The sequence below is a fragment of the Pseudoalteromonas sp. 2CM39R genome, assembly GCF_023161845.1.
Map to the genome: position 1 here is coordinate 207,492 of NZ_JALNTM010000006.1, position 198,115 is coordinate 405,606.

General features: G+C 40.6%; 178 protein-coding genes, 3 tRNA genes and 1 riboswitch. Of the genes, 68 read left to right on the forward strand and 113 right to left on the reverse strand.

What is annotated here, in order from left to right; translation table 11 throughout:
- Nucleotides 1-270: 270 nt before the first annotated feature.
- The 3 genes from MTF66_RS15450 to prlC form a co-directional block, all read right to left on the reverse strand.
- Nucleotides 271-1,026, reverse strand: coding sequence for a class I SAM-dependent methyltransferase (locus MTF66_RS15450; protein ID WP_008115552.1), 756 nt, complete (start codon nt 1,024-1,026; stop codon nt 271-273).
- Nucleotides 1,027-1,091: 65 nt separating this feature from the next.
- Nucleotides 1,092-2,270, reverse strand: a complete 1,179-nt coding sequence (locus MTF66_RS15455) for a PleD family two-component system response regulator (protein WP_138623846.1) — start codon at nt 2,268-2,270, stop codon at nt 1,092-1,094.
- A 162-nt stretch (nt 2,271-2,432) separates the two neighbouring features.
- Nucleotides 2,433-4,484 (reverse strand): oligopeptidase A, encoded by a 2,052-nt coding sequence (gene prlC, locus MTF66_RS15460; protein ID WP_248527625.1) that lies wholly within the window; start codon nt 4,482-4,484, stop codon nt 2,433-2,435.
- 230 nt (nt 4,485-4,714) lie between these two features.
- On the opposite strand from prlC, the gene gorA reads away from it, so the two are divergent.
- Entirely contained in the window at nt 4,715-6,076 is a 1,362-nt protein-coding gene (gorA, locus tag MTF66_RS15465; RefSeq protein WP_036981238.1) for a glutathione-disulfide reductase, read from the forward strand.
- A 135-nt stretch (nt 6,077-6,211) separates the two neighbouring features.
- On the opposite strand, the gene zapE (MTF66_RS15470) is transcribed toward gorA, so the two are convergent.
- Nucleotides 6,212-7,300 (reverse strand): cell division protein ZapE, encoded by a 1,089-nt coding sequence (zapE, locus tag MTF66_RS15470; protein ID WP_248527626.1) that lies wholly within the window; start codon nt 7,298-7,300, stop codon nt 6,212-6,214.
- Between the two features lie 121 nt (nt 7,301-7,421).
- On the opposite strand from zapE (MTF66_RS15470), the gene MTF66_RS15475 reads away from it, so the two are divergent.
- The 3 genes from MTF66_RS15475 to MTF66_RS15485 all read left to right on the forward strand — a co-directional run bounded on the left by MTF66_RS15475 (nt 7,422) and on the right by MTF66_RS15485 (nt 10,501).
- On the forward strand, nt 7,422-7,856 hold the full coding sequence (locus MTF66_RS15475) for a YhcB family protein (protein ID WP_075170488.1): 435 nt from the start codon (nt 7,422-7,424) through the stop codon (nt 7,854-7,856).
- 122 nt (nt 7,857-7,978) lie between these two features.
- Nucleotides 7,979-9,331, forward strand: a complete 1,353-nt coding sequence (locus tag MTF66_RS15480; protein WP_054202364.1) for a Do family serine endopeptidase — start codon at nt 7,979-7,981, stop codon at nt 9,329-9,331.
- Between the two features lie 87 nt (nt 9,332-9,418).
- Nucleotides 9,419-10,501: a trypsin-like peptidase domain-containing protein gene (locus tag MTF66_RS15485; RefSeq protein ID WP_055013341.1), complete on the forward strand. Its 1,083-nt coding sequence runs from the start codon at nt 9,419-9,421 to the stop codon at nt 10,499-10,501.
- A 91-nt stretch (nt 10,502-10,592) separates the two neighbouring features.
- Here the strand turns inward: MTF66_RS15485 and murA are convergent, their stop codons facing one another.
- Genes murA through MTF66_RS15520 form a run of 7 tightly spaced genes read right to left on the reverse strand, consistent with a single transcriptional unit; the run spans nt 10,593 to nt 15,259 of the window.
- Nucleotides 10,593-11,852: a UDP-N-acetylglucosamine 1-carboxyvinyltransferase gene (gene murA / locus MTF66_RS15490; protein WP_055013340.1), complete on the reverse strand. Its 1,260-nt coding sequence runs from the start codon at nt 11,850-11,852 to the stop codon at nt 10,593-10,595.
- Nucleotides 11,853-11,866: 14 nt separating this feature from the next.
- Entirely contained in the window at nt 11,867-12,124 is a 258-nt protein-coding gene (locus tag MTF66_RS15495; protein ID WP_007378312.1) for a BolA family protein, read from the reverse strand.
- A 5-nt stretch (nt 12,125-12,129) separates the two neighbouring features.
- On the reverse strand, nt 12,130-12,423 hold the full coding sequence (locus MTF66_RS15500) for a lipid asymmetry maintenance protein MlaB (RefSeq protein ID WP_010390575.1): 294 nt from the start codon (nt 12,421-12,423) through the stop codon (nt 12,130-12,132).
- Nucleotides 12,416-13,096 (reverse strand): phospholipid-binding protein MlaC, encoded by a 681-nt coding sequence (locus MTF66_RS15505; RefSeq protein ID WP_010390574.1) that lies wholly within the window; start codon nt 13,094-13,096, stop codon nt 12,416-12,418. Before MTF66_RS15505 ends, MTF66_RS15500 begins: the two co-directional genes overlap by 8 nt.
- Nucleotides 13,097-13,101: 5 nt before the next feature.
- Nucleotides 13,102-13,650 carry an outer membrane lipid asymmetry maintenance protein MlaD gene (gene mlaD / locus MTF66_RS15510; protein WP_008115537.1) on the reverse strand — a complete coding sequence of 183 codons (549 nt, stop codon included), beginning with the start codon at nt 13,648-13,650 and terminating at the stop codon, nt 13,102-13,104.
- A gap of 14 nt (nt 13,651-13,664) precedes the next feature.
- On the reverse strand, nt 13,665-14,444 hold the full coding sequence (mlaE, locus tag MTF66_RS15515; protein WP_075170492.1) for a lipid asymmetry maintenance ABC transporter permease subunit MlaE: 780 nt from the start codon (nt 14,442-14,444) through the stop codon (nt 13,665-13,667).
- Nucleotides 14,444-15,259 (reverse strand): ATP-binding cassette domain-containing protein, encoded by an 816-nt coding sequence (locus MTF66_RS15520; RefSeq protein ID WP_248527627.1) that lies wholly within the window; start codon nt 15,257-15,259, stop codon nt 14,444-14,446. Before MTF66_RS15520 ends, mlaE begins: the two co-directional genes overlap by 1 nt.
- A gap of 265 nt (nt 15,260-15,524) precedes the next feature.
- Here MTF66_RS15520 and MTF66_RS15525 point away from each other — a divergent pair, with 265 nt between their 5' ends.
- The 12 genes from MTF66_RS15525 to mgtE all read left to right on the forward strand — a co-directional run bounded on the left by MTF66_RS15525 (nt 15,525) and on the right by mgtE (nt 24,779).
- Nucleotides 15,525-16,493: a calcium/sodium antiporter gene (locus tag MTF66_RS15525; protein WP_248527628.1), complete on the forward strand. Its 969-nt coding sequence runs from the start codon at nt 15,525-15,527 to the stop codon at nt 16,491-16,493.
- Nucleotides 16,494-16,496: 3 nt separating this feature from the next.
- Complete coding sequence (locus MTF66_RS15530) at nt 16,497-17,468, forward strand: KpsF/GutQ family sugar-phosphate isomerase (RefSeq protein WP_109875415.1); 972 nt, start codon at nt 16,497-16,499, stop codon at nt 17,466-17,468.
- Nucleotides 17,469-18,020, forward strand: coding sequence for a 3-deoxy-manno-octulosonate-8-phosphatase KdsC (kdsC, locus tag MTF66_RS15535; RefSeq protein WP_109875416.1), 552 nt, complete (start codon nt 17,469-17,471; stop codon nt 18,018-18,020).
- Entirely contained in the window at nt 18,017-18,571 is a 555-nt protein-coding gene (gene lptC, locus MTF66_RS15540; RefSeq protein WP_248527629.1) for an LPS export ABC transporter periplasmic protein LptC, read from the forward strand. Before kdsC ends, lptC begins: the two co-directional genes overlap by 4 nt.
- Complete coding sequence (gene lptA, locus MTF66_RS15545) at nt 18,561-19,100, forward strand: lipopolysaccharide transport periplasmic protein LptA (protein ID WP_010390566.1); 540 nt, start codon at nt 18,561-18,563, stop codon at nt 19,098-19,100. The genes lptC and lptA overlap by 11 nt, the downstream gene beginning before the upstream one ends.
- Nucleotides 19,097-19,822, forward strand: coding sequence for an LPS export ABC transporter ATP-binding protein (lptB, locus tag MTF66_RS15550; protein WP_010390565.1), 726 nt, complete (start codon nt 19,097-19,099; stop codon nt 19,820-19,822). Before lptA ends, lptB begins: the two co-directional genes overlap by 4 nt.
- Nucleotides 19,823-19,891: 69 nt before the next feature.
- Nucleotides 19,892-21,391 carry an RNA polymerase factor sigma-54 gene (locus MTF66_RS15555; RefSeq protein WP_016900280.1) on the forward strand — a complete coding sequence of 500 codons (1,500 nt, stop codon included), beginning with the start codon at nt 19,892-19,894 and terminating at the stop codon, nt 21,389-21,391.
- Nucleotides 21,392-21,417: 26 nt separating this feature from the next.
- Complete coding sequence (gene hpf / locus MTF66_RS15560; RefSeq protein ID WP_010390562.1) at nt 21,418-21,705, forward strand: ribosome hibernation promoting factor; 288 nt, start codon at nt 21,418-21,420, stop codon at nt 21,703-21,705.
- A 4-nt stretch (nt 21,706-21,709) separates the two neighbouring features.
- Complete coding sequence (gene ptsN, locus MTF66_RS15565; protein ID WP_010390560.1) at nt 21,710-22,162, forward strand: PTS IIA-like nitrogen regulatory protein PtsN; 453 nt, start codon at nt 21,710-21,712, stop codon at nt 22,160-22,162.
- A 19-nt stretch (nt 22,163-22,181) separates the two neighbouring features.
- On the forward strand, nt 22,182-23,024 hold the full coding sequence (gene rapZ / locus MTF66_RS15570) for an RNase adapter RapZ (RefSeq protein WP_010390558.1): 843 nt from the start codon (nt 22,182-22,184) through the stop codon (nt 23,022-23,024).
- A 17-nt stretch (nt 23,025-23,041) separates the two neighbouring features.
- On the forward strand, nt 23,042-23,314 hold the full coding sequence (locus MTF66_RS15575; protein WP_008115514.1) for an HPr family phosphocarrier protein: 273 nt from the start codon (nt 23,042-23,044) through the stop codon (nt 23,312-23,314).
- A 106-nt stretch (nt 23,315-23,420) separates the two neighbouring features.
- Nucleotides 23,421-24,779 (forward strand): magnesium transporter, encoded by a 1,359-nt coding sequence (mgtE, locus tag MTF66_RS15580; protein ID WP_008115512.1) that lies wholly within the window; start codon nt 23,421-23,423, stop codon nt 24,777-24,779.
- A 69-nt stretch (nt 24,780-24,848) separates the two neighbouring features.
- Here mgtE and MTF66_RS15585 read toward each other — a convergent pair whose 3' ends face one another.
- A complete protein-coding gene (locus tag MTF66_RS15585; RefSeq protein ID WP_138623650.1) occupies nt 24,849-27,032 on the reverse strand; it encodes a YgiQ family radical SAM protein in 2,184 nt (727 codons plus the stop codon).
- A 299-nt stretch (nt 27,033-27,331) separates the two neighbouring features.
- On the opposite strand from MTF66_RS15585, the gene MTF66_RS15590 reads away from it, so the two are divergent.
- Nucleotides 27,332-27,880: an SRPBCC family protein gene (locus MTF66_RS15590; protein ID WP_054202374.1), complete on the forward strand. Its 549-nt coding sequence runs from the start codon at nt 27,332-27,334 to the stop codon at nt 27,878-27,880.
- Nucleotides 27,849-28,730 (forward strand): TIGR03899 family protein, encoded by an 882-nt coding sequence (locus MTF66_RS15595; RefSeq protein ID WP_248527630.1) that lies wholly within the window; start codon nt 27,849-27,851, stop codon nt 28,728-28,730. Before MTF66_RS15590 ends, MTF66_RS15595 begins: the two co-directional genes overlap by 32 nt.
- 46 nt (nt 28,731-28,776) lie before the next feature.
- Here MTF66_RS15595 and MTF66_RS15600 read toward each other — a convergent pair whose 3' ends face one another.
- The 8 genes from MTF66_RS15600 to MTF66_RS15635 form a co-directional block, all read right to left on the reverse strand.
- Nucleotides 28,777-29,547: a TIGR04219 family outer membrane beta-barrel protein gene (locus MTF66_RS15600; protein WP_010390552.1), complete on the reverse strand. Its 771-nt coding sequence runs from the start codon at nt 29,545-29,547 to the stop codon at nt 28,777-28,779.
- 3 nt (nt 29,548-29,550) lie between these two features.
- Entirely contained in the window at nt 29,551-30,537 is a 987-nt protein-coding gene (locus MTF66_RS15605; RefSeq protein WP_010390551.1) for a DUF2333 family protein, read from the reverse strand.
- An 8-nt stretch (nt 30,538-30,545) separates the two neighbouring features.
- A complete protein-coding gene (locus MTF66_RS15610) occupies nt 30,546-31,055 on the reverse strand; it encodes a copper chaperone PCu(A)C (RefSeq protein ID WP_010390550.1) in 510 nt (169 codons plus the stop codon).
- A 78-nt stretch (nt 31,056-31,133) separates the two neighbouring features.
- Nucleotides 31,134-31,460: a hypothetical protein gene (locus MTF66_RS15615; RefSeq protein WP_010390549.1), complete on the reverse strand. Its 327-nt coding sequence runs from the start codon at nt 31,458-31,460 to the stop codon at nt 31,134-31,136.
- 10 nt (nt 31,461-31,470) lie between these two features.
- Entirely contained in the window at nt 31,471-31,677 is a 207-nt protein-coding gene (locus MTF66_RS15620) for a PspC domain-containing protein (protein ID WP_010390548.1), read from the reverse strand.
- 10 nt (nt 31,678-31,687) lie between these two features.
- On the reverse strand, nt 31,688-32,368 hold the full coding sequence (locus MTF66_RS15625; protein ID WP_138623652.1) for a PspA/IM30 family protein: 681 nt from the start codon (nt 32,366-32,368) through the stop codon (nt 31,688-31,690).
- A gap of 261 nt (nt 32,369-32,629) precedes the next feature.
- Nucleotides 32,630-33,562 carry a tRNA dihydrouridine(20/20a) synthase DusA gene (dusA, locus tag MTF66_RS15630; protein ID WP_036932963.1) on the reverse strand — a complete coding sequence of 311 codons (933 nt, stop codon included), beginning with the start codon at nt 33,560-33,562 and terminating at the stop codon, nt 32,630-32,632.
- 123 nt (nt 33,563-33,685) lie between these two features.
- A complete protein-coding gene (locus MTF66_RS15635; RefSeq protein ID WP_008115498.1) occupies nt 33,686-34,306 on the reverse strand; it encodes a MarC family protein in 621 nt (206 codons plus the stop codon).
- Nucleotides 34,307-34,398: 92 nt separating this feature from the next.
- Here MTF66_RS15635 and MTF66_RS15640 point away from each other — a divergent pair, with 92 nt between their 5' ends.
- From MTF66_RS15640 to MTF66_RS15650, 3 genes are all read left to right on the forward strand, one after another.
- Nucleotides 34,399-34,833, forward strand: coding sequence for a transcriptional repressor (locus tag MTF66_RS15640; protein WP_008115496.1), 435 nt, complete (start codon nt 34,399-34,401; stop codon nt 34,831-34,833).
- Between the two features lie 63 nt (nt 34,834-34,896).
- Entirely contained in the window at nt 34,897-35,364 is a 468-nt protein-coding gene (locus MTF66_RS15645) for a chemotaxis protein CheX (protein WP_010390540.1), read from the forward strand.
- A complete protein-coding gene (locus MTF66_RS15650; RefSeq protein ID WP_138623654.1) occupies nt 35,361-35,789 on the forward strand; it encodes a secondary thiamine-phosphate synthase enzyme YjbQ in 429 nt (142 codons plus the stop codon). The genes MTF66_RS15645 and MTF66_RS15650 overlap by 4 nt, the downstream gene beginning before the upstream one ends.
- A gap of 150 nt (nt 35,790-35,939) precedes the next feature.
- On the opposite strand, the gene MTF66_RS15655 is transcribed toward MTF66_RS15650, so the two are convergent.
- From MTF66_RS15655 to orn, 4 genes are all read right to left on the reverse strand, one after another.
- Nucleotides 35,940-36,015: transfer RNA gene (locus tag MTF66_RS15655), tRNA-Gly, on the reverse strand.
- Between the two features lie 48 nt (nt 36,016-36,063).
- Nucleotides 36,064-36,139 (reverse strand) — tRNA-Gly (locus MTF66_RS15660).
- Nucleotides 36,140-36,269: 130 nt separating this feature from the next.
- Nucleotides 36,270-36,345: transfer RNA gene (locus MTF66_RS15665), tRNA-Gly, on the reverse strand.
- Between the two features lie 175 nt (nt 36,346-36,520).
- Nucleotides 36,521-37,066, reverse strand: coding sequence for an oligoribonuclease (orn, locus tag MTF66_RS15670; protein ID WP_008115490.1), 546 nt, complete (start codon nt 37,064-37,066; stop codon nt 36,521-36,523).
- 122 nt (nt 37,067-37,188) lie between these two features.
- On the opposite strand from orn, the gene rsgA reads away from it, so the two are divergent.
- Both rsgA and asd read left to right on the forward strand, forming a co-directional pair.
- Entirely contained in the window at nt 37,189-38,247 is a 1,059-nt protein-coding gene (gene rsgA / locus MTF66_RS15675) for a small ribosomal subunit biogenesis GTPase RsgA (RefSeq protein ID WP_138607092.1), read from the forward strand.
- A 14-nt stretch (nt 38,248-38,261) separates the two neighbouring features.
- Nucleotides 38,262-39,128 (forward strand): archaetidylserine decarboxylase, encoded by an 867-nt coding sequence (asd, locus tag MTF66_RS15680; RefSeq protein WP_171043246.1) that lies wholly within the window; start codon nt 38,262-38,264, stop codon nt 39,126-39,128.
- Between the two features lie 109 nt (nt 39,129-39,237).
- Here the strand turns inward: asd and MTF66_RS15685 are convergent, their stop codons facing one another.
- The 8 genes from MTF66_RS15685 to MTF66_RS15720 form a co-directional block, all read right to left on the reverse strand.
- On the reverse strand, nt 39,238-40,017 hold the full coding sequence (locus tag MTF66_RS15685) for a HesA/MoeB/ThiF family protein (RefSeq protein ID WP_138621298.1): 780 nt from the start codon (nt 40,015-40,017) through the stop codon (nt 39,238-39,240).
- Nucleotides 40,001-41,527, reverse strand: coding sequence for a thiamine phosphate synthase (gene thiE, locus MTF66_RS15690; protein WP_138621300.1), 1,527 nt, complete (start codon nt 41,525-41,527; stop codon nt 40,001-40,003). The genes MTF66_RS15685 and thiE overlap by 17 nt, the downstream gene beginning before the upstream one ends.
- A gap of 21 nt (nt 41,528-41,548) precedes the next feature.
- Nucleotides 41,549-42,340, reverse strand: a complete 792-nt coding sequence (locus MTF66_RS15695; RefSeq protein WP_008115481.1) for a thiazole synthase — start codon at nt 42,338-42,340, stop codon at nt 41,549-41,551.
- Between the two features lie 5 nt (nt 42,341-42,345).
- The gene (gene thiS, locus MTF66_RS15700; RefSeq protein WP_036932961.1) at nt 42,346-42,540 is read right to left on the reverse strand and encodes a sulfur carrier protein ThiS; all 195 of its coding nucleotides are present in this window, start codon (nt 42,538-42,540) and stop codon (nt 42,346-42,348) included.
- Nucleotides 42,541-42,546: 6 nt separating this feature from the next.
- Entirely contained in the window at nt 42,547-43,548 is a 1,002-nt protein-coding gene (locus MTF66_RS15705) for an FAD-dependent oxidoreductase (protein ID WP_248527631.1), read from the reverse strand.
- 103 nt (nt 43,549-43,651) lie between these two features.
- Entirely contained in the window at nt 43,652-45,604 is a 1,953-nt protein-coding gene (gene thiC / locus MTF66_RS15710) for a phosphomethylpyrimidine synthase ThiC (protein WP_248527632.1), read from the reverse strand.
- Nucleotides 45,605-45,745: 141 nt separating this feature from the next.
- Nucleotides 45,746-45,852: riboswitch (TPP riboswitch) on the reverse strand.
- Nucleotides 45,853-45,950: 98 nt separating this feature from the next.
- Nucleotides 45,951-46,349 carry an META domain-containing protein gene (locus MTF66_RS15715; RefSeq protein WP_010390523.1) on the reverse strand — a complete coding sequence of 133 codons (399 nt, stop codon included), beginning with the start codon at nt 46,347-46,349 and terminating at the stop codon, nt 45,951-45,953.
- A 115-nt stretch (nt 46,350-46,464) separates the two neighbouring features.
- Nucleotides 46,465-46,863, reverse strand: coding sequence for a thioesterase family protein (locus MTF66_RS15720; protein WP_248527633.1), 399 nt, complete (start codon nt 46,861-46,863; stop codon nt 46,465-46,467).
- 102 nt (nt 46,864-46,965) lie between these two features.
- Here MTF66_RS15720 and MTF66_RS15725 point away from each other — a divergent pair, with 102 nt between their 5' ends.
- Nucleotides 46,966-49,065, forward strand: a complete 2,100-nt coding sequence (locus tag MTF66_RS15725; RefSeq protein WP_138621308.1) for a TonB-dependent receptor — start codon at nt 46,966-46,968, stop codon at nt 49,063-49,065.
- A gap of 189 nt (nt 49,066-49,254) precedes the next feature.
- Here the strand turns inward: MTF66_RS15725 and epmA are convergent, their stop codons facing one another.
- Nucleotides 49,255-50,229 (reverse strand): elongation factor P--(R)-beta-lysine ligase, encoded by a 975-nt coding sequence (epmA, locus tag MTF66_RS15730; RefSeq protein WP_138621310.1) that lies wholly within the window; start codon nt 50,227-50,229, stop codon nt 49,255-49,257.
- A gap of 60 nt (nt 50,230-50,289) precedes the next feature.
- Nucleotides 50,290-50,856: an elongation factor P gene (efp, locus tag MTF66_RS15735; protein WP_010390517.1), complete on the reverse strand. Its 567-nt coding sequence runs from the start codon at nt 50,854-50,856 to the stop codon at nt 50,290-50,292.
- Between the two features lie 40 nt (nt 50,857-50,896).
- Here efp and epmB point away from each other — a divergent pair, with 40 nt between their 5' ends.
- Nucleotides 50,897-51,910 (forward strand): EF-P beta-lysylation protein EpmB, encoded by a 1,014-nt coding sequence (epmB, locus tag MTF66_RS15740; protein ID WP_138621313.1) that lies wholly within the window; start codon nt 50,897-50,899, stop codon nt 51,908-51,910.
- Here the strand turns inward: epmB and MTF66_RS15745 are convergent.
- Nucleotides 51,907-52,116 (reverse strand): hypothetical protein, encoded by a 210-nt coding sequence (locus MTF66_RS15745; RefSeq protein ID WP_013463951.1) that lies wholly within the window; start codon nt 52,114-52,116, stop codon nt 51,907-51,909. The two genes, epmB and MTF66_RS15745, sit on opposite strands and share 4 nt — an antisense overlap.
- Before the next feature lie 116 nt (nt 52,117-52,232).
- Here MTF66_RS15745 and MTF66_RS15750 point away from each other — a divergent pair, with 116 nt between their 5' ends.
- The gene (locus tag MTF66_RS15750; protein ID WP_010390514.1) at nt 52,233-52,523 is read left to right on the forward strand and encodes a hypothetical protein; all 291 of its coding nucleotides are present in this window, start codon (nt 52,233-52,235) and stop codon (nt 52,521-52,523) included.
- Nucleotides 52,524-52,576: 53 nt separating this feature from the next.
- Here MTF66_RS15750 and MTF66_RS15755 read toward each other — a convergent pair whose 3' ends face one another.
- A complete protein-coding gene (locus MTF66_RS15755; protein ID WP_010390512.1) occupies nt 52,577-53,065 on the reverse strand; it encodes a DUF3016 domain-containing protein in 489 nt (162 codons plus the stop codon).
- 251 nt (nt 53,066-53,316) lie between these two features.
- Here MTF66_RS15755 and galE point away from each other — a divergent pair, with 251 nt between their 5' ends.
- Complete coding sequence (gene galE, locus MTF66_RS15760; RefSeq protein WP_054202507.1) at nt 53,317-54,333, forward strand: UDP-glucose 4-epimerase GalE; 1,017 nt, start codon at nt 53,317-53,319, stop codon at nt 54,331-54,333.
- Nucleotides 54,334-54,405: 72 nt separating this feature from the next.
- On the opposite strand, the gene zapE (MTF66_RS15765) is transcribed toward galE, so the two are convergent.
- The gene (gene zapE, locus MTF66_RS15765) at nt 54,406-55,515 is read right to left on the reverse strand and encodes a cell division protein ZapE (RefSeq protein ID WP_248527634.1); all 1,110 of its coding nucleotides are present in this window, start codon (nt 55,513-55,515) and stop codon (nt 54,406-54,408) included.
- A gap of 58 nt (nt 55,516-55,573) precedes the next feature.
- Here zapE (MTF66_RS15765) and rsuA point away from each other — a divergent pair, with 58 nt between their 5' ends.
- Complete coding sequence (rsuA, locus tag MTF66_RS15770) at nt 55,574-56,272, forward strand: 16S rRNA pseudouridine(516) synthase RsuA (RefSeq protein ID WP_248527635.1); 699 nt, start codon at nt 55,574-55,576, stop codon at nt 56,270-56,272.
- A gap of 109 nt (nt 56,273-56,381) precedes the next feature.
- On the opposite strand, the gene MTF66_RS15775 is transcribed toward rsuA, so the two are convergent.
- Nucleotides 56,382-57,155, reverse strand: coding sequence for a YggN family protein (locus MTF66_RS15775; protein WP_010390508.1), 774 nt, complete (start codon nt 57,153-57,155; stop codon nt 56,382-56,384).
- Nucleotides 57,156-57,295: 140 nt separating this feature from the next.
- A complete protein-coding gene (locus tag MTF66_RS15780) occupies nt 57,296-59,725 on the reverse strand; it encodes a zinc-dependent metalloprotease (protein ID WP_138621319.1) in 2,430 nt (809 codons plus the stop codon).
- Between the two features lie 154 nt (nt 59,726-59,879).
- On the opposite strand from MTF66_RS15780, the gene MTF66_RS15785 reads away from it, so the two are divergent.
- On the forward strand, nt 59,880-60,848 hold the full coding sequence (locus tag MTF66_RS15785) for a class 1 fructose-bisphosphatase (protein WP_008115459.1): 969 nt from the start codon (nt 59,880-59,882) through the stop codon (nt 60,846-60,848).
- A 113-nt stretch (nt 60,849-60,961) separates the two neighbouring features.
- Here MTF66_RS15785 and MTF66_RS15790 read toward each other — a convergent pair whose 3' ends face one another.
- On the reverse strand, nt 60,962-61,288 hold the full coding sequence (locus MTF66_RS15790; RefSeq protein WP_010390505.1) for a hypothetical protein: 327 nt from the start codon (nt 61,286-61,288) through the stop codon (nt 60,962-60,964).
- 43 nt (nt 61,289-61,331) lie between these two features.
- On the opposite strand from MTF66_RS15790, the gene MTF66_RS15795 reads away from it, so the two are divergent.
- A complete protein-coding gene (locus MTF66_RS15795; protein ID WP_138621321.1) occupies nt 61,332-61,682 on the forward strand; it encodes a DUF5522 domain-containing protein in 351 nt (116 codons plus the stop codon).
- Between the two features lies 1 nt (nt 61,683).
- Here MTF66_RS15795 and MTF66_RS15800 read toward each other — a convergent pair whose 3' ends face one another.
- On the reverse strand, nt 61,684-62,514 hold the full coding sequence (locus MTF66_RS15800) for a sulfurtransferase (RefSeq protein WP_010390502.1): 831 nt from the start codon (nt 62,512-62,514) through the stop codon (nt 61,684-61,686).
- Between the two features lie 131 nt (nt 62,515-62,645).
- Here MTF66_RS15800 and MTF66_RS15805 point away from each other — a divergent pair, with 131 nt between their 5' ends.
- Nucleotides 62,646-63,389 carry a glycosyltransferase family 25 protein gene (locus tag MTF66_RS15805; protein ID WP_010390501.1) on the forward strand — a complete coding sequence of 248 codons (744 nt, stop codon included), beginning with the start codon at nt 62,646-62,648 and terminating at the stop codon, nt 63,387-63,389.
- Nucleotides 63,390-63,430: 41 nt separating this feature from the next.
- On the opposite strand, the gene MTF66_RS15810 is transcribed toward MTF66_RS15805, so the two are convergent.
- The 5 genes from MTF66_RS15810 to MTF66_RS15830 all read right to left on the reverse strand — a co-directional run bounded on the left by MTF66_RS15810 (nt 63,431) and on the right by MTF66_RS15830 (nt 68,881).
- Nucleotides 63,431-63,850: a group 1 truncated hemoglobin gene (locus MTF66_RS15810; protein WP_010390499.1), complete on the reverse strand. Its 420-nt coding sequence runs from the start codon at nt 63,848-63,850 to the stop codon at nt 63,431-63,433.
- Complete coding sequence (locus MTF66_RS15815) at nt 63,850-64,656, reverse strand: DUF3034 family protein (protein WP_282454125.1); 807 nt, start codon at nt 64,654-64,656, stop codon at nt 63,850-63,852. The genes MTF66_RS15810 and MTF66_RS15815 overlap by 1 nt, the downstream gene beginning before the upstream one ends.
- Before the next feature lie 13 nt (nt 64,657-64,669).
- On the reverse strand, nt 64,670-66,985 hold the full coding sequence (locus MTF66_RS15820; protein WP_138621323.1) for an EAL domain-containing protein: 2,316 nt from the start codon (nt 66,983-66,985) through the stop codon (nt 64,670-64,672).
- The gene (locus tag MTF66_RS15825) at nt 66,975-67,640 is read right to left on the reverse strand and encodes a methylamine utilization protein (protein ID WP_055012244.1); all 666 of its coding nucleotides are present in this window, start codon (nt 67,638-67,640) and stop codon (nt 66,975-66,977) included. Before MTF66_RS15825 ends, MTF66_RS15820 begins: the two co-directional genes overlap by 11 nt.
- Before the next feature lie 137 nt (nt 67,641-67,777).
- The gene (locus MTF66_RS15830; protein ID WP_109875435.1) at nt 67,778-68,881 is read right to left on the reverse strand and encodes a phosphoribosylaminoimidazolesuccinocarboxamide synthase; all 1,104 of its coding nucleotides are present in this window, start codon (nt 68,879-68,881) and stop codon (nt 67,778-67,780) included.
- A 217-nt stretch (nt 68,882-69,098) separates the two neighbouring features.
- Here MTF66_RS15830 and MTF66_RS15835 point away from each other — a divergent pair, with 217 nt between their 5' ends.
- From MTF66_RS15835 to MTF66_RS15850, 4 genes are read left to right on the forward strand one after another with little or no spacing between them, the layout of a single operon-like run.
- Nucleotides 69,099-70,133 (forward strand): CDP-glycerol glycerophosphotransferase family protein, encoded by a 1,035-nt coding sequence (locus MTF66_RS15835; RefSeq protein WP_138621375.1) that lies wholly within the window; start codon nt 69,099-69,101, stop codon nt 70,131-70,133.
- 6 nt (nt 70,134-70,139) lie between these two features.
- On the forward strand, nt 70,140-70,826 hold the full coding sequence (locus MTF66_RS15840) for an ABC transporter ATP-binding protein (protein WP_010390490.1): 687 nt from the start codon (nt 70,140-70,142) through the stop codon (nt 70,824-70,826).
- The gene (locus tag MTF66_RS15845) at nt 70,823-72,070 is read left to right on the forward strand and encodes an ABC transporter permease (protein ID WP_248527636.1); all 1,248 of its coding nucleotides are present in this window, start codon (nt 70,823-70,825) and stop codon (nt 72,068-72,070) included. Before MTF66_RS15840 ends, MTF66_RS15845 begins: the two co-directional genes overlap by 4 nt.
- A gap of 14 nt (nt 72,071-72,084) precedes the next feature.
- Complete coding sequence (locus MTF66_RS15850) at nt 72,085-72,585, forward strand: DUF3299 domain-containing protein (protein WP_008468279.1); 501 nt, start codon at nt 72,085-72,087, stop codon at nt 72,583-72,585.
- 46 nt (nt 72,586-72,631) lie between these two features.
- Here the strand turns inward: MTF66_RS15850 and MTF66_RS15855 are convergent, their stop codons facing one another.
- From MTF66_RS15855 to MTF66_RS15880, 6 genes are all read right to left on the reverse strand, one after another.
- Nucleotides 72,632-72,820 carry a hypothetical protein gene (locus tag MTF66_RS15855; RefSeq protein WP_041709654.1) on the reverse strand — a complete coding sequence of 63 codons (189 nt, stop codon included), beginning with the start codon at nt 72,818-72,820 and terminating at the stop codon, nt 72,632-72,634.
- A 90-nt stretch (nt 72,821-72,910) separates the two neighbouring features.
- A complete protein-coding gene (locus MTF66_RS15860; RefSeq protein WP_248527637.1) occupies nt 72,911-73,480 on the reverse strand; it encodes a DUF2799 domain-containing protein in 570 nt (189 codons plus the stop codon).
- A gap of 197 nt (nt 73,481-73,677) precedes the next feature.
- Complete coding sequence (locus MTF66_RS15865) at nt 73,678-74,580, reverse strand: polysaccharide deacetylase family protein (protein ID WP_308200047.1); 903 nt, start codon at nt 74,578-74,580, stop codon at nt 73,678-73,680.
- A gap of 48 nt (nt 74,581-74,628) precedes the next feature.
- Nucleotides 74,629-75,168 (reverse strand): YbhB/YbcL family Raf kinase inhibitor-like protein, encoded by a 540-nt coding sequence (locus MTF66_RS15870; protein WP_010390480.1) that lies wholly within the window; start codon nt 75,166-75,168, stop codon nt 74,629-74,631.
- 28 nt (nt 75,169-75,196) lie between these two features.
- On the reverse strand, nt 75,197-76,297 hold the full coding sequence (locus MTF66_RS15875) for an alkene reductase (protein WP_054202524.1): 1,101 nt from the start codon (nt 76,295-76,297) through the stop codon (nt 75,197-75,199).
- A gap of 39 nt (nt 76,298-76,336) precedes the next feature.
- A complete protein-coding gene (locus MTF66_RS15880) occupies nt 76,337-76,741 on the reverse strand; it encodes a lactoylglutathione lyase (RefSeq protein ID WP_248527639.1) in 405 nt (134 codons plus the stop codon).
- A gap of 115 nt (nt 76,742-76,856) precedes the next feature.
- Between MTF66_RS15880 and MTF66_RS15885 the strand changes: the two genes are divergently transcribed.
- Entirely contained in the window at nt 76,857-77,747 is an 891-nt protein-coding gene (locus tag MTF66_RS15885; protein WP_248527640.1) for a LysR family transcriptional regulator, read from the forward strand.
- Nucleotides 77,748-77,826: 79 nt separating this feature from the next.
- On the opposite strand, the gene tldD is transcribed toward MTF66_RS15885, so the two are convergent.
- From tldD to MTF66_RS15930, 9 genes are all read right to left on the reverse strand, one after another.
- Complete coding sequence (gene tldD / locus MTF66_RS15890) at nt 77,827-79,266, reverse strand: metalloprotease TldD (protein WP_248527641.1); 1,440 nt, start codon at nt 79,264-79,266, stop codon at nt 77,827-77,829.
- Nucleotides 79,263-80,102, reverse strand: a complete 840-nt coding sequence (locus MTF66_RS15895; RefSeq protein ID WP_248527642.1) for a carbon-nitrogen hydrolase family protein — start codon at nt 80,100-80,102, stop codon at nt 79,263-79,265. Before MTF66_RS15895 ends, tldD begins: the two co-directional genes overlap by 4 nt.
- Entirely contained in the window at nt 80,099-83,947 is a 3,849-nt protein-coding gene (locus tag MTF66_RS15900) for a YhdP family protein (protein ID WP_248527643.1), read from the reverse strand. Before MTF66_RS15900 ends, MTF66_RS15895 begins: the two co-directional genes overlap by 4 nt.
- Nucleotides 83,947-85,419, reverse strand: a complete 1,473-nt coding sequence (gene rng / locus MTF66_RS15905) for a ribonuclease G (RefSeq protein ID WP_010390470.1) — start codon at nt 85,417-85,419, stop codon at nt 83,947-83,949. Before rng ends, MTF66_RS15900 begins: the two co-directional genes overlap by 1 nt.
- A gap of 1 nt (nt 85,420) precedes the next feature.
- On the reverse strand, nt 85,421-85,990 hold the full coding sequence (locus tag MTF66_RS15910; protein WP_055012252.1) for a nucleoside triphosphate pyrophosphatase: 570 nt from the start codon (nt 85,988-85,990) through the stop codon (nt 85,421-85,423).
- Nucleotides 85,990-86,469: a rod shape-determining protein MreD gene (mreD, locus tag MTF66_RS15915; protein ID WP_010390467.1), complete on the reverse strand. Its 480-nt coding sequence runs from the start codon at nt 86,467-86,469 to the stop codon at nt 85,990-85,992. Before mreD ends, MTF66_RS15910 begins: the two co-directional genes overlap by 1 nt.
- Nucleotides 86,462-87,304, reverse strand: coding sequence for a rod shape-determining protein MreC (gene mreC, locus MTF66_RS15920; protein WP_010390466.1), 843 nt, complete (start codon nt 87,302-87,304; stop codon nt 86,462-86,464). The genes mreD and mreC overlap by 8 nt, the downstream gene beginning before the upstream one ends.
- Nucleotides 87,304-88,347, reverse strand: coding sequence for a rod shape-determining protein (locus MTF66_RS15925; protein ID WP_008113726.1), 1,044 nt, complete (start codon nt 88,345-88,347; stop codon nt 87,304-87,306). The genes mreC and MTF66_RS15925 overlap by 1 nt, the downstream gene beginning before the upstream one ends.
- 135 nt (nt 88,348-88,482) lie before the next feature.
- Entirely contained in the window at nt 88,483-90,480 is a 1,998-nt protein-coding gene (locus tag MTF66_RS15930) for a formylglycine-generating enzyme family protein (protein ID WP_248527644.1), read from the reverse strand.
- A gap of 335 nt (nt 90,481-90,815) precedes the next feature.
- Here MTF66_RS15930 and MTF66_RS15935 point away from each other — a divergent pair, with 335 nt between their 5' ends.
- On the forward strand, nt 90,816-91,724 hold the full coding sequence (locus tag MTF66_RS15935) for a 1-aminocyclopropane-1-carboxylate deaminase/D-cysteine desulfhydrase (protein ID WP_055012253.1): 909 nt from the start codon (nt 90,816-90,818) through the stop codon (nt 91,722-91,724).
- 4 nt (nt 91,725-91,728) lie between these two features.
- Here the strand turns inward: MTF66_RS15935 and MTF66_RS15940 are convergent, their stop codons facing one another.
- The 3 genes from MTF66_RS15940 to MTF66_RS15950 form a co-directional block, all read right to left on the reverse strand.
- Complete coding sequence (locus MTF66_RS15940; RefSeq protein ID WP_248527645.1) at nt 91,729-93,213, reverse strand: EAL domain-containing protein; 1,485 nt, start codon at nt 93,211-93,213, stop codon at nt 91,729-91,731.
- Nucleotides 93,214-93,724: 511 nt separating this feature from the next.
- Nucleotides 93,725-94,426, reverse strand: a complete 702-nt coding sequence (gene ssb / locus MTF66_RS15945; protein WP_248527646.1) for a single-stranded DNA-binding protein — start codon at nt 94,424-94,426, stop codon at nt 93,725-93,727.
- Nucleotides 94,427-94,446: 20 nt separating this feature from the next.
- Nucleotides 94,447-95,814, reverse strand: coding sequence for an MFS transporter (locus MTF66_RS15950; RefSeq protein WP_138569792.1), 1,368 nt, complete (start codon nt 95,812-95,814; stop codon nt 94,447-94,449).
- Nucleotides 95,815-95,977: 163 nt separating this feature from the next.
- Between MTF66_RS15950 and uvrA the strand changes: the two genes are divergently transcribed.
- Complete coding sequence (gene uvrA / locus MTF66_RS15955) at nt 95,978-98,803, forward strand: excinuclease ABC subunit UvrA (RefSeq protein ID WP_010390457.1); 2,826 nt, start codon at nt 95,978-95,980, stop codon at nt 98,801-98,803.
- Between the two features lie 25 nt (nt 98,804-98,828).
- Nucleotides 98,829-99,890 carry a hypothetical protein gene (locus MTF66_RS15960; RefSeq protein WP_010390456.1) on the forward strand — a complete coding sequence of 354 codons (1,062 nt, stop codon included), beginning with the start codon at nt 98,829-98,831 and terminating at the stop codon, nt 99,888-99,890.
- Between the two features lie 140 nt (nt 99,891-100,030).
- On the opposite strand, the gene MTF66_RS15965 is transcribed toward MTF66_RS15960, so the two are convergent.
- Nucleotides 100,031-102,175 (reverse strand): transcriptional regulator, encoded by a 2,145-nt coding sequence (locus MTF66_RS15965; RefSeq protein WP_010390455.1) that lies wholly within the window; start codon nt 102,173-102,175, stop codon nt 100,031-100,033.
- Between the two features lie 282 nt (nt 102,176-102,457).
- Between MTF66_RS15965 and MTF66_RS15970 the strand changes: the two genes are divergently transcribed.
- Both MTF66_RS15970 and MTF66_RS15975 read left to right on the forward strand, forming a co-directional pair.
- Entirely contained in the window at nt 102,458-102,808 is a 351-nt protein-coding gene (locus MTF66_RS15970) for a hypothetical protein (RefSeq protein ID WP_010390454.1), read from the forward strand.
- A gap of 27 nt (nt 102,809-102,835) precedes the next feature.
- Nucleotides 102,836-103,756: a TraB/GumN family protein gene (locus tag MTF66_RS15975; protein WP_054202538.1), complete on the forward strand. Its 921-nt coding sequence runs from the start codon at nt 102,836-102,838 to the stop codon at nt 103,754-103,756.
- 121 nt (nt 103,757-103,877) lie between these two features.
- Here the strand turns inward: MTF66_RS15975 and trpS are convergent, their stop codons facing one another.
- Genes trpS through rpe form a run of 3 tightly spaced genes read right to left on the reverse strand, consistent with a single transcriptional unit; the run spans nt 103,878 to nt 106,264 of the window.
- A complete protein-coding gene (trpS, locus tag MTF66_RS15980) occupies nt 103,878-104,882 on the reverse strand; it encodes a tryptophan--tRNA ligase (protein WP_248527647.1) in 1,005 nt (334 codons plus the stop codon).
- A gap of 33 nt (nt 104,883-104,915) precedes the next feature.
- Entirely contained in the window at nt 104,916-105,581 is a 666-nt protein-coding gene (locus tag MTF66_RS15985) for an HAD-IA family hydrolase (protein ID WP_075170534.1), read from the reverse strand.
- The gene (rpe, locus tag MTF66_RS15990) at nt 105,581-106,264 is read right to left on the reverse strand and encodes a ribulose-phosphate 3-epimerase (RefSeq protein ID WP_010390446.1); all 684 of its coding nucleotides are present in this window, start codon (nt 106,262-106,264) and stop codon (nt 105,581-105,583) included. The genes MTF66_RS15985 and rpe overlap by 1 nt, the downstream gene beginning before the upstream one ends.
- Before the next feature lie 275 nt (nt 106,265-106,539).
- Here rpe and MTF66_RS15995 point away from each other — a divergent pair, with 275 nt between their 5' ends.
- Nucleotides 106,540-106,839: a hypothetical protein gene (locus MTF66_RS15995; RefSeq protein WP_010390444.1), complete on the forward strand. Its 300-nt coding sequence runs from the start codon at nt 106,540-106,542 to the stop codon at nt 106,837-106,839.
- 3 nt (nt 106,840-106,842) lie between these two features.
- Entirely contained in the window at nt 106,843-107,028 is a 186-nt protein-coding gene (locus tag MTF66_RS16000) for a DUF2970 domain-containing protein (protein ID WP_041709648.1), read from the forward strand.
- Here the strand turns inward: MTF66_RS16000 and MTF66_RS16005 are convergent.
- The 9 genes from MTF66_RS16005 to MTF66_RS16045 all read right to left on the reverse strand — a co-directional run bounded on the left by MTF66_RS16005 (nt 106,991) and on the right by MTF66_RS16045 (nt 116,169).
- The gene (locus MTF66_RS16005) at nt 106,991-107,842 is read right to left on the reverse strand and encodes a Dam family site-specific DNA-(adenine-N6)-methyltransferase (RefSeq protein ID WP_248527648.1); all 852 of its coding nucleotides are present in this window, start codon (nt 107,840-107,842) and stop codon (nt 106,991-106,993) included. The genes MTF66_RS16000 and MTF66_RS16005 overlap by 38 nt on opposite strands.
- Nucleotides 107,843-107,895: 53 nt before the next feature.
- Nucleotides 107,896-109,212, reverse strand: coding sequence for an AAA family ATPase (locus MTF66_RS16010; protein ID WP_010390438.1), 1,317 nt, complete (start codon nt 109,210-109,212; stop codon nt 107,896-107,898).
- On the reverse strand, nt 109,213-110,283 hold the full coding sequence (gene aroB, locus MTF66_RS16015) for a 3-dehydroquinate synthase (protein WP_075170537.1): 1,071 nt from the start codon (nt 110,281-110,283) through the stop codon (nt 109,213-109,215).
- Between the two features lie 29 nt (nt 110,284-110,312).
- Complete coding sequence (gene aroK / locus MTF66_RS16020) at nt 110,313-110,831, reverse strand: shikimate kinase AroK (protein WP_008466255.1); 519 nt, start codon at nt 110,829-110,831, stop codon at nt 110,313-110,315.
- A gap of 493 nt (nt 110,832-111,324) precedes the next feature.
- The gene (locus MTF66_RS16025; RefSeq protein WP_248527649.1) at nt 111,325-113,415 is read right to left on the reverse strand and encodes a type IV pilus secretin PilQ; all 2,091 of its coding nucleotides are present in this window, start codon (nt 113,413-113,415) and stop codon (nt 111,325-111,327) included.
- Entirely contained in the window at nt 113,402-113,938 is a 537-nt protein-coding gene (locus MTF66_RS16030) for a pilus assembly protein PilP (RefSeq protein ID WP_010390432.1), read from the reverse strand. The genes MTF66_RS16025 and MTF66_RS16030 overlap by 14 nt, the downstream gene beginning before the upstream one ends.
- Nucleotides 113,938-114,540: a type 4a pilus biogenesis protein PilO gene (locus MTF66_RS16035; RefSeq protein ID WP_010390431.1), complete on the reverse strand. Its 603-nt coding sequence runs from the start codon at nt 114,538-114,540 to the stop codon at nt 113,938-113,940. The genes MTF66_RS16030 and MTF66_RS16035 overlap by 1 nt, the downstream gene beginning before the upstream one ends.
- Nucleotides 114,530-115,102, reverse strand: a complete 573-nt coding sequence (locus MTF66_RS16040) for a PilN domain-containing protein (RefSeq protein ID WP_054202545.1) — start codon at nt 115,100-115,102, stop codon at nt 114,530-114,532. Before MTF66_RS16040 ends, MTF66_RS16035 begins: the two co-directional genes overlap by 11 nt.
- Entirely contained in the window at nt 115,090-116,169 is a 1,080-nt protein-coding gene (locus MTF66_RS16045; protein ID WP_010390429.1) for a pilus assembly protein PilM, read from the reverse strand. The genes MTF66_RS16040 and MTF66_RS16045 overlap by 13 nt, the downstream gene beginning before the upstream one ends.
- A gap of 131 nt (nt 116,170-116,300) precedes the next feature.
- Here MTF66_RS16045 and MTF66_RS16050 point away from each other — a divergent pair, with 131 nt between their 5' ends.
- Nucleotides 116,301-118,775 (forward strand): penicillin-binding protein 1A, encoded by a 2,475-nt coding sequence (locus MTF66_RS16050; protein WP_248527650.1) that lies wholly within the window; start codon nt 116,301-116,303, stop codon nt 118,773-118,775.
- A 48-nt stretch (nt 118,776-118,823) separates the two neighbouring features.
- On the opposite strand, the gene metL is transcribed toward MTF66_RS16050, so the two are convergent.
- Together metL and metB are read right to left on the reverse strand one after the other, a co-directional pair.
- Nucleotides 118,824-121,169: a bifunctional aspartate kinase/homoserine dehydrogenase II gene (gene metL, locus MTF66_RS16055; protein ID WP_248527651.1), complete on the reverse strand. Its 2,346-nt coding sequence runs from the start codon at nt 121,167-121,169 to the stop codon at nt 118,824-118,826.
- Between the two features lie 49 nt (nt 121,170-121,218).
- Nucleotides 121,219-122,466, reverse strand: a complete 1,248-nt coding sequence (gene metB / locus MTF66_RS16060; RefSeq protein WP_248527652.1) for a cystathionine gamma-synthase — start codon at nt 122,464-122,466, stop codon at nt 121,219-121,221.
- A gap of 198 nt (nt 122,467-122,664) precedes the next feature.
- On the opposite strand from metB, the gene metJ reads away from it, so the two are divergent.
- Nucleotides 122,665-122,985: a met regulon transcriptional regulator MetJ gene (gene metJ / locus MTF66_RS16065; RefSeq protein WP_008115021.1), complete on the forward strand. Its 321-nt coding sequence runs from the start codon at nt 122,665-122,667 to the stop codon at nt 122,983-122,985.
- A gap of 71 nt (nt 122,986-123,056) precedes the next feature.
- Here the strand turns inward: metJ and MTF66_RS16070 are convergent, their stop codons facing one another.
- Complete coding sequence (locus tag MTF66_RS16070; protein ID WP_248527653.1) at nt 123,057-124,298, reverse strand: malic enzyme-like NAD(P)-binding protein; 1,242 nt, start codon at nt 124,296-124,298, stop codon at nt 123,057-123,059.
- A 523-nt stretch (nt 124,299-124,821) separates the two neighbouring features.
- A complete protein-coding gene (gene rpmE, locus MTF66_RS16075; RefSeq protein WP_008115018.1) occupies nt 124,822-125,037 on the reverse strand; it encodes a 50S ribosomal protein L31 in 216 nt (71 codons plus the stop codon).
- 230 nt (nt 125,038-125,267) lie between these two features.
- On the opposite strand from rpmE, the gene priA reads away from it, so the two are divergent.
- The 5 genes from priA (at nt 125,268) to MTF66_RS16100 (ending at nt 130,376) form a co-directional block, all read left to right on the forward strand.
- The gene (priA, locus tag MTF66_RS16080) at nt 125,268-127,451 is read left to right on the forward strand and encodes a primosomal protein N' (RefSeq protein WP_055012265.1); all 2,184 of its coding nucleotides are present in this window, start codon (nt 125,268-125,270) and stop codon (nt 127,449-127,451) included.
- A 20-nt stretch (nt 127,452-127,471) separates the two neighbouring features.
- Nucleotides 127,472-127,999 carry an SPOR domain-containing protein gene (locus MTF66_RS16085; protein WP_248527654.1) on the forward strand — a complete coding sequence of 176 codons (528 nt, stop codon included), beginning with the start codon at nt 127,472-127,474 and terminating at the stop codon, nt 127,997-127,999.
- Between the two features lie 81 nt (nt 128,000-128,080).
- Nucleotides 128,081-128,599 carry an ATP-dependent protease subunit HslV gene (gene hslV, locus MTF66_RS16090; protein ID WP_010390410.1) on the forward strand — a complete coding sequence of 173 codons (519 nt, stop codon included), beginning with the start codon at nt 128,081-128,083 and terminating at the stop codon, nt 128,597-128,599.
- Nucleotides 128,600-128,611: 12 nt separating this feature from the next.
- The gene (hslU, locus tag MTF66_RS16095; protein ID WP_248527655.1) at nt 128,612-129,940 is read left to right on the forward strand and encodes an HslU--HslV peptidase ATPase subunit; all 1,329 of its coding nucleotides are present in this window, start codon (nt 128,612-128,614) and stop codon (nt 129,938-129,940) included.
- Nucleotides 129,941-130,001: 61 nt separating this feature from the next.
- A complete protein-coding gene (locus MTF66_RS16100) occupies nt 130,002-130,376 on the forward strand; it encodes a gamma-butyrobetaine hydroxylase-like domain-containing protein (protein WP_138607214.1) in 375 nt (124 codons plus the stop codon).
- A 71-nt stretch (nt 130,377-130,447) separates the two neighbouring features.
- On the opposite strand, the gene MTF66_RS16105 is transcribed toward MTF66_RS16100, so the two are convergent.
- Entirely contained in the window at nt 130,448-132,328 is a 1,881-nt protein-coding gene (locus MTF66_RS16105; protein ID WP_138607216.1) for a methyl-accepting chemotaxis protein, read from the reverse strand.
- Nucleotides 132,329-132,727: 399 nt separating this feature from the next.
- Between MTF66_RS16105 and rraA the strand changes: the two genes are divergently transcribed.
- Together rraA and MTF66_RS16115 are read left to right on the forward strand one after the other, a co-directional pair.
- On the forward strand, nt 132,728-133,225 hold the full coding sequence (gene rraA, locus MTF66_RS16110) for a ribonuclease E activity regulator RraA (protein ID WP_008465762.1): 498 nt from the start codon (nt 132,728-132,730) through the stop codon (nt 133,223-133,225).
- Between the two features lies 1 nt (nt 133,226).
- Nucleotides 133,227-134,276 carry a formimidoylglutamase gene (locus tag MTF66_RS16115; protein ID WP_248527656.1) on the forward strand — a complete coding sequence of 350 codons (1,050 nt, stop codon included), beginning with the start codon at nt 133,227-133,229 and terminating at the stop codon, nt 134,274-134,276.
- A 7-nt stretch (nt 134,277-134,283) separates the two neighbouring features.
- On the opposite strand, the gene MTF66_RS16120 is transcribed toward MTF66_RS16115, so the two are convergent.
- Together MTF66_RS16120 and hutI are read right to left on the reverse strand one after the other, a co-directional pair.
- Nucleotides 134,284-136,008 (reverse strand): GGDEF domain-containing phosphodiesterase, encoded by a 1,725-nt coding sequence (locus tag MTF66_RS16120; protein ID WP_248527676.1) that lies wholly within the window; start codon nt 136,006-136,008, stop codon nt 134,284-134,286.
- 57 nt (nt 136,009-136,065) lie between these two features.
- On the reverse strand, nt 136,066-137,313 hold the full coding sequence (gene hutI, locus MTF66_RS16125) for an imidazolonepropionase (RefSeq protein WP_075169491.1): 1,248 nt from the start codon (nt 137,311-137,313) through the stop codon (nt 136,066-136,068).
- 110 nt (nt 137,314-137,423) lie between these two features.
- Here hutI and hutC point away from each other — a divergent pair, with 110 nt between their 5' ends.
- From hutC to hutH, 3 genes are read left to right on the forward strand one after another with little or no spacing between them, the layout of a single operon-like run.
- On the forward strand, nt 137,424-138,152 hold the full coding sequence (hutC, locus tag MTF66_RS16130) for a histidine utilization repressor (protein WP_248527657.1): 729 nt from the start codon (nt 137,424-137,426) through the stop codon (nt 138,150-138,152).
- 18 nt (nt 138,153-138,170) lie between these two features.
- Nucleotides 138,171-139,850 (forward strand): urocanate hydratase, encoded by a 1,680-nt coding sequence (gene hutU / locus MTF66_RS16135; protein ID WP_248527658.1) that lies wholly within the window; start codon nt 138,171-138,173, stop codon nt 139,848-139,850.
- Nucleotides 139,847-141,379: a histidine ammonia-lyase gene (hutH, locus tag MTF66_RS16140; RefSeq protein WP_138621369.1), complete on the forward strand. Its 1,533-nt coding sequence runs from the start codon at nt 139,847-139,849 to the stop codon at nt 141,377-141,379. The genes hutU and hutH overlap by 4 nt, the downstream gene beginning before the upstream one ends.
- Here the strand turns inward: hutH and MTF66_RS16145 are convergent.
- Nucleotides 141,376-142,146 (reverse strand): NADP-binding protein, encoded by a 771-nt coding sequence (locus tag MTF66_RS16145; RefSeq protein WP_138621371.1) that lies wholly within the window; start codon nt 142,144-142,146, stop codon nt 141,376-141,378. The genes hutH and MTF66_RS16145 overlap by 4 nt on opposite strands.
- A 622-nt stretch (nt 142,147-142,768) precedes the next feature.
- On the opposite strand from MTF66_RS16145, the gene secA reads away from it, so the two are divergent.
- Both secA and mutT read left to right on the forward strand, forming a co-directional pair.
- Entirely contained in the window at nt 142,769-145,477 is a 2,709-nt protein-coding gene (gene secA, locus MTF66_RS16150) for a preprotein translocase subunit SecA (protein WP_010390391.1), read from the forward strand.
- A 70-nt stretch (nt 145,478-145,547) separates the two neighbouring features.
- Nucleotides 145,548-145,946 carry an 8-oxo-dGTP diphosphatase MutT gene (gene mutT, locus MTF66_RS16155; RefSeq protein WP_054202559.1) on the forward strand — a complete coding sequence of 133 codons (399 nt, stop codon included), beginning with the start codon at nt 145,548-145,550 and terminating at the stop codon, nt 145,944-145,946.
- A gap of 362 nt (nt 145,947-146,308) precedes the next feature.
- On the opposite strand, the gene MTF66_RS16160 is transcribed toward mutT, so the two are convergent.
- The 3 genes from MTF66_RS16160 to pmbA form a co-directional block, all read right to left on the reverse strand.
- Complete coding sequence (locus tag MTF66_RS16160) at nt 146,309-148,381, reverse strand: M13 family metallopeptidase (protein WP_248527659.1); 2,073 nt, start codon at nt 148,379-148,381, stop codon at nt 146,309-146,311.
- A 238-nt stretch (nt 148,382-148,619) separates the two neighbouring features.
- Nucleotides 148,620-149,099 carry a DUF721 domain-containing protein gene (locus MTF66_RS16165; RefSeq protein ID WP_054202561.1) on the reverse strand — a complete coding sequence of 160 codons (480 nt, stop codon included), beginning with the start codon at nt 149,097-149,099 and terminating at the stop codon, nt 148,620-148,622.
- A 109-nt stretch (nt 149,100-149,208) separates the two neighbouring features.
- Entirely contained in the window at nt 149,209-150,558 is a 1,350-nt protein-coding gene (pmbA, locus tag MTF66_RS16170; RefSeq protein ID WP_138569778.1) for a metalloprotease PmbA, read from the reverse strand.
- Nucleotides 150,559-150,703: 145 nt separating this feature from the next.
- Between pmbA and yjgA the strand changes: the two genes are divergently transcribed.
- Nucleotides 150,704-151,228, forward strand: a complete 525-nt coding sequence (gene yjgA, locus MTF66_RS16175; protein WP_010390384.1) for a ribosome biogenesis factor YjgA — start codon at nt 150,704-150,706, stop codon at nt 151,226-151,228.
- 116 nt (nt 151,229-151,344) lie between these two features.
- On the forward strand, nt 151,345-152,718 hold the full coding sequence (gene hemN / locus MTF66_RS16180; RefSeq protein ID WP_248527660.1) for an oxygen-independent coproporphyrinogen III oxidase: 1,374 nt from the start codon (nt 151,345-151,347) through the stop codon (nt 152,716-152,718).
- 68 nt (nt 152,719-152,786) lie between these two features.
- Here hemN and MTF66_RS16185 read toward each other — a convergent pair whose 3' ends face one another.
- From MTF66_RS16185 to MTF66_RS16195, 3 genes are all read right to left on the reverse strand, one after another.
- Nucleotides 152,787-153,302 (reverse strand): DUF2489 domain-containing protein, encoded by a 516-nt coding sequence (locus tag MTF66_RS16185; protein WP_010390378.1) that lies wholly within the window; start codon nt 153,300-153,302, stop codon nt 152,787-152,789.
- Nucleotides 153,303-153,314: 12 nt separating this feature from the next.
- Nucleotides 153,315-153,899 (reverse strand): Der GTPase-activating protein YihI, encoded by a 585-nt coding sequence (gene yihI, locus MTF66_RS16190; protein ID WP_138622901.1) that lies wholly within the window; start codon nt 153,897-153,899, stop codon nt 153,315-153,317.
- A gap of 747 nt (nt 153,900-154,646) precedes the next feature.
- Entirely contained in the window at nt 154,647-155,279 is a 633-nt protein-coding gene (locus MTF66_RS16195; protein ID WP_010390373.1) for a cytochrome c, read from the reverse strand.
- Nucleotides 155,280-155,560: 281 nt separating this feature from the next.
- Between MTF66_RS16195 and yihA the strand changes: the two genes are divergently transcribed.
- Entirely contained in the window at nt 155,561-156,202 is a 642-nt protein-coding gene (gene yihA, locus MTF66_RS16200) for a ribosome biogenesis GTP-binding protein YihA/YsxC (RefSeq protein ID WP_041709727.1), read from the forward strand.
- On the opposite strand, the gene MTF66_RS16205 is transcribed toward yihA, so the two are convergent.
- From MTF66_RS16205 to polA, 3 genes are all read right to left on the reverse strand, one after another.
- The gene (locus MTF66_RS16205) at nt 156,203-156,721 is read right to left on the reverse strand and encodes a DUF1285 domain-containing protein (RefSeq protein WP_138622899.1); all 519 of its coding nucleotides are present in this window, start codon (nt 156,719-156,721) and stop codon (nt 156,203-156,205) included.
- Complete coding sequence (locus MTF66_RS16210; RefSeq protein WP_138622897.1) at nt 156,718-157,305, reverse strand: YceI family protein; 588 nt, start codon at nt 157,303-157,305, stop codon at nt 156,718-156,720. Before MTF66_RS16210 ends, MTF66_RS16205 begins: the two co-directional genes overlap by 4 nt.
- A 497-nt stretch (nt 157,306-157,802) precedes the next feature.
- Nucleotides 157,803-160,538, reverse strand: a complete 2,736-nt coding sequence (gene polA / locus MTF66_RS16215) for a DNA polymerase I (protein WP_008467914.1) — start codon at nt 160,536-160,538, stop codon at nt 157,803-157,805.
- Nucleotides 160,539-161,048: 510 nt separating this feature from the next.
- On the opposite strand from polA, the gene elbB reads away from it, so the two are divergent.
- The 3 genes from elbB to MTF66_RS16230 all read left to right on the forward strand — a co-directional run bounded on the left by elbB (nt 161,049) and on the right by MTF66_RS16230 (nt 165,035).
- Nucleotides 161,049-161,696 carry an isoprenoid biosynthesis glyoxalase ElbB gene (elbB, locus tag MTF66_RS16220; RefSeq protein WP_010390362.1) on the forward strand — a complete coding sequence of 216 codons (648 nt, stop codon included), beginning with the start codon at nt 161,049-161,051 and terminating at the stop codon, nt 161,694-161,696.
- Nucleotides 161,697-161,900: 204 nt separating this feature from the next.
- A complete protein-coding gene (locus tag MTF66_RS16225) occupies nt 161,901-162,293 on the forward strand; it encodes a cytochrome c5 family protein (protein WP_008112730.1) in 393 nt (130 codons plus the stop codon).
- A gap of 177 nt (nt 162,294-162,470) precedes the next feature.
- Nucleotides 162,471-165,035: a diguanylate cyclase domain-containing protein gene (locus MTF66_RS16230; protein WP_138569773.1), complete on the forward strand. Its 2,565-nt coding sequence runs from the start codon at nt 162,471-162,473 to the stop codon at nt 165,033-165,035.
- A 13-nt stretch (nt 165,036-165,048) separates the two neighbouring features.
- Here MTF66_RS16230 and rep read toward each other — a convergent pair whose 3' ends face one another.
- The gene (gene rep, locus MTF66_RS16235) at nt 165,049-167,067 is read right to left on the reverse strand and encodes a DNA helicase Rep (protein WP_010390360.1); all 2,019 of its coding nucleotides are present in this window, start codon (nt 167,065-167,067) and stop codon (nt 165,049-165,051) included.
- Between the two features lie 113 nt (nt 167,068-167,180).
- Between rep and MTF66_RS16240 the strand changes: the two genes are divergently transcribed.
- Nucleotides 167,181-167,444 carry an accessory factor UbiK family protein gene (locus MTF66_RS16240; protein WP_008112735.1) on the forward strand — a complete coding sequence of 88 codons (264 nt, stop codon included), beginning with the start codon at nt 167,181-167,183 and terminating at the stop codon, nt 167,442-167,444.
- A gap of 44 nt (nt 167,445-167,488) precedes the next feature.
- Here the strand turns inward: MTF66_RS16240 and MTF66_RS16245 are convergent, their stop codons facing one another.
- From MTF66_RS16245 to ilvG, 8 genes are all read right to left on the reverse strand, one after another.
- Nucleotides 167,489-168,133, reverse strand: a complete 645-nt coding sequence (locus MTF66_RS16245) for an NADH dehydrogenase (protein ID WP_010390357.1) — start codon at nt 168,131-168,133, stop codon at nt 167,489-167,491.
- 1 nt (nt 168,134) lies between these two features.
- Nucleotides 168,135-168,800, reverse strand: a complete 666-nt coding sequence (can, locus tag MTF66_RS16250; protein ID WP_248527661.1) for a carbonate dehydratase — start codon at nt 168,798-168,800, stop codon at nt 168,135-168,137.
- A 10-nt stretch (nt 168,801-168,810) separates the two neighbouring features.
- The gene (locus MTF66_RS16255) at nt 168,811-169,998 is read right to left on the reverse strand and encodes a methyltransferase (protein ID WP_248527662.1); all 1,188 of its coding nucleotides are present in this window, start codon (nt 169,996-169,998) and stop codon (nt 168,811-168,813) included.
- Nucleotides 169,999-170,100: 102 nt separating this feature from the next.
- A complete protein-coding gene (locus MTF66_RS16260) occupies nt 170,101-171,099 on the reverse strand; it encodes an ABC transporter substrate-binding protein (protein ID WP_248527663.1) in 999 nt (332 codons plus the stop codon).
- A gap of 144 nt (nt 171,100-171,243) precedes the next feature.
- Nucleotides 171,244-172,797 carry a threonine ammonia-lyase, biosynthetic gene (ilvA, locus tag MTF66_RS16265; protein ID WP_248527664.1) on the reverse strand — a complete coding sequence of 518 codons (1,554 nt, stop codon included), beginning with the start codon at nt 172,795-172,797 and terminating at the stop codon, nt 171,244-171,246.
- 2 nt (nt 172,798-172,799) lie between these two features.
- Nucleotides 172,800-174,656, reverse strand: coding sequence for a dihydroxy-acid dehydratase (gene ilvD / locus MTF66_RS16270; protein ID WP_248527677.1), 1,857 nt, complete (start codon nt 174,654-174,656; stop codon nt 172,800-172,802).
- A 101-nt stretch (nt 174,657-174,757) separates the two neighbouring features.
- A complete protein-coding gene (gene ilvM, locus MTF66_RS16275; protein ID WP_008112745.1) occupies nt 174,758-175,000 on the reverse strand; it encodes an acetolactate synthase 2 small subunit in 243 nt (80 codons plus the stop codon).
- Nucleotides 174,997-176,646: an acetolactate synthase 2 catalytic subunit gene (gene ilvG, locus MTF66_RS16280; protein ID WP_248527665.1), complete on the reverse strand. Its 1,650-nt coding sequence runs from the start codon at nt 176,644-176,646 to the stop codon at nt 174,997-174,999. Before ilvG ends, ilvM begins: the two co-directional genes overlap by 4 nt.
- Before the next feature lie 527 nt (nt 176,647-177,173).
- Between ilvG and MTF66_RS16285 the strand changes: the two genes are divergently transcribed.
- The 4 genes from MTF66_RS16285 (at nt 177,174) to MTF66_RS16300 (ending at nt 182,106) form a co-directional block, all read left to right on the forward strand.
- The gene (locus tag MTF66_RS16285; RefSeq protein WP_248527666.1) at nt 177,174-178,847 is read left to right on the forward strand and encodes a phosphoethanolamine transferase; all 1,674 of its coding nucleotides are present in this window, start codon (nt 177,174-177,176) and stop codon (nt 178,845-178,847) included.
- Entirely contained in the window at nt 178,844-179,215 is a 372-nt protein-coding gene (locus MTF66_RS16290; RefSeq protein ID WP_008112748.1) for a diacylglycerol kinase, read from the forward strand. The genes MTF66_RS16285 and MTF66_RS16290 overlap by 4 nt, the downstream gene beginning before the upstream one ends.
- Nucleotides 179,206-181,140 (forward strand): LTA synthase family protein, encoded by a 1,935-nt coding sequence (locus MTF66_RS16295; RefSeq protein WP_248527667.1) that lies wholly within the window; start codon nt 179,206-179,208, stop codon nt 181,138-181,140. The genes MTF66_RS16290 and MTF66_RS16295 overlap by 10 nt, the downstream gene beginning before the upstream one ends.
- Nucleotides 181,141-181,227: 87 nt before the next feature.
- Nucleotides 181,228-182,106 (forward strand): TraB/GumN family protein, encoded by an 879-nt coding sequence (locus tag MTF66_RS16300; RefSeq protein WP_248527668.1) that lies wholly within the window; start codon nt 181,228-181,230, stop codon nt 182,104-182,106.
- A 6-nt stretch (nt 182,107-182,112) separates the two neighbouring features.
- Here MTF66_RS16300 and MTF66_RS16305 read toward each other — a convergent pair whose 3' ends face one another.
- From MTF66_RS16305 to rpoC, 10 genes are all read right to left on the reverse strand, one after another.
- A complete protein-coding gene (locus tag MTF66_RS16305; RefSeq protein ID WP_248527669.1) occupies nt 182,113-183,564 on the reverse strand; it encodes an ATP-binding cassette domain-containing protein in 1,452 nt (483 codons plus the stop codon).
- A 67-nt stretch (nt 183,565-183,631) separates the two neighbouring features.
- Complete coding sequence (locus MTF66_RS16310; protein WP_248527670.1) at nt 183,632-185,356, reverse strand: response regulator; 1,725 nt, start codon at nt 185,354-185,356, stop codon at nt 183,632-183,634.
- Nucleotides 185,357-185,472: 116 nt separating this feature from the next.
- On the reverse strand, nt 185,473-187,803 hold the full coding sequence (locus tag MTF66_RS16315; protein WP_248527671.1) for a fatty acid cis/trans isomerase: 2,331 nt from the start codon (nt 187,801-187,803) through the stop codon (nt 185,473-185,475).
- Complete coding sequence (locus MTF66_RS16320) at nt 187,803-188,165, reverse strand: hypothetical protein (RefSeq protein ID WP_054202577.1); 363 nt, start codon at nt 188,163-188,165, stop codon at nt 187,803-187,805. Before MTF66_RS16320 ends, MTF66_RS16315 begins: the two co-directional genes overlap by 1 nt.
- A gap of 116 nt (nt 188,166-188,281) precedes the next feature.
- Complete coding sequence (locus tag MTF66_RS16325; RefSeq protein ID WP_248527672.1) at nt 188,282-189,082, reverse strand: VOC family protein; 801 nt, start codon at nt 189,080-189,082, stop codon at nt 188,282-188,284.
- Nucleotides 189,083-189,416: 334 nt separating this feature from the next.
- The gene (gene tuf / locus MTF66_RS16330; protein ID WP_109875886.1) at nt 189,417-190,601 is read right to left on the reverse strand and encodes an elongation factor Tu; all 1,185 of its coding nucleotides are present in this window, start codon (nt 190,599-190,601) and stop codon (nt 189,417-189,419) included.
- Between the two features lie 62 nt (nt 190,602-190,663).
- Complete coding sequence (gene fusA, locus MTF66_RS16335; protein WP_248527673.1) at nt 190,664-192,778, reverse strand: elongation factor G; 2,115 nt, start codon at nt 192,776-192,778, stop codon at nt 190,664-190,666.
- 27 nt (nt 192,779-192,805) lie between these two features.
- Complete coding sequence (rpsG, locus tag MTF66_RS16340) at nt 192,806-193,276, reverse strand: 30S ribosomal protein S7 (RefSeq protein ID WP_010392135.1); 471 nt, start codon at nt 193,274-193,276, stop codon at nt 192,806-192,808.
- Between the two features lie 97 nt (nt 193,277-193,373).
- Nucleotides 193,374-193,748, reverse strand: a complete 375-nt coding sequence (gene rpsL / locus MTF66_RS16345) for a 30S ribosomal protein S12 (protein WP_002958885.1) — start codon at nt 193,746-193,748, stop codon at nt 193,374-193,376.
- A gap of 194 nt (nt 193,749-193,942) precedes the next feature.
- Nucleotides 193,943-198,115 carry a DNA-directed RNA polymerase subunit beta' gene (gene rpoC / locus MTF66_RS16350; RefSeq protein ID WP_054202751.1) on the reverse strand — a complete coding sequence of 1,391 codons (4,173 nt, stop codon included), beginning with the start codon at nt 198,113-198,115 and terminating at the stop codon, nt 193,943-193,945.

Consider the following 198,115-nt stretch of genomic DNA (forward strand, 5'->3'; position numbering starts at 1 on the left):
CGGTCAGCGGTCAGCGGTCAGCGGTCAGCGGTCAGCGGTCAGCGGTCAGCGGTCAGCGGTCAGCGGTCAGCGGTCAGCGGTCAGGTAGTAAAATTAAACACCGAGCCTTATGCAAGCCCAGTTTTTATATTATAGGCGAGAGTTTACTCGCGCACTTTCACAACATGTCAAACTACCTGCGCGGCGTAAAGCCCCGCCTACGTTTAACCCAAACACCGTACTTGGCTTAATCTTTTGCTGACAGCTGAAGACTAAAAACGGTTCTTTAACCTAAACCATCGCGGCTTTTACATATACATCAAAGCGGTTCTTCTTGGTTTTGATTTGCATGCTTGGAGTTTTATCATTTAAAAATGGTGCGTAATCGGGGCGTTTAACCACTACACGCTTACTGGCAAGTGGGTAAGCAAACTCGAGTAAATCATCGGCGTCGGTATCGCCACCCACTAACTCTTGGAATACCCGCATTTCTTTTTTAACCAATGCTGATTTTTCACGGTGAGGGAACATTGGATCAAGGTAAACCACATCGGGCATGCTATCACATTGGGCAAGTAAGGTATGGCTTGAGCCAAAGATAAGGCTCATATTTTGCTGCATCCATGGGCCAATTTCACTATCGTTATAAGCACGTTGTAAGCCATCATATAACAGTGCAGCAACCACGGGATGGCGCTCATGTAAAATTACTTTACAGCCTAATGAGGCTAACACAAAACCATCACGCCCAAGGCCTGCTGTGGCATCGAGTACCACTGGCGTTGCGCCCTTGTTAAGACCAACTGCTTTGGCAATTGATTGCCCTTTACCACCACCAAATTTACGCCTATGTGCAACGGCACCAGTTACAAAGTCTACGTTAATAGCACCTAATTTTGGCTCGTCAGTTTTATACAGGCTTAGTCCTTTATCATCGTAATGCAAGCTAAAACCACTGCTTTGCTCTGCCCATTGAGCAAGCCCAAAGCGTGCTTCTAACTCATTTAAATAAGGTCGACACTCTTTAAACGCACACTGTATAACCACTTCACACTCCGATGATAAATTTCACCGTTATTATACCCAAACAAAGCCAATATACGATCTCTAGTTTAAAACAACTCAATATCGTTATTTTCACTCTCAGGTTCTGGCTGCGTTTGTTGTTTACTTAGTTGTGTTTGAGTAATTAAGTCATCACGCTGTTGAGTGGTTGTTTTTAGTTGGTGCTTAATAAAGGCTAAATCATTAGTGGTTGCAACCAGCTGCTGTGATGTATGACTAAGCTGAGTTATTTGCTGATTAAATTGCGAAGCTGGTATCTCGTTGTGTGTTTGCATTAGCGATTGGAGTTGCTCAAGCTGCTCTGTAAGCTGGCTAATTGCACTCGTTTGCATGGCGTTTTGATTTTTAAGCTGGGCAACAATATCTTTAAAAGCAAGGGTTAGCTCATTGTCGCGCATTAGTCGATATTGGTGCTGCTGTATAGTCACTACTTTTTCGTTAGTTACTTCTAAAATATGCGGAAATAAATCTTTATAGCGGCCATAAAGTGATGGCGTATCTACAGGCATATTTTTAATTAATAGTGAAATATTAGGGTAATTAATAATAGTACTATGACCAATATCAACAAAGCGTTCTGCATTTTTATGCTGTATGAGTAGCTCTTGCTCTAATGGGCATACGCCTGTTTCTTGGCTATAAAACATTCCCTGGTTATTTTGCCAAAAAACAACCACGACATTGAGGTGTAATGGAGTAAAAAAACCTAAAAAGTATTCACTTAGTAATTCTAAATTATCGGCATGATAGCTTTGACAAACAAAACGCATAATGCGCCCCATGTCACCGGTTTCAATCATCGCCATTTCAGCTGTTTTATTGGCCTTTGCTATATCATACTGCAGTGTTGCACACTGCTTGCGGTACTGGTAAAGAATTTTAATCCGTGCCATCAGCTCCTGTGCGTTAAAAGGCTTCAAAATGTAGTCAGCCCCGCCAACACTAAACCCTTTAATACGTTCAGCTTGCCCCACTTTGGATGATAAAAACATTACCGGAATATCTGTTGTGGCTTTATTTTGTTTAATAGTTTGGCAAACCTCATAACCAGACATGCCCGGCATTTCAACATCAAGCAAAATAATATCGGGGTTATATTTAATCGCTTGTCTTATGCCATCTTCACCATTTTTGGCGTGGATCACTTTGCAAAACCCAGCTAAAGATTCTTCAATAATATGGTGCATTAATTTATCGTCATCAATTGCCAGTATTAACTTTGCCATGCGTTAGTCCCTTTTAGTACTTTGTTCAAAGCATAGTACGCCATGTTAAAACTACTAAAATTTATTCAAAACATTCTTTAACAGCACTGTGTTTTAGGCAATAAAAAAGCGCCTCTGGGGCGCTTTTGTAATTATATTTTAATCCGCAAAAATCAACAGACCCTAAGCGGCGATGCCGCTGTGGCGCAGTAGTGCATCTACACTTGGCTCACGACCGCGGAAGTTTTTAAACAGTGCCATTGGCTCTTCGCTGCCGCCTTTTTCAAGAATATGCTGCATAAACGCTTGGCCAGTTTGTGGATTAAAAATCCCCTCTTCTTCAAATTTAGAGTAGGCGTCTGCCGAAAGTACTTCAGCCCATTTATACGAGTAATAGCCTGCACTGTAACCGCCCGCAAAAATATGACTAAAGCCATGCTGAAAACGATTAAACGCTGGCGGCTTAATGACTGAGGTACGACTGCGTACATCATCAAGTACAGCTTGAATGTTACATGGTTTGTCTGCCACGTAGTCATGGTGAATTTTAAAATCGAATAACGAGAACTCAAGTTGTCTTAGCATTTGCATACCTGAGTTGTAATTTTTAGCGGCTAATAGTTTATCTAGTAGCTCTTTTGGTAATGGCTCACCGGTTTCGAAGTGGCCTGAAATAAAGCTTAGGGCTTCTTCTTCGTAACACCAGTTTTCTAAAAACTGACTTGGCAATTCAACGGCATCCCATGCCACACCATTAATACCAGCAACAGGCGCTGCATCTACTTGAGTTAACATGTGGTGAATGCCGTGACCAAACTCATGGAACAGTGTGGTTACTTCATTATGGGTAAACAAAGCAGGCTTATCGCCAATCGCTTTATTAAAGTTACACACTAAGTAAGCAACTGGTGTTTGAAGTTCACCATTAGCACGCACTTTACGGCTCATACAGTCATCCATCCACGCACCACCACGCTTGTGGTCACGGGCGTATAAATCTAAGTAGAAACGACCACGTAAAGTATTGTTGCTATCGTAAATTTCAAAAAAGCGCACATCTTTATGATACGTATCGATGTCTTTTTGTTCTTTAACTGTAATACCAAATAAGCGGTTAACGGTTTCGAACAAACCACTAAGCACTTTATCGGCAGGGAAGTATGGACGTAATACTTCATCTGAAATCGCGTATTTTTCTTGCTTTAGCTTTTCGCTATAATAACCAAAGTCCCATGCCTGTAGTTCACTAATACCGTGCTGTTGCTCTGCGTATTGTTGCAACTCTTTAAGCTCTTGCTCTGCTTGTGGCTTAGATTTAGCAGCTAAATCTTCTAAAAATGAAAATACCTGTGCAGGTGATTCTGCCATTTTTGTAGCTAACGATTTTTCGGCGTAATTATTAAAGCCTAGTAATTGTGCTAACTCATGACGCAGTGCCAGTTCTTCACTCATAATCGCTGAGTTATCAAACTCTCCTGCATTTGGACCTTGATCGGATGCACGAGTAGAAAACGCGGTGTATGTTTCTTTGCGAAGTTCACGGTCGTCTGCGTAAGTCATTATAGGTAAGTAAGAAGGGAAATCGAGAGTGAATACCCAGCCTTCTAAGTCTTTACTTTTTGCTGTATCGGCCGCTAATGCCAGTGCTGACTCTGGTAAACCCGCTAGTTGGCTTTCATCGGTAATATGCTTATGCCATGCAAGCGTGGCATCCATCACATTATTACCAAATTTTGAAGCAAGCTCTGATAAACGCGCACTAATTTCACCGTAGCGTTTTTGCTGCTCAGGATTTAGTGCAATGCCTGAAAGCTTAAAGTCACGCAATGCGTTGGTAACGGTTTTTTGCTGAGCGGTAGTGAGTGTTTTAAATTCATCGCTATTATAAAGCGCGCTGTAAGCCTCATATAAGCCTTGATGTTGGCCAACAAAAGTAGAATATTCAGAAATAAGCGGTAAACACTGCTCATAAGCTTCGCGAAGTTCATCGTTGTTCATCACCGAGTTTAAATGTGATACCGGTGAAAATAATCGCGATAGTTTATCGTCAGCTTCTTCAAGGGGTAATACTAAATCATTCCAGGTGTATGATTGCTTTGCTAATACATCATCAATTGCACTGCGACAGTGCTCAATACCTTTTTTTAGTGCCGGGACAACATGCTCTGGCTTTATTTTTGAAAAAGGCGGTAAACCTTCAAGCCCGATTAGGGGATTTGTTTGTGCATTGCTCATAGTCATTCTCAGTTTGTGCAAATATAAAAATGAAGTTGGGGCAAAATACGTAAATACAAGGGGAAGTGTTCAGCTCTTAGCTTAATATACGCTCTACTGCTGATACCTTGATCTTAACTAGCTTGGTTTTCGTTTGATGGTAGAGATTTTAGCAGCCCCGAACAAGTGACTTGTTCATCGCATATGATATTATCGGTAAAACATCGTTAAACACATTTAGAGGATTAAACATGGCTCAGCATTTTGATTACATTGCAATTGGTGGCGGTAGTGGTGGTATTGCATCAGCTAACCGTGCAGCAATGCGTGGCGCAAAAGTAGCATTAATTGAAGCTAAACACATGGGTGGCACCTGCGTAAACGTAGGGTGTGTTCCTAAAAAAGTAATGTGGCATGGCGCTCAAGTTGCTGAAGCAATTAATCTTTATGCTCCTGATTACGGTTTTGATGTTGAAGTTAAAGGCTTTGATTGGTCAAAACTAGTAGAAAGCCGTGAAGCCTATATTGGCCGTATTCACAAAGGCTATGATAATGGTTTAGCTAAAAATGGCGTAACTGTGATCAAAGGTTTTGCAAAGTTTGTTGATAGTAAAACCGTTGAAGTAAATGGCGAACACTATACTGCCGATCACATTTTAGTTGCCGTAGGCGGACGCCCTACGATTCCTAATATTCCAGGTGCTGAACACGGTATTGATTCAAACGGTTTTTTTGAGCTGAACGAACAACCTAAACGTGTTGCTGTTGTTGGTGCCGGTTATATTGCCGTAGAAATTGCCGGTGTGCTGCACAGCTTAGGTACACAAACTCACTTATTTGTTCGTAAGAGCAAGCCACTGCGTACCTTTGACCCATACATTATCGACACACTGGTTGATATTATGGCAAAAGAAGGCCCAACACTGCACACTGAGTGTTCACCAAAAGAAGTGGTAAAAGAGGCTGATGGCAGCTTAACGATTCATTTTGAGAATGGTTACAGCGAAAATGTTGATCAGGTTATTTGGGCTATAGGCCGCACGCCAACAACCGATAAAATTAACCTTGCTGCAGCAGGCGTAGAAGTAAACGAAAGCGGTTATGTAAAAGTAGATGAATACCAAAACACCACAGCTGAAAATGTATACGCTGTGGGTGATATTATCGAAAATGGTATTGAGCTTACACCGGTTGCTGTTAAAGCGGGTCGTACTCTATCGGAGCGTTTATTTAATAAAGAATTGCCGAACGATTTAAAAATGGACTACAGCCTAGTACCAACCGTAGTATTTAGCCACCCACCTATCGGCACAATTGGTTTAACTGAGCAAGAAGCGATTTCTCAGTACGGCGGCGAAAATGTCAAAGTATATAAATCAAGCTTTGCGGCTATGTATACCGCAGTTACTCAGCACCGCCAAGCCTGTAATATGATGTTAGTGTGTGCAGGCGATGATGAAAAAGTTGTGGGCTTACACGGTATTGGTTTTACCGTTGATGAAATGATTCAGGGTTTTGCAGTCGCCATGAAAATGGGCGCGACTAAGGCCGATTTTGATGCGGTTGTCGCACTACACCCAACCGGGTCGGAAGAGTTTGTTACTATGAGATAAGCTCGAGGTTCGAGGTTCGAGGTTCGAGGTTCGAGAAAATAAAAAACCTTGCGGTTAACATCGCAAGGTTTTTTTATTTAGAAGTTAGATATTTTGCTCGAGACCCGCAGCCCGTCGCCCGCTAACCTTCGTATTTTAAGCTAAATGCTCTCGGGCTAAATACTCTAGCGATTGCATTTCTTGTAAGCGACTAATACAGCGTTTAAATTCAAAGTTTAAATTGCCTTGTGTATAGAGCTCGGTAATCGGTTTTTCTGCAGAGATAATTAACGTTACATTACGCTCATAAAATTCATCTACTAACGCAATAAAGCGCCTTGCTGCGTCATCATTATTTTGCCCTAGCTGTTTTACATTAGATAAAATCACCGTGTTATATAATCGGCTTATTTCCATGTAATCAACTTGGCTACGGGCAGTTTCACACAGTTCGCTAAATTCAAACATAACGATGCAGTCAGATACTTTGCGAGTGTTGATCATCCGCCCTTCTATTTCTATTGGGGTATCTAGTTTACCGACTTCAGGCGAGAGCTTGTCAAAATATTCGAATAGGTTTTTATCGGCTTGTTCATCAAGCGGGCTATGAAAAATTTCTGCTTGCTCAAGAGTACGTAATCGGTAATCAATGCCTGAATCTACATTAACTATTTCAGTATGCTTATTCACTAAGGCAATAGCTGGTAAAAAACGGGCACGCTGTAAACCATTGCGGTATAAGTCGTCAGGTATAATATTTGACGTGGCAACCAGTACAATACCGCGAGCGAATAATGCTTCCATTAAACCACCGAGCAACATAGCGTCGGTAATGTCTTGAACAAAAAATTCATCAAAACAAATTATGTCTGTTTCTGCTTTGAAAATATCGGCTACTGTTTCTAAAGGGTTGGCAGTGTTATTTAACTTTTTAAGTTCATCGTGTACTCGGTGCATAAAGCGGTGAAAATGCACTCGCATTTTTCTATCACCCGGTAACGCTTCATAAAAAGTATCAACAAGGTAAGTTTTACCACGGCCTACACCACCCCAAAAGTATAAACCTTTAATTGGAGCTGGCTCTGCTTTATTAAAAAGCTTTGCAAAAAAACCTTTAGATTGTGGTCTTGCTTGTGTTAAATCGTCGTATAAACGCTGTAAATGACGAACTGCATTTTCTTGTGCTGCGTCATGTACAAAGTCATCGCGTTGAAGGTCTTGCTGGTATGTTTGCCAAGGAGTCATATCTATTTACAGTTAAAACACAGTTTAATTTGTAAAGCATATTAACACGCATCAATACTCAGGGTATATTAGACTTAGTAGCATTTTAATTTTTTAGTTATTTTCGCATAGAGGTGAATTTATGGGTACATTTACATGGGTAGGATTAGTGGTAGTAGTTGCTATTGCTGCATTTTTCGTTGGTGCCTTTGTCACTAAAAAACAGTTTAAACAAGATGAATTAGAGCAACAAGCAGAGCAAGCTAAGCATTCGCTTGAGCAGTATCGCCAAGATGTTGCCGACCATTTGGCGAATACTGGTAAGTTAGTAAACAAAATGAAAGAAAACTACGATCAGTTATTAAGTCATGTTGAAGAAACCAATCAACTGTTACTTGAAGACAGAAATAAAGCCCCTGCTGAACCGTTTTTCTCAAAAGAAACCACAGAGCAATTACAAGCATCATTAAAAGAACGTAGTTCAGATCGCTCAAACGCCGATGCTCAACCAGCTGATTATGTGTCGGGTAAGTCAGGTTTATTTGCAGGTGATGAGAATACTTCTAAAGCATCTTGATGAACTTTTTTTTGACCCCATAGTCTTTAGATATAACAGCTTTGTTGTTTTATCTTACTGATATACTTTTTTGAGGCTGCTTATTGCAGCCTTTTGCTTTTTAAGTGGAGTAAACCCTGACTATGAAAATGAAATTATCACTTATCAGTGCTGCTATTTTATCTACTAGCTTATTATTAAGTCCAACCGCCTCGTTTGCTAAGTTGCCGGTTGCCGTTAATGGTCAACAATTACCAACACTTGCCCCTATGCTTGAGCAAATCACGCCAGGTGTAGTGAGTATTCAGGTTTCAGGCTCTAAAGAAGTGCGTCGACGTGGTGACCCACTAGATTTCTTTTTTGGCAACCCGCAGCCACGTAGCCAAAAGCGACAGTTTAGTGGTTTAGGCTCTGGAGTTATTATTGATGCCGACAAAGGCTATGTGGTTACCAACAACCATGTAGTTCAAGATGCCGAAAAAATGGTGGTTACCCTCGAAGATGGTCGCGAATATGATGCAACAAAAATTGGCAGCGATAAAGAATCTGATATTGCGCTACTACAAATAGACGCAGATGAATTAACCGCGGTAAAACTTGCTAACTCAGATGACTTACGCGTAGGTGATTTTGCTGTAGCTATTGGTAACCCTTTTGGTTTAAGCCACACCGTTACCTCAGGTATTGTTAGCGCACTAGGCCGTAGTGGTTTAAATATTGAAGGCTACGAAGATTTCATTCAAACCGATGCCGCGATTAACCAAGGCAACTCAGGTGGCGCTTTAGTTAATTTAAACGGTGAGTTAATTGGTATTAATACCGCTATTTTAGGTGCATCGGGTGGTAATGTGGGGATTGGTTTTGCTATTCCATCAAACATGATGAAAAACCTTGTTGATCAAATTGTAGAGCATGGTGAAGTACGCCGTGGCTCGCTAGGTATTTCAGGCCGCCCTCTTGATGCAGGCCTTGCCAAAGCACAGCAGCTTGATGTTAAACAAGGTGCTTACGTTATGCAGGTACTCGATGATACAGCTGCCAGCAAAGCCGGTATTAAAGCAGGCGATGTGATTATTAGCATTAATGGCAGTGAAATTAGTGGCTTCCATGAACTACGAAGCAAAATTGCCACCTTAGGTGAAGGCCGTGAAGTACAGCTAGGAATTTATCGTGATGGTAAAGTTAAAAACGTTGAAGTTACCCTGGATGGCGCATCAGGAATTACAGCTGCAGGTGAAGAATTACACCCAGCATTCCAAGGTGCAACACTTGAAAACGTGAAGAAAAACAAAATGAAAGGCATTGAGGTAACCTCTGTCGATCCTCGTTCACCATCAGCACGGGTTGGCCTTGAAGAAGGCGATGTTATTGTGCAAGTAAACCGTCAACGGGTAGAAAGCATTCGCGATATGAACCAAATTATCGACGATATTCAAGGTAATATTGTGTTAGGTGTTAAACGCGGACGCGAGTCTATCTTTGTATTAATTCAGTAATAATACAATAAAAGTAACAGCGGCACTTGCCGCTGTTATTTTTTTTGTGCCATCATAAAGGGATTGCTCACTAACAATAAGAATACCGTGCTAAAACTTCTAAAATTTGTACTTCCTCCTTTGTTTGCCGGTTTAGGCATAGCTTTTTTAGTGGTTTTTTTCAGCCCTAACATGCGTACCGCATTACTACCTAATGTTCCCCTGCCCAGTGCAATGACCGCCAGCCATTTGAGCTTTTCTGATGCGGTTAAACGCGCAGCACCATCGGTTGTTACTATTTTTTCAGAGAGTATTTCTAAAGAGCCACGCTACAAGCGCCAAAATACTGTGCAAGAGCTCGGATCTGGTGTGATCATGTCACCCGATGGCTATATATTGACAAACTATCATGTGATCAATAATGCTGATCAAATACTGGTCATTCTTACCGATGGCAGACGTTTTTTCGATGTACAACTTATTGGCTTTGATACCATTACCGATTTAGCATTATTAAAAATAAATGCCAACCACCTCCCTGTTATTCCTGTTAATGACAACTACACCTCGAACGTAGGCGATTTGGTGTTAGCAATCGGGAATCCATTAAATTTAGGGCAAACAATTACTCAGGGGATCATTAGCGCTACTGGTAAGCAAAAAATTACCGACAGTCCTTACAATAACTTATTGCAAATGGATGCCGCTATTAATGTGGGTAATTCGGGAGGAGCGCTGGTAAATTCTAATGGCGATTTAGTAGGGATCACCTCAGCCCAATTTAAAACCCGTGAGAACTTAAACATTCAGGGAATATTTTTTGCCGTACCTTACACCCTTGCTAAAGAAGTTATGGGTAAACTTATTCGCCATGGACGGGTTGTACGGGGTTACTTGGGCTTTGAAGGCACAGCAGTAGATAGTACAGGCAAAGAGGTCAATGATAGCTTAACGCCTGTCGCAGGCATGCGTATTACCAATCTCGACCCTCTAGGTCCTGCATGGCAGGCGGGTATAGAAGAGCAAGACATTGTGATTAAAATTGCAGGGCTTTCAGTGGCTAATCCACAAAATGTATTAAAAAAGATAGGCAGTACCGAGCCAGGTAAAGAAATTGAGTTTGAGCTATACCGTAACGGTAAAATACAAAAAATAATGGTGAAAGTAGCCGAGCTCGAAACCAAGCTATAAAGCGCTTGTTTACCCTTTGACATCAGGCATAAAAAAACGCGATATATCATCGCGTTTTTTATGCGTTAGAATAATAATTGTATTAATATAACTAATTGCTTTTGCGTTTGATGTTAGCACCTAACGCACTGAGTTTGTCTTCAATACGCTGATAACCTCTATCTACATGATAAATACGATCAACAACCGTTTCACCTTGGGCCACAATCCCCGTTAAAATAAGGCTCGCTGATGCTCGTAAATCGGTTGCCATAACCTGCGCACCCGATAAGCTTTGTGTTTCACCACAAAAAGCCGTATTGCCTTCAAGACGAATATTAGCGCCCATACGCTGTAGCTCAGGTACATGCATAAAACGATTTTCAAAAATAGTTTCGGTAATGGTCGCACTGCCGTTAGCCACTACATTTAAAGCGGTAAATTGAGCTTGCATGTCGGTTGGAAAACCTGGGTGCGGCATAGTTTTAATATTAACCGCTTTAAGCTCTCGGCCTCGCATATCAAGATAAATACTATCCTCATGCACTTCTAGTAACGCATTGGTTGCACGCAGTTTTTCAATTACCGGCTCAAGTGAATGAAAGTCGGTCATTTTACATAGTACTTCGCCACCGGCCATCGCGGCGGCAACTAAGAAGGTACCGGTTTCAATACGATCCGGCAATATGCGGTGCTCACAACCTGATAAACGCTCAACCCCTTCAATCTCAATACGGCTAGAACCTGCACCAGTAATTTTAGCGCCCATTGCAATTAAGCAATTAGCTAAATCAATGATTTCGGGCTCGCGCGCTGCATTTTCTAAAACAGTTTTGCCATCTGCAAGCGTTGCCGCCATGAGTAAGTTTTCGGTAGCACCGACACTGATCATTTCCATGAAAATTTCAGCGCCTTTTAAGCGTCCATCTACTTTGGCATTAATATAACCATTTTCCACAGTTATTTGCGCGCCCATGCGCTCTAAACCTTGAATATGAATATCAACTGGGCGTGCACCAATAGCACAGCCACCAGGCAAAGATACTTGAGCCTCACCAAAGCGAGCCACTAAAGGCCCAAGTGCGAGCACTGATGCGCGCATTTGCTTTACTAATTCATAAGGCGCTAACGTACTATTTACCGTTGCACCATCAATAATAAGTGAATCACCTTGCCACTGAACATCAGCGCCTAAGGTTTTTAATAAGGCTTCAGTAGTTATAATATCGCGAAGGCGCGGTACATTAGTAAAGGTACTTTTGCCCTCGGGCAATAAGGCTGCAAATAAAATAGGCAGTGCCGCATTTTTAGCGCCAGAAATAGTTACTTCACCAGCCAGTGAAGTGCCACCTTGAATTACAAATTGATCCATCTAAGGGGCCCTATTTATTGCGGTAAAATGAATTTTTGCTCACGTTTCCACTCAGTCGGAGTAAAAGCGCGGATAGAAACAGCATGAATGGTGCCATCTGAAATAGTGTTCATTAATGGGCCATACACTAACTGTTGCTTTTTAACACGACTTAATCCGTCAAAGCATTCACCAACCGCAATTACTTCATAATGACTACCATTGGCTTTTACATGTACTTCAGCTAACTGAAGTTCGTCGCGTAATAATGTTTCGACTTGACTCGTTTCCATAACTCTCACTCAAATAGGGTTGTAACCTGACCCAACTGCATAAGGTTTTGCAGTTGTTCAGGTGGGTTTTGCAATTCAAGGCGAATACCTTGCTGCTTAAATTCTGTAAAAGAGTGAATTAACCAAGCTAAGCCGGCTGTGTCAACCCTTGTGACCTCAGTTAGGTCAAAATAAAGGGTTTTATGCTTAGTTTGTCGCTTAGTGTTCAGAAGCCGTTCATTGCCAATTGAGTTATGAGTCAATTCACCAGTAACTCGTAAATGCTGCTCATCAACTTGGCTGATTGCCAATTTACTCATTTGTATCGCTGCCTCTAAACTGAACCGGTAGCTTACTTTTTTGCTCTAATAGGCCGCTAACATGGTCAATACCTTGTTGACGTAAAATACCCTGAAGTTCACTTTGTTTTGCATCAAGTAAACTAATACCTTCAGCAATCATGTCGTAAGCGCGCCACTCACCGCTTCGGTCTTCACGTACTTTAAAATCAATTTTTATATCAGGTTTACCCGCTTCAACAATTTTGGTTTTTACCACCACCACGTCTTTACCTTTAAACGGTTGCTCGGCAGCAAATTCAACTTGTTGATTAGTGTATTGGGTAAATACACCGGCATAGGTGGCAACTAAGTACTCTCTAAATGCACCAATAAAACGCTGAATATCTTCAATTGCTTTTGCTTTTTCTGCCTTGTCGGTAATTGCGCGTACCTTAGACACTTCGCTACCTAACACTCTTAGTGCCGCATATTTGTAGTCAATGTACGGCATTAACTCTTCTTCAACAATAACACGTAAATGTTCTTTATCTTTTACTATTAATGGTTGATCTTGGGTAATTCGTGCAAAGGTATTGTCAGCAACTTGGCGTACCATTTTATTAGGATCAGTTAATTTTACTTCTGCTGCTTGCACGCTTTGTAATAGCATTAAACTTACTAGCGCAATACTTACTAAAAATGTTTTCAACATAATAATTACTCACTACCTTGGTTGAATAAGAACTGGCCAATTAATTCTTCAAGTACCAATGCCGATTTGGTATCAGTAATTGAATCGCCACTTGCTAATGCTTTGCTTTGCACCCCAAATAAATCATCAATAGCTTGGTCTTGTGCACTGTTTGCAACATCTTCGCCTAAACAACGTTGTTTAGCTGAATCTGAAGCGATCACAGGGTTAATACCTAAATATTGCTCACCTAAAATACCCGAGGTTAAAATTGAGATAGAGCTGGTATCTGAAAAACGACATAAATACTGCGCATCAATACTCATGTTCACCACAGGTAAAAACTCTTGCGGGTGTACATAAATTGACTCGACACGACCAATAACAACTCCCCCTACTTTAATAGGCGCGCGAGTTTTTAATGAGCCTATATTTTCAAACTTGGCGTTTAATGTGTAGGTTTCACCTGAGCCGCTAATACCTGAATTGGCCACTTTAAGCGCTAGCATTGAAAATGCCAAGATACCCAGTGCGACAAAAAAACCAACTAAAATTTCTAATTTCCGTGAATTCATTATTTAATACCCTATTAGCTAGTAAACATTACCGCTGTCAAAATAAAGTCAAAACCTAATACCGCCAGTGATGAATGCACCACTGTTTCTGTTGTTGCCTTGCTGATCCCTTCTGATGTAGGAACACAGTCATACCCTTTATAAAGCGCAATCCAAGTGACAACAATCGCAAATACGATACTTTTAATTAAACCGTTTAGTATATCTTTTTCAAACGACACCTGAGCTTGCATTATTGACCAAAAGCTTCCGGTATCAACGCCTAGCCAATCAACACCGACTAAGTGAGCACCAATAATAGCGACCGCTGAAAAAATTAACGCCAATAACGGCATACTAATCAAGCCAGCCCAAAATCGCGGCGCAATAATACGCCTAAGCGGGTCAATAGCCATCATCTCTAGCGACGATAACTGCTCGGTGGCTTTCATTAAGCCGATTTCAGCGGTTAACGCACTGCCTGCTCTGCCTGCAAATAATAACGCAGTAACTACCGGTCCAAGCTCACGTAACAAGCTAAGCGCTACTAACGGGCCTAGGCTATCTTCTGCACCATAATCAACTAAAACGGTATAACCTTGCAGCGCTAGAACCATGCCGATAAACAATCCTGACACCACAATGATCAATAATGACTGTGAGCCAACCATGTAGAGTTGGCGCACCAGCAGAGGCGTACCTTTTTTTAAATTGGGTAAATGCCATAACGCACTTGCTAGCATGTGGGTTGAACGCCCAAGTGCAGCAAAACGACCCAGTGTTTTATGGCCTATTTTTTGTAGTAAATCCAACATTACTGCGGCTCTCCTAACAGTTCATCTGCATAGGTTTGTGCTGGATAATGAAATGGTACAGGCCCATCTGATAACCCTTTCAAAAATTGTTGCACAAGTGGTGATTCGTGCTGACGCATTTCATCTGGCGTGCCGCTTCCAATCACACCTTGATCGGCAATAATAATAACGTGGTCTGCAATGCTCATTACTTCAGTCACATCATGTGTAACAATTAAAGAAGATAAACCAAGTACTTCATTTAATGACTTAATCAGCTTAACCAATACTCCCATTGAAATGGGATCTTGTCCTGCAAAAGGCTCATCATACATAATCAGTTCAGGATCAAGCGCTATAGAGCGAGCCAAGGCTGCACGACGTGCCATACCACCAGATAACTCTGAAGGCATTAAATCTTTAGCACCACGTAAGCCAACTGCTTGTAGTTTCATTAAAACCACTAAACGAATTAAATCTTCACTGAGCTGTGTGTGCTCGCGGATAGGAAATGCGATATTATCGAACACCGACATATCGGTAAATAATGCACCGCTTTGAAATAACATACTCATACGTTTACGTGTCGCGTAGAGCTCTTTACGGGACATGGCAACTATGCTGTCGTTTTTAAATAAAATATCACCGGAGTCGGGTTTGAGCTGGCCACCAATTAAGCGCAGCATCGTGGTTTTGCCAATTCCGCTTGGCCCCATAATGGCAGTAATTTTACCTTCTGGGACATCAAAGCTCATATTTTTGTATATGACCCTATCGCCTCTAGAAAAGGTAACATCCTTGACTTCTACTATTGATTGCGACAAGTCGCTCTCCATAACAATACTCTCTCATATTTCTATTTTAAGGGTTTTTTGGTCAAGATGGAAAAAACAATTCGTAAGATTTTGTAATAGCCACGTAAAAACAGCTATAAGACTGCGACAAATTGGCTTAACCGATGCTTAAACAAGCAAATCAACACAGTAAATAATTATTTTAATAACCGCCTAATGTATTACAGCTTACTCTTTTACTTATACTTTTATGGTGGCTTTTGTTACTATTCGCGCTATCTGAATTTACACTAGCTGGCTTATCACAATGGTTACCTCGTTTGTCATTTTAATTCTCGGTTTTGCGGCTCTCGTATGGAGTGCAGACAGGTTTGTTTATGGTGCGGCTGCACTGGCTAAAAACTTTGGCGTACCAACATTAATTGTAGGTTTAACCGTGGTAGCTATGGGCTCATCGGCCCCTGAAATGATGGTATCCGCTTCAGCTGCTTTGGCAAATAAAACCGATACAGCCGTAGGTAATGCAGTTGGTTCAAACATCACTAACATATTATTAGTATTAGGTATTACAGCACTTTTAAGACCGCTTTCAGTCTCTTCAAGTACATTAAGACGTGAAATTCCACTGGTATTACTGGTGTCTATCGCCACTTGGTATATTTTTTCAGATAACTACTTTTCATTTTTTGAAGGCGCAGCCTTACTTTTTGGCTTTATTACTTTTATTGGTGGACTTATTTTTGTATCACTGCGAGCAAAAAACCAAGACGACCCCTTTGTTAGCGAAGCCTGTGATGAAGTACCTGATAATGTCCCAACCAAAAAAGCCGTTTTTTGGTTAGTCGTCGGAATGATTTTACTTCCTGTTAGCTCACACTTTTTAGTTGGCTCAGCCGTTGATATTGCAAAATATTTTGGCTTAAGTGACTTAGTAATTGGTTTAACCATAATAGCCATAGGCACCAGCTTACCTGAACTTGCAGCTTCCATTGCGGGTGTTCTTAAAAATGAAGATGATCTAGCACTGGGTAACATTGTTGGCTCAAATATTTTTAATATTCTCGCGGTGTTACCGCTGGCAGGATTAATTAACCCATCAGTTATTGACGCATCAGTAGCTAACCGTGATGTTTTAATTATGATCGGTGCAACCTTGGCACTTATTGCTATGTCATTGAACTTTAGAGGTCAAAGACGTATCAATAGACTAGAAGGTGGCGTACTCATCGTCGCATTTATGATTTACCAAGGTTATATTTTTAGTCAAGTAGGGTGATCCATGGCAACGCTAAATTTTATTCAACAAGGCTTGCGCGTCCTTGATATAGAACGTCAAGCACTCAGCGATATCGCACAATACGTTAATGAAAGCTTTGATCAAGCGTGCCAATTAATGTACGACTGCTCAGGCCGTATTATTGTTATTGGTATGGGTAAGTCGGGCCATATCGGTAATAAAATAGCAGCCACTTTAGCGAGTACTGGTAGCCCCGCATTTTTTGTACATCCTGGTGAAGCGAGTCATGGCGATTTAGGTATGATTACATCAAATGATGTGGTTATGCTTATATCTAACTCTGGCGAAACCAGTGAAGTGCTTAATATTATTCCGGTATTAAAACGCATTGGCGCAAAAATGATTGCTATGACAGGCAACGAAACGTCAACCATGGCAACATTGGCAAATGTGCATGTGTGTATTAAAGTTGAACAAGAAGCCTGCTCATTAGGCTTAGCGCCAACAGCAAGTACCACAGCAACACTCGCTATGGGCGATGCTATGGCGGTAGCATTATTAGAAGCCCGTGGTTTTACCGCTGATGATTTTGCACTGTCGCATCCAGGTGGCAGTTTAGGCAAACGCTTACTCTTAACCTTAAAAGATGTAATGCACAGCGGTATTCACACGCCTATTATTAATGAAACGCAAACCATTAAAGACGCCTTAATTGAAATGTCAGCCAAAGGGCTTGGCATGACCGCTATTATAAATAGTAATCAGCAATTATCGGGGTTGTTTACCGATGGTGATTTACGCCGTATTTTAGAGCAACGTATTGATATACACAGCACAGAAATTAATGTTGTGATGACAAAGTCATGTACAACAGCCACACAAGACATGCTCGCGGCTGAAGCACTGAACATTATGGAACAAAAACGTATTAATGGTTTAATTGTGATTAATAAGCATAATCACCCTATTGGCGCACTAAATATGCAAGACTTACTAAAAGCGGGAGTGCTATAAATGCAGTTTGAAGATCTTTATCAGCCGTTAAGTGATGATGCAAAAGTGCGCGCAAAAAAAATAAAATTATTAATTTGCGATATTGATGGTGTATTTTCTGATGGACGTATTTATCTTGGCAACCAAGGTGAAGAGCTCAAAGCATTTAATACCAAAGACGGGTTTGGCATTAAAGCCCTTATTAATAGTGGTTTTGAAGTTGCTGTGATCACAGGTCGTCACTCAAAAATAGTTCAACAACGTATGAGCAATTTAACCGTACAGCATATATACCAAGGCCAAGAAAACAAACTCATTGCCTATCAAGAATTAAAACAAAAATTAGCGCTAAGCGATGAGCAAATAGCTTACATTGGTGACGATGGCCCTGACATGCCAGTGATGGAAAAAGTCGGGTTTGCAGTAGCCGTAAACGACGCCCACCCACTGATAAAACGTTTATCGCATTATGTCACTCAGCTGCCAGGCGGCTTTGGTGCAGTAAGAGAGTTAACAGATTTACTGATGCTTGAAAACAATAAGCCACTTACTAGCCAAGGAACCAGTTCATGAATGTAGCTCGCATTATACTGAGCATCTTATTCATAAGCTGTATGGTTTGGCTTTGGTATCCTTATTTTTCTCAGGTAGATATTATTGCGGATGAACAAGCTCAAACTATTGCTAAGCCTGATTACACTGCGATTGAGCTAAAACAAACCGCTTATAATGAGCAAGGTAAAATAAGCCACAAAGTAACTGCGGTAAAAATGGAGTTATACCAACAACTTGGTTTTACCTTTTTTGAAAAACCTATATTTACTTTATACAACGAGCAGCAAACATGGCGTATTAACGCTGATGAGGCCACCCTCTACGACGATCGTCAACTCGTATTAGAGGGCAATGTAAAAGCGCTAAATTTAGCCGATAACGCCATGATCGATACGATCACAGCCGATAGCATCAATGTAGATATAAAACTACTCACTATGCAGTCAGAGCAGCCTGTCGTTATTACAGGACCTAATTTAAAAATCACAGGTAAAGGCCTTGAGGCCGATTTAAAAACCGAAGTGATTAAACTTATTAACCATACGCGAACCCTATATTATGACCAATAACCTATTTAAAATTCTAATTGTTCCTTCATTATTGATTGCATTTCATAGCCATGCAGAGGAAACCACTGAAGCTCCTGCGGCTAATCAAATCTCAATTAGTGCTGACAGGCAGGAAGGTCAATTAAAAGAAAACGTGGGCATTTTTGAGAAAAATGTTGAAATTATTCATGGTAATCGCCGTATCACAGCTGACCGTTTAGAAGTGCATAAACGCGATGACTTAGGCGATAACAAGCAATTATTAATTGCCACAGGCAGCCCTGCATATTTTGAAGAAACACAAGCAGATGGCACCATCATGAGTGCCAGTGCGAATGAAGTGCGTTACGATGTTTCGCAACGTTTTTTAACCTTAATCGGCGATGCCAGTATTGCTCAAGCAGGTCAAAAAATAACTGCCAAAAGTATCACCTACGATATAGAGCAGCAGTTAATTAGCGCAGAAAAAGACGAAAACTCAACAGACCGTGTACACACTATTTTAGTGCCTGTTGAAAACAAAAAAGAAGACGATAAAGGCCAACCATGAGCACATTAAAAGCAGAGCTACTAGCAAAAAGCTATAAAGGCCGTGAAGTGGTGAAAAACGTTGGTCTAGAAGTTGAAGCAGGCAGCATTGTCGGCTTACTTGGCCCCAATGGCGCAGGTAAAACCACGACCTTTTACATGATTGTAGGCCTTGTACCGAGCGATAAAGGTAAAATATCAATCGATGATCAAGATATCACTTTATTACCAATGCACAGCCGAGCTCGCCTAGGGATAGGATATTTACCACAAGAATCATCTATTTTTAGAAAGCTGACGGTTTATCAAAACTTAATGGCTATATTAGAAACACGTAAAGGGCTCAATAAGCAACAACGTGAAGATACCTTAAATAATTTACTTGATGAATTTAGTATTCAGCATATTCGTGACAGCCAAGGTATGGCTCTGTCAGGTGGTGAGCGTCGCCGTGTTGAAATTGCGCGAGCATTAGCAGCAAATCCTAAATTTATACTACTAGACGAACCCTTTGCAGGGGTTGATCCTATCTCTGTATTAGATATTAAAAAGATTATAGAGCACCTTAAAAACCGAGGAATTGGCGTATTGATCACAGATCACAACGTCCGCGAAACACTTGATGTTTGTGAAAAAGCCTACATAGTTTCTCATGGGGAGTTAATTGCATCAGGCACTCCAGAATATGTATTAAACGATAAAACAGTACGCGATGTTTATTTGGGCGAGCAGTTCAAGCTCTAATATGTGTGTTATTCCACTAAGCATCTGCTAAGATTAATCATACTAATTTAAAAGGATTGTTAGAGATAAATGAGGCAATCATTACAGCTGCGCATGGGCCAGCAACTTACAATGACTCCACAGTTGCAACAAGCAATTCGCTTATTGCAGCTCAGTACATTGGATCTCCAGCAAGAAATTCAAGAAGCACTCGATAGTAATCCCTTACTTGAAGTTGAAGAGCAAGATTACAGTGAAGATGCTGCGGGTAAAAACGAACAAAAAGCCGATACCGATGAATCAATGCTAAGTGCTTCAGCTGACGAAAAACCTAGCGAATATGAGCAAGATAGCGGCGAAGCCATGACCAAAGACACCATTAGCGATGATATGGCAATGGATGTTACATGGGATGAATACATGAGCGCAGCACCGGCCTCTTCCTCGGGACCAATGCCTGAAGATGAATCAATTTATCAAGGCTCTTCAACTGAAACACTGCATGAATATTTAATGTGGCAATTGCAACTGACGCCATTTAGCCCAACAGATGAAGCCATCGCGATTGCAATCGTAGAAGCTGTGGACGATTCAGGTATTTTAACCCTTAGCTGTGAAGAAATATTAGAAAGTTTTAATCAAGAAAACGACATAGAAGATGAAGTTGAACTTGATGAAATAGAAGCCGTTTTAAAGCGTATTCAGTTATTTGATCCGGTAGGAATAGCCGCGCGTAGTTTACAAGAGTGTTTGTGTATTCAACTAAATCAGTTTGACCAAGACACGCCTTTTTTAAACGAAACAAAAATGATCTTAACCGATCACATTGACTTACTGGCTGCGCGTGATTATCGCACGTTAATGAAAAAAACTAAGCTCAAAGAAGATGAGCTTAAAGAAGTCATGACGTTAATTCACACGCTTAGCCCAAAACCCGCTGACACTATTGTTAGAGAAGAGTCTGAGTACGTTATTCCTGATGTGTCGGTTAAAAAAGTGAAAGGCCGTTGGGTGGTTGAACTAAACCCAGATAGCATGCCTAAAATTAGGGTAAACAGCCAATATGCAGCTATGTCGCGTACGGTTAAATCAAGCGGCGATAGCCAGTTTATTCGCTCACACTTACAAGAAGCTAAATGGTTTATAAAAAGCTTAGAAAGTAGAAACGACACACTGCTTAAAGTAACTAACTGTATTGTGCAGCAACAACAGGCCTTTTTTGAACATGGTCCTGAGGCGATGAAGCCTATGGTTCTTAATGACGTGGCCGAAATGGTAGAAATGCACGAATCGACTATTTCACGTGTTACTACGCAAAAATACATGCACACACCACGCGGTATTTTTGAGCTTAAATATTTCTTTTCAAGCCATGTAAGCACTGAAAATGGTGGCGAATGTTCATCTACAGCAATACGCGCATTAATTAAAAAATTAATCGCTGCAGAAAACTCAGCTAAACCATTGAGTGATAGTAAAATTGCAGATATATTGGCTGAGCAAGGAATTAAAGTAGCAAGGAGAACTATTGCAAAGTATCGCGAATCTCTAGCTATTCCCCCGTCAAATCAACGTAAAAGTTTGATTTAAGGCGTACAACAAAGAGGAAAATGTTTATGCAACTGAATTTAACTGGTCGCCATGTAGATATTACCGACTCGCTTAGAGACTACGTAAATAGTAAATTTTCGAAGTTACAGAGGCACACTGATCACATAACGAATGTGCACGTTATTCTCGATGTAGAAAAACTAAACCAAAAAGCCGAAGCAACCGTTCATGTTAGTGGCGCTGAGATTTTTGCTTCCACTGAACATCAAGATATGTATGCTGCTATAGACTCGCTGATTGACAAGCTAGATCGTCAAGTAATTAAACACAAAGAGAAACTTGCTCGACACTAACACTATGAAACTAAGCTCACTTATCTGTCAGGACTGCAGTAAAGCTGCGGTCCTTTTTAATAGTAAAAAAAGAATTTTAGAATTTATCAGTGAATTGGCTCACAATAAACTGCCCTATTTAACACAACAAGATATTCTTAACGCGTTAACCGCCAGAGAAAAACTAGGGAGTACAGGTATAGGTCGAGGAATTGCAATTCCTCATGGTCGTATGAGTGGTGTACAAGAGCCTCTTGCACTTATATTAGTGAGCGAAACGGCTATTAATTTTGATGCGATAGATAACAGACCGGTCGACATTTTTGTTGCCTTAATTGTACCTGATGGTGACAATAAGCAGCATTTAAAAACCTTAGCCACGATAGCAGAAAAGCTCAACGATAAAGAATTTTGTAAGCAATTACGAGCGGCAAAATCCGACAATGAGCTGTATCAAGTAATTGTAAGTCAACCGTAGTAACAATTAAGGGTGATAAATGGAATTAATAATTATAAGTGGTCGCTCAGGTTCTGGTAAATCTGTTGCGCTGCGTGTTGTTGAGGATTTAGGTTATTATTGTGTAGATAATATTCCTTTAAATTTATTGCCATCTCTTGTTCGTAGTGTTTCCGACAGCTACAACAAAATAGCCGTAAGTGTTGATGTGCGTAATTTACCTAAAGAGCAGCAACAGTTTAATGAAATCATTGAATATTTACCTGGTTTCACTAAGCCAACGGTGTTTTATTTAGACAGTGACGATCAAACCTTAATTAAACGTTTTTCAGAAACACGGCGTCTTCATCCTCTTTCGATTGATTCACTGCCACTTGATTTAGCAATAAAAAAAGAAAAACAACTCCTTGATGTACTCATTAACCGTGCCGATTATATGATTGATACTACGGATTTAAGTGTGCATCAGCTGGCTGAATCTATTCGTGAAAAAATACTCGGTAAAAAAGACAAACAACTGATCATTACCTTTGAGTCATTTGGTTTTAAGCACGGTATACCCAAAGAAGCAGATTATGTATTTGACGCTCGCTTTTTACCAAACCCGCATTGGGAGCCTGAACTTAAGCCACTCACAGGGTTAGATCAACCAGTAAAAGACTACCTAGCCAGCCACAGCATAGTACAAAAATTTACATGGCAAATTCAAACATTCGTGCAAACATGGCTGCCTCATTTAGAAAGAAATAACCGCAGCTATTTGACCATAGCTATAGGCTGTACCGGAGGGCAACACCGCTCAGTTTATTTAGCGCAAACTATAGGTGAAAGCTTTGCAATGAGTCATCCTAATGTAAAAATTCGCCATCGAGAACAAGAATAAAGCTTGAGAGAATATTAATGCGGTTAGAAAACACATTTTTAATAAAAAACAAGTTAGGCCTGCATGCCAGAGCGGCCACTGTACTGGCACAGCTTTCTGTGCAATTTGATGCCTCAATCACGTTATTTCAAGACGATAAACAAGCCGCTGGCGACAGTGTATTAGCACTTATGTTACTCGAAAGCAGTCAAGGCAAAGAAGTTAAGGTAGTATGTGAAGGCCCTGACGCAGAGCCTGCACTTAATGCAATTGGTGAGCTTATTGACCAACGATTTAATGAGCAAGAGTAATCCTGCTTATAAGCTAAGGTTAATAGTGGTTGAGGTAGTTTACTGATATAAAGTAAGATAAAGCGATACCCCATCATCGTGTAATAAAATTTAATTAAGGACGCCAATGCCTGAAGCTTTAGAACAAGATATTCCACTACAACAACTAAAACAGGTGACTAAGTCACTAAATAGTGGTCAATTTGTTCAAGTTAGGCGCATGCTAGCAAAAACGGCACCTTGTGATACCGCACTTCTTTTAGAATCATCTCCCCATAAAATTCGTCGTATGCTCTGGCAACTGGTTGATCCTGATGTACAGGGTGATGTACTTGAAGAGCTCTCTGAAGACGTACGTTTGGGCATTATTGCGCAAATGGCACCTGAGCACATTGCTGCTGCAACAGAAGACATGGGCCATGATGATTTAGGGGAAGTACTACGTAGCCTACCAGACACCGTATATAAAGACGTTGTTAGCGCTATGGATATTCAAGATAGAGAGCGTGCAACACAAGCTCTATCTTACCAAGAGCGCTCTGCTGGCGCCTTGATGAATATCGATACCGTAACTATTCGCCCTGATGTAACTCTAGATGTTGTACTACGTTATATTCGCTTACGCGGTGAACTGCCAGAGGGCACCGATGACTTATACGTTGTAGATAAACATAACTGTTTTTTAGGCGCCTTATCGCTAAGCACTTTATTAACTAATCCCCCTGAAAAAATTGTTCAGGATTTAATGGATGAAGAGTGTGAATCAATTCCTATTTCAATGGATGAAAGCGAAGTAGCGCAACTATTTGAACGGCATAACTGGATATCGGCACCAGTTGTCGATGACAACGCGCATTTGCTTGGTCGTATTACTATTGATGATATCGTTGATGTTATCCGTGAAGATGCAGAGCATAGCTTATTAAGCTTAGCGGGTCTTGATGATGAAGAAGATACCTTTGCGCCGGTCTTAAAAAGCTCTAAAAAGCGCTCAATTTGGCTAGGTGTAAACTTACTAACTGCATTGCTGGCTGCAATTGTGGCGAGCTTTTTCGAAAACACCTTAGCTATATTACCAATTCTTGCTGTGCTCAATGGCATTGTCCCGTCAATGGGTGGGGTTGCAGGCAGCCAAACCTTAACTTTGGTTATTCGCGGTATCGCGGTGGGTCATATCAACCAAACTAACCAACGTTTTTTATTATTAAAAGAACTCGCTATCGGCGCGATTAACGGTATGGTTTGGTCTATCCTAATTGCCGGTGTCGTTGCGCTTTGGCAATGGGATTTCAAACTCGGTGGTGTTTTAGCGTTTGCTATGTTTATGAATTTAGTTGCAGCAGGTATTGCGGGTGCTAGTATCCCACTATTGCTTAAAAAAATGAAAATAGATCCAGCACTGGCAGGCAGTGTGGTACTAACCACAGTAACTGATATTGTTGGTATATTTGCCTTTTTAGGCACTGCAACTTGGTTATTGATTTAGGCTCTAATCTTTTTATAAACAAAAACACCGCGTCAATACGCGGTGTTTTTGTTTAAGCCGATAATTACTTTACCTTGCGCGCTGGCGATTACCGCCCACCTTAGGTTTAGTGTTGGCTTTTTTAAACTGACTAAAGCCAGTATGACGAGTAAGCGCAGGGCGACCGTCCTTGTTACCTTTACCGCCTTTGGCTTGCCTTTCATCTCTGCCTTCTTCTGGCACTAAACAATTTGGACCTTTACCAATGAGTTTAGCTTTGCCCATGTTACGAAGGGCTTCACGGATCATTGGCCAACCAGCAGGATCATGGTAACGTAAAATTGCTTTATGCAAACGACGCTGGCGTGCGCCCTTTGGCACCGCAACTTGCTCAGTATTATTTTTAATATTGCGTAGCGAGTTCATTTCAGTATGATAAATGGTGGTCGCATTAGCCATCGGTGACGGATAAAAGTTTTGCACCTGATCAAGCTTAAAGTCATTCGATTTCAGCCACAAAGCCATATTAACCATGTCTTCGTCTTTAGTCCCTGGGTGAGCAGAAATAAAGTATGGAATTAAATACTGCTTTTTACCCGCTTCTTTAGAGTACTTATCAAATAGCGCTTTAAATTCATCGTAAGCCCCCATACCCGGCTTCATCATTTTAGATAATGGGCCATCTTCAGTGTGCTCTGGTGCTATTTTTAAATATCCACCAACATGATGAGTTACTAGCTCTTTAACGTAACGAGGATCACGTACAGCAAGGTCATAACGCACGCCTGAAGCAATTAAGATCTTTTTGATCCCTTTAACCTCACGCGCCTTTTTATATAAATCGATAGTCGGGGTATGGTCAGTATCCATATGCTTACAAATATCAGGATACACACACGACAAGCGGCGACAGGTACTCTCTGCTTTTTTACTGGTACAACGCAGTTTGTACATATTTGCGGTTGGTCCGCCTAAATCAGAAATAACCCCAGTAAAGCCTGGCACTTTATCTCTAATTTGCTCAATCTCTTCAATAATTGATTCTTGAGATCGGCTTTGTATTATTCGCCCTTCATGCTCGGTAATAGAACAAAACGAACAGCCGCCAAAACAGCCGCGCATTATATTTACCGACGTTTTAATCATATCGTAAGCAGGAATTTTATTGTCGCCATAACTTGGGTGCGGAATACGCTGATACGGTAAACCAAACACATCATCCATTTCTTGGGTTTCAAGTGGATAAGCTGGCGGATTCACCCAAATAGAGCGATCGCCATGACGCTGAAACAACGCTCTTGCACAACCAGGGTTGGTTTCTTGGTGCAAAATACGCGATGCATGAGCATACAATGGTTTATTAACACTGACCTGCTCAAAAGCGGGTAACTTAACGTAAGTTTTTTCCCATGGCTTAGGGCGCGCAGGCTGAATGGTAATTGGTTTTGCAGCTTCGGCCTTTAAATCAATACCCGCTTGCTTAAATTCTGATTTAGCACAACCCACATCATCCGCACCATAAGGATTAGGAATAGGGTCTATTTTACCAATTTTATCAATGGCTGTTGAATCACTGCCACGCCAACCGGGTAAAGGCTCTTTACGAATAACCGCCGTGCCTCTCACATCTTGTATAGTATCCATGGTTTCACCCGCAGCGATACGATGCGCTACTTCAACTAACGGGCGTTCGGCATTACCATAAATTAAAATATCGCCTTTAGCGTCAAATAATACGCTACGACGTACTTTTTCTTGCCAATAGTCGTAATGAGCAATACGACGCAAGCTGGCTTCAATGCCACCTAATACGAGCGGCACATCTTTATAGGCTTCACGACAACGTTGCGAGTATATTATCACGGCACGGTCAGGGCGTTTACCACCAACATTTCCTGGGGTATAAGCATCATCGTGGCGCATTCGTTTTTCAGCGGTGTAACGATTGATCATCGAATCCATGTTACCGGCTGTAATACCAAAAAATAAGTTAGGCTTACCCAATGCCATAAAGGCATCTTTAGAGTTCCAATCAGGCTGAGCAATAATGCCCACTCTAAACCCCTGCGCTTCAAGCACACGACCAATTACGGCCATCCCAAAACTAGGATGGTCTACATAAGCATCACCGCTAATAATAATAATATCGCAGCTATCCCAGCCAAGCGCGTCCATTTCTTCGCGTGTTGTTGGTAAAAATGGGGCTGTGCCATAACACTCAGCCCAATACTTAGGGTATGAGAATAAGCCGCGATCAGCTTTTAATGTGCTCATAAAATTGGCCGTTCAATAACAAAAGGCGCGAATTATACCCTATCGACATCCACGTTGATATAGCACAAAATGAAAGCACTGATTAAAAATTGTTTACCTTTATCGCATTACTAAAACAGACAAATCATCTAAGCTGATTACTGCTAATGTCTGCTTTTAGATTTATTTAAAGTAGATAAACTAGATAAAAATGATCGACTCTAGGCTAAACTATTAAATAAGCTGTGATTATTAATAATTCATAGACGCTGTAATATTAAAACCAATGAGGCATACCTATTAAACTACTTAAACAATTAATGCAGTTTTCAGCCATCTTACTGTTGGCGTTTGTTGTTGTGGGATTACTTTTACCACAAAACTATCACGTGCAAAAAAGCATTAAAATAAATGCCCGCCCTCCTGTTATAAAGTCATTAGTGGAAGATTTTACGCAGTGGTACAAATGGTCGCCGTGGCAGCAAATAGATCCCAATATTGAATTTAGTATTGGTGAACCTAGTGCTGGTGCGGGAGCCTATCAATCTTGGCAAGGAAAGTGGGGGCAAGGCGAAATGACAATCACTTCATTAAGCGCCAATGAAGTTGTATTTAATGTATTATTTAATCAAGAACATATTATTACTAGCCGATTACTATTTAGCCCACATGCAAAAACTGTAACCTGGCACATAGAAGGACAAGCAACTGTGCCGCTTATATCTGGCTATGTTGCTATATTTGCTGAAAATATATTAAGCAATATAGTCACCCTAGGGCTAAATAACTTAAAGACGGTAGCCCAACTCAGTGATGCACAAGCAATAATGGAAAGCCATGACAGTCAAAACCGCACAAGCCAGAATTAAACTTGCCAATATTATTGAGTCACTGTTAGGTTACTCGGTCACAAAAGTGAGTAATACGCCTGCAGCTGATGAAAAAACCTATAATACGCAGGGAAAAGCAAAGTCTCTTTACCGTATTAATAGCGAGCATTCAGTGTTAGCTCGAGCACAAAAAAGACAAGATCTACTGCTAATAAAACAACAACAAAATATCGAGACTATTTTAGCCTTGGCAATGGAGTTTTGTCCTGATGTAGCCTGCGCTAAACAGCCTGATGCCGATTGGGTAGAGCACTTTATTGCTTTGTGTGAAGATACCTCAAATCAATCAATGCAAACATTATGGGCAAAAATTTTTACTGGCGAAACCATTAGCCCAGGTACCTTTTCTATAAAAAGCTTACAAACCCTCAAACATATGACCCAGCGCGAAGCGGATTCATTAAGAAAGTGTGTGTCTATTTCAGGATATAACGAAAAGGATAGTAGTCACCTAATATTTTTAGGTTATTACAAAAAGCCCTCGTTATTTGATTTATTAGGCAAGGGAAATAAAGTGTCATTAAGCATAGGTAAAAGCGGTGTGAGCTTTCCTGATGTATTGACCTTAATGGACTTAAACTTGCTTTATCGTAAAGAAATTGAATCCGCTGCATTAAAAGCAGGACAAGAGATCACCCTCTCCTTTTTAACTCAAAAACTAACTTTAAAAGCAAAAAGTAACGACTTAGTACTAAGCTATTATAAGTTTACCCAAACTGGTGATGAACTGTTTAGACTAATGAATTACCCAATAAATAAAGTGTACAAACAGTTAATTGGTGCAGCATTTGAAGGGGAATTTGAATTAGTGTGGCACACTTCAGAATAACTAAAAAAAGCCACACAAGGTGGCTTTTCATTAAACTAATCGGTGCTTAAAAGTGAACTTGTATGCCCGCAAATGGCCCTGATGCATCAATATCAGTATTAATATCATCTACATCATCAAGTTCTAAAACCATAGAGCGGTAGCCCGCTTTAACCGCAACATCAACGGCTAGATTATCAATAAACTCCCAAGCAATACCCATTTGGTAATCTCGTACTTTACTGTCATCAATGGCTAAAAAGCTGCCTTCAGCAAAAACACTTAAACCACTAAATGGTAAACCCGCTTCAAAACGTCCGTATGCTAAAGGTACTACACCTGAGAACTCTTCAATTTCAGTAAAGTTAGCGCCACCTTGTTGCGATGTACCTGTTACCACAAGCTCACCATCAAACTGCTTAGCATTAATACCTAAATCAATTGAGATTAAGTCGTTATCAAAAATTTCATAATACAGAATATAATCAATGTGCGATAAGTCAGTGACTGAATTAACATCAGTGCCAACAATATAATCAGAGCCATTAAAGCTAAATGTATCTTCAAGTTGCGTTGAACCGGTTAGTTCAAGCTCAGTGTATTTTAGCTTTAAGTTTGGCACTAATGGAACCGGATGCTCAAGTGCGGCGTAATAGCTAACAAAAGTCTCATCTTCAAAATTGAAGTTTTGTAGGGCGTTATTATTATCAGAAAAGCTACCGTCATTATCGGCTTTCCAACCATCAACCCCTACATACAAACCCAATACAGTATCGGCTTGTGCTACAGGTGCTAAACATGCCATTGATAAGGCTGCTGCTATACAATACTTTTTCATTTTTTATCCTTGCGCTAATAATTCGCTAAGTTCAATCAGTGCCGCATTGGCTCTAGAGATATAATTTGCCATAACGAGTGAATGGTTGGCGACATAACCGAATCCGTTGCCGTTTAAAATTATTGGGCTCCAAACGGTTTCTTGGGTCGCTTCAAGCTCGCGTATAATTTGTTGTAAACTAACACGGGCGTTCTTTTTATCAAGTACTTCGGCAAAATCATATTCAACCGCTTGTAAAAAATGCAGTAAAGCCCAAGTAGCACCGCGTGACTCATAAAATACATCATCAATTTCCCACCACGATGTTCTTACTTGTTGTTGTAATGGCGTATAAGTAGCTTGTGTATTTGAAGAGTTGCCTGCTAAATCGGTATTTACCTTGTCTTGACCTACACTCGCACTCAAACGTTGGCTTAAACTACCTAAGCGTTTTTCAGCTTCTTTCAACCAACTGCGTAAATTATCTGCACGTGAGTAAAATTGGCTATCGCGCTCATGCTGATTCGCAATTTGAGAACGGTAAACTAATAAGTAATCAATACCCTTCTGATATTCGCCCTCAGCACTTGGCCATGCCCATGCTTCAGAACTAATATTAAATTGTGGCTGCGCTTTTTTAAGCGCTTCGTGCTCAGTTGATTGTGACTGTGAACGACTAAAATCTTTTCGCATTGATAGTGCTAAATCACGCACCATTTCCAACGCGCCATACTCCCAAGCGGGCATGTTGTCCATTATTACGCTCGGTGGCAGTACATCATTTGATAAGTAACCGCCTGACTTAGTTAAGAGGGTATCAGCGACGGTGATAAGTGTTGAAGTGGTTACATATCCTGTTACTGGCTTTTCACTGCGTTGCTGCGCTTGCTGCTTGGCATTTTGTACCACATCAAAACGTGCAGGCTCTATGCTCCAGTACACTGCAATAGCGTAAAATACGACAAACAATAATACCAATGCCGTTATTATTTTTCCTTTATGCTGTGACATTTATCCCCCTAATGATGACTATGATCTTTTGATGCTTTTACCGGCTCAGCTTGCGATGCTAGCGAAACTACTTTCGCATTGGTGAATACTCGATTCCCGTCTTCAAAATATAGCGTGAGTTTGCGTTCTTGACCTACTTTTAACGGCTCTTGTGGTTCAAACACCATTAAATGGTAGCTTCCAGGCTTAAAATCGAGTTGCTGGTGAGCTTTAATAAGCAATGATTCTACTTTTTGCATTTTCATCATGCCATCAGCGTGGACGTGCTCATGGATCTCAACACGACCTAAACCATCTATGGTCGCTCTTGTGAGTGTTGCCGGCACATTACTGTGGTTTTCAATACTAAAATAACCCACGCTGGCTTTAGTGGCAGGTAAAAACTCTCTTACTTGCGCATTTGTTACTTGTAATTGCGCAACAACACTATCGTGTTCATGTCCTTCGTGCGCCAATAACGAAGACGAAAAAACACCCACCAATAATGCACTTGCACTTAAAATACATTGTTTAATCATCAGTAAAATCCTTGTTAAAACATAAAAATATAGTCCAAATTTATCATAATTCCCTAATATTAGGCAGCTAATTTAAGTTTAAGAAGCCACTTTTTTATTATCCGCGATTAACCAGCACAACCCTGCCACAAACAATAATGGCCAAGCAATCATCAGTGATCCGAATAAAAAGGCTAATATAGTTCCAGCCAGTGCTACCATCGCCGCGCCAACAAGCCCCATGGTTACCAAAGCAGCAATCGCAATAACAACAATAATGGCGATTAACGCCCCAATAAGCTCTATACCAGTCCAACTAATATCTGAGATCCACAACGGAAATTGCCATACATCAAAATGAATTATCGAGCCGCTATTAATCAAAAATAATGTAACAATAAGTAGGCATACGGCGAGAGTTTTCATGTCGTTCCCCTTACACTGCTTTTTCTTCAAGACAACAGTGCGCAATTAAATAACCTAGCGCCACTGCAAACGGAAAACTTAAAAATAATAAAACGGTGACTAAACGAGTAGACCATACCGGAAAGTCTAATCGGTAGGCTAACCCACTACAGACACCTGATATTTTTTTGTTAAGCGTATTTTTATACCAACGACGATGCGTATTAAAATTATTCATAACAATCTCCTTAGGCTGTTTGTTTGTTAGCAGTATTTAAACTCGCTTTTAAACTTGCCAGTTCTGCATCAATTTTTTCGTTTTTAACCAGTGACTCAATTTGCGTCGCAGTATTGCTCGCTGTATCTGTCAGCTCATATGCTTCAACCTGCGATTCAACACTCTCAACACGACGCTCAATTTGCTCAAATCGTGATAAAGCAGTGGCCACTTTATCGCTCTGCAGCTGAGTATTTATCTTTGCTCTTGCCTCAACCACATTTTCACGCTTTACAAGTTGTGCTTGCTTAGCTTTAGCCTGTGTCATTTTTTGCTGTAGGCGCTCACAGTCCTCTGTGATTTTTACAATTGATTGCTGCAATGTCTCAAGCTGTGTTTGTAAGCATTCTATGTTTTTTTCAACTGTGTGTTTTTCAGCTAATGCTGATTTCGCTAAGTCGTCACGATTTTTTGCAATAGCATGTTCGGCCTTTAATTGCCAATTTGTGAGCGCTCGTTGTTTATTGCTTATTTGACGCTTGATATTCTTTTCTTCACATAATAGTGCTGCCGCGGTGCTACGACACTCATTAAGTGCCTCTTGCATTTCGGTTAGCATCAAATTAAGTAGTTTTTCTGAATCTTCAGCTTTATCAAGCATAGCTACGATATTTGCTTGAATGACGTCGTTTACGCGATTAAATATACCCATGTTATTCTCCTGATGATTTTTTATTTATACATCAACAGGATTCCAAGAGTTATGCCAACAACTTAAAATTCTTTTATTTTCATTAAATATCAATAATTTAAATTATTTTTGGCGGGTAAGTTAATGACTAGTCACTGAATGAAATTAAGTCGAATTGGCTAATAAATTACATTTTTGACTAAAATTTGGGATCAAAAAAAGCCACCTTAGGTGACTTTTTCTATAAAGAGTATCTGTTATGCCAATTCCATTAAATTGGCATTACTCGGGTACGTAACTTAACGCTTTATCCATAACACTTAAATCAGCTTGCTTACCATGACCATTTTCAGATAAGTGGCGTCTAAAGCCACGCGCACCGGGTTGCCCCTGAAAAATACCCAGCATGTGGCGTGCAACATGCCAAAAATTAGCCCCTAAACGCATCTCTTCTTCAATATAATCATACATAGAGCGTACAACATCATGTCGAGATTGAGTATTAGCCGCATCACCATAAATTTTTTCATCTACTTCATTAAGCATAAATGGATTACTGTAAGCCTCTCGGCCCACCATAACCCCATCTATGTACTGTAAATGCTCAAGACTTTGCTCAATGGTTTTAACACCACCGTTAATACTTAAATCAAGTTGAGGGTAATCTTTTTTAAGCTGGTAAACTCGGGGGTAGTTAAGCTCAGGAACTTCGCGATTTTCTTTCGGGCTCAATCCTTTTAGCCATGCTTTGCGCGCATGAATAATAAAATCATCACAGCCAACTTTATGTGAAGCCTCTATCAAAGCACATAAAAATTCATAAGAATCTTGCTCATCAATACCAATACGAGTTTTAACTGTAACCGGAATATTAACTTCACTTTTCATTGCAGCAACACACTCTGCAACTAAATTAGGCTCGGCCATTAAACAGGCACCAAAACGTCCATTTTGCACACGATCTGACGGACAACCTACATTAAGGTTTATTTCATCATAACCGCGCTCACCAGCAAGCTTGGCACACTGTGCTAGCGCTTGCGGGTCTGATCCACCTAATTGCAATGCCACAGGGCCTTCGTGCTGATTAAAATGCAAGTAGTCACCACGACCGAATAAAATAGCGCCAGTAGTGATCATTTCAGTGTAGAGCACAGTGTGTTTTGTCATTTTACGATGAAACGTACGACAGTGGCGATCAGTCCAATCAAGCATGGGTGCCACGCTAAAGCGTCGATTTAAAGTACGTTTATCCAAAATGTGATCCTCAAAAATTTATAATTTAAGCACAGCTTAAACGGCGCTGCATTTTACACAAAAGCCCTATGCGCAGCAATATTAAGCAAACACTTGCAAGCCAAAGTATTGTGCAATACCGTTTAAAATATTAGTCACCGCGACTGAGCTTAAAATTAACCCCATAATTCGACTAATAATACTCGCCCCACTATCACCTATTATTTTATGTACATGCGTAGCAAGTAATAACAAAATCAGTACCACCACTAAAACAGCTAACATCATTGATGAGGTAATCATTTGTTCAACCCAAGTATATTCCTCATTGCGTGTCATTAATACCGCACCTAACATGGCACCGGGACTGGCTATTGATGGGATAGCAAGCGGAAAAATAGCGGTTTCAGTGCTGTCTCTAACACTTTTAATTTCAGCTTCAGGCTTACTTTCACCAAAGGTCATGGAGAGTGCAAAAATTAATAAAATTAAACCACCTGCTATTTGAAATGCCGAGAGCGGGATCTCAATCACATTCAGTAATTGCTCGCCAGCAACTACAAAAAATAACAGCACTAAAGCAGACACACCCACGGCTTTAAAAATCACTTTACGCTTAAACTTGTCGTCATCTCCACGAGTTACGGCGATAAAAACCGGGATTGTGCCAATTGGATCGATAACCGCAAAAAAGAAAATAAATATAGCTAATAGTTCATGCATTAATGAGTACCTTTTCACTAAATCGGTTAATAAAACGCTGCAACTACAATACAGTATGTTAGTATATCACGGCAGCGTAAGGATGAGAGAAGATGAATATAGAATCACTCGTAAGTAAAGCAAAACAAGTGTGCGACAACCGTGGTGCGCGATTCACACCAATTCGCGAGAAGGTATTTCGTTTATTGGCCAGTGCCCAAGGTGGTGTGGGGGCGTACGATTTACTTGAGCAATTGAAAGTCACTGAAACAGGTGCTAAACCTGCAACGATTTATCGTGCTTTAGACTTTTTAGCCGAACTCGGTTTTATTCATAAAATTGAAAGCACCAATGCATTTATGCTGTGTCATCATTTTGATCATATTCATCCTGTTCAGCTATTAATTTGTGATAGCTGCGGCTTTGTTAAAGAGCTGCACTCAACAGTAATTTCACATGAGCTCAATAACTTGGCAGCCGAAAGTGGCTTTGTAGTTTCCGGGCAAACAATAGAAGCACATGGTAAATGTGACTCTTGCCGAGCATAGATAAGCGATTATAGCTATACTTTGCGTATAACCTTTATCAGTACCAATTTAAGGACATCTAATATGAATGTAGAGTTCATTAATCCCTTTTTAGCTTCTTTGATGAATGTATTGAGCACTATGGCTCAAACTCAGTTAAAACCAGGCAAGCCACGCATTAAAACAGATGAGATAGCCTGTGGTGATGTATCGGGATTAATTGGTATGGTTGGCCCTCAAACTCGCGGTTCATTTTCAATTACCTTCGACGAAGGTTTAGCGCTGACCATTATGGAACGAATGTTAGGCGAACGACCAGACGACATAAATGAAGAAGTAACCGACATGGTCGGTGAAATAACTAATATGGTTACCGGTGGTGCTAAGAATTTACTAGGTGAAAAAGGCTATGATTTTGCCATGGCAACACCCATTGTTGTGTCTGGTAAAAACCACACTATTACTCACAAAAGTGACGGCAAAAAAATTCTTATGCCGTTTACCAGTGACGCAGGTAATGCAAATATTGAAGTGAGTTTTGATAAGCTATGAGCTGGTCGCAAACCACAATTACATTAAAGCCTCGCTCGCGGGGCTTTCATTTAATTGATAACGACATACTTACTCACCTCCCACAACTGAGTCAGCTTAAAGTTGGTTTATTACACTTATTTATTCAACACACCTCTGCCAGCTTAACTATTAACGAAAACGCCGATCCAACGGTACGCATGGATATGGAAAGCCACTTTAATCAATTTGTTCCAGAGCGCCAGCCTTATTATCGCCATGACTATGAGGGCGATGATGATATGCCTGCCCATATAAAAACCAGTACCTTAGGTTGCGAATTAACTATCCCGATTAGTCACGGTCAGTTAGCACTAGGAACTTGGCAAGGAATATACTTAGGTGAGCACCGTGATCATGGTGGTTCAAGACGTATTATTGCAACTTTGCAAGGCGAAAAGTTTTAGGTTTTAGGTTTTAGGTTTTAGGTTTTAGGTTTTACAACATAGATAATTCGCACACTGAACACTTCAAATTTAAGATCAAATTATATAAATGATTTATGTGTGGGTCATTGTTTGCTATTTGAGAATGAATATCTGGAAAGTAAATAAGATTGGAGCGGTACACGAGGCTCGAACTCGTGACCTCGACCTTGGCAAGGTCGCGCTCTACCAACTGAGCTAGTACCGCATTTAATATCGTATTTTAATTTTACTACAATTTCTTTTGGTTAGAAATTGGAGCGGCACACGAGGCTCGAACTCGTGACCTCGACCTTGGCAAGGTCGCGCTCTACCAACTGAGCTAGTGCCGCATTCAAAATAGTCAGTAATTTGTCCGTTGGTGCGCGACGGGTCGCGTCCTACATTCTGGCAACTGAACTAATGCCGCATTATATCAACTTTAACTTTTTGTCTTGTGCTGCAATTTCTTTGGTGAGAAATTGGAGCGGCACACGAGGCTCGAACTCGTGACCTCGACCTTGGCAAGGTCGCGCTCTACCAACTGAGCTAGTGCCGCATTCAAAATAGCCAGTAATTTGTCCGTTGGTGCGCGACAGGTCGCGTTCAACATTCTGGCAACTGAGCTAGTGCCGCATTCAAAAAGTCAAAGCCCAAACACACTAACCCCGCTGGGGTTATCGTCTTGAGCGGGGCAGGATTCTACAATAATTAGGGGGCTTTGCAAGTATTTTTTATAAATTAAAAAACTTTTCTCGGTAAACCTTTAATTCCATAATCGAATCTTTAATGTCGTCTAACGCTAAATGCGACCCTTTTTTATTCACTTGAGCCAACACATCTGGTTTCCAACGACGAGCAAGTTCTTTAATGGTACTGACATCTAAATTACGGTAATGAAAAAAGTCTTCAAGCTCGCGCATATACTTATTCATAAAGCGGCGGTCTTGGCCTATCGAGTTACCACACATAGGTGAAGCACCCGCTGGCACCCATTGCTTTAAAAACGCGAGGGTTTGTTCCACGGCATAAGCTTCATCAAACGTGCTTGCCTTACAGCGAGCCGTTAATCCAGATTTGCCATGCTGAGTTGTACACCACTCATCCATGCCATCCAGTAGTTCATCACTTTGATGAATGGCAATCGTTGGCCCTTCGGCTAATATATTCAGATCAGCGTCAGTGACAACAGTTGCAATTTCAAGTATTTTGTCAGTCTCTGGTTCAAGTCCGGTCATTTCCAGATCGAGCCAAATTAAATTTGATTTATTAATAGTCATAATTACCTTAAACGGTGCTTTTCTTTAGATCCAACGCATTTCGATATATCATATTAGCATCAACCGTCGAGCTAAAGCTTTTTTTGGCAAACTCGGCATTTAACTCAGGTTATAGGCCTCAAGTGGCAAAACAGAAAAAATTAAGTAAAGGCCAATCCCGTAGGATCAAGGCGAATCATCAAAAGCGTTTATCGAATGCCGATAAAAAACCGGCAAAAGTCGGCGCGCAAGAGTGGCAAACAGATAATTTAGGTCAAGTGGAAAATGCGATTGTTATTAGCCGCTTTGGGCAACATGCCGACGTAGAAACCCAAAATGGCGATGTTCTTCGCTGTAATATTCGCCGTACCGTATCGAATTTAGTATGTGGCGATGAGGTATTATTTCGTCGTGCAAAAGTAAGTGAAGGCGATTTAGCGGGGGTTATTGAAGCAACTCAAGAACGTCGTTCACAGTTAACGCGCCCTGATTTTTACGACGGTGTAAAAGTGATTGCCGCGAATATAGACCAAATTTTAATGGTATCAGCAGTATTGCCTGAGTTTACGCCAAGCATTATTGACCGCTATTTAATTGCCTGCGAAGACATGGGCATTGAGCCGATTTTAGTACTTAATAAAATTGATTTAATTGATGAAACTGGTTTAAACGACATACAACAAATACTCGATATTTACCGTAAACTTAATTACCAAGTGCTGCTAGTTAGTAATATAACCGGCGAAGGCATTAATGAATTAAAAGAAGTACTTGTAGGCAAAAACAATATTTTTGTTGGCCAAAGTGGTGTGGGTAAATCTACCTTAGTAAACACTGTGCTGCCGGATGCTGAAATTTTGACTAAAGAAGTCTCTGAAAACAGCGGTCTAGGCCAGCACACCACCACAGTATCGCGTCTGCATCATTTACCAAGTGGCGGTAACTTAATTGATTCACCGGGTATTCGTGAGTTTGGTTTATGGCATTTAGATGTTGAACGAGTCACTTGGTGTTTTAAAGAATTTAGAGAGTTTATAGGTGGATGTCGTTTTAGAGACTGTAAACACTTAAACGATCCAGGCTGTATAATTCAGCAAGCAGTCGCTGATGGCGATATCTCAAAGTTACGCTTTGAAAGCTATCACCGTATTTTAGAAACCATGGCCGATGGCCGTGCCGGCGCGCGTGCGCCTCGCGTATAATTAGGGAAAAACCTGTGAGTTTAGATAAATTTAAAATCGCCATGCAATATGCTATGCCAAAGCACTTTATTTCTCGTGTAGTAGGTAAGCTTGCAGCTGCAAAAGCGGGCGCATTAACAACAACATTAATTAAATTATTTATTAAACAATACAAAATAAATATGAGTGAGGCTAAATATTCTGACCCTGCCCACTATAAAACCTTTAATGAATTTTTTACCCGCCCGTTAAAAGACGGTGCTCGTCCGATGGTTGAAGATGACGATATTATTATTCACCCTGTTGACGGCGCAATCAGCCAGCTTGGCGATATTGTTGACGGCCAACTAATCCAAGCTAAAGGCCATGATTACAGCTTACAAGCGTTGCTAGGTGGCTCACAAGACGACACAACGCCTTTTTTAGGCGGTAAATTTGCAACTATTTACTTGGCACCAAAAGACTACCACCGTATTCATATGCCAATTGATGGCACGTTAAGCAAAATGATTTACGTACCGGGCGATTTATTTTCAGTAAATCCACTTACCGCGCAAAACGTACCGAATTTATTTGCCCGTAACGAACGTGTAGTAGCAATTTTTGAAACTGAAATTGGCCCGCTTGCTATGGTCCTTGTAGGCGCAACCATTGTTGCTAGCATAGAAACTATTTGGGCTGGCACAGTCACTCCACCAGCTGGCAGTGATGTGTTTAGCTGGAACTACCCAACTAAAGGCGAAAACGCGATCACCCTTAAGAAAGGGGAAGAAATGGGTCGCTTTAAATTAGGCTCAACAGTTGTGCTTGTATGGGGTGCAGATAAAGCCGATATTTTTGATGATCAACGCCCTGAAACGGTAACTCGTTTAGGCACTGCGTTTGCAAAAATTGATGATTAATAAATAGTACCAGTTGTCTGGTTGAGATTAAAAAACACCGTGTTTATTTTCTATAATCACGGTGTTTTTGTAGACGTAGAGCTTGCGACGTTAAAAACAAAGCTGTTCATTACTCATACTTGCCACACTCTCTACACGCTAAATTTTTAGCCATCTTAAAATGCTGTTGCTTTAAGCTTAATGCGTCAAAGGTTATAAACACACTCCCACCACAATGACCTAACAACATATTAAGAGTTAGCTGTGCCTGCATAGATCCAATTACACCAAGTAAGGGACTAATAACGCCCGCATTGTCGCAATTAACAACAGGGTTAGCATCATTTTTTGGAAATACGCAGCCATAACAAGGGCTATCTGTTTGCCTAAAGTCAAAGCCCATTAATTGCCCTTGCTTTGCTAGCGCTGCTGCAGAAATTAGTGGTGTTTTGTTGTTTACGCAAAAACGATTGACGGTGTAACGAGTCGCAAAGTTATCAGAGCAATCAAGTACAATATCGGCGTTATTTAATAGTGCATCACTGTTAGCAGCGCTCAACTTTTGCGAGTGAGTCACTATGTTTATTTGATTATTAAGGCTCGCAAGCACCTTTCCTGCTGCATTTACTTTTTGCTGCCCTAAGTGATTCACTTTATACAGTATTTGCCGCTGTAAATTAGATAGTTCAACGGCATCGTCATCAATTAATATTAGTGTGCCAATGCCAGCCGCTGCTAAATAAAGTAGCGCAGGACTTCCTAGCCCGCCTGCACCTACCACAGCAACGGTTGCCTCTTTAAGTGTTAACTGCCCTTCAAGCCCCACTTCTTTTAATAATAAGTGACGGCTATAGCGCAGAGTTTCTTTGTCGCTCAGTTGCTGCGCTTGCATGTTAGCAGGCATTCTCATTTATCACCGATTTTAAGGTATTGATTGCCTCTACATAATCATCAGCCTCGGTAATAGCACGTACCACGGCCACACTGCCCACGCCCGTTTTAGCAACCTCTTGCGCCCTGTCTAAATCAATTCCGCCAATAGCCACTGTAGGATAGCTTTGCATTAGTGGCGCAAACCGAGTTAGCTTTTCAAGCCCTTGAATTTGGCCTGTCATGTCTTTGGTGGTGGTAGGGTAAATCGCGCCAAAGGCCATGTAACTTGGGCGGTAATTGTGCGCCCGAAGCATTTCATAAAAGCCATGGGTAGAAAGCCCAAGTCGCAGGCCTGCTTCTTTTATAGCTGCTAAATTGGCGTTCTCTATGTCTTCTTGTCCTAAATGCACACCATAGGCGCCATGTTTAATTGCCAGCTGCCAGTAATCGTTAATAAACACATGCGCACTGTATTGCTGACCCAAAGCGACCGCGCTTGCGACTAATTGTTCCAGCTCATCTTCGCTTTTATTTTTAACTCTTAACTGCGCTGTTTTAATACCATTTTGTAAGCATTTTTCTAACCACTCTACACTATCGACTACCGCATAAGCGCCAAGCGCTTTGCTTTCACACGCAGCAAAGTCAGCTGCCATATTAAAATCAAGCGGTACATCAAAATCTAGCTCATCACCCAACCAACTACCCGCTTCAATCACTTGAGGGTAATGCGCTAGGTCAGTCGGAAACGACGTTTGTGCAACCGGCCCTATCCCCTCGCCATAGCGAACTGATTGCTTTAAACCTTGGTTTATATAGGCTTTAGCTAAAATAAACGCATCTTTTAACGGATAGTCCTTTGCAAGGCATGCAGCAATAACAGACGCCATACTACAGCCAGTGCCATGATTGTGCGGAACCTGAATTTTTTCATTACCCAACCAGTACTCTTCATTACCTTGTGAGCAGTAATCAATACAGTAACCACTTGGGTAATCCCAATGCCCACCTTTTATAACCACCGCTTTGGCACCCCATGCCATTAGTTTGCTTGCTGCTTCTTTAATTGCTGCGGGGCCAATTAAATACACACCTGTTAATAACTGTGTTTCATGGGTATTAGGGGTAATTACATCCACCAGCGGTAATAGGCATTCTTTAATCGCGCTTACAGTGTCTTCTTCTGTTAGTAAATCACCGCTTGAGGCAATAGCCACAGGATCGTACACAATCACCGGCGGGGTTGGCCACTTCGCTTTGTAATGGCTAATATGCTCACTGATCAATTGAATTTGCTGCACGTTAGCTAACATACCAATTTTAATTACTTTGGCTTTCATGTCTTTTTCGAGTGCCAATAACTGCGACTCAATCACATCAGTAGAGACGGCATTAATCGCCTCAACACCTAAACTGTTTTGTGCTGTTAGTGCGGTAATCGCAGTACAACCGTGCACACCAAAGCTTTGCATTGCTTTAATATCAGCTTGAATACCTGCGCCACCGCCGGAGTCTGAGCCCGCAATCGTCCATACTACATTGTTCATAATGACCTACTTCCTAATTTTTTACGTTTGATGCCAAAATGGCATACCCATTGTGGGGGTTGATGGGGCCGCAACGTCTTTTTCTGGCATTGCTTTGGCGTTATAAGCAAAGCGCCCTGCTTCAACCGCTGCTTTAAATGCACGTCCCATGGTAATAGGGCAACCCGCACCCGCTATGGCTGAATTTAATAATACCGCATCATACCCTAATTCTAAGGCTTGGCAGGCATGCGATGGTAAACCTAACCCAGCATCAACAATTAATGTGCTGTTAGGTAAACGCTCCCGTATCGCCTTTAAGTTATAACTATTTAATAATCCCTTACCGGTACCAATTGGCGCGCCCCATGGCATTAGCACCTCGCAGCCTAATTCATCTAAACGTTGGCAAAGCACTAAGTCATCGGTGCAGTAAGGCAGTACTTTAAACCCATCTTTAATTAAAATCTCAGTGGCTTCAAGCAGAGCAAAAGGATCTGGCTGTAAGTTATAGTCATCGCCAATTAATTCCAGCTTTATCCAATCGGTAGCAAATACTTCTCGACACATTTTAGCTAAATTAATGGCCTCTTTAACACTGTGGCATCCTGCTGTGTTAGGTAAAACTTTGAGCCCTGTATTCTTTATAAGTTGCCAAAAATCATCTCCTGCAGCTGCGCTTTGCTGGCGACGTAAAGACACAGTAACAATATCCGCTCCTGAAGCATTAATTGCTTTAGTCATCGTCGCGGGAGATGGGTAAAGCGCAGAGCCAATCAGTAATCTACTTGAAAATTGCTCGCCATAAATAGTGATATTATCGGGAGGTAACATAATGGTTACCCTCCTTGAATCGGAGATAACACATCAATGCAATCACCATCATTAAGTGTGTAGTTAGCATGTTGCTCTTGAGGTACAAACTGGCCATTAATGGCTACTGCAAACGGTGCTTTAGCACCATACTCAATTAAACACTGTTTTAGTTCGCTACTTGTTAGGGTGAGCGCTTTACCATTAATTATTATATCCATCATTCCTCACTCTATTCTGGCAACAGCATCAGCAACTAAACTCGGCGCGAGCATGTAGCCATGGCGGTATAATCCATTAATACTAATTACCTGCCCCAGTTGTGTAACTTGTGGGCAGTTATCGCTAAACGCAGGGCGAAGCCCGGTTTGAATATTTAACAGTCGAGCCTCGGCAAAACCGCTGTGCACTGTATAAGCGGCTGAAAGTAACTCCAACGTTGAACGCACCGTTGCCGCCCCGTTATCTTGAGACTCAATTTCGGTGGCACCAATCACATATTCATGGTTCGGCTTAGGTGCTATATAAATAGGATAACGCGGATGCATTAACCTCACTGGCCGAGATAAATTAACCTCGGGTGCATAGAGTCTTGCCACTTCCCCGCGCACGCCTCGAAGGGGCTGATCTTGTTTGGCTCCAAGCCCTCGACAATCAATAATGTAATCAAACTCTCGATTATTCACTTTGTTATCAAAGATGCTGGCGCGCTGATTAAATACAAACTTTACTTTGCGCTTATTTAGCAACCTAAAACTGGCTTTGTAAAAGGCTTGGTTATCTATCTGCGCTTCACCGGGCAAAAATAGGCCTTGGCTAAATCGACCAGCCAGTTCAGGTTCTAGTTGCTCAATTTGCTGTGCATTAATTGCTTGAGCACTAAAATTTAGTAACGGCTTGATTCGCTGTGCAAAGCTTTGTAAGTCGCCTTTATCCTGCGGATGAGCAACCACTAGGGTACCTTGCTGTTGAAAAAATACCTCGCTATTTAGTTGTTCTAAAATAGCAGGCCATCGAGTAATAGAATCCACTCCCATTAAAGCCAATTCACGTTCGCACATAACAGACTCAGCTAGGGGGGCTAGCATCGCTGCTGCCACTTTACCGGCACTGTTCTGAGTATGTTCATCATCGGCTTCAAATACGGTAACACGATGTTGATTACTTAACTCAAGCGCGGCCAACCGCCCTGCTAAACCAAAGCCCACCACAGCAATGTTATAAAACATAAACACTCCTACATTTAGCTGCGAGCTGCGGGTCTCTGGCTTCGAGCAACAAGGTGCTAAGATAAACATTTCGCTACTCGATGCTCACAACCCGCAACCTATTTTATATTGCTTTATGGTAAATCTCTGAGCCTGTTTGCTTAAACTCTTCAGATTTGGCTTTCATCTCGGCCTCTACATCAACCATTTTGATTTCAATGGCATCACCCACGTTATTAGGATCAATACCGCGCGCTTCTAGATCTTTGGCGTAGTCGCGTACTTCTTGGGTTATTTTCATGGAACAAAATTTAGGGCCACACATAGAACAAAAATGCGCAACTTTGCCTGATTCTTGCGGCAGTGTTTCATCATGGTATTCACGGGCGCGAACAGGGTCTAAACCAATATTAAACTGGTCATGCCATCTAAATTCAAAGCGCGCTTTTGATAGCGCGTTATCTCGCTCTTGTGCACCTGGGTGACCTTTCGCTAAATCGGCGGCATGAGCGGCAATTTTGTAGGTAATAAGGCCTTCTTTAACGTCTTCTTTATTTGGCAAACCTAAATGCTCTTTAGGTGTTACGTAACACAACATAGCACAGCCATACCAAGCAATCTGCGCTGCACCAATACCCGAGGTTATATGATCATACCCTGGAGCAATATCTGTGGTCAGTGGGCCTAAGGTATAAAATGGCGCTTCATCGCAATGTTTAAGTTGCTCATCCATATTGGCTTTGATCATATGCATAGGCACATGTCCAGGGCCTTCTATGAACACTTGTACATCATGCATCCAAGCTATTTTAGTCAGTTCCCCTAAGGTACGCAGCTCACTAAATTGCGCTTCATCGTTCGCATCGGCAATAGAACCCGGACGTAAACCGTCCCCTAGTGAAAAACACACATCGTATTGTTTTAAAATTTCACAAATATCTTCAAAGTGAGTGTATAAGAAGTTTTCTTTGTGGTGCGCTAAACACCATTTAGCCATAATTGAGCCACCACGTGACACAATACCGGTTACGCGTTTTGCTGTCATTGGCACATAACGCAATAGCACACCAGCATGAATGGTAAAGTAATCAACGCCTTGTTCTGCTTGTTCAATCAGAGTATCGCGAAATATTTCCCAGGTTAGGTCTTCTGCTACACCATTGACTTTTTCAAGTGCTTGGTAAATTGGAACAGTACCGATAGGTACTGGCGAATTACGCACCAGCCATTCACGGGTTTCGTGAATGTAACGCCCTGTTGATAAATCCATTACGGTGTCGGCACCCCAGCGGGTTGACCACACCATTTTTTCAACTTCTTCTTCGATAGATGAACCCACTGATGAATTACCAATATTGGCGTTAACTTTAACTAAAAAGTTACGACCAACAATCATAGGCTCGCTTTCTGGGTGATTAATATTGTTAGGTAAAATAGCGCGTCCGCGAGCAATTTCATCACGCACAAATTCAGGAGTAATAAACTCAGGGATACTCGCGCCAAACGACTCCCCTTTATGCTGCGCAGCTAATAACTCTTCACGTATTTGCGCGCGCCCCATGTTTTCACGTATCGCTACATATTCCATTTCTGGGGTGACTATTCCTTGGCGAGCATAATGCATTTGGGTGACATTTTTACCTGCTTTTGCACGGCGTATTTTTAGAAGGTGTTCAAAGCGAATATGATCTAGCCCATCATCAGCCATACGCTGCTGTGCAAACTGTGAGGTTACCGACTCGAGTACTTCGGTATCATTACGGCTCTCAATCCATTGTTCACGGTATTTATTAAGTCCCTTGCGCACATCCAATTTAAATTCAGGATCGGTATACGGGCCTGATGTATCGTAAACACGCAGTGGTGCATTTGACTCATACACTGGGTTTTGTTCATCACCACCAATAAAAGTATCGCTCAATGTGATTTCACGCATACCCACACGTACATTTTCTTGCGTGCCTTCAACATACACTTTATGAGAACTTGGGAATGGTTGCCCTGTAAGGTTATAAATATAATCTGATGCGGCCGCACGAGTTTCGCGACGGGTGGCTTTATTTATTGTATTTGACATGACTTACCTCATTGCTAAAGGGTTGTCTTGTCAGATATTCCGCTGAGGAATAGAGAAAGATCGTAAAGTAGCTTTATGCGACTTTGCGGCCTAAGACGGATCTTGCTTTTTTGTGCGCATAAAAAAAGACGCACAAGCGTCCTAGTTAGGCAGCTTGTTCCCTACGCAGGTATTAACCTGATCAGGTTCACGGATCCCGCTTTCGCGATCTCAGCCTAAATAAAACTTAGGCACTCCGACAAGTATTTGAATTGTTCGTTGATTTGATAATGTTTTGATCAAATCTTCGACGAGTGTACGCCAGTTGAAAATTCCCTGCAAGGGGCTGTTTTTCAAAACTCAAAAATTATTTTGGGATAAACACAAATTTTTGTTCAGCTTGCATTACCAATGTTTGGTCTTGCATGTTAAGCACTGCACCTTGCTGTAGAGCTTGTAAAAACTGTTGTTCAAACTCATCCAGTTCAGGGCCACATGATTTACGTGTCATACCTAATTTGCTTACGCTCAGGCTACTGTCTTCAAGTGAGCCTTCACCAAAAAACTTATTACATCCGGCAAAGCCGTTTATTTGTAGCGCTTCTATAAAACTCATTGATGCTTTAAAGGACGCGGGAATAGCCAAATCATCAACCTTTGATAATTGCCATTGTGTATATTTTAGCTGCTCAGTGGTAACTGTCCCTGTTGATGCGCAACCAACACATAAACCGATTACGAGCATCGGTATTGCTGCTAATTTCATGTTACTACTAACTTATTGTCTAATTAATGTAATAGTATCAATATTTGTCAGGTTTATCCGTTAAAAATGCATATTTTAAATGTAAATTTTTGTTTAAAAGTTACGCTATTTAGCGCTATGCAACGGCTTGGAATAAGTTATCTATCTGTGGTGGTAAAAATGGACGACCTTTCTCATTAACCGATGTACCAATAACTAAGGCATTGAGCATCACTTTTTCATCTTGTTTGCGCACTACCGTTTGTTTAAATGCAAACTTAAGACGGCTAATACGCACAGGCTCTACCGCCACATAAAACTCATCCCCTGGTAGTAGGGAAAGTTTGTAATCCATTTCACTGCGTATCACCACTAAGTTAATTTTATCTTTCGCAAGTTGTGAAAAGTCAACGCCGTGTGCGTATAAAAATTCGTGGCGAGCGTGCTCAAGATAATTAAAATAAACACTGTTATTCACAATACCTTGTAAGTCACATTCGTAGTCGCGTACCTTAAAGTCTACTTTAAAGGTCATATTAGTAATCCCAATTATTTAACGTATAATTGCCGCGTTTATAGCACAAGTGTTGAAATAATTGCTACCATACAAGTCCCTAAAATGGAGTTAAGTAACCTAATGAACTTACGTTTGTCTTTAATTACAGCCACGTTATTACCCCTGCTCGCAGCACCTATCTATGCTAACGCAGATGACACCGAACTAGAGAAAATCATTGTTACCGGTGACTTTCAGCAAGAAAGCATTCAAACATTAAGCGCCAGTGCCAGCTTATTTTCTGAAAATGAAATGAATCAACGTGGTGCAACATATTTAGACGAAATGTTAGCCAGTGCAGCCAATGTAAACTTTGCTGCTGGTGCGTCTCGCGGTCGTTATATTCAAATTCGCGGTGTCGGTTTACGCTCGCAGTTTGTTGACCCGATAAATCCATCTGTGGGCTTAGTAATTGACGGTATTAATTATTCAGGCTTAGGTGGTAGTTCATTATTGTTTGATATTGACCAAGTAGAAATTTATCGCGGTCCTCAAGGTACACGTTTTGGTGCAGATGGCATGGCGGGCATGATCCAAATGCAATCAGCTAATGCAACCAGCGATCCTAGCTTAAAGTTACATTTAGGCGCTGGCACTTATAACAGCCACGAAGCAGGCCTTGCTGCTAGTACCGGTTTAACAGATGACACCAGTGCCCGCGTTAGCTACTTTCGCAGAAAGTCTGACGGCTACGTAGACAACCTTTATTTAGATAAACCCACTCAAGATCAAGATGAGCAAGTTGCACGCTTTAAATTAAACAGCCAACTCACAGCTCATTTAAATTCAGAACTTAACCTGCATTATATTGATATTAATAATGGCTACGATGCATTTACCCTTGATAATTCTCGCAACAGCCTTGCTGATCAACCAGGCGAAGATAATCAACAAAGTTATGCTATTGGCCTGAATAATACTTACACTGGTTTTGATGCCTTTGATGTCAGCTTAAACCTTTCAGCCATTGATACAGAACTTTTTTATAGTTTTGATGAAGACTGGGTGTGTAACGATACTAATAAGCCGCAATTATGTGCCGCTGGTTTACATCCTGATGGTTATAGTTCAACAGATATTTATAGCCGCGATCGTGATGATCAAGCGCTCGATCTGCAATTTACTGGTAAAGCAGGTAACTGGGTTGCGGGTATTTACTATCAAAACCGTGATGTGGATTTAGAGCGTCAATATACGTGGTTAGCCAACCCGTTTGCTTCAACCTATGAAACTAATAACATTGCAGCTTATGGCCAATTAGCCACAGCAATTGGCCCAAAAACTACGCTTATTACTGGTTTACGAGTTGAGCAATATCAAGGAGATTACACCGATAGTAACGGTTTTATTGAAGAAACTGACGATATTATGCTCGGTGGTAAAATTGCACTTGAATACCAAGTTATTGACCGTACCATGATTTACACCAGTATCACCCGCGGTTACAAAGCTGGTGGTATTAATTCAGAAGCGCTAGCAAAAGCAAAAGATGAAGGTTTAAGCTTAGATGCTGATTTTTTCAAACAGCATACCAGCTTTGATCCAGAGTACTTGTGGAGTGGTGAGTTTGGCGTTAAAGGTTCATCGCTAGATGACAAGTTTACCCTGCGCTTAGCGGCGTTTTATATGCACCGCGATAATATTCAATTAAAGTCGTGGCAAGTATCAGATCAACAATTTACCGGTTATGTCGCCAATGCCAGCTCTGGCAGCAACTACGGTCTTGAAATTGAAGGCAGCTACTTACTTACTGATAATTTACTCATTAGCGGTAGTGCTGGCTATTTAGATACGAAAATAAACGACTTTGTCACTAAATCGGGCTTAAACCAAGATGGCCGCGAGCAAGCACAAGCGCCTAAATATCAATACGCATTTAGTGCACGCTACAATGTTACTGATGAGCTATATGCAATGTTAGGCGTTGAAGGCAAAGACGATTATTACTTCTCAGACAGCCATAATGCACAAGCTCCAAATACAAACTTAGTAAATGCGAGCCTTGGTTACGAAGCAGAAAACTGGGCTGTTCGTGCATGGGCACGTAATGTGTTTGATGAAACCGTTCCAACTCGCGGTTTTGAATTTGGTAACAACCCGTTAGATGGTTATACAAGTCAAACTTACATTCAACTAGGTGAGCCACGTGTGGCCGGTGTTACGTTTACGCTTAATCTGTAATACAGCGAACCAGTTGTCAGTTAGAGATAAAAAACACCGCGTTTAGTGCAAACGCGGTGTTTTTTTATCTGATAGCTTACCGCTAAAAGCTTAGCTGCTAATGATTTTAAATTTAACAGTACATACCTCGTAGCTCGTAGCTCGTAGCTCGTAGCTCGTAGCTCGTAGCTCGTAGCTCGTAGCCATTATTTAAGCTCTTACCACATCAAACGCAATCACTTCTTTTATTTTTTGTCTATTGGTTGCTAGCATGACGAGCCTATCAATCCCCAATGCAACCCCCGCACATTGCGGTAAACCATGTTCCAATGCCGCAATTAAACGCGTATCCACAGGAACTTGCTTTAAGCCGTTAGCAGCACGATAGGCGTTATCTTCGTTAAACCTTTTTGCTTGTTCTTTAGCATTAGTGAGCTCATTAAAGCCGTTAGCCAGTTCCATATTTTTATAATACAACTCAAAACGCCCTGCTACTCGCTCATCGTGTTCACAAATTTGTGCCAGTGCCGCTTGTGATGCCGGAAAGTGATACACAAAACATGGCTTATCTTGTCCTATTGTTGGCTCTACTTTCATACAAAATAATAATTGCAGCAAGGTATCTTTATGAGTCTCGTTTTTAGCAATATCAGCAAAGCCATGTTCGCATGCGAGTTGTTGTAACTGCGTGATAGATACAGTTAATGGATCGACCCCTAACGCGCGTTCAAATGCCTTTTGGTAGGTAACGCGCTCTGCAGGAGCAACCTCAAGAATGAGCTGCATTAGCTCATCTATTTCGTCCATTAAAGCAAATTCGTCAAACCCAGGCCGATACCATTCAAGCATAGTAAATTCAGGATTATGATGACTGCCCGCTTCTTCATTTCGAAATGCCTTACAAAGCTGAAAAATAGCGCCTGAGCCGGCCGCTAACAAGCGTTTCATCGCAAACTCTGGAGATGTTTGCAAAAACAGGGGGAGCCCACCAGCATGGCCTGGGCCCACAAATGTAGTATTAAAGCTGGCTAAATGCACATCGGTTACACTGGCAGCACTTAAACTCGGTGTTTCGACTTCCATTACATTACGCTCATAAAAGAATTCCCGAATGCTGCGCATAATTGCTGCGCGTTGCTTAAGTATTTCTATGCTGGCACTCGGCTTCCAAAGATCTGCTGACATATTTTCTCCAAAAAAAATCCCAGCTTAAGCCGGGATTTAATTAATAAGACGCGTTGCTGCTTACTTAACACGGCTCACGTATTCACCATTACGAGTGTCTACTTTAATTACTTCGCCAATTTGAACGAATAATGGAACACGTACTACAGCACCTGTGCTAAGCGTTGCTGGTTTACCACCCGTGCCCGCTGTATCACCTTTAAGGCCCGGATCAGTTTCAGTGATCTCAAGCTCAACAAAGTTTGGTGGAGTTACAGCAATTGGGCTGCCGTTCCATAATGTAATAGTACATACATCGTTTTCAACTAACCATTTGCCAGCATCGCCCAGTGCTTTTTCGTCAGCAGCGATTTGTTCAAATGTTTCATTGTTCATGAAATGCCAAAATTCACCGTCTGTATATAGGTACGCTAAATCGGTATCCATTACATCAGCACCTTCAACCGATTCACCCGATTTAAAGGTTTTTTCAAGTACCTTGCCAGAGATAAGCTTACGGATACGAACACGGTTAAACGCTTGGCCTTTACCCGGTTTTACCATTTCATTTTCTAAGATACTGCAAGGTTCGCCGTCCATCATAATTTTTAGGCCGCCCTTGAACTCGTTGGTGCTATAATTCGCCATCGTTTCCTCTATTTATATTTTTCGAGTAATCTACGTGCCAATGATACAAAGAAATGAAGCAAATTTGCATAAAAACTGGCAAAAAGAATTAGCAAATGTAGTTACCTGCCCAAAAGTGTTGTTAGAAATGGTTGGTTTATCGAGCCAAGTCCATGAAAACGACATAAAAGCTCGTAGCTTGTTTCCTGTTCGTGTGCCATTGCCTTTTATAAAAAAAATTCGTCATGGCGATGCAAATGATCCTTTATTGCTGCAAGTTATGCCTCGCCATCAAGAATTTTTAACTAAGTCGGGGTTTAATAAAGATCCGCTACTTGAGCAAGATAACAATCAACCAGGTCTGTTACATAAATATAAATCACGTGTTTTAGTCATGTTTAAAACTGGTTGTGCGGTAAATTGCCGCTACTGCTTTAGACGCCATTTTCCTTATCAAGAAAACCAGTTAAATAAACGCAGCCTTATTGATGCATTGAGCTATATACAAGCTGATAAAAATATTAACGAAGTGATTTTAAGTGGTGGCGATCCACTAATGGCCAAAGACGATGCTATTAGTTGGTTTTTAGATGAGCTTGAGCAAATGCCACAAATAAAACGAATGCGCATACACAGCCGCTTACCCGTTGTGATCCCTGCACGCATTACTGAACAATTATGTGAAAGATTAGCAAAGTCACCACTAAAAATTATATTCGTGAATCATATTAACCATGCTAACGAAATAGACAATGACTTTAAAAACGCCATGAACATGCTAAAACAAGCCAATGTACTGTTATTAAATCAGGCGGTTATTTTAAAAGACGTGAACGATACAGTTGATGCGCAAATAAACTTAAGTGAAGCGTTGTTTGATGCAAATGTATTGCCTTATTACTTACACTTACTAGATAAAGTAGAAGGCGCAAGTCATTTTGATATAGATGAGGCACAAGCCATAAAAATAATGGCAGAGCTTTTAGAGGCCCTGCCAGGATTTTTAGTGCCTAAACTAGTAAGAGAAATAGGAGGCCAAAAAAGTAAAACCCCTATTGACCTCAAATTGGTTTAAACATAAACGTTTACATTATTCCCAAGTGTTGCAGTAACCGACTTAGCCGGTGTTTGTGCACTTGAGGTTTGTGTAGCACCTTCAATAAGCGCAAGTGCAGCGGCGCCATCAGCTTGCTGTTGCTTTTTAGATAAAGCAGCAGTTAAAACCTCTGCGCCTTGGCCTGCACCAGGGATTGTAGGTAGATTTCCACCTGATATATTCATAACTCACACCTGACATTTAAATGTAATACACGTATTATAGTCGTTGAATTGGTAAATTACTTTACCAACCCACTTAAGTATTTATCGGCAACATTGCACTAAGCTTTAGGAAAACCATGGATTCTATAATTGAACAACTCAACGCCAACTTAAAAATTGTTTACCGTCAGGCGCTTGATGCTGATAAAAAACTCGATGAGTTACAACAGCAAGGCCACGGAAAATTTAAAGCCTTATTTGCCGAAGACGCTGGATTTAGCTTTGAAGCTAAACGCTTTAAGCCGTACGTTTTAGACGTTGCCGCTGATGTAGAAAGCTTATCAAGCGACGGTTTAGACGAAGAAAAGCTAAAACAAGCAGTTATTAAACTACAAAACTTATTAACCTTGTTAGCGACCTTTAAGTAAGCACTCTGGGCTTACTGCGCAAAACATCTGTTGCACAGATGTTTTGCGCTATGTTACTTAATTCGCGGTAAAATTTGTTCACCAAACCACTCTGTTAATAAGCGTTTTTCGTAGTAAAATGCTTCATCTCGACCCATTTTAATTTTATCCATAAAACCCATATCTTTTAAGCTTACGTTATCTTCTTGTGCGACAACGCCACTTTCATCACTAAGCACATAATTAAATTCAATGCGTGGAAAGTGAATAGGTTTAACCACTCGGATTTCGTTAACACCGCCATAGCGTACGTCTCCGGCTAAATCTAAATCGGTTACTTCAATTTTTAAACTGTAGTTTTTAGGAAGTTGCTCGCTGAGCTTTGCAAAGTGTTCATCAATACTTTTGGCTATTTGCTTATGGTATGAGCCTTTAGTTTGGTTTGATGGGCGTACATCGCGATAATCATTAAAGTCATGCCATTTCACTTGAGCCTCACCCGCGCAAACAACACTCGGTAGTGCAATACACATCAACATTGCTATTTTTTTAACTAAGTTCATACGTTTCTCCAACGAGTATTTTGATCATTGTGATCAATTGAATATTTTACAAATCGCTATACATCACTTTAGCAATTACATATGAACTATAACTTAATCTTTACGCTGAGGTGTTATTAAAATTGCACAAAATGTAATCGAAAGTACAGTTTACGATCATACTATTACAAAGCAAATAAAATAATACATGTAAAAACTCATTATTTATGGTGAAATTAGGGTAATTGAACAGAGGTTTCCAAGGAGCATTCATGGCAATTTTAGTAACCGGTGGCGCAGGCTATATTGGCTCACACACCGTTTTAGAACTTTTACAGCAAGGCAGCGACGTTATCGTTATCGATAACTTAAGTAACTCCTCTGAAGAGTCACTTGAGAGAGTGAAAAAAATAACCGGTAAAGCAATTACTTTTTATCAAGGTGATATTTTAGATAAATCCTTTTTAGACTCAGTATTTGCAAAACATAACATTGATAGTGTAATTCATTTTGCAGGTTTAAAAGCAGTTGGTGAGTCGGTAGCCAAACCAATCGCGTATTATCAAAATAACGTACAAGGCACATTAACACTAGTTGATGCTATGCGTGACGCGGGTGTGTTTAAACTGGTATTTAGCTCATCTGCAACAGTTTATGGTGACCCTGCAAGCTTACCAATACGCGAAGACTTCCCCGTTGGCGGTACAACCAACCCATATGGTACGTCTAAACTAATGGTTGAAATGATGCTGCAAGATATAGCTAAATCAGATGAGCGCTTTGCGTTTGCTATTTTGCGCTACTTTAATCCTGTTGGTGCACATGAGTCAGGTTTAATTGGTGAAGATCCTAATGGCATTCCTAATAATTTACTGCCTTTCATTTCACAAGTTGCGGTTGGTAAATTAAAGCAGCTCGCTATATTTGGCGATGATTACGACACGGTAGATGGTACTGGCGTTCGCGATTACATTCACGTTGTAGATTTAGCCTTAGGGCATTTAAAAGCGCTTGATAAAATAGCCGCAGAAACCGGCGCACTTATTTATAACCTTGGTACCGGTAACGGCTATTCAGTATTACAAATGGTCAATGCGTTTATTAAGGCTAGCGACCAAGCTATCCCTTATGCGGTGTCACCTCGTCGCCCTGGTGATATTGCAGCCTGTTATGCTGCGCCAGAAAAAGCGCTTAGTGAACTAGGCTGGCAAGCCGAGCGTGGTATTGATGTCATGATGCAAGATACTTGGCGCTGGCAGTCAAATAATCCAAATGGATATAAGTCATAAAGGCTTCTTTAAGTTATCAGCTTAAAATTAAAACACCGCATTTAAATTAAATTCGGTGTTTTAATGTTGTACTTACCAATTTTGCATTTCTACAATCCGTGACTGGGTTCGCGCATATTCAAAACTTAACTTTTTACCTTGGTATAACTCGTTTATGTCGGCCTGGGCATTAATTACCAGTAATTTGTGGCAATCGTAAAACTCATCGACTAAGGCAATAAAACGCCGAGCTTCATCATCGAAAGTATGCTCATCTAACTGCTGCTTTTCGCGCTGATAGCTGTCTTCTATACCATGTACAATAACTTTACCAGTTGCCTCTTTTCCCATTACTGGCACATTCGCGATGTATACTACCGAAAACTGTTCTGCTAAAAACATATAGTCATTGGCGCTACGAGGGCCTGAGCACAATGCCATAAAATCAATCAGTAAAGCATCCTCAGTTCTTAATAAATAAGACAGAGCTCGGCCATGCACAGTCATTGTATTATCACGCATTGCTTGAGGGTGTGCGGATAAAAACCCAGCCTCAAATTCAACACCGGGCAAGTTAATAAAATAATGACGACTACTTCTGCCGTACCTGAAGCGGTGATCTTCCTCCCCCGCTACGTTAATTACACGACAATGCGCATTTATTAAATCGATAGTTGGTAAAAATCGCGCGCGTTGCAAGCCGTTGTAATAAAGTTGCTCGGGTTTTGCGTTAGAGGTTGCTACTAGCACCACGCCTTGTTCAAATAAAGCGTTAAATAACCGAGCCATGATCATGGCATCACCAATATCACTAACAAAAAACTCATCAAAGCACAGTACCTTTATCTCTTTGGCCCACTGTTTAGCAATTATTTGCAGCGGATTTTTATCTCCTTGTAACTTGGCTAGTTGAGCATGAACTTTTTCGATAAAATGATGGAAATGCAGGCGCTGCTTTTTCTCTGTAGGTAAGTTTTCATAAAATAAATCCATCAACATAGATTTACCCCGACCAACCGGGCCATATAAATATATTCCCTTTGTTGAAGGTGCTTTTTTCCACCAGCTTGCAGGCTGATTTAATTGCTCACTTAAAGACTGTAACGCACTCACAGCTTGGTGCTGCGCCGCATCGAACTCAAGCTCTCCTGATGAAACTTTGTTATGGTACAGGCTTAAAATTTCTGTGCTGGGCTCTGTCATGGTATTTCACTATCCGCTATACTCGCGGCCATTGTAGCCGACTAAAAATGTGAACAACATGAAATTTCCTTGCCGTTTAGATAAATTTATTAGCCATTTAGCAGAGTTACCACGCTCAAAAGCCCGCGCAGCAATAAAAAGCCAAGCGGCTAGCATTAATGGCGAGGTGATCACGGCATTTGACTTTCAAGTTACTCAACAAGATGATGTGTTATTTTATGATCAGCCATTAGTTTTTTTAGGTAAACGCTACTTTATGCTCAATAAGCCGGTAGGTTATGTGTGCGCTAATTCAGATGAGTTACACAAAACCGTATTTGATTTGCTTGATGAGCCAAACATGGCCGACTTTCACATTGCCGGGCGTTTAGATATAGACACCACTGGCCTAGTGCTTATTACCAATGATGGCGAGTGGTCACACAAAATTACCTCGCCGAAAAAGAATAAGTTTAAAACCTACCTAGTCGAAACCCAAGAACCGATTACCGAAGATGCACTTAAACAACTACGCGATGGTGTGCAGTTACACAATGAAAAAGATTTAACTCGCCCTGCTATTGCTGAACGCTTGGGCAGTTACGGTTTACGTTTGTCGATTTCTGAGGGGAAGTATCACCAAGTAAAACGCATGCTAGCAGCGGTAGATAACAAAGTGGTTGAATTACATCGTGAACAAATTGCGGATATAAAGTTAGGTGAAGACTTGGCTGCAGGTGAATACCGCCCATTAACTGCCGCAGAGATAAAACTGTAAGGTTGTTTAGGTGTTAGGAAATGGTTTCGGGCCACGAGGTTCGGGCTGTTCACCTGCCGCTCTAGGCTCGATGCTCGTTGCCTTCTATAATCTTGCCTAATCTCTGTTCTTACGATTTAATCTGCACTAAATCAAAGTCTGTCATCCCAGGTACAATCGCTTGCAGCCGAGACTCAGTAATATCTAGAGAGTTTAAACATTCACAATATTCAGAGGCTTTAAGTTCTAATTGATGGGCTTTTTTCTGTAACGACTTATCGATTTCTTTGGTGATGATATCCATGCGTTGCCCCATGTCGTTCATGCGGTCTTCTATATTGCCTTCTCGAGATTTAAATGCATCCCCAAGCGACATTAAAATTGCACCCAAAGAGCCATGTACAGCGGAGTGTATTTTTTGACTAATTTCTTTAGTAAAAAAATCATCTATTTGGGAAAGCGATTGAGGAGCTATAAAAAAGAAATCGTCGCCACGTTTAAACTTATCCATAAGTGCGCGCTCTACATATTGTAATTGCGTTTTTAGCACTTCGGGTTCTTTATCTGACATGCCCTCAACAACATGCTCAATAGCACTGAGTCCTAGGTTAACGCCATCGGTCGCTAAATCGACCAACTCAGGAACTGTTTGACGAATACCATTGCTAAATTGTTCTAGCACTTTGCTTTCGTCGGTGCTTAAGTCGACCCAGTAGCCTCGAATAAACAATTGATTATTATTGTTAATTTGCACCCTAGTTTGGCCTTTATCAACAATACGGATCACATCATCGGTAATAATTAAACCATGACGAAGTTCAACATCACATTGTTTTTGTGCGATTGCATTGGAGCTTAAAAGTGCCATTGATAACGCCAATATCGAACGAGATAAAAACGCCATAAACACCTCAAAAAAGACTAAAATAGGGGGTGGCTAGATTAACAAAAAACCAACTTTATGCAAGCAAAAGTAACACCCTAAAAACAAGGCACCATGAAACGTAACGTTTACACAGCGCCTTTATCCTCTGGCTTGTACTATTAAATAGGTGAGCCTGGTGGTATTGGCAGGGCTTTAAAATTGTCAGGCCACTGCCCTGTTGTTAAAAACTGATTAATTTGCGATGCTAAATAGTTTTTAAATGCGCTGTCACCCACTTCAGGATGGCCTAGCAAAGAGTGCTGATTAAACTCATCAGCAAGCTTGCTTAAATAGAAATGTAGTTGCGCTTGCACTTCAGGGCTTAAACCGTCGTTAGCGACAAGATCAGCCATGGTTTTTGCCGTTAGGTACTGTACTCGTTGTGTTACTTTTCCTGTCATGGTGGCAGGTGCTGATACATTAAACACTTGCTTATTTAACTGTTTAAGTAGCTCATCTAGGCTATAAAAGCGGTTATCACGTGCTTGCTGCTGTGCTAATCGATTTAATCGTTGAGCATTAAGTAATAGCGATAGACTATGCTGCGCTGCCACTTCAGGCAATGCAAGTGCATCCATAGTTAAGCCGGTACGACCCACTATACTTTCTCGTGATTTAGACTCGCCATACGCCTTTGGTACAATCAAAGACAGTATCGACTCTGGCAGCGTTAAATTAGTTGCTTTTAGGGTGGCTAAAATAGCATTAACAGCTTGTTGCTGAGCCTCTTTAGTTACAACTTGGGCGCCTTTAACGGGTGCGTCACTACGAATTTCATAGTCATAATCAACGCCCGCAATAAGCTTTGCAACCGCTTCAACTTGATAACGGTGGAACAAGTAAAGTGGCACTAGCTTTTCTTCTAACTGCGACAGTGCAACCCCAGTTTTTATATTGTTAATACCAAACTGCCCGAGCGCTTGCTTTCGCACATCAAGCACTCTAAGTAATTCTTCACTTGGATTACTGCCATTATCCCAAAGATGCGCTGTAGGGTGCGCCCCACCTTTGGCACGGGCATCACTGTCAGAAATAAACGCCAAACCTTGTGCTTTATTTTGCAGTAAAATAGCAGCGAGTGCTTCGCTTTCATCTTGGCCGGTAAAGTCACTGTAGCCATATTTGATCACTTGCGTATCCCATGCGCCCATACCTTTAGCATAACCATCAGATACGTCTAACTGACCATTATCTGCAAAGCTCAATAACGGATGCGGATAATCCATCACCGAAGCTCGATTATTTACTGACGCAGCAAAGTTGTGCGCAATACCCAGTGTATGACCAATTTCATGAGCACTGAGCTGACGAATACGATCAAGTGCCATTGCATGTAAAGTACCAGCCACTTCATTGCCTTTTAAATAAGGCGCAGCGAGTGATTCAGCAATAAGGATATCTTGACGCACTCGCAGCGACCCTAGTGTCACATGGCCTTTAATAATTTCACCTGTACGTGGGTCTATAATTGAACTGCCATAAGACCAACCTCGGGTTGCACGATGCACCCATTGAATAACGTTGTAGCGCACATCCATAGGGTCTGCATTACTTGGTAGCACTTTAACTTTAAAGGCATTTTTATAGCCTGCAGCATTAAAAGCGTCATTCCACCATTGCCCGCCATCTAATAAAGCCGTTTTTACTGGTTCAGGTACCCCTGGATCTAAGTAATAAACAATAGGCTCTATCGGCTCACTAACTGCTAGGTTTGGATCTTTTTTTGCTAAACGATGACGCGGAATGTAACGCACGTACATAGACTCATCGAGCCCTGCTGCATAATTTTTATGCTCCACACTCCAATAACCCGATTGCGGGCTAAATTTTCGTGGCGTGTAATTATCATCAGGCAATTGAATAAGTGAATGGTGCATGTGCACACTCAAAGCGTAAGGATCAGCACTCACTTGGCGAACGTATTTACCTGGTTTAGACCCTTTAAAGGTGAGAATGGCTTCAAGTTCAGTATTTTTCAAAAATGCTTTTGAGCGATTCATAAATACCGCACTGCGTGACTCATCAAGGCTAAACTGCCCTTGCTTGCGCGCAGCTAAAGTACGGCTTACGCCATGTACGTCACTCAGTAAATAAGGGGTGTAATCTATTAATGCAGCATTGTCATCTTGAGCGACAACTTTAAAACCCGCCAAAATGCTGGATGCAAATGCTTCTTTAACGCTTTGCTGCTCTGCTATATTACTCGTGTTTGCACGGTAGTAAGTATTTACGGCACGTAACATCACCTTGTTGCCAAAGCGCTCAAACTGTACCAAATAGGTACCGCCTAATTGGCCTCTATCTAAACCTATGTCGTTAGAGCCAACGCCATAAGGCAAGCTATGCTGTAGTAAAAATTGTTGCTCAAGTTTATCAACTTTTAAATACACATTGCCGTTTTGGGTATCGTAAAAGAAAGAAAAATAACCAGGGAAATGGTTCATTTTTTCAGTAAATTCGTCAATAGACTTAATTGCTGCGTGCGCTTGAGTTATCATACAGAGCAGCACAGTAAAGAGTATGTAACTTAATCGTGATATTTTTTGCATAATCTTATCTTTGTTATTAGCGTTTTAAATGCGATGTAGGTACCCCATTATAGGGGGTTATTTATACAATACAGTTATTTAAGACGAATTTCAGCGCTCTAAACTAATCTCTCTCACATTATGATTAGTTTTAACACGTTATCAGGAAAAAAGAATGCGTAGACTCCCACCAGTATTACTAGAAGATGGCTGTTCAAGAGAACTTTTGTCGTTAATTCGTACTATTTTAGCGGCATGTAAAGAAATTTCATTTCGCGTCGGTCAAGGTGAATTATCGGGCGTATTAGGCTCAACCCTCGATGAAAATATTCAAGGCGAAACACAAAAGAAACTCGATGTACTGTCTAATCAGTTATTAAAAGATATATTGCTGGAGTCAGGCACAGTTAAAGCGATTGCCTCTGAAGAAGAAGATTATACTGTTGCCGGTAACCCAGATGCCGAGTACATTGTTGCATTTGATCCACTTGATGGCTCGTCAAATACCGATATTAACTCACTTGTAGGTACTATTTTTTCTATTATGAAAGCACCTGTGGGCTCAGATGCTGCTGATGAAAAGATTTTTATGCAACCTGGGCATCAACAAGTGGCTGCAGGTTACGTACTGTATGGCCCATCAACTATGCTTGCGCTAACAACGGGTAAAGGTACACGCATGTTTACCTTAGATAAAACCCAAGGTAGCTTTTTACTTACTCAAGATTTTGCCGCTATTCCTGCTAAAACTAATGAATTTGCAATTAACGCCTCTAACCAGCGCCACTGGGAACCAGCGATGCAAAACTACATTAATGACTTACTTGCCGGAGATACAGGCCCTCGCGCTCAAAACTTCAATATGCGTTGGATTGCTGCAATGGTTGGCGATGTTCATCGTGTACTTAGCCGTGGTGGTTTATTTACTTACCCAACTGACACTAAAGATCCTAATAAACCTAATAAACTACGTTTACTATATGAAGCAAATCCAATGGCAATGCTAGTAGAGCAAGCAGGTGGTATTGCTTCAACAGGCACTGAGCGTATTATGGATATTCAGCCTGATGCTATCCATCAGCGAGTTGCGGTTATTTTAGGCTCTAAAGACGAAGTAGAAACTTGCTTGAGCTATCATAAGTAAACTTTAAGAATAGGTTTTAGGTTTCAGTTGTCAGCTAGAGATTAGCCCAGTAGTGGTTACTAACATCTGAAAACTGTTGCTTAAAACCTTTCATACTTTCTGATAACCACCTGCTACTGTTGTAGCAGCTTTAACAACTGTGCGAGCTTTTGATGAGTCAACTCGCCCATTTGCTCGCTATTACTTAGCGCGTAAATAACGCCTTCATGCTCAGCGCAATTTATGTCATCTCGCGACTCAATAACATTTGCCCACAGCTGTAAATCGTCAATATCAATTTCTTTATTGAAACAACGCATAAGTACATTAATTAGTACAGGCTTTGTGAGTGTGTACAGGTAGGTTTTATTGCTTGCTGCGGTTGAAACAATCACACTAATGGCACTATCTCTTTGCTCGCCAAATGTAATAAATTCAGCCAATGCTTTTTGTATATTCATAATGTTTGTTATTCTTGCTGCTCTACTGTTAATAAGACCTAAAATGACCCAGATAAACTGCAGCCAATGTAATACAACGCTTAACTGTAATGTTAATGATATAACCGCATGTTGGTGTTATCAGTTACCTACTATTTTACCACTCGATGATACAGCAACCAGCTGCTTATGCCGCTTATGTACTCTTGCTAAAATAAATAACTATTTAGAGACTATATACACTCAACCAATAAAAGCTCAAATCGCTTTTGCTAAACAATTTAGAAGCCATGATAATTTAATTGAAGGGTTAGATTACACCATGCAGAATAATTATATGGTGTTTAGTAAGTGGTATTTTTTAAAACGTGGTACTTGCTGCAAAAACGGGTGTAAAAATTGTCCCTATAATTAAATTAGCCACCCACTGCAATAGGCAGTGAGCTATCAGCGCCCCACTCACTCCACGAGCCGTCGTAAACACTTAAATTATTATATCCGCATTCATCAGCGAACAGTGCAAGCGCACAGGCAGTAACCCCCGAACCGCAGCTAAACTGTATCTGGGTTGCATTACCGACTAATTCACTAAACTGTGTTTGTATAAAGTCGAGTGATTTTGCCTCGCCATTTTCTAATAAACTACTTAAAGGTAGCGAGTAGCTATTAATAATGTGGCCGCTGCGCATACCCGCTCTTGGCTCTTTATTTTTACCGGTAAAGCGCCCATAAGCACGCGCATCTAAAATAACTGTATTGGCATCCTTAGTAGCACTTAGCACCTGTTTTTTATCAATAAAGTAATCAGGTTGGTAATGAGCAATAAAGTCGCCTTTTAGTGATGCTTGCGTATAGTTTGACTCAACCGCAAGCCCCAGCTCAAGCCACTTGGCTAAACCACCACCGAGGACTTTTACGTTATTAAACCCCATGGCTTTAAACATCCACCAGGCTCTAGCTGCACTGAATAACCCCGCATCCTCATAAATCACCACCAATGAGTCGTGATTAACGCCTGCTTTTTGCATCACCTGAGTAAATTGCTCTGCACTACACAAGGTATTGGGTAATGGGTTTGAAGTATCTGCGAGTTCTTTTTTGATATCAAACCGTTGTGCCTTGGGTAGCATAGCAACGGGCGAGTACTCCCCTGCAGCAGAGGGGCGTAGCATACCTGCATCAAAAATAACTAAGTTAGTTTGCTCTAAACGCGCATGTAACCATTTTGCACTGACTATGTTTTTCATCGTCTTGCCAAATTTAAGGAAATGAAATAGCTATATATTATTACAGCCTGTTTATAAACAGAATTTAGACTGGTTACAAATTATAATAATGCTAAAATAGCTGCTTTGAGGTTTCTAAATAAAATAAAATTATGCCAATCCCTTTTTACATTATCAATATGCAAGGCTGCGAAGACCGTTGGGAAACAACCCTAAAGCGACTTACCAGTCTACACTTAAATGCTGAACGTTTTGAAGCGACCATTGGCAAAAACCTTAGTGAACAAGAAATCCTCAAGTGGTATTGCCCGAAAAAAAATAAAAAAAGTTACAATCGCAACCTATCTGCAGGTGAAATTGGTTGCTATGTAAGCCATATGCGCCTTTGGCAAAAAATGGTCGATGAAAATATCGCTTATTGTGTTGTATTAGAGGATGACCTTTTCATTGAAGCTTCACTTAAAAATGTTGTTGATGCGGCGCTTAAATTAAAAAATTGGGATTTAATCAAGTTATCTGATAATCGAAACTTTCCATTTATTGACAGTACGCTATTAGAAAATAACCTAACAGTTGGCAACTATAAAAAAGCACCAAACGGCACTCAAGGCTACATCATTTCACTAAGCGGCGCTAAAAAACTACTGCAAAGAAAACCGTTTTTTAGACCGGTGGATGTCGATATGCAGTTTCACACTGAAGTAGGCCTAAATATGATAGGCATAAAACCCTATCCTGTTGCCGAAGATCGAAGCTTTATTAGTGAAATAACAAGCGCTAATGCAGGTTCTCATTCCAACCGCAGTACATTTATCAGAAATTTAATTCATAGATCGAGTATTCATAGGCAAAGACGATATAAAACTGCGGATCTTGCCAAAATTACAAGTGAGTAATACCCAGCATATTTTTACATGTATGCATTTGATTATAAAAATTAAATCTTAATAATTTCGCCACGCAATGGCGCCATTTTAGCTAAAATTTCATTTTGCACTGTATGTGGGATATTTTGCTCGTCCATTGCATTTATTAATAAATCGACAACGTGATTGAAGTCTTTTTCATTTATATTCATACCTGTATGAATCGCAACCATCGAGTCGCCTTTGTATTCACAAGGACCCTCAACCAGCGAACATAAATGACTAATAAACCCTTGTCGAAAATGGCTAATATTACTGTGTTCAAAGTAATGAAATACCTGCTTGTCATTACCTATTTGGGCAATAAAACTGTCAGTTAACTTTTCAAGCCCAGCTCGCTCGCCAAGTTGGTGATACAAAGAGGTATTAGGCTGAGCAGCACATCCTGCAAGCAAGCTTAAACAATAAAAAATAAATACTCTAATTTTCATTACCAATACCCCGTTACGGATAAATACCAGCCGGTTTGTTTGTCAACACCAGCAATCCGCCCTAAGTCTAAATAGGCCGCCGTTACACTGACGTGTTTATTAGGCATCCACGCTATAAATAAATCGCGCCAATCTTGTTCGCCTAAACCTAGGTTATTGGCTTTTTGTCGATACTCAATGCCAATAGCAAGTTCACGACTTACAAACACCGCACTACTTGCTTCTAGTAAAATATGGCTACCTTCATTAGCCCCTCCATATCCTAAAAGCCCTAACTGATTGGCTTTACTGTAACGGGTGGTCACATTCCAAAACCAGTTGTATCCAGCAAGTGCGCCCAAATGTAATTTACTAGCTGCTAGGTACACATCTGTACCACTGGTCTTTTTTGCGCCAACCAACTTTGCAACTGTGCCATCATCCAGTGATTTATGCTGTACACCCATGCTTAGCTGGGGCCACTTACTGTATACTATATCACCATATAAACGAATTTTTGCCCCAGAAATTGACTGCTCTATTTCTGTATTGAGCGCAGGCACATCAAACTGTTGCACTGCATAACTCAGTTCAACACGATTAAATAGGTTAAGCTGCACACCACAGGCATCTAGGCGGTAATCTGTTACATCAGCACGACTACAAAAGCCATTAACAGCCCATTCGTCCTCACTAGCATAACCTGCTAGCTGCGCCCAAGGAACTAACCCTCCTCCTGCACTGCCTTCAACTTGAGACACGCCCGGTGTTGCTAATAGTTTTCCCGTTGCAGCTACAGTTAGCGTACTGCAAAATAAGAGTGTCATGCTCAGTAAAAATTTAATGTACACCCTGATATTCCTCTAACCATTGTTCTAGTTGTTGTGCTTTTAAAGGACGACTCAAGTAGTAACCTTGTGCATGATCGCATTGCATTTCATGAAGCAATGATAAAGACGCTGCCGTTTCTACGCCCTCGGCCACCACTGAAAACCCAAGTTGGTGTCCAAGTGTGATTGACGAGCGCACTATGTATTGATCTTTTTGTGACTCATGCAAAGTTAAAATAAAGCATTTATCTAGCTTAAGCTCATCAATAGGTAACATTTTTAATCGCCCCAATGATGTTTGCCCGACACCGTAATCGTCTAGTGATATTTTAACACCGATAGTTTTTAAGTTCTCTAACGCTTTGATACCTTGAGCTTCATTTTCAATCATATCGCGCTCCGTCAACTCAATAGTGACAGAACTTGGGCTTACATGATATTTCTTTAAGGTCGCGACCAACAAATTATGAAATCCCGCATGCGCAATATCTTGGGCTGACACATTAATGGCGGCCTGTAAGTGAATCCCTTTTTTATACCAATCGGCTATTTGCGCAATAACTGTATCGACAACCCAAGCAGTTAGTTCCACAATTAATCCTGACTGCTCAGCTAAATCAATGAACACTTCAGGCGAAACCCAGCTCCCATCATCACGTTGCCAACGAATAAGTGACTCAACCTTATCAATTTTCTGACTTTTAATATTCAACTTAGGCTGATAAGTCATAAACAGTTGCCCGTTATCATCATCAATCGCTTGTTTGAGCTCATCAAGCATGATTAAAAGGTCTAAGTGCGCCTCATCTTCACCATCTTGGTAGTAATGTAAGCTTTGTTGGCTTGTTGTAGCCGCATCAACAGCAATGAGTACACGCCGCATTAAATCGTCCGCTTTAACGCCTTGTCCAGGGTACTGCACAATCCCAGCGTTAAAACGCAAACTTATTTTTAAGCTTTTAATCTGATAAGGTGCCTGTAATTGCTCAATCAAATCGGCTACAGCACATTTTACTTGGTCAGCCTCCACACTGGGGTAAACCGTTAAAAACTCATCGCCGCCAATTCGTGCATGAAATCCACCAAGCTCATCAGAGAATTGACGAATACGGTTTGCCACCGCAATTAAACACTCATCTCCTACTTGCGGACCAAGCTTGTCGTTTATGTGTCTTAAGCCTTTTATATCAATAGCAACAAGCGTGTAGCATCTATCTTTAGTGAGCTGCTTTGCCAATAAATCTAACATAGCTGAACGGTTATAAAACCCTGTTAAGGTATCGTGATGTGCTTGAAAACTAATTTGCTGCTCACGCTTATTAATATCATTACCCATGTTATTAAAGGCGCTGACTAGCGTTGCTATTTCGCTGCTTTGTTTTTTACCTTCAAATTTAAATCGGTAGTCACCTTTGGCAAATTGCCTTGCGATAACCGCTAACTGTGTAAGTCCGCTGGTTAAGTTATTGGCAAGCAAACTACTGGTGATCACACCAAATAACATGGTTAACACGGCCAATGTAACTAGCGTTAGCAATAGTTGCTCAATATCTCGATAACTTGAGGTTAAATCAGCACTTAGTAGTAAGGTGACCGGGTGTGATTGCAAAGATGGTAAAGCTATTTGTTGATTTTCATAGGCCAAATATTCAGCAAAAAAACGAGCTGTAGTTTTATTTTCAAAGTATTCTATAGGTTGAAATTTTTCAGGTTGAGGTGCAAACGAGCTTGCTGCAAAACTATCTAATTGCGCAACAAAGCTAACCTCCATACCGGTTAAGCTTTTCAGCTCAGTAGTCACAGCCGATGTGATTTTGAACCCGACTAAACTGTAAGCGATGGTTCTGGGGGTTTTAACTGGCAATAATATTACTTGATAGAGCTGATTATTTAACACTACAAAGCTCGATTGTTCAGAATTATTTAATAATTCATCCATCAAGGGCTGTAGGTTATCTGCAAAATTTTGTGCATTCACATTAGCAGACACTAACCGCCCCGATAAATCGAGCAACAGCATTAAATCGGCATTGATCCGTTGGCTATGATTGTATAATACACTACTAATGGTGGCTGCATCGCGAGTAGCAACTGCCTGCTTAAAACCAAAATCAGCGGTTAACACCTTTGCAGCAGTTAATAGCAAGCTCTCTTTTGATTTTAAATATTGCTTATAAACGCTTTGCGCAACCGTTATATTTTGCTGTACTTTTTCTGCCTGAAACTTACTCGTAGACCACCAAAAACTCACTAAGCTGAGTAAAGTTGTAAGTAACACCAAGCCAACGCATAGCGTTGTTATACGGCTACGTAAATTATTGCCCATTACCTTCCCTAAATTGACTGCCAAAGGTGTTACGTGGTGCAGGCGTAGACGTATTTATAGTGATTGATACCGGGCTGGTTGATTTTATATCAAACATTTTTTTATTATCCAAAGTCGCTGTTTGCAGTGAGTGCCAGACACTGGCTTGCACAGGAAAAGAGTCAACTTGTAGATTTATTTGGCCTTGCTCGTTGCTGGTATACACATGATTACTATTAGCGACATAAATATAGCCCACCATAGAATCGTGGATATTGCAGCCTAGAACAACAACACCTTGATTATCAAACTTAATGGGATCTTCTGGCTGACCAGAATAGAGCTTTAATTGAAAGGGCTTTGCTTTTGAAAAAGAATATACATGGTGGCGAATATTATCGCTATTTGGAAAGTTAACGTACTGACCTTGGTGTACAATAAGTAGCTGTGGTGAAAACTGTTTATCAACTTGATCCATTACCGCCGTGGGTAAACTGCCCGTAGTTTTTGAGGAAGGTAAATGATTTATTTCTACGACAGCATTAGGCAATACTTGGTCATGCTGATCTTTAATAACCAAATTAATGGTATTGCCAAAGGCCGACACACTAAACAATGCACCCAGTACTAATAAATAACGACGTTTTGCAATAACTTGCATTGCTCGCTCTAACATAATCACACCTAAATATTCACTATAGGTTAAGTTAATTAGAGACGAGCACTAATTGCAAGAATTATAGCTCAGTTAGTTAAAATAAATACTTTTTTACTAGTAAAAATGAGCATTGCTATGCCTGTCTACTTACTTCGCTAATTAACGATTAACCCGTAGTCAGTATCTAAAATTGCAATCACTTCTTGGCGCGGATCATTGGGTATAACGATCTCTTTACCGATAATTTTGCTAGCGATACCCACATAAGTGTCAGACACTTCAAGCATTACTGACTCAGGTAAAATATAATCTTTTGCTAGCTGCTCACGCTCAGCCATACGGTCTTTATTTAATAACACATCACTCTCTGGTACGTTATTAATTAACAGCTGACGGAAGCCTTCCTTTGAGTTTTCAACAATTTTGCCATTCTTATAAGATGCTTCATCCCAAATACGCGATGAATCTGGTGTCCCTACTTCATCAATATAAATAAGTTGCTGCACACCATTTAAATCTTCTACATAACCAAATTCAAATTTAGTATCGACGAAAATTTGCCCTAGCTTAGCTAACTCACCACTGATTAACTCGAATCCTTCTACCAATAATTTTTCGTATTTGGCGACATCGTCAGCCGATTTAAAATTGAAAACATCTAAGTTGTTCGTAATATTTTCACGAGTGATGTTTACATCATCTACGGCAGGAATATCAGCAACCCCTTCTATAATACCTTTAGTAGAAGGAGTTATAAGTACTTGCTCAAGCTTTTGATTCGCTTTTAAGCCTTCTGGAAGTTGCAAACCACAAAAGTGTCTTTCGCCTTTGGCGTAGTCGCGCCACATACTGCCGGTAATATATTGACGAGCAATCGCTTCAACTTTAACTGTACTGGCTTTACGAACAATCCATACGTATGGATGAGGAATATCAACAATATGATTACCCGCCAAACCGGCTTCATTAAACATGTTAAACCAATGAGCAGCCACTGAGTTTAATGCAATCCCTTTACCAGGAACGCCATTTAGGCCATTTTCACCTTGCCATATGCAATCAAAAGCAGAAATTCTGTCTGAAATAACCATAATGGCTAATTCAGTATCGGCAGGAACGTTATAGCCTTTTTCATTTATTAAGCGTTTGCTATCTGCATCAGTTAACCAATAAACTGAACGCACTTTGCCACTGTGTACTTTACCTTTAGTACGAATGGGTAAGTCATCGTTTACGTCTAAAACTTTATAGCTAGTCATGCTATCTCCGGGGTTTGGCATGCTCAAAGAGCAAAGTATGGAATTGGGGTTAGGCGCTCTATAATAATCTAGGCAACCACAAAGCTCAATCTTAGGCTAAAAACAAATCATCTCAGAATATTTATCTAGCTGACGCATTGGGGTAAACTTGCATGATTACTTGCCCTAAGGAGCTAGCTTGAACTATTTAACTGCCACTAAGAATAAGAAATATCTAATGTATATTTCCCAAAATTATTCCTATGCTATTTTAAGGCCATTGCAAGCAGAAATATTAGCTCAAGGAGGGGAAGTTAAATGGTTCTTAGAGGGTGATAATGTTAACCCTGACTTTTTGAAAAGTGATGAAAAAACACTAAATTCTATTCATGAGATAAACCAATGGGCGCCTGACGCAACCTTTGCACCAGCGAACTCTATCCCTACATTTTTCCCTGGAAAGAAAGTAGCTGTTTTTCACGGCTTTGATGCAGGAAAACTAAATAAAAAAGGCCAAAACGATCACTTTAAAGTTCGGGGATGTTTTGATTTATATTGTACACAAGGCCCAAATACGACGGCTCCGTTTACGGCGTTACAAAAAAAACTGGGCTATTTTAAGGTAGTAGAAACAGGTTGGCCTCCCCTAGATCAATTCTTTAACGGTAACTCAAAGCCTAGCCATATTGATGAAACAGACTCTCGCCCAACGGTATTGATCTGCTCTACATTTTCAAAACGCTTATCTCTTGCACCTAAACTTTATGATCAAATAAAACACTTTAGTGAAAGCGGTAAATGGCGACTATTAGTTCAGTTTCATCCGAAAATGCCGCAAGAGTGGGTTAATAAATATCAAGCGTTAAGTAATGATAATCTAACCTTTGTTGAAACAGACAATGTTATTCCTTTATTACAATCTGCTGATGTAATGCTGTGCGATACTTCATCCATACTACTGATGTTTTTAGTACAACGAAAACCGGTTGTAACGTTTTGTAATAAAGCACCTGAAAAACACTTACTTGATATTACAGATAAAAATAACGTTGAAGCCGCAATAGACTATGCACTAACTTACCCAAAAGAACTGGTGGATAATATTGAAGCTTTTTGCCAAGAATTACACCCATACACAGATGGCAAGTCAAGCCAACGAGTACTTTGCGCAACCAATGAACTGTTGCATAGTGATGAAAAGCTCAAAGCTAAACCACTTAATCTTATTAGACAATTTAAAATGCGCAAAAGACTTAACTATTGGAGTTGGTAAGACGTTATGATCAACCTTGAGAATGTATCTTTTAAATGGCATAAAAAAGCAGCCAGCCCCACTCTCACTATTGAGCAACTCGCCATTGATGAAGGTGAACATGTTTTTTTACATGGGCCAAGCGGCAGTGGTAAATCTACCTTACTGGCACTACTGGCAGGCATTAATGTAACGACTAGCGGCCAACTTTGTGTTTTGAACCAAAATCTAAGTGCGCTTACCAATGCACAGCGCGATGCATTTAGAGCAGATCATATTGGCTATATTTTCCAAAACTTTAATTTACTACCTTATTTAACCCCATTAGAAAATGTATGTTTAGGGTGCCAATTTTCGAAAAAGCGTCAGCAACACGTGCTCAACCAAATTGAGAGTTTAACCAAAGAAGCTGCCCGACTTCTCAACGCACTAGGGTTAGAGCCGCACTTTCATAATCAAAATGTTGCCACTTTAAGTATTGGGCAACAACAGCGAGTTGCCGCAGCACGCGCATTTATAGGCAGTCCTGAACTTATCATTGCCGATGAGCCTACTTCAGCACTTGATACGCAAAATCGTGAAAGCTTTATTAAGTTGTTATTTGAACAAGCAAAAAAAAGTAACAGTACGCTTGTTTTTGTCAGTCACGATGAAACATTAAAGCCACTCTTTAGCCGCACAATCGACTTAGTAAATTTACAAGGTGATGTATGATTTTATTTAAACTTGCCTATAAAAGTTTGCTAAATAGACGTGCCAGTGTATTACTGACATTGCTCACCATTGCGATTAGCGTCATGTTATTACTCAGTATTGAGCGCGTTCGCGTAGATGCTAAAAGTAGTTTTAGTAATACCATTTCGGGTACCGATTTAATTGTTGGCGCACGTACTGGCGATATTCAATTACTACTCTCCTCGGTGTTTAGAATTGGCCACACCAATAATGGTGTGAGTTGGCAAAGCTACCAATACATTACAAAACAACGCGGGGTTAAGTGGAGCATTCCTATCAGCCTTGGAGATAGCCATAAGGGCCAAGCAGTTTTAGGCACCACTCTTGATTATTTTAAGCACTATCGATTTGCTAAAAAACAGCCCTTAGCATTTACACAAGGACAGGCTTTTTCTAGCATCAATGAAGTTGTTATAGGGAGTGAGGTTGCAAGTAAACTGGCCTATAAAATTGGTGATGAAATCGTTATTTCTCATGGTATGGGCAATACTAGCTTTCATCATCATGACGATAACCCCTTCAAAGTTGTTGGTATTTTAAAGCCTACTGGCACCCCTGTTGATAAAACATTGCATGTGCCGCTGGCGGCAATTGAATTGATTCATGGTGGCGGCCATCATGAACATGACGATCATCATGACCACTCGAGTCACGCACTAGTTGGCCATCCAAAACAAATTACCGCCTTTTTAATGGGCTTCGATTCACCGCTTTATACGCTACAAATTAGGCGTAACATAAACCAATTTAAGCCAGAGCCTTTATTAGCGATTATGCCTACAGTCACACTAAAAGAGCTTTGGGAAATGCTGGCAATAATAGAAAAGATCCTATTGCTATTTTCATTTGTGGTGGTCATTATTAGCTTGCTCGGCATGTTAACCACACTGCTGGCTAACCTTAATCAACGCCGCAGAGAACTGGCAATATTGCGTTCTGTGGGCGCCCGCCCTTGGCAATTATTTTCACTTATCAGTATAGAATCACTGCTCACTACCTTTTTAGGTTGCTTAGTAGGCTGCACTCTATTTTATGCGCTTATGGGCACAACCGCGGGTTACTTACAAAGCCAAGCAGGAGTGAGCATTAATATCAGTATGCTCTCTGACTATGAACTCACTTTGATTGGCGTTATTATGGCTGCGGGATTCATTATTGGCTTGATCCCTGCTACACGCGCTTACTTTTATTCTCTTAGTGATGGTATGAGTATAAAAATATAAACTTTAGGATGATCATGACGTTATTTAAAGTAACTACACACTCTTTAATGCTATTAAGTGCAGTGCTAATTAGCTTTGCTAGCATTGCAAATCCCCCGAAGGAAATTTTTTGGGAAGACTTGATCCCACAAGGGCATGTGCAAATAGATACCCAAGCACAAGCTAATCACGAAGGCAGTGAGCAAAACTGGGTGCAACCTGATTTGGACGCGCCGGTTGTTAAAGCACTTGATGGGCAGTCTGTTAGCTTACCTGGGTTTGTTGTGCCACTTGAAGGTGACAGCGAACTTATTACCGAGTTTTTATTAGTCCCTTACTTTGGTGCCTGTATTCATGTGCCACCCCCACCGCCAAACCAGCTGGTTCATGTAACTATTAAAGGCGGTGTGCCTATCGATAGCTTATATGATGCGATTGTTGTAACGGGCGTTATTAAAACGCAAACTTGGTCTGGCGAAATAGCCCAAGTGGGTTATCAAATGCAAGCTGTCGGTGTTGCTCCCTTTGAGCTTTAATTCTTAAAATAAAACCCACTTTTAAAGTGGGTTTTATTTTGTTCTATCAACCACCCGTCCTTATATCTCGCTCAAGTTCAGACTGAGTTTTCACTGGATGACAAGTCGACTTCACCGTACTCTTATTGCTTTCATCTTCGTCAGAGCTAAAAATTGTGTAGCTATAGTCTGTTTCAACTTCACCACCTAAGCACTCATGCTCCGCAAATACTTCATTTCCATAACCGTCTGGCATTTCTTTTGACGCACACCCACTGAGGATCAGAAATGTTATTAAAATTGATATTACTTTCATATTAATCACCGTAAAAGGATATGTTATAAATTATAGTTCATACTCAAAATGCCATGAAGGAAACTTGTTGAGTAATGGTAAAAGTGCTTTTTCTTTTCTTAAATCACGACGCTCTCTCTCTAACTGTTCTCTTTCTCGGCGTAACTCTTTACTTTGGCTACTTGACGGTTTATCACTCGCTAATTCATTACTAATATATTGCAACCGCCAATTAATATTATTAAGTCGATCATCTATCTCAGCTTTCCTTGCTTCAAACTGATAACGCTCATTACCCTCTTGCCATGCTTTTCTAAACTGTGTGTCATTACAAACCCCGTTATACGCATCCCCTCGTAAGCCCAGGGTAAAGCCATTTTCAGGCTCACAAAAGGCTGCGAGCCCCTGCTTGTAACCAACCTTATAATCATCTAGTTTTGCAGTGATACCAAACTCACTACAAGCGGATATAATTTCTCTGCCATGTTCAAATGTATACCCTAGCTCGCCATGACTAAAGCCTAGGTTTGTCCAATTGGCCTGTATACATTCATCCTGAGACAAAGAAGAGCATCCTGATAGAAATAGTACAAATAAAATGAACATACATCGGCTAAACATGCTATTTCCTAAAGTGTTATAGACTATTCAAGTACCTATTTTAAGAGATATTCGTTTAAAGTGAATAGTAAAAATGTAACAAGCTATTCTAATTCCGTTGAAGTTTAAAATTTACGACAACAACTTAACTCCTTCACCTCTAAAAATCACACGAGGCATACTTATGGTATTAAAAAGCTGCCTCATAGATGTTTCCTTTATCTAGCCGTCTGAGCCGGATTAGTAGGCACATTATTTTGCTTCATTATCCAACGGGCTATGTTATCTTTTCGCATGAACTTAACACCAGTATGCTGTTTTGCATACTGGATAAAATCATCAAGCGCTTTTACTCGTGCAGGCGTTCCTGCAATACGGTCATGAGCACTAATCGACATCATTCGTCTTCTGTGTTTTCCTTCAGCGTATAACACGTCAAACTCATCTTTTAACTCTTGTAAGTAGGCTTGGGCCGTCATTGCAGTGCTTCCTGAATAGCGCACAATGTCGTTATTACGAAAAGTATAAGGTACAACCACAAAAGGCTTATTATTTACTGGTGTAAAAGAAGGCTCATCACGCGATAGATCATCAATATGATAAATAAACCCTAGCTCTTGCAAAAGCGTAAGTGTATTTTTTGAGTGTCTCATCCAAAATGCATTAAAGCCAACCGGCCGCATGCCTGTCACTTTTTCGATAATATCTGCACTTTTAATATATGAAGCGCGCTCTTGTTCAACACTCATAGAATATTGTGGTGTCCATGTTTGGCCGTGACCTGATGCTTCATGCCCTCGTGAAACCACTTCTTTAGCAAGTGCTGGATTTAATTCCACAGCCCTGCCCACCATATGAGAAGTAACTTTAATATTATGTTTATCCCATAGATCAAGTAATCGTGGGATCCCTTCATTCATCCCATACTGATACCAAGTAGGCGAAATAGTATCGTGATAACCCTGCTCTATTTGAGGAAACGGCCCTGCATCAGAGCTATCTTGTGCTGTTGCTTCAAATTGCATTGAAATAGAAATCACTAATTGTGCATCATCAGGCCAATAACCTGATTTCTCAGGTAGTGGGGCTGCATTTAATAGCTTACTGCTGCACAGTGCCATTAAAAGAATGAGTAAAGGTAAAGCCTTCATTTTTATCTCCTAAGCTAATTAACGTGGTCCTGCCGTTACTGTGATCTCGGCTGTTTGCAAAGAGTGTTGGTGTAAGAAAAACCCTGTAAGTGCACTTGTTGCCCCTTGTGGAACAGCTAATTTTTCTACATCCAATGCATACACTTTATAGGTGTAGCTATGCTTGCGTCCTTCTGGTGGACATGGCCCAAGGTATCCGGGCTTCCCCATATCCGTATTACCTTCAATGGCTCCTTTGGGCAAAGTCGTTGAAGATAGTGAGTTACTAGTAAGAGGAATATCATGTACTACCCAGTGCCAAAAACCACTGCCAGTTGGTGCGTCATTGTCATACACTGTCACGGCAAAGCTTTTGGCTTTCTTAGGCGCATTTTGCCATTTAAGTTGTGGCCTAACATTACTCCCCTGACAACCAAAGCTATTCCAGTATTGCTCACTCTTTATTGCCTGCCCTGGCTGTAAATCAGGGCTCGATAAACTAAATTCAGCCGCAAAACTGGCACTACTAAACAGCCCGCTGATCAGTAAAGTAACTACTGAGTTTGAAAAATTAACCATTTTTAGCCTTATATTTTCAGTTAAAAAGTTACTTTTGATATGCTGGGTAATCGGTATAACCTTTGGCTGTACCGCCAAACAATGTACTCCCATCGGTAATCGTGTTTAGTGGCAGTTGCTCTTGAATACGATACGGTAAGTCTGGGTTGGCAATAAAACGACGACCGAATGCGATGTAATCGGCAAGACCTTGTTCAATAAGCTGCGCACCTGAATGCTCGGTATAATTACCGGCAACAATAATCGCGCCACTAAAATACTGACGAAGTGCGACTCTAAACTCTGGTGTTACGGTAGGTGCATCGTCCCAGTCCGCTTCGGCAAGATGAATATACGCAATACCAATTTGCTCAAATTGCTTTGCTGCCAATAAAATAGTGTCAATTGCTTCACTATCACCCATACCACGCTGAGTGATAAAAGGCGCTAATCTAATACCCACTTTATGAGCTCCAATGGCATTACTAATTGCGCCAATAATTTCACAGGCAAAACGAATACGGTTTTCTTGGCTACCGCCATATTCATCTGTGCGTTTATTCGCTGAACGTCTTAAAAACTGATCAATTAAATACCCGTTACCTCCATGTATTTCAACGCCATCGAAACCAGCCTCAATCGCGTTAATTGCCGCTTGCTTATAGTCATTTACTATTTCTTTAATTTCTTTAACACTTAGTGCTCGTGGGGTTGGGCAGTCAAGCATCCGTCCTTCTCCATCATCGCCTACCACCCAAACTTGTGCATCTGGGGCAAGTGCAGATGGGGCAACTGGCGTTCCATCATGATGAAATGAAGAGTGCGACATTCGACCAACGTGCCAAAGTTGTAAAAATATTTTACCACCTTCCTTATGCACAGCTTGTGTTACTTGCTTCCAACCTTCGATTTGTTCTTGCGTGTAAATACCTGGCGTAAATGAGTAACCTTTGCCCTGAGCAGAAATTTGTGTTGCTTCAGAAATAATCAGCCCTGCAGTAGCACGCTGCGCATAATAAGTGGCCATCAGTTCAGTGGGAATATCACCCGGTTGCGCAGTTCGCGAACGGGTCATAGGTGCCATCACAATTCTATTTTGAGTGACCATGCCACCGAGGGTTTTAACTTCAAATAAGGATTCAATAGACATAACTAACTCTCTTATAAATAATGTTTATCTGGATTTAAATTAAATTTCATCACTACTAAATAGCATTTCGACCTTTATCTCTTCTGGTCCTTGTATAAATACTTGCTGCTCTAGTAGCTCTGGCACGGTTCGCTCAAAGTAGCTTATACCTGTTTGCGCTAAGCGACTTTTCAATCCTTGATAACCTATGCTATGAATGGCAATGTGATCTACCACTCCTCGGCCTTGGGTTTTGCTGTTTAATGCTGATAAGTAACCCTGTTGCGCTTTATTACCCGTGGCATTAACCAAATGAATCAAAGCAACATTATCACTGCCGTATAACCATGCCCCCTCGAAAGGGAAAGGCGGACGATACCCTTCAACTAGCCCAACTGAATTTATAAAGAACTGTCGCATCGCCTGGTAATCACAACTAGAAATTAATACATGATCTAAACGCATAAACTTTCTCTGTTGATAATGAGTACAACCAGTTTAACTATTTACTTAAATTTGATAATTGAGTTAATATCAAAAACACTATTCATTAATACTGAATTATAAAGAGTGAGGAACGATGGCTAAGATTGATGATATGCAGCTTTTTGTTCATGTGGTGCGCTCTGGCGGGCTTGCTGCAGCTGGGCGAAAAATTGGTTTATCGCCTGCGAGTATGACGGCACGTATCAACCAGCTTGAAAATCACTATCAAACCCGACTCTTAATACGTAATACTCGAAGTATTAAATTAACCGAGGCTGGAGAGCACTTTTTTCAAGGCTGTTTAAGAGTGATTGCTGAAATTGATGCCGCAGAGCAAAGTATTCAGCTTAGTAAAAACACTCTTTCGGGTAGTCTCAAAGTAACCGCACCCTCTGACTTTGGTAAACAGTTTGTTGCCCCTGCAATAGCTAAATTTGTAGCACTGAATCCACAAGTAAAACCACACCTACATTTAACCGATGGCTTAGTTAATCTAGTTGAAGAAGGCATTGATATTGCTATTCGCTTTGGAAACTTACCCGATAGTAATTTGATTAGCCGAATGATCAAAGCCAATAAACGTGTGTTATGTGCTTCAGCTGAATATTTAAAAATACATGGCCAACCTTTACAACCAAGCGATTTATTAAATCATCGCTGCTTAGTAATGGAGAGATTTGGTCAATCGATGCATGATTGGCATTTTAAAGACGAGGTAATTCGCGTACCTGTAGCTATGAGTAGCAGTGATGGTGCAGTGATCAGACAGTGGGCAATTAACGGTGCAGGTATTGCTCTAAAATCAATGGTAGATATTAATGATGATCTGACTAAGGGTAATTTAGTGACGCTACTTGATGACTATATTCTCGGTTTTAGTAATAAAGATAAACAGCAAGTTGGCTTACAGTTTCTTTACCCATCAAGGCAATTTCAGCCACGACAAGTTGCCGCATTTATGGATTTTTTTCAGCAGCAAATTTAACAATAAACAGCCAACAAAATAAAACCTTGAGAGTTTGCACTTCCAAGGTTTTATTTATAACGTTTGGCAGTTATAAAAATTAAGCCGTGCCACCTACTGTTAGGTTATCTATTTTCAGGCTTGGCTGGCCAACGCCTACTGGTACACTTTGACCGTCTTTACCACAAACACCGACGCCTTTATCAAGCGCTAAATCATTACCTACCATAGAGATTTGTTGCATAACCTCAGGGCCATTACCAATTAATGTTGCCCCTTTAATTGGCTGAGTAATTTTACCATTTTCAATTAAGTAAGCTTCTGAGGCACTAAACACAAACTTACCTGAGGTGATATCCACTTGGCCGCCACCAAAATTAGGGGCAAACACGCCTTTTTTAACCGTGCTGATAATATCAGCTTGGCTGTGCTCTCCGCCTAACATGTAAGTGTTGGTCATACGTGGCATTGGTAAATGCGCGTATGACTCACGACGTGCGTTACCTGTTGGGTTTACCCCCATCAAACGCGCGTTCATTTTATCTTGCATATAGCCTTTTAAAATACCGTTTTCGATAAGTACGTTATAGGCTGCAGGCGTGCCTTCGTCATCCACATTAAGTGAACCACGACGATCAGCCATAGTACCATCATCAACCACAGTACATAGCTCTGAAGCGACTTTTTGCCCTACTTTACCGCTAAACGCAGACGCGCCTTTACGGTTAAAGTCACCCTCGAGGCCATGGCCTACCGCTTCGTGTAACAACACACCTGGCCAGCCATTACCTAATACCACTTCCATAGTACCTGCAGGGGCATCAATAGCTTCTAAGTTTACTTTAGCTTGACGAACGGCTTCTTCTGCAAAACCCATCCAACGCGGCTTACCATCAACAAGCTCTTTAAAGTAACCATAATCTAGGCGGGCACCGCCACCAGCACCGCCACGTTCACGGCGACCATTCTTCTCTAGCAATACAGAGCAGTTTAAACGGATCAGTGGGCGAATATCGGTAGCAAAGGTGCCATCGCTGGCTGCAATTAATATCTCTTCGTATACCGCAGACATTGAGCTAATAACTTGCTCAGCATCTGGGGCTAATTCGCGAATATAGTTTTCAAGCTCACGTAACAAATTAACCTTATCGGTATCGCTCATGCTAGAAATTGGTTGATGTGGCGCGTACTGCTCTTTAGCAGCCACGTCACTAAATACTTTAACCGCTTTATCTTCACCTGCATCGGCAATACTACGTGCAGCAGTTGCGGCCTTATTTAGCGCTTCTAAATTAATTGCGTCTGAATACGAAAAACCAGTTTTTTCACCACTAACAGCCCGTACGCCAACACCACGTTCAACGTTATAAGACCCTTCTTTAACAAGGCCGTCTTCTAATACCCAAGACTCATGATGACTAGATTGAAAATAAAGGTCGGCATAATCAACTTTGTGCTGGTGAATATAAGCTAATGTTTTTTCGAGTTCTTCTCGATTTAGCTGGCTGTCGTGTAATAAATGCTGTTCAACCGAATTCATAATAATGGCTCTCTAAATCGTTGGTGAGATTGCAGCGGCATATCTCGTCTAATTTTGTGTAACTGGTTCAAATCTACGGTACAACTAATAAAACCAAGCCCTGTTGGTTTTTCACTTAATGTTTCACCCCAGGGCGATAACATCAGGCTGTGACCATAAGTTTGTCTACCGTTTTCATGTGTTCCATATTGCGCTGCAGCAATAACATAGCACTGTGTTTCTATTGCTCGTGCTGCAAGTAGCGGCTGCCAATGCGCTTTACCTGTTGGAACAGTAAACGCACTGGGTACTAATATAATTTCTGCGCCTTTACGAGCTAAGGCATTAAATAAACCAGCAAAGCGCAAATCATAACATACTGTTAAACCAATTTTACCAAAGGGAGAATCAACAACCACAATCTCATCGCCCGCTTGAGTAAAGTCGGACTCTCGGTAGCTGCCGGTCTGGTCATCTACCTCAACATCAAATAAATGTATTTTGTTATAGCTTGCAACAATATCGCCTTGGTTATTAAACAAGTGTGAGGCAGCGTAATACTTATGTTGGTCATAGGGCTCTGGCATGGTGCCAGCATTTAACCAAATATTGTGTTTACGACACAATTCACTAATTTGCTGTTTATATTGCTCAATACGCTGTGACACTAACAACGTATCACCAGCGTGTTTACTAAACACTAAAAACGCTTCTGGTAAACATACTAACAAAGGCCGCGTGCTTGGTAATTCAGCTAACGCTTGCTTTAAAGTTGCAATGTTATCATCAGGGTTAAAGCCTGAGCACATTTGCAATGCGATAATCGCAGGAGATGAGTTTATACGTTGTTTATTCATTGCGCGGCGCTAACCTCAGCATCTTTGAGTTTTAACTCTGAGGATGCTCGCGGCTGATTTTGTGCAGCTTGTGGCAAGGTCACCTCTCGGCTCTTACGATCTAACTCTTGTACCTGAGGATCGTTCATTTTACCCGTCACTTTAAAGTTGATCTCTGAGATCACTCGCGCAGAATGAATTACTTTATCAATTGCTAAAGCTGCAAGCCCCGTTACTGGGTTAACCATCCAAGCCACAATTACTGGAATACTCGACGTTACTTGCGGTGCAACTGCTAAGTCGTAGTCAATTTCGAGAGTATTTAAATTTGCATACCCTTTAATCGAGAGATCGGCAGGCACCCCATCCATTTTAGTATCTTGGGTATAGGCAATGCCCTTATCTATCTGCATCGTACCTTTCATGCTGTTATAGAAAAAACCTTTAGAAAATACATCTCTAAAATCAAGTTTTAGCTTACGCACTAATGAATCAAGGCTCAGTAATGAAAATACCCGTGCGCCTCCATCACTCACCTCAGTTAAATGGCCTTCGCCTAAATCCCAACTAATTTCACCGTCTAAACTAGCAATGTCTAAGTTATAAGGTGCCGCTTGCCAATTTAGTTGATAATTTAAATTGGCGTTTGAGTCTTTAATAGTAGTAGTGATATCAAATTCATTAAATAAAGCGCCAATATCATCACTTTTAAGTTCGCCGCTCATTGCTGTTAGGCCATTTTGCCACTGCCCTTTAGTACGTAATATATGATCGCCCTTATCAACTACTAGCTCAGAAATAAGCAGTTTTTTACCATCACCTAACAATGAGGCGCTGACTTTATCTAGCTGATAATGGCTGACCTTACAATCGGCACATTCAAACTCAATAGCAGGCAAATTTGTAAGCCATGCAAGTTGTTCAGGAGATGATTTTTCGCTCGGTTGCAGTGTTTCGGCCTCTAAAAAATTAAGCCTTAAATAGTCACTGTTTATTCGAATCGGCTGACTTGATTGCTCGCTGGGAATGAACACTTCTGCTCGTAATTCTTTAGCATTGAGCTTTAATTGCAAGTTATTATTTAAGGGCGATAAACGCATATCAAAATCATTAAACTGCATGCCACTCACATTAAAAGAGTTAATATTCGCAACAACCTCATACAAAGGCGGCATAATACCTGGCGATGCACTCTCTGGCTGCGCTTTAGCTGCATTAATAATTTGATCAATTAAATCAATCCAAGGTAATAACTCACTTTGCGCTAAGTTAATACTTACCGCTAAATCTTGCGCGTTAAGCCCTAAATCTTTGTTACCGATTATAAAGTGGGCGTTGTTAAACTGTGATTTAGCATTGTCTAGAATGGCATTAAAATACACTAGCTGATCAACGTTTGCGGTGATCAAGTTAGATATATCATCACCTTGAATAACTGCACTCAGTGGCCAAGCTTGCTCACTGCTTTTTGTATATGCTCCAGGCAAAGAACTATTTAAGCCAATAAGTGGCGATTCAACTTGGGCGCGGTAGTTAAACCCTTGCTCGGTAAAGTTAAGATCCAAAGCAATATCAACATCACTTTGCCCGCTTAAGTAACCATCTAAAATGCCTTGCCCACGGTTTATAAGTGTTTGTGCATCAAGCTGAGCATTTATATTTATATTAGCGCGATAATCCTCTGCGTTTGCGTCACTATTGTAGTTAATAGTTAATGGCATACCCAGCCATGTAGCCGTTGCATTAGTGAGGTTTATTTGTTGATTATTAAAGCTAAGTTCGCCCTTTAAATGCTCAAGAGAAATACCAGGTGCAGAAATGTAGAGAGGTGAGTCGAGTAAATTAACCTTACCACTGACACTGGCTCCCCCCTCAAATTGTGAACCTATTAGTAATTCAATATTTGCACTTGCAAGCCCCTGTCCTTGCACAACATTAAAAATATCAGCTAATGGATTTGCTAAAGGCGTAGCGGCAAAAAAATCGTGCATTTTTTCAAGCTCAGCTTGCTTATCAATATTAACTACCAACGGCGCATCGCCCATTAAGTCATCAATACTCACATGCACACTGCTGCCAATGTCAAGATTTACCAGCTGGCCTTGCTGACTATATATATCCATTCGCTCATTAGCAAAATGCAGCTTTACATTGGCATTTGTGACTGCTGGCCAATCGGGATCGAATTGATAAGTAGCATTATCTATTTGTGCTATTACATCAAACTGCCCTGAACCATCTTCAAATGGAAAGCCTGATAGTGGACCAGAAAATAACACCTGAGTATCTGATACTTCACCTGCTTTTATTGCACCATTTAAATAACTAACTAACTCAGGGCTCATTAACGTTAAAGGAAAATAGTGACCAGCAATACTGGCATCAGGTGCAAACGCTTCAGCATATAAATCTAAGCGTGGCGTATCACCCAAACTCAGCTGCATTTGTGCGCTTAAAGTCACCTCATTGTTATCAAACCACAGGTTATCACTGCTGATGTACCAATCGCCTGAGCGCTTAGCTAAATCTAGCTCAATATTTAATTGGTTATAATCAATATTATTACTAAAACTAGCGCCTGTAATTAAACGGCTGTTCTCACCAAAAATCGCAATGCGACCATACTGCTGATTAACCAGCCCATTAACTCTTAAAGATTGAGCGGCAGGTACGGCGTTTTTTTCTTGCCAGCTAATTTCGTCAGCATCAAACCATAGTTGCCATTGCTTTGTATCTGCAAACTCAAGGTACGCAGTCTTTATTTGTCCGCTAGGTTGGCGTGCTAAAAAAGGGGCTAGGTCGGTAAAATTAGTCAACTCAGCTAAATCACTCAATAGCGCTAAATCAAGCTGCTGTAGCCATACTTTATTTTGCTTACCCAATAAGGCTTCAAATTCAAGGCTTGGCCATGTGGTTTCACCCGTACTAAATGCTAAGCCCGTGCTTTTTAATCGCCAGCTATTTTGCTCTGGGTATAAATGAAATCCCCCTTCACTTAGGCTTACCTTTTGTGTTTGCTCATTGAGTTGCCAATTTACCGCGCTCGGTAACCACTGAACTTTTACGTCACTCACTAGACCTTGCTCTAATCTAAGCCAAGCTTGTAAATTTAAATCGCTATGTAGTTGCTGCTTTTGAGTATTAATATATTGCGCTAGCCAATTTGACACATCAACCTGATTAGCCTGCACATATAAATCGCCGACCATTTGCTCTAAGGTTTCACCCTTAAGTGCAATGCGCGCATCAAAATTACCCACCGAAATGCCCGGTAAGGCTAGACTACCACTACCAAGGTGTTGTTTATCTTGGTTTTGCCATACAATGTTTTCTAATAACAGTTTACGTTCTTTGTTATCTTCTAAAACAAAATTGATACTGGAGTTTTCTATTGCAAAATGACCGGTTTCACCTAAAAACAACCCTTCTATTAACTCTTTTTGTTCAAATGACACATCGTCTTGGTTGCCTACAAATAAATTCGCGACATTAACCTTGGTATGAAAACCATTGATGACAAAGTAGTTCGACTTAAGTTGAAGAGACTTTAGGCTTTCCCAAAGGTTTAGCTCTAAACTGGTTTTCGCAATAGTTAAAGAAATAGGGGCTGTTTGGTTGTCTTTAAATGATAATTCTTCGAGCACTAAGGCTGGGCCATTACCTTGCCAACTTGCCGATATAGCGCCTATCGATAGGCTAATATCAAACTTGCTATCAAGATAATTTTCTATCTCGCCTTTATAGTCATTTGCGTAGGGTAAGGTGTATTTTAAAATAGAAACAATGACGGCCAGTAGCACCAAAATTACAGCACTTATTTGCCATAATTTGCGCACACAAAAGAAACAGGCCGCTTTAAATTTCATTACATCATTACCACATCAAACTGCTCTTGGCTGTATAAGCTCTCTGTTTGAATATTAACTTGCTTACCAATAAACAACTCTAACTCTGCAAGGTTATGATATTCGTCATTTAATAGCGCTTCACATACTGCAGGAGATGCATAAACTACAAACTTATCAGCTGCATAAGCGCGGTTAACACGTACTATCTCACGAAGGATTTCATAGCATACGGTCTCAACCGTTTTTTGAGAGCCTCGCCCTGAACATGCAGGACATACATCACACAGTATATGCTCTAAACTTTCGCGAGTTCGCTTGCGGGTCATTTCAACCAGCCCCAATGCCGATAAACCATTAATATTGGCTTTAGCACGATCTTTAGCGAGCGCAGACTCTAATGAGTGCATTACCCGGCGTTTGTGCTCATCGCTCACCATATCAATAAAGTCGATAATAATAATACCGCCCAAATTGCGCAGCCTTAGTTGACGGGCAATAGCAGAGGTTGCTTCAACATTGGTATTAAAAATAGTTTCTTCAAGGTTACGGTGACCAACAAATGCACCGGTATTAACATCAACCGTGGTCATTGCTTCTGTTTGATCTATGATCAGGTATCCGCCAGACTTTAAAGTCACCTTACGGTGCAACGCCTTTTGAATTTCACTTTCTACATCAAATAAATCAAAAATGGGGCGCTCGCCCGGATAATACTCAAGTACTTGTGATAATAACGGCACAAATTCTTCAGTAAACAGCTTAAGCTCTTGATAGGTAAGCTTAGAGTCAACACGAATGCGCTCCATATCTTCGCCCACGTAATCACGTAATGTTCTAAAAGCCAGCGTAAGATCTTCATGCAGAATACTCGCTTTGCTGGTTTTACGGCGCTTAGAAACTATTTTATCCCACAGCTTTTTTAAAAATGCAGCATCGTGACGAAGCTCTACTTCACTTGCGCCTTCTGCGGCAGTTCTAACAATAAAGCTACCGTTTTCATCACCATATTCAGCAACAATTTTTTTAAGCCTAGCGCGTTCCTCTTCCGTTTCGATACGTTGACTAACACCAACATGCGTCGCATCTGGCATAAATACTAAATAGCGTGACGGTATAGTAATATCAGTGGTTAAGCGAGCACCTTTACTGCCCAATGGATCTTTAACCACTTGCACCATAATGTACTGACCTTGGCGAACAAGCTCACGAATATCTTGGACTTTTTTAATTGGCTCGTCGTCAACACCTTCAACAATAGAAGCACTATTGACGATATCTGAAGCGTGTAAAAAGGCGGCTTTCTCTAAGCCTATATCAACAAAAGCGGCTTGCATTCCAGGTAGCACGCGACTTATTTTACCTAAGTAAATATTGCCTACTATGCCTAAATTACCAATACGCTCTAGCTGAATTTCTTGTAATACACCGTTTTCGATTAGGGCAACGCGACTTTCACTCGGCGTGACATTGATCAGTAGTTCTGTACTCATGCTACCCTCTTAAGAATGTATGTAATAATTGTTCTGTCTCATATAAAGGTAAGCCTACAACGGCAAAATAGCTACCCGAAATATGCGTTACAAAGCGTCCGCCTAACCCTTGGATACCATAACCACCGGCTTTATCTTGAGGCTCGCCCGTTTGCCAGTAAGCGTCTATTTCTTCATCACTGAGTATTTTAAAAGTAACATCAGTACTGACAACACAACTCATTACTTTTTCTGGTGTCGCAAAAGCGATAGCAGTTAACACTTGGTGTGTATTTCCTGATAAACGTTTTAAGGTGTGAGTAAAGTCTTCTTTATCTCGTGGCTTGCATAATGATTGATTATCCATCACTACCACGGTATCACTACCTAGAACAGGCCGATCGGTATATCCTTGTTTTACACCCATTTGTGCCTTTAAACGCGCTAAACGTTCGACATAATCATATGGGAGTTCGTTAGCGAGCTGGCTTTCATCGGCATCAACACTAAATTGTGAAAACTCGATACCCAACTGGGTTAAAAGCTCTTTACGGCGGGGAGACGCGGAGGCTAAATATACTGCGCAAGTCATTATCTGATCCTAAAGTGTCTACGGTATTTTCTAAGTAGTAAAAATACCCATATCCAACTCAACATGCCTGTTAATACAGGCCATAAGTAATGTGGGCTAAAATAAACGCCAAGTAAAAAATGATTTAACCAAAACTGCATTAAATGATAAAGCGTTAAAAATAAGCCAATTAAAAGGCTTTGTTGCCACAATGAAAAATTGCGAATTTTTTGAAAGTTACTTGCCGTAACAAAAATACACACCGAGTAGGTTAATGAGTTTACACCTAAAGAAGAACCCGTCGCTAAATCAATCACTAATCCAACAACCCAAGCCGTACCTATGTTTAAGCGATGCGGTAAAGCCAAAGACCAGTACATAAGTACCAGCAGCACCCAGTCAGGGCGAAATGGTTCAAGTGAAAAGGGTAACGGCATCAAAGCCATTACCAATGCAAAGAAAATACTTAACGCAATTAATAGCATATGGCGATTAATCATCTCCCATCAACTCCTGCTGATTTAGCCATAACACGACTAACAATCGAATTCGGTCTAATTGAGCTATAGGTTCAGCAAATACTTGCGCAAAAGGTTGTCCTTCATCACGGGTTATTTCGGTGATCACCGCTACCGGATAGCCCTCAGGAAACGTACCACCAAGGCCAGAAGTAACCAGCACATCGCCAATACGTACATCTAAACTATGCGGCACATGCGACAGTTTCAGTACGTTAATTTTACCAATGCCTTCAACCACTGTTCGCACATCATTACGTAAAATACGTACAGGCGTAGCATGGGTGGTATCGGTAATTAATAATACTCTTGAAGTGGTTGAGCCCACTTTAGTCAACTGCCCCACAAGCCCCATATCATCAATCACTGCTTGGCTTTCACTTAAACCATCGGTGGTTCCTCGATTTATCACCACTTGGTGGCTATAAGGATTTGAGTGAACAGAAAGTACTTGAGCAATAATTTTACGATTGGTGTGTTTTGAGGACGAGCCCATTAAGGCTCGTAATTTTTGATTTTCTTTTGCTAAGAATTCATATTGCTGAATTTGCTCGCTCTGCAATATTTGCTTTTTTTTCAGGGCTTCATTTTCAGTTTGTAACTGTTCGCGGGTGTGCAAGCTCTTAGCGCTAAAGCTAAATACTTCGTAAGGTAGATTGGCAACATAAATGAGCGGACTAACTAAGGTATTCAAACTGGTGCGGATATTCTCACCGCCCTTAGTGTATCTATCCCCAAGGATCAATACGATACTCAAAAGCACTGCGACAAAAAGTCGCAGTTGCAAAGAGATTGTTTTTTCAAACATTGATTTCATTAATCGTAACTAAAAACGTCACCACCGTGCACATCAATCATCTCAAGCGCTTTACCGCCGCCACGAGCAACACATGTAAGTGGATCATCAGCAACAACTACTGGAATGCCAGTTTCTTCCATGAGTAGGCGATCTAAATCTTTTAGTAATGCGCCACCGCCAGTTAACACCATGCCATGTGCTGAAATATCAGATGCCAGTTCAGGAGGTGATTGCTCAAGTGCAACCATGACAGCGCTTACAATCCCCATTAGCGGCTCTTGTAATGCTTCTAAAATTTCATGCGAGTTAAGTGTGAACGAACGAGGAACACCTTCTGCAAGGTTACGACCACGCACTTCTATTTCTACTGGATCGTCTGTTTTAAATGCAGAACCAATTTGGTGTTTAATATTCTCAGCTGTGGCTTCACCAATTAAGCTACCAAAGTTACGACGTACATAATTAATAATGGCTTCATCAAACTTGTCGCCACCAATACGAACAGATGACGAATAAACAACACCATTGAGTGAAATTATAGCCACTTCGGTTGTACCGCCACCAATATCAACAACCATAGAGCCCGTTGCTTCAGATACTGGTAAGCCTGCACCAATTGCAGCAGCCATAGGCTCTTCAATTAAGTAAACTTCACGAGCACCTGCCCCCATCGCTGATTCGCGAATGGCACGCTTTTCAACCTGTGTAGCGCCACAAGGCACACAAATAAGTACACGTGGGCTTGGTCGCATAAAGTTATTGTTGTGCACTTGCTTAATAAAGTGCTGTAGCATTTTTTCGGTCACATAAAAATCAGCAATCACGCCATCTTTCATCGGACGAATAGCTTTAATATTACCAGGTGTACGCCCCAACATTTGCTTAGCTTCTGTACCTACAGATGCAACACTTTTAGGCCCACCAGCACGCTCTTGACGAATAGCAACAACTGAAGGTTCGTTTAATACAATCCCTTCTTCTTTTACATAAATTAGTGTGTTGGCTGTACCTAAATCGATCGATAGATCGTTTGAAAAAATACCACGGAGTTTTTTAAACATGAGGCTGGATGACCTTTGAAATTCGTTCTTATTTTAGTTGCGCTTACTTTAACATTCTCAATGTAATGAGCAATATAAAGCGCAGCCGTCTTTGTAATCATTAAAAAGAGGAAGCGTGTGCTTCCTCATTAAATATTATTGTTCGCTCATTAAGCGAAAGCCAATGTAATTAGCTCTAAAATCTGGCGCTAGGATTAAACGCGTTGAGGCACGAGCGAGGCTAGGAGCAAAGTTCCATGCGCCGCCACGAACCACAGCATTTTTTTTATTCTCTGTGCTACTAGTCCATTCCCATACATTGCCCACTGTATCGTATAAGCCAAATGCATTTGCAGAAAAAGACCCTACCGGAGCGGTGCGTTTGTTTGACCATTCGCTACCACACCAACCACAGTTTGCTAAGTTTTTACCAATTTCGTTACCCCAAGGGTACTCAGTATCTGTACCTGCACGCGCAGCATATTCCCACTCAACCTCTGTTGGCAGACGATACACTTGTGCTGTTTTATCAGAAAACCATTCTGCGTAAGCCGTAGCATCATTTTTTGTCAAACACACAGCTGGAAAATCATTTGTTTGCTCAAACCCTGGAGCTCGCCAATTTAAGCTCGCTTCCCAAACGGGTTCACCATTTAGATAATAAGCACAGCCTTTGCTTTTTTCAGCTTCAGTCTTGTATTGTGTCTCGTTTACAAACTTCTCAAATGCGCCAACAGTGACTTCTTTACTTTGCATGACAAAAGATTCACTAATCGTTTTTTCAACAACAGGACGCTCGTTTTCCAGTCCATTGCCGTTAATATCGCCCATTTTAAATGTGCCAACAGGGATTATTACGGCTGACGAATCCACTGTTGGTGGCTGCGTATCAACTTCCATTCCCTTAGGACAATCTGCTTGTATTATTTGCTCTCGCTTTTTAGTCGGTGCAGCAATCGACTCTGACTTTTTTTCTAACTTAGCAAAAAGCGTGCGTGTCTTTTTTAAGTCAATACGTGCTTTATAAGGGATGTAACCCTCTTTGCGTATTTCTAATTTATGCAAACCACGCGGTAATCTTGTTACTAAGCGAGTTGAACCTACACTAATGTCGTTAATAAAAACTTCATCACCATGTACGTTAGAACGCAAAGTTAACTGAATTAACTGATCTTTCTTTTGTTCAGCGACCACTTTAGGCTTTTTATTAACTATTTTAGCGACCGCTTTATTATCCGTATTATCGCTGAATGTTAACTGACTATCAGAAAAAGTAGTGCTATAAGCTGGCTGATAAGTATTTGTCAGCGGGGTACCATACTCTGAACAAAAACTGTTATTTACACTTAATAAGTGACATAAACGACTACTGTTTACATCCCCACGCATAGTAACGCTTAAATTGACGTTGTAATCACCTTGGCCGCTAAATGCGCTCTTAATGACGTGACTACTTAAAATCTGTACTTGTGCCCCTGACATGTCTCGCTTAGGTTCAACCAGACGTTTTTCTGTAAGGTTTTCAAAAATTTGATCTAAAAAGCGATTAGTGGCTTTTTTCAGCCCCATCTGCTGGCCGCGTTGTTCACATGCAGCTAGTGTTTCAGTACGTTTACAATTAAGGGTATGATCGACCTCCAGTGTTCCCTCGCGGGTAAACTCATTGCGCAGTCGCTCTACACGCGCAGTAGTGTATTGCACTTTTAAACTTTCGATGGTGTTCTGAAGTGCATGTTTATCAGCGCGAATTTGCTCAATATCTTTTAGATGGGATGCAATTGCCGCCAATTGCATAGAAATATCATTTTTATTTTGTTCTTGATCAACAACGGCTTTTTGATAACGCGATTGTGCAGAAGTAATATCAAGCGACGGGTTATCAATTAAGCGTCGGTACATATCATTCATCGCATCTAACGCTTGATTTTTTTCTTTATCAAGTTGTGTTGAACGCGCTCTTAGCAATTCAAGTTGGGTTTGAAGCTGATTTTCTTCTTGTAAATATTTATCGAGCATCGTTGTTGAACGAGTGTATTCTGTTTGTTTCGTATTAATCTCTGATTCAATTCTGTTTACAGTAGTTGTATCTTGTGCAAATACTGTGCTGGCAAAAAAGCTAGCAGAAATTAACAGAGATAAAGGAGCAATTCGCATATATTCCAGTCCCAAAAAAGCGGCAATTATTTGGTTATTATTATTTTTTATAATAAAACCTTATGCTATGTACTTGAAGCACAAAACACAAGCTTTGTTCATTTATTATCTCAGTTTACAACTATTATCCCGTTTCATGCCAGTAAATAACCGTTTCATTTGTACTAAATAGCTAATTTATTTAACAACATCGATATTTATCTGCCATTTACGCCCAAAAGATACCAATTTAACGGCGTATTCATATTTTTTAATTTGCTTAAGTAATAAAATTTAAGTCAAAATAACGCTATTAAACAGCACATTCACCATGTAACTAATAAAAAAGAGTGATAATGCCAATACCATTCAATATTAATGAACATAGTTATTTACAACCAATTAGTAACAAATTGCTAGCAGAAAAAAACATTACGTTAAACATTAAGCGTGATGATTTATTGCACCCTGTTATTAGTGGTAATAAATGGCGTAAGCTCAAATACAATTTAGCTCGCATGCAACAACAAGGCAAAACAGAGTTACTGACCTTTGGTGGCGCTTTTTCGAATCATATTCACGCGTGTGCAGCCGCAGGAAAAGAATTTAACCTAGTAACTCACGCAATTGTGCGCGGACCTGAACTTGACCTCAATAATCCAACGTTAAAATTTGCAAAGCAATGTGGCATGCAATTACATGTAGTTAATCGATTAGAATACCGACAACGAAATGATAAAGCATACTTATCGGCATTACAGGCTCGATTTCCCAATGCGTATATTCTGCCTGAAGGAGGCACTAACGAGTTTGCTTTAGAGGGATGTAAAGAACTCGCCCAAAGTTTACCTGAGCACGACTACTTAATCTGTCCTACTGGCAGTGGTGGAACATTGGCGGGCTTAATAGAGGGCAGCTCAAATAAAAGCACCCTACTAGGTATTGCCGTTTTAAAGCAAGCCGACTACCTGAGAGACGAAATACGAGCCCTTAGCCCTAGAGCTAAATCACAAAGTAATTGGCAATTACTTACACAATTTCATGATGGCGGTTATGGTCGTTTTACCTCTGAACTGTGGCAGTTTTGCCAATATATGTTGCAACAATATCAGTTACCACTTGAGCCTATTTACAGCGGTAAAATGATGTATGCACTTTGGCAGCTCATTAACAACGACTACTTTCCCTCTGGCAGCAAAATTATTGCAATTCATACAGGTGGGCTGCAAGGTTTAGACGGGCTAAAATATCGTGGACTTGTTTAATTAGCTAATGAAATGCAACTTGAGTGAAGTCGGGTAATAATCCAGAAAAATACCCCCCTTGTGCAGTACTAACACCTATCGCTTTTAAAAATTGCAGTTCCTGATACGTTTCTACACTTGAGGCCACCACTGGCAGACTCAATAATTTGCCAATATGCACAATTCCCCTGACAGATTTTTGCTGGAAATAATTATGATCTATTCCATGAACAAGTTCATAGGCCAAATTAAGCCCCACTATTTGCTTATTATGGGTGAAGTTAAATATACTTTTACTACTTCTGACCTCATCTATAACGATATTAAAGTTGAGCGCTGTTATGGCCGAAAAAGCAGCCTGCAATCGATCTTGGTTATTTAAGAAATCAGCCTCATTTATCAAAAACTGTAACGTATGCACGCTTTTCAATTCACTCATATGTTTACTTAGCCAACCCCAAAACTCACTATTAAACCAACTTTTAGGATGCAATTTAATACTAATAACAGACGGTGACTTTTCTATTAACAGCAGTTTTTTAACTTGCATAACAACTGCTTGGTCTAGTAATAGCGCCTCATCCTCATTGTAAAACTGACTTATATAATCTTGATTAAATAGTTGTTTATTTGCCTTATCGCTACTTTTAATTAAAACATGATGTTTAATAATAATGCCACTATCCAACTCGTATACAGGTTGAAATAAAATCGCTAATTTTTGCTTTTCAATTCCCTGCTTGACCAAGTTTTCATCAGCCACCTTAAGGTGACTGCAATTGAGTGCCAATTGATGATAATGCTTCACTCTACTTTGCATTGATAGTGTGAGTGACGATTTGGCAAGCTGATACACCATCACCTGATCAGCATTCGAGTAGTAAGTACACACACCTAACTTTATACTCTCGTCAGCCACTCTAGGGGCTAAAATATAGGCTGCGTTAAGCATGCATTGATGTAAATGTTTAGCACAATTTGCTTTCTCAATCGCACTAACCCCTTTGAGAGTAAAAGCAAAATTACCCGCTGTTAATAACTTAACGGATATTACAGCCGTATTGGTAAAATCTTTTGCTAGTAATACTTTAAGAGTCGCTTGTAAGTCCGTATTTATATCAAAATGACATTCGCATTGAATGAGTGCAAATATATTATAGCCAATTGTTTTCTGCTCCTTGGCTGCTGTCTTTAATACCGATAGTGAAGGCATTGTTTTAGGCGTATAACACACTTTTTTATAGCTATCGCTTTGGTTACGCTTTAATACCATTGAGTTATTTACTCTCGTTTTGAGTAATATAGCGCGCCTAACAGCAAAAATTATGACCAAAATAAACACATTCATTATTATAAATAGGTCACTGTAGGCATACCAAAGAGGCCATGAATATAACAAAACCCCTTTTGAATTAGAGCTGAAGTATTGCTTTTGCTGCTTAACATAAACAGAAACTTTATCTGGAGCTAGGGTAAAAGGTGTATTTGTTAAAAGTTGTTGCTTATTCACTAGTGGCTGCTGTAATTGCTTAGCGAGTTCTATACCTGTTTGCTTATTTTGATATTGTAAAACTAAATTTAAACCACTATTAAAAATAACAAATAGCATAAAACACAGAGCGTAAAATAAGGCACTAGCGTAATTGGTAAACTGAGACTGACTGGCTTTCATAACTTACCCGCTCATTAAATAAGTTATTAAAGTGTTGTCTACTATTTGCAATTGCACAAGCCAACCGTAAAAGTTTAGTAGCTGTTTTATTATTAATACTTAATGTTTATAAACATTATATTTAGTCATAAGTAATCGCTGCACCTTATTGGCACAGGTGGGAGGTTTGTTACAAATTAAACAGATTGACGTTGCTATGCTTTGTAAACCTTAAAACAATGTATAAATTTCTAATGAGAGTTATTCACTCATATAAAGATAAGCGAAAGGTATGGTAACTAGTCTCAATAAAAAAGCCCTGATTACTCAGGGCTTTTTTTTAAAACTTTCTAAACTAAAAAGTTGGAAGTTAGAACGGAATATCGTCATCAAAGTCGATTGTTGGTTCCATAGGGTTTGATGCGCCACCTTGCGGTGCATTTTGCGGCTTAGGAGCAAACCCGCCTTGCTGTTGTGGTGTATTATTTTGCTGAGGTGCAAAGCCACCTTGTTGCTGTGGTTGGTACTGGTTATTTTGTTGTGGAGCCGGCTGCTGGGCAGGTGCAGATTGTTGCTGTGGAGCATAACTGCCTTGCTGACTATTCTGGCCTTGGTTATTTTGACCATAGCTACCGCTTTGCTGTCCGCCTTGGTTACCTTGATAACCGCCACTTTGTTGACCACCTTGGTTACCTTGATAGCCACCGCTTTGTTGGTCGCCACCGCGTGCACCTAACATTTGCATTTGACCTGTAAAACCATCAACAACAATTTCTGTGGTGTATTTTTCTTGGCCCTGTTGGTCAGTCCATTTACGAGTTTGAAGCTTACCTTCTACGTAAATTTGTGAACCCTTGCGGCAGTATTCGCCTACAATTTCAGCTAATTTGCCAAAAAATACCACACGGTGCCACTCAGTTTTATCAACCATTTGGCCAGTGTTTTTATCTTTATAGCTGTCTGAAGTTGCTAAGGTAATATTTGCTACACCATTACCATTAGGCATGTAACGAACTTCAGGATCTTGCCCTAAATTACCAACCAAAATTACTTTGTTCACACCGCGTGCCATGGAACCATCTCCTATAAACGTTAGATTAAACCAGCCACTCTTCGGGCTTGGTCTAGGTCAAATTCTTTATCATTAATCTTTAAGTAGCTTCGACTTTCATCGCGAACTACGGTTGCTTCTATTACGCCGGGTAAAGCAACTAACTGAGAAGCTAGTGTTTGTGCCTGCTCTTCAGAATCTAATTGGGTCATTAAACTAATAACTTTGCTTTTCGGTGGGACTTGCATTTTCCACGCAATAATAAGCCATATTACCCCAACAAGTGCCGCCGCCGCAAACACAGCTTGCGTACTGGTGGTTTGTGCTACATACCCACCCAACATACCGCCTAAAAAAGCACCTAAGAACTGGCTAGATGAATACCCACCCATAGCGGAGCCCTTTTGGCTTGCAGGCGCAATACGAGACACAAGAGCCGGCATAGTGGCTTCTAAAAAGTTAAAAGCAACAAAATATAACAGCATACAAACCGCAATGCCAACAACGCTATTGGCCCATATCGACATACTTAACATACTGACTATTAAGACCATCACTGAACCAATAAAGGCTTGTTTTTCTTTCTCTTTTTTAATTGCCACTATCATTACTGGCACCATCAAAAAAAACGCTAAAAATAAAACCGGGATATAAAGCTGCCAATGGTTTTCAGCCACAAGTCCATCTTTAATTAGTTGACTTGGCAATACTACAAAAATAGTCGTCAATGTTAAATGCAGCAATAATACACCTGCATTTAGACGCGCAAGCTGCGGATGTTTAATTAGCTTTTTAATGTCACTAAAGCTGGCAAGTGTATCGCCTTTAGGGGCTTTATTTATTGCACTAGGCACCAGCATAGTGACAATAAAAATTCCTAATACAGCCAGTATAGCAGTTAACCAAAACACTCCGGCTATACCCCATGAAGCTGCCACAATTGGCCCAAGTAGCATAGCGAAGGCGAAGCTCATACCTATGCTCATACCAATCACTGCCATGACTTTTGGTCGTTGTTCGTCACGGCTTAAGTCTGATGCAAACGCTAATAGTGCGCTGGCGATAGCACCCATACCTTGTAAGGCACGTCCTACCGTCACCATTTGTATAGACTCGGCCAAAGCAGCAATCACTGAGCCTAAAGCAAATACAAGTAAACCACCTACAATCACTTTTTTACGGCCAATTTTATCGGATAGTCTTCCCATTGGGATTTGTAATACGGCCTGCGTTAAACCATACGCACCAATTGCAAAACCTATCCATATAGGTGAAAAGCCTTCAAGCGATTGACCATAAATAGCTAAAACAGGCATCAGCATAAACAAGCCGAGCATTCTAAATGCAAACACACTCGCTAACGATACGGCGGCGCGTTTCTCTCGTGAATTAAGTGAAGATGCGGTCATTATTTGCGTGATCTTACTGTGTGAAAAAATTAGGCAAGGATTCTATCACAAGCTTGGCAATAATTAATCGTCTATAACTAAGGATTTTTTCAATGATCAAGGATTAATATTGCAGCGTATTATGCGATACTGAACAAATAATTTTGGCAATAAACGAGATAGCATGGAAAACATTGAAGTCCGAGGCGCCCGCACGCACAATTTAAAAGACATCAGCCTAACCATCCCACGTGATAAACTAATTGTTATCACTGGCTTATCTGGTTCAGGAAAGTCATCACTTGCATTTGATACGCTATATGCAGAAGGGCAACGCCGGTATGTTGAATCACTCTCTGCTTATGCAAGGCAGTTTTTGTCATTAATGGAAAAACCTGACGTAGATCATATTGAAGGCCTTTCCCCTGCTATTTCCATTGAACAAAAATCAACCTCGCATAATCCCCGTTCAACCGTGGGAACCATTACTGAAATCTACGATTACCTGCGTTTAATGTTTGCACGGGTTGGCGAACCTCGCTGTCCAACTCATGATCTTCCTTTAGCAGCGCAAACAATTAGTCAAATGGTCGATACCGCATTAGCGCTGCCTGAAGGCACTAAGTTAATGCTACTTGCTCCTGTTGTTAAAGACCGTAAAGGTGAGCATGTAAAACTATTAGAACAGCTTGCCAGTCAAGGTTACATTCGCGCTCGTATAGATGGTGAAGTATGCGACTTATCCGATCCACCACCGCTAGATTTACATAAAAAGCATACTATTGAAGTCGTGGTGGATCGCTTTAAAGTCAAAGACGGCCAGCAACAACGTCTTGCGGAATCATTCGAAACGGCACTAGAAATGTCAGGCGGCGTTGCCAACATTGCTTTTATGGACGATAGCAGTGCTGAAGAAATGCTGTTTTCAGCAAATTTTGCCTGCCCAACCTGTGGCTATGCGATGACCGAACTTGAACCGCGTTTATTTTCGTTCAATAACCCTGCAGGAGCTTGTCAAAGCTGTGATGGTTTAGGCGTAAGACAATACTTTGACCCTAATCGCGTGGTTCATAACCCTGAAATAAGTTTAGCTGGCGGTGCAATTAAAGGCTGGGATAAACGCAGCTTTTACTATTATCAAATGTTGCAAGCAGTTGCACAGCATTACGATTTTGATTTAGATGTTCCTTATCAAGAGCTTGCAAAAGAACATAAAAAAATTATTTTAGATGGCTCTGGTGATACTAAAATTGCATTTAATTATCGTAATGACCGCGGTGATTTAATTACACGTAATCATGTATTTGAAGGCGTGTTAAACAATATGAACCGCCGCTACCGTGAAACTGAGTCAAACTCAGTGCGTGAAGAACTAGCCAAATATCAAACCAGCCAAGCCTGCCCTAGTTGTAAAGGCTCACGTTTGCGCCAAGAAGCACGCAATGTATTTATTGGTCAAACTAACTTGCCAACCATTACGCATATGAGTATTGGTGAGGCGATGAGCTTTTTTGAAGGTTTGCATTTAACTGGGCAAAAAGGCCAAATCGCCGAAAAAATTCTAAAAGAAATTCGCGATCGCCTATCGTTCTTAATAAATGTAGGTCTAAATTACTTATCACTTGAGCGCAGCGCCGACACACTTTCAGGCGGTGAGGCACAGCGTATTCGCTTAGCGAGTCAAATTGGTGCTGGGTTAGTGGGTGTTATGTATGTACTGGATGAACCTTCAATTGGTTTGCACCAACGTGATAACGACCGTTTATTAAAAACTTTAGTTCATTTACGCGATTTGGGTAACACCGTCATTGTTGTAGAACACGATGAAGACGCCATTCGTGCCGCTGATCATATTATTGATATTGGCCCAGGTGCTGGCGTACATGGCGGCCATGTTATTGCTCAAGGTACACGCGATGATATTTTAGCAAGCAAAGACTCGGTTACCGGCCAGTTTTTATCGGGCGTGCGTAAAATAGAAGTACCTAAAGAGCGCCATGCTACTAACGAGAAATGGTTAGAACTGTTTGGAGCAACGGGTAATAACTTAAAAAATGTTGATTTAAAAATACCTTTTGGCTTAATGACCTGTATTACCGGCGTATCTGGTTCGGGTAAATCAACGCTCATTAACGATACCTTATTTAAACTTGCTCACACAGAACTCAACGGCGCAACTACTGCAGAAGCAGCTCCTTATGGGTCAATTGCAGGACTTGAGCACTTTGATAAAGTAATTGATATTGACCAAAGTCCTATTGGCCGCACACCGCGTTCAAACCCTGCCACTTATACTGGTATTTTCACTGGTATTCGTGAGCTGTTTGCGGGTACTCAAGAAGCCCGTTCACGCGGTTACAAAGTGGGTCGCTTTAGCTTTAATGTTAAAGGTGGGCGTTGTGAGGCGTGCCAAGGTGATGGCGTTATCAAAGTAGAAATGCACTTTTTACCAGACGTATATGTACCGTGTGATGTATGTAAGGGTAAACGTTATAATCGCGAAACCTTAGAAGTACAATATAAAGGCAAAAACATCAACCAAGTGCTCGACATGACCGTTGAAGATGCCCATGACTACTTTGATAAAATACCGGCTATAGCACGTAAACTTAAAACCCTAATGGATGTTGGACTCTCTTATATCCGTTTAGGCCAAGCCGCTACAACACTTTCTGGTGGTGAAGCACAGCGAATTAAGTTAGCACGTGAGCTTTCTAAGCGTGATACTGGAAAAACCTTGTACATTCTTGATGAGCCAACCACGGGACTTCATTTTGCTGATATTGAACAGTTATTAGTGGTGCTTCATCGCCTACGCGATCATGGCAATACCATTGTAGTAATTGAGCATAATTTAGATGTAATAAAAACTGCCGATTGGATCGTTGATTTAGGCCCTGAAGGTGGTGCTGGCGGCGGTGAAATACTGATTGCAGGCACACCAGAAGAAGTGGCGGAATGTCAGCGCTCACATACTGGGCACTACTTAAAACCGCTATTAAATAAATAGCGGTAATACACTTTGAGGAAAGCCGGTGTTAAGGTATTTAAAAGTTGCAAAATGGCGTGCTAATAAACAGTTTAAGCAACAGCAAAAAAGCTGGCAACCACACCAAATTAAACTGCTGAGTCATATAAAAAGCATATGGTTTAACCTTAACACCGCGCAAAAGCTTTACCTTCTTGCACTTATAAGTTTAGCTATTTTTAAGTTAACCTGGTTGTGCGCCAGCATCACCATTGTTGCACTAATCGTAGAGTTTTGGCCCAAGTTTAATCAGCTCTGGAATTCACTCGCTGGCAAAGCACTTATTTTGGTATTTTATGCCAGTATTGCTAACTTTGTTCTAGCAGGTGCAAGCGGTATAGTGAATGAAGTAACGCAAGTATCAGCTAATCATTTTAACTACACCCACAACTTTGCCACTTTATTATATTTACCGCCTTGGACACTGGGGATAACCCTAGCAACCTTACTCGGCTTACAGCTTATTTTGCCATTTTACATCATCGTTTTACTGCTTATAAAACCCTTTGGCTCTGATCGTATTAAATTTATCAGTCAAAGCTATTCGCCGCTTCTCACTGCATTTACGCGCTTTTTTTTAGCTACTGTGGTGTTTGTAAGTTTAATCGCATTCATTGATGACAAACCGCCTGAAAAAGTATTAAACGACATAGTAAATAATTTTGAAAATAGTAAGTCTATTGCAAATAAGTCACCCGCAGAACAGGAACAAGCAATAGAAGAGTTAAGTGAACAGATAGAAAAAAAACTTCCCTCTTCAGACAATGACAAAACTCAGACAAAAACATTTGGTATTCGCTTAGAAGGCGAAGACGATAATACCCAGACAGTTAAGCAGTTTTTAGATACTAAAGGCTACTTTGAGCGCAGTAAACGCTTAATCGCTATGTTTGCCTATAGTTATGAAGCAGATAGCTACTCTCGCTGTAAAAAGTCAAAAGAGAGTAAGTCAATTGAGCTCAATGATTACGAAATTGTTGAAATAACGCCTGATCAAAGTATGCCTTATGGCTATCAATTTATAGTTAGAGCCTGTGAATCTGCCGGTATTTCAGCTATGAAACATTAAAATAAAATGCCGCTAAATTAGCGGCATTTTTGCAGATAAAAACACAGGCTTATGAGCGCGGAATAAACCCAACCGCATCATAAACTGCTTTTAATGTTTTCTCAGCACGGGCACTGGCTCTCTCTGCATAATGAATAGCGCTATTCGCCCCAACTAATTTGTACTATTTGCATATCTTTATACTTAGATCCCGTAAATAATATTTCATTGCTTTCGTTTACCTCAAAACCAATAGGTCGAAAGTCCACGTGTGTATCTTGTATGGTTTGATCTTGTAAATTTAGTCTAGCGATTCTTGAAATAGAATCTGAATAATAGAAATAGTCTTTACTGATCCCATATGCAACTGACTTTTTGGCATTTTTAGGTAATTCCCAGCTTTGCCTATCGGATAAGCGAATTAACTGATTATCGTTGGTTACGTAGCCGTTACCTTTACTATCTGAAATGAGTTTATTCGCTTTTATTCCTTCTATTACATGAGTATCACGAGTTAGTAAATTAAACTCTGCCAATATATTTTTTGTACCAAGGCGCTTAATATAAATAATGCTTTCGTTATTTTTTGACCAAATATAGCTTACTATTTCATGTTTATTAAATTCTTCTAATGGATAAATTTTTTGAGTGTTTACGTCATAAAATAAAAAGCTTTTATTTTTTATGAACATTATGCGCTGCTTATTGGGAGAAGCTCTGAGCATTCCTAATGCAAAAGTCGAAGGGGCATCATCATAATTAAAAAAGCTGAGTTGCTTTGTAAAACCATTTTGAGAGAGCCATAATTGACTGCTGCCAGAACGCTCAGATACAAAAACATGCGCAGGCCCTTCTTTATTAACTATTTCAATAATGTTGTAGTCGTCTTTATCACTTTTATAGAGCGTTTCATATTTAGGTGTATCGCCAAAAGGGTCTGTTACTTTAATTAGCGAGTATGATTGGGTTTTATTCTCTGAATAAAAAAGACTATTGGCAGAGTGCACTGCTATATAATAAGGAGTTATATTTGGGGTTACTGTTAGTGTATTTTTAACAGTGCTTTTTTCATCAAATATAATGGTTGAAAGCTGTGTTCCTTCAAATACTATTATGCCTTTATCGTCTGCAAGCCAGTCAAACGCGAAGCTAATTATACTTTTCTTTGCTTTAAATAAGCGCTTGGTTTCGTGGGTTTCAAAGTCGTAACTAAATACAGAAAAAGGCTTACCCTTTTGACTAAGTATATACGCTATTTTATTACCAGATTGAGATAAACGCGGCATGATCGCGCCGTACATTACACCTGGCGGTGGGATCACTATAAACTCTTTTTTAAGTTCTAAATCAAATTTATATAAGCCTGAACCATCATGCTCATTTTTATATTCGGTGTAATAAATATGCTCACCACTTTCGTCTACTTGCGCATAGCCTGTGTATCTAAAGTCACACTTTTTAATAGAGGTAGCCTCCCCTATAACAGGAAACTGGCTTAGATCAACGAGTACCATTTCACACTTTTGTTGTTTTAAATTGGTAGCTTGTAATAACACTGAGTGCTGATTTAATTGCCACGATAAAATAGATACCTGAAAGCCAGGATAGGTAATTTCAACTTCCCTTTGATCAGATAGTCGCTTTACAAATGCATGCATTACGTCATTTTCAGGTTCTATATTGGTGTAAGCTAAATATTGTTTATCTGAGGATAATTCAGGGTGAACTTCACTACCTATATTCCACGTGCTTGCTACCTTATTAACCGTGATCTGTTTAATCTTTTCGCTAGAAGGTGCATTAATAAAAAACAACCCTAACCATACTAAAAAGCACAGACAAATAATGACGACTAAAGAATAGATCAAAAACTTTTTACTATTCGTTCTTTGAACCGGTTGAGAAGTAGTTGCAGTCACTACCTCTTCATTTTTGGCAAAAAAATCCGGTGAGTCAGGCAAAAAGTTTGCAGGCTCTTCAAAAACGCTTGTTTGCGTTAAACGCTCTGGTATTACGGTTAGACTGTAACCTTTACGGTAATGAGTTTTTAAAAGCGGTGCTTTTTCAGTTGGGTGGGCAAGCTGCTTTCTTAACTCTGAGATTGCACGGTTAATCGCATTATCATCAACAAAGCTCTGTTGCCACACACTTTCAATAAGCTCTTGTCGAGAAACAATGTGTTGAGGCTTATTTATAAAGTGCAGTAATAGCTTTACTAAAAGTGGGTCTAATTCCCTTTCCATATTGTTTGAAGTAATCACACAGCGATTACTAATAAATTGCCAAGGTCCGATTTGATAATTCATAGTTTTACATATTTTTATTTTTCAACAACCCTACCACAGGTACACTTTTTAATATAGCTAGGTTAATTTAAAACCTTATATTCACAGATAAGGTTTTTGACTAACTCTCTAATTTAAAACAACAAAAAAAATAAAAACCTTATAAATAAATCACTCATAACTAGATAAGCGACTCTAGATAAATTTAGCGATATTCTTTAAAACGTCATCAACAAGCAGCTTACTAAACACGACTTTTTAATAGTAATTAAGCTGACTTTTAAACATAAAAAAGGTTTCATTATGAATAACGCAACTAAAAAAGTATTACCCGTAATTTTATTAGCAACAGTATTTAGTACAGCCTCTGCAGTCGCTACAGAAAGTAAAAACAACACGCTACTAACCAATTCAGATCAATGTGCAGCGGGTGAAATAGTCATCAATAGCAATCAAATAATTTATGCTACCAACACTGACTCACTCATCAAGCATGAAGTAAACACTGAAACATTATTTACTAGTATAGAGAACCAAATTGCAACCGACTTTGAATCGTCCATCAACAAGATGAACTCAAAAATTGATAGTAACCTTTCAAAAATAACGTCGTCACTAACAACTTATATAAGCACTATTTTAACCAATCAATAATAAATAAAATTACATTAAGGAAGTGTTATGAATACATTTACTAAAAAAGTTCTTTCAGCAACCGTATTATTGAGCGGCTGCTTATTAGCAACGACTGTACAAGCACAAAGTTCAGTGTGGCAAGTGAGTAAAGGAAATGACTCATTATTTATTGGCGGCACAGTACACATTTTACCTAAGTCAGAGATGCCTCTACCAGTGGAGTTTAACCACGCCTATAAGCAAGCAGATACGATTGTATTAGAAGCACCAATACCTGATCCTAGCGATGCACAAGCACAAATGAAAATGTTGAGCGCACTATCTTATGAAAATAATGAAACATTGAGCCAAAAGCTAACTCCAGAGGTAAAGCTCGCATTAGAAAAAAAGCTGGCTGAATTTGGTGCAAACCTAACTAAATTAGATAACTTTCGTCCTGCAATGGTTAGTATTGTGCTGATGTCGATGGAGCTGCAAAAACAAAATTTAATGGGTGAAGGCGTTGACGCTTACTTTACTAAAAAAGCGACCTCAGATAATAAAGAACAACAATACTTAGAGACTATGGCGTTTCAGTTAGAGTTATTTAAGACTATGGGTGAAGGTAGCGAAAATGACTTTATCAAAAATAATTTAGCTGGGTTTGATAATTACGGTGTGATGTTTAAAAAATTACTCTCAGCTTGGCGTAAAGGTGATACGCAATCGCTCTACACAGTAGCACTTGAACCGATGCAAAAAAATGATCCTGCAACTTATAAACAATTAATGACTGATAGAAACAATAACTGGTTAGTTAAAGTGGAACAAATGTTTAACAACGATAAAAGTGAATTCGTACTTGTGGGAGCAGGCCACCTCGCCGGAGAAGATAGCTTACTGACATTACTTGAAAATAAAGGCTACCAAGTATCTTTAGTTGATATTAACAATACAACTTTCAAAACAATCGCTAAGGCCGAGTAATGGATAAAACAGACAAGCAAGCATTGTTACTTTTGTCTATATTTAGCTTTTTAATGTTAATCAGCGTAATATAAAAAATGCCGCTAAATTAGCGGCATTTTTGTATCTGCAAAAAACAGGCTTATGGGCGTGGAATAAACCCAACCGCATCATAAACTGCTTTTAATGTTTTCTCAGCACGGGCACTGGCTTTCTCTGCACCCATTTTCATAATGTCATTTAATAACGTTTGGTCTTCACGTATTTCTTTAAAACGAGCCTGAATTGGCTCTATCATGCTGACAACAGCTGCTGCGGTGTCTTTTTTCAAGTGACCATACATTTTATCTTCGTATTCAGGGACTAGCTCTTCAATTGAACACTTAGTCGCAACACTTAATAAGGTAAGTAAGTTAGAAACACCTGGCTTTTCACTACGATCAAAATAAATGCGTGCTTGTTCGTCTGAGTCGGTAACCGCTTTTTTAAGCTTTTTCTCAATCTTTTTCGGCTCGTCTAACATCATAATAAAACCATTTGGGTTTTCATCAGATTTAGACATTTTCTTCAGCGGATCTTGCAAGCTCATAACTCGCGCACCAAACTCAGGAATATAAGGTTCTGGCAGCGTAAAAATGTCGCCATATACATTATTAAAACGATTCGCAATATCACGAGTTAACTCTAGGTGCTGCTTTTGATCTTCGCCAACTGGTACTTTATCAGCTTGGTATAATAAAATGTCAGCTGCTTGCAAAGCTGGATAAGCAAATAAACCCACATTAATATTATTTGCATGCGTTGCCGACTTATCTTTAAACTGGGTCATGCGATTAAGCTCACCCATTTGCGCATAACAGTTTAATACCCAACCAAGTTGTGCATGTTCTGGCACTTGAGATTGAACAAATAATGCCGCTTTTTCTGGGTTAATGCCACACGCCGTATATAAAGCAACACCATCTAAAACGCGAGCACGTAATAACTCAGGGTCTTGGCGTACAGTAATTGCATGTAAGTCGGCAAGCATAAAGTAGCTATCATATTCTTCCTGTAGCTTAACCCACTGGTTAATAGCGCCAACATAGTTGCCTATTGTCATACCACCGGTTGGCTGCATGCCACTTAATACTACTGGTTTACTCATGATTTTCCTTTATTTTTACTTAATTTGAAATGCTTAACGCTGCGTTAGTGTCGGTATTATAGCTAAGAAGTTATCGCATAGGTACTGTGGATTATAATCCCCTAGCTGCTCTCCTTGATGATACCCATAAGTAAGGGCTATCACATCAATACTAGCAGCTTGTGCTGCCAGTATGTCACTCTTTGAATCACCGATCATAATGGCTTTATCTGGCGAAATATTCAATGCATTACAAGCAAATAAGAGTGGCTCAGGTGACGGTTTTTTTGCCATGTCGTCACCGCAAACAATTACTTCAAAATGACTGCGAATAGCCAGTTTATCTAAAAGTAGTTCAGTAAAGCGGCGTGCTTTATTGGTAATAAGTGCTTTGGGCATACCACTAAGGGCTGCGAGTCCAGTTTCAACATGCTGATATAATACGCTGTATTCACCAACCTGCTCACTGTAATGTTGATAAAACAGGTTGATAGCTCGTTCGCTTAAAGCCTCATCGAGGTGCTCACTAATTTGCATATCACCGCATAGAGCTCGCTTTACTAACACCTCTATGCCATTACCTACCCAGCTTTCAACTAATCGCTGACTAACTATGGGAAACGCTAAATCACTTAGCGTAAGATTTAAGGCCATATATAAGTCATACACGCTATCAACTAGCGTGCCGTCTAAGTCAAATAGTGCAGCATCATATTTCATTATTTAATACTTTCTAATTGTTGGCGCATTTCATCAATTACGCTTTTATAGTTAGGCTGATTAAAAATAGCAGAGCCTGCAACAAACATGTCAGCCCCCGCTTCAGCCGCTGCAGCTATGTTATCTACTTTAATACCGCCATCAACTTCTAAACGAATATCACGCCCTGAATCAATAATGCGTTGCTTTGCCTCTCGCAGTTTTTCCAGTGTTTGTGGAATAAAACTTTGCCCACCAAACCCAGGATTTACTGACATTAATAAGATCACATCTACTTTATCCATCACGTGATCGAGGTAACTTAAACTTGTTGCAGGGTTGAACACTAAGCCAGCCTGACAGCCTTGATCTTTTATCAATTGCAAAGTACGGTCAATATGCTCACTGGCTTCTGGATGAAAGGTAATAATTGATGCACCCGCCTCGGCAAATTGTGGAATTAAGCTATCTACCGGTTTTACCATTAAATGAACATCAATAGGGGCTTTAATCCCATAATCGCGAAGTGCTTTACACACCATTGGGCCTATTGTTAAGTTAGGGACATAATGGTTATCCATTACATCAAAATGGACAACATCAGCTCCTGCAGCTAACACTTTGTCGACATCTTCACCAAGGCGTGCAAAATCTGCAGATAATATTGAGGGCGCTATTAAGTATTTTTGTTCACAGTTGAGCATCGCTAATCCATTAATGAATAATTTATGGCGTTAATGTAACTTAATTAACGATGTTACCCAAGTAACACCTTTAAAAAATAGCGCTAAGATAGCAACACCAATGACAAACTGTCTTTAACTATAACAACAGTTAAGCTGCGTGAGCTAAGAAGGATAAAACATGCTTATAAAAAATTCTGCGGTATGATTAGCTGTGAATATAACTAAAAATAAAGTGTATTATTTAAGCGATTTTTGTTATGCTTCGCGAAGAACTAAATTATTAGGTTTATATTATGCGTGCTTTTAAAATTGGATTATTAATCACGTCGGTAAGTGTCATTATTGGAGCAGCGTCGCTTTCTTCAAATACGGAGCAAGAATTAAGCTCTGCCAACACTTGTTTTCATAAAGAGCAAACTAACGCTATCAATCATAGCGTAAACCGCTGTATTCAAATTGAAGAAGATTCCTCATGGGCTTCTTGGTTAACCGGCGATAGCCGCAGTGCACAGTTCCATTATCTAGACTTCCTAGAGTTATTAACAGGTACTGATGACAATCACAAACCCTCTTCAATCAAACCATTATTTTAATTAATGCAGCACTTTTTAAGCGCGTTACAAAGTGTGCTAGCTGCATTTTTTGGTGTGCAATCCGAAGATAAACGTCAAACAGACTTTAAACACCACTCCCCTATTACATTAATAGCTATTGCTGTGGTACTTTTTGTATTATTTGTGTTGGCTATTTACGCAACCGTGACTTCGGTGCTAAGTACATAGCCATTAGCTCATCGACTTTATTTCGTGAACCGCCTTTTGGGCTAATCGTGCGTTTAACCTGAATTTTATCCAAAGAAGCTTGGCAGTAAATTTTGCGTGTCCATACCGTATCGTGATTTGAAATAAGGACCGGCGTATTATTCTCAAATGCCGCTTGCTCAGCTAAGTTCGCTAAATTAGCCTGGTCGTCCAAATTAAACCCGCCTTTTGCATACGAAGTAAAGGATGCCGTTTTACTTAATGGCACATAAGGCGGATCGCAATAGATCACTGCATTATTAGGCACCAGTTTGAATACATCATCATACCCTAGGCAAGTAAATGTAGCCTGTTGCGCTTTGCTAGCAAAAAAGTACATTTCTTTTTCAGGAAAATAAGGCTTTTTATATTTACCAAAAGGCACATTAAAAATGCCCTTTAAGTTATAGCGGCATAATCCGTTATAACCATGGCGGTTCATATATAAAAATAAGATGGCTCGCTCATATACATCGCTGCTTTGATTAAACTGCACGCGATAATCATAATACGCATCTGAGTGGTTGTTTAAATCAACAAAAAGCTTTTTGGCATCACTAATAAACTCATCAGGCGAACGCTTGAGCTCTTTATATAAATTGATTAAATCAGCATTAATATCGTTAAGTACATAGTGTTTAAAATTGCTATTTAAAAACACTGAGCCCGCACCAACAAAAGGTTCAACCAAAGTATCTGCATGCTTACTTGCTTGATTTAGTCGCGCGTTAATATCTTCAACGAGGCTGTATTTTCCGCCAGCCCACTTAAGGAAGGCTCTACTCTTTTGCTGCATTGGCTCTTTACTTCAATTCGGTGTTGCGCGATTTTACACTAAAGTTACTGAGTTTACTGATCAACTCGTGCAATTTCTTGTTTTATTTTACTAATTTTTTTATAGAAAGGTTTATTTTTTCTAACCCCTGCAGGAAGCCCTTGCAGTGCTTGCTTCGCCTCATTTAAGTTAGCAAAGCTACCTGTAGTTACTACCCACCATATTTTACCATTTCGTTTAGTTTGGTATGTATTAGTAATACTTTTTAGCTTATGTTTAGCAATAAACTCATTACCTACCTGCTGCTGAGTTACGGCTAAGAGCTGAATAACAAAATTATCCTCAGGTTGTTGTAAGTACCAATTACTGGGTATTTTTACTATTTGGTTTTGCGACTTTGTTTGTGCAGGTTTAGTAATCGGTTTTTCTTCAACGGGTTTTAATTCCGGCTTTTCCTGCTCAACAACAATCGTTGATTCCGTTAAGCTCTCGACAATCGCTGGAACATTATTATTGGTGGTGTCTTGAGTGGGCTTTTGAATGACAGCCGCTGACGGCTCACTACTTACAGGTGGTATAAGTTGCTGTGGTTTATTTTTAATAGCTTGCTCAGTTGTAATAGCGGTTGATAGCACTTGCTCATCAATTTGACGATTAGCATTTTCCCACCACTGGGTCATATCGGCTTTGTATACAAGACCAATAATCAACAGCATAATTATCAATAATAATGTGAGCAGCTGTAAGCGCCAAGACACCTTATCTTTAACGACAATATCAGCAACCTGCTCGCTTGGCTGCCAGGCTAACAACAGACTCGGGTTACCTTGAGCTTCAACTAAAAAGGTTTGAAAGACAGGATCTTCATCATAAGGTAAGCTCGTAAAATACCACCCCATAAGCTGCTTACTTTCAACTGTATTTAATGGCTCTAAATGTATATTTACTGCATCTTTAAAGGGTAGTTTAGACTGCGATGCAATCATAATATAAAGTACATTAGGTGCATTTTTTGATAGTAGCTCAAGCTCCGCGATTAGCTCTTCAGATAAGTGTCTGCCGCCATCAATAACCCACAAACACGCCCCACATTGTTGCTGTTGCGCTAATTGATAATAGTTTTGCGATAAGCTTAGGTTGTGATCAATTAAAGGGGCATTAAAACTTTGCTCTAATAACTGAGTCATTAACTGCACATCAGTCATCTGTGCGCTTACTTGCACAAATGCTTTATTAAAATCGTTATATTTATCAGTAATGAAGGTTTCAAGCAAATAGCTTTTACCTAGACCAGAAGTACCCAATAAAACAATTAGGTTTTGACCATATTCAAATTGTAATGCGATTCTATCCACCAAAGCCGCACGGCTTGGTAAAATTTGTGACTGCATTTATTGCTCGATCAATGCTCTAACTTGATCATCAGATACATCATCAACTAATGCACACTGACCAAATTTGGTGGGTAAAATAAATCGGATAGTCCCTTTTTTATTCTTTTTATCTTTGCGCATATGCAGTAAAAATTGCTCACTAGTCATATCGCTAGGGATTTCGATTGGTAAATTATACGCTGCTATTAATGTGGTAATACGCTCTACATCTTGCTGTGTTAAGTCGTTACGAGTATGAGCAAGCTTGGCAGCAAGCACCATTCCTGTTGCCACAGCTTCACCATGTAACCACACGCCGTAGCCCATTTGCGCTTCTATAGCATGGGCAAACGTGTGCCCTAAATTTAACAGCGCACGCAAGCCTTGCTCTTTCTCATCTTGTGCAACGATAAGCGCTTTAATTTCACAGCATCTAAAAATAATATGCTGTAAACAGGCTTCATCTAACTGTTGTAATTGAGCGATATTTCGCTCTAAAAAAGCAAACAACTCAGTGTCGTAAATTAGGCCATATTTAATAACTTCAGCCATGCCTGCAGCAAACTCTCGGGTAGGTAAAGTATGTAAAGAACGCGTATCTATAAACACAGCCTGGGGTTGATAAAAAGCCCCTATCATATTTTTACCTAACGGGTGATTTACTGCTGTTTTGCCACCAACTGAAGAATCGACTTGAGATAATAACGTGGTAGGAATTTGGATAAAAGGCACACCGCGCTGATAACAGGCAGCAACAAAACCAGTTAAGTCACCAACTACGCCACCACCTAATGCAATTAAGCAGGTGTCACGACCGCAATTATTTTCAAGTAAGAATGCTGATATTTTTTCAAACCAGGTAAGCGATTTATATTGCTCGCCATCTGGAATAATAAAATGAAGTGGGTTTAGCTGTGCTAATGAGTCAAGCAACTGCTGAAGATAGAGCGGTGCAATAGTGTCATTAGTAATGATGATAGGCCGACAATCACCAATATGATGGATTAGACGGCCTGTATCTTGAAGTGCAGATTGACCAATATAAATAGGATAACTTCGCTCGTCTAAATTAACAGTTAATTCAAGCATGCTGGGTTAGTCCTTTTTAATACTGGCTTTTAAAAATCCAATTTCTCGATTATTTGGTTAGCAACAACTTTCGCGCTCTGCTCATCAGTGCGTACAACAAAATCAGCTACTTCTTTATATAATGGTTCACGCTCTTCTGCTAAGCGCTCAAGTACATCACGAGGTGCTTCTTCTGTTTGCAGTAATGGGCGACGCTTGTCGCGTTGCGTACGTGCAACTTGCTTTTCAATCGGTGTCTCTAGGTATACAACAATACCGCGAGCCGAAAGCTTGTTTCGAACTTCTTTACTCATTACTGAGCCACCACCAGTAGCAAGAACAATACCTTGCATCTCGGTTAAGTCACCAATAACAGATTCTTCACGAAGTCTAAAGCCTTCTTCACCTTCAAGATCGAATACCCAGGCAATATCTGCGCCCGTGCGACGTTCGATTTCTTGATCAGAATCAACAAATTCAAGGTGTAATTGGTCAGCGATGTGACGACCAATCGTGCTTTTGCCAGCCCCCATGGGGCCAACTAGAAATATATTACGTTTCTCAGCCATATCTTTTAGTACAAACGAACTCTAAAATTTGAAATAAAACCCCGCCTAACGACCTGGCCCCAAAATTAAGAAAGGGATTATCTCAGTAATCGGTCGGGTATTTCAAGTCAATTAGGATAAAAAGCCATATAACGAGCAATTAAACTAAATAATTACCCATTGGTTAACAAAAAAGCACCTTATTATAGGCAAGTTTATCTTCTAGGGTTAAAATTTATGCAATTAAAGGTTACTACGTGTTACTTAGTAAGTGCTTTTGTATAGTAATTTCAAAAAAACTCAGTCACAAACAACATAAACGTAGTCTTAAAATGCATCCGCAGTACAGTACACAATATAAAATTATATACTGCCTAATTGTACATCTACAGGGAGTGTTCACACCAACATAACTAAATACCAATTCCATCTAGTTTGTCGTTCAGCCTAGATAGTTTGAGTAACCAAAGCCCTGAAGAGTCAATCTGTCTCAAGCAGCACTCAGGTTAGGTAATTAGTCTATTTGAATTTTAGGTGTGACAAAAATCAGCAGTTCGCGCTTTTCATTAAACTCGCTTGTGCTTTTAAATAGTCTTCCTACGTAAGGAAGGTCGCCCAATAAAGGTACTTTTTTGGTCGAATTAATAATTTGCTGTTGGAAAATACCACCCAACACTACCGTTTGTCCATTCTCAACGAGAACTTGAGTCTCAATTTGTTGCGTATCAATAGCAACAGCAGGACCAGTTCCTGTTTGAACAGTATCACCACGGGTATCTTGAGTAATTATTAAGTTTAAAATAACTTTGTTGTCTGGTGTGATGTGAGGTGTTACCTCTAGGCTCAACACTGCCTTTTTAAAGCTTACAGTTGTTGCGCCACTTGAAGCAGATTCAACATATGGGATCTCAGTACCTTGCTCAATACGCGCTTTTTGCTGGTTAGCAGCGGTGATACGCGGACTAGCAATGATTTCACCCTTATTTTCTTCTTCGAGCGCAGTTAATTCTAAATCAATTAACGTTCCATTAGCTAGTTTAGCTATATGCATACCAATACTTGCCGATGGATTTGCGACAGGTAAATTAACGTTGAGTCGATCTGAAAGGCTAGGAATATTTCCATTAGAAATCGTTTCAGCGCCTTCTAATGTACCAGAAACACCATCAGAACCTTGTTGATCACTGAAGCCCCAACGAACGCCTAAGTCTTCGGTTACATTATCACGAACGGTTACCATACGCGCTTCAATAACCACTTGTTTGACCGGTATATCTAAGGTTTCGACCATGCGGCGAACACTTTCAATGCTTTTTGCCGTGTCTTTCATTAATAGCGTATTAGTACGTTGATCAACAGACACACTGCCTCTCGCTGTAATAATGCTATTGGTATCTGTTTTTAATAAGTCGGCAAAATCTTCTGCTTTGGCGTAATTTAAACGGATGTATTCACTATATAGTGGCTCTAAATCCTCAACTTGTTGCTTCGCTTTTAACTCTTTTGCTTCACGGGCAGCAAGCTCTTCAGATGGCGCCACCATTAAAATAGAACCATCCATACGTTTGTCTAAGCCTTTTATTCTTAGCACGACGTCTAATGCCTGATCCCAAGGAACCCCATCTAAGCGAAGGGTAATGTTGCCAGTTACTGAGTCACTTGTTACCAAGTTAAAATCATTGTAGCCCGCAATAATCTGTAACACGGCGCGAACAGAGATATCCTGAAAATTAAGCGTCATAGGGCGGCCTAAGTATTCTTTGCCTCCATCTAAAAATCCATTTTGAGTCTCGTCTTTCTCAACCGTTAAGGTAAAAATATTTTCGATTTGCTGATACGTGTAAGCAAAAGCTTTATTAGGTTCAATTACAATGCGTGTCAGATTATCTTCCTTAAACGTTTCTATACTGCTCACTACAGTACCAAAGTCGAGTACGTCTAATTCATACAATAAGTCATCTAAAATATCGGTATGATGAAACTCTGCAATGATTTTCCCGCCACTTTCATGAACCTCAATAGCAGCCTGTGTATCTTGCAGGTAAACAAGTACTTTTGCTTCACCTTTTTCACCGCGGCGAAAATCAATTGCTTGAATGCCATTAATATAATTAGAGGTATAAGCAGGTGTATCTTCACTTGTTGTTACCATTTGCTCTGTTAGAGGATTATCAGATATTCTTATTGAAACTAAATTGTTGTTTACCTCAGTCTCATATATTTTTAATCGCTCCAAATTAATGGTTACCTTTAAACCCGCGCTGGTCATTATGCTGCTGATGTTACTTATTCCTGCTTGGTTAATAGCAATATTTGCCAACCCTTCATCTAGTTCAACAGCATTAAATAATAGCTCTATACGTGCCGGACTATTAAAAACTTGTACCTCAGGTTGTTGCTGTAACTCTTCATCAAATACTAGCTGTAATTCGGTTTCACCTTTAAGTAATGGATTATATCGAACATCATAGAGTAAAGGGGCTGCACTGACTGTTTTCGTAATTAGTAATAAAAATACAAATAGCAACGTCGTTAAAATACGGTGATGCGAACACTCAGCTTTGTGCATATAGGGAATACCATTTTTCTTATTAATTTGCGCCATTAGTTGCCGCCTCTAACATTTCTAATTTGGTCAAACGTTCTTTCCAACAACCTGACCCATCAGGGATTAATTCTACTAATTCAATATAGTCACTGTTAACACTGCTTACTTTTCCATCATAGGTACCTAAATAGCTCCCTATGGATACTCGGTGTAAGGTGTTATCAGCAGCTGTAATGAGCGCCCATGTCTTGCCGTTCGATCCTATTGTGCCCTTCATTGATAAATTATCTAATGGGTACTTCTCCAGAGGTTGACGAACACGTTCTGGGTCTGGGTGAAGACAGTTTTTAACTTGTGTTAGCTTATTTTGTATAATTTCTGGTTCTGGTGCTACAAAAGGGCTACGTATATCTTTGGCGTTATATTCAAAGTGCTCAAATTTAACTAACTCAGGTATTTTTTCTACACGTGCAGTAGTGTTTGCCTTAACCTGATCAATAAATTCTTTTTGCTCAGATGTATCTTCATTACAGCCACTGAGCAACAATATTGCGACAGTTAAAAAGGGAAGTTGCTTCATCATCTTACTCCCTCTTCATAACGATAAGTTTTTGCTACTACACTAAATGTTAGCTGCTTTTCGCCAGATGATAAAATAGAAAAGTCGTGTAAACTTACTATTCTTGGCAATTGAGCCACTTTTCCTACAAATTCACCAAACTCATGATAAGTGCCTACCACTTCAATTTTAATGGGTAGTTCGGTATAGAACTCTTTTTCAACTTCTGGTAGCCAACCAATTTTTAAAAATGTTAAGCCGCTGGTTGTCCCCACATAGGAAAGGTCATCTAATAATCCTGGCGTCTCATTTGAGGTAGGTAGACGTTTTAATAGCTGAGAAAACTTATCTTCCATCTCAACCATTTGTTCACGATAGATATCGAGCTTACTGGCAACTGCATATTTAGTTCGATAAGTTGTGCGTAATTCTATCTCTTTGGCAACCGCGTTATGGTAGCTTTCTATCTCATCTGACACTAATAAGCTGTAGCTAAAAAACAATACGAGACAAGCAACAAAAGAGCAGCATATTGCTTTTACAATAACTGGCCACTCGCCTATATTATCAAGCTCTATTTCATTCCAATCTATTTCTGAAAACGACTTAAAATCAAGGTTCATTACGTACCTCACCTATTCTGCCAAATGGTTTTACGTAGAACTCCATATTAAAATCGCTGAGTAAACGAGAAGACTGCTCACCTGCAACAATACCTTGCATTGTCGGGCGCTCTAATAAATAAGAACTTTGTACCTGTCGAAGCATAGTGGATAAACGATTATTAGACTCACTTTTACCTAATACATGAATTTGACTACCTTTACGCTCAAGCTTGGTTAAGTAAACCCCGGCAGGCACTATTTTTGCCACTTCATCCATTATTTGCGTGCCTAAATTTCGGCTGCTTTGTAGTTCTTCAATTAAACGCATACGTTGTTGTAGGTTTTCTTTTTTTTTGTCTAAATCACGTATATCGCGAATTTTTTGATCAAGCATTGTAATTTCTGAGCTGAGGTAGTTATTTTTTAGCATTTGTCCTTCTTTTAGACCGCTATAGAATGTACTCAGCGCATACATAGTTACAAAGCAAGCTATAACCACGGCCATCAGCAATGTAATAAATTTCTTTTTAGATTGCTCACGCTGTAATTCACGCCAAGGTAGTAAATTTATATGTGGCATGATGAAAAACTCCTCAACGCCAGGCCGGTCGCAATTGCAAACTGAGTGCGGTGGCGCTGTATTATATTACGATCTACTCTAGGTGATATTTCCATTTTATCAAATGGTTCAACAACAACCGTATGTATCCCTAATTCTTCAATTAATAACCTATCAATACCTTTAATCATGGCAGAACCGCCAGTCAGTACGATATAATCCAACTGCTCTTTACCCGTTGTGGTTAAAAACATTTGTACAGCACGACGAACTTGCTGCAATAGCGAGGTTTGAAAAGGCGCTAACACTTCAAATGTATAATTAGGAGGTAAATCACCCGTTGTTTTACCAATTTCAGCCTCATCAAAGCCTTTATTGTAGTAAGCAACAATACTATTTGTGTATTGGTCACCACCAAATACTTGGTCGCGGGTATAAATTGTTTCACCAGATTGCACTACACTGACTAAGGTAAGCACTGCACCTATATCAACTACCGCAACGGTCTTATCAAACGCATCAGATGGGAGCTGTTGATAGTAAACATCCATAGCCCGACTTAATGCATAACTTTCAACATCCACAACTTTTGCAGTTAAGTTAGCAGCACTAAGTGCGCCTACTCTCGCTTCCACACTTTCCGTTCTCGCTGCAGAAAGTAGAACATTAATTTTGCTCGGATCGGCACTGTTAGTAGAGAGTTTTTCAAAATCTAAACTGACTTCATCTAACGGATAGGGGATCAAACTATCGGCTTCAATCTCAATCTGTGACTCTAATTCAGCGTCGCTTAAGGAAACATCCATGAAAATGACTTTGGTAATCACTGTTTGCCCTGAGACAGCAACAGCAGCAGACTTTAATGACTTTGGTAGTTTTCGTTTTAACTTGGTTATCACATTGCCAATTGCTTCAATATCTTGAATGTTACGCTCGCTCATAGCGCCTTTTGGCATAGGTTCAATTGCAAGTGCCTCTAGTCGAAGCCCAGTTTCTGTTTCACTTAAAAGCACGGCCTTGATAGAGTGCGATCCTATATCAATACCCACCATCATAGGCGATGGTTTTTTTATCAATTGACTTAGCATGTTTGAAACTTTGCCTTTGTTTTAATAATAAACAAGTTATAATTTATATCTTAAAAAATATTATTCAATTTTTAATCAATATATACTAGCAGTCTCAACCTGTAATTGGGAGTCCGTTTAGGGAATTATCAGTGATTTTATTAAAAAGAACTTTACAATTTTTGATCATTTGTGCATTACTTGCACTAATTACATTGCTTAGCCTTTATTACTACGTTAAATCCGATATTCCAAGCGTACAGGTTTTAAAAAACGTTCAATTACAAACGCCTATGCAAGTATTCACCAAAGATGGGCTCTTAATCAACCAATTTGGTGAAAAAAGACGTATCCCTGTAACTATAGACCAAATTCCTGAGCCTTTATTACAAGCTTTTTTAGCAACAGAAGATAACCGTTTTTATGACCATATCGGTATCGATCCAATTGGTATTGTACGCTCAGCACTGGTACTTATTTCTACCGGTGAAAAAAAGCAAGGTGCTAGTACAATCACGATGCAGTTGGCTCGTAACTTCTTTTTAACGCGAGAAAAAGCCTACATTCGTAAGGTAAAAGAAATATTTATTGCCATCCATATCGAAAATTTACTTTCAAAAGATGAAATCTTTGAACTTTATCTGAATAAAATAGAGCTAGGAAACCGAGCCTTTGGTATTGGTGCAGCTGCTCAGGTTTATTATGGTAAAGAGCTAAAAGAGCTTACTCTTGCACAAATGGCAATGATTGCCGGTTTACCCAAAGCGCCTTCAGCACTTAACCCTATTCGTAATCCAAAGCGAGCCAAGGCCAGAAGAAATGTAGTGTTAGGGCGAATGCTAGATGAAAAATATATTTCTAGAGCGCAGTATAACGAAGCTACGAGCCAGCCAATTACCGCCTATTTCCATGGGGCTGAAATTGACTTATATGCGCCATATATTTCAGAAATGGTACGTGCTGAAATGGTATCGCGCTACGGTATAGATAAAGCCTATAACTCTGGATTTAAAGTGTATACTTCTGTTGAGTCAAATATTCAACAGGCGGCACAAACGGCTTTGGTTAACAATTTACATGCCTATGATATGCGCCATGGATTTAGAGGTCCTGAAGCCATTTTATGGGATCCACAAACAGAGCCCACACCTTCTGATTCTGAGTTATTAAACACTTTAAAAGAGGCCAATGAACTAGGCCCTCTAAAAGCCGCTGCAGTTTTAAATGTATCCGACAAAAGCGCGGAAGTAATACTTAAAAGCGGCGAGCGCACAACATTGACTTGGGATAATCTAAAGTGGGCACGTAAGTTTATCACCCGTTATCGCCAAAGCTTTGCTCCTGAAACAGCAAGCGATATATTAACGCCTGGCATGCAAATATGGCTGCGTAAAAATGATGACAACAGCTATATTTTGAGTCAAATCCCTGAAGCTGCAAGCGCCATTGTGTCTTTAGACCCACAAGACGGGCGTATAAAAGCCATTGTAGGCGGTTACAGCTTTGAACAAAGCCAATATAACCGTGCAGTGCAAGCTAAACGCCAAGTTGGCTCTAATATTAAGCCATTTATATACTCTGCTGCACTTGAAAAAGGCTACACCTTAGCGTCAATTTTAAATGATGCCCCTATAAATCAATGGGATAAAAGCCAAGGTGTCGCATGGCGACCTAAAAATAGCCCTGCCATTTATAATGGCCCTATTCGCATTCGCCGTGCTTTAGCACAATCAAAAAATGTGATTTCGGTACGTTTATTACGTGGTGTTGGCTTGCAACGTACAGCCGATCATTTACTTAAATTTGGCTTTGCAAATGAAGATATAAATCGCAGTGAATCACTGGCTTTAGGTAGCGCATCTATCACTCCAATAGAGTTAGCTCGTGGCATGAGTACTTTTGCCAATGGCGGCCACTTAATCGAACCTTACTTTATTTCAGAAATTCAAGATGCCATGGGCAACACCTTATTTAAAACTAACCCGACTGTAATTTGTGATGATGAAGCGACAACGCCTAGCTCGCTAATGCTAAGTGAGCAAGTAGCACCAAATTGCGCGCCGCAGATTATATCTAAACAAAATGCATTTTTAATTGCCAGTGCTATGAACAGCGCAATTTGGGGTGGTGGTAGCTGGTCTCATAAAACAGGTTGGAGTGGCACAGGATGGCGTGCACAAGCGCTAAAACGTCGCGATCTGTCAGGTAAAACAGGCACCACGAATGACTCTGTAGATACTTGGTTTAGCGGCTTTAATCGCGATGTGATGACCTCTGTTTGGGTTGGCTTTGATAACCCTGGTAATACGTTGGGACGCTCAACCTATAACAATAACTTAGGAAGTGGGCAAATATCAGGCGCAGAATCAGGTGCTAAAACAGCTCAGCCTGCATGGGTGGATTTTATGAGAGTCGCACTGGATGGTAAACCTGCGGCACCTATCGAACCGCCTGAAGGGTTGGTTTCTATTCGTATTGACTTAGAAACGGGGCTATTAAGTCATAAAAACGATTACACCAGCCGTTTTGAATACTTTGAAAAAGGCACCGCTCCCACCAAGTATGTGTTATCACAACCAAATGATATATTTGAAGAAAACACTAAAACTGAAGAAGAGCTATTTTAAATATAGCGAACATCAAAAAGGCCGCTAATTTGCGGCCTTTTTGATGGTCTAACTAATATTTTGTACCAACCAGTATAAGTCAGAGTGCACGCCAGCTGCGGTCACTTCTTTACCCGCACCGGGGCCTTGTATCACTAATGCGTTTTGGTTATACCACTGAGTATTAATCACAAAAATATTATCGCCAGGTGTTAAATTAGCAACCGCTTCGCTTTTTGGTACATAGGCAATTCCTACCTTAGCGTTTAGCTTGCTGTTTTTAAACTCTAGCAATCCGGTATAACACAGTGCAGCATTTTGTTGCAAAGCCGCTTCGAAGTGCTGCTTGATAAACGTATCTAAACTAGCCTTGTTATCAACAAAGTCATTCCAACTGCCCGCACTCAGCTCATCGGGCATCAATGCCGATAAAGAAATGTCACCAAGTTCCAATTCAATACCTAATTCACGCGCCAAAATAAGCAACTTGCGTTGCATATCTCGGCCAGATAAATCTTCTCGCGGATCAGGTTCGGTGAACCCCAAAGCTTGTGCTTCAAGCACTAAATCTGAAAATGCCTTGCTGCCATCATACATACTGCATAACCATGACAGCGTGCCAGAAAACACGCCTTCTATACGCGTTATTTTATCGCCACTGTTTTGCAAATCGGCCAGTGCAAAGTTAATCGGTAATCCGGCTCCCACACTGGCATTATAACGCCAATGTAAGCCGCGCTGTGCCAAATCTTCACGTAATGCTTGATACCAGCTCAGCGGAGCTGTGCCTGCGTATTTATTAGCACTAATTAAGTGACAATTTAATTCCACAAATTTGCTATAAAGCTGGCTAAAATATTCACTGGCGGTAATATCAATCACTACCTTATGTTCATACTCAAGTGTATCAATGTATGACAGCAAATCAGCTTGCTGATAGGGGCTTGCATGGTTTTCCCATTGCTGTTGCCAGCTCTCACAGTCTAACCCATTGGCATTAACCAGCATCTGCTCTGAGCGTAGTAATGCTACTAACTTAACATTAAAACCTGATGATAAACGGGCTATTTGTGCTGGTAGTTGGCGCATAAGTTCGGTACCCACATTACCAAGCCCTGCAATAATTAAAGCTATTTCTTGCGCTTTATTGATCAATTTATCATGCAGTAAGCTCAGCACATCACTCTCAAGTACCTGATCGGTTAATAATAACGTATAACCGTCACCAAAATGAGTAAACCTAGGGTGGATTGATTGCGCTTGAAGTACAGCGGCACTTTGCTCACCGAGCATCGCTATATCTTGCTCTGATGCAATAATTGCAACCCCATTTAAGTTAGACTCACTAATGTTGGCGCGGCCAGCAAAATAATTAACCACCTGATATGTCGCCGACGCAGGGACTACCAAGTAAATTTCGCCCGCATGTTCAAAGTGATGCAAACTATGCTGAATAAGCTGACTAACATGCGCTACCTCGCCTTCACTCAAGTCATCAACAGTGAGTAAATCCACATTGTTAATCGTGGTTAAAAAGCGCTTTTGTTTACTCATTCCTAGTTTAACTATTTCGGTATGGCTGCCTTGAAGATCGTAACTACTGCGAACAATTAACTCTATATCGGTCCCTTTTAATGGCGATAATGTTTTAGCATGTAGTACGGGGTTACCTAGTCTAGCCAATAAATTAGCTTGTTCGCGGCACACCCGCGCATACTTAATCGCATTAGCGACCTTACGCGGATCAGTACTAAAAACACCTTGAGTGTCAGTCCAAATAGACACTTTTTTAGCATTGCAATATCGTGCTAATAAAGTAGCACTGTAATCACTACCATTTCGCCCTAAGGTCACGGTTTCATGTTGTAAATTAGCCGCAATAAACCCTGTAACGACATTAATTTTGCTTGTATCTATGGCTTTTAAGCACTGCTGCTGATTATTAGCATGCTGTAGCTGCCCTGCGTCTAATATAAATAACTGCCTAGCGTCCAGAGCGCAAGCACTAACGTTAAGTTGCCCTAAGTAAGCGCTTAATAGCCTTGCAGACCATAATTCGCCATGAGCTAATAGCCACGCTTCAGTTAATATGTCTTGCTTAGCCTGCTGAGTAATAATGCTTAGCTCAGTGGCAAGTATATTGAGTGCTTCATGCTTAGCACCCGCTATAAGCAATTGTTCAATTAGCGAAGATTGATGATTACTTATTAATAAAATAATGTCAGCAATCGCTTGGGTATCTTGCTGTTGGAAGCTTTGCCACAATTTAACCAAGGTATCGGTGGTTTTACCGGCAGCAGATACCACCACACAATCCCCTGCTTGAGCATGAGTTAAAATAATATTTGCGACACTTTTAAAGCGATCCGCTGAGCTTAAACTCGAACCACCAAATTTATGAACCTGATTTACCATGTTAATACCAACTCGACTTCATGTTTTATATTTTCAAAATTGGCAGGCACTACCATAACGCCGGATTCGCCGCGTTTAGTTTCGCTGAGCCAAATGACTCACTGGCACCATTTTTTGCAGCTAAAGCATTATCTGCTTGCCCGGGGCGAACCAAATTAAATACCCTGTCTAAATCAGCAAGTAAGTCTTTTGCATCTTCAATACCCACCGAAATACGAATAAGCGTATCACCTACCCCAGCTTCTGCACGGGCAGTCGCCTCCATGCCTGCATGGGTCATGGTTGCGGGGTGACAAATCAAACTTTCAACTCCGCCTAATGATTCCGCTAAGCTAAATTCATTTAAGCGCGTTAAAAACGCTGCAGCATCGTTTATATCGCCTTTGATATCAAAACTAACCATTGCACCAAAGCCAAACTGCTGCGCCTTAGCAAGCGCATGTTGTGGATGTGATTCAAGACCTGGATAGTAAACCTGAGCAACAAACGGGGAGTTTTCTAGATACTGTGCAATAGCGAGTGCGTTTTCTTGGTGTTGCCTCAAACGCACGTTTAACGTGCGCAAACCTCTGAGAGTTAAATAGCTATCAAATGGCGCTCCAGTAATGCCAATATTATTTGCCCACCATGCCAGTTCTTCACCAAGTTCAGCGGTTGCTGCAATAACCGCCCCCCCAACAACATCTGAATGACCATTGATATATTTAGTAGTTGAGTGAACCACAATATCAGCACCAAATTTAATCGGATTTTGCAAAGCCGGCGATAAAAATGTGTTATCGGCAGCAACCAGTGCACCGCACTGCTTAGCAATATCGGTAACTGCTTTAATATCAGTTAATCGTAAAATTGGATTACTCGGTGTTTCAATCCAGATCAGCTTAGGTTTAATAGCAAGAATTTGCGATAAGCTTTCGCTTTTAGTGAAATCGACCACTTCTAGCTTTAACAATCCGCGTTTTTCCAGTGAAGTAAATAAACGATAACTGCCCCCATAACAATCGTGAGGGATCACTAATGTATCGTCACTATTTAATAATTGGGTTGTTAAGTGAACAGCCGCCATGCCCGTTGCGGTAATTATGCCTTTAGCCCCGCCTTCAAGTTCAGTGAGCGCCTCAGCCAAAATGTCACGATTAGGATTACCACTGCGGCCATAATCATATTGGCGCTTGGTATCAAAGTCAGCAAATGAGTAAGTGGTTGATAAATAAAGCGGTGGAACAACCGCACCATGCTGTTTATCGGCTTCTATTCCACTACGAACAGCAATTGTTGCCTTATTTTTTTCACTCATTTTCGTCACCTTCACTATTTTGGATGTTTAGACGTCTAAAAGGTAGCGCATGCAGTTTAAGATGTCAAAACATTTAAATGTCTAGATAGCTAAATAACTAGTATTTGACTATCTTTTTTAAACCGATAGAATTTCACGCATATTTACACGCTTTGATGCTGTGTGAGCAATTTATAATCTGAGGCAACGATACATCTTATGGCTAAATGGAATGGTGAATATATTCACCCATACGCAGAACACGGGAAAAAATCCGAACAAGTAAAAAAGATCACCGTTTCGATCCCGCTAAATGTATTAAAAGTATTAACCGACGAGCGTACCCGTCGTCAAATAAACAACTTACGCCATGCAACAAATAGTGAGCTTTTATGCGAAGCGTTCTTGCATGCGTTTACAGGGCAACCGCTACCTAATGATGATGATCTACGTAAAGACAACGCAGAAAAAGTACCTGAAGAGGTGAAGAAAATAATGCAAGAAATGGGACTAGAAGTGCCTATTTTAAATGAAGACTAAATTTCTTTATCTGTGTTATAAAAAAACCTCAGCAAATGCTGAGGCTTTTTTGCGTTAATTTACACTTAAAATTACGCCATGTAATTTTCTGGCATATCAATTTGTGCCACACCCGAATCAACTGCAGCTTGAGCAACGGCTTTGGCGATACGAGGCAGTAAACGCAGATCCATAGGTTTTGGTATAATATATTTAGCACCAAACTCTAATTTATCGATACCTGCAGCAGTCAATACTTCAGCCGGAACTGGCTCTTTAGCAATACTGCGAATTGCCTCTACAGCAGCTATTTTCATTTCATCGTTTATTTCACTTGCGCGTACATCTAGTGCGCCGCGGAAAATAAATGGAAAACAAAGTACGTTGTTAACTTGGTTCGGATAATCAGAGCGGCCAGTTGCCATAATAAGATCGTTGCGTGCAGCATGTGCTAATTGCGGATCAATTTCAGGATCGGGGTTTGAACATGCAAATACAACTGGGCGGTCAGCCATTAACTTCAAATCATCGGCGGCTAATAAATTAGGGCCTGATACACCAACAAACACATCGGCATCTTCAATTACGTCCTGTAAAGTACGTTTATCCGTGTTGTTTGCAAATAATTGCTTATATTCATTTAAGTCATCACGACGTGTATGAATAACACCTTTACGGTCTAACATATAAATATGTTCACGCAGTGCGCCACACTTAATTAAAAGCTCCATACAGGCAACAGCTGCAGCGCCGGCACCTAAACACACGATAATCGCATCTTCAATTGCTTTACCTTGTACTTCTAGCGCATTTAGCATACCCGCAGCCGTTACAATTGCCGTACCATGTTGATCATCATGAAACACAGGAATGCTGCAACGTTCTATAAGTGCTTTTTCTATCTCAAAACATTCTGGCGCTTTAATATCTTCTAGGTTGATACCACCAAACGTATCTGCAATATTCGCAACCGTGTTGATAAAGTCTTCGGTTGTGCGGTGCTTAACTTCTATATCAATTGAATCTAGGCCTGCAAAACGTTTAAATAATAATGCTTTGCCTTCCATTACTGGTTTTGAGGCCAGAGGGCCTAAATTACCTAAGCCTAAAATTGCGGTGCCGTTAGTAATAACCGCAACCATATTTCCTTTACCAGTATACTTATAGGCATTTGCTGGATCAGCGGCAATTTCACGAACAGGTTCTGCAACACCTGGGCTATATGCGAGCGCGAGGTCTTTAACCGTCTCAGCGGGCTTGGTCAGCTCAATACTGATTTTACCTGGAACGGGATGGGCATGGTAATGTAGTGCTTGTTCACGAAAATCTGACATAACGCGATTATATCCTGCAATTTAAGTTAAAGTGAGAGGTAGTTTTATTCTACGATACCTTTATTATTTTTAAATTCCAAGCAATATCAGGTCTATCCTGTTATATGCTAGAACTCTTAATTTTAAGTGATTTATCAGCAACTTCCCTAGATTATCCTGACATTTTTAAAATATAAATTCGTCATAAAAATGAAAATTACAGGTCGTTTTACCCTTATTCAATATTTATGAAATACTCTTTTCAGTCTTAAATTAAAATAGTGAAATACCGAACTTTGTTTAACTTTAAATACAAATAACTTCACGTTAACTACATTTAAGTACCATATTTAAAGTGTAACAAATAAAAATATAGAGAATATTGGCAATTTTGTCTGCAAATGTTTATGCATATTCGGAATAAGAACAGGAAATAGTTATGCAAAAATAATAAATACAAAACTGTTATAAAAATGGAGGGATAAGTGAATTTTAGGCACAAAAAAAGCACCCTAAGGTGCTTTTTTTACATAGAAACAAAAAATTATTTTTTGCTGCTAAGTGCACCGAAGCGCTTGTTGAAGCGATCAACACGGCCGCCAGTGTCTAAAATCTTTTGCTTACCAGTGTAAAACGGGTGACACGCAGAACATACGTCTAAGTGAATGTCTTTACACAAAGTAGAACGAGTTTCGAATTTGTTTCCGCATGAACAAGTTGCAGAAATTACTTCGTACTTAGGGTGAATACCTTCTTTCATAGGAACCTCTAGTTAAGGCCGCATCGCTCTCCAAACCCGAAGTCTGGCACCATACGTCGTTAAAACAAATTTATTGGTCGCGAATTTTATCCAACAACCCGCACACACACAAGCTTTAATTATTCTTTTTACTAAAAAGTCGGCAAACACCTATTGATTACTGATTTGTCGGTAGGCTTTTAATACTATTTTTAGTACATTAGGCTATTAGGTTTCTTAGTTGAGTTGTTATGTGTTTTGTTGAAGTTGCAATAAAAGTCCCCTTACCTCGCACCTTTGATTATAAAGTGGATGAGCAATTAACACCGCTGACTCAATTGCAGCCTGGCATGCGCGTACTCGTCCCTTTTGGCAATCAACGAAAAGTAGCGGTTATCCTTAGTTTAAAAACCGATACAGAAGTTCCTGAAGGCAAAATCAAATCTATTATTGAAGTAATTGATAATTCGCCGGTGTTATCTGCGCAACATTTGGAGCTGCTGAAGTTTACTGCGCGTTATTATTGTTATCCACTAGGTGAAACTATTCATATTGCACTCCCCAATGCGCTGCGCCAAGGTGAATGCCCTGATAAAACCAGTATAAATATGCTGACGTTAACTGATAAAGGGGCGCTTTTACCATCTTTAAAAGCTAAAACACAGCTTAACTTGCTTAAGCAATTATCTGCATCGGGTAAGTCATCATTAACGGAACTAAAAGCACTCGGGTTTAATAAAAAGACTATTGATAGCCTGTTGGCAAAAGAGTTGATAGTGCAAACCATTGAACATGACAATCAATGGCAACATGCCTCTCCTACTGTGGGCACTAAGCCACGCTTAAATAAAGAACAAGCGATTGCTTGCACAGCTATTAATCAAAGCACCGGTTTCAATAGCTTTTTACTTGAAGGTGTCACTGGTAGCGGTAAAACAGAAGTTTACCTACAGTGCCTTGAAGAGGTGTTAAAGCGTGGAGAGCAAGCGTTAGTACTTGTTCCTGAGATAGGTCTAACACCGCAAACAGTGAATCGTTTTAGGCGCCGCTTCCCTGACACGCCAATTATGCTATGGCATTCAGCGCTCACCGATAACGAGCGCCTGCAAACATGGCGGTTTTGTGAAAAAGGCAGTTGTGCCATCGTTATAGGTACTCGTTCGAGTATTTTTCTACCCTTTTTAAAACTCGGGATGATTGTGGTTGATGAAGAACATGATGCTTCATTTAAACAACAAGATACTTTACGCTATCATGCACGCGATTTAGCAGCGTATCGCGCATATCAGCATAACATTCCGCTTATTTTAGGCAGTGCTACCCCCGCTTTAGAAACACTGCACAAAGCAATTAATAACAAATACCAGTTACTCACATTAAGTGAGCGAGCACAAACTGCCACCGATAATCAATTTAAACTTCTCGACATGAAAGGTCAGCCTGATCAAGCAGGTATTGCCCATGCGAGCCTAGCGATAATGCGCCAGCACCTGAATAAAGGTAAACAGGTAATGGTATTTTTAAACCGCCGTGGTTTTTCGCCTACTTTAATATGTCATGAGTGTGGTTGGTTAAGTGAATGTAATCGCTGCAGTACCAGTGCGACCTTTCATAAGGCCATCGGACAGATGATTTGCCACCATTGTGGTGACCAATATCAAGTACCGCATCAATGCCCTGACTGTGGAAGCACGCAGATATTTCCTAACGGCAAAGGCACTGAACAAATAGAAGAATTTTTGAGTACTGAATTTAAAGACATCCCAATTAGCCGAATAGACCGCGACTCTACGAGACGTAAAGGTAGCCTTGAAAAAGCATTGGATGAAATAAACCAAGGCGGCGCACGCATTTTAGTCGGTACGCAAATGCTGGCCAAAGGCCACCACTTTGCTGATGTAAGCTTAGTTCTCATTTTAGATGTAGATAGTGGTTTATATTCGTGTGACTTTAGGGCAACAGAACACCTTGCTCAATTAGTGACTCAGGTTGCAGGTAGAGCAGGACGTTCTGGTGAGCCCGGTGAAGTATTATTACAAACGCACTTCCCTGAGCACCCATTATTACAAGATTTAGTTAATAACGGCTATCAAGATTTTGCCCGCTTTGCGCTCACTGAGCGCAGTGATGCGCAACTGCCGCCCATCACCAGTATGGCGATAGTTCGTGCACAAGGACATAACATTAAGCAAGTCGTCGACTTTCTAACGGATTTGGTTCCTGTCAATGGGGTATCTGGTATACAATTGCTTGGACCAATCCCAGCACCTTTAGAAAAAATTGCAGGGATGTATCGTTTTCAATTACATATTCAAGCGCAAGATCGACGCATTTTACATCCGTATCTTGCACAAATGGTTGATTATCTCAGCACCAGTAAACTAGCTCAAAAAGTTCGCTGGAGTTTAGACGTAGACCCTACAGACATGATTTAGGTAAGGCCACACATAACACCATGGCACAGCACGATTATATTAATAAAAAACCAAAAAATAGAAAAAACACCAAACAAGAACCGGCTAAAAAACCTTTTCCGCTGTTATTAACCCTGATTGCACTAATACTTGTCGGTGGCTTTGCATACGGACTCTGGTTTGTTAAAAATAATGCCGATCCTGATCTTGTTGAAAAACAGGCAAACCCAACAGCCGAAAAACAAGTAGAAATAGCTAAACCGCGACCACCTAAATTTATTAAAGAAATTAAAGAGCATGAAATTCAAGTTGAAGTGAAAGAACTTGAACAAAAAGGCCCTTATGTTATGCAGTGTGGTTCATTTAAAACGCATCAACAAGCTGAAACCTTAAAGGCTAAAATAGCCTTTGCTGGGCTAATTTCAGAGATCAAAAAAGCCACAGGTACCAATGGTGTTTGGTATAAGGTGCGTTTAGGGCCTTATGAAACCAAGCGCCAAGCAGAAAGTGATAAAAATAAACTAAAACGAATTAATATCGTTGGCTGCGGAATTTGGGGCTGGACTTGAATTTAAACCATTCACCCATATAACCTCTTCATAATCGTTTTTTACGCGCTGCCCCCTTGCAGCGCGATGATGAGGAATAACATGACTACAATCGTAAGTGTACGCCGTGATGACAAAGTTGTTATTGGTGGTGACGGCCAAGTCTCCCTTGGTAATACAGTAATGAAAGGCAATGCCCGAAAAGTTCGACGTCTTTATAATGGCAAAGTAATAGCTGGTTTCGCTGGCGGTACTGCTGATGCCTTCACCCTTTTCGAACGTTTTGAAAGCAAATTAGAAATGCACCAAGGCAATCTAACTAAAGCGGCCGTAGAAATGGCTAAAGATTGGCGTAGCGATCGTGCCTTACGTAAACTTGAAGCCCTGCTAGCTGTTGCTGATGAAACTGCCTCATTGATCATCACTGGTAATGGTGACGTCGTACAACCTGAAAACGACCTGATCGCAATTGGCAGCGGCGGAAACTTTGCACAATCTGCTGCAACCGCCTTATTAGAAAATACCGACTTAAGTGCCCATGAAATTGTAGAGAAAAGCCTAACAATTGCTGGCAACATCTGTGTATTTACGAATAACTTCCAAACTATCGAAGAATTGTAATAGGAACTCGCCATGTCTGATATGACCCCAAGAGAAATTGTTCATGAGCTAGACCAACATATTATTGGTCAAGCAAAAGCAAAAAAAGCGGTTGCTATTGCCCTTCGTAATCGCTGGCGCCGTATGCAGTTAAACGAAGACTTACGCACAGAAGTAACGCCAAAGAATATTTTAATGATTGGCCCAACTGGTGTAGGTAAAACAGAAATTGCGCGTCGTTTAGCAAAACTTGCTAATGCCCCTTTTATCAAAGTTGAAGCCACTAAATTTACAGAGGTGGGTTATGTAGGTAAAGAAGTTGAAACTATCATCCGTGATTTAGTTGATGTTTCAATTAAAATGACTCGTGAGCAACAAACTAAAAAGTTTAAACACCGTGCAGAAGAAGCTGCAGAAGAGCGTATTTTAGATGTATTACTGCCTCCAGTGAAAGATCAATACGGTGAAGTTCAGCGCGATGAAAACTCATCAACACGCCAATCGTTTCGTAAAAAATTACGTGAAGGCCAGTTAGATGACAAAGAAATTGATATTGACTTAGCGCAAGCCCAGCCGAATGTTGAAATTATGGCTCCTCCTGGCATGGAAGAAATGACCAACCAGCTACAGGGTATGTTTCAAAATATGGGTGGTGATAAACGCACTAAACGTAAGCTTAAAATTAAAGAAGCGTTTAAATTACTTACCGAAGAAGAAGCTGGTAAATTAGTTAACCCTGAAGAATTGAAAGAGCAAGCAATTTTTGCGGTAGAGCAAAATGGCATTGTGTTTATTGATGAAATAGACAAAATCTGTAAGCGTGGTGAAGCCTCAGGCCCAGATGTAAGCCGTGAAGGTGTACAACGTGATTTATTACCGCTTATTGAAGGCTCTACGGTTAATACTAAGCATGGCATGGTTAAAACTGACCACATGCTATTTATTGCCTCAGGTGCATTCCAAATGTCTAAACCATCAGACATGATCCCGGAGTTACAAGGCCGTTTACCTATTCGTGTTGAACTTGAAGCACTCACAGCCGATGACTTTAAGCGCATTTTAACTGAGCCACACGCATCACTTACGGAGCAACAACGCGAGCTACTCAAAACAGAGCATGTCGCTGTTGAATTTAGCGACGATGCAATTGAGCGAATTGCTAAAGCCGCTTGGCAGGTTAATGAGAAAACCGAAAACATCGGTGCTCGCCGTCTGCATACTGTTATGGAAAGATTAATGGAAGAAATTTCATATGATGCTTCTGAAAAAGCGGGTTCAAGTTTAGTTATTGACGCTGCCTATGTTGAAAAGCACCTAGGTGCGCTGGTTGAAGATGAAGACTTAAGCCGCTTTATTCTTTAACAGCCGTTTAATGTATACTAAAAGCCTCCAGCATGGAGGCTTTTTTGTAAGTGAGATGACGATGAAACAAGTAACTAAAGTGCACTATCATAGTGTAAGTAAAAATTTAGATGTGTTTTTTGATGATCATTCAGACGCAACCTTCAGTACTGAATTTTTACGGGTTCACTCTCCCTCAGCCGAGGTGCAAGGCCATGGCTCTGAGCCTATGAAGTTAGTACTTAATAAACAAACAGTGGGCATTAAAAGCATTACACCCGTAGGGCATTACGCATTACGTTTAGAGTTTGACGACGGGCACAACAGCGGGTTGTTTAGCTGGCAATATTTGGCTAAGTTACAAGCCGAACATACTAAGTTGTGGGACACTTATTTAGAACGTGTTAAACAACATGAAAATAACAAAGATAGCGTACCAATAAAATTTGTACCTTAGCGTCAGTTATGATGCTTCTGCTTCGTTAATAACAAACAAGCGGCAATTAAGCCGCTTGTTTCTATGGATAATTAAACTTTATATTTTGAGATTGCTTGATGAAGCACCCTTGATTGCTCAGATACCTCTTCACTTGTTTGCGCATTCGTTTGTGAATGAGCAGCAGCCCCTTCAGCAATATCTCGAATACGGACTACGTTTTTATTAACCTCTGATGCTACCTGACTCTGTTCATCAATAGCAGTAGCAATATGCGTACTCATTTCCATAATCGTTTGCACATCAACAGTGATAGCTCCTAGCAATTCACCCGCTTTTGTTGCTTGTGTTGCACTCTCACCACCTTGAGTACGACACTGATGCATGATACTCACTACCTCTTGGGTACGCTGTTGTAAGGTGTTAATAATACCCTCAATTTCGCTAGTTGACTCTTGCGTGCGTTGTGCAAGTGAGCGCACCTCATCTGCAACAACCGCAAAACCACGACCTTGTTCACCCGCTCTCGCGGCTTCAATGGCCGCATTTAAGGCAAGTAAATTAGTTTGTTCTGCAATGGCACGAATTACATCAAGTACAGAGCCAATGGTTTCACCATCTTTTTCTAGCTGTGACACCACGCTAGAGGCCTTACCAAGCGAATCAGACAAAGCATTAATATGTTTAATGGTTGATTCTACTTCAACCTGACCTTGTTGAGCACTTACATTGGTTGATTCAGCTTTTTTAGCAGCAGCTTCTGTATTATGTGAAATGTCTTGAATGGTAGCTTGCATTTCTGTGGCTGCAGTTGCCACCATATCCGCTTCATGCAATTGCTCTTGCATGCCTGAGCTAGTCGCTGAGGTTGTTTCAGATAGGTTACCCGTTGCTATATTAAGCGTTGTCAGTGCAGTATTTACTTCATAAATGAGCTCTTTAAAATCACCGATTAAACTATTAAAGTCTATGGTCATTCTGGTTACTTCATCTTCCCCTTTATGCTCTATAAACAAGCTTAAATCATTGTTTTTTCTTATCTTGTCAATAGTTTGATAAACTCTCTCAATAGGCTGAATAATCGAGCGACTCGTTAAGTACACAAGAACCATAACAATAACACTGGCAATTATAAATATGGCTATTGCCAATAATTGTGCCTGCTGGGCCGTCTCAGCAACTTGTTTTTTAGTTGCTGTAGTAATGGCAGTCACCACATCATCACTTTTCTTAATACTGACTCTCATTTTTCCAAGAGCACCCGAATCTAAATCAACCCCTAAAGCGATTTGTGCTTCAACTAGTGCGGTAAATTTACCTTGGTAAGTAGTCATCATTGAGGTTAATTGATTGCGTATATTACTAGGTATTTCTGCGGTATTTACTTGTTGTTTTAACTCATCACCTAATTTATTAAATCGGTCTAAATATTTGGTATCTAAACGCAACATAAAATCTTTCTCAGCACGGCGTAGCTGCAACATGGTGGTCAGTAATTTATAATCATTTTGCTGATTCAGCAGTGTTTCAATGTTGTGTACTGACTCACGCAGTTCGCCATAAAGCGCATCTTTAGGGTGTAAACCTATCTTCCGTTGCAAATTAACAACAATTTGAAAGTCATCATAATACTGCTTTGCAAGCACCTCAAATTGGTTAACCTGATCAATGGCAATATCTAAATCTTTAGATAAAACAGATAGTTTCCCTAGTTTTAGCTGCAGCTGTTTATATTCATTGGTGAATAAATCTAAGCTTTTTTCATCTTTGTAAAATAAAAAGTCTTTTTCATATTTACGCATCGAAAGCTCATGTACATCAAGCTCTTCGGCGTATTGAATTGTTTCATTTAATTTAAGCATCACACGTGCTTCATAAATTATGATGCATAGCATGACAATCATTGCTAAACCTACAACTAAGGCATTTAGTTGCAAACGGCGTTTTATCGTCAGATTTTGTAGAAAATTCATTGTAAATACCTATATTAAATTTGCCAGCGCAGTATAAAGTGATGCTTTCTTTCATTTAACTCATTAAGTTTGAACAAATAAAAAGGGTCGCCGGTAAAGTCTAACCATTAACAAACTCCTTTTAAACAAATGGACAATATAAAACCATTGGCCTAACCACAGTATTACTCAATTTTACAACTCTTGCCACTGAAGATGAAAATGTTCAGCCGCATCATGGATGCAATACACCTGTTTATAATCTTGTTGTGGGGAAATGACAAGTTTATGAAAGAATTATTATTCTTATAGTTGATTTAGTTCTAATTATGGCTAAATTTACTGCGATTAAGTCGTTGTTATTGCATATAAGGAGGGTATACTGAGTCACTAACTTATGTATCTTTTGAGGATAAAATAATGGATTACAGCACTTCTGATTTATGCGACCACTTTGCTGATGTGGTTGATGTGCTTGAACCTATGTTCATCAACTTTGGTGGTCGACACAGTTTTGGTGGCCGCATTAAAACGGTAAAATGTTTTGAAAACAATGAACTGATCCGCCAATTACTTTCTCAAGATGGTACTGATCAGATTTTACTTATTGATGGCGGCGGCTCAACTCGCAGAGCATTAATCGACATTGAGCTGGCTGAGCTGGCACTAGAAAACAATTGGCAAGGTATTATTGTATATGGTGCATTACGTCACGTTGATGAGCTTGAAGAACTTGATTTAGGGATCCAAGCTATTGCATCAATTCCTGTTGCAGCAGACAGTGAAGGCGCGGGCGAAAGCGGTATAGGGGTTAATTTTGCTGGCGTATCATTTTTTGATGATGACTTTGTTTATGCCGACAGTACAGGTATTGTACTTTCTGCTGAAGAATTAGAGCTAGAAATAATAGAACTTTAGTGTGACTGTTCAGCTTAAAATATATAACGAAAGCACGGTAAAGGAAATTTGCTCTGACCGTGCTGGAGAGCTAAAAGCATGGCAGTCGATGGCATTACTCGATGCCCGCGACAATATCCAACAAGCGCTTGCTGATGCCGTACAATTTGGTATGCGATTTGTCTTACTCGGCATATGTGAAGACATTGGACCGAGAGCCAACCTAGGAAAAGGCGGTGCACAGTATGCTTGGCCTGCTTTTTTACAACGGTTTTTAAACCAACCTCACAATAATGCCATCGCTATGCAAAAAGTGTTACTGCTTGGCGAAGTTAACCTCGACGATTTAATGCAACAAGCCCAAACGCTTGATAATCATAATCCAAACGACTTAGCTCAATTGCGTAAGCTGTGCGCTGAAGTAGATGAGCGAGTTGAAGCAATTTTAGACATGGTTTTTAAAGCGGGCCTTGAACCTATTATTATTGGCGGCGGACACAATAACTGTTTGGGTATTATTCGCTCGCTTGCCAAACATAGCCACAGCGCAATTAACGCGATTAATTTAGATCCTCATGCCGACTTTCGTGAGTGTGAAGGTAGGCACAGTGGTAATGGTTTTAGCTACGCTTACCAAGAGCAGCTGCTCAAGAATTACCATGTTATTGGCTTACATGAGCTAAAAAACAATCAGCCTATTTTTGATGCTATGCAGAGCGCTAACTTTAGCTACACAACCTATCAAACAATTAATGTGAAGCGAGAAATAAACTTAACAGAAGCAACCACCCATGCACTCCAAAGGTTTGATAACGCACAGCTAGGGGTAGAAGTTGATTTAGATAGCTTAACCAATATGCCTGCAAGTGCCTTTAATTACTGTGGTTTTGATGTCAGCGATGGTGAGCATTATGTTTACTTAGCTGCAAATGATCCGCGCAGTGCTTATTTACACTTATGCGAAGCAGCACCTTCACAACACCCTCATTCTATAACTGCAGGTAAATTACAGTGTGGCCAAGTGATCAGTGCTTTAGTTAATACCTATTTACAAACAAAACTAAGCATTTAAAACACACTTAAAGTTCTTGTGCTTCTAACCATTGCTTAAACCAACTCATTAATCCTAAACTGCTCAATGGGTGTCCAAAATAGTATCCCTGTGAAGCATAGGCTTTTAGACTTTTTACAAACTTTAGTTGATCGAGTGTTTCAACACCTTCAAAAATAACTTTCGTCTGTTGCTGGTTATGCATTTCAACCATGCCACCTACTAAACTACGTATATTATTTTGATTACTAAAGTCTGCAGTTAATGCTGGCGATACTTTAATATATTCCACCGCTAAACTAGGTAACTTAGAAAGTAATACAGGGTTATCACCTAAACCATCAACACACACTTTTAAACCTAAACTATTAAGCCTTGCAATCATGGCTCTGCCTTTATCATCTAAGCTAGTAAAAATATGTAGCGGACATTCTAAAATTAAATCACCAGGCCTGAGTTGATGCTCACCAATAACCCCATAAACAAAATCCACAAACTCTTCGTTGAGCATTTCCGGGCCAAATAAATTAACACTTAAAGGTACCGACACTCCTTCCATACGAAGTGCCATGGCAAGCTCTCCAGCACGTTCAATAACAAAGGTAGCGAGTGAGTAACCAAGCCCTGCGATTCTAATATCATTTATAAATCGACTCGCCGACAAAATCCCTTGAGTTGGATGCTGCCAACGTAATAGCAATTCTAAAAATTCGATTTGGCCATCACTATTTCGAATCACAGGTTGAAAAAACAGTTCAAACTCATCAGCAAAACTGATATTCGCCAGCTCAGTTAATCGCGCTTGCTGCTCTAAGTGCTCAACCGTCATCTGCTGATGATAAGCCACTATTTGTTTATCAGGTCGGCTATCAAGTGCCAAGTAAGCATGACTAATTAACTCATCAAAGCTACTGCTTTGCTGCTCACAATGTACATAACTGGCTCTTACTTTTACTTCAATCGTACAATTAGCTACATTGAATGGCTTTAAAGTCGCGCCAATAATTTGCTTTATAAGCTGTTGATGTAAATGATTATGGCTTTGTAAATCACAAATAAATGCAAAGTTTAACCCACCCAAATGCGCTAACTTAGCCTGCTCGTCAAGATAAAACACTTCATCACTATTTAATAAGTCTTTTATTCTATTTGCCGACTGAGACAAGAGTAAATCACCAAAATCTCGGCCAATGTGTTGATTAACCTGCGCAAAGCCCTCCAATCTTAAAACAATAAGTGCAGCTCTGAATGAATCTTCATTAATAAGCTCATTATATTTTTGACGTAACTGTTGTTTATCTGGGAAGCTAGTTAAAGGTGAATTTTCAACATACACCTCAGGGTCGGTTTGCGGCTTTAAGGGTGGAGCAATCTGTGGTGCATTATCCATTGAAAAGCTACTGCTACTGAGCAGTAAAATTGGAATAAGTAACCACGCTAAATGTAGCGTAAAAAAGAGGTAACCAATAAATAATAAAGCAAGTAACCCTGTTGCACAGGCACTAACAAGTAATGGGAGTTTTTGCTTTAGTAAATTCGCTTGATATAAATGAAAACCAAACCCCAGAGCCAATAACACAACAAACCAAGGAATGGCAGTACTAACCATAGCTAAACCAATCAGCCCGGTGCATAAAAGGATGAGTCTTATTACGTTACTTTTAACGGTTAACAATACAGCAACCATTGCCATTAAAAGCGCACCACTTAAAAATATAGCTAAATTACTGTAGCTCAATAACGTTCCATCCATAGCTGAGGTACTCACTGACATTAAATAAAACATGGGTTTAAGAGTTAAGTCTTATAATTAGCTAAGTTTACCCAATATCCATAAATTTAACAGTTTATTTACTCCAAACTGATAACTTAATTGTGCTGGATGCTCAATTTGCCAATGTGCTATATCAGCGCGAGCACCTACTTTTAATACGCCTCTATCAGTAAAACCAAGAGCCTGAGCTCCGTGTGCAGTGACTCCCATTAATGCTTGCTCTGGAGTAAAATTAAATAATGTACAAGCCATATTCATCATTAATTGCAAAGAACATAACGGTGATGTGCCGGGGTTAAAATCACTGGCAATTGCGATGGGAACCTTGTATTTATTTAACAGTTCAATCGGAGGGTATTTCGTTTCTTTTAAAAAATAAAAAGCACCGGGCAGTAATACCGCCACAGTACCTGCATTTGCCATAGCTTTAACACCGGCTTCATCAAGATATTCCAAATGATCGGCCGACAAACCATTGTATTGCGCCACCAGCGCAGCACCTTGTTGATTGGATAACTGCTCAGCATGACACTTAATTGCTAACCCCAGCTTTTTAGCCGCATCAAATACTCGCTGCGTTTGCGCATAACTAAAGCCAATATCCTCACAAAACACGTCAACCGCATCGACTAAATCATGTTCAACAAGTGTGTTGAGCATTTCATTACACACTAAACTTATATAATCATCACTGCGATTTTTAAACTCTAAAGGCAATGCATGCGCGCCTAAAAAGGTATTAATGACTTCAATAGGATGATGTTGATTTAAAAGCCTAGCAACTTCTAATATTTTTTTCTCATTTTCTATATCAAGCCCATACCCTGACTTAATTTCTACCGTAGTGACACCTTCAGCTAGCAGTGCATTTAAACGATCTTTTGCTGCTACAAATAATTGTTCGTGGTCAGCCTCTCGGGTTGCTTTAACTGTACTTGCAATCCCACCCCCTTGCGCGGCAATTTGCTGATAACTCACCCCCTGTAAACGCTGCTCAAACTCCTGTGCACGAGAACCGGCAAACACTAAGTGAGTATGGCAATCCACTAACCCCGGGGTTAACCACTGTCCTTTGATACTTACTACCGGAGTGGCTAATACATCAAAGTCGGGCAACTCAGTTTGCTTACCTAACCATGCTATTTTGCCATTTTTAATTGCTAAAGCCGCATTTTCTATCGCTCCATAAGGCGCATCAATGTTGCTATCCATAGTGGCAATATTGGCATCGGTGAGTAATAAATCGATATCATTTAACTGTTCTGTGGATTCTGTAGCTTGCATAAGTCTCTCCGCGATAGTGTTCAAACGAGTTTAAAAACACACCTTGTATATACAAGATGATTATGCCATCTTACTAGGTATTGTTTATTTTTAATATACTAAAAATATTTATGCCAGCACCTAAGTTTACGCAAATAAAACAATTTATTGTGGACAAAATACGCAGTGGGCTTTGGCTTGAAAACCAACGTGTCCCTTCAGAAAATGAACTAGCAAAACAATTTACAGTAAGCAGAATGACCGCACGTCGAGCGTTAAGTGAGCTAACTGATACAGGCATTTTAACCCGTAGCCAAGGGCTAGGTACTTTTGTCGCAAGCTTTAAGTCGCAGTCATCACTACTGGAAATAAAAAACATTGCACATGAAGTCAAAGAGCGAAACGGAAACTACAGCTGCACAGTGCAAGTATTAGAATCAATCAATGCCGTGGCGCCAATTGCTATTGCTTTAGGTGTTGAGGTAGATAGTGTGGTGTATAGAAGTGTCATTATTCATAATGAAAATGACAGTCCCTTGCAAGTTGAAGAACGCTTTGTAAACCCGTTACTTGCCAAGGATTATTTACAACAAAATTTTACCGCTCTTACCCCACACGAATACCTATCAACGGTTGCCCCTTTAACACAAGCAAGGCACACGGTAGAGGCTATAACGCCAAATAATGAAATGTGTCAGTGGCTTAACCTGTATAACGAAGAGCCATGCTTACAAGTAATACGCCGCACTTGGTCGGTTAACGGGATTGTTAGTTTTGCACGGCTTATATCGCCGGGCAGTAAGTATCGCTTGGGCGGACAATTAACATTTAAAAATAATAATAAAGCGCATAACACTTAAATTTAACAGGAGTGAACAATGGATCATCGACTGGACACACAACGCACAATTCGCGCACAGCATGGTAATCAAATATCTACAAAAAGCTGGCAAACCGAAGCAGCTAAACGCATGCTAATGAATAATTTAGACCCTGATGTTGCCGAGCACCCGCAAGCTTTGGTGGTGTATGGCGGGATTGGCCGTGCTGCCCGTGACTGGCCAAGCTACGACAAAATAATTGCGACGCTTGAGCGCCTTGACGATGACGAAACCCTATTAGTGCAATCAGGTAAACCGGTGGGGGTATTTAAAACTCATAGCAATGCACCGCGGGTATTAATTGCAAATTCTAACCTTGTTCCGCACTGGGCTAACTGGGAACATTTTAACGAGTTAGATAAAAAAGGCTTGATGATGTACGGCCAAATGACCGCTGGCTCTTGGATTTATATCGGTTCTCAAGGGATTGTTCAAGGCACTTACGAAACCTTTGTAGCTATGGCAAAACAACATTTTTCAGGCGATGCCAAAGGTAAGTGGGTGTTAACAGGTGGCCTCGGAGGAATGGGCGGTGCACAACCATTAGCAGCAACCATGGCAGGCTTTAGTGCCTTAGTAGTGGAATGTGATGAAAGCCGGATCGATTTTCGAATAAAAACAGGGTACGTCGATGTAAAAGCCACAGATCTTGAGCATGCATTAAAATTAATAACCGATGCCTGTGTCAAAGGTGAAGCGCTTTCTGTGGGTTTACTTGGTAACGCGGCTGATGTTTTTAGTACCTTAGTAAAAAGTGGTATTACTCCCGATATAGTCACCGATCAAACCTCAGCCCATGATCCGCTTAACGGCTACCTGCCACAAGGTTGGAGTATGGAGCATGCTGCAAAAATGCGAATCAATAATCCACAAGCAGTGGTGAAAGCGGCCAAACAGTCAATGGCAGTTCAAGTAACAGCGATGTTGGCACTGCAAGATGCAGGCGCGGCAACGACTGATTACGGCAATAATATTCGTCAAATGGCGCTCGAAGAAGGCGTAACAAATGCATTTGATTTCCCTGGATTTGTACCTGCTTATATTCGTCCATTATTTTGTGAAGGCATTGGCCCATTTAGATGGGTAGCACTCTCAGGCGATCCCGAAGATATTTACAAAACAGACGCAAAAGTAAAAGAACTAATTCCTGATGATAAGCATTTGCATAACTGGCTTGATATGGCGCGTGAGCGAATTCAATTTCAAGGATTACCTGCACGTATTTGTTGGGTTGGCTTAAAAGACCGAGCGCGCCTAGCGGTTGCCTTTAATGAAATGGTTAAAAACGGTGAGCTTAAAGCACCGGTAGTTATTGGCCGCGATCATCTTGACTCAGGCTCAGTAGCTAGTCCTAATCGTGAAACAGAGAGCATGCAAGATGGCTCCGATGCAGTCTCTGATTGGCCTTTATTAAATGCCCTGCTCAATACCGCAGGCGGTGCTACTTGGGTATCGCTTCATCATGGCGGTGGTGTAGGTATGGGCTTTAGCCAGCATTCAGGTGTGGTTATTGTTGCCGATGGTACCGATGAAGCAGAGCAACGCCTTGCAAGAGTGCTTTGGAATGATCCTGCTACCGGTGTGATGCGCCATGCCGATGCCGGTTATGACATTGCAAAAAATTGTGCACAACAACAAAACCTAGACCTACCTATGCTTAACAAGGATAAGTCATGATTTCATACACACTTACACCGGGTCAGCTTGAATTACATACCTTAAGAAAAATTAATCAATCGGCCGTAGATTTAACTTTGGCAACTGAAGCCGCTACACAAATAGCAGCCAGTGCCCAGACAGTTCAAGACGTAATAAACGAGCAGCGTACTGTATATGGTATTAATACCGGCTTTGGTTTATTAGCCAATACAAAAATAGCGAATGATGAGCTAGAACTATTACAACGCAGTATTGTGCTTTCACACGCTGCCGGCATTGGCGAGTTAATGGATAACAGCACGGTCAGATTAATGATCACCCTAAAAGTAAATTCTTTATCACGGGGTTATTCTGGTATTCGTCTAGCTGTCATTGAGTTTTTTATACAGCTACTTAAAAATGAAGTATACCCATGCGTGCCTAAAAAAGGCTCAGTGGGCGCATCGGGCGATTTAGCCCCCCTTGCTCATATGTGCCTGCCTTTATTAGGTGAAGGGAAAATGCGCTATCAAGGAGAGCTAATAAGCGCAGAACAGGGGTTAAAAATTGCAGGGCTTGAGCCACTGATATTAGCTGCGAAAGAAGGCTTAGCACTACTAAATGGCACACAGGCCTCTACTGCATTCGCACTGCAGGGCTTATTTAGAGCAGAAGATTTGTACGCACAAAGCTGTGTTATTGGCTCTATAAGTATTGAGGCCGCCATGGGCAGTCGCGCACCATTTGATGCTCGTATTCATGAGGTTCGTGGTCAAAAAGGGCAAATTGATACCGCGCACGTATTTAGAGAGCTATTAAGCACCCACTCACAAATTAGTGACTCACATATTAATTGTGAAAAAGTACAAGACCCATATTGCCTACGTTGCCAACCTCAAGTACTTGGTGCATGTTTAACCCAAATACGTCAAGCCGCCGAGGTACTACTGTGTGAATCAAACGGGGTAACCGATAACCCACTCGTTTTTGCCGATGTGGGAGATATTATTTCAGGCGGAAACTTTCATGCTGAGCCCGTTGCTATGGCCGCTGATAACCTTGCGATTGCCATTGCCGAAATTGGCGCCTTAGCTGAGCGACGTATTGCCCTACTGATTGACTCTAATTTATCAAAATTGCCGCCATTTTTAGTTGAAAACGGTGGGGTAAATTCAGGGTTTATGATTGCTCAAGTAACCGCAGCTGCGCTCGCCTCTGAGAACAAGTCACTAGCACACCCAGCTTCGGTAGACAGCTTACCGACCTCAGCTAATCAAGAAGACCATGTCTCTATGGCAACTTTTGCTGCTAGGCGCTTAGTTGATATGGCTAATAATACGCAAGGCGTGTTAGCCGTTGAGTGGCTGAGTGCTTCTCAAGGGCTAGAGTTTAGAAAGCCGCTACATGCGTGTGAACAGGTGGAGCATGCTAAGGCGCTGCTACGCCAACATGTTAGCTATTACGACAAAGACCGCTACTTTGCCCCCGATATTGAAGCGGCCAACAGACTACTAAGTGAAGGTAAGTTGTGCGACTTTATAAAAAATTCGCCCTTACCTTCTTATTAAATACCATACTGATAACTAAAACCAAGCGCTTCTATCGCTGAGCCAATAACTTTGCGCTCAGCGACTTCATCACTACTAAAACTTGGCATTTGTGTGCCATACAGCTCACACTTTTGTGCATAATAATCTGCTTTGCTCGGGTGCGCAGGGTTAACTACATTATAAATGCTTTGCCCTTGTGACCAATTGTTAAGTACCGCATAAATGGCATTGATCACATCTTGTTGATGCACCATGTTCACCACTTGCTGACTAGAGGTGTTGAGTTCCTTACCCGCCACAAACCGACCCGGCTCTCTGTTTGGCCCCAACAACCCAGCTAAGCGCAGTACTTTACCTTGCTGTTCAAGAACTTGCTCTTCAGCATCATAGAGCTTTATTTGTCGTTCGTTAGTGCCAGATATATCGCTACTTTCACTATAAACTCCAGGCTCTTGATCATACACTCCAGTCGATGAGCACAATAAAAAACCTTTGCAATTAAGCTCAGTTGCCAGCTTTAACCCCTGTTCCAGCACTTGCGAATAATTGCTTTCGCTGTCACGACTGCGCGGCGGTATAGCACATACCCAATACGCATTTTGTAAATCTACTTGATGCTGCAGCTCGCCGTTTTGTAAAACAAACTGACGCTCAAAATCAAATTGATGAGTGTCACTACGATGAGTTCCTTGCACTTGCCAACCTTGTTTTTGTGCATCAATACATAAGGCTTGGCCAAGCCAGCCAGCGCCAAGGACTACTAAGTTATCTTTGTTGGTTTGCACTTTATTTTCCCTTTTATTAAAACTCAATCAACGCGTTTTATAGCAACAAAAAATATGATGAACTCTATACTACTAAAAATAATATTAGCAAACGCTGATTGCATAAGATATTAACACACGCTTCATTTGCGATTAGTAGCTTATTTAATGATACCGCTACCATGTATATGCACCTGCCGATAAACCGTATGGCTTAAGTGACTTACGAAGAGTAATAAATAAAAAGATTGTGCAATTTAAGAGTTAAAAAGCGATGACCGCAAGCAAAGCATTTAAGGGTAAAATTTAGGCGTTTCACCCTTGTTTTTAATTTATTCAACACCATATCTTCAGAGTCTGTTTATCTGCAGTTTTAATCAAGTTTCGTTACATAACGCTATTTTTATGAGCGAGATCTCATTTTTCTGTTTTAAATGAAGATCTTTTTATAGAGGTAGTTTGATGTTTAGCAGAGTCTGGTATAGTAGCGCAGGTAATAAACAGTGCTTTTTAAGCAGCTTAATACAAAATTGCTAATTAATGTGTCCTAAAGGTTAATTCAAAGAATACATTAATTATCAATTGTAAAAAATGGGTTAGCCGATGCACGGCTAGCAAAAAAACACATTGTAACGGTTTTATCATGATATCTAATTTATTTACCAAGATTTTTGGTAGTCGCAATGACCGCACTATTAAAAACCTAAGAAAGACGGTCGCACTGATCAATGCACTTGAAACGCAACTAGAAGCGCTTTCAGATGAAGATTTAAAAGCTAAAACAGCTGAGTTTAGAGAACGTTACGATAACGGACAAAGCCTAAGCGATATTCTACCAGAAGCATTTGCTGTGGTACGTGAGGCGTCAAAGCGTGTAAACGGTATGCGTCACTTCGACGTGCAATTATTAGGTGGTATGGTTTTACAACAAGGCCGTATTGCAGAAATGCGTACTGGTGAAGGTAAAACCCTAACCGCGACACTTCCAGCATATTTAAATGGCTTAACAGGTAAAGGCGTTCATGTCATTACCGTAAATGACTACTTGGCTAAGCGTGATGCTGAAACCAACCGTCCACTATTTGAGTTTTTAGGCTTAACCGTTGGTTGTAATGTTCCGGGCATGATGCCACAACAGAAAAAACAAGCTTATGCAGCTGACATCACTTACGGTACCAATAACGAATTTGGTTTTGACTACCTACGTGACAACATGGCATTTAGCATTGATGAGCGCGTTCAACGCCCATTATTTTATGCCGTAGTGGATGAAGTGGATTCAATCCTAATTGATGAAGCGCGAACGCCGCTTATTATTTCAGGCCCAGCTGAAGACAGCTCAGAGCTTTACACTGAAATAAATACCATTGTTCCTTTACTTGAACTACAAGAAAAAGAAGATGAGGAAGGGATTGAAGGTGATGGCGATTTCACTATCGATGAAAAATCTAAGCAAGTTCACCTAACTGAGCGTGGGCAAATAAAAGTTGAAGAGCTACTTACAGAGCGCGGCTTAATTGAAGAAGGTGATTCACTGTACTCAGCAGCGAGCATCACGCTACTCAGTCACGTTTATGCAGCTCTTCGTGCGCACAAGCTTTACCAAAAAGATGTTGACTACGTTATTAAAGAAAACGAAGTTATCATTATTGATGAGCACACAGGTCGCTCTATGGAAGGACGCCGTTGGTCAGAAGGTTTACACCAAGCTGTAGAAGCAAAAGAAGGTGTGAAAATTCAAAACGAGAACCAAACGTTAGCTTCTATTACGTTCCAAAATTACTTCCGCTTGTACGAAACGCTAGCAGGTATGACAGGCACAGCTGATACAGAAGCGTTTGAGTTTCAGTCTATCTACGGTTTAGACACAGTTGTTATGCCAACCAATAAGCCAATGATCCGTGATGATCGCGCAGATTTGGTGTACCTAACGCAAGAAGAAAAGTACGAAGCCATTTTAGCAGACATTAAAGACTGTCAAGAACGTGGTCAGCCAGTACTTGTAGGTACTATCTCAATTGAAAGCTCTGAGTACTTGTCGCAGTTTTTACGCAAAGAAAAAATTAAGCACAACGTACTTAATGCTAAATTCCACGCACAAGAAGCAGACATTGTTTCTGATGCGGGCTTACCAGGCACAGTCACCATTGCCACCAACATGGCCGGTCGTGGTACCGATATTGTACTTGGTGGTAATTGGAATAGTGAAGTTGAAAAACTTGAAAACCCAACTGACGAACAAATTGCCGAAATTAAAGCCGCATGGAAGATTCGCCATGACGCAGTAATTGATGCCGGCGGTTTACACATTATTGGTACAGAGCGTCATGAATCACGTCGTATTGATAACCAATTACGTGGTCGTTCTGGCCGTCAAGGTGATGCCGGTTCAAGCCGTTTCTACCTATCGATGGATGATGCGTTAATGCGTATTTTTGCCGGTGAGCGCATGACCAACATGATGCGTAAACTAGGTATGCAACGTGGCGAAGCCATTGAACACCCATGGGTTAACCGCGCAATCGAAAACGCCCAGCGTAAAGTAGAAGCACGTAACTTTGATGTGCGTAAACAGCTACTTGAGTACGATGATGTAGCAAACGATCAACGTCGTGTTGTTTACTCTCAACGTAACGAATTGCTTGAAGAAGGTGATATTTCAGAAACGATTACCGCTATCCGTGGTGATGTGCTCGCGGGTGTAATTGATCAATACATTGCCCCACAAAGCTTAGCTGAAATGTGGGATGTCCCAGGGCTTGAAGAGCGCTTAAAGCAAGATTTCCTAATTGAGTTACCAATTACTCAGTGGTTAGCTGATGACAATAAACTGTACGAAGAAAAACTTCGTGAGCGTATTGAAGAAGCGGTTGAACAAGCTTACAAGCAAAAAGAAGAAATGGTCGGCGATTCTGTACTTCGTCAGTTTGAAAAAGCCATTATGCTTCAAAGTCTTGACCAACATTGGAAAGACCACCTTGCTGCAATGGATCACTTACGCCAAGGTATTCACTTACGTGGTTACGCACAAAAGAATCCTAAGCAAGAATACAAACGTGAGTCGTTTGAGTTATTCTCTGAAATGCTAGAAAACTTAAAAGTCGATGTGGTCGGTATTTTAAGTAAAGTGCAAGTTCGCGCTGAAGAAGATGTTGAAAAAGTAGAAGAGCAACACCGTAAAAGTGAAAATGCCCCTCGCGAATATCAACATGAAGAAGCAGAACACGTAGGTGGTGAAGCACCGCAAAGTGCTCAGGTTATGGCGCGTAGCGAGCCAAAAGTTGGCCGTAACGATCCATGTCCATGTGGTTCAGGTCAAAAATACAAACAATGTTGTGGTAAATTAAAATAACACCACTTTGTTACGTTAGATAAAAAGCGACGCTTGCGTCGCTTTTTTTATGCTATTTAAGGGAGAGGTAATGACTAAAGTAATCATCAATGTTGCTGTGGGTGTAATTAAAAAAAATAACAATTTGTTTATTTGTAAACGTGCAGATGAGCAACATCAAGGTGGGTTATGGGAGTTTCCTGGTGGCAAAGTTGAAGCCGGAGAAAGTGTGTTTCAAGCCCTAAAACGTGAACTGCTAGAAGAAGTAGGGCTGACTATTCATAGTTCAAGCGAACTTATCACTATAGAGCATGACTATGGCGATAAATGCGTACGACTTAATGTGCATGTGGTCAGTAACTTTAACGGTCAAGCTCATGGCGCAGAAGGGCAACCAAGCGAATGGGTGGGCATAGACGAGCTTGATAACTATGATTTTCCTGCTGCTAATGTTGAGATTATCAGCGCCATAAAAACGAAATATAGCTAGGGTCTGTTGATCATTCAAGGTTAAATTTGCAGCAGTCTGTTTGGTATTTAGGTAAGGCAGAGCCTATGTGGTGTGGTTATTCCCCATAAATAGGCGATAACGCAGCATCAATGCCAAACAGTTGCTGCCCGAAGGGTTCTGCCTAGGGGCAATTTACTCTTTGTTGCTCGGTTTTTACTTAGCCCACTAGGTTACAAACCTCGCGCCGCGATTAAACCGCCCCTAGTTTGAACAAATTTTAATCCGCAAAGGTCAACAGACCCTAGTTTTATTATCAGGTATATAAGTAACTAAAAAGCCAGTGAACATGATGCTCACTGGCTTTTTATTTTGCGATTAGTTTAAGCTAATTTTAGCTTAAATTACCAAATTTTTACGCGATCTTCAGGCTTGATATACATTTTATCGCCCTCTTTAACATCAAACGCTTGGTAAAATTCTGGCATGTTCGACAAAATACCAATTACGCGATAATGACTCGGTGAATGTGAATCGGTCATTAAACGATTACGTAGCGCCTCATCACGGTATTTACGACGCCAAATTTGCGACCAGCCCATAAAGAAGCGTTGGTCGCCCGTATAGCCTTCAATAATGGGCGCTTTCGAATCACCCAGCGATAGCTGATACGCTTTATAAGCGACGGTTAAGCCGCCTAAATCACCAATGTTTTCACCCAGTGTCAGCTCACCATTAACGCTGGCATCTTCAAACGGTTTATATTGATTATACTGTGCAACTAAGGCAGCACTTCGCTGTTCAAACTGCTTAAGGTCTGACTCGCTCCACCAATTACGTAAATTGCCATCACCGTCGTATTTTGCCCCTTGGTCGTCAAAGCCATGGCCTAACTCATGGCCAATAACCGCACCAATAGCACCATAGTTAACAGCATCATCAGCTTCTAAATTAAAGAAAGGAGGCTGCAGAATCGCCGCAGGGAATACTATTTCGTTATTCACTGGATTGTAGTAAGCATTCACTGTTTGTGGAGTCATATGCCACTCAGAGCGATCAACTGGCTTACCTAATTTAGCAATCATATCTGCATAAGCCCATTCACTGTAGCGAATATAGTTACCTACCAGTTCATCAGGGTTAATCGCTAAATCTGAGTAATCTTTCCATTTATCTGGGTAACCAATTTTAGGGGTAAACTTATTGAGTTTTTCTTGCGCCGCCACTTTTGTTTCAGGGCTCATCCACTCAAGGTTTTCAATTGCCACTGAATAGCCTTTAATCACATTATCAACTAACTCTTCCATACGTGCTTTTGCTTCTGGCGGGAAGTTTTCTTTAACGTAGACTTTACCTAAAATTTCACCCAGTACACTGTTTGATGCATCAACGGCTTGCTTCCAAAGTGGTGCTTGCTCTTCAACACCACGCAACGTGGTGCTGTAAAAATTAAACTTCAAATCCACTAAATCTTTATTAAGTAGCTGCGCGTAATTACTAACAAAATGGAATTTTAAATAGTTTTGCCAAACAGCTAAGTCAGTATTGTTAAAAATCTCTGCAAATTTTTCAAAGTAACTTGGTTGGCGCACAATTAACTTTTGAACATCAACGCCAACTGCTTCGAAATAGGCATTTAAATCAAACTCACCCATTAGCGAGTTAGCTTCAGCTACCGTCATTTTATTGTATGACTTAGTTGCATCACGGCTTTGCACTCGGCTCCACTGTGCATCAGCAAGTGTCGTTTCAAGTGCTAATATCGCTTTGGCTGCATCAGCGGCATTATTAACGCCAGCTTTAGCTAAAATATCGGTGATATACGTTTGATAAGCCGCGCGAATTTTTGTGAATTTTTCATCATCTTTTAAATAGTAGTCGCGGTCAGGTAAACCAAGTCCCGCTTGATAGGCATAAAGCGCATTTTCACTTGAGTTTTTAGCGTCATTATTAACATACCAGCCAAAAGGAAGATCGCCACCTTTAACTTGTAGCTGTGCCATCAGTGTGACCAACGCGGCTTTATCTTTCACTGTATCAATGCTTTTAATAGCTGGCTCAAGTGGCAAAATACCTAACTCTTCACGAGCATTTTCAGCCATATAGCTAGAATAAAATGCACCAATCTTATATTCATCTGAACCTGGTTTTGCACTACTATTAGCACTGGCGTTTTCAAGCACTGTTTTCATTGCTTTTTGCGATTCATCATATAACTGTGAGAACGACCCATAGTTAGACTTGTCACCTGGAATCTCAGTTTTTGCTAACCATTGACCATTAACATGGTAATAAAAATCATCCTGTGCACGAACACTTTTATCCATATTTTGTAAATCAACACCTAGCGCACCAGGAGCCGCCACCGGTGCAGTTACTGTGGTTGATTCTGCTTTCATTTGTTGTGGCTTTTCGCCGCAGCCAACCAAACCTAACGCCAATGCAATACTGGCGGCAGTCATTGTTATTTTTTTCATAAGAATTCCGTATATTAATTAGAATAAATACGCATTTCATTAAGATTTGATAACTCAAAAAAACAACAATAGGATGCAGTCTATTACCTGCTTAATGAAATACGCATCAGCTACAACCTAATTTAGGAAGCACTAGCTAAGCATAATAAACCTGATTTAAATAACAATAAAATCGAATATGTAACAAAGTATTTTGCGTTTGTTCAAAGCGTGAAAAAGAGCCTAGCATGAGGGCTAGCTAGGGCTTACTTTTGCCATGTAATGCTAAGCGCTGCAGCTTTTCTTTTAATGAAGGAGGAGCAGAATCGGCGATCGCATTCAAATAATCAGCCGTTTGCTCACTCATTTTAAGAGAGTTAGTCGCTTGGCTATCTGTCGCTTTAGGACGATTACTTAATCGTTGAGTTGCTTGTGGATTGGCGGTAATTTTTATTTGTCCAAGCTCTGCCATACCTGCGGCTCTAAAATGAGACTGCATATCCATTTTTAAATAATTAAGCCTAAGAGCAATAGGAGCTGAAACAGCTTCTATCATCAGTGTGCCGTCACGATAATTACTTACTCGACATTTATCGCCTAGCTTAGGCCCTAAAAAATCGCGTAACAGTTGTTGCTGTGTATCCAATGCTTGGCTTTTTCCCGCATAGGCTGCTAAACGGTTGTTTAGCCCGGCCATAATGTCGGTTAATGGTTTTGGCGCATATCTATCTTTAGCCATATCACACCTTAAAAACCTCAAAGGAAAGTTTGCTTAAATTAAGCTTAATTTAAGCAAACAAAGTGGGTGTATACCAATTCGCTGAATTAAGTATTATTGTGGATGGGTATTAAGCACCCGCAATTTGCATTTGCTCAATCAGCACTGAGCCCGTTTGAATACCACCACGTCGCTCTATATCGCCACCAATAGCTGAAATACCTTTAAACATATCTCTTAAGTTACCAGCAATAGTTATTTCACTTACTGGGTACTGTATTTCACCATTTTCAACCCAAAAACCAGCTGCACCACGAGAGTAGTCACCAGTCACGGTATTTACACCCTGCCCCATAAGTTCAGTGACTAACAAACCCGTGCCCATGGTTTTCAATAGTGTAGCTAAGTCCTGATGGGTTTGCTCAACCAACCAGTTATGAATACCACCGGCATGGCCTGTTGGCGTCATATTCATTTTACGCGCTGCGTAGCTCGCTAATAAATATGTTTGCAATTCACCACCGTGTATTATTTCTCTGTCTAGAGTTTTAACCCCTTCGCTATCAAAAGGTGATGATGCTAACCCTTTTAATAAGTGTGGGCGCTCTGAAATATTAACGGTTTTGCTGAACACTTGTGTACCTAAGCTATCCAGTAAAAAACTGGATTTACGATACAGTGCGCCACCGCCTATCGCTGACACTAAATGGCCAAACAATGAGTTAGCAATATCGGCTCTAAAAATAACCGGCACTTTCATGGTACCTAGTTTTTGACTGTTTAGTTTAGCTAGGGTTTCTGCAGCGGCTTCAAGCCCAACACTTGCAGCATCTTTTAGCCCTGCTTGATCGCGGGAAATTGTGTAGGCTGAGTCGCGCTGCATATGCTCGCCCTCTTTGCCTATTACCATAGTGCTTATGCTATGGCGTGTTCTTGGGTAGCCTGCAATTAAACCATGACTATTGCCATACACTCGCAGCCCTTGGTGTGAAGAAAAGCTAGCACCATCAGAATTCACAATTCGCTCATCCGCATTTAATGCGGCTTGCTCAGCAGCATGACATAAATCAATCCCTTGCTCAGGACTTACATCCCAAGGATGAAATAAATCTAAATCTTTAGGCGAAAACTCAAGTAATTCTTTATCAGCAATACCATTACACGGATCATCTGAGGTGAATTTAGCAATATCTATGGCTTTTTCGACCACAGATCGCAATGTTTTTGGATTTAAGTCAGCCGTAGAGGCGGAGCCTTTGTTATTACCAACATACACGCTAATACCTAAACCACCGTCTTGATTAAACTCGATGGTTTCTACCTCGCCCATGCGCGTACTTACCGACAGCCCTGATGTGCTCGACATAGCAGCTTCTGCAGCAGTAGCGCCTAACTTTTTAGCATGTTCGAGTACTTCAGAAACGGCATCTTTTACTTGAGAAATTTGCGAATATATTGGATCTTGGTGTTGGCTTTTCATAAATTCTGTCCTGAGCCCTGAAGGCCATGTTGCACACATTTTTTATATTTAAATGCTAACACACTCACTGCACCACATCAGCTAATATTAATCACTAAAAGAATCGCGTATAATAGACAAAGTTATTTTTACTTAAGAGCACCCCATGGCGAAGAAAAAAGGCAAGCCTGCTGAAATTGAAGAAGAAATTATATATGTATCAAAAAGTGAACTTAAGCGCGAAGCGCAAGAGTTTCATCAGTTAGGGTCTGAAATTGCCAAAATGGGTAAAAAGCAGCGCGAACGCTTACCGCTTAATGATGACTTAAAAGAAGCAATGGTTGTTGCCGATAAAATTAGTAATAAAAGTGATGCATACCGCCGCCACTTAAATTACATAGCAAAAACCCTTCGTACAGTAGAAAACATTGAAGAAATTAAAGCGATCATTGATGTAATGCTTAATAAAAATAACCAAGCAGAGGTTATGATCAAAAAGATTGAGCAGCTGCGCAGTGATTTAATTGAGCAAGGCGATGACTTAATCAACGAAACAATTGAACAATACCCAGCTCTTGAGCGCCAAAAAATGCGCCAACTGGTGCGTAATGCGGCCAAAGAAGTAAAAGCAGAAAAGCCTGCGAGAGGCTACAAAGAGCTATTTCAGTATTTAAAAGACGCCATAATGTAACGCAGCCACGTTACATACTAAAAAGGTGCTACGGCACCTTTTTTTGTTGTAGATCAAACCCCCTTCCCCTTTCCTTTTTTACAATACGCAGCAACTTAAAAGATAAGGTGCGTGTGATGATTAAACTTCCTCAATGGGATCAAACTTTAATAAACAAATACAATGTATCGGGCCCGCGTTACACGTCTTACCCGACTGCACTTTCGTTAGCCGACGGCTATCAGCAACAAGATTTGATTAGCGCTATTGAATCATCGCAAACCCGTGCTTTGTCTTTATATATTCACATTCCTTTTTGTAGCCAGCTTTGCTATTACTGTGGCTGTAATAAAGTCATTACTCGCCATCAATCTAAAGCTGATACCTACCTAGATTTTTTAGCTAAAGAAATCGTGGCACAAGCGCCGCTATTTCAAGACTATCGGGTTGAGCAATTACATTTAGGAGGCGGTACTCCAACCTTTTTGACCGCAGCCCAAATGACTCGCTTAGTAAAGCTACTAGAGCAACACTTTAACTTTAGCGATACCTGTGAGCGCGGTATAGAAATAGACCCTCGCTCACTGGCTGACAATATGCTGATTGACTTAAGCGAGATGGGATTTAATCGTGTGTCATTTGGTATTCAAGACTTTAATGATCAAGTTCAGCTAGCTGTTAACCGCCCTCAACATGTTGATGAGGTAAAGCAGTTAATTACCCAAGCAAAACAATTAGGCTTTAAATCAATTAATGCAGATATGATTTATGGCCTGCCTCTACAAACACCTGAGAGTTTTAAGCAAACTATTGAGCAACTGATTGCTTTAGACCCCGACCGTGTTTCAATATTTAACTACGCTCATTTACCTGATCGTTTTGCCGCTCAACGTAAAATAAAAGATGCTGATTTACCCAGTGCCCATAATAAGCTCACTATGTTCAAAAATACCCTAGAGCAAATGACACAGGCGGGCTATCAATTTATAGGTATGGATCACTTTGCAAAAGTTGATAATGAATTGGCTATTGCTCAAAATAGCGGCCAACTTCATCGTAACTTTCAAGGTTACACTACCCATGGAGAATGTGATTTACTAGGCTTAGGGGTCTCGTCAATATCGCAAATAGGCACAGCCATACTACAAAATAAGAAAGAGCTAAAACACTATTACCAAACAATCGATGAGCAAGCAGGCAGTGCCATTAATAAAGGCATGCATTTAACCCAAGATGACCTTATTCGAGCGGATGCAATTAAACAACTTATTTGCCAGTTTGAGCTTGATATGAGCGTATTCGCGAACAGACATAAAATCAGCTTTAATGACTACTTTAAAGATGCCTTAGAGGCACTCGCACCATTAATTGCCGATGAAATGGTAACAATAGAAAACAACCTAATTAGCGTAACACCAAAAGGGAATTTATTTATTCGTATTATTTGTATGTGCTTTGATGCGCACTTACAAAAACAAATAAATGCCACTCGCTTCTCACGGGTTATATAATTTAAAAAATAGCGCGCATAAAAAAAGCAGACCTAGGTCTGCTTTTTTTATGCTGTAAAATTTAAGTGCTAGTTAAAAACCACGTTTTCGCTGCCTTGGGCTGCTTTAAACTCAACAATAATTTTTTTACAGTCAGCTTCAATTTCATCACTCAGTGATTCTTCTGCGCGCCAGCGTGCGGTATCTTGCTTAAAAATTTCTTTTTTAGCGTACTTTTTGCGCGAATCGTGAGTTGGCATTTCTTTTACCACGTCGTACATTTTATAAATGCCTGGGTATGCAGTTGTTAAGTCACGCTCAGTATCAAAACTATATTGCGACATCAGCACCCAAATACGTAAACAGCCCTCAGAGTAATCACATTGCTTTTCATTCATCGCACGTGCAATTAAATGAATACTATCGGCTAGCTTTGCATTACGTTTTAAACGCGACTGCTTAAGTTTTTGCTGTTGCTCTGCCTGTTGTTTGCTAATTAGCTTTTTTTGCACATTTAGCTTGTAGAGCAACTGACCCGCATAAAATGCCAAGCCCGCTATAATAGCAGCACCTACAACTAAGGCTAAGATCACTGCTGTACTCATTGCGTATCCTTATTACTTATCTTCGTCGTCATCTAGCCATTCATTAGCTAGGTCGTTTGATAGGTATTGATCAAAATCTGAATTACTTTCTTCATCACTGAAGTCATCTTCAAATTCTTCTTCATCTTCAATGCCTAATAACTTACACAGCACTTGGTGACGCGCTATACGGCTATTAAAGTATTTAGCATCTTTACCCGTTAGCATTTCACCTTGCTCATGACGCTCAACTAATTTAAGCAAGCGCTCATCATTTTCAAGCGCCTCTAATTCTTGCTCAGGCGTTAACTCAGGCTCAATCGCCTTTTTAAGCTCTGCTACAGGCTTAAGGTTACGTTTCATTTCGACTTTTGGTTCAGCGGCTGGGGCAACTAATGGTACTGCTTTTTTACTACCAACACGTTTGTCTTTAGCAGCCGAACCTGTTTTTTGAGTGTCATTACTCAATACATCAGGTGCATTACGTGAACCAGGCTTAGCGCCTTTGGTTTTCTTTACACGTTGCTCTTTCAATGCACGCATTTCTTTAAGCTTATCTTGGCTTAAACGAACGGGTCCATTTGATGGAATTTTACGTGACTTTTTCTTTCTACTCATATCTTGATCGTCTCACTTAAGAGGTTTTGAGCGAGGCGCAACTCAATGGGCATCGCGATGCTGGCCTAGCCAGAAGAATTCGGTTTGCGTTTTAGAGGTTGGGTTTCTCTATATACGCCAAAGCATATTTAGATGCTTTTTTTAAACGGGGGTATTGTAACAGGACAAATAAAAAGGCGGTAGAGAAAACATCTCTACCGCCTGCTAATCTGAGCGCCATTATATGGACACTTCTCCCTTCGACTTTTTAGTCTTTATTATTTTTATTATTATTTCTTTATCCGTATTATTATTATTTATCTTCCGTGTAGCATTCCATTTTGTTTTTATTATTAAACTTCCATGAGTTTTTATTATTTTCGGTCTTTCCTGACACTTTTTTGTTATTTCCTTTAGTAGCACTCTCAATGTGCTATTCAGTCGTGCCGCGCTACGATCCTTATAACGTTTTCCTATTTGTTATTATTGTTGCGACAGGGGTTAATTTACTCGTTAATAATTTTGTTACAACTAATTTATATCTTTTTTCTTATGTAAAACATAACAAAAGACGTTAAAAATCATAAATTACAATAAGTTAAATTGAAAAACAAAAATAAAATGAGACTTTTCTTACAATAGAGTATGGTCAATGTCTTACAAGTAAAGGGGCTTTATCGGTCATTGCAGAAACAAAAAAAGCAGCCAAGGCTGCTTTTTGTCTACTTAACATTGTATTATGTTAACAATATCTAAATAAATACGACTTTAGTGTAGGCCGCCAAGGTATTTAGATAATGTTTCAATGTCTTTATCAGTTAATTTCTGAGCAATATCTTGCATAACACCATTTAGGTCGTTATTACGAGTGCCATCTCTGAACTGTTCAAGTTGTGACTTGATGTATTCTGGATGTTGAAAAGAAATTTTTGGGAATTTAGCTAATGAAGAGCCATTACCACGTGGACCATGACAAGCCGCACATGATGGAATTCCGCGTTCAGCGTCACCCGCTTTGTACAACATAGCGCCTGTTTCTTGAACATCTTTAGGTGTAGCACCTTCAGACATATTCAAAGAAGCAAAATAAGCAGATAAGTCTTTCATATCTTGATCGCTCAATGGCATTGCCATACCGCTCATTACTGGATTCATTCGACCTTCTTTACCGCCCGAAGTCATACCTAATTTAAATTCAGTAAGTTGCTTATATATGTAATCTGCGTGTTGGCCTGCAATTTTTGGGTAGATGTTAACCGGCGCATTACCGTCTGGGCCGTGACAAGCCGCACACGTTGCTGATTTTTCTTTACCTGCGTTTACATCGCCATCAAATGCTGTTGCGTTGCTTGCTGACAACGCACCAAGCAATATAGTTAAAGATAGTGCTATTTTTTTCATGGTGAATTCTCTGTTTCCGACCCTGTATCATCTACAATATGGATGTTGTGATTTTTATATTCTACACGATATTAAATTCTCTGGCACGTTTTCTACACACATTAAACCTATAAATTATAGGGTTTTGAGTAAAATTAATCGCTAAGCCAGTTAAAATGTACCATCAGCAACGGTTTTACATGCTCAAATACACTTTTTAATAGCTACTTTATAGTATAAAATACGCGCCACGGGTGAATTTGGTTTACCCAATGTTATTTTTTTTAGTTTTAGGAGAGCCTGTGCTCAAATCTCGTATCAAGTATAACACTGCGTCTTTTGTTACAAGCGCGCCAGACATCACTAAATTACCTGCTGATACGGGAATTGAAGTCGCGTTTGCCGGTCGCTCAAATGCAGGTAAATCAAGTGCGCTTAATGCCCTTACCGATCAAAAGTTAGCACGTACTAGTAAAACACCTGGCCGTACTCAGCTGATCAACACATTTGAACTTGCCGATGTCGATGACATGCGCCTAATTGACTTACCAGGTTATGGTTTTGCGAAAGTGCCAATTGAAATGAAAAAGAAATGGCAAAAGTCGCTAGGCGAATACCTACAAAAACGTCAAAGCTTAAAAGGTATTGTGGTGTTAATGGATATTCGTCATCCATTAAAAGATTTAGACCGCGATTTAATTAATTGGGCTGTAGGTAGTGAAATTCCAGTATTGGCACTATTAACTAAAGCAGATAAGCTCAAGCAAGGTCCACGTAAATCACAGGTACTTAGTGTTCGTCGTGAATTGAGTGAATTAGATGGCGATATAACAGTTCATGCATTTTCATCACTTAAAGGCACAGGCTTACCAGAAGTCGCTAAAAAGTTAGATGAGTGGTACTTAGGTCCAATCGTAGCAATTCCACCTGCTGACACAGAGTAATTACCCTAAATAAAACCGCTCATTCGCGGAGGTAATAAAATAGCCGAGCTCATCTGTTTCGGCTATTTCAGCCCACTGATAAAACACATTTCTGGCAACTCGCGCAAAACAACCATAGGGTAATTGCATATAAGGCACTGCAGCGCCTTTGTAATTATTAATATATAGCGGCTCAGCACGACTTAGTAGCCAGGTACGCTGTAGATTATCAATACAACAAATAACATCGCCATCAGATGTCGACTCACGATGCCAACTTACAATAATAAATGGCGCATCCTTAGCCTCAATCGCAATTTTCTCTACTGGCGTTTTTAAATAAAACTGTCCATCTTCGCGGCACAACACACTAGCAAACAGTTTTATCATGGCTTGGCGGGTAATTTCACTACCCGCATAAAACCATTTACCTTGCTCGTCAATCAGCAGTGGCAATTGCCCGCAATGAGCAGGCTGCCATTGTTCAAAAGGTTTACTTGGCTCGCTTAGTTGCTTACTAAGTTCGTTAAGAGAAATCACTGTTTTTTAAAGGTCAGTGCAAAAGTAATCGGTACCGCAGTAGCAATCGAAGGTAAGCCGGCTAGTTTTTGTAACTGCATTATCCCTTCGGTGACTTTAAAGTCATCGCTATTAATAATGATAGGTGTAAATGATGCAACGCTTAAATCCCCGTTTTCCGCACTACTAACAAGTACATCAACTGCAAGTGGCTTTTTATGACCGTGAAAGTCTAGCTCGGCGCTAACACCTTTTAATACGTACTGCCCAGGCTGCTTAATAAGTGACAATTTATCAGATAAGTCAGCGGTTAATACTGCATTTGCAAAAGTGTCAGATTCAAACAAAATTTTGCTTAGGCGCTCGTTACGAATAGGAATAAACGTTTCAGCTGAGGTTAAATCAACATTTACGCTAAACTGACCTTGCTCACTCAATTGCCCTGATAACTGAGTAAAATGGCTTGCCTCAGCAATGCTATTTTTTTTAATTGAGACAAAACTTAATTGGCTTTTATCGTTGAGTAACTGCCAGTTTGCCGATGCAACACCTGAAACTAGTAAACATGATAAAGATAAACCTGCTACAGCTAACGTTTTAAACATAATGCACTCCTAAAATAAAAGATTTATACCCGAAAAAATAATACTTTGATCAGTCAAATTGAAAATCACTAATACGCTGAGTTAAAAAGAAAACGCACAGTAAACTGATGGTATCACTTGAAACGCTAAGTGCAATTAGAGAATAAATTTAACGCTTTGGAGTAAAGCTATAAAAAAACGGCCCATCAAATATATGATAGGCCGATATAGCAAACTGGGGAGAAGCTATCAATACGTTGCATCTTACGATGCATCATCAACAGGATGTCCTACAGGATGAGGACGGGCGGCACTTTACCAAAAGCAAGCGTAAAAATACAAGCATATTATCGATATTCGAAGCGAATTGATGAACCTCTAACGATTTAATACAAACTGCTGTTTAATTTAACTTTTTTTTAACCTGCAAGCTAAAAGAAAAGCGCCTATTGGCGCTTTTAAATAATTCTTTTTAACTGTTGTGTTTACCTAAGACAAGGCATCCTTGGCATACCAAATTAGTGCGCTTGTTCCCAGTTATCACCTTCGTCAGCTTCAACTATAAGTGGCACATCTAGCTGTGCCGCTTGTGACATCAGCTCACAAATTTGCTGAGTGTATTGCTCAGTGCACTCTGTTTTAATCTCAAATACCAATTCATCGTGTACCTGCATAAGTAACTTAACCGTATTAGGCGCTTGCTGGTTAACCCATGCATGTACTGTTAACATGGCTTTTTTAATAATATCGGCAGCAGTGCCTTGCATAGGGGCATTAATTGCTGCGCGCTCAGCGCCTTTGCGGCGTGCTCCATTGCGGGCATTTATTTCTGGTAAATGTAAGCGGCGGCCAAAAATAGTTTCTACGTAACCATTTTCTGCTGCTTTTTCACGGGTCGTTTCCATGTATTCTAAAACACCAGGGAAACGCTCAAAATATTTATCAATATAATGCTGCGCTTCATGGCGTGGTACATCAAGTTGACGTGCCAGACCAAATGCCGACATGCCATAAATTAAGCCAAAGTTAACGGCTTTAGCTTTACGGCGCATATCAGATGTAACCTCTTCAAGCTCAACTCCAAATACCTCAGCAGCTGTAGCGCTATGCACATCTAAGCCATTTGCAAAGGCATTGAGCAACCCTTTATCTTGTGAAAGATGCGCCATAATACGCAGCTCTATTTGGCTGTAATCGGCCGCCACAATTTTATATCCATCAGCAGCAATAAAGGCTTCACGAATACGGCGCCCTTCTTCTGAACGAATAGGAATATTTTGTAGGTTAGGATCGCTTGAACTTAATCGACCCGTTGCTGTTACCGCTTGATGATAAGAAGTATGCACACGCTTGGTTTGCTCATTCACGATCAGTGGCAATTTATCTGTGTAAGTTGATTTAAGCTTAGATAAACCGCGATGCTCAATAATCACTTTAGGCAATGGGTAATCGTGTGCTAATTCTTGCAGTACTTCTTCTGCTGTAGAAGGCGCGCCTTTGGGTGTTTTTTTGATAACGGGCAATTCTAGCTTTTCAAATAACAGTACTTGTAATTGCTTTGGCGAGCTTAAGTTAAACGGTTCGCCTGCGATTTCAAACGCTTCTTTTTCAAGCTCAAGTAATCGTTCACCTAAGCGTTGGCTATGCGTGGCCAACATATTGCTGTCGATAGCAACACCGGTGCGCTCAATGTCAGAAATAACGCTTACTAGTGGCATTTCTATATTTTCAAATACCGATTTAAGCTTTTCATCCGCTTCAAGTTTCGGCCATAGTACTTGGTGTAAACGCAAAGTAATATCGGCATCTTCTGCGGCATAAGGCGCCGCTTTTTCAAGTTCAATTTGATTGAACGTGAGCTGCTTTTTACCTTTACCAGCAATGTCTTCAAAGCTAATATTTTTGTGGCCTAAATATTTAAGTGCTAATGAATCCATATCATGACGAGTACCTACGCTGTTAAAAACATAAGACTCCAACATAGTATCAAACTTAATACCATTTAATTCATAGCCAGCATTGGCAAGCACACTTTTATCATATTTTAAATTTTGACCAACTTTAGCTTTATTTTCGTCAGCTAATATTGGCCCAAGCTTTTGCATCACAAATTCAAGGCTTAGCTGTTCAGGCGCACCTGGGTAATCATGTGCAACCGGTAAGTAGGCGGCTTCCCCTGCTTTTACTGCGAAACTCATCCCTACCAACTGCGCTTTCATATACTCTAAACTGGTTGTTTCAGTATCAAAAGCAAATAGCTCAGCTTCATTGAGCTGCTCTATCAATGTATTAAATTGGGCCTCAGTTAAAATCGTTTCATAGTGCGCATCTTCAACTTTTGGCAACTCATTCTCTTGGGTTGGGACCGCTAAATGTGTGTCAGCATCTTTTGGATTGTCTAGTAATTCAGCTAACCAGCGACGGAATTCACACTCACCGTATAAGGCAATTAATTCGTCTTTATTCGGTGTTTGCAATTTAAAAGTATCAAGATCGGATTCAACCTCCACATCACACTTAATAGTGGCAAGTTCATAGCTCAATGGTAAATGATCAATCGCTTTTGCAAGCTTTTCACCTATTTTACCTTTGATATCAGCAGCATTATCAATTACGCCCTGAAGCGATCCGTACTTTTGTAACCATTTAACCGCAGTTTTAGGCCCGCACCCTTCAACACCAGGAATATTATCTACTTTATCGCCCATTAAGGCTAAGTAATCGATAATAAGTTCAGGTCCAACACCAAACTTTTCAACCACAGTGTCGGGATCTGAAATACTGTCGGTCATGGTATTGATCAAGGTGACATGCTCATTAACCAACTGCGCCATATCTTTATCGCCAGTTGATACTAATACATGGCGTTGTTGCTCAGAAGCAATGCGCGCAAATGTACCAATCACGTCATCAGCTTCCACACCTTCAATACTAATTAATGGAAAGCCCATCGCTTTAATAATGCTATGTAGCGGCGCTATTTGGGTACGCAGATCATCAGGCATTGGTGGACGATTCGCTTTATATTCGCTGTACATGTCATTTCTAAAAGTTTTACCTTTAGCATCAAATACCACCACCATATGTGAAGGATCGTATTGTTTGATCAAACTTTTCAGCATGTTTACCACGCCATAAATAGCGCCGGTGGCTTCACCTTTAGAATTAGTTAAATGAGGTGGCGAATGATAAGCACGAAACAAATATGAAGAGCCATCAACAAGAATAAGCGGGTTTTCGGGGATCTGAGCCATGGTAAAATTGGATCCTAAATACAAAAAAGTAATATAAGTATAAGCATGCCATAAGGCAGTAAATAAAACGACTGTGAATTAATGTGATTAAGGGCGCTACATTTTTAGCAACTTGTGGATAACTATGTAGATAACACCCACAAACTATCCATCCGAAACATAGCAAAATGCTTAGATTAGTTTGTAATTTATTGTTTTGTTTAAAAAAAGATAATTCGAGGTTCTTTTTTATTATTCTTCTATCAATGTGGAAAAGGCATTTAAACCGTTACTGGTGTTGTAACCCACTTTGATTATTTACGTCCATTTAAATAACTGGATGAGCATTCTAGCATAATGGATCAAAGATCATAGCGATCCTTTATAATTTTTTTTACCCTTACTAGTTATCAAATGGCATATAGCGCATAACAACTTACTTTGCGGCTAAAAAACCAGCAAATAAATTTTTAGATAGGCTGATTCGTCGTGTTAAACTTTATTAAAATGACTTCAATGGAGCAAAATAATATGAAAAATATAGCGGTAATTTTAGCAGGTTGTGGCGTATTTGATGGCAGTGAAATTAATGAAGTAGTGCTTACTTTATTACACATTGAAAAAAACAACGCGAAATATCAGTGTTTTGCGCCCGATATTACGCAGTACCATACTCTTAATCACATTACTGGTGAAGAAATGGCAGAGTCGCGTAATGTATTAGTGGAATCGGCTCGAATCACCCGTGGCAATATAAAGTCACTCGCTGAATTAGACATTACACAATTTGACGCTTTAATTATTCCTGGCGGCTTTGGTGTAGCTAAAAACTTATCTGACTTTGCTATTAATGGCACTAACGCGAAAGTAAATGACGAAGTACTGAGCGCTTGTAAAGCATTTGCAAAAGCAAATAAAGCCACCGGTTATATGTGTATTGCACCCGCTTTATTGCCATTCATTTATAATAAACCACAGCTCACTATTGGTAATGATAGCGACACGGCCGATGCTTTAACCACATTAGGCGCTGAGCATATTGAGTGTAAAGTGGATGATATTGTTATTGATAAAAATAATAAGCTGGTTACAACACCTGCTTATATGTTGGCACAATCAATTATGGATGCCGATGCAGGAATCGAAAAACTAGTACGTAACGTATTGGCCATTAGCTAATTATTAGGGTTCTGATCGCATTTAGATGTCTAATGATCCCGTTTTATTTAGGTAATTTATTGAGTTAAGACAATCATTAGTCGTATTTATAAATAAAATCGACTCTGAGCATTTTATAAATCACTGAGTGGAGTTATAATTGGTCTAAATTCCGTCATTTAAAATCGTGATTGATCACGTTCAAATTGAAGTGGGCAAGGCAAAATGAAAAAACTATCAGCTGCAGCATTACTTGTGCTAGCAACCACCGCATACGCACAGCCATATGATAACTCTATGACTGAAGATGCAATTAAAAAACGTTTAGCGCCTATTGGTGCTGTTTACCTTGAAGGTGAGAAAGTAGCGGTTGCTGCACCAACAGGTCCTCGTTCAGGCGAGCAAGTATATCAAGCAGCCTGTTTTGCTTGTCACGGCACAGGTGCTTTAGGCGCTCCTAAATCAGCTGACGATTGGGCTCCTCGTATCGCTAAAGGAAAAGACACCTTATTAGATCATGCGATCAATGGCTTTAATGCCATGCCACCGCGTGGAACGTGTATGGATTGTTCTGATGATGAAATAAGCGCAGCAATCGATTTCATGACCGCTAACTAAAATTAGCCAAATCAAAATGCTTTAAATAAAAGGTTTACGTTTTAGTAAGCCTTTTTTGTTTCTAATTCATGAGTTTTAGCTACATAATTAAGAAAAATATCTACTTGACGCAAAATGTTAAAAGTGGAACTATAATGATTAATAACTATACAAAAAATTATAACTGGTTAAACATCATTGGAAGATAAACTTATTGTACCTAATAGCGTAGTGCGCCAAAATAAACGACTAAAAGCACTATTAAAAAAGTACAAACATGCCTACCACCTCCACAATGCCCTGATACAATTATCAGAGCAAGCAAGTACTGTTGCCGAGCTAACCTTACTTTACCCTGCTATTCATGACATTTTACAAAAGTATGTTCCGAGTAAAAGCTTTTATGTGGTGCTGGTTGATCCCCAGTCACAACAGTTAGAATTATCTTATTTTTCTGATGAAAAAGATGGCATTGCAGTACCACTTAATCGAGATAATAATTTTGAAGAAGGCGCAACGGGTTATGTCTTCAAGCAAGGGAAAACCACTTACTTTACCAAACAGCAAATGCATGATGCTGCCCAGCAAGGCTTATTTAAAGCATTGGGTACACCTGCAGAACACTGGGTAGGCGTTCCCGTTTATCAAGAAAGAAACATTATTGGTGTGTTAGCCGCGCAAAGTTACGACACAGAACAAGGTTATAGTTCGCAACAAATAAACCTGCTTGAGGCCATGTCACTCTATTTAGCCACCGCAATTGAACGGGTTAAAAAACGAGAGTTACTCGAATCAGAAGTAAAATTAAGAACCCGAGCATTAACGCAAAGTAATGACGCTTTAAATGTTGAAATACAACAGCGAAAAGGTGCCCTGCAACGCCAGCAAATATTATTCAAAATTTCAGAGCTGACAACCCAAGCCAAAAATTTAGATGATGCTTATTTTCAAATACACGAAATAATAAAAACCATTACTTACGCAAAAAACCTTTATATTGCCTTGTATGATAAAGAATCAGGTTGGATCAGTTTTCCCTACAGTGTCGATGAATTCCAAGGCAGCACTCAACCACGGCGCTTTGCAAAAGGCTACAGTGAACTGGTTATAAGCACCGAAGAAACACAAATAATTCATCCGCAAAGAGCACAAGAGTTATTAAATAGTGGCATTGTAGAGCGTGAAAAACCAATTGATGAATCCAAGAGAGCCACCAGCTGGCTAGGCGCTCCGCTAAAAACTTCGCAAGGCGTTATAGGGTTAATTGTTTGCCAAGCTTATAATAATGAACACCTTTTTACACATGATGATGCAGAGCTAATCACCTTTGTATCGCATCAAATTGCCACGGTATTACAAACAAAATTAGCTTCACAGGCACTAAAAAAGAGCCACCAAGAACTTGCCTCACGAGTTAATGAAAAAACTAAAGAATTGAGCCAAGCAAATTTACATTTGCAAATGCAAATTGATGAACGTAAAAAAATAGAACAACAGCTTTATCACGATGCTCACCATGACTCACTAACAGGCTTACCAAATCGGAATTTATTTTTAACTCAACTAGAAAAAACCCTGCAATATTATCAACGCAATCCAAATGAGCACTTTGCTGTATTGTTTATTGACCTTGATAAGTTTAAAGATATCAATGATCAGCTCGGGCATCATGCCGGCGATGAGTTTTTAATTAGTGTTAGTAAACTATTCTCACAATGTATTCGTGAGCATGACTTATTAGCCCGTCTAGGCGGAGATGAGTTTGTAGTATTACTAACCCATTTAACTGAGCCAAATCAGGCAGAAGATGTTGCCAATCGCATTATAAAAATTATGCAAAAGCCGTTTTGTACTAAAGGCGTGTGTGTACAAAGTGGCGCCAGTATTGGGATAACCTATTCAAAGCAAAGCTATAAACATACCGATGAAATCATTCGCGACGCCGATGCTGCTATGTATTATGCTAAAAATTCAGGTAAAAACCGCTTTGAGTTATTTCATCCACTGCTCACTGAGCCTATGTTGCAACATGAGTCACAAACATTGCATCACCTTGATGTATTGCCTATGACGTTTCGTAGCTCAGATATTATCACCTTGGATGAGCATTATCAGAGTGCATCGTTATTTGAGGCTTTTGGTGAACACCCAGTCCTTGGCTTTACCAGTTTTGATATTTTAAAGAAATTTGCGAATGATAAAGAACAACATACCAAAGTTGAACTACAACTCATCCAACAAGCTTACCAACAAGCACAAAATGCAGAGATAGCCGTTGCGCTATTGCCTTGCTCCAGTTTACTGTTAGAAGAGCATGAATTTTCTTTACTAAAAGCGACACTAAAACAACCGGTAAACAATGAACAGCTTTGCTTGTTGTTTGATGAGCAGGAGCTGCGTTATGCCAGCGCACAGCAATTAGAGAACTTAAAACAGCTTAAAAAACTCGGTCATTCGATTGGCTTAAACAATTTCGCAAAAGACAAATGCGAGCTTAATTTGGTGACTGAAATAGAGTGTGATTATTTACTCCTTAGCTCCACCTTCAGTAAACGAGTATTACAACAAGAAAGCTACGATTTACAGTTGCAGGGGGTGTTGGCTATTACTAAGCTTAAACAGATAAAAGTGATAGCTAAAGGCCCATCAATATTAAACTTTAGAGCTCTTTTGGATAAACACGGCATAAACCTATTCGTTGCTAAACAGCACCCACTAACCAGCGCTATACCAGCTACACTTAAAAACTCAGAATTAAAATAGCGCTAAACACACCTTATTGTGGCTTTTTCAGCATTGCTCTTAAATTTGCAACCCGAGCTTGGCCTTTTTCCATACGTTCAGCTTGGGTGTTAGGCGCTTTTTTGTTTTCAAAGGCTAAGTCATCTTGCGGTAACTCTTGCACAAATCGACTGAGCTCTGTTTGTGATGTTTCACCAAACTGACGGCGGATTTTAGCATAGGTTAAAGTCAGCTCTTGTTGCGCGCGGGTAATACCTACATAGGCAAGACGGCGCTCTTCATCCACATTGTCTTCATCAATGCTTACTTGGTGTGGCAACAATCCTTCTTCCATACCGACCATAAATACATAGGGGTACTCGAGTCCTTTTGAGGCATGCAAAGTTAATAATTGCACGGCATCAGCTTCATCCTCTTCTTCGTTTCGCTCTAGCATGTCCCGAAGGGTCAATTTACTAACTACTTCAGCCAGTGTCATTGGCGGATTATCGGCATCGCCTGTTAACATGTCTGTTATCCAGCGATACAGCTCGGACACATTTTTCATCCGCATTTCAGCGGCTTTGGCACTAGGCGATGATTCATACAAGTAAGCTTCGTAATTAATATTACGCACTAAATCCTTCACCGCCTCCAGTGTATCACTGCGCACTGCGTTATCTGAAAGCTCAACCACCCACCGGGCAAACCCAGCTAGTGCATTTAAACCACGTCCTTTTAGTCTGTATCCTAAGTCGTTATCAAAGCAGGTCGCAAATAAGCTTTGGTGTTTTTCATTAGCTAAGGTGCCAAGCTTTTCAAGCGTGACTGTACCAATTTCACGACGTGGGGTATTCACAATTCTTAAAAAAGCATTGTCATCATCTTGATTCACTAAAAGACGTAAGTAAGCCATGATATCTTTAATTTCAGAACGTGAAAAAAACGACATTCCACCACTAATTTTATACGGGATTCGGTTACTCATTAACGACTTTTCAAAGCCCCGCGCTTGGTGGTTACCCCGGTACAAAATAGCGTAATCTTTATAGCTGGTGCGTTTCATAAATTTATGAGAAATAATCTCTGCGACCACACGTTCTGATTCATGTTCTTCATCGCGACAGCCAATGACTTTAATTTGCTCACCATAGCCCAACTCACTAAAGAGCTTTTTTTCAAACTCATGGGGGTTATTTGCAATTAAGATATTGGCCGCTTTAAGAATGCGCCCAGCACTACGATAGTTCTGTTCTAGTTTTATTAGTCGAAGCCCAGGGTAATCTTTACTTAATAACACCAAGTTTTGTGGACGAGCACCACGCCAAGAGTAAATTGACTGATCGTCATCTCCCACCACAGTAAAGCGTGCTCGTTCGCCTACCAGCAATTTCACTAATTGATATTGGCTGGTATTGGTATCTTGATATTCATCCACCAGTAAATAACGAAAACGCTGCTGCCATCGCTCACGTGATGTGGCATTACTACTTAAAAGCAGCGTGGGGATCATAATTAAATCATCAAAATCCAGCGCGTTATACGCTCTTAATTGATTTTGGTAACGCGCATACAACTGAGCAAACAATGCTTTTTGCGGCTCTCTGGCTTCGCGAATAGCTTGCTCTGGTAAAATAAGCTCATTCTTCCAACTACCAATTTGCATTTTAAGTAGATTTAGTAAGTCTTTGTCTTTTTTAAGCTCGTCTTCGGTTAAATCACCGAGTAATTGATTAGTATCTTGGTCGTCAAACAACGAAAAACCGGGTTTAAAACCCAGTGTTTTTAACTCTTTTTTAATGATCTCAAGTCCTAGTGTATGAAAGGTAGACACCCATAAACCTTTAGACTCTTGTTTTCCCAAGGTTTGCAAAACCCGCTCGCGCATTTCTTTAGCCGCTTTATTGGTAAAGGTAACCGCCGCAATATTACGCGCTTGATACTCACATTTTTGTACTAAGTAAGCAATTTTGTTGGTGATAACTCGCGTTTTACCCGAGCCTGCGCCGGCTAATACTAAGCAAGGACCACTAATGTACTTTACCGCTTCATCTTGTTTAGGATTGAGTTTCATAACGACCAGCTGATTGCAAAAAGACGGGCAATTTTAACGTAATCACTACAATACGCCTAGCCAATAAGGTAATATTAGTTATTATCATTTTAGGCAACAGGCAAGGGACGACTATGATTAACCCAGCAAAACTTGAAGAAATTGCGAAACAGATCACTAATAACATGCCACAAGGTGTAAAAAACCTGGCTGATACACTTGAAGGTAAAACTAAGCAAGTGTTACAAAATAAGCTTGCCGAAATGGACTTTGTAAGCCGTGAAGAGTTTGATATTCAAAGCCAAGTGCTGATCCGCACACGTGAAAAGCTAACTGAATTAGAAGCAAAAGTAGCGATACTTGAACAGCAATTATCGGCAAAAACAGACGCTGAATAATAAATATAACGCCATAGACGAACCTGCTTTATGGCGCTACTCAGTTATTCAAATAGCTCGTCCAGCACATAATAACCCGTTGCTTGTTGCTGCTCTATGCTTACCCTCAGCAATTTATTAGCTACTTGCTCACCAGTAATGGGTCTATACCGTTTAAAGATACCAAAACGCGTTAGCAGCGGAAGTACCACCTCACCGAACTTTTCTGCAATTCTAAGCTCTGAGCGCTCGCCGACTAATAAAGACGGTTGCAATATACTCAAGCGTGCAAAGCCAAGCTGCTTCACCTGCTGCTCAAGCTCTCCTTTTATTTTTAAATAACGGCTCATACTATTCGCATTTGCGCCACTTGACGATACCAAGCAATAATGCGGAACAGCGTTATTGGCCGCCATTTGCGCACAAATAAATTGGTATTCAAAATCAACTTTACGTTGTGCAGCCACACTGCCCGCTTGCTTTAATGTAGTCCCTAAGCAAGAAAAGAACACGTCACCTTTGAACAATTCAACATGATGCGTCAAATTTTCAAAATCAATAATATGGCTAATTAATTTAGGATGAGAAAAATCTAATTGGCGGCGCGATAAGCTCACTACCTGCGAATAGCTAGAAGATGCTAACAGCTGTTGTAATAACTGGCTGCCAACTAAGCCGGTACTGCCGATTATTAGCGCCGTTTTGGCCATATTAAAGGTGACTGCCCGCAGATTTATTTAGTACATGGTGTACTGCTTTTTTATAGCTTTCACACTCTTCTTCAGCACAACTAACTACCGATTCTAAGTCATGCAAATGACCATTTTCTAAGCCATATACCCAACCATGCACCGTGAGTTCTTGACCTCTTAGCCATGCATCTTGAACAATGCTAGTGCGAGATACGTTACGCACTTGCTCAATCACATTAAGCTCTATTAAACGATCCAGACGTTGTTTTTCTGGCAGAGCATTAAGTTGCTCTAGGTGTTTTTCTTTTACATCACCAACGTGGCGGAGCCAGTTATCAATAAAGCCAAAGCGGTCCTCGTTTAGTACCGCTTGCACACCACCACAACCGTAGTGGCCAACAACCATAATATGTTTTACTTTTAATACTTCGACCGCGTACTGCATAACCGATAAACAATTATGATCGGTATGTACAACCACGTTGGCAACATTACGGTGCACAAATAACTCACCCGGTAATAAATCAACAATTTGATTAGCTGGCACCCGTGAGTCAGAGCAACCTATCCATAAGTACTCTGGGTTTTGTTGCATCGATAAAATTTTGAAAAATTCAGGGTTCGCTTCGCTCGTTCTAGATGCCCAGCGTTTATTATTTTCTAGTAAGTTATTTAAATTTCTCATTACATCTCTTTTAGGTTGAGGGCGTTTTTAAACTGGCTAAAATTAAAATATTACGGGGTGTTAATTGCTTCTCACAAAATGTATTAACACTGACGTCATAGCCTTGCTGCTGCAAATATAAAGCACGATCGAGCACAAGCCAAACTTCTATTGCTCTTCTAAACACATGTCGAACCAGTTCAACTCGCTCTGTTACTTTTTTTCGCGTCTGTCCAATCAACAAAAACTTATTGTAATCAATATCTTTTGTCAGTTTTAAGGCTTTTTTGTCTGCCGCCCAGTTACAAAATGCTGCAAACGAATCTGAAAATATCGCTTTATTCACTGAAGGGACGCTGACATACCCTAACTCACCAGTAAGTGACTTTCTTAAGGCATCAAACCCGAGTCGCCACTCCACTTCTGTTTTTCGCACTTTGCCTACTCGCGAAGGAGCTGTAACAGTTTCTTGCAGGGCGAGCTTTAAATCTCTGTGAGTTAAGTTTAATCGACTTTGCTGAGCATGCTCGCTCATCGCTTGGTAATTATTATCAGTAAATAAATGATAGCAACAAGGTGAAAAGCTAATTTGTGGTACTTTTGCTGCACTGGCTTGATGCATAAAAGTTTGGTGTAACGCACCGCAGGCATGCAAAGCGACGGCATGAGTGTGTGGGCTAAAAAAATCCTGAATGTTATCCTTAAGTACATCGGCTTGGCTAAATTGTATTGCAAGTCCCTGCTGCTGTGCACTTTTTTTCCCTTGTTCACACAAATGAGATTGTAGCTCAACGCTGTGTACACTCTGCGCACCATTAAAAGCTAACATTCGCCCTAAATGGCCTTTACCTGCACACCACTCTAATACAGGCTGATTACTAGTGGGCAATGCGCCAACAAAATCTTGTAGCTGAGTAAACTTTCGACCTTTAATACCATTACTGATCCAAAACGGGTACTCCTTCCGAGTGTTGGTAATGGCAGGTAATGACACTAATCGGCTAAGTTGCTCAACAGCGGGAATATAGGATGAAAAAAACTGATAGAGCTGTTCTTGATCAGAGTCTAATTCAGCAACCGCCTGATCGGATAAAGCGCTCAAAGGAGCATGTAATTCAGGCCAAGGTAAAACGTCAAAATCAAATGCAGTACACTGCCAATACAAGCGAGTATTCATTAGCAAAGAGTCTAGGGCAGAAAATTGCTCAGTTAAGGTCATAACAGCTTAGGATATAAAAAAGACGCTTAATTATATCAGCACAATAGCACCTAATTAAGCGGTTATTTTTTTAACCTCGCAGAGCAAGGGAATTGCTTAACCTTATACCCGCTTTTGTTTAGCCGATTTAAGTATTAAACGTAAATACAGAGGGATAGAAATAATGCTTATTATAATAGCCGCAATTAGCATCCAAGAAAGCTGTAGTGTTTCTTGCTTTTTATATTTATAAATAAAATCAGCTTTTACTTCATCAAACTTTGTTTGATCAATCTCATATAAGTCAGCAATTAAACGCCATTTAGCCATCGACATATTACCCACAGTAGTACTCGGTGGAGCAATATAGTCTTTAAGTACCTCAGCCTCATATGCCAGTTGATGAAAACTGCGATCAGGCGCATGAAACTGTTGGGTTATGGCAATGGCTTCATCCATATTCATTACCGCGTAGCGCCACCCTTTTAAACTTGCTTGATAAAACTTTTCTACCGTATCGGGGTGATACTTAACCATACTATCGCTGGTAAATAAAATATCCGCGTATACATCCATCCCATAACGTTGTGGACATATAAGTCTATGAGCAACCCCTTGCTGATCCATATGATAAGGTAGGTCGGTAACATACACTTCTATGGCATCTAATTTATTTTCCATCCATGCTTGTTGTAATTCATCGCCTTTGTAAACAGCCAGTTTTTCGGTATCAATACCACTGCGCTTAAGCATAGTTAGTAACTCAGAATTACTCTCTTTGCTGACTTCACTTACACGCTTGTTAATAAAATCACGAGCATGAAAAATATCTGAAGTTTCTTTTACCATCCAACAGTAAGGAGAAAACTGTAATATGGCAGCCATAGCTACAAAGGGTTCACCGGCAATACGGCGTTCTAATATACCTGAATGTGCTACACCAAATTGCGCCTCTCCTCGCTCTACCGCACCAAAACTATTTGGCCGTTTTGGATCGGCAGGAACTATATTGACGTCTAAACCGGCCTCATTATAAAAGCCTTTTTGTTTGGCCATATAATAGCCAGCGAATTGAAATTGGTGCGTCCACTTTAATTGTAACGTGACTGATTCCTGCGCCATTAACTGGCTACAAAAAAAGCAGGTGCTAATTATTATTCCTTTAAGTAGCAAAGCAGGCTTCCATAAACATGATAATTAATTATAACTATATGTAAAACAGCTAATAAAGCAAGCATCGGGATAAGATGCTTGCTTAGGATAGAGTTAGGCTAGAGCGATTTTTTCAAGCTTTTCTGCTTGAGGTTGGGTAGTTAAAAACTGAGTAAAACAGGGGTTATCGGTTTCGTCTTGGACACTGTAACCTAGCCGATTTAAGTGCTCATTAAACATCTCATATTGGCTTGGTTCAATAGCAAAGCCTGCTAATACATTCCCCATTGACCCGCCATGATTGCGGTAGTGAAATAAAGTGATATTCCAGTTACTACCCAGCGTATCTAAAAAGCGCGCCAATGCGCCTGGGTACTCTGGAAACTCAAACCTTAGTAAGCGTTCATGTAACTGCTCTGGCGCTTTACCGCCAACCATATAGCGTACATGCAGCTTTGCTAATTCGTTATCTGACAAATCGCAAAAGGTATATTTGTTATCTGTTAGACTTTGTTTAAGCTCTTCAAGTTCTGCTAACCCTTGACGTAGCGCAATACCAACAAAAATTTGCGCCTCGCCAGGCCCCGCATAACGATAGTTAAACTCAGTAATGGCACGCCCACCTAAAGATGTACAAAACTGCTTAAAACTACCGCGCTTTTCATCAATGGTCACGGCTAATAAAGCTTCGTTTTTCTCACCCAGCGCAGTGCGCTCAGCCACATAACGTAAGCGATCAAAGTTTAAATTAGCACCAGACAAAATAGCGGCTAAATTTAACCCCTTTAAACCCGACTGCTGAGACCACTTTTTAAGCCCTGCAGTTGCAAGCGCTCCTGAAGGCTCAGCAATAGCACGGGTTGATACAAAAATATCTTGCATGGCTGCACATATTTCATCGTCTGATACGGTAACTACTTCATCACAAAACTTTTGTGCCAGTCTGAATGTTTCGCTACCAATTATTTTAACGGCAACACCATCGGCAAAACTGCCAACGCGATCGAGCTCTACCGGCTCGCCTGCTGCTAAAGCAGCTTTTAAGCAGGCGCTTTCATTCGCCTCAACCCCTATCACTTTGATATCGGGGCGCAGCGACTTAATGTATACCGCCATACCTGCCAGCAATCCGCCGCCGCCAACAGGAATAAATACCACATCTAAATCGTTGAGCTGTTGCATTAATTCACGGGCAACCGTACCTTGACCAACAATCACATCAGGGTCATCAAATGGCGGTACAAATACGCCGTTTCGCTGCTCAGTTAATTCCAGCGCATACGCTTTTGCGGCATCAAATTGATGGCCATGCAATACGACTTCCCCACCCAATGCCCTTACCGCATTAACCTTTATTTCAGGTGTGGTCACGGGCATCACAATGGTGGCTTTGTGCCCTAAGTGTGAGGCACTTAGTGCCACCCCCTGGGCATGGTTACCTGCAGATGCGGTGATCACAACCGAGCCTTTAGGCAGCTTATTTAATTTATTAAAAGCACCGCGTAATTTAAACGAGTACACGGGTTGCTGGTCTTCACGTTTTAACCAAACATGATTACCTAATCGTGTACTCAATTCGGCCATTTCACTTACCTCAGTCACCTTGGCTAAAGGCTCCATATTGGCTTGGATAATCGCGCGAAAATAATCGAGTTCTTGAGAAACCATACCTAGCTAAGCTCCTCCAGTTTGGCTAAATCGCGAACTGCACCTTTATCTGCGCTGGTTGCAAGTAGCGCATACGCTTTAAGCGCAGATGATACATAACGATCACGATTAAGCGGTTTATACGCTTGTTTACCACGAGCCAGTTGTTTTTGCTTGCGAGCTTCAAGCTCTTCATCGCTTAACGCCAGCGTTATTTCTCGAGTGGCAATATCGATGATAATTTTATCGCCGTTTTCAACATAAGCAATTGCGCCACCGCTGGCAGCTTCCGGCGATACGTGGCCAATCGATAGACCCGACGTGCCACCTGAAAAACGCCCATCAGTAATTAATGCACATTGCTCTGCCAAACCTTTTGATTTTAAATAGCTAGTTGGGTATAGCATTTCTTGCATACCAGGGCCGCCTTTAGGTCCTTCATAGCGAATAACCACCACATCGCCAGCTTTTACTTCGCCATTTAAAATCCCTTCTACAGAGTCATCTTGTGACTCATACACAACCGCAGTGCCTTCAAAATGCAGCATTTCATCAACAACACCCGCACTTTTAACGATACAGCCATCTACCGCTAAGTTACCTGAAAGTACCGCAAGGCCGCCATCTTGACGAAATGCATGTTCTACACTGCGAATACAACCGTTTTCACGGTCGTTATCACCCTCATCCCAACGACAATCTTGGCTCATTGCTTTGGTGGTACGAATACCTGCAGGACCAGCACGATAAAACTTTTGCGCAGCTTCGTTATTCGGATCGGTTGCATCCCACTTTTTAACCAGTTCACCCATTGTCATACCAGCAACATGGTTAACCGATAAATCAACTAACCCTGCCTTTCCAAGCTCGCGAACTATTGCCATCATGCCACCAGCACGGTGTACGTCTTCAATGTGGTATTGCGCTGTAGCTGGAGCAACTTTACATAAAAACGGGGTTTTACGTGAAAGTTCATCAATGTGTGACATATCAAAATCAACGCCGGCTTCTTGTGCCGCTGCGAGTAAATGCAATACCGTATTTGATGAACCGCCCATAGCAATATCAACCACCATAGAGTTCATAAATGCGGTTTTATTAGCGATGGCACGAGGCAGTACGTCTTGGTTATCTTTTTGGTAGTACTCACGGCATAAATCAACGATACGTGCACCCGCTTCAACATATAGTTGTTTGCGGTCTTTATGGGTCGCAAGCGTGGTCCCGTTACCAGGCAGCGCAAGACCAATTGCTTCTAATAAACAGTTCATAGAATTGGCGGTAAACATCCCTGAACACGACCCACAGGTAGGGCATGCAGATCGCTCAACTTGCTCAGAGTCGGCATCACTTACCGATTCATCAGCGCCTTTAACCATAGCATCAACCAAATCGAGCTTAATATCGATATTCGCTAATTTGGTTTTACCTGCTTCCATTGGGCCGCCCGATACAAAAATAACGGGTATATTTAAACGCAGCGCCGCTAACATCATTCCAGGGGTGATTTTGTCGCAGTTAGAAATACAAATCATCGCATCGGCACAATGGCCGTTCACCATGTACTCTACCGAGTCGGCAATTAAATCGCGCGATGGCAGTGAATAAAGCATACCGCCGTGACCCATGGCAATACCGTCATCGATAGCAATGGTATTAAATTCTTTTGGTACACCACCGGCCTGAGTAATGGTTTCAGCCATCAGTTCACTAAGCTGATTAAGATGTACGTGCCCCGGTACAAATTGCGTAAATGAGTTCACAACAGCAATAATTGGCTTACCAAAGTCGGTATCAGTCATGCCTGTTGCACGCCATAATGCTCTTGCGCCTGCGCGTTTTCGCCCTTCAGTGGTGGTTGCACTTCTTAATTTAGCCATAGTTACCTCAGTGTTTGCCGCAATTAATGCGGGCATTCCTCATTCTAAAAATTGATGAATAACCAAATAATCGGTTATTCGTAAAATTCGTTAAATTTATTTTATACAGCCTGTTGCTGTAAGCTTTGTAGCGTCACATGTTTCACATCAACCAATTTATTTAACTGGCTAGTAAGCAAGTAAATTGGTTTATCACTATCAACCGTCATTGCCATATTATATTGACCATCGTCCATATTGAGCTGTAAGTGAGTCAAGTCAAAACCACGATGACGCACCACACGTAAAAAGCGCTCGATTGCGACACTTTGACTTTTTAAGGCAATAGTTAAGTTGTGTTTCATTGTACTTTCTCCGTCATCATTTCATCGTTGGCAGCTCCAGGCGGAACAAGTGGCCATACGTTTTCTTTATCATCGATACAAGCATGAACAATATAGGGTCCATCGCTATTTAATAAGGCAGTGATTGCATCATCCACTTGGTTGGCATGGGTAATAGTTTGCCCAGGAATGCCAAACACAGCTGCAAGTTGTACAAAGTCAGGGTTGTCTGATAGGTTAGTTTCGCTGTAACGCCCTTCAAAAAATAGTTCTTGCCATTGGCGCACCATTCCTAAGCGCTGGTTATCAAGTATCAGTATTTTTACTGGTAAATTATTACGGCGAATAGTGGCAAGCTCTTGAATGTTCATCATGATTGAACCATCGCCTGAAACGGTGATCACAAAGTCATCTTTACGCGCTATCTGTGCACCTATAGCCGCGGGTAAACCAAATCCCATAGTGCCTGCACCACCACTGCTCAAATGGTTGCAAGGGTGGCTAAACTTCATGTGCTGAGCTACCCACATTTGGTGCTGGCCTACATCACAACACACCACACTAGTGCTTGGCATACGCTGGCTAAGTTGATTAAGTAAGTAAGGAGCAAATACTTTTTCACCAGGGTAGTCGTAGCGCCACGCGTGCTTGACCTTCATTTGTTTACTATGATCGCACCACGCTTTTGGTGTAACCACGCACTCAAGTGCAGGGAGAGACGTTTTTAAATCAGCAATTAATGACGCTTTTGCGGGTTTACGTTTTCCGACCTCGGCTGCATCTATATCTAAATGAATTACGTTTGCTTTTGCAGCAAACTTAGCTAAATTGCCCGTTACACGGTCATCAAAGCGTGCGCCAATACACACTAATACATCACATTCTTGCACCGCTAAATTAGCCGCTTGACCGCCATGCATACCTAGCATGCCTAAATCATATTCGTAATCAGGTAATACACTGCCCAATGCTTTAAGGGTTGAAACCGCTGGCATTTGCGTTTTATTTAAAAATTGCATTAACTGCGCTTGCGCATCAGCGGCATGGACCCCGCCACCAACATAGGCAACAGGCTGTTTGGCTTCACTGAGTAATTGGTTAGCAATAGCGACTTGATTTAGATCTAGTTGAGGCAAATATTCATCTACCGCTAACCAAGGTTTAAAAGGTACTTGCGCCATTTGAATGTCTTTGGGGATATCAACCAAAACAGGGCCTGGTCGACCGCTTTGTGCTAAATGCATCGCCTCTTGTAATATTTCGGCTAAATCTTCTGCTCGCTCAACCATATAACTGTGTTTTGTACATGAAAGCGACATACCCAACACGTCTATTTCTTGAAAGGCGTCAGAACCAATAGCTGCGGTTGGTACTTGCCCGGTGATGGCAAGTAAAGGCACTGAGTCCATCATGGCATCAGCCAATGCGGTAATTAAGTTAGTAGCACCCGGGCCTGATGTTGCTAAACATACACCTAAGCGGCCAGTACTGCGTGCATAACCTACAGCTGCAAACCCTGCGCCTTGTTCATGGCGAGTGAGGTAATGTTTTACAGGCGCACCATACAAGGCATCGTAGATGGGCATAATAGCACCACCTGGGTAGCCAAATACTTCATCTACGCCGTGCTTGGCGAGTAAATCAATTGTTAGTTCTGCGCCTGTCATTAGTAAATCCTCATTCCTGTGTGACAACCCGTTAAAATTTAATCTTAAAACTAAAAAGCCCCCCGGACGGTTAAGTGCGGAGGGCTTTTCAATGCTTAGTTTTTTAAAGCACTACGAAGCCCTCGCGGGAATAATCACCACGATAATAATCAGGACTAGGTTAAGTGCATTGTTAAGCATAAAATTTAATACCATTTAATTTCTGTAATTACGAAACTCTTGTTTCGCTGTCTTTTTATATTAGTACCGCGCTCAGGGCGCTAAGTCAACATCAAATTCAATCCAAAATAATTATAAAAACACGCCGGCTTAGGTTTTAAAATTCAAACAACCTAAACAAAGTGAATTTTTTATCCCTTCATTTCAACTCAGGAAATTCACTATTCTTATAACGGTGAATTATGGTTTGATTAATTTTTAGCAAACCGCTGTATTTTATAGCTCACAAAATAAAATAAATTGACTTCTTAAGCGTTTCTTAAGTGTGACGTCCTAGCATAACAACGTTCACTAAAAAGAGATGTGTTATGAATTCAATTTTCAAACTCAATAAGCAATCGCAAGCAAACACCAAAAAGCGCTTTTACTTTAACTGCAGCGCTAATGCATTTGTTATTTTAATGGCATGCTATTACGGCTTAATCATTAATATTCCATTTATGCATGGTGCGTTTAGCGCTATTACTTCGCTGCACACATTTTCGTGGTTATTTCTATTTTCTGTACCGCTACTACTTGTGTGTTTATTAGTTATATTTTTTTCTTTGGTGTCTGTTCGAGGGCTATTAAAACCCATCAACTACTTACTACTCGTGCTCTCAAGTGCCGCACTTTACGGCTCATTAAACTATGGAGTGGTATTTGATTACTCAATGATACAAAACGCAGCAGAGACGGACTCTAGTGAAGCGTTAAGCTATTTAAACTTGCAACTTGTTGGCTTTTTACTGCTTTTTGGTGCATTACCTGCCTTTGTTTTGAGTCGTATAAACGTAAACTGTGCCCGCCCACACAAAGAAATACTAAGTCGTATTAAACTGTTACTAGCATGCGGTGCTTTGATTGCTTTAGTGGTAGTAAACTTTTACGCCGATTACGCGGCAACAGGTCGAAATAACCGGATATTGAAAAAAGAAATCATTCCATTTCAATACCTTTCTAGTGGCTATAAGTATGCACGTGACCAGTTGCTTTACAGCGATATTAAATTTAAAAATATTGATACCACACCAACTTTAGCATCGCCAAGTACAACACGAGTTACTGTCATAGTAGTAGGTGAAACCGCACGAGCTGAAAACTTTTCCTACCAAGGCTATGAGCGCAATACCAACCAATACACACAAAAACATAATGTCACTTATTTCGATAATGTATCGTCGTGTGGCACGGCCACGGCAGTGTCAGTACCGTGTATGTTTTCACTGCAAACTCATGCCAATTTTTCTCGTTTAGACAGTGATAATCAGCAAAACGTGATTGATTTGATACAGCAAGCAGGCGCAGATGTCTTATGGGTTGATAATAACAGTGGCTGTAAAAACGTCTGCTCGCGCGTACCTACCATTAATATTGATACCAAAGCATCCGGACTATGTGATGGTAAATACTGTTTTGATGAAGCGTTGCTAGCCCCACTAAAGCACAAGCTTGCTAACTTGAGTCAGGCTAATACGCTTATAGTGCTGCATATGATGGGTTCACATGGCCCTACTTACTTTAAGCGCTACCCTGAAAAATTTAAACAGTTTAGTCCAACCTGCGACCGCAGCGATATTCAGAACTGTAACGCTGAAGAACTGGTTAACACCTACGACAATACAATTGCTTATAGTGATTTTATCAACGCTCAAGTTATTGAACAGTTAAAGGCACTACCGGCCAATATTGATAAGCAATTACTGTATGTGTCGGACCATGGCGAGTCGCTCGGTGAAAATGGTGCGTACTTACATGGCTTTCCCTATGCATTTGCACCAACAGCTCAAACCCATGTGCCTCTTTACATCTGGGCTGATGAGCATAATCAGCGCATTACAGCCAAGTGTCTCAACAATTTAAATAGCACTTTAGCGCAATCACACGATGCTATTTTTCATACCCTTTTAAACTTAACCGGTGTTGCGAGTAAAACCTACCAAACCTCTGAAGATTTACTCGCGTCATGTCAAACGATTAACCATAGCGAAACTAAAATATGAATAATAAAACCGTTATAAAACGCCAAGGCCTAATGCGCCTAATTTTTACCTTAAGCCATACATTTAACGGCCTAAAATGGATGAGCCGATTTGAGGCTGCTTTTCAGCAAGAGTTGGTTTTATTTAGTTTGCTAGGCGTATTTGCCTGCTTGCAAGAAATTACTTTAAGTAGCAAATTAATCTTGATTGCCAGCTTATTGTTTGTGTTATTTGCTGAGTTGGTCAATACCGCAGTCGAAGTGGTGGTTGATCGCATCGGTAGCGAATATCATGAACTATCAGGCCTAGCTAAAGATATTGCATCCGCCAGTGTCTTTATCGCCATGCTTATTGCTATTTTAGTTTGGTGGTCTGTGCTATGGACTTAATCAGTAGCACTAAAAAAGTACTGGGGCCATTGTGGGTTTTAGCGGTATTTTTTTTCGCACTCCTATGCTTGCTAACTTTTGCGCGATTAGGTTTAAGTTTGTGGCAAAGTGGCCGTGTATTTACCGAAGGCGCCTGGCACTTTGTTTTTGTAGGCGGTTTACGTGTTGATATAGCAACATTATGCTACATCATAACCCCCGCTTTGTTGCTAACACTTGCAGCACATGCTCTCAAATTAACTGCTTATATTCGAGGAGTCGTAAAGTGGTATTTAGTAATAATGGCTGCAATGTTAGTGTTTTTTGAGGTTATTACACCCACGTTTATTAACGAATACGACTTACGCCCTAACCGTCTATTTATTGAATACCTTATTTATCCTAAAGAAGTCTCTAAAATGATTTTTTCAGGGTACAAACTCGAAGTCCTCTTTGCTGTTTTAGCGCTCGTGTTCACTATTAAATTTGCTAACAAAATTCTTACTCAGCAATGGCACAACCGCTCCTCATTAGGGGCAATAAAACTATCACTATTAGCTGTTATTATATGTAGCCTAACACTGTTAGGCGCTCGAAACTCATTAGGGCATCGTCCATTAAACCCCGCTATGGTGGCATTTTCGACCGACCACTTGCTGAATGACCTTACGCTTAATTCACTCTATAGCGTAGTATTTGCGTTAAAACAACTCACCAATGAGCAATCAAGTCAGGCATATTATGGCAAGGTCCCTCAAGAGGAGTTACTCGCCACAGTACGCAGTACCATGCAAAATCCTCAAGCAATATTTAATAATCCAAATGCCCCTACCCGCACTTTTCATCAGGCAAGCTACCAAGGTAAAAAGAAAAACCTGGTTATTATTCTGCAAGAAAGCTTGGGTGCTCGTTATGTAGGTACCTTAGGTGGCTTACCCTTAACGCCTAATATAGATGCACTTTATCAACAGGGCTGGGGATTTGATAACTTATACGCTACCGGCACTCGCTCTGTACGCGGTATTGAAGCAGTTATAACCGGTTTTACACCGACTCCCTCACGCGCGGTTGTAAAACTCGATAAATCACAACGTGACTTTTTTACCTTGGCTAGTTTTTTAGCAAAGCAGGACTACCATACTCAGTTTATTTATGGTGGAGAAAGTCACTTTGACAACATGCGTAGCTTCTTTTTGGGTAACGGCTTTAGTGATATTGTTGATAGTGAAAGCTTCGATAACATTAACTTTAATGGTTCATGGGGCGCATCTGACGAAGATTTATTTACTCAAGCAGATAAAGAGCTGAATAAATTACAACAACAGCAAAAGCCATTTTTTAGTCTGATTTTTAGTAGTTCTAATCATAGCCCTTATGAATTTCCGGACGGTAAAATAGCCCTGTTTGAGCAACCAAAGCAAAGCCGTAATAACGCAGCTAAATATGCAGATTATGCCCTAGGCACATTCCTTGAAAAGGCGAAAAAATCATCTTACTGGGACGATACTGTGTTTATAGTGATTGCTGATCACGACTCACGCGTGTCTGGTTCCAGCCTTGTACCTATTGATCACTTTAAAATTCCTGCAGTTATTTTTGGTAAAGACATTAAGCCCAAACGCGATCATCAATTAGCCAGTCAACTAGATATTCCCGCCACCTTACTGTCGCTTATTGGCGCCAGCGGTGAGCACCCGATGATTGGTCATGACCTCACTCAACCAGTGGCTAAAAGCAAGCAACGTGCAATGATGCAATATGATAAAAACTTTGCATATATGCTCAATGATAAAGTCGTGATTTTGCAGCCAAACAAACCAGCAACCAGCTATATTTATAAAAATAAACAATTACACGCTAGCAGTGATGATAGCCAGCTTATTAAACAAGCACGCGCTTTGGCTAACTATGGCAACATGGCCTACAGCAATAATTGGTACCAATAGCGTTTTTTAACCTGGCATTTTTACGTTACCTATAAAGTAAACTAAGTTAGTATTTATAAAACAACTTAAACTTGGTTAGGATTTTTTATGAAAGTGTCATTGCGTATCAGTCATTTATTGATGGCGTTCGTTGTTTTAGCATTTAGTGTGAATGGCTATGCAGCTCCTGCTCTGTTCAAAATAGAAAAACAAGGCGCTAGTTCATATTTATTTGGCACCGTGCATGTAGGTGATGCCAGCATGAAAGGGCTACCACAAAAAGTGACTAACGCACTAGGTAACAGCAAGCAAGTGGTTGTTGAAGTGGATATTAGTAAGCTATCACCTTTACAAATGCAGCAACGCTCTATGCCGTATATGCTGCTTAATAACGGGCGCACACTACAGAGTGAGCTGTCGACAGAAAATTATCAACTCCTGAAAGACTACTTTGCAAAAAAGTCGATTGATATTGCTATGTTCAACAGCTTTAAACCTTGGGCTGTCATGTTAACCATGATGCAAATTGAGTTTCAAAACGCAGGATATTCAGATAAAAATGGCATTGATAAGCAAATATTAGATTATGCCCAACAGCATAATATTAAAATTGCGGAGCTTGAAACCATAGAGCAGCAGCTACAAATGTTTAATGGTTTAGAGTCATTAAGCAACGCTATGATGGCAGAAACCTTTGAACAACTCAGTGATATTAATACCTACTTTATTTCTCTAGTAAATGCATGGAAACAGGGCGATATGAAAACCCTAACCAGCTACTACCACACCAGTTTTGATAACAGCCAATACGGCCAACAAAGCGAACAAGTGATGCTAATTGAGCGTAATAATAATTGGGTCACTCAGCTCACCCCAAAACTTGAACAAGGCAATATTTTTATAGCTGTAGGTGCTCTGCATTTAGTTGAGCAACATGGCTTAATTAAACAACTGCGTGACCAAGGATTCACGGTGACTCAGTTATAAACAAGCTTATATAATCGACTCATTATGAGCCGCCTGCTGCTCATAATGAGTTGGTTTAAAGTCTTCCATTTTTAGGGTGTGTTCAATCCCTTTAATGGTATCTGCTGCATGATGGTTTACATAAATAACGGTACTCGTTTTTGCCGCACACACCTTTTCTATCAGCAGCAAAACGCGTTGACGATTTGCCTCATCAAGCCCTAAACATGGCTCATCTAAAATAACTAAGGCAGGGTGTTTGACCATTGCGCGTACAATAAGTAATAGGCGCTGATCGCCATACGATAGTTGAGTAAAAGCGCAATTAGCTTTATCGCTAAGGCCAATTAGTGCCAACCACTGTTTCGCTAACCGCATTTGTAACTCACTGGCTTGTTGATATAAACCAAAACTATCGAAAAACCCAGAGATAACAGTATTGAGCGCCGAAATACTCACTCTATACTGTAAATGCAAGGTATTAGAGATATAACCAATATGCTGTTTTATATCCCAAATACTCTCTCCTGTGCCACGCTTAAAACCAAACACCTCAATCTCATTGTTATAGCACTGAGGGTTATCACCGGTGATTAAATTTAATAAACAGGTTTTTCCTGAGCCATTCTTACCGGTAAGTTGCCAGTGTTGGTGTTGCTTAATTGTCCAGTTTAAGTTCTCAAAAATAGTCTGTTCACCATAACGTACATGCGCATCAGTAAGCTTAACGAGTGGCGCGTTTACATTTGAAATAAAAGCGGGTTCGGGTGAATCTGGAATAGTTATAGGTGTATGTTCTAAATGCAGTAACTTAAACAAATCGGCTCGTTTTGCTGCGCACGGTTTTGCTAAGCTATGTTGTAAAAGACCCTTGCTCACATAAGCAAAGTGATCAACAAACGCAGGAATTTCATCAACACGGTTTAGTACAAACACAAAGCAAGTGTGCGTACTCAGTTGCTTTAATAGGCGGTTTAACTGCCTAGTCGATTCAGTGTCTAAGCCATCAAATGGTTCATCAAGCACAACTAAATCACTATTAGCAGACAGTGCTTTAATCAATAATAATTTACGTGTTTCACCGGTCGATAAATCAGTAAAATTACGATTAAGTAAGGCATCAAAATTAAGAGCCGTAATTAGCTGTTGGCATAAATCGCTATTTATTTCAGGCGCAGAAAAGAGTATGTCGGTTACTTTTTGTGGTTTATCACTTTTGCGATTAGCGCTTAATAACTGCTTTTGTAAATCACTTGAAACTAACTGTAGATTATTAAAAGTACTATGGCGTTGCCCACTTTGTTGCTTGGCTTCACCAATAAGCGTAGCCCCAAGCGCAGATTTACCGGCGCCATTGCCGCCAAGCAATACCCAGTGCTCCCCCTGTTTTACTTGCCAAGTTAAATCCTTAATATAATAGCGATTACTGCCACCGGTGGATAAATAACCATTAAATTGCTGAAGTAAAATTGAGCGCACACTAGATCCCAAAATAAGGCTTAAAAATTCAAATTAACGTACAAAATAACAATTAGGCAAGTGAGATTTAATCAACCTCTGTTAGAAGAGCATCGTTTAGTGCCGCTATTATACTTTGCTGATCTATAGGTTTATGAATATGACTTATTGCTCCACAAGCTTTAGCGCGAGCTATATCACTATCAGAAGTGTTTGCGGTAACCACAATAATGGGTCGTGTTTTGTCTTTTTCATGTAGCAGCTTTGTGGCTTCAAAGCCATCCATAACCGGCATATTTAAATCCATAAATATAACATCATAGCTATTTTCAGCCGCCATTTCACAAGCGACTTTGCCATTTTCAGCCGATTCAACCTGTATGCTCAAAGAACTTAATAACTTTGTTAGTACCAACATGTTGAGCGGGTTATCTTCAACCACTAAACACTTAAGATCATCAGGCAAGCGCGTTGGCTTAGTTTCGCTTGTGTCCATCTCTAATGGTAGGCTTAAAAATACAATGGCGCCTTGTGGATGATTATTCTCAAAACGAATGTCGCCATTAAGCGCATTAACAATATATTGCACGCGGGTAAGCCCTGTTCTGAGGCCTTGAAAATGGTTACTTTGTTGATTGTTATCTAATTCGAGCTGACCAACCGGGTGGCTAAAGCCACAGCCACTGTCTTTTATGCTTAACTCTAACTGATGGTTATTGAGCGTAGCAATGACGGTGACCTCTCCTTGCTCAGTAAACTTTAATGCGTTATTAAGTAGTTCAGAAACAATTTGTTGTAGCCGTGCGTGATCTACAATCACCGCGCAGTCTAAGTTCGGTGCTAACTCGGTAATTAACTTTAACCCTTTCTCAGTACAGCCATATTGATACACAGCCAGTATTTTGTTTAAAGTTGTTAGTAGGTTGTCTGAGGTTGGCTTTAACGACCAGCGATTTAAACTAAGCGCCTGTAAATCTTGAAGTTCACCTAGCATTGCTAGCAACCGAGTTGAACAGTACTGAGCTTGACGCTTAATTTGTTGTTGCGAGCTGGGAATGGTTAATTCATTTATAGAACTAATTAATCCCTGTAACGGGGTTCTAAACTCATGACTGGCGCGTGCAATAAAATGTTCTTTATTCTGACTGACTTGCTCGGCAAATTCTTTTTGTTGTTGATACTCAAGCAGGGTCTGCAAAACTTGCCTCTCCATTGGCATAAACACAAATCTTAACTCTATAAGCAATAACGCTAGAGTCAAAAACCAACACAACAGCTCAATATTGGCAACCCAATTAACCTTTGTCACCGCTTGCTGCTCAAATAAGCTCACCGCGGTGTCTAATTTTTTTAATAATGCTTCAATCTCGCCCACAGAAAACACCGCGGGATTCGCTTGTTCTTGTTGGGTCAGTAATTTTTTTGCTTGTTTTATAAAACTAGATACCTCGGTATCTAAGCTGCCTGGGGCGGCATAATATAAATCAACTAAAGCAGCATTTAAATAAATCGCCTCACCTTGCTCATTTTTAGTGAGTAAAAAAGTATGTCCTTGTTCGAATAGCCCAAGTGAGTAAGCTAACGATTTCAGATGCTGTTCGTTGTTAGCTGTTTGATTAATTAGCGCATTACTATGCCACGCTATTTTTTGTGACAGCATGCGTTGCTTACCTGCTATATTGATAATTTTCGCATCGTATTTTTGCACAGAAAAGACGTATTGCATGAGTAATGCGGATACGCTGATCAGCAAGGCAATAGCAATTAATGCCCACCGATAACGCTTGCGAATACTCTTTACAATATTAAACATAAACCAAGCTGCTTTTTATTTTCACTTTAGTCTAACTGTAGCAAGTTAATCAGTTAATTCACTAATTATTAGATATAAAAAAGCCCAACTAAAAAGCTGGGCTACTTACAATATCATTAACGATTTTCTAAGCGGTTATAATCAAACATACCAAATTCAACCCCCCGATACTGGCGGGCAACGTGATGTAATATATCGCTATATTGCCAAAACTGAGGGTGCGTTCGACGAATCGCAAACTTAGACTTTAAAGCCCGATAATCCGCCTCTATTTGCATAAGCGGTAGCTGCTCTGCAAATGCAGCAACTTGTTGCGGGTTATTTAAATACCAAATTGCTGATGGGTAATCACCAATAAAACCTGGCACAATTGTCACGGTATCTTCTTCATAAGCACGCTGGCCGTCTTCGTTTAATAAGCTCGAAATATTATAATGCGCGTTATGATGAATAATCGTATAAGCCTTGTGCTCATCTTGCTCTTTTACTAACACATAGGATAGCTGCGGGAGTAAGTTAATTGCTTTAGCAGGCATGGTGTTAATTGCACTTAATGGTGCGGGGACTTTTTTATAGTCATAACGAGGACTTAATACCGGCTCAAGCGTTTGTTTAATTAATCCATATAACTCTGATTGTGGCTTATCAGTTTGGTAATTAATACCGCTGGGCTGACTAAACTCACGGTTATTTTCGAAAAAGGTCGATAGGCTTGGCGGTGATTTACGATACCAGCTTTGCTTAATAGCTTCGCGTTGTGACTCTGGTAATAACGCAAGAAAGTTTTGCTCACCTTCCAAGCGTAAAAAATCCATGTATAAACGTGTTATCAATTGATGGCCAATATTGCCATACACATCAAAGCCTGCCACTAGTAAGTAGTGAATACGCTCAAACAATGCATAATCAAGTACCCACATCGTTTTAGGTTGCTGGCCAACAAGCCCTTTTACAACAGTTGCACTATCGAAATGGCGAAAAATTGTCAGCGCCGCATTTTGGTTATGCCCTTCCCCTTTCCACAGTAAATCAGTAGTTAAGTGCTCGCCATTTTTGAACATTTTATTAGCTAGCTCAACCTTGGCTTTTAAATAGCGTTTTTCGCGAACTGAATATTTTACCCAGTTAGAAATAGGTAACGCATTACTCTCCTCGGCTGCTGGTAACTCTAATGCGTCTTCATGTTGCATTAGCATTTTACCAACCTCTGGAGTCGCCACTTTATCAGGATCGGCAAATGCCACCCAAAAATGATCATTAATCACGTTCAGTGCAATTTGACCACGACAGACAGGCCCTTTAATGAAGCCCATAATAATTAATTCAGCTTCATCGAGCATAAATTGATATTTAGCATCAATAGGCAGTGCTTCAAAAGTTTTAAATGGGTTTGATGCAAGTGCTGGCTCATAGCTTGGTAAGCTAGATACAGTGTATTTTGGTGCGATGAACTGCTGATATAAGCGCGTTAACTTCTCATCCGTTAACTTAAGTGGCAAATGCGTTTTTGACAAAATAGTAGAACGGTCGTGAAGCAATCGATAATAAACACGCTCAACACTTGGGTTATCATAAGGGCGACGAGCGCTAATTAACTTAATATCTTCCCCAGGAGGAGTGCTTGAACGCACCAACTTAAAAAAGTTTGGTGATTGCGCATCACTAAAATAGATGTGCGCTAAAAACCAATGTTCATAAATATAACGCGCTGATAACTGATACTTCAAACCATCTTGATTTAAAAATGCTTCCCAGTTTTTTACCTTTGCAAGCTCAGCAGCTGATGGCGGCTTGATATGCGCCATTTTCCCGCCTTTTTTAATCCAATTTTGTAGGTGCTGAAATTCAGCAGCCGACACTCCTGGTAAGCCATAAGGCATACCCGCATGCGGTTGCTCATCCGCTAATTGGTCAAACTCACCCATGGTCGCACAACTTTGGTTGCGACTAAGCGAAAAATCAAAGCGTTCATCTAATACTTCATCTTCTGGCAAAGGTGAACTTTGCTTTAATACCAGCGTGTTAAATAACACACTACCGGCTAAATTGGCTTCTTCATTTTGTGCTCGCTCGTTTAATACCGGGCTAAACTCTTTTTCACGCCATTGCTCAGTGGTGGTTGCATCAAATAATAATCGGCTCGGCGTTGAGGCTAACAACCGAGTACCGTCGTACACCAGCTCTTTACTTAGTCCTCTATCTATTCCCTCAGGAGACGACAACTTCAACTGGCAAGGCGCATCATAACAACCATGGCAAACCACGCAGCGAGTATCTATTACAGGCTTTACATGTTGAAGAAATTCGGCGCCATCACCACTATTAGCGTCAACAATACGTGCTTGTGTTTTTTCGGGACCAAACAGTTCGTTATAATGAGCATTTCCGAGGTAGGCACAGCCACTTAAAATAATCAGTACAAATGTACTTATAATGATCTTTTTCATTACTCTGCCTCATCGCCCAAGTCGAACGTGGGCATCATATCAACTTGAGGTGATACGAATGTCAGCTCATCAACTGTAGTCACTACAGCGCTTAATAGAGGGCCTTGAGTGAGCGTTAGTTGAGCGTCATGTTCGCTTTGCACTACACTTGAAAAACTTGAATTGATGACATTCAATTCATAGTCCGTAATGCTTATGCCAATACTACTGTCAGCACTGGGGTTTTGGCATAGCTGAGTCAGTAGCTCATCACTTAAAATAACTGAAATTTCCACGTCAGGCTGCGCTAAGTCACGCGTACTTAGTGTCTCATCTAGAATAAATAAAGGGAGGGTTAAATTGCTATCTTGTTCAAGTTCCATTGGACTCTCTTGCTGACTGGCGGTGTAATTACCGCCATTATAGCAAAAAAGCACATAATTACTGCGACTAAATAACCATACTAAAGCCTAAAATTAATCCTAAGCATTGCTAATTACTACGCTTTAATATCATCCATTGCCGATTCAATCATAGAAAAAACAGCCCCTTGAGGATCGCAAATAACACTAAAACGCCCTACATCAGGGATATCTGTAGCAGGTACGCACACTTGCCCTCCAAGGATCGCCGCTTTTTTTACATAGCTATCGCAGTTATCCACGGCAAAGTAAATCATCCAATGGGGAGGCACGTCTTCTGGCCACTCATTATTCATTTGTAGCATGCCCGCTACAGGCTTACCTGCAACTAAAAACAAGGTGTAATCCATACCTTCCATAGGCTTTATTTCACTTTGCCAACCTAGTAATTCGCAGTAAAAGTGACGGCTCGCTTCGCTATCACGCGTTGCCATTTCGTGCCAATAAGGCGTGCCGAGCTCACAAGGACGCTGACATCCTATATGCTCTTTACCTTGCCATAACGCCACGGTGGCCCCGGTTGGGTCTTTAAGCATTAACATGCGCCCTGCATTCATAACATTGTGAGGGCCTGCTATAATTTGCGCGCCTAGCTTTTGCGCCTTAATTGCACATGTATCAACATCATCTACTGCAATATAGGTAAGCCAGTAGCTAGGTGTGGAATCGTCCACTTGCTCTTTAGGCATTTGGTACATGGCAGCAATATCGTCACCTTGCTTTTGAAGCATTGTGTAATATTCATCTTCGCCAATTGGCTGGTCGTCATTCCCCCATTCAAACAACGAGGTATAAAAAGCTTTTCCATCTTTCCAATCATGAGTACACAGTTCAGCCCAGCAAAATATACCTTGCGGATAATTATTTTTATTATTCATCGCCCATTTCCTGTTGTAAATTTAAGCTATTTTTAGCTTAGGCTAATAGTCTATAAGAGTCGATAGCTATTCAATGAATAGACATGTCTTTACTGAGTTTTAGCGTATAGTCATATTCCCTTCTATGAAAAAACAGCGCTCAAATATTAAACTATAGATATTCAGAGGTTCTTAAACCGCTGGCTTCTACTCGGGGTTGATACTAACTCAGGCTACTTAGCTTACATTAGCACCGAGCAGCTAAAAGCTGATAGCTAATCACTTTTCTTCAAGCATTAAAAAACCCGAGACTAAGCTCGGGTTTTTTTAATGCTTAATGCATTACAACAGTTGATTACTCAACGATAGTTGCAACAACACCAGCACCAACAGTACGGCCACCTTCACGGATAGCGAAACGAAGACCTTCGTCCATCGCGATTGGCGCGATTAGAGTTACTGTCATCTTAACGTTATCACCAGGCATTACCATTTCTACGCCTTCTGGTAACTGTACGTCACCTGTTACGTCAGTTGTACGGAAGTAGAACTGTGGACGGTAACCTTTGAAGAATGGAGTATGACGACCACCTTCATCTTTAGAAAGTACGTATACTTCTGAAGTGAATGTTGTGTGTGGGTTGATTGAACCAGGCTTAGCTAGTACTTGACCACGTTCAACGTCTTCACGCTTAGTACCACGTAGAAGTGCACCAATGTTCTCACCAGCACGACCTTCGTCAAGAAGCTTACGGAACATTTCAACACCAGTACAAGTAGACTTAGTAGTCTCTTTGATACCAACGATTTCAACTTCGTCATTCACGTTGATGATACCAGCTTCAACACGACCAGTTACAACAGTACCACGGCCTTGGATTGAGAAAACGTCTTCGATAGGCATGATGAATGGCTTATCGATGTCACGCTCTGGCTCTGGAATGTAAGAATCTAGTGCTTCTGCAAGCTCTACGATTTTAGCTTCCCATTGCTCTTCGCCTTCAAGTGCTTTAAGTGCAGAACCTTGAATTAGTGGTAAGTCATCACCTGGGAAGTCGTATTCAGAAAGAAGTTCACGAACTTCCATTTCTACTAGCTCAAGTAGCTCTTCATCATCAACCATGTCACATTTGTTCATGAACACAACGATGTAAGGAACGCCAACTTGGCGAGAAAGTAGGATGTGCTCACGAGTTTGTGGCATAGGACCATCAGTCGCAGCAACTACTAAGATAGCGCCGTCCATTTGAGCAGCACCAGTGATCATGTTTTTAACATAATCGGCGTGACCAGGACAATCTACGTGTGCGTAGTGACGAGTAGGTGTATCGTACTCAACGTGTGAAGTTGAGATTGTGATACCACGCTCGCGCTCTTCTGGAGCGTTATCGATTGATGCGAAATCTTTAGCAACACCGCCGTATACTTTTGCAAGTACGTTAGTGATTGCTGCAGTTAGTGTAGTTTTACCGTGGTCAACGTGGCCGATTGTACCAACGTTTACGTGCGGTTTTACGCGTTCAAACTTTTCTTTTGCCATCTTAAAAAATTCCTAATAAAGAAATTAAAGCCTGACTCAGTATTGAGCCAGACAAGCTAAAATCATATAACAGCGCGAGCTGAAATTATTGTATCTGCAACCTGCTTAGAGGCTTCAGCGTACTTCAAAAACTCCATAGAGTATGAGGCACGGCCCTGTGTTGCAGATCGTAAAGCAGTCGCATAACCGAACATTTCAGATAGTGGTACCACAGCATTAATTTGCTTAAGGCCACCAAGTGCATCTTCCATGCCTTCGATCATGCCGCGACGACGGTTTAGGTCGCCAACTACATCACCCATGTTTGCTTCAGGAGTGAGTACTTCAACCTTCATTACTGGTTCTAAAAGTGCAGGGTTTGCATCTAGCGCACCTTGTCTCATAGCCAGTGAACCTGCTATTTTAAATGCCATTTCATTCGAATCCACATCATGGAATGAACCATCATATAAAGTCGCTTTAACACCAAGTAATGGGTAGCCTGCCAGTACACCTTGAGCCATTTGCTCTTGGATACCTTTGTCTACCGCAGGGATGTATTCTTTCGGCACTGAGCCACCTACGGTTTCGTTTACGAACTCGTAAATTGGGGCTTCATCATCCGAAATATCCATCGGTTCAAGTTTAAGCCAGACGTGACCATATTGACCACGACCACCTGATTGACGTACAAACTTTCCTTCAACTTCAACAGTTGAACGAATAGCTTCTCGGTATGCAACCTGCGGCTTACCAACGTTACATTCAACACTGAATTCACGTTTCATACGGTCGACAATGATATCAAGGTGAAGTTCACCCATGCCAGAGATAATAGTCTGGCCTGATTCTTCGTCAGTTTGTACGCGGAAAGATGGATCTTCTGCAGCTAGTTTTCCTAGCGCGATACCCATTTTATCCTGGTCAGCGATTGTGCGAGGCTCAACCGCAACAGAGATAACTGGTTCTGGGAACTCCATACGCTCAAGCGTAATAATAGAGTTCGGATCACACAGTGTTTCACCTGTTGTTACGTCTTTGAGACCAATAGCCGCCGCGATGTCGCCTGCGTGGACTTCTTTGATCTCTTCACGTGAGTTTGAATGCATCTGAACGATACGACCAAGACGCTCACGCTTACTTTTTACTGGGTTATATACCGCGTCACCCTGTTTAACAGTACCAGAGTAAACACGGAAAAAGGTTAAAGTGCCAACAAACGGGTCTGTTGCAATCTTGAATGCAAGAGCAGCAAACGGCGCTTTATCATCAGCAGGACGCTCTTCCTCAGTACCATTTTCTAAGATACCTTGGATTTGTTTCACTTGTGTTGGTGATGGCATATATTCAACAACGCAATCAAGCACAGCTTGAACACCTTTGTTTTTAAATGCACTACCACACGTCATGGGAACAATTTCGTTCGCTAATGTGCGTTGACGCAAAGCATTTTTAATTTCTGCTTCGCTTAACTCTTCACCTTCTAAGTATTTATCCATTAGTTCTTCAGTAGCTTCAGCAGCGCTTTCAACTAAGTGAGAGCGCCATTCTTCGGCTAACTCCTGAAGTTCTGCCGGTATTGCCTCATAAGAGAAAGTCATACCCTGGTCTTCATCATTCCAGTTAATGGCTTTCATTTTAATAAGGTCAATAACACCTTTAAAGTCGTCTTCAGCGCCAATAGGCAGCTGGACTGGAACAGGCGTTGCTCCAAGACGAGATTTCACCTGGCTTACAACCGTTAAGAAGTCAGCGCCTGTGCGATCCATTTTATTTACGAAGATCATTCTTGGAACTTCGTATTTGTTCGCTTGACGCCAAACTGTCTCAGTTTGCGGCTGTACACCCGATGAAGCACAAAGAACAACTACCGCACCATCTAGTACACGTAAAGAACGCTCTACTTCGATAGTGAAATCTACGTGTCCTGGGGTATCAATAATATTGATGCGATGGTCGTCAAATTGAGCGTCCATCCCTTTCCAGAAACACGTTGTTGCAGCAGAAGTGATTGTGATACCACGCTCTTGTTCCTGCTCCATCCAATCCATAGTTGCAGCGCCATCATGCACTTCACCGATCTTATGAGAAAGACCTGTGTAGAACAGAACACGTTCTGTTGTGGTGGTTTTGCCTGCATCTACGTGAGCACAAATACCGATATTGCGGTAACGCTCAAGTGGAGTTGTACGTGCCATAAAATCCTCTTAAAGGTTAAGGACAGATTACCAACGGTAATGAGCGAATGCTTTGTTCGCTTCAGCCATACGGTGAACGTCTTCACGTTTCTTAACCGCAGTGCCTTTGTTATCAGCAGCGTCAACGATTTCTTGAGCTAAACGTAAGCCCATAGATTTTTCGCCACGCTTACGTGCAGCGTCTACTAACCAACGCATACCTAATGCGTTGCGACGTACTGGACGTACTTCAACTGGTACTTGATAAGTTGAACCACCAACACGGCGAGATTTAACCTCTACCTGTGGACGGATGTTATCAAGTGCAGTTTCAAAGATTTCTAGGTGCGACTTGCCTGATTTCTCAGCAGCCACGTCTAGCGCACCATAAACGATTTTTTCAGCAGTAGATTTCTTGCCGTCTAACATTACGATGTTAACGAATTTTGCAAGAAGTTCCGATCCGAACTTAGGATCTGGAAGAATTTTACGTTGACCTATTACGCGTCTTCTAGGCATTTTGTATCTCCGGTTTATTCAGGTTTGTCCTTTTGGAACAATCACCCAAAACAATAATTAATAATATTTAGTGCTTGGCCTTACTAACGGAAAACAATTAGCCTTTAGGGCGTTTTGCACCGTATTTAGAACGAGCTTGACGACGGTCGCTAACGCCTGCACAGTCAAGTGCACCACGTACAGTGTGAAAACGCACACCTGGTAAATCTTTAACACGACCACCACGGATTAGGATTACACTGTGCTCTTGAAGGTTATGACCTTCACCACCGATGTATGAAGTTACTTCGAAACCGTTAGTTAAACGTACACGAGCTACTTTACGTAACGCCGAGTTTGGTTTCTTAGGTGTAGTTGTATATACGCGAGTACATACACCACGCTTTTGCGGACACGCTTTAAGCGCAGCTGAGTTACTTTTAGTAACCTTGCTACGACGTGGCTTACGCACTAGCTGGTTAATAGTTGCCATTTAAATAGCTCCTGAAATTAAAATTACTACTGAAAAAAATAAAAAATCCGCCCTTGTTTTACGAGCATGTATTAAACGTGCAAGTAAATGGGTGGCGGAATTTTAATGAGCAAAGATTGACCTGTCAACCTAAACCGCTCGCAAGGCAGTAGATAACTACCTTGCTAAACTCTAATCTATTGATTAGATTCGGTTTATTGATTTCCAGATAAATCCGCGTTTAAGGCATCAGTTAGTGCTTGAGTCGCCTCTTCTGCACTTACCGTTTGCTCTTCAACAACGTCTTTTTGCTTACGACGAGCCATACGATCTTGATGATACGCAAAACCGGTACCGGCTGGGATCAATCGACCCACAATTACGTTTTCTTTCAGACCGCGTAACTCATCGCTCTTACCATTTACAGCGGCTTCTGTTAGGACACGAGTTGTCTCCTGGAACGAGGCTGCTGAGATGAAAGATTCTGTCGCAAGTGATGCTTTAGTGATACCCATTAACTGGATTTCAAACTTAGCTGGGATCTTACCTTGAGCTTCAAGGTCGCGGTTTGCGATATTAACGCGTGCCACTTCAATTTGCTCACCGGCTAAGAACTCAGTATCACCACCGTCTAGAATGATACATTTACGTAGCATTTGACGAATAATAGTTTCAATGTGCTTATCATTGATCTTAACGCCCTGCAAACGGTAAACCTCTTGCACTTCGTTAACAATGTAGTTAGCAACATGAGTCACACCACGTAGGCGTAAGATGTCATGCGGTGATTCTGGACCATCGGCGATAACTTCACCTTTAGACACTTGCTCACCTTCAAACACGTTAAGTTGACGCCACTTAGGAATCATTTCTTCGTAATGATCGCCTTCAGCTGGAGTAATAACTAAACGTTTCTTACCTTTAGTCTCTTTACCGAAGCTAATCGTACCGGTGATTTCAGCTAAGATAGCTGGATCTTTCGGCTTACGCGCTTCAAATAAGTCGGCTACGCGTGGTAGACCACCCGTGATATCACGAGTTTTCGAACCTTCTTGCGGAATACGTGCTAGTACGTCACCTGGGTTTGCAGTCGCGCCGTCTGTTACTTCAATCGTAGTGAATGAAGGAAGACGTGTTTCTTGCAAGCCACGCTCATCACTTTCAATGATAAGTTTCGGCTCTTTCGCATTCGCTTTAGCAAGATCTTTAACAACTACGCGAGTTAAACCCGTTAGTTCGTCAGTCTGTGCTTCAGTATTTGAATCATCGATATCGCTGAACGATACTTTTGATTTATGCTCAAGAACGATTGGGTGACTATGCGGGTCCCAAGTAGCAACAATGTCGTTACCTTGAACTTCTGCATTGTCTTGCACTGTTAATACCGCACCGTAAGGTACTTTATAACGCTCTTTCTCACGACCATAGCTATCAATGATAGTGATTTCTGTAGAACGTGAGGTAATAACAATCTTACCGTCTGTATTTAATACATACTTAGCGTTGTGAAGTTTTAATGTACCGTTAGTTTTAACTTGTACATTATTTTCAGCAGACGCTCTTGATGCCGCACCACCGATGTGGAATGTACGCATCGTAAGCTGTGTACCCGGCTCACCGATTGATTGTGCCGCGATAACACCAACTGATTCACCCGCGTTGATGATATGACCACGTGCTAGGTCACGACCATAACACTTAGCACAAACACCAAAGTCGTTATCACAGGTGATAACTGAACGTACACGAACTTCATCAACTGAGTGCTCTTCTAAAAGGTCACACAGTTTTTCGTCAAGCATGATGTTACGTTCTACAAGTACTGTATTAGTACCAGGGATAACAACAGGCTCAGCAACAACACGACCTAGTACACGTTCGCGAAGTGCTTCTACAACGTCACCACCTTCAATAAGCGGTTTCATTGTTAAGCCATCTTCTGTGCCACAATCGTCTTCATTGATTACCAAATCTTGTGCAACGTCTACTAGACGACGCGTTAGGTAACCCGAGTTCGCTGTTTTCAGTGCTGTATCGGCAAGACCTTTACGCGCACCGTGCGTTGAGATGAAGTACTGAAGTACGTTTAGACCTTCACGGAAGTTAGCCGTGATTGGCGTCTCGATGATTGAACCATCTGGACGTGCCATTAGACCACGCATACCTGCTAGCTGACGGATCTGAGCGGCACTACCACGAGCACCTGAGTCGGCCATCATAAACACTGAGTTAAATGACGGTTGCTCTTCTTCTTCACCTTGCGCATTCACTACGGTGTCTTTTGACAAGTTCGCCATCATTTCACGTGATAAGTTTTCATTTACACGTGACCAGATATCGATAACTTTGTTGTACTTTTCACCAGCCGTAACAAGACCCGATTGGAACTGTTGGTTGATTTCAGTTACTTCAGCTTCTGCTGCTTCAATGATTGATGCTTTCACTGGTGGGATAACTAAGTCATCGATACCAATTGAAACACCTGACTTCATTGCGTAGTGGAAACCGGTGTACATAACTTGGTCAGCAAACACAACTGTGTCTTTTAAACCAAGACGACGGTAACACTCATTTAATAAGCTAGAAATTTGCTTTTTACCTAGGGCTTGGTTGATTGACTCAAACGGCATACCTTTAGGTAAAATAAGAGACAGAATTGCACGACCCACTGTAGTATCAATGATTGTAATTGTATCTTCTACAACACCATCTTCATTAGCTACTGATTGGCTAATACGTACTTTCACTTTTGCGTGAAGGTCGGCATTACCACTACGGTATGCTTTTTCTGCTTCTTTAGGATCTTTAAATACGGTGCCTTCGCCTTTGGCGTTAATGCGGTCACGCGTCATGTAATAAAGACCTAATACAACGTCCTGTGAAGGAACGATGATTGGCTCGCCATTAGCAGGCGATAAGATGTTGTTTGTAGACATCATTAACGCACGAGCTTCAAGCTGCGCTTCAATTGTTAGCGGTACGTGTACCGCCATTTGGTCACCATCGAAGTCGGCGTTGTAAGCCGCACATACTAATGGATGCAAATGAATCGCTTTACCTTCGATAAGCACAGGTTCAAACGCTTGGATACCCAAACGGTGAAGTGTTGGTGCACGGTTAAGTAATACTGGATGTTCACGAATTACTTCGTCTAGTACATCCCATACTTCCGCTACTTCACGCTCAACCATCTTTTTAGCTGCTTTGATTGTCGTAGCCATGCCGCGACGTTCTAATTTGCCATAGATGAATGGTTTGAATAACTCAAGTGCCATCTTCTTAGGAAGACCACACTGATGAAGCTTAAGTGTAGGACCAACCGTGATTACAGAACGGCCAGAGTAATCTACACGCTTACCAAGTAAGTTCTGACGGAAACGACCTTGCTTACCTTTGATCATATCAGCAAGCGATTTAAGTGGACGTTTGTTAGAACCTGTAATTGCACGACCACGACGACCGTTATCAAGTAGCGCATCAACCGCTTCTTGTAACATACGTTTTTCGTTGCGTACGATAATATCTGGTGCAGCTAAATCTAGTAGACGCTTAAGACGGTTATTACGGTTAATAACACGACGGTAAAGGTCATTTAGATCAGATGTCGCAAAGCGGCCACCGTCTAGTGGTACTAATGGACGTAAGTCAGGTGGCAATACTGGAAGTACTGTCATGATCATCCACTCAGGGTTATTACCTGATTGGTGGAACGATTCCATTAACTTAAGACGTTTAGTGATCTTTTTACGCTTAGTTTCAGAGTTAATTGTTGGTAACTCTTCACGCATCTCTGCAATTAATTGAGCAAGATCGAGTTCACGAAGCAAGTCTAATACTGCTTCAGCACCCATCTTCGCTTCAAACTCATCGCCGTGCTCTTCAAGTGCATCTAGGTATTCTTCTTCACCTAATAGCTGACCACGCTCAAGCGTTGTCATACCAGGCTCAGTTACTACGAATGATTCGAAGTAAAGAACACGTTCAATATCACGAAGCGTCATATCAAGCATTAAGCCGATACGTGACGGTAATGATTTTAAAAACCATATATGCGCAACTGGACTTGCCAGTTCTATATGACCCATACGGTCACGACGCACTTTAGTGAGTGTTACTTCAACGCCACACTTTTCACAGATCACACCACGGTGTTTAAGGCGTTTATATTTACCACATAAACACTCATAATCTTTCACTGGGCCGAAAATACGGGCACAGAATAAGCCATCGCGCTCAGGCTTGAAAGTACGGTAGTTAATAGTCTCAGGTTTCTTTACTTCACCGTATGACCATGAACGAACCATGTCTGGTGAAGCAAGACCAATGCGAATTGCATCGAATTCTTCGGTCTTATTTTGTTGCTTCAGAAACTTAAGTAAGTCTTTCAC

What these genes read in the sequence shown, in the direction of transcription:
- MTF66_RS15455 (WP_138623846.1), bottom strand. Translation starts at nt 2,270, where the DNA reads ATGGCAAAGTTAATACTGGCAATTGATGACGATAAATTAATGCACCAT.
- prlC (WP_248527625.1), bottom strand. Translation starts at nt 4,484, where the DNA reads ATGAGCAATGCACAAACAAATCCCCTAATCGGGCTTGAAGGTTTACCG.
- gorA (WP_036981238.1), top strand. Translation starts at nt 4,715, where the DNA reads ATGGCTCAGCATTTTGATTACATTGCAATTGGTGGCGGTAGTGGTGGT.
- zapE (WP_248527626.1), bottom strand. Translation starts at nt 7,300, where the DNA reads ATGACTCCTTGGCAAACATACCAGCAAGACCTTCAACGCGATGACTTT.
- MTF66_RS15475 (WP_075170488.1), top strand. Translation starts at nt 7,422, where the DNA reads ATGGGTACATTTACATGGGTAGGATTAGTGGTAGTAGTTGCTATTGCT.
- MTF66_RS15480 (WP_054202364.1), top strand. Translation starts at nt 7,979, where the DNA reads ATGAAAATGAAATTATCACTTATCAGTGCTGCTATTTTATCTACTAGC.
- murA (WP_055013340.1), bottom strand. Translation starts at nt 11,852, where the DNA reads ATGGATCAATTTGTAATTCAAGGTGGCACTTCACTGGCTGGTGAAGTA.
- MTF66_RS15495 (WP_007378312.1), bottom strand. Translation starts at nt 12,124, where the DNA reads ATGGAAACGAGTCAAGTCGAAACATTATTACGCGACGAACTTCAGTTA.
- MTF66_RS15500 (WP_010390575.1), bottom strand. Translation starts at nt 12,423, where the DNA reads ATGAGTAAATTGGCAATCAGCCAAGTTGATGAGCAGCATTTACGAGTT.
- MTF66_RS15505 (WP_010390574.1), bottom strand. Translation starts at nt 13,096, where the DNA reads ATGTTGAAAACATTTTTAGTAAGTATTGCGCTAGTAAGTTTAATGCTA.
- mlaD (WP_008115537.1), bottom strand. Translation starts at nt 13,650, where the DNA reads ATGAATTCACGGAAATTAGAAATTTTAGTTGGTTTTTTTGTCGCACTG.
- mlaE (WP_075170492.1), bottom strand. Translation starts at nt 14,444, where the DNA reads ATGTTGGATTTACTACAAAAAATAGGCCATAAAACACTGGGTCGTTTT.
- MTF66_RS15520 (WP_248527627.1), bottom strand. Translation starts at nt 15,259, where the DNA reads ATGGAGAGCGACTTGTCGCAATCAATAGTAGAAGTCAAGGATGTTACC.
- MTF66_RS15525 (WP_248527628.1), top strand. Translation starts at nt 15,525, where the DNA reads ATGGTTACCTCGTTTGTCATTTTAATTCTCGGTTTTGCGGCTCTCGTA.
- MTF66_RS15530 (WP_109875415.1), top strand. Translation starts at nt 16,497, where the DNA reads ATGGCAACGCTAAATTTTATTCAACAAGGCTTGCGCGTCCTTGATATA.
- kdsC (WP_109875416.1), top strand. Translation starts at nt 17,469, where the DNA reads ATGCAGTTTGAAGATCTTTATCAGCCGTTAAGTGATGATGCAAAAGTG.
- lptC (WP_248527629.1), top strand. Translation starts at nt 18,017, where the DNA reads ATGAATGTAGCTCGCATTATACTGAGCATCTTATTCATAAGCTGTATG.
- lptA (WP_010390566.1), top strand. Translation starts at nt 18,561, where the DNA reads ATGACCAATAACCTATTTAAAATTCTAATTGTTCCTTCATTATTGATT.
- lptB (WP_010390565.1), top strand. Translation starts at nt 19,097, where the DNA reads ATGAGCACATTAAAAGCAGAGCTACTAGCAAAAAGCTATAAAGGCCGT.
- MTF66_RS15555 (WP_016900280.1), top strand. Translation starts at nt 19,892, where the DNA reads ATGAGGCAATCATTACAGCTGCGCATGGGCCAGCAACTTACAATGACT.
- hpf (WP_010390562.1), top strand. Translation starts at nt 21,418, where the DNA reads ATGCAACTGAATTTAACTGGTCGCCATGTAGATATTACCGACTCGCTT.
- ptsN (WP_010390560.1), top strand. Translation starts at nt 21,710, where the DNA reads ATGAAACTAAGCTCACTTATCTGTCAGGACTGCAGTAAAGCTGCGGTC.
- rapZ (WP_010390558.1), top strand. Translation starts at nt 22,182, where the DNA reads ATGGAATTAATAATTATAAGTGGTCGCTCAGGTTCTGGTAAATCTGTT.
- MTF66_RS15575 (WP_008115514.1), top strand. Translation starts at nt 23,042, where the DNA reads ATGCGGTTAGAAAACACATTTTTAATAAAAAACAAGTTAGGCCTGCAT.
- mgtE (WP_008115512.1), top strand. Translation starts at nt 23,421, where the DNA reads ATGCCTGAAGCTTTAGAACAAGATATTCCACTACAACAACTAAAACAG.
- MTF66_RS15585 (WP_138623650.1), bottom strand. Translation starts at nt 27,032, where the DNA reads ATGAGCACATTAAAAGCTGATCGCGGCTTATTCTCATACCCTAAGTAT.
- MTF66_RS15590 (WP_054202374.1), top strand. Translation starts at nt 27,332, where the DNA reads ATGCAGTTTTCAGCCATCTTACTGTTGGCGTTTGTTGTTGTGGGATTA.
- MTF66_RS15595 (WP_248527630.1), top strand. Translation starts at nt 27,849, where the DNA reads ATGACAGTCAAAACCGCACAAGCCAGAATTAAACTTGCCAATATTATT.
- MTF66_RS15600 (WP_010390552.1), bottom strand. Translation starts at nt 29,547, where the DNA reads ATGAAAAAGTATTGTATAGCAGCAGCCTTATCAATGGCATGTTTAGCA.
- MTF66_RS15605 (WP_010390551.1), bottom strand. Translation starts at nt 30,537, where the DNA reads ATGTCACAGCATAAAGGAAAAATAATAACGGCATTGGTATTATTGTTT.
- MTF66_RS15610 (WP_010390550.1), bottom strand. Translation starts at nt 31,055, where the DNA reads ATGATTAAACAATGTATTTTAAGTGCAAGTGCATTATTGGTGGGTGTT.
- MTF66_RS15615 (WP_010390549.1), bottom strand. Translation starts at nt 31,460, where the DNA reads ATGAAAACTCTCGCCGTATGCCTACTTATTGTTACATTATTTTTGATT.
- MTF66_RS15620 (WP_010390548.1), bottom strand. Translation starts at nt 31,677, where the DNA reads ATGAATAATTTTAATACGCATCGTCGTTGGTATAAAAATACGCTTAAC.
- MTF66_RS15625 (WP_138623652.1), bottom strand. Translation starts at nt 32,368, where the DNA reads ATGGGTATATTTAATCGCGTAAACGACGTCATTCAAGCAAATATCGTA.
- dusA (WP_036932963.1), bottom strand. Translation starts at nt 33,562, where the DNA reads ATGCTTGATTGGACTGATCGCCACTGTCGTACGTTTCATCGTAAAATG.
- MTF66_RS15635 (WP_008115498.1), bottom strand. Translation starts at nt 34,306, where the DNA reads ATGCATGAACTATTAGCTATATTTATTTTCTTTTTTGCGGTTATCGAT.
- MTF66_RS15640 (WP_008115496.1), top strand. Translation starts at nt 34,399, where the DNA reads ATGAATATAGAATCACTCGTAAGTAAAGCAAAACAAGTGTGCGACAAC.
- MTF66_RS15645 (WP_010390540.1), top strand. Translation starts at nt 34,897, where the DNA reads ATGAATGTAGAGTTCATTAATCCCTTTTTAGCTTCTTTGATGAATGTA.
- MTF66_RS15650 (WP_138623654.1), top strand. Translation starts at nt 35,361, where the DNA reads ATGAGCTGGTCGCAAACCACAATTACATTAAAGCCTCGCTCGCGGGGC.
- orn (WP_008115490.1), bottom strand. Translation starts at nt 37,066, where the DNA reads ATGACTATTAATAAATCAAATTTAATTTGGCTCGATCTGGAAATGACC.
- MTF66_RS15685 (WP_138621298.1), bottom strand. Translation starts at nt 40,017, where the DNA reads ATGAGAATGCCTGCTAACATGCAAGCGCAGCAACTGAGCGACAAAGAA.
- thiE (WP_138621300.1), bottom strand. Translation starts at nt 41,527, where the DNA reads ATGAACAATGTAGTATGGACGATTGCGGGCTCAGACTCCGGCGGTGGC.
- MTF66_RS15695 (WP_008115481.1), bottom strand. Translation starts at nt 42,340, where the DNA reads ATGTTACCTCCCGATAATATCACTATTTATGGCGAGCAATTTTCAAGT.
- thiS (WP_036932961.1), bottom strand. Translation starts at nt 42,540, where the DNA reads ATGGATATAATAATTAATGGTAAAGCGCTCACCCTAACAAGTAGCGAA.
- MTF66_RS15705 (WP_248527631.1), bottom strand. Translation starts at nt 43,548, where the DNA reads ATGTTTTATAACATTGCTGTGGTGGGCTTTGGTTTAGCAGGGCGGTTG.
- thiC (WP_248527632.1), bottom strand. Translation starts at nt 45,604, where the DNA reads ATGTCAAATACAATAAATAAAGCCACCCGTCGCGAAACTCGTGCGGCC.
- MTF66_RS15715 (WP_010390523.1), bottom strand. Translation starts at nt 46,349, where the DNA reads ATGAAATTAGCAGCAATACCGATGCTCGTAATCGGTTTATGTGTTGGT.
- MTF66_RS15720 (WP_248527633.1), bottom strand. Translation starts at nt 46,863, where the DNA reads ATGACCTTTAAAGTAGACTTTAAGGTACGCGACTACGAATGTGACTTA.
- MTF66_RS15725 (WP_138621308.1), top strand. Translation starts at nt 46,966, where the DNA reads ATGAACTTACGTTTGTCTTTAATTACAGCCACGTTATTACCCCTGCTC.
- epmA (WP_138621310.1), bottom strand. Translation starts at nt 50,229, where the DNA reads ATGTCAGCAGATCTTTGGAAGCCGAGTGCCAGCATAGAAATACTTAAG.
- efp (WP_010390517.1), bottom strand. Translation starts at nt 50,856, where the DNA reads ATGGCGAATTATAGCACCAACGAGTTCAAGGGCGGCCTAAAAATTATG.
- epmB (WP_138621313.1), top strand. Translation starts at nt 50,897, where the DNA reads ATGATACAAAGAAATGAAGCAAATTTGCATAAAAACTGGCAAAAAGAA.
- MTF66_RS15745 (WP_013463951.1), bottom strand. Translation starts at nt 52,116, where the DNA reads ATGAATATATCAGGTGGAAATCTACCTACAATCCCTGGTGCAGGCCAA.
- MTF66_RS15750 (WP_010390514.1), top strand. Translation starts at nt 52,233, where the DNA reads ATGGATTCTATAATTGAACAACTCAACGCCAACTTAAAAATTGTTTAC.
- MTF66_RS15755 (WP_010390512.1), bottom strand. Translation starts at nt 53,065, where the DNA reads ATGAACTTAGTTAAAAAAATAGCAATGTTGATGTGTATTGCACTACCG.
- galE (WP_054202507.1), top strand. Translation starts at nt 53,317, where the DNA reads ATGGCAATTTTAGTAACCGGTGGCGCAGGCTATATTGGCTCACACACC.
- zapE (WP_248527634.1), bottom strand. Translation starts at nt 55,515, where the DNA reads ATGACAGAGCCCAGCACAGAAATTTTAAGCCTGTACCATAACAAAGTT.
- rsuA (WP_248527635.1), top strand. Translation starts at nt 55,574, where the DNA reads ATGAAATTTCCTTGCCGTTTAGATAAATTTATTAGCCATTTAGCAGAG.
- MTF66_RS15775 (WP_010390508.1), bottom strand. Translation starts at nt 57,155, where the DNA reads ATGGCGTTTTTATCTCGTTCGATATTGGCGTTATCAATGGCACTTTTA.
- MTF66_RS15780 (WP_138621319.1), bottom strand. Translation starts at nt 59,725, where the DNA reads ATGCAAAAAATATCACGATTAAGTTACATACTCTTTACTGTGCTGCTC.
- MTF66_RS15785 (WP_008115459.1), top strand. Translation starts at nt 59,880, where the DNA reads ATGCGTAGACTCCCACCAGTATTACTAGAAGATGGCTGTTCAAGAGAA.
- MTF66_RS15790 (WP_010390505.1), bottom strand. Translation starts at nt 61,288, where the DNA reads ATGAATATACAAAAAGCATTGGCTGAATTTATTACATTTGGCGAGCAA.
- MTF66_RS15795 (WP_138621321.1), top strand. Translation starts at nt 61,332, where the DNA reads ATGACCCAGATAAACTGCAGCCAATGTAATACAACGCTTAACTGTAAT.
- MTF66_RS15800 (WP_010390502.1), bottom strand. Translation starts at nt 62,514, where the DNA reads ATGAAAAACATAGTCAGTGCAAAATGGTTACATGCGCGTTTAGAGCAA.
- MTF66_RS15805 (WP_010390501.1), top strand. Translation starts at nt 62,646, where the DNA reads ATGCCAATCCCTTTTTACATTATCAATATGCAAGGCTGCGAAGACCGT.
- MTF66_RS15810 (WP_010390499.1), bottom strand. Translation starts at nt 63,850, where the DNA reads ATGAAAATTAGAGTATTTATTTTTTATTGTTTAAGCTTGCTTGCAGGA.
- MTF66_RS15815 (WP_282454125.1), bottom strand. Translation starts at nt 64,656, where the DNA reads ATGACACTCTTATTTTGCAGTACGCTAACTGTAGCTGCAACGGGAAAA.
- MTF66_RS15820 (WP_138621323.1), bottom strand. Translation starts at nt 66,985, where the DNA reads ATGGGCAATAATTTACGTAGCCGTATAACAACGCTATGCGTTGGCTTG.
- MTF66_RS15825 (WP_055012244.1), bottom strand. Translation starts at nt 67,640, where the DNA reads ATGTTAGAGCGAGCAATGCAAGTTATTGCAAAACGTCGTTATTTATTA.
- MTF66_RS15830 (WP_109875435.1), bottom strand. Translation starts at nt 68,881, where the DNA reads ATGACTAGCTATAAAGTTTTAGACGTAAACGATGACTTACCCATTCGT.
- MTF66_RS15835 (WP_138621375.1), top strand. Translation starts at nt 69,099, where the DNA reads ATGTATATTTCCCAAAATTATTCCTATGCTATTTTAAGGCCATTGCAA.
- MTF66_RS15840 (WP_010390490.1), top strand. Translation starts at nt 70,140, where the DNA reads ATGATCAACCTTGAGAATGTATCTTTTAAATGGCATAAAAAAGCAGCC.
- MTF66_RS15845 (WP_248527636.1), top strand. Translation starts at nt 70,823, where the DNA reads ATGATTTTATTTAAACTTGCCTATAAAAGTTTGCTAAATAGACGTGCC.
- MTF66_RS15850 (WP_008468279.1), top strand. Translation starts at nt 72,085, where the DNA reads ATGACGTTATTTAAAGTAACTACACACTCTTTAATGCTATTAAGTGCA.
- MTF66_RS15855 (WP_041709654.1), bottom strand. Translation starts at nt 72,820, where the DNA reads ATGCCAGACGGTTATGGAAATGAAGTATTTGCGGAGCATGAGTGCTTA.
- MTF66_RS15860 (WP_248527637.1), bottom strand. Translation starts at nt 73,480, where the DNA reads ATGTTTAGCCGATGTATGTTCATTTTATTTGTACTATTTCTATCAGGA.
- MTF66_RS15865 (WP_308200047.1), bottom strand. Translation starts at nt 74,580, where the DNA reads ATGGCACTGTGCAGCAGTAAGCTATTAAATGCAGCCCCACTACCTGAG.
- MTF66_RS15870 (WP_010390480.1), bottom strand. Translation starts at nt 75,168, where the DNA reads ATGGTTAATTTTTCAAACTCAGTAGTTACTTTACTGATCAGCGGGCTG.
- MTF66_RS15875 (WP_054202524.1), bottom strand. Translation starts at nt 76,297, where the DNA reads ATGTCTATTGAATCCTTATTTGAAGTTAAAACCCTCGGTGGCATGGTC.
- MTF66_RS15880 (WP_248527639.1), bottom strand. Translation starts at nt 76,741, where the DNA reads ATGCGTTTAGATCATGTATTAATTTCTAGTTGTGATTACCAGGCGATG.
- MTF66_RS15885 (WP_248527640.1), top strand. Translation starts at nt 76,857, where the DNA reads ATGGCTAAGATTGATGATATGCAGCTTTTTGTTCATGTGGTGCGCTCT.
- tldD (WP_248527641.1), bottom strand. Translation starts at nt 79,266, where the DNA reads ATGAATTCGGTTGAACAGCATTTATTACACGACAGCCAGCTAAATCGA.
- MTF66_RS15895 (WP_248527642.1), bottom strand. Translation starts at nt 80,102, where the DNA reads ATGAATAAACAACGTATAAACTCATCTCCTGCGATTATCGCATTGCAA.
- MTF66_RS15900 (WP_248527643.1), bottom strand. Translation starts at nt 83,947, where the DNA reads ATGAAATTTAAAGCGGCCTGTTTCTTTTGTGTGCGCAAATTATGGCAA.
- rng (WP_010390470.1), bottom strand. Translation starts at nt 85,419, where the DNA reads ATGAGTACAGAACTACTGATCAATGTCACGCCGAGTGAAAGTCGCGTT.
- MTF66_RS15910 (WP_055012252.1), bottom strand. Translation starts at nt 85,990, where the DNA reads ATGACTTGCGCAGTATATTTAGCCTCCGCGTCTCCCCGCCGTAAAGAG.
- mreD (WP_010390467.1), bottom strand. Translation starts at nt 86,469, where the DNA reads ATGATTAATCGCCATATGCTATTAATTGCGTTAAGTATTTTCTTTGCA.
- mreC (WP_010390466.1), bottom strand. Translation starts at nt 87,304, where the DNA reads ATGAAATCAATGTTTGAAAAAACAATCTCTTTGCAACTGCGACTTTTT.
- MTF66_RS15925 (WP_008113726.1), bottom strand. Translation starts at nt 88,347, where the DNA reads ATGTTTAAAAAACTCCGTGGTATTTTTTCAAACGATCTATCGATCGAT.
- MTF66_RS15930 (WP_248527644.1), bottom strand. Translation starts at nt 90,480, where the DNA reads ATGCGAATTGCTCCTTTATCTCTGTTAATTTCTGCTAGCTTTTTTGCC.
- MTF66_RS15935 (WP_055012253.1), top strand. Translation starts at nt 90,816, where the DNA reads ATGCCAATACCATTCAATATTAATGAACATAGTTATTTACAACCAATT.
- ssb (WP_248527646.1), bottom strand. Translation starts at nt 94,426, where the DNA reads ATGGCACGCGGTGTGAACAAAGTAATTTTGGTTGGTAATTTAGGGCAA.
- MTF66_RS15950 (WP_138569792.1), bottom strand. Translation starts at nt 95,814, where the DNA reads ATGACCGCATCTTCACTTAATTCACGAGAGAAACGCGCCGCCGTATCG.
- uvrA (WP_010390457.1), top strand. Translation starts at nt 95,978, where the DNA reads ATGGAAAACATTGAAGTCCGAGGCGCCCGCACGCACAATTTAAAAGAC.
- MTF66_RS15965 (WP_010390455.1), bottom strand. Translation starts at nt 102,175, where the DNA reads ATGAATTATCAAATCGGACCTTGGCAATTTATTAGTAATCGCTGTGTG.
- MTF66_RS15970 (WP_010390454.1), top strand. Translation starts at nt 102,458, where the DNA reads ATGAATAACGCAACTAAAAAAGTATTACCCGTAATTTTATTAGCAACA.
- MTF66_RS15975 (WP_054202538.1), top strand. Translation starts at nt 102,836, where the DNA reads ATGAATACATTTACTAAAAAAGTTCTTTCAGCAACCGTATTATTGAGC.
- trpS (WP_248527647.1), bottom strand. Translation starts at nt 104,882, where the DNA reads ATGAGTAAACCAGTAGTATTAAGTGGCATGCAGCCAACCGGTGGTATG.
- MTF66_RS15985 (WP_075170534.1), bottom strand. Translation starts at nt 105,581, where the DNA reads ATGAAATATGATGCTGCACTATTTGACTTAGACGGCACGCTAGTTGAT.
- rpe (WP_010390446.1), bottom strand. Translation starts at nt 106,264, where the DNA reads ATGCTCAACTGTGAACAAAAATACTTAATAGCGCCCTCAATATTATCT.
- MTF66_RS15995 (WP_010390444.1), top strand. Translation starts at nt 106,540, where the DNA reads ATGCGTGCTTTTAAAATTGGATTATTAATCACGTCGGTAAGTGTCATT.
- MTF66_RS16000 (WP_041709648.1), top strand. Translation starts at nt 106,843, where the DNA reads ATGCAGCACTTTTTAAGCGCGTTACAAAGTGTGCTAGCTGCATTTTTT.
- MTF66_RS16005 (WP_248527648.1), bottom strand. Translation starts at nt 107,842, where the DNA reads ATGCAGCAAAAGAGTAGAGCCTTCCTTAAGTGGGCTGGCGGAAAATAC.
- MTF66_RS16010 (WP_010390438.1), bottom strand. Translation starts at nt 109,212, where the DNA reads ATGCAGTCACAAATTTTACCAAGCCGTGCGGCTTTGGTGGATAGAATC.
- aroB (WP_075170537.1), bottom strand. Translation starts at nt 110,283, where the DNA reads ATGCTTGAATTAACTGTTAATTTAGACGAGCGAAGTTATCCTATTTAT.
- aroK (WP_008466255.1), bottom strand. Translation starts at nt 110,831, where the DNA reads ATGGCTGAGAAACGTAATATATTTCTAGTTGGCCCCATGGGGGCTGGC.
- MTF66_RS16025 (WP_248527649.1), bottom strand. Translation starts at nt 113,415, where the DNA reads ATGGCGCAAATTAATAAGAAAAATGGTATTCCCTATATGCACAAAGCT.
- MTF66_RS16030 (WP_010390432.1), bottom strand. Translation starts at nt 113,938, where the DNA reads ATGAAGCAACTTCCCTTTTTAACTGTCGCAATATTGTTGCTCAGTGGC.
- MTF66_RS16035 (WP_010390431.1), bottom strand. Translation starts at nt 114,540, where the DNA reads ATGAACCTTGATTTTAAGTCGTTTTCAGAAATAGATTGGAATGAAATA.
- MTF66_RS16040 (WP_054202545.1), bottom strand. Translation starts at nt 115,102, where the DNA reads ATGCCACATATAAATTTACTACCTTGGCGTGAATTACAGCGTGAGCAA.
- MTF66_RS16045 (WP_010390429.1), bottom strand. Translation starts at nt 116,169, where the DNA reads ATGCTAAGTCAATTGATAAAAAAACCATCGCCTATGATGGTGGGTATT.
- metL (WP_248527651.1), bottom strand. Translation starts at nt 121,169, where the DNA reads ATGGTAAATCAGGTTCATAAATTTGGTGGTTCGAGTTTAAGCTCAGCG.
- metB (WP_248527652.1), bottom strand. Translation starts at nt 122,466, where the DNA reads ATGAGTGAAAAAAATAAGGCAACAATTGCTGTTCGTAGTGGAATAGAA.
- metJ (WP_008115021.1), top strand. Translation starts at nt 122,665, where the DNA reads ATGGCTAAATGGAATGGTGAATATATTCACCCATACGCAGAACACGGG.
- MTF66_RS16070 (WP_248527653.1), bottom strand. Translation starts at nt 124,298, where the DNA reads ATGTCAGATTTTCGTGAACAAGCACTACATTACCATGCCCATCCCGTT.
- rpmE (WP_008115018.1), bottom strand. Translation starts at nt 125,037, where the DNA reads ATGAAAGAAGGTATTCACCCTAAGTACGAAGTAATTTCTGCAACTTGT.
- priA (WP_055012265.1), top strand. Translation starts at nt 125,268, where the DNA reads ATGTGTTTTGTTGAAGTTGCAATAAAAGTCCCCTTACCTCGCACCTTT.
- MTF66_RS16085 (WP_248527654.1), top strand. Translation starts at nt 127,472, where the DNA reads ATGGCACAGCACGATTATATTAATAAAAAACCAAAAAATAGAAAAAAC.
- hslV (WP_010390410.1), top strand. Translation starts at nt 128,081, where the DNA reads ATGACTACAATCGTAAGTGTACGCCGTGATGACAAAGTTGTTATTGGT.
- hslU (WP_248527655.1), top strand. Translation starts at nt 128,612, where the DNA reads ATGTCTGATATGACCCCAAGAGAAATTGTTCATGAGCTAGACCAACAT.
- MTF66_RS16100 (WP_138607214.1), top strand. Translation starts at nt 130,002, where the DNA reads ATGAAACAAGTAACTAAAGTGCACTATCATAGTGTAAGTAAAAATTTA.
- MTF66_RS16105 (WP_138607216.1), bottom strand. Translation starts at nt 132,328, where the DNA reads ATGAATTTTCTACAAAATCTGACGATAAAACGCCGTTTGCAACTAAAT.
- rraA (WP_008465762.1), top strand. Translation starts at nt 132,728, where the DNA reads ATGGATTACAGCACTTCTGATTTATGCGACCACTTTGCTGATGTGGTT.
- MTF66_RS16120 (WP_248527676.1), bottom strand. Translation starts at nt 136,008, where the DNA reads ATGGATGGAACGTTATTGAGCTACAGTAATTTAGCTATATTTTTAAGT.
- hutI (WP_075169491.1), bottom strand. Translation starts at nt 137,313, where the DNA reads ATGCAAGCTACAGAATCCACAGAACAGTTAAATGATATCGATTTATTA.
- hutC (WP_248527657.1), top strand. Translation starts at nt 137,424, where the DNA reads ATGCCAGCACCTAAGTTTACGCAAATAAAACAATTTATTGTGGACAAA.
- hutU (WP_248527658.1), top strand. Translation starts at nt 138,171, where the DNA reads ATGGATCATCGACTGGACACACAACGCACAATTCGCGCACAGCATGGT.
- hutH (WP_138621369.1), top strand. Translation starts at nt 139,847, where the DNA reads ATGATTTCATACACACTTACACCGGGTCAGCTTGAATTACATACCTTA.
- secA (WP_010390391.1), top strand. Translation starts at nt 142,769, where the DNA reads ATGATATCTAATTTATTTACCAAGATTTTTGGTAGTCGCAATGACCGC.
- mutT (WP_054202559.1), top strand. Translation starts at nt 145,548, where the DNA reads ATGACTAAAGTAATCATCAATGTTGCTGTGGGTGTAATTAAAAAAAAT.
- MTF66_RS16160 (WP_248527659.1), bottom strand. Translation starts at nt 148,381, where the DNA reads ATGAAAAAAATAACAATGACTGCCGCCAGTATTGCATTGGCGTTAGGT.
- MTF66_RS16165 (WP_054202561.1), bottom strand. Translation starts at nt 149,099, where the DNA reads ATGGCTAAAGATAGATATGCGCCAAAACCATTAACCGACATTATGGCC.
- pmbA (WP_138569778.1), bottom strand. Translation starts at nt 150,558, where the DNA reads ATGAAAAGCCAACACCAAGATCCAATATATTCGCAAATTTCTCAAGTA.
- yjgA (WP_010390384.1), top strand. Translation starts at nt 150,704, where the DNA reads ATGGCGAAGAAAAAAGGCAAGCCTGCTGAAATTGAAGAAGAAATTATA.
- hemN (WP_248527660.1), top strand. Translation starts at nt 151,345, where the DNA reads ATGATTAAACTTCCTCAATGGGATCAAACTTTAATAAACAAATACAAT.
- MTF66_RS16185 (WP_010390378.1), bottom strand. Translation starts at nt 153,302, where the DNA reads ATGAGTACAGCAGTGATCTTAGCCTTAGTTGTAGGTGCTGCTATTATA.
- yihI (WP_138622901.1), bottom strand. Translation starts at nt 153,899, where the DNA reads ATGAGTAGAAAGAAAAAGTCACGTAAAATTCCATCAAATGGACCCGTT.
- MTF66_RS16195 (WP_010390373.1), bottom strand. Translation starts at nt 155,279, where the DNA reads ATGAAAAAAATAGCACTATCTTTAACTATATTGCTTGGTGCGTTGTCA.
- MTF66_RS16210 (WP_138622897.1), bottom strand. Translation starts at nt 157,305, where the DNA reads ATGTTTAAAACGTTAGCTGTAGCAGGTTTATCTTTATCATGTTTACTA.
- polA (WP_008467914.1), bottom strand. Translation starts at nt 160,538, where the DNA reads ATGGCTCAGATCCCCGAAAACCCGCTTATTCTTGTTGATGGCTCTTCA.
- elbB (WP_010390362.1), top strand. Translation starts at nt 161,049, where the DNA reads ATGAAAAATATAGCGGTAATTTTAGCAGGTTGTGGCGTATTTGATGGC.
- MTF66_RS16225 (WP_008112730.1), top strand. Translation starts at nt 161,901, where the DNA reads ATGAAAAAACTATCAGCTGCAGCATTACTTGTGCTAGCAACCACCGCA.
- rep (WP_010390360.1), bottom strand. Translation starts at nt 167,067, where the DNA reads ATGAAACTCAATCCTAAACAAGATGAAGCGGTAAAGTACATTAGTGGT.
- MTF66_RS16240 (WP_008112735.1), top strand. Translation starts at nt 167,181, where the DNA reads ATGATTAACCCAGCAAAACTTGAAGAAATTGCGAAACAGATCACTAAT.
- MTF66_RS16245 (WP_010390357.1), bottom strand. Translation starts at nt 168,133, where the DNA reads ATGGCCAAAACGGCGCTAATAATCGGCAGTACCGGCTTAGTTGGCAGC.
- can (WP_248527661.1), bottom strand. Translation starts at nt 168,800, where the DNA reads ATGAGAAATTTAAATAACTTACTAGAAAATAATAAACGCTGGGCATCT.
- MTF66_RS16255 (WP_248527662.1), bottom strand. Translation starts at nt 169,998, where the DNA reads ATGACCTTAACTGAGCAATTTTCTGCCCTAGACTCTTTGCTAATGAAT.
- MTF66_RS16260 (WP_248527663.1), bottom strand. Translation starts at nt 171,099, where the DNA reads ATGGCGCAGGAATCAGTCACGTTACAATTAAAGTGGACGCACCAATTT.
- ilvA (WP_248527664.1), bottom strand. Translation starts at nt 172,797, where the DNA reads ATGGTTTCTCAAGAACTCGATTATTTTCGCGCGATTATCCAAGCCAAT.
- ilvD (WP_248527677.1), bottom strand. Translation starts at nt 174,656, where the DNA reads ATGGCTAAATTAAGAAGTGCAACCACCACTGAAGGGCGAAAACGCGCA.
- ilvM (WP_008112745.1), bottom strand. Translation starts at nt 175,000, where the DNA reads ATGAAACACAACTTAACTATTGCCTTAAAAAGTCAAAGTGTCGCAATC.
- ilvG (WP_248527665.1), bottom strand. Translation starts at nt 176,646, where the DNA reads ATGACAGGCGCAGAACTAACAATTGATTTACTCGCCAAGCACGGCGTA.
- MTF66_RS16285 (WP_248527666.1), top strand. Translation starts at nt 177,174, where the DNA reads ATGAATTCAATTTTCAAACTCAATAAGCAATCGCAAGCAAACACCAAA.
- MTF66_RS16290 (WP_008112748.1), top strand. Translation starts at nt 178,844, where the DNA reads ATGAATAATAAAACCGTTATAAAACGCCAAGGCCTAATGCGCCTAATT.
- MTF66_RS16295 (WP_248527667.1), top strand. Translation starts at nt 179,206, where the DNA reads ATGGACTTAATCAGTAGCACTAAAAAAGTACTGGGGCCATTGTGGGTT.
- MTF66_RS16300 (WP_248527668.1), top strand. Translation starts at nt 181,228, where the DNA reads ATGAAAGTGTCATTGCGTATCAGTCATTTATTGATGGCGTTCGTTGTT.
- MTF66_RS16310 (WP_248527670.1), bottom strand. Translation starts at nt 185,356, where the DNA reads ATGTTTAATATTGTAAAGAGTATTCGCAAGCGTTATCGGTGGGCATTA.
- MTF66_RS16315 (WP_248527671.1), bottom strand. Translation starts at nt 187,803, where the DNA reads ATGAAAAAGATCATTATAAGTACATTTGTACTGATTATTTTAAGTGGC.
- MTF66_RS16320 (WP_054202577.1), bottom strand. Translation starts at nt 188,165, where the DNA reads ATGGAACTTGAACAAGATAGCAATTTAACCCTCCCTTTATTTATTCTA.
- MTF66_RS16325 (WP_248527672.1), bottom strand. Translation starts at nt 189,082, where the DNA reads ATGAATAATAAAAATAATTATCCGCAAGGTATATTTTGCTGGGCTGAA.
- tuf (WP_109875886.1), bottom strand. Translation starts at nt 190,601, where the DNA reads ATGGCAAAAGAAAAGTTTGAACGCGTAAAACCGCACGTAAACGTTGGT.
- fusA (WP_248527673.1), bottom strand. Translation starts at nt 192,778, where the DNA reads ATGGCACGTACAACTCCACTTGAGCGTTACCGCAATATCGGTATTTGT.
- rpsG (WP_010392135.1), bottom strand. Translation starts at nt 193,276, where the DNA reads ATGCCTAGAAGACGCGTAATAGGTCAACGTAAAATTCTTCCAGATCCT.
- rpsL (WP_002958885.1), bottom strand. Translation starts at nt 193,748, where the DNA reads ATGGCAACTATTAACCAGCTAGTGCGTAAGCCACGTCGTAGCAAGGTT.